This window comes from Micromonospora sp. WMMD998 (assembly GCF_029581235.1).
Classification (GTDB): Bacteria; Actinomycetota; Actinomycetes; order Mycobacteriales; family Micromonosporaceae; genus Micromonospora.
In genome coordinates, this window is record NZ_CP120740.1 from 3495280 (window position 1) to 3725965 (window position 230686).

The following is a 230686-nucleotide window of genomic DNA, read 5'->3' on the forward strand; positions in this document are numbered from 1 at the left end:
CCAGCCGACGCCCGTCGTCCGGCGCGTCGCGCAGGATCCGCACCGCGCAGGCGACCGCGTCGGTGCCGGCGCGGGAGGACTCCGGCACGCTCAGCAGCGCGTCGGCGGCGCCCCGGGGGTCGTCCGTGGCGAGCCGGCACCGGGCCAGCCCGAAGGCCGCCGCCAGCACGCCCCGGTCGGTGTCCCACACCCCCCGGTAGTGGTCGGCGGCCTCGTCGGGGACGTCGGCGAGTTCGCAGGCGACCGCGTACGCCAGCCGGGTGGAGACCTCGCCGGGCAGCCAGCCGTACACCTGCTCGAACCAGCGCCGGGCGGCGTCCGTGTCCCGGCCGACCAGGGCGACCAGGCCGCGGTGCCACCACAGCGCCCAGTCGCGCCGGTCCTCGGGGACGTCGGCGAGCAGCGTGCCCGCCTCGGCCACCCGGCCGGCGGTGAGGTGGGCCCGCACCGCCCGGTAGACCACAGGCGCGGTCCGTTCGGGGGCGGTGGCCAGCAGTTCGATGAGTTCGTCAGGGTCGGCGGGGCCGAGCGAGGCGAGGAAGCCGGCGGCCGGGTCGGCGCCGTCGACGAGCGGCGCCGGCAGGCCGAGCAGCACCTCCACCAGGTCCACCGCGCCGTCGGTGTGCAGGGCGAACGCGCAGGCCGAGGGGCTGAACAGGGTGGACCGGCTCGGTCGGGGCTCGCCGTCGGCGGCCGAGGCGACCTGCTGGCGCACCCCCCGGACCTGTTCGCGCATCTGCGCGGCGGACCCGAACCGGTCGGCCGGGTCGGCCGCGGTGGCCCGGGCGAGCAGGCGCAGGAACGGGTCGAGCCGGGCCGGTGTGGGCAGCCGCCGCACGGCCGGGCCGGCGGGGATCCGGGACACGTCCACGGACCGGGTGACAAGCGTCAGCGCGGCGAGGGTACGCCCGACGGCGTAGATGTCGGAACGGATGCTCGGCCCGGCGGCGCCGAGCCGCTTGACCTCGGGGGCGGTGTATCCCTCGGTGCCCCAGGCGGGGCTCACCCGATTGTCGATCCTCCGGGCGGCGCCGAAGTCGACCAGCTTGATGACGTCGGCGCCGACGCCGCCGACCCGCATGACGTTCTCCGGCTTGAGGTCGCAGTAGAGCCAGCCCTGGTCGTGCAGATAGCCGAACGCGTCGAGGATCTGCGTGCCGTAGTCGAGGGCCTGGGCCACGTCGAGCGCGGCGGGTCGCCCGCCCGGGCCGGCCGTGGCGCGCGACTCCTCCAGGGTGCCGCCGTTGACGAACTCCATCACCAGGTAGCCGGTGTCGTGGTGCGTCTCCGGCCGCAGCGCGTGGGTGATGGTGACGATGCGCGGGTGGTTCAGCGCGATGAGCGCCTGTCGTTCCGCGACGAACGCCGCGACGGCCTCCCGGTCCTCCGGGTTGCGCTGCCCCTTGAGCACCCGCCAGGCGCCGTCCATGTCCTGGTCGCGGGCGAGGAACACCCAACCGACACCGCCGTTGCCCAGGCACCCGGCGATCTCGTAGCGGGAGGCGCGCACGTCACCGACGGTCAGCGGCGGGGTGAACGAGTAGCGGGTGCCGCAGTCCGGGCAGTGGCCGCTGAGCCGGGTCAGCCGGGTGCGGCAGGTGGTGCTGGCGCAGATCCGGGCGGGTTCCGGCACCACCGGCTCGGCGAGCACGGCGGTCAGCGGGTCCCGGGGCCGGGCCGCCGGGAGCAGCGCCGCGACCTCCCAGGGCGGGGACGACACGGGCGGGGAGGACACCTGGACCGGGCGGGGCACGACAGGCGTCGGGGCCGCGCCGGTGCCGGCGCACTCGTGCCCCCACAGCCGGCAGAACCCGTCCGCGTCCACCTCGCCGGGGCAGTGGCGTTCCGCGCATCCCTGGCGCGTCCCGGTCATCGGGCTCCTCCGTTCACGGCCTGCTGGTAGGCGCGGACCGCCCGGCTCGCGGCGGCCACCCCGAACGTCGCGGGGCGCAGCCCGGCCACCGCGTCCCGGTAGGACCGCTCCAGGTCGGGGTGTTCGGCCCGGCCCTCGTCGGCGGCCTTCTGCCGGTATGCCGCGAGTCGCCCGCTCAGCTCCCGGTGGCACCGGACGCGCAGGCTGCGCCGGACCGCGTCGACCCGCTCCAGGTCCCGGTCGAGGGCCGCGCCGAGGGCCTCGGCGTCGGTCTCGGGCCGGTGCCCCGGGTCGGCGGCGGCGAGCCGGTCGAGCAGCCCGTCGGCGGTGAGCGGGGCGAGTGGGTCGGTGACGTCGCCGAGCCCTTCGGCGGCGGCCTCCGCGGCGAGGCGGCGCAGCCGGTGCAGCGACGACCGGACCCGGTGCCCCCGCTCCGCCAACCGGTGCGGGTCCGGCGTCGGCTGCTCCGGCACCGGGGGCGCGACCAGCCTGCGGATCCGCTCGGCCTGGTCGGCGGCGTCCTGCACGATCCGGGCGACCCGCAGTTGCTCGACCCGGACCTGGTCACCGGTGGCGGCGGTGAACCGGACCGCGCAGGGCGCGGCGAGCAGCCGGGTCAACGCCGCCTCGTCCGCCGGCTGCGCCGGGTCGAGCCCGGCCAGGTCCTCCTTGCGCCGGACGAGCGCCAGCGCCAGGCAGTGCAGCCGCAGCAGGTGTTCCTCGGCCGCCCGCGCGGCCGGCCGCGGGTCGGCCGGCGGAAACTGGCCGGCGACCGCGTGCTCCATCTCCTCCAGCAGGTCGCAGACGCGGGCGTGGGCGGCCTGGAAGGCGTGCAGCCGGTCCCGGACGGTCGGCAACGGTCGGCCTCCTCAGTCCGTCGGCGCGGCGGCCGGGCGCGGCGGCGGCCACCCGGTGACGGGTTCGCCGGGCGAGGGCATCATCGGCGTCCGCCTGCCGGTGACCGGGTCCCGTACCGCGTCCGGATGGTCGGCGAGCCAGTCGTCGTGTGCCCGCAGCCACTCCTGCCGGGTCTCGGGCAGGGCGAGGGCGTAGTTGACGAAGGCGGCCAACTCCGCGTCGTCGAGCCGGAAGGCGAAGGCGTGTGGCTCGTCGGTGAACCAGTCGCACTCGTCGTCGACGTTGTGGTCGCAGTATCGCTGTTCGCTGCGGGGCGGCTCGGTGACGAGGGTGGTGTCGGGGGCCATCTGGGCGAAACCGCGCAGGATGTTGTCGTCGGTGCTGACGCCGTCGACCTGGCCCTGGCGGAGCATCACCAGGCAGTCGATGGAGTGCTCCGCCGCCACCGGCACCAGCCGCTCGCCGCCGACCGTCCGGTAGCGGCGGATGGCGTCCAGCGAGGTGGTGTTGCGCGCGGCGCAGACCCGCCGCCCGCCCATCTCCTCCACGCCGGCGAACTCCGGCCCGCGGTCGCGTACCCGGACCAGCACCGTCTGCCCGGAGTCGAGGTAGTCGTTGGAGAAGATCACCTGCTTGGCGCGTTCGCAGGACGCGGTGAGGGACGTGGCCACCAGGTCGATCTGGTTGTCGTCGAGCATCTGGAAGGCGCCCTGGCCGGGCGGCACGACCCGGAACTCGACCCGGTCGCGGGGGTCGTCCTTCGGCCAGAGCGCCTTGACCACCCGCAGCAGCAGGTCGATGTTGAAGCCCTCGAACCGCTGGTTCGCCGAGTTCCAGTGGCTCATGGTCGCGTCGGACGGGTCGACGCCGGCGATCAGTCGCTGCGGCTGCCGCTCGATGATCCGCCTCGGCCGGCTGGCGCTGGCCGGCAGACTGCGCCGCACCGAGCAGAGCGGGGTCGCCTCGCCGGCGGGGGCGAGGGTCTGCGCGCCGGGGGGACGGGCCGCCGGCGCGGGGGTGGTCGCCGCCGGCGCGGTGCACCCGGCCAGGGCGGCCAGCAGCGCGCCGGCGAGCAAGCCCCCGACCGCCACCGGACCTCCTCCGTGGGTGTTCACTGGTATTCCAGGTAGCGCTGGCGCAGGCCGGCGACCACACCGCCGCCGGCGAGCAGGATGACCCAGGCCGCCGCGCCGCCGAGCGGGCGGGGCGCCGCGGGCAGCCGTTCCCGCGCGGCGTCCGCGCGGGCGCCGTCCGCGCGCAGGGCGTCCTCGAGATTGCTCTTCGCCACTTCGAACGACCGGCCGACCGGCCCGTCGCGGAGCACCGTGTCGACGGCGTCGCGGAACGCGTCGCGGGTCCTGCTCTGCCGGGCGGACCAGACGTCGTCCAGGGCCGCGCAGTCGATCGGCGCGGCCCGGCCCGAGGCGGGGAAGCAGAGCCCGCGGGCGTCGAAGTCGGCCCGGTGCCCCGCCGGGTCCACACTGGCACCGAGGCCCAGATAGAGGTCGGCGCGCCCGGCGAGCAGGTCACCGAGGCGCTGCTGGCTGGTGCTCTGCGCCGCGATGGCCGACTCCAGGTCGCCGAACCGGTCGTCGGCGGCCGGCCAGTGCCACCACGACGCCACGAGCATGGCCAGCACGGCCACGGCCGCGCCGGAGGCGAGCAGCAGCCCGGCGTTCAACCGCCGCCGGGTCCGGCGACGCAACCAGAGCTGGGTGGCGACGAGCGCGCCCAGCAGCGCCAGCGGCATCAGGACCGAGGCCGCCACCCAGGGGCGGGCGGCGGCGCGGGCGTGCAGCAGCCGTCGCGTGTCGTCGTCCCAGAGCCGCTGGGCCTCGGTGAGCAGTTCGGTGGACATGTAGTGGGACGCCTCGCGGGCGTACGCCGAGGCGAGCACCGCACGGGCGGCGGCCGACCGGGCCGCTCCGGCCGGGCCGGAACCGCCGGCCGTCGCCGGGCATGCCGCTGACGTGTCCGGACCCGCGCCGCCGGTGACGTCCCCGCCGGCGGTGGCCAGGGCCGCGCAGACCACGCCCCGGTAGACGGTCAGCCGGGAGCCGATCGCGGCCAGCCGGTTCAGCCGGTCCGGATCGTTGACCGCCTCGCCCGTGGCGTCGGTGAGCTGCCGCTCGACGCGGCGCACGGCGGCGTCGTAGTCGGCGCGCAGCGCACCGCGCCGGGCCTCGTCCGGTGGCAGCAGGAAGACGGCGCTGGCGGCCACGTCGGCGTCGGCCAGCCCCTGGTAGATCTCGCGGGCGGTGGTGCTGGTGGCCATGGCGACACCGACGGCGCGTTGCCCGAGATTGGCGGCCGGGGCGCTGGACCGCACGGCGACCACGGCGGTGACGAGCAGCGCCAGGCCCAGCCCGACGCCGTGTAGCACGATCAGCGCCGGGGTGCTCCGCACCGTCCTGTTCGGCATGCGCGGTCCCTTCCGGCCAGGCTCCCGCACCTCCACTGTAGAACTCCCTGCGTCACCGGGCGAACACCTGGGTAACCGATGTCGGCGAGTGATCAGCCTCGCAGGCTGGGTCAACAGTGCGTAGCGCCATGTCCGGTATCTGACGGGCCGGGCGGCTCACAGTCAGGCCAGGTGCACCGCCAGCTCGCGCTTCAGCACCTTGCCGCCCCCGCCGAGCGGGAAGGACGGCAGGAACTCGACCCGGCGGGGACACTTGTAGGCGGCGAGGCGGTCCCTCGCCAGCGCGACCAGCTCGGCCGCCAGCTCCGGGCCGGCCGAGAATCCGTCGCGGACCACGACCGCGGCACACACCTCCTCGCCGAGCCGGTCGTCCGGCAGCCCGACCACGGCGACCTGCCGGACGGCGGAGTGCCGGCTGAGGACCTCCTCGATCTCACGCGGGTAGACGTTGTGGCCGCCCCGCAGGATCACGTCCTTCTTCCGATCGACGATCGTGAGATAGCCGTCCTCGTCGAACTGACCGAGGTCCCCGGTGCGCAGCCAGCCGTCGACGACGGTCCCCGCCGTCGCCTCCGGCAAGTTGAGATAGCCGGCCATGATGTTGTGCCCGCGCACCACGACCTCGCCCACCTCGCCGTCCGGCACGAACGCGATGGCGTCGGCGCGGTCGGCGTCGGCCACCCGTACGTCGACGCCCCAGATCGGGCGGCCCACCGTGCCCGGCTTCGTCGGCCACCACCTCTGGTTGTAGGCGACGCAGGGCGACGCCTCGGTGAGCCCGTAGCCCTCGTACACCTCGCAGCCGAAGGCGGCACGGATGGCTTCGAGCGTGGCGACGTGCAGCGGCGCGCCGCCGCTGAACACGCGGTCGAGCCGATACCGGCCGGCGTCGCCCGGCGCCATGGCGGCCAGCATCGTGGTGAACATCGTCGGCACGCCCATGAACAGCGTGCACCCGTGCCTCTCGATCAGGTCCAGCGCCCGCGCCGCGTCGAACCGCCGCATCAGGACGACCGACGCGCCGGCGAGCAGGCAGGTGCCCAGACCGCAGATGAGGCCGAACGAGTGGTAGAGCGGCAGGGCCCCGAGCAGGACGTCGTCCGCCGTCACGTCGAACGGCGACACCCTGGTGACCATGATGTTCATCGTCACGTTGAGGTGGGTGAGCATCGCGCCCTTGGGCCGTCCGGTGGTCCCCGACGTGTAGAGGATGATGGCGATGTCGTCCGGCCGGCGCGGCTCGTACGTGGTGAGCGGCGCCGCCGTGCCGGCCAGCTCCGCCTCGGTGAGCGCCGGCACCCGCGCCGCACGCGCCGCCTGCCCCGCCTCGGCGATCAGCGCCTCCGCGCAGATCAGCAGCACCGAGCCGGAGTCGGTCAACGTGTACTCGACCTCCGCCGGCCGGGCCGACGTGGCGACGGGCACCACCGTCGCTCCGGCGGCCCAGATCGCGAAGCACGCCACCGGCAGGTCCGGGGTGTTCTCCAGCATCACCGTGACCGCGTCGCCCGGGCGGACGCCCCGCGCCTTGAGCGTCGCGGCGGCCCGCAACGCCCGCTGCCAGAGGTCGCCGTAGGAGACCTCCTCGTCCTCGGTCACCAGCGCGGTGCGCCGGGGACCACGGGCGGCGGACTCGGCGAGGATCGCGGCCACCGACATCGTCAGCACGGCCGGTGGCCCCGCACGCGCCGGGCGGCGGAGCCCTCGCCCGCCGTCACTCCGTCGCCTCCGCCACCAGATGCCCCGCGTTGGCGCGGGGCAGCCCCAGCTCGTTCCAGATGTCGTCCAGGGCGTCGGCGAAGCGGACGATCTCCGCCTCGTGGTGCGTGGCCGACGGCGTGGCCCGCAGCACGGCCTGACCCGGCCGGACGCTCGGCGCGTCGATCGGCTGCACGTAGATGCCGTGGCGGTGCAGCAGGATGCTGGAGGCCGTCCGGCAGTTCGCCTCGTCGCCGACGAACACCGAGACGATGTGCGACATGGCCGACACGTAGGGGATGCGGCGCTCGTCCAGGAGCCGGTGCGTGATCGCGGCGTTGCGGTGCAGGATCTCCCGCTCCGTCTCCGACGTGGTCAGGTGACGCACCGCCGCCAGAGCGCCGGCCGCCATGGCCGGCGGCAGCGACGTGGTGAAGATGAAGTACGGCGAGAACATGCGCACCGCCTCGATGAGCGGTTCCGGTCCGGCGACGTAGCCGCCGACCGTGCCGAACCCCTTGGCGAGCGTGCCCATGATGACGTCGAACTGGTCCTGGATGCCCTCCTGCGCGGCGACCCCGGCGCCGCGCGGGCCGTACATGCCGACCGCGTGGACCTCGTCGAGGTAGGTCAGGGCGTGATGACGACGGGCGAGGTCGGCGATCTCGGCGAGCGGCGCGACGTCGCCGTCCATCGAGTAGATCGACTCCATGACGATCATCTTGGGCCGGTCCGGATCCACCGAGGCGAGGAGTTCGGCCAGGTGTTCGACGTCGTTGTGCCGGAAGATCCGCTTCTCGGCGCGGCTCTGCCGGATGCCGTCGATGATCGACGCGTGGTTCTTCTCGTCCGAGAAGACGACGGTGCCGGGCACGCGGCCGGCCAGGATCGCCAGGGCCCCGGTGTTGGCCGTGTAGCCGGTGCTGAACAGCAGCGCCCCGTCCTTGCGGTGCAGCGCGGCGAGTTCGGCCTCCAACTGGATGTGGTAGCGGTTGGTGCCGCTGATGTTGCGCGAGCCGCCGGAGCCCGCCCCGTTCTCGTCCACGGCGTTCTTCACCGCGTCGAGCACTGTCGGCGCCTGGCCCATGCCCAGGTAGTCGTTACTGCACCAGACGCTCACCTCGGCGCTGTCGGGAGGCAGCATGGGCGCGTTGGCCCGGGGGAACCTGCCGGCGATCCTCGATATCTCGAGGAATTCGCGGCGGCCGTGCGACAGCGCGTCCATCTCGGTGGAGATGAGCTCAAGGAGATGTGTCATGGGTATCGGGCTCCCTTACTCGGCCTCGGTGGGTAGGTAGGACCAGGTGGCGACGACAGCCGCTACGCCGGGTGATCACGCGCCGCGCATCTGGCGCAGGACTTGCGCATCCGCCTTGCCGAACTGCGTCGTCGCGAGATCCGACACCAGTTCGATGACCGCCGGAACGTGCAGGGGAGACATCTTCTCGGCCACGAAATCGGCCAGTTCCTCGGACGTGAGGTCGCCGTGGGCGGCGCGTGGCTGCACGTACGCGCAGATGGAGTCGCGCAGGTCGGCGTCGCGGACCTTGATGACGCTCGCCCGGGCGACGGCCGGGTGCAGCAACAGCACGCGCTCGATCTCCGCCGGGTAGATCTTGATGCCGTCGGTCTTGACGACGTGGTACAGGCGGTCGACGAGGTACAGGTAGCCGGCGTCGTCGAAGTATCCGATGTCGCCGGTGTGGAACCAGCCGTCGCGCAGCGCCTTCTCCGTCCGCACCGGGTCGAGGAAGTACTCCGTCATCATCCCGGGGGTACGCACGCACACCTCGCCGGGGGCGTTCGCGTCCAGGTCGGCGCCCGTCTCCGGATCGCGGATGACCACCTGGACGGTGGGGATCGGGCGCCCGGCGCTGGCGAGGAGGTTCTTGTCCCGGTGGTCGGCGGGGGTCAGCGCGGAGATCCGGCGACTCTCCGTCGTTCCGTAGTACTGGACGAAGATGAGACCGAACCTCTCGACGGCCCGCTCGATGCGGGCCGGCGAGATCGGGGTGCCGCCGTACATGACGAGGCGCAGGCTCGACGTGTCGACCTCGTTCAGGCGCGGGTGGTCGAGGATCTGGTACAGGTGCTGGGTGGCCCAGAACGTGCCACCCACGCGCTCGCGCTCGATGGTGTCGAGCACCCGGCCGGCGTCGAACTGCTCGTGCAGGATGACGACCCCTTCGTGCGCCAGCACCGAGTCCACCGAGATGCCGGCGTTGCTGAGCGGAATCGTGACGAGGTAGCCCGACGGCCCCAGGTTCATGCTCTTCACCTGGTTCATCGCGCCGACGGTCTCGCGGTGCCACGAGCCGTAGTTGCGGCAGATGCCCTTCGGCTTCCCGGTGGTGCCACTGGTGTAGATGATGGTGGCGGTGTCGCCCTCGACGATGGGCCGGGGCTCCGGCAGGGCGTCGTCGTCCGCGTCGCCGGCGGACAGGTCGGCGTCGACCGGGGTGCCGTCGGAGCCGTAGGTGGCGAGCTTGAGCGGACCCTTGACGGCGTCCCGCAGCCGGCGGGCGACACCGAGACTCTCGACGTCCACGGCGAGCAGCGTCGCGCTCACCTCGTTCAGGATGTCGACCTGCTGGCTCTCGGCCAGCGACTCGGCCGCCGAGTTCGCGTTCACCGAGAGGATGTGCACCAGGCGCGCACCGAGGAGGTGGGCCGCATAGCGGGTGTAGATGATGGTCGGGCTGTTCGATGCCGACAGGGCGGCGACCGTGTGGGTACGGTCGATGCCCAGCTCCTGCATCCGGCGGGTCGCGGCCACCGTCGAGCGCACGAACTCACCGGCGGTGATGCTCTGGTCCCGCCACTTCACGACGACCTCGTCCGGGCGGCTGGCCAGCGAGTCGAGGATCCGCATCACGTAGTTCGGGCAGGCCGACTCGGCGGCGGTTCGGTCCATGGGTACCTTCCCTGTTCTTGTCGTCAGCGTCGCCCGGTCGGTGTGGGCACCAGGTATCCACGGAGGGCGGTGGGTGGAGGCGGTGCGCTGCGTGCGCGGGTCACCCGCAGATGGTCAGCGTCACGTCGAAGATGGAGAGGTTCACGTTGGTGTAACCGCGCAGGCTGAACTTCCAGGAGCCGGTCTTGCCGAGCGTGTCGCCGGCGGTGCCGATCAGCGGAATGGTCTGCGGCTTGCCGGCGACCGCGTCCGCGATCGAGATCGGCACGGTGCCGAAGAGCGTGCCGCCGCTGGGCATCTGCACGGTCACCGCGAGCCACTCCCAGAGCGTGCCGTCGACGGGGTTGGTGTAGACCAGCGCGGTGCCCTCGCCGGTGACGACCAGCTCGCCCGCCGCGTTGTAGACGTCGTCGTGGTAGACGACGGTGTCGCCGTCGGTGGTGCCCGGCGCGCGGCCGTCGTGCTTGGTCAGGTGGGACTGGTCGGTGAGGTCGGCGGTCACCACGCACGGGCGGGGGTGTGCGGCCGGGACCGCGGACGCCGCGGAGCCGCCCAGGACGGCGGTGGCGGCGCCGCCCAGAACGATCGTGGACAGCAGGGCGGTGAGTCGCTTCGGCCTTGGCTTGCGCATGAGCGTCGGTCTCCTTCGCATGGTCGCCGGCCTCCCGGGCGTCTGCCCACCGGTGCGGCCAGCCTCGGTGACGGCGCTTGCCCCGGCCTTGCAGCCGGCTAAAGCGCGCCCAAGGCGGACCGGCCGCCCGAGGGCCGGGGCCCGAACCGCGCCTGGCGGGGCACCGCAAGGTGCCCCGCCAGGGAGGACGTGCCCGTGCCGCCGCCGTGGCGGTCAGCCGCAGAAGGTCGCCGTCACGTCGAAGATGGACAGGTTGGGGCCCTCGTAACCGACCAGGCTCCACTTCACCGCGCCGACCTTGCCGACCGTGTCGCCGGCCGTGCCGACCACCGGGATGGTCTGCGGATTCCCGGCGACCGCGTCCTCGATCGCGAACGTCGTGGTGCCGAAGTACGTGCCGCCGCTGGGCATCTGGATGGTGATGGCGAGAAACTCCCAGAGCGCGCCGCTGCGGGGGTTGGTGTAGACCAGCACGGTGCCCTCGCCGGTGAAGACGACGTCACCGGCCTTGTTGTAGACGTCGTCGTGGTAGACGACGCTGTCGCCGTCGGTGGTGCCCGGGGCGCGGCCGTCGTGCTTGGTCAGCTGGGAACGGTCGGTGAGGCCGGAGGTCACCGAGCATCGCTTGCCGTGCCGGGCCGGGACCGCGGACGCCACGGAGCCGCCCAGGACGACGGTGGTGGCGCCGCCGAGAACGATCGCGGACAGCAGGGCGGTGAGCCGCTTCGGCCGTGGCTTGCGCATGAGCGTCAGTCTCCTTAGCAGGGTTGGCCGGCCCTGCGGGAGACGGAGCCGGCTCGGAGGCGGTACGGCACCTGCCGTACCGATGCCGATCGTGTGTGGCGGCGCTTAAGCGCCGCTAACCCGGGCCGGGTCCGGGCCCGGAGCGCCGACGCGGCATAGGGGACGGACCACTTAGGGGCGGGCTAGGGGTGCTGGCCGGCGAGGGGTATCCCTACGGTGAGCGTGTCCTTACCCGAATGATGGAGGTCTGATGAGCGTCGCGGGAACCTGGCAGCTGATCATCGACAGCCCGATGGGCAAGCAGGAGGGCGAGGTCGTCCTGCACGTCGACGGCGATGACGTCACCGGCACCCTGACCAACAAGACGATGAACCAGCAGTCCGAGATCTTCGACGGCCACGCCGACGGCGACACGGCCACCTGGAAGATGGAGATGGCTTTGGTCAAGGTCACGCTGACGTTCAACGTGACGGTGGACGGCGACACCATGACCGGGAAGGTCACCGCCGGCCTCATCGGCGGGTTCAACCTTGAGGGCAAGCGGGCCTGACGCCTGATGCGCCGCCTGCCCCGCGGGTGGGCGGCGCGTCAGACGTCGCGCCGCCCGAAGACGACGAAGGCGGCGGCCAGCGCGGCGGCCACCAGCGCCGCCAGCAGGCCCAGACCGGCCCAGCCGTCGAGCGCGTCGACGTCCGGCACCACCTTGGTCAACTGGGCCGCAGCCGTGGTCGGCCAGTAGCGGCCGAGCACTGACGACAGCGGCTCGGGCAGCGCCGGGATGAACGACGGCACCAGCACCGTCAGCACCGCGACCGTGATCAGCCCGGCCGTGGTGCTGCGGGTCAGCACGCCGAGTGCGACGCCGAGCACCCCGACCGCGGCCATCACCAGCCCCGCCCCGACCACCGCGAGCAGCACCCCGGGCGCGCCGAGCGTCGTCGACGGGGCACCCTGCGCGGCCATCACCGGTTGTCCCACCAGGAACGCCAGGAGCGCGACGAGCTGGCCCAGGACCAGCGCGCCGGCGGTGAAGACGGCCACCTTCGCGGCGAGCAGGCGGCTGCGGCGCGGAACGGCGCCGAGGCTGGCCCGGATCGTGCCGCTCGCGTACTCGCTGGTGATGGTCAGCACGCCCAGGATGCCGATGACCAACTGGATCGACAGGTAGACGCGCAGGCTCGACGCGGCCGGGTCGAAGGACGCCCGGGCCTCCGGCGACGAGCGGGCGTAGTCGCGGCCGGCAGCGTAGCTGGTGAGCATCCCGAAGCCGGCGCCCATGCCCAGCGCCAGCAGCGCGCCGTAGGCCATCGACCGCAGGCTGCGCACCTTGGTCCACTCCCCGGCGAGGACTCCGGTCAGGCTCATCGGGCTCCGTCCTCGATCATGGCGGATGGCGGGGCGGCGTACTCCACGCTGTCCCGGGTGAGGTCGATGAAGGCGTTCTCCAGCGAGGGCTGGACCGGGGTCAGCTCGGTGACCACCACCCGGTGCCGGGCGGCCAGGCGGCCGACCCCCGGGCCGTCCAGGCCGTGGACCCGGAGCGCGCCGTCCGGCTCGACGTCGACCGAGGCGCCCGCGCCGCGCAACAGCTCGGCGAAGGCGTCCGCGCCCTCGGCCCGCACGAGCATCGATCCGGGTGCGCGGTCACGCAGGAGCGTGGTGGTCGGGGTGTCGGCGATCAGCCGTCCCTTGCCGATCACCACGAGGTGGTCGGCGATCAGCGCCATCTCACTCATCAGGTGGCTGGAGAGCAGCACCACCCGACCCTCGTCGGCCAGCCGGCGCAGCAGCCCGCGGAGCCAGACGACGCCCTCCGGGTCGAGCCCGTTGAGCGGCTCGTCGAGCATCACCCCGGCCGGGTCACCGAGCAGGGCGGCGGCGATGCCGAGACGCTGTTTCATGCCGAGCGACCAGCCGCCTGTCGGTCGGTGGGCCACCTCGGTCAGGCCGACCAGGTCGACCGTCTCGCGGACCCGGCGTACGCCGATGCCGTTGCTCTGGGCCAGTGCGAGCAGGTGGTGGAAGCCGTCCCGACGCGGGTTGACCGCCTGCGCGTCCAGCAGGGTGCCCAGTGTGGTCAGTGGGCGCGGCAGCTCGGCGTAGGCGCGGCCGTCGACGGTGGCGGTGCCGGTGGTGGGCCGGCCCAGCCCGAGGATCAGCCGCATGGTGGTGGTCTTGCCGGCGCCGTTGGGGCCGAGGAAACCGGTGACCAGGCCGGGACCGACACGGAAGGTGAGATCCGAGATCGCGGTGGTGTGCCGGTAGCGCTTCGTCAGGTGCCGCACGTCGATCACGGAGCCATTCAACCGTGCCTCCTCGCGCCGGAACCAGCCCGGAATGTCGGTTCCGCCCCCTAAGAAAAGTCAGGGGTTCGTGGGCGTCGGACGTAGGGGGGGCGCCGTGCCGGCCGTCGCGCCGAGGCTCGCGGCGAACCCGGACAACAACCAGTTCAGGCTGGCGGCGAAGGCGTCGTCGGCGGGCTCCTCGGCGAGCCGCGCCAGGTATGGCGCGCGGCCGGCCCGGGACAGGCCGTTCAGGTATGCGCCGGTCGAGTTGGCCCACTCGGACTCGGAGAGGCCGTCGCGTTGCCGCATGGAGTGGCCGGCCAGCTCGAGGCCGCCGAAGCCCATGGTGAACGCGTCGATGGCGATCAGGAGGGTGTGTGCCTGCTCGCGCTCGAGTCCGAGCCCCGCGATGGCCGTCATCGACTGGTCGGCGTGGCGCACCGCGTTGGGCCCCAGTGCCGGACGCTGCATGATCGCGGCGATCAACCACGGGTGCCGGTGGCCGACCGCGCGGGTCTGCGCGGCGATGGCGTGCAGCGCCGCCAGCCAGTCCTCCGGGAGCCGGTCGAGGACCATCTCGCCCAGGATCTCGTCGACCATCAGCTCGATCAGGTCGTCCTTGCGGTCCATGAACGAGTAGAGGCTCATCGGCCGGGCGTTGAGCTCGGCGGCGACCCGGCGGATCGTGATGGCGTCGAGCCCGTGCGCGTCGGCCAGGTCGATGGCCGTGCGCACGATCGTCTCCAGGGACAGTCGCCGCCGCGCGGGCCGTGGCGGGCGCGTCCAGACCGAGCCGCTCACCGGCGCGGCGTCGGCGCGGCGAGCGGCGGGCGGATCGGCGGGCTGTTGGTCAACCCCAGAATCGGACGGCTTCGGTGACATGCGGCAAGCATACAGCCTATCGGCTTCTGATACGCTGTATCGCATGGCGATGCGCCGTACCGGTTTCCGTTGCCGGTCCGCTATCAATCGGAGTCGCAGATGACTGTTCCGGCACGATCCGACATTTCCGCGTCCGACGGCGCGGCCACCGATTCCGGCGACGGCGCCCGCATCACACCGGAGCTGCTCAAGCTCGCCGGTGTGATCATGCTCGGCGCGATCATGGTGCAGCTCGACTCCACCATGGTGAACGTCGCGATCGACAGGCTGAGCGAGCGCTTCGACGCCACGGTCAGCACGATCCAGTGGGTGAGCACGGGCTACCTGCTGGCGATGGCCATCGTCATCCCGCTCACCGGCTGGGCGGTCGACCGGTTCGGCGCGCGGGCCACCTGGGCGTTCTCGCTCTCCTCGTTCCTCATCGGCTCCGTGCTCTGCGGCGTCGCGTGGTCCGCCGAGAGCCTCATCGTCTTCCGGGTGATCCAGGGCCTCGGCGGCGGGATGATCCTCCCGTTGGCGCAGGCGATTCTCGCCGCCGCCGCCGGGCCGCAGCGGCTCGGCCGCATGATGAGCGCGATCGGTGTGCCGGCCATGCTCGGCCCGGTCCTCGGCCCGGTCCTCGGCGGCGTGCTCGTCGACCACCTCTCCTGGCGCTGGATCTTCTACGTGAACGTGCCGATCTGCCTGGCCGCGCTGGCGCTGTCCTGGCGGCTGATGCCGGCGGGCAGCACCGCCTCGGCCGAGCGCAAGGGGCTCGACAAGCTCGGGCTGCTGCTGCTCTCGCCGGGCTGCGCGGCACTCGTCTACGGCCTGTCCGAGGCCGGTCAGCACGGCAGCTTCACCGCGCGGGAGGTCCTCATTCCGCTGATCGCCGGTGTCCTGTTGCTGGCCGCCTTCGCCTGGCACTCGCTGTGGACCGCGGGGGAGCCGATCATCGACCTGCGGCTGCTCCGGTCGCGCAACTTCGCCGCCTCGTCGGGCGTGCTGCTGGTCTTCGGCATGGCCATGTTCGGGGCGATCTTCCTGCTGTCGCTGCTCTACCAGCAGGTGCACGGCGACAGCGCGGTCCGGGCCGGTCTGCTGCTCGCGCCGCAGGGTCTCGGTCTCGCGGTCGCGCTCCTGCTCGCCGGGCCGCTCACCGACAAGATCGGCCCGCGCTGGATCGCGGTGACGGGGCTGGTGCTCGCCGCCGTGGGTACGATCCCGTTCGCCCTGGCCAAGGGTGAGGTCAACCAGTTGGTGCTGGGGGCCGCCCTGGTCGTGCGCGGCGCCGGGCTGGGCGCGATCCTGGTGCCCTGCATGGCCGCCGCCTACAGCGGGCTGGCGCACCACGCCTTCACCCGGGCGAGCAGCGCCCTGCGCATCTTCCAGCAGCTCGGCGGCTCTTTCGGTGTGGCCATCGTCGCCGTGATCCTCCAGCGCCGGGTCACCGACGCCTACAGCGGCGCCGGTGGGCACCCGACGCTCGACCAGGTCGCCGGCGCGTACGGCTACACGTTCTGGTGGACCGTGGCGTTCACCGTGGCCGCTCTCGTGCCGGCGCTGCTGCTGCCGCGCGTCCTGCGGACCGACGAGGAGGAGTCCTCCCCGCGGCCCGCGACGATGGCCTGACGCACCTCCGGCGCCCAGCCCCCGGTTGGGCGCCGGACGTGCGGCACGTCGATCACATATTGATAATCTTGCATGTTGATCCGAGGCTCGGCCGGGCGGGTGTCCCGGATGGCGCCGCACCTGAGCGCCGGACCACGGATCGGCGCTACGGGAGGCATCAATGCATCGGCCGGCCGGGGATCTCATCGAGCGCGAGGAGCAGCTGCGTACGCTGCGCGGGTTGTTGGCCGACGCCGTGGCGGGCAGCGGACGGACGGTCGTGCTCGGCGGCGCGTCCGGCAACGGCAAGAGCGTCCTGCTGGACCGGGTGCGCCAGCTCGCCGGCGAGGCGGGCGCCGACGTGGCGACCGCGATCGCGGCCCGCGCCGAGCAGTCGTTGCCGCTCGGCGTCGTCGGGCAACTCGCCGAAGCCGCCGGCCTCGGGCGGAGTGACGCACCGGCGCCGAGCGTCGGCGACCTGCTCGACGCGGCGATGTCGACGGAATGGGACCCCTCGCCGCACGGCGCCTCGTGCCCGCAGGTCCCGGCACGAATGTTGCACGACCTGTGCATGGCGTTCCTGCGCCGCGCCGAGCAGCGGCCCATCGTGCTGTGCGTCGACGACGTCCAGCACGCCGACGCGTACTCGATGCAGTTCCTGTCCTACCTGAGCCGACGGGTCCGGGGCACGCCCCTGCTCGTGGTGTTGACCGAGCTTCCGCAACTGTCGCCCGTCCACCCCGCGCAGTACGTGGAACTGCTGCACGGCTCGACGCCGATCGCGCTGCCCCCGCTGACCCGTGCCGGCGTGGCCCGCCTGGCGCAGCGGTTGCCGGCGACGGTCGATCCCGGCCTGGCCGGCCACCTGCACGCCTTCACCGGCGGCAACCCGCGGCTGGCCGCGGCCTTGGTCGAGGACATGGCGCGGCGCGCCGACGGGCCGTCCCCGGTCCATCGTCCGGTCATCGGCGAGGCGTTCACCGAGGCCGTCCGCGCCTGCCTGTTCCGCAGCCAGCCGCCCGCCCTGCCGATCGCCCACGCCCTCGCCGTCACCGGTGGCACGGCCGACCCCACGGTGCTGGCCCGACTGCTCGACCTCAGCGCGGAGATGGTCAACTGGGGACTGCTGGCGCTGCGCCGGGTCGGACTGGTGGCCGGCGACACCTTCCGCGACCCCCGGGTGCGGATGGCCGTCCTCGCCGGCGTACCGGCGCAGGAACGGGTCGAACTGCACCGCCGGCTCGCTGTTCTCGGGCACGCGACCGGCGAGTCGCCCGTCGTCGTGGCGCGGCACCTGCTCGGCGCGGACGGTGTCGAGGGCGCCTGGGTCGGGCCCACCCTGCGTGACGCGGCGAGCCAGGCGCTGGCCGAGGGGCGGGTGAAGGAGGCGGTGTCGTTCCTCGACTCGGCCGGCGCGGCGGAGCCCGACGCGCGGCGGCGTGCCGAGGCGACGCTCGCGCTCACCCGGGCCGAGTGGCAGTTCAACCCGGCCGACGCGGCCCGGCGCCTACCGGACCTGCTCGCCGCGGTCCGCCACGGGCAACTGGTCCGGCGCCAGGCCGCGGCCCTGGTCCCGTACCTGCTCTGGCACGGACTGATCGACGACGCGGTCGCGGTGGTCAACGCGCTGACCTCGGCCGGGCCGCTCGACGACGAGAGCGCGGCGGGTCTGGGCGCGCCGCTGCTGCTGCTGACCTACCTGTTCCCCGGGCACGCCCAGCGAGTCGACCGGCCACGGCGGGAGCTCGCCGCGCGCGGACTCCTCCCGGCGTCCGCCGGCCCGTTGCCCGCCGCCGCCGCGCTGACCGCGCTTGCCGCCCGCAGCACGCACGCCGAGGTCGTGGCCGCCACCGAACAGGTCGTCCGGAACACCCGGCTGGACCACGAGGCGCTGGGACCGATCTCGGTCGTGATGCTCGCGAGCGTCCTGACCGACCGGCCCGGTGACCCGGGCGCGACCGACTATTCGCTGCCGCACCCGGGCGTCGGGCGGCGCCCGCCGACGGCGCAGGCGCTCCTGTCGGCCATGGCCGCCGAGGGCGCGCTGCGCCGCGGCGACCTGGCCGCCACGGTCGCGCACGCCGGCCGGGGTCTCGATCTGCTTCCCGCCGCCGGCTGGGGCGTCGCCGTGGGCGGCCCGCTGTCCAACCTGGTCCTGGCGGCCACCGCGGGCGAGCGTGACGACGAGGCCACGGCACACCTGGCCGTGGCGGTGCCCGCGGCCATGTTCGACACCCCGTTCGGCCTGAAGTACCTGCACGCCCGGGGTCGTCACCACCTCCGCACCGGGTGCGTCCGCGCGGCCCTCGTCGACCTCCAGGCGTGCGGGCGGTTGACGACCGCCTGGGACATCGACCAGCCCGAGCTGGTGCCGTGGCGCACCGAGCTGGCCCGGGCGCAGCTCGCCCTCGGCCGGCCGGAGCGGTGCCGCGAACTGGCCCTGGCGCAGTTGGACCGGTTGCCGGAGCACAACACCCGTGAGCGCGGCGCCGCGTTGTGGGCGCTGGCCACGGCGAGCGAACCGGCCGACCGCCTGCCGCTGCTGCGGCAGGCGGTCGCCCTGCTGCGGTCCGGCGCCGCCGTGTCGACCGCCGGGCACGCCGCCACCGCCGCCGGCCCGCACGGGGCGGGCGGCGCGGACGCGGCGCGTCCGCGATGGCAGGCGTCCACGGGCGCGCCGAGCCGGCGTGCCGCCACGCCCCGGCCGCGCTGCGGTCCGGCCCCGGCCGACGAGCAGCCACCCGTGGCCGACGAGGCCGCGCCCGGGCCGGACGCCGCCACCATGCTGGAAGGGCTCACCGAAGCCGAGCGCCGGGTGGCCACGCTGGCCGCCGACGGACACACCAACCGCGCGATCGCCGCGCGGCTCTTCGTCACCGTCAGCACCGTGGAGCAGCACCTGACGCGCGTCTACCGCAAGCTCCGGGTGAACAGCCGTGGCGACCTGCTCCTCCGGCTCGGCCGCGAGGCGACCCGGGGGCGTCAGCGCGCCAAGCGCGGCCAGGTTAGCGCGGCTTAAGCCCCGACCCGGACGATCGACACCGGTACGGCAGGTGTCGTGCCGCCTCCGAGCCGGCGCGGTCGCGCGTTCCGGCGGCCCCGCCGGCGCGCCACGACCCGACCCGATCCCGACCTCCGGAGGAGAAAACCATGGACGCTGCCGTCGTCATCGCCGGCGCCGGTCCGACCGGCCTGCTGCTCGCCGCCGAGCTCGCGCAGGCCGGCGTGCCGGTGGTGGTGCTGGAGCGCGACCCGGAGCCCCGGCTGGCCGCGATGGGCATGGCCATCAACGCCGGCGTGGTGGACCTGCTCGCCGAGCGCGGCCTGATGGAGCGGATCGGCGCCGACGGCCTGCCCTGGCCGCGCGCCCACTTCGCCCAGCTGTGGCTGGACCCCGGCCGGCTGCCCGGCCGGCAGACGTACACCTATCTGCTGCCGCAGGCCAAGCTGGAGGAACACCTGCTCGCGCACGCCGAGAAGCTCGGCGTGGAGTTCCGGCGCGGGGTGACGGTACGCGGTGTGCGGCAGGACGCCGACGGCGTCACGGTGGACACCTCGGCCGGTGCGGTCACCGCCGCCTACCTGGTCGGGTGCGACGGCGCCGACAGCGTCGTCCGGGGCGCCGCCGGGATCACGTTCGAGGGTTCCGAGGTGGCGTTCGACGGCATCGCCGGCGACGTCGAGGTGCCCAACGGACATCCGTTGTACCAGCAGTTGGGCGCCAACGAGTTCAACAGCGGGCTGTTCTCCGTCGCGCCCAGCGGCGTGGGCCTGCTGCGGGTGGCGACAGGTGAGTTCGGTCGCCGGCCGGCGGACCCGTCCGCGGCACCGGACGCCGGTGAGCTGCGCGCCGCCGTGCGCCGGCTGATCGGGCAGGACATCGACGTCGGGACGCCGCGCTGGCTGGGCCGGTGGAACTGCGAGACCCGGCAGGCCGACCGGTACCGCGTCGGGCGTGTCCTCGTCGCCGGCGAGGCCGCCCACGTCCACTTCCCGCTCGGCGGCCAGGCGCTGAGCACCAACCTGGAGGACGCCGTCAACCTGGGCTGGAAGCTGGCCGCGGAGCTGGCCGGCTGGGCGCCGGACGGACTGCTCGACAGCTACCACGACGAACGGCACCCGGCCGGGGCGCGGACCTGCCTGACCACCGCCGCGCAACTGGCGCTGCTCTACCCGGCCGACCGGGTGGCGCCGCTGCGGGCGGTGATGAACGAGCTGATCGAGTTCGACGAGGTGAACGAATACCTGGTGCGGACCGCCGGCGGCCTCAACGTGCGCCACCCCGCCACCGGCGGCGACCACCCGCTCGTCGGCCTCCGGGTGCCGGGCGTGCCGCTGCCGGCCGGACGTGGCCTGGCCCTGCGGTTCGACCCGTCCGTCCGGCTCGACGTCGACGGCTGGGGCGACCGGGTCGACCTGGTCACCGCGGAGCCGTCCGCCGACATCCCGGCGGTGGCGCTGCTGGCCCGACCGGACGGCCGGATCGCCTGGGCCACCGACGGGGCCGACCCGGACGGGCTCGCCGCCGCGCTCGCCACCTGGTTCGGCGCGCCCACCAGCTCCTGACCCCGCACAGCGGAGATGCGGGGCGCCGGCCGGCGCCCCGCATCTCCGTGTATCGGTCCCGCCGTCAGCGGGCGGCGCGCAGCCGGGCCGCGCGGACCAGGAGGCGCAGGGGCAACGTCGGGCGTCCGCGCATACGCTGGATGGACAGGGCCGTCCACGCCATGCTCTCCAGCGTGTGCTTCGGCGCGCCGTGCACGTCGTCGTGGGTGAGCACCCGGAAGTCGCGGACGTTGTCCCGCAGCATCAGCAGGTCGTCGCGGGGGATGATCTCGTCGCGGGTGCTGGCGACGGCGGCGACCGGGATGCGGAGCGCGGCCAGGTGCTCCGCGCTGATCGCCCAGTCGCCCAACCGGTCGAGGGTGGTGCCGGTGAGGTGGCTCAGGGTGTCGGTGGTGACCCGGGGCAGCTGGGCCTGCCACGCCGGGTCGGTGAAGAACGCCCGGATCGGCGCGCCCGCGGTGACGATGCCCCGCAGCCGCTGGTCCCGCACGGCGCAGCGCAGCGCGAGATGGCCGCTGAAGCTGAGCGTGATCGCGTACGTCTGCCGCACGTCGGCCCGGTCGCCCACCGCGTCCAGGAGGCTGGACAGGAAGAGGTGGGCGTCGGCGTCGTAGGGCACGGTGTTGCCGCCGATGCCCGGGATGTCGGCGACCACGGCGGCCAGGCCGAGCCGGCGGAAGACGCCCAGGCGGGGCGCCCACTGCTCCTTGACGGTCAGGTGACCGCCCATGATCACGACGAGCGGGCGCGGCCGGGTCGGGGACAGGCCGGACTGCCAGCACCGCACCGGGTGGCCCCGGTGGGTGAAGTCGAGCGGGTGCAGGTCGCGTCCGACCCGCCACCGTTCGAAGGTGGCCGTCGCCCGCTCCGCCGCGCGGGCCCGGGCGGGCCGGTCGGGGTAGGGGAAACGGGCCATGATGTGGTGGCGGCTCGCCGGCAGCCACTCGCCGCGCCGTTCGAGGTCCGCCGCCGCGGCCGACCACTGCGCCACCCACGAGCCCGGGCCGTCGCCGTCGTCCTCGATGGCGGCGAGCTTTTCGGTGAGCCGGCCGATGCCCTGCCCGCGCGCGTGCGCGACGATGTACCGCTTGAGTTCGTCCAGGTCATTCATGGTCGGCGGAAAACTCCTCCAGGGCCTGCTTGAGGTCGGCCAGGATGTCGGCCGCCTCGGCGCCGTCGATGGCCCGGTGGTCGAAGGTCAGGGACAGCCGCATGACCGGCGCGACGACGATCTCGCCGTGGCGTACCACCGGGCGGTCGACGCTGCGGCCCAGGCCGATGGTCAGGGTGGCGCCGCCGACCGAGTGGAAGCCGTCGACCGGGCGGTGCCCCAGCGAGGTCACCGCGAACGTGCCCATGCGACCCGGGCGGTGCCGCAGCGGCCGGACGGCCAGCCGGTAGAGCAGAGCGCCGAGCGGCATCGGGATCCGGTGCAGCCGGCGGACGGCCGCGAACTCCGGCATCGTGTCGGGGTCGCCGTCGCGGAACCGTTCGACCTGCCGTTGGATGTCGGCGAGGCTGGCCCGTTCGAGGTCCGGCAGCACGGCCGAGAGCACGACCCGGTGGCCCGACATCGTCTTGTCGAGGGTGAACTTGCCGCCGACGGTGGGGTAACGGGCCATCCGCCGGCCGCGCAGCGCGACGTTGGCGTCGGGGTGCGCGGCCAGCACCCGGGCCGCGGACCACAGCACGTACGTGACGATGGAGTGTTTCGCGGTGCGCCGGTGGGCCAGCACCGCGCTCATGTCGATCTCGGTGTCCAGGAACACCGGTGCGATCTCGCGGATCTGGTCCAGGAAGTAGAGGGTGTGCCGGCGCGGCCGGGGCATGCCGCTCATGGGTGCGCCGCCGGGACCGCCAGCTCGTCGAGCAGGTGCGCGGCCAGCTCGGCCGGGGTCGGGCTGTCGTAGATGAGCGACGGGCTCAACGCGACCCCGGCCTCGTGGATCCGGGCGGTGAGCTCCATCGCCGTGATCGACGACAGCCCCATGTCGAGCAGGTTGTCGTCCGGGCCGATCGCGTCCGCCTCGTCGAGGCCGAGCGCGCCGGCGACCTGTGCCCGGATGTAGTCGATCAGCAGTCCGAGGCGTTCCTCCGGCTCGGTGGCCGCGAGCCGGTCGGCGAGCGGAACCTCGTCGGCCCGGTCGGTGGGTGCGGCGTTGCCGGCCGCGACGGCGTCGGTGAGCACGAGGGTGGCGGGCGCCGAAGCGGCCCAGCTCAGGCTGCCGGCGACGGCCCGGTCCGGGAGCGGGCTGGGCCCCGGCTGCACCGCGAGCCCCCGTTCGCCGACGGCCACCCGGTCGAGGGCGGTGAGTTCGCAGTATCGGGTGGTGCCGGCGTCGTCCGGCGGGGCGAACAGGACGAACGCCGACAGTCCGAGCCCGCGGGTCAGCTCGTCGAGGTGGCCGACCGCCGCGGCGCCGCCGGGCGTCGCGAGATGCACCACGGCGTCGACCGGCTCGTCGGCCAGCAGGTCGGCCACCGCCGTCCGGTCGGCGAGGTCGCAGGCCACGACGGTCACCTTGGCCCCGAGCGCGGTCAACTCGGCGCGGTCGTCGGTGTGCCCGGCGTTCACCAGGATCAGCTTCGGCGCGCCGTTGGCGGCGAGCCACCGGGCCGCGTGTCCGCCGAGCGCGGTGTCCGCCCCGGTCAGCAACACGGTTCCGGTCGGTGTCCAGCCGCCCCGGGCGGGGGAGGCGGCGGCGACGAGCCGCCGGACCGACAGCCCGGTGTGCCGCAACGCCACGACCGGTTCGTCGACGGCGCCGGCGAGGACCGCGACAAGCTGCCGCCGCACCACGTCGTCGGGTTCGGCCGGCAGGTCGACAAGGCGGTAACCGTGCTCGCGGGCCACGCCCCAGGCGGCGGCGGCCTCGGCACGCGAGCCCCGGGCGAGCACCCACCGGCCGCCGGGCCCCGAGACGTCGAACGGCTCGGCGGGTGCGGCCGGAGTGACCGTCACCTCGGCGCCCGCGTCGCGCAGCACGTCGGCAAGCACCTCGTCGCGGACGATCCAGCCACCTGTCAACCTGCCTGTGACCGATGGCGCCGGCGCCGGGCTCCAGACGTGGGTGTGCCGCCCGGCGACCCGCCGGCGCAGGTCGCCGAGCGCCGGGAGCAGCGTCCGCAGGCTCGTGCGTTCGTCCTCGGTGAGGGAGAGCAGCGCCTCGAGCCGGGCGGTGTCCGCGCGCTCGACGGCCGGCCAGAAGTCGTCGTGCGCCGACCCGGCGCTCGACGGTCCGGCGGCGTCGAGCCAGAAGGGCCGGCGCTGGAACGGATAGAACGGAAGCTCCACGGCGGCGGTGACCGGCGTCGGGCCGAGGACCGCCGCCCAGTCCACGGCATGGCCGTCGGTGTGCGCCAGCGCGGCGGCGGCGAGTGCGGTGTGCGGTTCCGGCCGTTCGGCGTGCAGCAGCGGCCCGGCGGCGGCGCTCCGACCGAGGGCCTCGCGGACGAAGCCGAGCAGCACCGGGCCGGGGCCGAGTTCGAGGTACGCGGTGGCGCCGAGCTGGTCCAGGGTGGACAACGCCGCGCCGAACCGCACCGGTTCCCGGATCTGCCGGACCCAGTGGCCGGGATCCCGCAGCCGCTCGGCGGTGGTGACGTCGCCGGTGAGCCCGGTGACGAGCGGGATCGCCGGCGCGGCGAACGTGAGGTCGGCGACGGCCGCGTGGAACTCGTCCAGGACCGGATCCATGTGGTGCGAGTGGAACGCGTGGCTGACCGCGAGCCGCTTGGTGCGCCGCCCGCGCCGGGCGAACCTCTCCGCCAGCGCGGCGACCCGGTCGGCGTCGCCGGAGACGACGGTACGCATCGGCGCGTTGACCGCCGCGATCGAGACGCCGTCGGTGAGTTCGGCGAGCACCTCGTCCTCGGTCGCCTCGACGGCCGTCATGACGCCGCCCGGCGGCGCGGCCTGCATCAACCGGGCCCGGGCGGCAACGAGGCGGGCCGCGTCGGCGAGGGTCAGCACCCCGGCGGCGTGTGCGGCGGCGATCTCACCGACCGAGTGACCGGCCACCGCGTCGGGCCGGACACCCCACGACTCGAGCAGCCGGAACAGCGCCGTCTCCAGCGCGAACAGCGCGGTCTGGGTGTAGAGCGTCTCGTCGAGCCGGGCCGCGTCGGTGAACATCACGGTCCGCAGCGGACGGTCGAGGTACGGGTCCAGGTGGTCCGCCGCCTCGTCCAGGGCGGCCCGGAAGACGGGATACGTGTCGTAGAGGCCCCGGCCGGCACCCACCCGCTGGGCGCCCTGCCCGGTGAAGAGGAAGACCAGTTTGCCGCCGGTGCCGGTCACGCCGCGTACCACGTCGCGTGACTCGGTGCCGGCGGCGAGCGCGGCCAGCCCGCGGGCGAGCCGGTCCCGGTCGTCGGCGATCACCGCGGCCCGGTGCGGGAAGTGGGTCCGGGTGGTGGCCAGCGCGTGCGCGACCGCTGCCGGGCCGGCGTCGGGTAGGCCGGCGCGCAGCCGGTCCGCCTGTGCTTCGAGGGCCGCGTCGCTGCGGCCGGACAGCAGCCACACGTACGGCCCGGCGGGTTCGTCGCCGGCCGGCGGTTCGGTGGGCGGCGCCTGCTCGAGGATCACGTGGGCGTTGGTCCCGCTGATGCCGAACGACGAGACCGCGGCCCGGCGGGCCCGGCCGGTGTCCGGCCACGGCCGGGACTCGGCGAGCAGGCGGACCGCTCCGCTGTCCCAGTCCACGTGCGGGCTGGGCGCGGTCGCGTGCAACGAGCGCGGAAGTTCCCCGTACCGCATGGCCTGGATCATCTTGATGATCCCGGCGACCCCGGCGGCGGCCTGGGTGTGCCCGATGTTCGACTTGATCGAGCCCAGCCACAGCGGCCGGTCGGTGTCCTGGCGTTGCCCGTAGGTGGCCAGCAGGGCCTGGGCCTCGATCGGGTCACCGAGCACGGTGCCGGTGCCGTGGCCCTCCACCACGTCGATGTCGTCGACGGTGAGCAGGGCGTTGGCCAGCGCCTGGCGGATCAGGCGTTCCTGCGACGGGCCGTTGGGCGCGGTGATGCCGTTGCTCGCGCCGTCCTGGTTGGTGGCCGAGCCGCGGATGACGGCGAGCACCCGGTGACCGTTGGCCTGGGCGTCGCTGAGCCGTTCCAGGAGCAGCAGGCCGCAGCCCTCGGACCAGCCGGTGCCGTCGGCGCCGTCGGCGAACGACTTGCACCGCCCGTCCGGGGCGACCCCACGCTGCCGGCTGAACTCGATGAAGACACCCGGCGTGTGCATCACGGTGACGCCGCCGGCGAGGGCCAGTTCGCATTCGCCGTTGCGCAGCGCCTGCCCGGCGAGGTGGACGGCGACGAGCGACGACGAACAGGCGGTGTCGACGGTGACCGCCGGTCCCTCCAGCCCGAACGTGTAGGCGAGCCGGCCGGAGGCGAGGCTGCTGGCGCTGCCCGTGCCGAGCAGTCCCTCCAGGTCGGGCGGAACGTCGTGCATGACCCGGACGCCGTAGTCGTCGTACATCACGCCGGTGTAGACGCCCACCGGCCGGCGGCGCAGGTCCGCCGGCACGATGCCGGCGTGCTCGAAGGTCTCCCAGGCCGTCTCCATCAGGAGCCGGTGCTGCGGGTCCATCGCCCGCGCCTCCCGCGGGCCGATGCCGAAGAACCCGGGATCGAAGTGGTGCGCGTCGTAGAGGAAGCCACCCTCCCGGGTGTACGTCTTGCCGGTGTGCTCCGGGTCCGGGTCGTAGAGGTCGGCGTTCGACCAGCCGCGTTCCTCCGGGAAGCCGGCGATGGCGTCGGACCCGTCGGCGACCAGGCGCCACAGGTCGTCCGGGGTCCGCACGCCACCGGGGTAGCGGCAGGCCATCCCGACGACCGCGATCGGCTCGCGGGCCGCGGCCTCCGTCCGGCGCAGCAGTTCCCGGGTCCGATGCAGGTCGGCGGTCACCCACTTGAGGTAGTCGACCAGCTTCTCCTCGTTGGTCATCGCAGCGTCCACGGCCCTTCTCTGTGGATCGGTGCCGTCACACGGCCGGTTCGGCGTCGAGTTCGCGGACCCGCGCGGCCAGCCCGGCCGGGGTGGGTGCGTCGAAGAGGTCGGCCAGCTTGAGCGGGACACCGATGTCGTCCTGGATCTGCTGGAGCAACTGCGCCCCGGCGAGGGAGTGGCCGCCGCTGGTGAAGAAGTTGGCGTCGGCGTCGACCTCGTCGTGGCCGAGGATGGCGCGCCAGTGGCCGACGAGCCGCGTCACGAGCGGGTCGGCGCCGTCCGGGGCCGGGCCGTCGAGGTCGGGGTGCGACGGCGCGGCGGCGCGTTCCCGGTGGACGTGCCCGGCGAGTTGTTCCAGCCGGGGATAGTCCACCTTCTCGTTGGCGTTCACCGGCAGCGCGTCGACGGGGTGGAACTCCTGCGGGATCGAGGCGTGCGGCAGTTCGGCCCGGGCGTGCTCCCACAGCGTCGCCGAGATGTCCGCGTCCCCGCTGGTCTCGACGAACGCGACCAGGCGGGCGTCGGCGCTGCGGTCACCCACCGCGACGACCGCGACCGCCCGCACCTCCGGGTGGCTGAGCAGGGCCGCCTCGACCTCGCCCAGCTCGATGCGGTTGCCCCGCAGCTTGATCTGGCGGTCGGAGCGGCCGAACAGCTCGATGGTGCCGTCGGACCGCCAGCGGCCGACGTCGCCGGTGCGGTAGAAGCGGCCGTACACCGGGTGCGTGCCGAACCGCTCGGCGTTGAGGTCGTCCCGCTCGTGGTAGCCGAGGGCGACGCCGTCCCCGGCGATCCAGACCTCACCGCGCACCCCGACCGGCAGTTGGCGACCGTCCTCGGCGGCGACGCCGAGGTAGGTGTTCCAGATCGGGCCGCCGACGTCGAGCCGGTCACCCTCGATCCGGTCGACCCGCGCCCAGGTCGCCCACGTGGTGGTCTCGGTCGGGCCGTACGCGTGGTGCAGCTCGCAGCCGGTGTCCAGCAGCCGGCGGGCGATGTCCACCTGCACGATCTCCGCGCCGGTCACCACGCGCCGCCCGTCGAGCTGGTCGGCGACCTGGTCGAGCACGATCCGCCAGGTGGTCGGCGTGGCCTGGAGGATGTGCGGCTGGTGACGTTCGATCGCCGCGCGCAACGCCACGCCGTTGCTGCGGGCCTCGTCGGGCGCGACGGCGATCTGCCCGCCGCTGTAGAGCGGCACGTACATCTCCAGGTTGGCCATGTCGAAGGCGAACGTGGTGAGCCAGAGCGTGACGTCGGTCCGGGTCGCGTCCAGGATGTCCACGTAGTGGGCGGCGGCGTTCGCGATGCTGCGGTGCCGGATCGAGACGCCCTTGGGGCGTCCGGTGGAGCCGGAGGTGTAGATCAGGTAGGCGCGCTCGTCGGGGCCGGGTTCGTGCGGGACCGCGGGCAGCGGACCGTCCGGCGGCGCGTCCGTGCCGTGGGCGTCGTGCAGCGCCATGACGGTGACCGGCCGGTCCGGCGCCGCCTCCACCGGGTGGTCGGCGAGCACGATGCGGGCGCCGGAGTCCCGCAGCACGTGCTGCACCCGGTGGGCCGGGTGTTCCGGGTCGATGGGCAGGTAGCCGGCCCCGCACAACCAGACGCCGAGCGCGTTGGCGATCAGGGTGGCGTCCCGGGCGGCGGCGATGGCGACGACGTCGCCGGGACGGGCGCCGGCCCCGTGCAGCCGCCGGGCCGCGGCGGACGCGGCGAACCACAGTTGGCGGTACGTGACCGGGCCGGTCTCGTCGTGGATCGCGACGGCGGTGGGGGTGGCGAGCGCGTGGTGGCGAACGGCGGCGACGACCGTGTCGAAGGGAATGTCGTGGGCGGACTCGTTCGCCGCCTCGATGACCGCGTGGTCGGTGGCGGACCAGACGGCGAGTTCGCCGGTCGGGGTGTCGACGGTCTCGCCGAACAGGGTCAGCAGCGCCTCGTAGCGGTGCAGCAGCGCCACCACGTCGTCCCGGTCCAGCACGTCGGTGGCGAAGCGGGCGACCAGGTCGATGCCGTCGTCCGCCGAGGCGACGAAGAACTCCAGGTCGTACTTGCTGAAGCCGTTGTCGATGACGAGCGGGCGGGCGTCCAGGCCGCCGATGCGGAACTGGGCCTGCTGGAGCGGGAAGTAGTTGAACAGGTGCCGGGTCAGCCGCGGGCGCCTGTTGTCGGCGGTGCGTGGCACCAGCCGGGCGATGTCCTCCTCCGGCACGACGGCGTTCATCAGCGCGCCGAAGTAGGTGTCCCGGACCCGGCGCACAAGCGTGCGGAAGCTCTCCCGCGGGTCGATCCGGGCGCGGATCGGCAGCACGTTCGTGTGGTGGCCGACGGCGCCGGCGGCCACCTTGCCGCGCACGTTCACCGGCGTGCCGACGGCGAGGTCCGGCCCGGACCCGTGCGCGGCCAGCAGCAACTGGAAGGCGGTGAGCAGGATGACCGCCTCGGGCGCGCGCACCTCCTTCGGCAGCCGCCGGACGATCTCCCTGGTCGCCGCGCTGAGCCGGTGGGTGACCTGGTCGCCGCGCAGGCTCGGCTGGTCCGCGTCGGGCGCGCCGCACGCCAGGCCGAGCGCCGCCGGGTCGTAACCGGCCAACTCGGTGCGCCAGAACTCGACGCTCTCGGCCGCCGGCTCCGCTTCGGTGAACGACGGCACCTCGGCGCGCAGCTCCGCCGGCAACGGCTCCGACGTGGCCAGCGCGTCGTAGGCCCGGATCAGGTCGGCGAGGATGATGGAGCCGGAGATGATGTCGTAGACGAGGTGGTGGAAGGCCAGGCAGACGACGTCGCCGTCGGCGTCCCGGCGCATCCCGGCCCGCACCAGCGGCCGGCCGTCGAAGGTGAACGGGCGGACGACGAAGACCTGCGGGTCACCGTCCGGCAGCCGCTCCAGCGGCACGTCGAAGTCGCCGGGGGCGACGACCTCCTTCTCCAGCGTCGAGCCGACCGAGTGGTAGACCGTGCGCAGCGTCTCGTAGCGGGCGAAGATCGCCCGCAGCGCGGCGGTCAGCCGGGCTTCGTCCAGCCGGCCCTCGACCTGGAACGCCAGGGTCAGGTTGTTCGGCGCGCTGTCCGGAACCAGCCGCTCCAACAGCCACAGGGCGGCTTCCTTCCGGCTGGCCGGGGTCCGTCCCGTCACCGCTGTCGCTGCGATATCCACCCTTGCCTCCCACCCCGGCCGGTGCCGCTGTCGGTCCGAACTGTAGGGACGCTCCCGGCACGCCGGGTACCCCTTGACCCGCAGACCGGGGGTGGTCGAGTAGGGGATCGATAGGGGTGCGCGAGGCCGGAGCGGCCCCCCGCGCTGACCTAGGCTCGGTCGGCATAGCACACCCGAACGCCCTGACTTGGAGCGGAATATGGCGCGAGCTGATGGATGGCGGGTGCTTGCCGAGCCCGACCACGCCGAGCGGGTCATCCTGGCCGTCGACTTCGATGCCACCGGGCGGCCGGAGGCCAGGTTCGCCGATCTGGCCGAACGCCTGACGGTCGACTGCGCGTTCTGGGAGACCAGCCCGCCCGGCCCCGAGACCGAACGGACCGCGTCCGGGCCGGCGTACATCGAGCACTGGTGGACGGCGTTCCAACGCCGGCCCCGGCCGGTGGCCGCGGTGATGGGGTTCTGCGGCGGCGCCGTCTACGCGGCGGCCCTGTCCGAGCGCGTCGCCGCCTGGCAGGGCAGCGAACCGCAGCTCCTGCTCTTCGACCCCGAGATCGCGGTGCCGCAGACGCTCGTGTGGCAGTTCCACAAGGTCGTCGGCTACCTCGCCGGGGTGCTGCCGATGGAGGACATCCAGCGCGCCCAGGAGGCCGCGCAGGATCTGCACGACCGCGAGTGCGGCATGGCGGAGATGTGCGAGACGCTGTGCCGGCTCACCCTGGAGATGGGTGACGTCGCGTTCGCGCAGGCCGGGCTCAGCAAACCGCTGCGCGACGAGCTGATGGGGACGTTCTGTTCGTTCCTGCGCTACCTCACCGCCGCCGCCGAGCTGGACCCGCTGCCCCGCTGGCGGACGGCGACCGCCTTCCAGTCGGTCACCGAACTCAGCGGGCTGCACGCCGTGCGTACGTCCGGCATCGGCGGCGCCGGGCCGCTCGTGGGCCGGGAGATCGCGGTCGACGACGAGCACGCGAAGCTCCTCGCCAACGACGAGGTGGCTGCCACGGTGTCCGGAATGCTCGCCGGCGACGGGAGCGCGCGGTGAGCCCGGCGTCCGCGGCGACGCGCACCGGCACGCCCTGGCTGCGGCGGTTCCACCCGTGCCAGGACAGCGAGGTCGAGCTCTACTGCTTCCCGCACGCGGGCGGCTCGGCGAGCGCCTACTTCCAGCTCTCGCAGATGGTGGCGCCGCGGGTGCAGGTCTCGGCCGTGCAGTACCCCGGCCGGCAGGACCGTCGCAACGAGCCCCGCATCGACAGCGTCGACGAGTTCGCCGACCGGATGTGCGCCGAGCTGCTCGCCCAGCCGGCCCGCCCGTTCGCGATGTTCGGGCACAGCATGGGCGCGGTCATCGCGTACGAGACGGCACAGCGACTGGCCGCCGCCGGCCGGGTGCCGGTCTGGTTCTTCGCCTCCAGCCGTCGTGCCCCGTCCCGCCTGCGGCACACCGACGTGCACCGGCGGGACGACGCGGGCATCGTGGCCGAGCTGCGGTCCCTCGCCGACGGCGAGGTCGGCTGGCTCGCCGACGAGGAGCTGCTCGCGTCGTTCCTGCCGGCGATCCGCAGCGACTACCGGGCCATCGAGACCCATCCGTACCGGCCCGGGCCGCCCCTGCGGTGCCCGGTCACCGCGTTCATGGGCGACCGTGACCCCTACACGACGCCGGACGAGGCCCAGTCGTGGCGCGACCACTGCACCGGCCCGTTCGACCTGCACGTGTTCCCGGGCGGGCACTTCTACCTCGACAAGCACACGGCGCAGGTGGCCGCCCACGTCGGCCGGGTGCTGGGCACCGCGGCCGGGGTGGCGCCGCGCGGGGAGGCGTAGATGCGATACGAACTGCTCGGATCGTTGCGGGTGATCGGCCCGGACGGTCCGCAGATGCTCACCGCCCGGAAGATCGAACTGCTGCTCGCCGTGCTGCTGGTCCGCGCGGACCACGTGGTCAGCACCAACCAGCTCATCGGCGAGGTGTGGGGGGAGCGGGCGCCGCACCGGGCGACCGCGGGCCTGCACGTCTACGTGTCGGAGCTGCGCAAGTTCCTGGCCCGGCAGCGGCCCGGCACCGAGACCATCGTCACCCGGTCACCGGGCTACCTGCTGCGGCAGGGCGACGACGAGTTCGACTTCCAGGACTTCCTCGCCCTGGTCGAGGCCGGTCGGGGCTACCACGCCGCGCACCGGTACGAGGAGGGGGCCGAGGTGCTCCAGCGCGCGCTCGCGCTGTGGCGCGGCCCCCTGCTCGGCGAGCCGAGCGACGGCGTGATCGTCGGGAGCTTCGCCGCCTGGCTGGCCGAGGTGCGGATGGAGTGCCTGGAGATCCTCGTCGACGCGCAGCTCGAACTGGGCCAGCACCGCCGGCTCATCGGCCGGCTGCGGCAGTTGGTCGCGGACAGCCCGCTGCACGAGGCGTTTCACCGCCAGCTCATGCTGGCGCTGTACCGGTCGGACCGCACCGCCGACGCGCTCCAGGCGTACCAGCAGGCGCGCGCGACGCTCAACCGGGAACTCGGCCTGGAGCCCTGCCGCGCGCTCCAGGAACTCCAGCACGCGATCCTGGTCGGCGACGAGCGGGTGCTCTCGGCGCGGGTGTAGGCGCCCCGCGCCGCCGGTTCGGCCGGTCGTGCCTCCTGCCGCCTCCCCCGTGTCCGGCCCATCGTGCACCGGCCCGCTAAAGCCGCGATAAAGCGAGCGGGCCGCCGGCCGGCTACGACACGTCGTCCAGGCCGCTCTCGTCCCGGCCCAGCAGCTCCGCGGCCAGCGAGGAACGGCGCTTGACCTTCAGCTTGCGGTAGATGCGGGTGAGGTGCTGCTCGACGGTGCTGACCGTGATGTACAGCCGCCCGGAGATCTGCTTGTTGGTGTAGCCGTGCGCGGCCAGCATCGCCACCCGCCGTTCGGCGTCGGTGAGCTCGTCGAGGCAACGCTCCGCCGGGGACCCCCGCGGCACCAGCACCGTGGGCTCGGCCGGAGCGGTCGGCTCGGCCACCTTCTCGACCGGCGCGGCCTCGGCCCGGCCGGAGCCGCCGCGCAGCAACTGCAGACCGATGGGTTCCGCGCCGCACTCCTCGGCCAGTTGCGCGGCCCGCCGGATCCGCAGCCGGCCGCGGGCGCCGTCGCCGGCGGCCCGCAACGCGTGCCCCTGGTCGGCGAGCGCGCACGCCAGCTCCAGCCGGTCGCCCGCACCCTCCAACAGGTCGGCGGCCTCGGACAGCAGCGGCCCGCGCTGGTGGGCCGGCAGCGTGGCGGCCAGCAGCCGCATCGCGACGCCCCGGGTACGCGCGTGGTGCCGGGCCGCCTCGTCCGGCCGGCGGTCGTCGAGCCGGTCCAACTGGGCGCGGACCAGTTCGGCCGCGGCGGCCCGCTGGCCCAGGTGCAGTTCGACGCGGGCGAGTTCGAGCCGCCACGGCACCAGGCCGTCGGTGTCCATGCCCCACCGGGTCATCAGGCTGCCGCACAGCCGCAGCTCGTTGGCGGCGGTGCGGGCCCGCCCGGTCGCCAGGTGGTGGCGGGCGGCAGCCTGTAGATATGGCAGGCCGAACGGGGTGCGGAACATCGCCTCCGGCACCGGCCGGGCCAGGTGCTTCTCCGCGTCGTCGAGCCGGCCCGCGGTCGTGGCGGCGTAGACGAGCGTGGCCAGGGGCACGCCGACGGCGACGCCCCACCCGTGCGGCGACACGCCGGTGAGCGCCGCGCTCGCGTGGTGCGCGGCCCCGGTCAGCGAGCCGGTCCGCAGCAGTGCCTCGGCCCGCAGCGCGTGGAGGACCGCCGTCCAGGTCGGCCGGTGCGCGACCGCGTCGTCGGTGGCCAGCTCGTCGAGCCATCCGAGGCTGCTGGCCGGGCAGCCCGCGTAGGTGAGCGCGGCCACCGCCGGGGCGAGTACGGCCGGGTCGACCGACGTCGGGCGGTAGCGGCTCAGCAGCAGATCGGCGGCCTGTGCGGCCTCCGCCGCCCGCCCGGGCTCCAGCGCCGTGCCGAGCGCCCCGATCGCGTCGAGGCAGGGGTGGACCGCCGACTCGGCCAGCCCGGGTTCACCCGGCCGGTCCGGATCGCCCGATCCGGGGCGCATCAGCGCGAGGAGCATCTCCGCGATGCGGATCCGCGCCGGTGACGCGGTGTCCGGCCGGCGAAGCCGCAACGCCTCCGTGGCGTCCTCGACGCGCCCCTGCCACAGCAGGTAAGGGACGGCGCTCGCGGCCTCCGAGGCCGGGGCGCCGCGGCGCAGGCGCAGCACGATCTCGTCGAGTTGCGGCGCCGCCGACCGCGGATTGAGCTGCCAACGGGCGTGCAGCAGCATCATCCGCGCGGCGGCGCGCTGCCGTGGGTCGAGCGGCCCGCGCTGGGCCAGGTGGAGATAGACGTTCGCCCGGTCGGCCCGCCCCCGCGACAGCTCGTGCTCGGCCGCCTCGTGCAGGGAGGAGACCGCCCAGCTCGCGCCGGCCCAGCCGGCCGAAACGAGTTGCCCGGCCACCGCGTCGGGGGAGGCGCTGTGCGCGAACAGGGCGGTGGCCGCCCGGCGGTGCAGGTCCCGCCGCTGTTCGTCCGGGACGGCCGCGAGGATCCGCTCGCTGATCCGCCGATGACGCAGCCGGTCGCCGTCGGCCAGGCCGGCGCTCTCCAGGACCCGCATGGCGCGGGTCACCGCCTCGGGGACGATGTCGAGCATCTGCCCGATGGTCTCCGGCGGCGCCGGCCGGCCGAGGACGGCGGCGGCGTGGGCCACGGCGCGGGTCTGCGGCTCCTGCCGGTAGAGGCAGGAGAGCACCGCCTGGTCGAAGGTGTGGCCGGCGACGCCGGGCGTCCGGGTGTGCTCGGCCAGCCAGTCGTCGACGAACGCGCGGGCGAGCAGGGGACTGCCGCCGGTGGTCCGGTGCGCCTCGCCGGCGATCTCGTGCGCGGTGACCGGGTCGGTGTGCTCGGCGATCAGCTCGGCCAGTCCCTTTTCCGACAACGGAGGCAGTGCTATCCGGCAGAGGTGCGGTGAGCTGAGCAGCTCGGCGCGGAACTCGGGGCGCGTGGGCACGGCCTGGGGAGATTCGGCGAGCACCAGCATGATCGGGGCACGACGGATGCGTCGTGCCAGGTGCGTGAGGCAGAACAGGGACATCGCGTCGACCTCGTGCAGTCCGTCGATCACGATGCAGAGCGGCGCGACGCCGGCCAGGGCGAACAGCGCGGCGACGACGGCGCCGAGCAGCGCGGTCAGCGCGGGACCGTTCGCGGCGTGTGGGTCGAGCGGGTCGGTCCCGCCGGTGGGCGGGCGCGAGGTGACGGCGAGGATCATCCGGCGGACGCGGTCCGTGACCGCGTCCGGGACGGCGGCATGCTCGAAGAGTTGGGCGATCGACGCGAGCGGGGTGCCGCGTCCGGTGAACGAACCGTCCGTGCTCAGCGTGCGTCCGCCGGCGGAGTGGACCTCGTCCGCGAACGCCTCCAGCAGGGCCGTCTTGCCGCTGCCGGCCCCACCGGTGACGAGCACCACCTGACCTCGTCCGGCGCGCGCGTCACGCCACGCGCCGGACACCGTACTCAGCTGTTCCTGTCGCTCCACAAGTGGCATCGAGCGAGCTTCCCTCCCCCCGAGGGCGCAGGCCGTGTTCTCTGCGCAGGCATGGTCGATCACGTCCGGGACATCGTTCGTTCGCGCGTGGCAGCCTCCGGTGTGGACGCCGGGACCGTCGACGATCCGTTCGGTCCGGGCGGACCGCGGGCCCGGGCGGCCGATGCGGGAAACATGCCGAGTGTTCCAAGGTGTCGTCGCGCTGCGCAACGACGGATCACCCCACTGTTTCCGACCCGCCCCCCGGGATGGAGTCCCGTTGTGGCCCCTAGGGGTTGACCGGCGGCGAGGCGATGGATATGGAGGTGCCCGTGGCTAGTCGGTGTCGGTGGCGTTCGTGGCGAGCAGCCGGGCCGCGAGCTCGCCCCGCCCGCTCACCGACAACTTCCGGTAGATCCGGGTGAGCTGCTGCTCCACCGTGCTGGTGGTCAGGAAGAGGCGGCCCGCGATCTCACGGTTGGTGTGCCCCTGCGCGGTCAGGGTGGCCACCCGCACCTCGTCGGCGGTCAATCCGCGTACCGCCTCCGGCAGCGGGGTGGCCGTCCAGGTCGGCTCGCCGGGCGCCCCGCGGCCGGCGGAATAGGGGTCGAGGCTCCACTGCTCGACCACCCGCTCCGCCCGGCGGGCGGCGCGGCCGGCCCGCCTGTGGTCCTCGGTGAGACGCAGGACGCCGGCCAACTCGTGAAGCGCCCGCGCCAGCTCGATCCGGTCGCTCGACACCTCCAGGGCCCGGATCGCGTCCTCGAGCGTGGCCGCGCGATCGGGCAGGCCGACACAGCCGGCGAGGGTACGCAGGGCGGCGCCGCGTTCGGCCGGATGCCCGGCGCCGAGCCGGTCGAGCTGCTCCCGGACCAGGTGTTCGGCGGCGCTCCGGCGGCCCAGCCTGAGCAGCGCGCGGGCGGCCTCGGTCCGCCACGGCACCAGTGCGGGCAGGTCGTAACCCCAGCGGCGCATGAGCTCGCCGCACCGCCGGAAGTCGCGCAGCGCGAACCGGTCCGCGCCGCCGGCCATCGCGTGGACGCCCCGGGCCCGGAGATGGAACAACCCGAACACGCTGTCGAACATCACCGTGGGCACCGGGGTGCGGAGCCGAACGGCTGCCTCGTCGAGCTGCCCCAGGTCGGTGAGCGCCCGCACCGCCACGGCGAGCGGAAGACCGATGGCGACCCCCCAGGCCGGCGCGGAGAGCCCCTGCAACGCCTCGTCCGCGAGGTGGTAGGCGGTCCGGGGGTCACTGCGGCGCAGCGCGATCTCGGCCCGGATCGCGGTGAGCAGCGACGCCGACAACCGGTCGAGCGCGGGACCGGCGAGCAGCGCCCCGCACCAGGCGTCGGCCCGGTCCAACCGGTCGGCGAACACGAGCGTGGCCAGCGGCCAGACCAGGGTCCAGTACACCGGCTCCCGCGCCCCGCGCGCCCCCAGCGCGTGCTCGGCCGCGTCGACGACGCCGTTGTCCCCGCCCCGGCGTACCGCGGTTTCCAGACCGGCGATGCCGGCCAGGCGCGTACGCAGCGTGGCCGCCCCGGCCCGGTCGAGCGGCGGGCGGTGCGGTCCGTCCCGCTGTGCCGCCGCGAGCTCCGGGAACAGCAGGTCGATCCAGCGGCCGGACAGGTGGAGATCGGCCGCGTCGCCCGGGTGGGTGCCGGTCGCGTGGTGCCACACCTCGCTCGCCTCGGTGACCCGGCCGAACCACAGCAGGTGGCGGATCGGCTCGATGGACCGGGCCCGGTCGAGGCCGGCGGTGCGGACCGCGGCCGGGACACCGGCCAACTGCCGCAGCCCGGCGTCCGGGTCGAACCGTAGCTGGAGGTCGGTGAGAGCGATCCGGATGCGGGCCTGCTGGGCCTCGTCGTCGCAGTGCCAAGCGGCGTGCCGGAGCCAGCGCTGGGCGAGTTCGGGCTCCGTGTCGGACAGTTGGGCCGCCGCGTCGAGCAGGCTCTGGGCCATCCACGGCTCGGCGGCCGGGTCGGTGGCGAGCAGGTGGGGCGCGATGGCGGTGGCCGGCGCACCCGCGCGGTGCAGGGCGGCGGCGACCCGTCCGTGCAGATCGGCCCGGGCCCGGTCGGGCAGCCCGTCGAGCACCGCCCGCGCCAGCGCGGAATCGCCGAGATCCCCGTCGGTGACCAGACCGGCCGTGGTCCCGGGCCGCAGGGCCGGCAGCGTCGACGCCGCGCCCGGACCGAGCACGTCGGCGAGGGCGGCGCGGGAGAGCCCGCCACCGGCGACGGCAAGCACGCGGACCGGGTCGAGCACGTCGGGCTCGCACCGGTGGAGGCAGGCGAGCACCGCGTCGCGGAACGCCGCGCCGGCGACCAGCCGGCTGGTCGCGTCCGACCGGCCGAAGGAGTCGTCCAGCAGGGCCCGCACCAGCAACGGGTTGCCGCCGGTGACCCGGTGGCACTCGGCGCCGAGCTGACGCGCCAGCTCGGCGCCGCAACGGTCGGCGAGAACCTCGGCGACGCCGGACTCGGACAGCATGGCGAGGGTCGTCCGGCGGACCCGGGCCGGGCGCAGCAGAGCGGTGAGCGCCGGTGGGCGCGGGCCGACCCGTTCCGCCTCCGCCGCCACCAGCCGGACCAGCGCCGGCTGCGGGTCCCGCATCAGGTGGGACAGGCAGCGCAGGGACGCCGCGTCGGCGTGGTGGACGTCGTCGACCACGATGACAAGCGGCACGCCGTCGGCGGGACGCGGGGGAGCCTGGTCGAGAAGGCGACAGATCTGCCGTACGGTCTCGTCCGTCTCGTCGTCGGTGGTCAGCTCGTACGCCGCGGCCAGCCGCTCGGCGATCTCCCGGCCGGTCCGGGCGGGCAGCGGCAGGTCGGGGCAGAGCTGCCGGAACACGTCGAAGGGCGGGACGCCCGGCCCGGGCGACGCCCCGGCGACCGCGATGCGTGCACCGTGCCGGGTCGCCTGCCGGGCGAACGTGTCCAACAGCCGGGTCTTGCCGGAGGCGACCGGCCCGTTCACGACCACCATGTCGGGACCGAGATCATCGGAAAACATTCGCTCGAGCAGTGCGAGCTGCTCGTCGCGTTCCACCAACCGCACCAGTCGGTCCCCTCACGTCACGTCCCGGGGTCTCGACGATCGGTCCACGGAATGGTGAAACCCGGGCGACCACCAGAACGGCGACATCACGGTAATCCCCAGGCGAGCCGGTCACAACCCGGACACGCGCGCACCGGGGTCGATCGGGTCCGCGGCTGAAGGGCAGCTTTAGCGATACGTTGGCCGGAACGCCCACGCTGCGGTGGTGACAGGGACAGAACAACGCGGTGCGGCAGTCATGACGGTCGCCGAGGCGCCGACGCCGGAGAGTGTGCGTGCCGCGGCCCGGCGGCTGGCCGCCCGCGTCGTGACCACCCCGGTGGTACGGGACGACGAACTGGACCGGCTCGCCGGCGCCCGGCTGTGGCTCAAGGCCGAGTGCCTGCAGATCGGCGGCTCGTTCAAGATGCGCGGGGCGCTGCTCGCGGTCGGGCGGCTGGCCGGCGCCGGCACCGCCGGGGTGCTGGCGCAGAGCACCGGCAACCACGCGATCGCGGTCGCCCGGGCCGCGCGGGAGGTGGGCGTGCCGGCGACCGTGGTGCTGCCGACCGACATCGCCCCCGGCAAGCTGCGCCGGATCCGCGCGGCGGGCGCCGAGGTGGTGCTTGCCGGCACCACGCTCGCCGAGCGTCTCGCGGTGCTGGCCGAGGTGCGGCGCACGCGCGGGCTGGACGTCGTCGACCCCTACGAGGATCCCGACGTCGTCGCGGGTCAGGGCAGTGCCACGGCCGAGATGCTGGCGCAGGTACGCGCCGCGGGTGGCCGCCTGGACGCGATCGTGCTGCCGGTCGGCGGTGGCAGCGCGGTCGCCGGAGGTTGTCTCGCCGCCGAGGGCGAGGACGTGCGGGTGGTAGCGGCCGAGCCGGCGGCGGTGCCGGCCCTGACCGAGGCGCTGCGGGCGGGGCGCCCGGTGACCGTCCGGACGCGACCGACGATCGCGGACGGCCTCCGGCCGGACCGCATCGGGCAGTTGCCCTTCGCCCTCGCCCGGGGCCGGGTCGCGGACGTGGTCACCGTCGAGGAGGCGGAGATCGCGTCCGCGCTGTGTGCGGTCCTGATGCATGCCCGCCTGCTGGTCGAGCCGGCGGCGGCCACCGCCCTGGCCGCCGCGCTGCGGCTGTCGTCCCGCCCCGGCGACCGGTGTCGGGACATCGGCGTGCTGCTCAGCGGCGGGAACGTCGACAGTGGCGTGGTCACCCGCCTGCTGGCCGGTCACCAGGGTTGAGACGGGGTGCCCGGCCGGACCGGGCACCCCGGTCACTCCGCGGCTCTGGTCTGCATCGTCCAGCGGAAGATCGGCACGCCGGTCTCGGTGAACTCGTCCATCCGCTCGAAGTGCTCCCACGCGTTGTAGAACATGACTTTCACCTTGTTCTCGGCCATGAGCACCTGCGGATTCCGTAGGTTGTCCGGCAGGTAGCCGGGGCCGCCTTCCAGGCGGCATTCCTCGTAGCGGACATCGGTCATGATTCGACACCTCCATAGTGCCGCGCCGAATTCGTGGCGCTTCTCACGCTAAGGCGGCGCGGAAATGGCTGTCAACCCTCAGGAAAACCGTTTCGGCGCATGGCGGTCCACTTAAGCGTCGTATTAGTGACGGGAAAGAAGGATGCCGGACAATCGCTTTCGCGACCTGGGTTCGCGGATATCCCGTCGGTTGCGGGCCCGCGGGCGCACATGGGCGTTCGGTGTCGTCGTCCGCCTCGAACTGCTGTTGTGCCCGCGCGGCGGGCGGTCCGGCCGGTTCGGCCCGATCAGCGGGAACCCGGCGGAACGCGACCTGCCCGAGCGGCCGTTGACGGCGGACGAGCACCGCGCCTGGCTGCGGCTGGCCGCCGCCCTGCAAACCAACGACGAGGCCGGATGAGCCCGACCCCTGCGACCCCGCCGGCATAGGGGGCAGGTTAGGGGTGTCGAGCCCGTTCGGCGCGATAATACGATCAGCTTCGGCCACTGGACCGACGATTGGTAATCGCAATGGACGATGTCGCCGCGGCAATTCCGCCCGCATTCCCGATGCCTCGCACCTGCCCGGTCGATCCGCCCGCCGGCTATGCGAAAATTGCCGCCGAGCAGCCGATCTCGAAGGTGACGCTCCCGACCGGCAGGACCGCCTGGCTCATTCTGGGTCACGATTACCTGCGCCAGATCCTGGCCGATTCCCGGGTCAGCGTGAACCGCCTCGATCCGGCCTACCCGCACCTCGTCGAGATGGACGGGCAGGCGATGGGCGCCATCTCGCTCGTCAGCAAGTCCCTGGTGGGGCTCGACCCGCCGGAGCACACCGTGCACCGGCGGATGCTGATCAACGAGTTCACCGTCAAGAAGCTCGCCGCGATGCGTCCCCGCATCCAGGCGATCGTCGACGAGTGCATCGACAACCTGCTCAAGCAGGAGCAGCCGGCCGACCTGGTGACCGCCCTGTCCCTGCCGGTGCCGTCGCTCGTCATCTGTGACCTGCTCGGCGTGCCCTACACCGACCACGGGTTCTTCCAGGAGCGCACGCTCGTCGCGTTCAACCGCAAGTCCACCCAGATGGAGCGGATGCAGGCCGGCGCCGGCCTGCTGATGTACATGGACAAGCTGGTCACCGGCAAGGAGGCCGCGCCGAGCGACGAGGATCTGATCGGCCGGTTGATCACCAAGTACCGCGAGGCCGGCAACTACGACCACGCGCACCTGGTGGGGCTGTCGATGCTGCTGCTGATGGCGGGCTTCGAGACCACCGCCAACATGATCTCGCTGGGCACGCTCTCCTTCATCCAGAACCCGGACCAGTTGGCGAAGCTCACCGACGACGGCACCCTCGCGGTCCGCGCCGTGGACGAGCTGCTGCGCTACCTGAGCATCGTGGACGTGTCCGGCGGGTCCCGGGTGGCGCTCGACGACATCGAGATCGGTGGCGTGACCATCCGCAAGGGCGACGGCATCATCGCCCTGCTCAGCGGCGCGAACCGGGATCCCGGCCACTACGAGCGTCCGGACACGTTCGACATCGATCGGGGCGCCAAGTCGCACGTCGCCTTCGGCTACGGCATCCACCAGTGCCTGGGCCAGAACCTCGCCCGCCTGGAGCTGGAGATCGTCTACCGGACGCTCTTCGAGCGGGTGCCCACGCTGCGCCTCGCCGTGCCGGTGTCGGAGCTGCCGCTGAAGGACGAGGCCAGCATCTACGGGCTGGCCGAGATGCCGGTGTCCTGGTAGGGCGGCGCCGACATGAGGATCACCGCGGACCGGGAGGCATGTGTCGGCGCGGGGCAGTGTGTGCTCTCCGCCGACACGGTCTTCGACCAGGACGAGGACGACGGTCGCGTGCTGCTGCTCCGTGAGCGGCCCGACGACGACATCGCCGGGGTGGAGCAGGCGGTGCTGCTCTGCCCCTCGCAGGCGCTCACCCTCACCGACGACTGACCACACACCCCCCTCCACGCGTGCCCCCGGCCTTCGGGCCGGGGGCACGCGGCCTTTCCCTGTGGCAGGCGGTCATAAGCCGGCGGGCACGGCAGGCGGTCCACCGCCTGCCGTGCCCGCCGTCGGTCGATCAGGCGCCGAGTTCCCCGTCCAGCATCGCGAAGAGTTCGTCGTCGCTGGCGACCGAGAGGTCCTCCGCCGCGTCCGGCTCGGCGGCCGTGGGGGTGTGCCTCTCGGTCCACTTCCAGAGCAGGCCACGCAGCCGTTCCTCGATGCGCCGCTCGGCCCCCTCGCCCGGCTCCAGCGCCATGATCCGCGCCTCCAGCCGGCCGATCTCGGCGAGCACCGCGGTCGCCGCCGCGTCCTCGTCGGCCGGGGCGACGGCACCGTGCAGGAAGCCCGCAAGCGCCTCCGGCGTCGGATAGTCGAAGACCATCGTCACCGGCAGCCGCAGCCCGACCGCCGCGTTCAGGCGGTTACGCAGCTCCACCGCGGTGAGCGAGTCGAAGCCGAAGTCCTTGAACGCGCGCCCGGCGTCCACCTCGGCGGCGGAGGCGTGCCCGAGCACGGTGGCGACCTGGGTGCGGACCAGCTCCAGCAGGATCGCCCGTCCCTCGTCCCGGGAGACCGAGGCGAGTTGCCGGGCCAGAGCCGAGGCGTCCACGGTGACCCCGGCGGCGCTGCGCCGGGCCGCGCCGCGGACCAGCCCGCGCAGAATCGGTGGCGCGACGCCGGCCTCGACCTGGGCGCGCAGCGCCCGCGCGTCGACCCGGACCGGCGCCAGCACCGGCAGCGCGGACGGCCACGCGGCGGTGAACAGGTCGAGCCCGTCCGCCGTGCTCAGGGCGAGCATGCCGGTCCGTCCGAGCCGGGCCAGGTCGGCCCGGCCGAGGTGACCGGTCATGCCGCTGGCCTCGGCCCAGAGACCCCAGGCCAGCGCGAGCGCCGGCCGGCCCCGGCCGCGGCGGTGCACGGCCAGGGCGTCGAGCGCCGCGTTCGCCGCCGCGTAGTTGCCCTGACCGGGGCCGCCGAGGGTGCCGGCGGCCGAGGAGAACATGACGAACGCGTCGAGCGGCAGCCCGGCGGTCAGCTCGTGCAGGTGCCACGCGGCGTCCACCTTGGGGCGCAGCACCCGGTCGAGCTGTTCCGGCGTGAGCGCGTCCACGGTGGCGTCGTCGAGCACCCCGGCCGCGTGGACGACAGCGGTCAGCGGATGCGCCGCGGGAATCCCGGCCACCAGCGCGGCCAGGGACTCGCGGTCGGCGAGGTCGCAGGCGGCGATCGTCACGTCGGCGCCGGCCGCGGTCAGCTCGTCGCGCAACGTCTCCGCGCCCGCCGCGTCCGGCCCGCGCCGGCTGGTGAGCAGCAGGTGCCGGGCGCCGTGCTCGTCGACCAGCCGGCGGGCCACCAGGCCGCCGAGCACGCCGGTGCCGCCCGTGACCAGCACCGTGCCGTCCGGGTCGAGCGCGGACGGCACGGTGAGCACCACCTTGCCGGTGTGCCGGGCCTGGCTCAGGTAACGGAACGCCTCGGGGGCGCGACGCACGTCCCACGCGGTCACCGGCAGCGGCCGTAGCGTGCCGTCGTCGAACAGGACCGACAACTCGTCGAGCATCTCCTTGACCCGGTCCGCGCCGCCGTCCATCAGGTCGTACGCCTGGTAGGTGACGCCGGGGTGGTCGTCGGCGATCCGTTGCGGGTCCCGGATGTCGGTCTTGCCCATCTCCAGGAACCGGCCGCCGCGCGGCAGCAGCCGCAGCGACTCCTCGACGTACTCCTTGGCCAGCGAGTTGAGCACCACGTCCACGCCCTGGCCGCCGGTCGCCGCGAGGAACGCGTCGGCGAACTCCAGGGTCCGGGACGAGGCGATGTGCGCGTCGTCCAGACCCAACGCCCGCAGGGTGTCCCACTTGCCCGGGCTGGCCGTGCCGTACACCTCGACACCCCAGTGTCTGGCGAGCTGGATCGTCGCCATGCCGACCCCGCCGGTCGCCGCGTGCAGCAGCAGCGTCTCGCCCGGCTGGATCTTCGCCAGGTCGACCAGCCCGTAGAAGGCGGTCAGGTAGACCACCGGGATGGTGGCGGCCTCGGCGAACGTGCAGTTCGGCGGCATCCGGGTGAGCAACCGGTGGTCGGTGACGGCGATCGGGCCGATGCCGGAGACCAGGCCCATCACCCGGTCGCCGGGGGTGAACTCGTCGACCCCCGGACCGGTCTCCAGCACCACCCCGGCGGCCTCGCCGCCGAGCGGCCGGCCGTCGTTGCGGACCAGGCCGAGGCTGATCAGCACGTCGCGGAAGTTGAGCCCGCCGGCCCGTACGGCGAGGCGCACCTGGCCGGGCTCCAGCGGCTGGTCCGCCTCCGGCCACGCGCGGATCAGCAGGTTGTCCGGGGTGCCACCGCCGGTGGAGTCCTCCTGCCAGTGCAGTCGCCATGCGGGGGCGTCCGGCAGCGGCAGGGCGGGCGCGGTGTCGGCGCGGGCCAGCCGGGCCACCTGCACGACGCCCTGCCGGACGGCGAGTTGCGGCTCGTCGAGCGCCAGCACACCGGCCAGCGCGGCCGTCGAGGCCGGATCCCGGTCCAGGTCGACGAGGGTCAGCCGGCCGGGGTGTTCGGACTGCGCCGAGCGCAGCAGTCCCCACGCCGCGGCGGCGGCCGGATCGACCCGGACGTCGTCACCCGGCACCGCACGCACCGCCCCGGCGGTCACCAGGACGAGTCGGGGCCGGTCCGCGGCCAGGTGCTCGCGGAGCAGGTCGAGGGCGGTACGGACGGCGGCGCGGACGCGGTCCGGCAGGTCCCCGCCCGGGATCGGCAGCGTCGCGACCGTCACCTCGGGGTCCCCGGTCGTGGCCGGCGGCAGGTGCGCGGCCAGCCCGTACGGGTCGTCGCCGTGTACCACCGCGCGCGGCGGCGTCTCCGCGCCGGACCCGGCGGCCGGCGCGGTGGCCCAGTCCAGGTGGAACAGCCAGTCGTGGTGCGGCTCGCGGGTGGTGGCGAGCGCGGCGGCGGAGACCGGCCGGACCGCGAGCGCGCCGACCCGCGCCACCGGGCCACCGGCCGGGTCGGCCAGGTCCAGCGTCACGCTGCCGGCGCCGGCCGGGCGCACCCGGACCCGCAGCCCGGTCGCGCCGGAGGCCAGCAACGCGGTGTCGGACCAGGAGAACGGCAGGAGCACCTCGCCGTCACCAACCGGGGCCGCGCCGGTGAGCCCGGCGGCGTGCAGGGCGGCGTCGAGCAGCGCGGGATGCAGGCCGAAACCGGCCGCGTCGGTGCCGTCGGGGAGCTGGGCCTCGGCGTACACCTCGTCGCCGAGCCGCCAGGCGGCGCGCAGGCCACGGAAGAGCGGGCCGTAGCCGTACCCCTGCCGGTCGAGCCGTTCGTAGTGGCCGTCGAGCGGGATCGCGGTGGCGCCCGGCGGCGGCCAGGCGCCGGTGAGCGGTCCCGGGCCGGCGTCCGGCTCGTCGCCGGGGTCGGCCGGGGCCAGCAGCCCGGCGGCGTGCAGCGTCCAGGGCCGGTCCGTGCCGTCCTCGTCGGAGTCCGGCCGGCTGTGCACGGTGACCGGGTGCCGGCCGCCGGCGTCCGCCGCCGCGACCGTGACCTGGAGGGCCAGCCCGCCGGTCACCGGCAGCACGAGCGGCGCCTGCAACGTCAGCTCCTCCACCCGGTCGCAGCCGACGCCGTCGCCGGCGTGCACGGCGAGGTCGACCAGGGCGGCGGCCGGCAGCAGGATCCGGCCGAAGACCGCGTGCTGGGCCAGCCACGGCTGGGCGTGCAGCGACAGCCGCCCGGTGAGCACCGTCGCGTCCCCGTCGGCGAGCGATACGGCGGCGCCGAGCAGCGGATGCGTGGTGGCGCTGAGGCCGGCCGAGGTGACGTCGCCGGCCCCGGACGGGGTCGGCAGCCAGAACCGGTCGCGCTGGAAGGCGTAGGTGGGCAGGTCGACGCGCGGCCCGGACGGGATCCGCCAGTCGACGGGTACGCCGCCGACGTGCGCCCGGGCCAGCGAGGCGTGGAAGCGGACGAGGTCGCCCTCGTCGCGGCGCAGGGTGCCGATGGTGAGTCCGGGCGCGGCGTCGGCCCGCTCGTCGAGCGTCTCCTGGATCGGCATGGTCAGGATCGGGTGCGGGCTGATCTCGACGAAGACCCGGTGCCCGCGCTCGTGCAGCAGCCGGGTGACGTCCGCCAGCCGGACCGTCCGGCGCAGGTTGCGGTACCAGTAGTCGGCGTCCAGGACGGCGGGCTCCGGCTCCTCGCCGTCCACGGTGGAGTAGAACGCGATCTCCGCGGGCCGTGGGGTGATGCCGGCCAGGCTGGCCAGCAGCGTCTCCCGGACCGCCTCCACGTGGTCGCAGTGCGAGGCGTAGTCCACCGGGACGGTGCGGGCGTCCACCCCGTCCGCCTGCGCGGCGGCGACGAGCGCGGCGACGGCCTCCGGGGTGCCGGCCACCACGGTGGCGGCCGGGCCGTTGACCGCGGCGATGGTCACCGCGCCGGCGGCCTCCAGCCGCGCCCGGACCAGGTCGGCGGGCAACGGGACCGAGGCCATCGCGCCGGTGCCGGCCAGCACGCCGAGGGCACGGCTGCGCAGCGCGACCACCCGGGCGGCGTCCGGCAGGCTCAGCACGCCGGCGATGTGGGCGGCGGCGATCTCCCCCTGGGAGTGTCCGACGACCGCGTCCGGCCGCACCCCGTACGACTCCCAGAGCCGGGCGAGGGCGACCATCACCGCGAACAGCGCGGGCTGCACCACGTCCACCCGGTCCAGCGACGCCGCTCCCGGCTCGTCGCGCAGCACCGGCAGCAGGTCCCAGTCGGTGTGCGGGCGCAGCGCCTCGGCGCACTCGGCGATCCGGTCCCGGAACTCGGCGCTGGCGTCGAGCAGCCCACCCGCCATGCCCACCCACTGCGAGCCCTGGCCGGGGAAGACGAAGACCACCCGGCCCGGGTCTCCGGCGGCCACGCCGGTCACCACGCCCGCCGGCGCGTCGCCCGCGGCGAGCGCGTCGAGCGCGGCCACCCGGTCGCCGGCGAGCACGACCGCCCGGTGGTCGAGTACGGCCCGGGTCGTGGCAAGCGCCGCGGCGATCCCGGCCGGGTCCAGGTCGGGCCGCTCGGCGACCAGGTCGCGCAGCCGCGCGGCCTGGGCCCGCAGGGCCGGTGCGGTCCGTGCGGAGAGCAGCCACGGCGCGGCGTCGGCGGTGGGGACCGGCGCGGTGTCGTCGCCGGTGGGCGCCTCGGTCGCCGGGGCCTCCTCGACGATGACGTGGGCGTTGGTGCCGCTGATGCCGAACGACGACACGCCGGCCCGGCGGACCCGCTCCCCGCGCGGCCACGACCGGGCCTCGGTCAGCAGCGCGACCTGCCCGGCCGTCCAGTCCACGTGCGGGCTCGGCGCGTCCACGTGCAGGGTGCGCGGGAGCATCCCGTGCCGCAGGGCCAGGACCATCTTGATGATCCCGGCGACCCCGGCCGCGGCCTGGGCGTGGCCGATGTTCGACTTGATCGAGCCGAGCCGCAACGGCCGGTCGGCGGGCCGGTCCTGGCCGTACGTGGCGAGCAGCGCCTGCGCCTCGATCGGGTCGCCGAGCGTGGTGCCGGTGCCGTGCGCCTCCACCGCGTCCACGTCGGCCGGTTCGAGGCGGGCGGCGGCAAGCGCGTCGCGGATCACCCGCCGCTGCGACGGCCCGTTCGGGGCGGTGAGCTGACTGCTGGTGCCGTCCTGGTTGACCGCGCTGCCGGAGATGACGGCGAGCACCTGGTGACCGTGGCGTTCGGCGTCCGACAGCCGCTCCAGCAGCAGCAGGCCGGCGCCCTCGCCCCAGCCGGTGCCGTCGGCGCCGGCCGCGAACGGCTTGCACCGGCCGTCCGGCGCCAGCCCCCGCTGCCGGCTGAACTCCACGAACAGCCGCGGGGTGGCCATCACCGTCACGCCGCCGGCCAGCGCGAGCGTGCACTCACCCTGGCGCAGCGACTGCACCGCGAGGTGCACCGCGACCAGCGACGACGAGCAGGCGGTGTCCACGGTCACCGCCGGGCCCTCGAAGCCGAACGTGTAGGCGATCCGGCCGGAGGCGATGCTGCCGGCGCTGCCGGTGCCGATGAAGCCCTCGAACTCCGGCGGCATCGGTTGGATCCGGGCGCCGTAGTCGTTGTACATCACGCCGGTGAAGACGCCGGTGCGGCTGCGGCGCAGCGTCAGCGGATCGATGCCACCCGCCTCGAGCGCCTCCCACGTGGTCTCCAGCAGCAGTCGCTGCTGCGGGTCGATGGTGAGGGCCTCGCGGGGGCTGATGCTGAAGAAGTCCGCGTCGAAGTCGGCGGCGTCGTGCAGGAAGCCGCCCTCGCGGGCGTAGGTGGTGCCGGTGCGCTCCGGGTCCGGGTCGTAGAGGGCGTCGGTGTCCCAGCCCCGGTCGTCGGGGAACGCCGAGATCGCGTCGGTTTCGTCGCGGAGCAGCCGCCACAGTTGCTCGGGGGTGCGCACCCCACCCGGGTAGCGGCAGCCCATCCCGACGATCGCGATGGGCTCGCGGGACCGGTCGGCCAGCCGGCTCTGTTGCCGGCGTAGCTGCTCGTTCTCCTTCAGGGATGCCCGGAGGGCCGCAACGATCTGGTCGGTCGAGGTCGTCATCGCAGCTCCAGCGTCCAGCGGTCGAAGCGGGCTGCTCCAGGTTGCCGACCTGCGCTAACGGGCGGCTTGCCGGGCGCTAAAGCTGGGTCGGCCGGGCGCCGCGAACGGTCGCGGCGCCCGGCGGGCGTGCTCAGGCCCGGCCCAGCTCCCGGTCGATGAAGGCGAAGATCTCATCGGCGTCGGCGGTCTCCAGCCGGTCGGCGACGGCGGTGGCCGACGTCGCCGAGTGCTCGGTCCAGCGGGCCAGGAGCGTCTGGAGGCGCAGCGTGATCCGGCCGCGGCCGGGATCGTCGGCGGCGACCGCGCCGAGCGCCCGCTCCAACCGTTCCAGCTCCTCGGCGGCCGGGTCCCGCACCTCGGCCGGGGCGAGCCGGTCGCGGACGTGCCGGGCGAGCGCGCCCGTGTTCGGATAGTCGAAGATCACCGTCGGGGGCAGCCGCAGGCCGGTCATCGTGTTGAGCGTATTGCGCAGCTCCACCGCGGTCAGTGAGTCGAAACCGAGATCCTGGAACGGCCGGTCGATGTCGACGGCGTCCGGCGAGGCGTGCCCGAGCACCGTGGCGATCTGGCCGCGGATCAGGTCCAGCAGCACCGTCTCCCGCTCCGCGTCGCCGAGGTCGGCCAACCGTCGGGCCAGGGCGGCGGCCCCGGCGGAGGTCCGACGCGGCGGCACCCGGACGAGGCCGCGCAGGATCGCCGGCAGCACCCCGGCGCCGGCCTGGGCGCGCAACGCGACGGTCTCCAGCCGCACCGGCACGAGGGCCGGCGCCCCGTCGGCGAGCGCGGCGTCGAGCAGCCGCAGCGCCGTCGCGCCGGGCAGCGGGAGCAGGCCGTTGCGGGCCATCCGGGCCCGCTCGGCGTGCTCCAGCGTCGCGGTCATTCCGCTCTCCTGCTCCCACAGGCCCCACGCCAGGCTGGTGGCGGGCAGGCCGTCCACGCGCCGCCGCTCGGCGAGCGCGTCGAGGAACCCGTTCGCCGCCGCGTAGTTGGCCTGTCCCGGGCTGCCCACCGTGCCGGCGAACGAGGAGAACAGCACGAACGCGGCGAGGTCGCGGTCGCGGGTCAGCTCGTGCAGGTGCCAGGCCGCGTCGGCCTTCGGGCGCAGCACCGTGTCCAGCCGGTCGGGTGTGAGCGCGGTCAGGATGCCGTCGTCGAGGACGCCGGCCGTGTGCACGACCGCGGTCAGCGGATGCGCGGCCGGGATCGCGTCGATCAAAGCGGCGAGCGCGTCCCGGTCGGCGACGTCGCAGGCCACGATGCGCGGCTCAGCGCCGAGCGCGGCCAGCGACGCGACCAGCTCGTCCGCGCCGTCGGCCGCCGGGCCACGCCGGCTGGCCAGCAGCAGCCGCCGGGCCCCGTACGCGGTGACCAGATGCCCGGCGACGTCCGCGGCGAGTGTGCCGGTGCCACCGGTGATCAGCACGGTGCCGTCCGGGTCGAGGCGCGGCGGGGTCCGCTCCGGCGCCGGTTCGGCGGCGACCAGCCGTGGCACCAGGACCGCCCCGTCGCGTACCGCGATCCGTGGCTCGTCGGCGGCGATCGCGGCGCCGAGCGCGCCCGGCAGCGCGGCCCGCGACGCGGCCGTGTCGTCCAGGTCGACCAGGAGGAACCGGCCCGGGTTCTCGGTCGCGGCGCTTGCCAGCAGACCGGCCACGGCCGAGCCGGGCAGGTCGCGCGGCTGCCCGCCGGCGGCGGTGGCGCCCCGGGTCACCAGCGCCAGCCGGGTGTCGGCCAGCTCCGGCGCGGCCAGGAGTTCCCGGCACAGGTCGAGGACCCGGGCGGTGAGCGCGTGCGCCCCGGCGACCGGGTCGGCGTCCGGACCGGTCGACGCGACGTGCAGCAGCAGGCCGGGCGCGGTCCCGCCGGCGGCGACGGCGGCCCGCAGCGTGGCCAGGTCCGGGTGGGACGCGGTCGGGTCGAGCCCGAACGGATCCGGCCCGAGGAGCGTGAAACCGGTGTCCGCCGGGGCGACGGTCGCCGCCGTCCAGTCCAACCGGTACAGGGCGCCGTCGCGACCACCGGCGCGGCGGAGCTGCTCGACCGCGATCGGACGGATGGCCAGCGACTCGATCGTGGTCACCGGGGTGCCGGCCGAGTCGGCCAGGTCCACCCGGACGGCGCCGGACCCGGCCGGGGAGACCCGCACCCGCAGCGTGTCCGCCCCGGGGACGGGCAGGTCCACGCCGGAGAAGACGAACGGCACCTGAGCCTGCTCGGGGGTGCCCGGGAGCAGCGCGATCGCGTGCAGCGCGGCGTCCAGCAGCGCCGGGTGCAGGCCGAAACCGTCGGGTGTGGTCCCCTCGGGCAGCGTCACCTCGGCGTGGACCGTGTCGCCCTGCCGCCAGGCGGCCCGGACGCCCTGGAACGCCGGACCGTAGGCCAGCCCGGCGGCGAGGAACCGCTCGTACAACTGGTCGACGGCGACCTCGTCGGCCCCGGCCGGCGGCCAGGCCCCGCCGGGCGCCGGCGGCGACTGCGGCGTCGTCGCGGGCGCGAGCACGCCGTCGGCGTGCCGGGTCCAGACGCCGTCGCCGCCCGTGCCGGCCGGCCGGGAGTCGATGGTCAGCGCCCGGCGTCCGTCCGGGTCGGCCGGACCCGCGACCACGTGCAGCCGCACGCCCGCCGGGTCGTCGAGGACGAGCGGGGCCGCGAGGGTCAGCTCCTCCAGCCGGTCGCAGTCGGCGTGCGCGGCCACGTGCAGGGCGAGTTCGGCGAACGCGGCGCCGGGCAGCAGCACGTGGTCCAGCACGGCGTGGTCGGGGATCCAGTCGGCGGTGTCCGGCCCGAGCCGGCCGGTGAACAACCAGCCCCCGTCCGGCAGCTCGGTGGCGGCGGCGAGCAGCGGATGGCCCGCCGGGCCGAGCCCGGCCGCGGTGACGTCGGCGGTGGCGGCGCCCCGCAGCCAGTAGGGGCGGCGTTGGAACGGGTACGTCGGAAGCTGCACCCGCCGTGGCCGCATCGGCGCGAGCACCGGCGACCAGTCCACCTCCACCCCGCGTACGGCCAGCCCGGCGGCCGAGATCAGCAACCGGGTCCAGCCGCCCTCGTCCCGCCGCAGCGTCCCGGTCACCGTGGCCTCGACACCGGCCTGCTCGGCGGTGTCCTGGAGCCCGGTGGTGAGCACCGGGTGCGGGCTGCACTCGACGAAGTGCCGGAAACCGGCGTCGAGCAGCGCCCCGGCGGTCGGCGCGAACCGGACCTGGTGGCGCAGGTTGGCGTACCAGTAGTCGGCGTCCAGGGTGGCGGTGTCGATCGGCTCGCCGGTGAGCGTCGAGTAGAAGGCCACCTGGGCGGTCCGGGGCTCGAGCCCCGCCAGCACCTCCCGCAGCCGGTCCTGGATCGCCTCGACGTGGTGCGAGTGCGAGGCGTAGTCGACCGGGATCCGGCGGACGCGCACACCGTCGGACTCCCCGTCGGCCAGCAGCTCGTCCAGGGCGGCGACGTCGCCGGAGACGACTGTCGCGGCTGGCCCGTTGACCGCGGCGACGCTGATCCGGCCGTCCCAGCGGGCGATGAGCTTCTCGGTCGCCTCGACGGGCAGCGGCACCGAGACCATGCCGCCCAGGCCGGCGATCGCGGCGAGCGCCTGGCTGCGCAGCGCCACGACCCGGCAGGCGTCGGTGAGGCTGAGCGCCCCGGCGACGTACGCCGCGGCGATCTCGCCCTGCGAGTGGCCGATGACGGCGTCCGGCCGGACCCCGAGGGCCTGCCACTGCCGGGCCAGTGACGTCATCACGGCGAACAGGGCGGGCTGCACCACGTCGGCGCGCTCCAGCGGGGGCGCGTCCGGCGCCCCGCGCAGCAGCTCCAGCAGCGACCACCCGGTGAGCGGGTCGAGGACGGCGGCGCACGCCTCGATGTGCTGGGCGAAGACCGGCGCGGTGGCCAGCAGCTCGGCTGCCATGCCGGCCCACTGCGAGCCCTGCCCGGGGAAGACGAAGGCGATCGGGCCGGCCGGACCCTCGGTGACGCCGCGCACCAGGTTCGCGGCGCCGCCCTCGGTGGGCAGCGCGGCCAGGCCGGCGAGCAGCTCGTCGCGGTCGGCGCCGACGACGACGGCGCGGTGCGGGTGCCGGGCCCGGCCGGTGGCGAGGGTCTGCGCCACGTCCGCCGGGCGCAGCGCGGTTCCGGCCCGTACGAAGGTGCCGAGCTGCCCGGCCTGGTCCACGAGCGCCTGCTCGGTGCGGGCGGAGAGCAGCCAGGCGACCGGCGCGGACGTCGGCGGCTCCGGCTCGTCGGCGGGCGCGTCGTCCGGCGCCTGCTCGATGATGACGTGGGCGTTGGTGCCGCTGATGCCGAACGAGGAGACCGCCGCCCGGCGGGGTCGCCCGTTCGGCTGCCACGGCTGCGCCTCGGTCAGCAGCGAGACGTTGCCGGTGCTCCAGTCGACGTGCGGGCTCGGCGTGTCGGCGTGCAGGGTCTTCGGCAGCTCACCGTGCTGGAGGGCGAGGGTCAGCTTGATGACGCCGGCGATCCCGGCGGCGGCCTGGGTGTGCCCGATGTTCGACTTGATCGAGCCGAGCCAGAGCGGCCGGTCGTCGGGCCGGTCCTGGCCGTACGTGGCAAGCAGCGCCTGCGCCTCGATCGGGTCGCCGAGCTTGGTGCCGGTGCCGTGCGCCTCGACCGCGTCGACGTCGGCGGTGGTCAGCCGGGCGTTGGCCAGCGCCTGCTGGATCACCCGCTGCTGGGACGGCCCGTTCGGGGCGGTGAGGCCGTTGCTGGCGCCGTCCTGGTTCACCGCCGATCCGCGCACCACGGCGAGGATCGGGTGCCCGTTGCGCCGGGCGTCGGAGAGCCGTTCCACGAGCACCACACCCGCGCCCTCGCCCCAACCGGTGCCGTCCGCGTCCGCGGCGAACGACTTGCACCTGCCGTCCGGGGCGAGACCGCGCTGCCGGCTGAACTCGGTGAAGATCGCCGGGCTGGCCATGATGGTGGTGCCGCCGGCGACCGCCATGTCGCACTCGCCGCTGCGGATCGCCTGGCAGGCCAGGTGCAGGGCGACGAGCGAGGACGAGCACGCGGTGTCGACCGTGACGGCCGGTCCCTCCCAGCCGAACGTGTAGGCGATCCGGCCGGACGCGATGCTCGTGGTGGTGCCGATCATCAGGTAGCCCTCGGCGCCGGAGGAGGCCGGCGACGTGCTGCCGTACGCCTGCGCGATCACCCCGGCGAAGACGCCGGTGTTGCTGCCGCGCAGGGTCGCCGGGTCGATCCCGGCCCGCTCCAGCGCCTCCCACGTCGTCTCCAGCAGCAGTCGCTGCTGCGGGTCGGTGGCGATGGCCTCCCGTGGGCTGATGCCGAAGAAGTCCGCGTCGAACTCGGCCGCGTGCGGGACGAAGCCACCTTCGAGCGCGTACGTCTTGCCGGCCGCCCCCGGGTCCGGGTCGTAGATGTCGGCGGTGTTCCAGCCGGGCCGGTCCGGGAACCGGCCGATCGCGTCGACGCCGCCGGCAAGCACCTGCCAGAGCTGTTCGGGGCTGTCCGCGCCGCCGGGGAAGCGGCAGGCCATCCCGATGATGGCGACCGGCTCGTCGGCCGGCCGGGTGGTGGGCGTCCGGCGGGTGGTCTTCGCGCGCGTCCCGCCGAACTCGGTGCGCAGGAAGCCGCCGAGGGCTGCCGGTGTCGGGTAGTCGAAGACCGCGGTCGGCGACATCCGCAGCCCGGTGGCGGCGTTCAGCCGGTTGCGCAGCTCCACCCCGGTCAGCGAGTCGAAGCCGAGTTCGGAGAACGGCCGCTCGGGGTCGATGTCGTTGGCCGAGGCGTGGCCGAGGACGGCCGCGATGTGGGTGCGGATCAGGTCGACGAGCAGCCGCTGCTGTTCCGCCTCGCCCAGTCCGGCCAGCCGGTCGCGCAGCGCGTCGCCGTCGCCGGTGTCCGTGTTGGTGGCCCGCCGGGCGGGCCCGCGTACCAGTCCGCGCAGGATCGGCGGCACCGCGCCGGCGAGGGCACGCAGCGCCCGGGCATCCAGCCGGGCCGGCACCACCGTCGGGCGGGCGCCCCGTACCGCCGCGTCGAACAGGGCGAGCCCCTGCGCGGCGGTGAGCGCGGCGAGCGCGCCGGGACGCCGGGGCGTTTCGCCGCCCATCCCCGCCGCGTCCTCCCACAGTCCCCAGGCGAGTGAGGTGGCGGGTAGTCCGTGGGTGTGGCGGTGTGCGGCGAGGGCGTCGAGGTAGGTGTTGGCGGCGGCGTAGTTGGCTTGTCCGGGGTTGCCGAGGGTGCCGGCGATGGAGGAGTAGGTGATGAAGGCGGTGAGGTTGCGGTTTCTGGTGAGGTGGTGCAGGTGCCAGGCGGTGTCGGCTTTGGGGGTGAGGACGGTGTCGAGTCGGTCGGTGGTGAGGTCGGTGAGGAGTCCGTCGTCGAGGACGCCTGCGGTGTGCACCACGGCGGTGGGTCGGTGGCCGTCGAGCAGGGCGGCGAGTTGATCGGGGTCTGCGGTGTCGCAGGCGGTGATGGTGACGTGGGCGCCGTGTGCGGTCAACTCGTCGTGCAGGTCGGTGGCGCCGGGTGCGTCGGGTCCGCGGCGGCTGGTGAGGATGAGTCGGCGGATGCCGTAACTGGTGACGAGGTGGCGGGCCAGTAGGGCGCCGAGGGCGCCGGTGCCGCCGGTGATGAGGATGGTGTCGTCGTTGGTGAGGGGGGTGGGGATGGTGAGGATGACTTTGCCGGTGTGGCGGGCCTGGCTGAGGTGGCGGAAGGCGGTGGGCGCGTCGCGGATGTCGAACGCGGTGACCGGCAGCGGCTTGAGCACGCCGGAGGCGAACAGTTCGCCCAGCTCGCGCAGCATCTCCGCGACCAGATCCGGGCCCGCGTCGACCATGTCGAACGCCTGGTATTCCACGCCCGGGTGGGCGTCCGCGACCACCTGCGGGTCACGGATGTCGGTCTTGCCCATCTCCAGGAACCGTCCGCCGCGCGGCAGTAGCCGCAGTGAGGCGTCGACGAACTCCCGCGCCAGGCAGTCGAGCACCACGTCCATGCCCGCGCCGCCGGTGGCGTCCAGGAACTGCCGCTCGAAGTCGAGCGTACGGCTGTTGCCGATCCGGTCGTCGCCGACGCCCTGGCCGCGCAGCGTCGCCCACTTCGGGGCGCTGGCGGTCGCGTAGATGTCGGCGCCGAGGTGCCGGGCGAGTTGCACGGCGGCGGTGCCGACGCCGCCGGTCGCCGCGTGGATCAGGATCCGCTCGCCGGGCCGCAGCACCGTCAACCGGGTCAGCGCGTAACAGGCGGTGAGGAACACGATCGGGGCGGCGGCGGCCTCGGCGAACGTCCAGCCCGGCGGCACCGGGGCGACCAGCCGCTGGTCGGTCACCGCGGTCGGTCCCATGGCGCCGGTGAACAGGCCCATGACGTGTTGGCCGGGGGTGAGGGTGGTGACGTCGTCGGCGACGTGGGTGATGATGCCGGCGGCTTCGCCGCCGATGACGGCGTCGCCGGGGTACATGTCGAGGGCGATGAGGACGTCGCGGAAGTTGAGGCCGGCGGCGCGGACGGCGATGCGGACCTGGCCGGGTGCGAGTGGTTGGGTGAGTTCGGGTGCGGGGAGCAGGGCGAGGTTTTCCAGGGTGCCGGCCGAGGTGACGCCGAGCCGCCACGGCCCGTCGGGGGTGGTCAGCACGGGCGCGTCCGTGGTCCGGGTCAGGCGCGGCGCGTAGGCCGCCCCGTCGCGGACGGCCACCTGCGGCTCACCGGTGCCGAGCAGGGCGGGCAGCGACGGCACGACCTCCGCCGCGCCGTCCACGAGCACGAACCGGTCGGGGTGCTCCGACTGGGCGACCCGCACCAGACCCCAGACCGCGGCCTGCGCCGGATCGGCCACCCGGTCGCCCGGCTGGGCCGCGACCGCGTCCTGGGTACGCAGCACCAACGTCGTACCGGCCAGCCGGTCGTCGGCGAGCCACCTGCGGGTCAGCTCCAGCGTCCAGGCGACCGGTCCGTGATCGGCGCCGGACCCACCGGCCGGCACCGCCGCGACGACCGTGGCCGGTGCCTCCTGGCCGGCGTCCAGGGCGGCGAACAGCGCCTCGACGTCGGGGTGGTCACCGGTGCCGAGCACCACAGGCGCCGTCTCGTCCGGCTCGTCGGCGGGTCGCACCGGCGTCCACCGCACCTCGAAGAGCGAGCCGTCCGCGCGCGGACCGGCCGCGGCCAGTTGCTCCGCCGAGACGGCCCGCAGCGACAGCGACTCGATCGACGCGACCGGGGCTCCGGACAGGTCGGCGACCTGCACCGAGACCGCGTCGCCGTGGGGCGCCGGCGCCAGCCGGACCCGTAGCCGGGTCGCGCCGCCGGCGTGCAGCGTCACGCCGGACCAGGCGAACGGCAACCGGATCGCCGGGTCCGCCGCGTCCCGCGCCGCGGCGCCGAGCACCATGCCGTGCAGGGCCGCGTCGAGCAGCGCCGGGTGTACGCCGAAGCCGTCCGGGTCGGCGTCGTCGGGCAGCCGGACGTCGGCGTAGACGACGTCGCCGTCGCGCCACGCAGCCCGTACCCCCTGGAACGCCGGGCCGTAGTCGAGGCCCGCCGCGGTCAGCTCAGGGTAGAGCCCGGTGACGTCCACCGGCGCGGCGCCCTCGGGCGGCCACGCCCCGGACAGCTCCTCCGCAGCGGCCTCGTCCGGTTCCGATCCGGCCGGGCGCAGCGTGCCGCTCGCGTGCCGGACCCACGGCGCCTGGTCGTCGGCGGCCGGGCGGGAGTGGACGGTGACGGTCCGGCCGCCCCGCTCGTCCGGCGCGCTGACGGCGGTCTGGAGGTGGACGGCGCCGCGCGGGTCGAGCACCAGCGGCGCCTCCAGCAGCAGTTCGTCGACGCCCGCGGACCCGGCCTGGGCGGCGGCGTGCAGTGCCAGGTCCACGAACGCGGTGGCGGGCAGCAGGACGGTGCCGTGCACGGCGTGCCCGGCCAGCCAGGGGTGGCTCTTCAGGCTCAGGTGGCCGGTGAACACCCAGCCGTCCTCGCCGGCCAGCGGCAACGCCGCCCCGAGCAGGGGGTGGGTGGTGCCGCCCAGGCCGAGGCCGCTGGCGTCGCCGGGGCGGCCCTGCACCCAGTAGGGCTGGCGTTGGAACGGGTAGGTGGGCAGGTCGGTGAGCCGCCCGGCGGGTGTGGTGGTGGTCCAGACCGTCTCACGCCCCGCCGCGTGCAGCACTGCTTGGGCGTGCTGGCCGAGGTGGGCGCTGGTGATGGTGGCGGTGGTGTCGTGGGGGAGGCAGGCGTGGGTGAGGGTGCTGAGGGTGTTGTCGGGTCCGAGTTCGACGTAGGTGGTGACACCGGCCGCGTCGAGGGTGGAGATCATGTCTCGGTAGCGGACGGCGTCGCGGATGTGTCGGGTCCAGTAGCCGGCGTCGAACGCTGGTGCCACGTCGCCGGTGCGGTTGGAGACGACGGGGATGGTCGCCGGGTGGTAGGTGACGCTCTGCGCGATGGCCTGGAACTCGTCGAGGATCGGGTCCATGTGCGGGGAGTGGAAGGCGTGTGAGGTGGTGAGCTTCTTGGTGCGTCGTCCTCGCTCGGCCCAGTGGGCGGCGATGGCGGTGACGGCTTGGGTGTCGCCGGAGATGACGGTGCTGGTGGGTGAGTTGAGTCCGGCGATGGAGACCTTCTCCGGGTCGAGCATCGGGGTCAGTTCGTCCTCGGTGGCCTCGATCGCGATCATCGCGCCGCCTGCGGTGGCGGCCTGCATGAGTCGTCCTCGGGCGGTGACCAGGAGCGCGGCGTCGGGGAGGCTGAGGACTCCGGCGAGGTGGGCGGCGGACAGTTCACCGATGGAGTGTCCGGTGAGGTAGTCCGGGGTGATGCCCCAGCTCGTGACGAGGGCGTGCATTGCTACGTGCGTGGCGAAGAGGGCGGGTTGGGTGTAGCGGGTTTCGTGGACCGCGTCGACCATGGCCTCACGCAGGGGCCGGTCGAGGTGCTTGTCCAGCTCGGCGCAGACCCGGTCGAAGGCGTCGACGAAGACGGGTTCGTCGCGGTGGGCCATCTCGGGGTGTTGGCTGCCCTGCCCGGTGCACAGGAACGCGATCTTCCCGGCCGGGCGGGTGGTGCCGCGCACGAGGGACGGGTGTGGTTGGTCGCTGGCGAGGGCGGCCAGTGCGTCCTGGTGGTCGTCGAGGATGACCGCGCGGTGGGCGTGCTGGGTGCGGCGGGCCAGGGTGTGGGCGACGTCGTCGGTCGGCAGTGAGGTGGTGGCGGTGGTGAGGCGGGTGGCCAGGGCGGTCAGCGCGGCAGGGGTCTTGGCCGACAACAGCCACGGCACCGGCGTCCCGGTCGGCTCCGGCGCGTCGGCCGCCGGCGGCTCTTCGATGATGAGGTGGGCGTTGGTGCCGCTGATGCCGAACGATGACACGCCGGCGCGGCGCGGGTGGCCGTTGCGTTCCCATGGTTGGGGTTCGGTGAGTAGCGCGATGTTTCCGGCGTCCCAGTCGACGTGCGGGGACGGGTTGTCGACGTGCAGTGTCTGGGGGAGTAGGTCGTGGCGTAGTGCCTGGACCATTTTGATCACGCCGCCGACGCCGGCGGCGGCTTGGGCGTGGCCGATGTTGGACTTGATGGAGCCGAGCCAGAGGGGCCGGTTGTCGGGTCGGTCCTGCCCGTAGGTGGCGAGGAGGGCTTGGGCTTCGATGGGGTCGCCGAGGGTGGTGCCGGTGCCGTGGGCTTCGACGGCGTCGACGTCGGCGGGGGTGAGGCGGGCGTTGGCGAGGGCCTGGCGGATGACCCGCTGCTGCGACGGCCCGTTCGGCGCGGTGAGACCGTTGCTGGCGCCGTCCTGGTTGACCGCCGACCCGCGGACGACGGCGAGGATCGGGTGCCCGTTGCGCTGGGCGTCGGAGAGCCGTTCCAGGATGAGCATGCCGGCGCCCTCGCCCCAGCCCACCCCGTCGGCCGCCGCGGCGAAGGACTTGCAGCGGCCGTTGCGGGCCAGCCCCCGCTGCCGGCTGAACTCGGTGAACAGGCCGGGCGTCGCCATCACCGTGGCGCCGCCGGCCAGCGCCAGGTCGCACTCGCCGCCGCGCAACGCCTGCGCCGCCAGGTGCATGGCGACGAGCGACGACGAACACGCCGTGTCGACGGTGACCGCCGGACCTTCCAGACCGAACGTGTACGCCACCCGGCCCGACGCGACGCTCGCCGAGCTGCCGGTCACGACGTACCCCTCGACGCTCTCCAGGCCCTGCATCAACCGGACCATGTAGTCCTGACCGGTCGCGCCGATGAACACCCCGGTCGCGCTGCCGCGCAGCGACTCGGGATCGATGCCGGCCTCCTCGAACACCTCCCACGACGTCTCCAACAGCAGCCGCTGCTGCGGATCCATCGCCAGCGCCTCGCGCGGGCTGATCCCGAAGAAGTCCGCGTCGAACTCGTTCGCCTCGTGGAGGAACCCGCCCTCCCGGACGTACGACTTGCCCGAGGCGTCCGGGTCCGGGTCGTACAGCTCGTCGGTGTCCCAGCCGGGCCGGGCCGGGAACTCGCTCACCGCGTCACCGCCGGTCGCGAGCAGCCGCCACAGGTCCGCGACGGATCCCACCCCGCCGGGATAGCGGCAGCTCATCGCCACGATCGCGATCGGCTCGTGGTCCCGCGACTCCAGCTCGCGCAGCCGCCGGTTCGCCTGCCGCAGGTCGGCCGTGGCGCGCCGCAGGTAGTCGCGGAGCTTCTCGTCGGTTCGCGCCGGGTCGGTCGTCGGGTTCGTCGTCGCGGCCACATTCTCGGCAGGCATCACAGGTGCTCCGGATCTCGTCGTCGGTGCGGTCGTCGTGGGTGGTCGGGGTGGTCAGCGGGTCCGGTCGTCGGCGCGGGCCAGCGCCATCTGCACGAGGTCGTCGACGTCGGCGGCGTCGATGTCGTCCGCGTGGTCGCCGCCGTTGCCGCCGGCCGACCCGTCCGGCTGGTTCTCCAGGCTCAGCACCAGCTCCAGCAGACCGGCCTCGCGGAACCGGGCCAGCGGGATGGCCGCGATCCGGTCCCGCAGCTCGGCCTCCGCGTTCCGCTCGGCGGGCGCACCGCCCCGGGCTTCCGCCTCCACCCGCAGTTGGGCGGCGAGCCCGGCCGGTGTCGGGTAGTCGAAGAGCGTGGTGGCGGGCAGGCGCAGCCCGGTCGCCGCAGCCAGCCGGTTGCGCAGCTCGACGGCGGTGAGCGAGTCGAACCCCAGGTCCAGGAAGCCCCGTTCGACGTCGATGGTCGACGGGTCGGCGTGCCCGAGCACGCCGGCGACCTCGGCGCGGACCAGGTCCAGCACCAGCCGGTCCCGAGCCGGTCCGGCCAGCCCGGCCAGCCGCTTGTCGAGCGGTACCGAGGCGGCAGCCGCCCGCCGGGCCGGCACCCGGACCAGACCGCGCAGCACCGCCGGGACGAGCCCGCCGGCCGCGCCGGCGGCCAGGTCGAACCGGGCCGCCACCAGGGCCGGCGGCCCACCGGCCAGGGCCGAGTCGAGCACCGCCAACCCCTGCTCCGCGGCGAGCGGCAGCAGCCCGCCGCGCGCCGCCCGACCGGCCTCGGCGTCCCCGCCCATCCCGCCGTCCGCCGCCCACAGCCCCCAGGCCAGGGAGACGGCGGGCAGCCCGCGCGCCCGGCGGTGCGCGGCGAGCGCGTCCAGGTAGGCGTTGGCCGCCGCGTAGTTCGCCTGGCCCGGGCTGCCGAGTACACCGGCGACCGAGGAGTAGAGCACGAACGCGGCGGACGGCCGGTCGGCGGTCAGCTCGTGCAGGTGGTGGGCGGCGTCCAGCTTCGGCGCCAGCACCGCGTCCAGACGGTCCGGGGTGAGCGACTCGACCACGCCGTCGTCGAGGACACCGGCGGTGTGGAACACGGCGGTCAGCGGATGCCGGCGGGGCACCGAGCGCAGCAGCGCGGCGGCCTGCTCCCGGTCGGCGATGTCGCAGGCCACGAGCTTGACCCGGGCGCCGAGGTCGCGCAGTTCGGCGCGCAGGGCCGCCGCGCCGGGGGCGTCCGGGCCCCGGCGGCTGGTCAGCAGCAGCCGGGTGATCCCGTGGGTGGTGACCAGGTGACGGGCGAGCATCGCCCCGAGGGCGCCGGTGCCGCCGGTGATCAGGACGGTGCCGCCCGGATCGAGGGCCGGGCCGGCGGTGGCCGCCGGTTCGGTGGGCGCCGCCGCCAGCCGGGGCGCCAGCAGCGCGCCGGCGCGCAGGGCTAGCTGCGGTTCCGCGCCGGAGGCCGCGCGGGCCAGCGACTCCGGCGCCACGTCGACCGGCCCGTCGGGGTCGAGGTCCAGCAGGACGAAACGGTCGGGGTGCTCGTTCTGCGCCGACCGGATCAGGCCCCAGACGGCCGCGCCGGGCAGGTCGGTGACGTCCGCGTCGGGTACGGCCGGGACCGCGCCCCGGGTCGCGAACACCAACCGGGTCCCGGCCAGCCGCTCGTCCGCAAGCCACTCCCGCACCAGGCGCAGCGCCCAGCGGACCGGCTCGTGGTCACCCGGATCGCGCCCGGCCGGCACCGTGGCCAGCACCGCCTCCGGGACCGGGACCGCGCCGGCGATCGCGGCTACGTCCGGGCTGCCGTCCGGTGTCGTGCCGAGGTGGACGACGGCCGGCGCGGCGGTCGACGGGCCGGCCGGCGACCAGTCCAGGCGGTAGCGCAGGTGCTGCCCACCCGGTCGGACGGCGGCCAGTTGCGCGGCCGAGACCGGCCGGGTCACGAGCGACCCGACCGACGCGACGGGCGCGCCGGTCTCGTCCGCGACGGCAAGCGAGATCGCGTCCGGGCCGTCCGGGGTGAGCCGCACCCGGACCGTGCCGGCGCCGGCGGCGTGCAACGTCACCGCGCGCCAGGCGAAGGGCAGCCGCAGCATCCCGTCGCCGTTGCGGTCGTCCGCGGCGGCCGGGTGCAGGGCGGCGTCCAGCAGGGCCGGGTGCAGGCCGAAGCCCGCGGTGGCCGCCTCGGCCGGCAGCTCCACCTCGGCGAGGAGCACGTCCCCGGCGCGCCACACCGCCCGCAGGCCCTGGAACGCCGGACCGTAGTGCAGCCCGGACCGGGCGAGCCGGTCGTAGATCCCGGCCACGTCGACGGCCACGGCCCCGGATGGGGGCCATTCACCGGCCGCGAACGACATCGGTTCGACCTCCGGTCCGGCCTCGGCGAGCGTGCCGGTCACGTGCTGGGTCCAGGCCGCGCCGGGCGGTGCCTTCTCGTCCCGGGAGTGCACGGCAAGCGAACGGGCGCCGTCGTCGGCGGGGCCGTCGACTGTCACCCGCACCTGCACGCCGCCGCGTTCGGTCAGCACCAGCGGCGCGTGCAGGGTCAGCTCGGCGACCTCGGCCGCGCCGACCTGACCGGCGACGTGCAGGGCGAGGTCCGCGAACGCCGCGCCGGGCAGCAGCACCAGGTCCTGCACGGCGTGGTCGGCCAGCCACGGCTGGGCCGGCAGCGAGATCCGCCCGGTGAAGACGCGACCGCCGTCCGGGAGGTCCACCTCGGCCTGCACCAGCGGGTGGCCGGTGGCGGCCTGGCCGAGACCGTCCGGGCTGTTCCGCGCCGCCGGCGGGTGCAGCCAGTAGGGCTGGCGCTGGAACGGGTACGTCGGCAGCTCGGTGTGCCGGCCGACCGCCGGTACGACGGGCGTGGCCAGGTCGCGTCCGTGGACGTGCAACTGGGCGCGGGCCCGTGCGGGCTCGACCGTGGGCACGACTTCCGACTCGTGGTCGTCGGGCAGGCAGGCGTGGGTGAGGGTGCTGAGGGTGTTGTCCGGTCCGAGTTCGACGTAGGTGGTGACGCCTGCGGCGTCGAGGGTGGAGATCATGTCTCGGTAGCGGACGGCGTCGCGGATGTGTCGGGTCCAGTAGGCGGCGTCGAACGCTGGTGCGAGGTCGCCGGTGCGGTTGGAGACGACCGGGATCGCCGCCGGGTGGTAGGTGACGGTCTGCGCGATGGTCTGGAACTCGTCGAGGATCGGGTCCATGTGGGGGGAGTGGAAGGCGTGTGAGGTGGTGAGCTTCTTGGTGCGTCGTCCCTGTGCGGCCCAGTGGGCGGCGATGTCGGTGACCGCTTGGGTGTCGCCGGAGATGACGGTGCTGGTGGGTGAGTTGAGTCCGGCGATGGAGACCTTCTGCGGGTCGAGCATCGGGGTCAGCTCGTCTTCGGTGGCCTCGATGGCGATCATCGCGCCGCCGGCGGTGGCGGCTTGCATGAGTCGTCCTCGGGCGGTGACGAGGAGCGCGGCGTCGGGCAGGGTGAGGACTCCGGCGAGGTGCGCGGCGGACAGTTCACCGATGGAGTGTCCGGTGAGGTAGTCCGGCGTGATCCCCCAGCTCGTGACCAGGGCGTGCAGGGCGACGTGCGTGGCGAAGAGGGCGGGTTGGGTGTAGCGGGTTTCGTGGACCGCGTCGACCATCGCCTCACGCAATGGCCGGTCGAGGTGTTTGTCGAGTTCGGCGCACACCCGGTCGAAGGCGTCGACGAAGACGGGGTCACGCAGGTCCGCCATTGCCGGGTGCTGGCTGCCCTGCCCGGTGCACAGGAACGCGACCTTGCCGGCCGGGCGGGCGATGCCGCGTACCAGTGCGGGGTGGGGGTTGTCGGCGGCGAGGGCGTCGAGGGCCGCGCGGTGGTCGTCGAGGATGACCGCGCGGTGGGGGTGCTGGGCGCGGCGGGCCAGGGTGTGGGCGACGTCCGCGTCCGCCTTGCCCTCGACGTGGTCGCGCAGCCGTGCCGCGGACTCGCGCAGCGCGTCCGCCGAACGGCCGGAGAGCAGCCACGGCACCGGCGTACCGGCGGGTTCCGTCGCCGGCCCGGCGGCGGTCGGCGGTTCTTCGATGATGATGTGGGCGTTGGTGCCGCTGATGCCGAACGACGACACGCCGGCGCGGCGGGGGTGGCCGTTGCGCTCCCAGGGCTGGGGGTCGGTGAGGAGCGCGACGTTCCCGGCGTTCCAGTCGATGTGGGGGGACGGCTCGTCGACGTGCAACGTCCGGGGCAGCTCGTCGTGGCGCATCGCGAGGATCATCTTGATGATGCCGGCGGTGCCGGCGGCGGCCTGGGTGTGGCCGATGTTGGACTTGATGGAGCCGAGCCACAGGGGCCGGTCGTCGGGTCGGTCCTGGCCGTAGGTGGCGAGCAGCGCTTGGGCTTCGATGGGGTCGCCGAGGGTGGTGCCGGTGCCGTGGGCTTCGACGGCGTCGACGTCGGCGGGGGTGAGGCGGGCGTTGGCCAGGGCCTGGCGGATGACCCGCTGCTGCGACGGCCCGTTCGGCGCGGTGAGGCCGTTGCTGGCCCCGTCCTGGTTGACCGCCGAGCCGCGGATGACCGCGAGGATCGGGTGCCCGTTGCGGCGGGCGTCGGAGAGGCGCTCCAGGACCAGCATGCCGGCGCCCTCGCCCCAGCCCACCCCGTCGGCCGCCGCGGCGAAGGACTTGCACCGGCCGTCCGGCGCGAGGCCGCGCTGCCGGCTGAACTCGATGAACGTGCCGGGCGTCGACATCACCGTCACGCCGCCGGCCAACGCCAGGTCGCACTCGCCGCCGCGCAGCGCCTGACCGGCCAGGTGCATGGCGACGAGCGACGACGAGCAGGCGGTGTCGACGGTGACCGCCGGACCCTCCAGACCGAACGTGTACGCCACCCGGCCGGACGCCACGCTGTAGGCGCTGCCGGTGCCCAGGTAGCCCTCCAACTCGTCCGGAGCCTGGCCGTAGAGACGGGCGCCGTAGTCGCCGTACATCACGCCGGCGAAGACACCGGTCGAGGAGCCGCGTAGCGCCGACGGATCGATCCCGGCCGCCTCGAACGCCTCCCACGACGTCTCCAGCAGCAGCCGCTGCTGCGGGTCGATGGCGAGCGCCTCCCGCGGGCTGATCCCGAAGAAGTCGGCGTCGAACCGGTCCGCGTCGTAGAGGAAACCGCCCTCCCGGACGTAGGACCTGCCGGTCGCGTCCGGATCCGGATCGAAGAGCGTGTCCAGATCCCAGCCCCGGCCGGTCGGGAACGCCGCGACCCCGTCGGCGCCGGCCGCGAGCCGCTCCCACAGCTCCGCCGGGGTGGCCACGCCGCCGGGATAGCGGCAGGCCATGCCGACGATCGCGATCGGGTCGCCGTCGACCGCCGTCGCGGCCCGCACGGTCGCCGTCTCCCGCCCGCCGCCCAACTCCGTCATCAGGTGTCCGACGAGGGCATCCGTGGTCGGGTAGTCGAAGACCATCGTCGCGGGCAGCCGCAGCCCGGTGGCCGAGCCGACCTGGTTGCGCAGCTCGATCGCGGTAAGCGAGTCGAAGCCCAGGTCCTGGAAGGCGCGGGCGGGGTCGACCGAGGCGGCCGACCCGTGTCCGAGCACGGCGGCGACCCGGCCGCGGACCAGGTCGAGCAGCGCCGTCCGCCGCTCGGCCTCGGACAGCCCGGCGAGCCGCAACCCGGCGCCGGCGATCGCACGCCGCGCCCGGACCCGGACCAGGCCGCGCACCGCCGCCGGCAGCGGCTCCGCCTCCGCCAGCCTGTCGAGATCGAACTTCACGGGTACGACGAGTGGCCCGGCCGCCGCGCGCAGGGCCGCGTCGAAGAGCGCCAACCCTTCCGCGGCGTCGAGCGGGAGTACGCCCCGACCCCGCCCACCGTCGGCCGCCATCCCGCCGTTCGCGGCCCACGGGCCCCAGGCGAGCGACGTGCCGGGCAGCCCGTGGGCGTGGCGGTGTGCGGCGAGGGCGTCGAGGTAGGTGTTGGCGGCGGCGTAGTTGGCCTGTCCGGGGTTGCCGAGGGTGCCGGCGACGGAGGAGTAGGTGACGAAGGCGGTGAGGTCGTGCGTGCGGGTGAGGTCGTGCAGGTGCCAGGCGCTGTCGGCCTTGGCGGTGAGCACGGTGTCGAGCCGGTCGGTGGTGAGGTCGGTGAGCAGTCCGTCGTCGAGGACGCCCGCGGTGTGCACCACGGCGGTCAGTCGGTGGCCGTCGAGCAGCGCGGCGAGGGCGTCGGGGTCGCTGGTGTCGCAGGCGGCGATGGTGACCGCGGCGCCGTGCGCGGTCAACTCGTCGTGCAGGTCGGCGGCGCCCGGCGCGTCGGGTCCGCGGCGGCTGGTCAGCAGCAGTCGGCGGATGCCGTGGGTGGTGACGAGGTGCCGGGCGAGGAGAGTGCCGAGGGCGCCGGTGCCACCGGTGATCAGCACCGTGCCGTCCCGGTCCAGCCCGGTGCCGGCGGCCTCCGGGGCGTCGACCGGGGCGGGACGCGGAACGTCCACCGGGGCCAGGCGCGGGACGTAGCGCCGATCGCCGCGTACCGCCAGCTCGGGGTCGGTGCCGGCGACGAGCCGCCGGAGCACGTCGGCCGGGATTTCATCCCCGTCGGCGTCCAGCAGGTGGAACAGGTCGGCGTGCTCGTTCCGGGCGGTCCGGGCCAGGCCCCAGACGGCGGCCCCGGGCAGGTCGGTCACGTCCTCGTCGGGCTCGACCGCGACCGCGCCCCGGGTGACGAGCACCAGGCGGGTGCCGGCGAGCCGCTTCTCGGCCAGCCAGTCCTGCATCAGCCGCAGGACGTCCCGGACCGGACCGTGGTCGGCCGGGTGCCGTCCGGCCGGCACCGCGACCAGCGCCACCGCGGGACGACCGTCGTCCCCGGCCAGCGCGGCCAGATCGGGGTAGGCGACCAGACCGGACCCGGCCGGGCCCTCGCCCAGGACGGCGACCGGCTCGTCCGCTCCGGCGTCCGCCGTGCCGTTCAGTGGCGTCCAGCCCAGTCGGTAGAGCGTGCCACCGGTCCGGGGGGCGGTCGCGGCCAACTGCCCGGCGGTGACCGGTCGGGTGGCGAGCGAGGCCACCGTGGCGACCGGGGCACCGGCCTCGTCCGTCACCAGCATCGAGATCCCACCGGTGACCTGCCGCAGCCGGACCCGCAGGCTCGTCGCGCCGGTGGCGAAGACCCGTACGTCCGACCACTCGAACGGCAGGTGGGCCTCGTCCAGGTTCGTCGCCGTGGCGGCGGTCGCGTGCAGCGCGGCGTCGAGCAGCGCCGGGTGCAGGGTGAACCGGTCGGCGTCCGGGTGCTGCTCGTCGGGGAGCGTGACCTCGGCGTACACGTCGTCGCCGGCCTGCCAGGCGGTGCGCAACCCCTGGAAGGCGGGTCCGTAGCCGTAGCCGGCAGCGGCCAGCCGGCCGTAGAGCGGCTCGGTGTCCACCGGGACGGCGCCCGCGGGTGGCCATGCGGTCAGGTCGTCCGGGTCGTCGCCGGTGACCCGGCCGGCAAGCGTGCCGCTCGCGTGCGCGGTCCAGGCGCTGCCGGGGCCCTCCGGGCGGGAGTGCACCGAGAACGGCCGCCGTCCCCGCTCGTCCGGGCCACCGACGGTCGCCTGGAGCCGCACCGTTCCCCGTTGCGGGAGGACGAGCGGCGCCTGGAGCGTCAACTCCTCCACCCCCGGGCAGCCCGCCCGGTCCGCGGCGTGCACGGCCAGTTCCACGAGCGCGGTCCCGGGCAGCACGACCGTGCCGAGCACGGCGTGGTCGGCCAGCCAGCGGTGCGTGCGCAGCGAGAGCCGTCCGGTGAACAGCCATCCGTGGTCGTCGGCCAGCGGCAGCGCGGCCTCGACAAGCGGGTGGCCGGTGCCGGTCAGACCGAGCGCCGCGGAGCCGGGCTGGGACCGGACCCAGAAATGCTCACCCTGGAAGGGGTACGTGGGCAGGTCGGTGTGTCGCCCGGCGGGTGTGGTGGTGGTCCAGGTGGTGTCGTGGCCGGCGGCGTGGAGCACCGCCTGGGCGTGCTGTCCGAGGTGGGCGGTGGTGATGGTGGCGGTGGTGTCGTGGGGGAGGCAGGCGTGGGTGAGGGTGCTGAGGGTGTTGTCGGGTCCGAGTTCGACGTAGGTGGTGACGCCTGCGGCGTCGAGGGTGGTGATCATGTCTCGGTAGCGGACGGCGTCGCGGATGTGTCGGGTCCAGTAGGCGGCGTCGAACGCTGGGGCGATGTCTCCGGTGCGGTTGGAGATGACCGGGATGGTGGCCGGGTGGTAGGTGACGGTCTGGGCGATGGTCTGGAACTCGTCGAGGATCGGGTCCATGTGGGGGGAGTGGAAGGCGTGTGAGGTGGTGAGTTTCTTGGTGCGTCGTCCTCGCTCGGCCCAGTGGGCGGCGATTTCGGTGACCGCTTGGGTGTCGCCGGAGATGACGGTGCTGGTGGGGGAGTTCAGTCCGGCGATGGAGACCGTGGCGGGGTCGAGCATCGGTGCCAGCTCGTCTTCGGTGGCCTCGATGGCGATCATGGTGCCGCCTTCGGTGGCGGCTTGCATGAGTCGTCCTCGGGCGGTCACGAGGAGCGCGGCGTCGGGCAGGCTGAGCACGCCGGCGAGGTGGGCGGCGGACAGTTCACCGATGGAGTGGCCGGTGAGGTAGTCGGGGGTGATGCCCCAGCTCGTGACGAGGGCGTGCAGGGCGACGTGTGTGGCGAACAGGGCGGGTTGGGTGTAGCGGGTTTCGTGGACCGCGTCGACCATCGCCTCACGTAGCGGTCGGTCGAGGTGTTTGTCCAGTTCGGCGCAGACGGCGTTGAAGGCGTCGGCGAAGACGGGTTCGTCGCGGTGGGCCATTTCCGGGTGTTGGCTGCCCTGCCCGGTGCACAGGAAGGCGATCTTCCCGGTCGGGCGGGTGGTGCCGCGCACGAGGGACGGATGCGGGGCGTCGGCGGCGAGGGCGGCCAGTGCGTCGTGGTGGTCGTCGAGGATGACCGCGCGGTGGCCGTGGTGGGCGCGGCGGGCGAGGGTGTGGGCGACGTCTTCCTGGGCCTTGCCGTCGACGTGGTCGCGTAGCCGTGCGGCGGACTCGCGCAGCGCCTCGGGGGTGCGGCCGGAGAGCAGCCACGGCACCGGCGTACCGGCGTGCGGCTCCGGCTCCTCCACGTCCGGTGCTTCCTCGATGATGAGGTGGGCGTTGGTGCCGCTGATGCCGAACGACGACACGCCGGCCCGGCGGGCATGCCCGTTACGCTCCCAGGGTCGGGCCTCGGTGAGCAGCGCGACGTTCCCGGCGTCCCAGTCGACGTGCGGGGACGGCTCGTCCACGTGCAACGTCCGGGGCAACTCGTCGTACCGCATCGCCAGGACCATCTTGATGACGCTGGCGACGCCGGCGGCGGCCTGCGTGTGGCCGATGTTCGACTTGATCGACCCCAGCCAGAGGGGCCGGTCGTCGGGTCGGTCCTGCCCGTACGTGGCGAGCAGCGCTTGGGCTTCGATCGGGTCGCCGAGGGTGGTGCCGGTGCCGTGCGCCTCGACGGCGTCGACATCGGCGGGCGTCAGGCGGGCGTTGGCGAGGGCCTGGCGGATGACCCGCTGCTGCGACGGCCCGTTCGGCGCGGTCAGACCGTTGCTCGCCCCGTCCTGGTTCACCGCCGACCCGCGGATGACCGCCAGGACCGGGTGTCCGTTGCGCTGGGCGTCGGAGAGCCGTTCCAGGATGAGCATGCCGGCACCCTCGCCCCAGCCCACCCCGTCCGCCGCGGCGGCGAAGGACTTGCACCGGCCGTCCCGGGCCAGGCCGCGCTGCCGGCTGAACTCGGTGAACACCGTCGGGTTCGCCATCACCGTGGCGCCCCCGGCCAACGCCAGATCACACTCGCCGCCGCGCAACGCCTGCGCCGCCAGGTGGATCGCGACGAGCGACGACGAACACGCCGTGTCGACGGTGACCGCCGGGCCCTCCAGACCGAACGTGTAGGCGATCCGGCCGGACGCCACACTGGTCGTGGTGCCGGTGATGCTGTAGCCCTCGATCTCCAGCGGCGCCTCGGTCCCGTACTGCTGGGCGACGACACCGGCGAAGACGCCGGTGCTGGTGCCGCGCAGCGTCGCCGGGGTGATCCCGGCCGCCTCGAACGCCTCCCAGGTGGTCTCCAGGAGCAGCCGCTGCTGCGGATCGGTGGCCGTGGCCTCACGGGGGCTGATGCCGAAGAAGTCGGCGTCGAAGCGGGCCGCGTCGTGCACGAAGCCGCCCTCCCGGGCGTAGCACTTCCCCGGCGCGTCGGGGTCCGGGTCGAAAAGCTCGTCGATGTCCCAGCCGCGCCCGTCGGGGAACTCGCCGATCGTGTCGGCGCCCTCGGCCAGCAGCCGCCACATCCGTTCCGGGTTGTCCGCCTCGCCGGGGAACCGGCAGGCCATCGCCACGATCGCGATGGGCTCGCCAGGTGCGACGGCCGACGGCGCCGGCGTGGCGGTCGCGGTGGCGGCCGGCGCGATGTGGGTGAGCAGGTACGCGGCGAGCGCCTGCGGCGTCGGATAGTCGAAGATCATCGTCGCCGGCAACCGCAGCTCGGTGTCGGCGGTGAGTCGGTTGCGCAGCTCGACCGCGGTCAGCGAGTCGAAACCCAGGTCCTGGAAGGTCCGGTCCGGGTCGACGGCGTCCGCGGACGGATACCCGGCGACCGCGGCGACGTGCTCGCGGACGAGACCGAGCAGCGCGCCGAGCCGGTCCGGTCCGGCCAGCCGGAGCGCGAGCGCCGACCCGCCCCGACCGGTCCCCGACGCGACCGCTCGCCGTGGCGCCGGCCGCACCAGCCCGCGCAGCAGCGGCGGCACGTCCGGGCTCCCGGCGAGGCGTCGCAGCGCGGCCGGGTCGAGACGGGCCGGAACGAGCGTCGGAGCCGGATCGGCGAGCGCGGCGTCGAACAGCGCGAGCGCCTCCTCCGGCGCCATCGGCAGCAGGCCGCTGCGGCGCATCCGCTGCGCGTCGGCCTCGGCCAGCCCGCCGCCCATGCCGTCGCCCCCGGCCCACAGTCCCCAGGCGAGTGAGGTGGCGGGTAGTCCGTGGGTGTGGCGGTGTGCGGCGAGGGCGTCGAGGTAGGTGTTGGCGGCGGCGTAGTTGGCTTGTCCGGGGTTGCCGAGGGTGCCGGCGATGGAGGAGTAGGTGATGAAGGCGGTGAGGTTGCGGTTTCGGGTGAGGTGGTGCAGGTGCCAGGCGCTGTCGGCTTTGGGGGTGAGGACGGTGTCGAGCCGGTCGGTGGTGAGGTCGGTGAGGAGTCCGTCGTCGAGGACGCCGGCGGTGTGGATGATCGCGGTGGGTTGGTGGGTGTCGAGCAGCGCGGTCAGGGCGTCGACGTCGCTGGTGTCGCAGGCGGTGATGGTGACGTGGGCGCCGTGTGCGGTCAACTCGTCGTGCAGGTCGGTGGCGCCGGGTGCGTCGGGTCCGCGGCGGCTGGTGAGGATGAGTCGGCGGATGCCGTAACTGGTGACGAGGTGGCGGGCCAGCAGTGTGCCGAGGGCGCCGGTGCCGCCGGTGATGAGGATGGTGTCGTCGTTGGTGAGGGGGGTGGGGATGGTGAGGATGACTTTGCCGGTGTGGCGGGCCTGGCTGAGGTGGCGGAAGGCGGTGGGGGCGTCGCGGATGTCGAACGCGGTGACCGGCAGCGGCTTCAGCACCCCCGACGCGAACAGCAGACCGAGTTCGTCGAGCATCTCCCGGATCGCGTCCGGCCCGGCGTCGACCATGTCGAACGCCTGGTATTCCACGCCCGGGTGGGTGTCCGCGACCACCTGCGGGTCACGGACGTCGGTCTTGCCCATCTCCAGGAAGTGACCGCCGCGCGGCAGCAGCCGCAGCGAGGCGTCCACGAACTCCCGGGCGAGCGAGTCGAGCACCACGTCCATGCCCGCGCCGCCGGTGGCGGACCGGAACTGCTCCTCGAAGTCCAGCGTGCGGCTGTTGCCGATGCGCTCGTCCGGGAGGCCGAGCGCCCGTAGCACCCGCTGCTTCGCCGGGCTGGCGGTCGCGTAGATGTCGGCGCCGAGGTGCCGGGCGAGTTGCACGGCGGCGGTGCCGACGCCGCCGGTCGCCGCGTGGATCAGGATCCGATCCCCGCGACCCAGCCGCATCAGACGGGTGAGCCCGTAGTACGCGGTGAGGTAGACGACAGGCGCGGCGGCGGCCTCCGCGAACGTCCAGCCCTCCGGTACCGGCGTCAGGAGCCGCTGGTCGGTGACGGCCACCGGTCCCATGGCGCCGGTGAACAGGCCCATGACGTGTTGGCCGGGGGTGAGGGTGGTGACGTCGTCGGCGACGTGGGTGATGATGCCGGCGGCTTCGCCGCCGATGACGGCGTCGCCGGGGTACATGTCGAGGGCGATGAGGACGTCGCGGAAGTTGAGGCCGGCGGCGCGGACGGTGATGCGGACCTGGCCGGGTGCGAGGGGTTGGGTGAGTTCGGGTGCGGGGAGCAGGGCGAGGTTTTCCAGGGTGCCGGCCGAGGTGACGCCGAGCCGCCACGGGCCGTCCGGCGGGCTCAGTGGCGTGGGCTCGGCGGCCCGGGTCAGGCGCGGCGCGTAAGCCACCCCGTCGCGGACGGCCACCTGCGGCTCACCGGTGGCGATCGCCGCGCTCAACGCCGCCGCGTCCGCCGGGTCGGGACCGAGGTCCACCACCTGGACGAGACCCGGGTGCTCGGACTGCGCGGCACGGACCAGACCCCACACCCCGGCCGAGGGCAGGCCGTCGACCGGGTCGCCGGGACGCGCCGCGACCGCGCCCCGGGTGACGATCACCAGGCGGCCGTCCGCCGGCCGGTCCGCCGCCAGGCGGTCCTGCACCAGCGTCAGCGCACGCGCGGCGGCCAGGTGACCGGTCGGATCGTCACCGTCCACGGTGACCTCCACCACCTCCACGGCGTCACCGGCCGCCGGTTCGCCCACCGGCACCGGAATCCACTGCGTCCGGTACAGCCCGCGCCGGGTCGGATCCCCGGCCGCGGCGAGCTGTTCCGGCGAGACCGGGCGCACCGTCAGGGCCGCGACGGACGCGACCGGCAGGCCGGCGACGTCGATCAGGTCCAGCGACAACTCGTCGGCGGCGACCACCAGCCGGGCCCGCAGGACCGACGCGCCGGCGGCGTGCAGCGTCACGCCACGCAACGCGAACGGCAGCCGTACGTCGTCGTAGGTGAGCGCGGCGGCGTGCAGAGCCGCGTCGAACAGCGCCGGGTGCAGGCCGAACCCGGTCGGGTCGGCGTCACCGCCGAGCGCGATCTCCGCGTACACCGTGTCGCCGTCGCGCCAGGCGGCGCGCAGGCCCCGGAACTCCGGGCCGTACTCCACACCGACGGCGGACAGGCGCGGGTAGAGGCCGTCGACGTCCACCGGCTCGCCGGGCGGCGGCCAGGCGAAGCCCGTCGCCGACGCGGGCGGCGCGGCGCTCACCGTGCCGGAGGCGTGGCGGATCCACCCCTCGTTCTCGTCGACGCCGGCCGGCCGGGAGTGCACCGACACCGGCCGCTGGTCGCCCTGGGCCGTCCCGACCCGCACCTGGACCTGGACGGCGCCCCGGGCGGGCAGCGTCAGCGGCGCCTCGAGGATCAGCTCGTCGAGGTGCGGCGCGCCGACCTCGTCGGCCACGTGCAGCACCAGGTCGGCGAGCGCGGTGGCGGGCAGCAGCACGGTGCCGTGCACGGCGTGCTCGGCCAGCCACGGGTGGCTCTGTAGGCCGATCCGCCCGGTGTAGAGGAGGCCGCCGCCGTCGGCGAGTTCGGCGGCGGCGCCGAGCAGCGGGTGGTCGGCGGTGGCCAGGCCGAGGCTCGCGGCGGTGCCGGTGGCGGTCGGGCGCAGCCAGTAGGGCTGGCGTTGGAAGGGGTACGTGGGCAGGTCGGTGTGTCGGCCGGCGGGTGTGGTGGTGGTCCAGGTGGTGTCGTGGCCGGCGGCGTGGAGCACCGCCTGGGCGTGCTGTCCGAGGTGGGCGGCGGTGATGGTGTGGGCGTGGTCCTCGGGCAGGCAGGCGTGGGTGAGGGCGCTGAGGGTGTTGTCCGGTCCGAGTTCGACGTAGGTGGTGACACCGGCCGCGTCGAGGGTGGAGATCATGTCTCGGTAGCGGACGGCGTCGCGGATGTGTCGGGTCCAGTAGCTGGCGTCGAACGCTGGTGCCACGTCGCCGGTGCGGTTGGAGATGACCGGGATGGTCGCGGGGTGGTAGGTGACGCTGTCGGCGATGGTCTGGAACTCGTCGAGGATCGGGTCCATGTGGGGGGAGTGGAAGGCGTGTGAGGTGGTGAGTTTCTTGGTGCGTCGTCCTTGTGCGGCCCAGTGGGCGGCGATCTCGGTGACGGTGTCGGTGTCGCCGGAGATGACGGTGCTGGTGGGGGAGTTGAGTCCGGCGATGGAGACCGTGGCGGGGTCGAGCATCGGGGTCAGTTCGTCTTCGGTGGCCTCGATGGCGATCATGGCGCCGCCGGGCGTGGCGGCTTGCATGAGTCGTCCTCGGGCGGTGACCAGGAGCGCGGCGTCGGGCAGGGTGAGGACTCCGGCGAGGTGGGCGGCGGACAGTTCGCCGATGGAGTGTCCGGTGAGGTAGTCCGGGGTGATGCCCCAGCTCGTGACGAGGGCGTGCAGGGCGACGTGCGTGGCGAAGAGGGCGGGTTGGGTGTAGCGGGTTTCGTGGACCGCGTCGACCATGGCCTCACGCAGCGGCCGGTCGAGGTGTTTGTCGAGTTCGGCGCAGACCCGGTCGAAGGTTTCGACGAAGACGGGTTCGTTGCGGTGGGCCATTTCCGGGTGTTGGCTGCCCTGCCCGGTGCACAGGAACGCGATCTTCCCCGCCGCACGCGCGGTGCCGCGCACGAGGGACGGATGCGGCGCGTCGGCGGCCAGGGCGGCCAGTGCCTCGTGGTGGTCGGCGAGGATCACCGCGCGGTGGCTGTGCTGGGCGCGGCGGGCGAGAGTGTGGGCGACGTCGTCGTCCGCCTTGCCGTCGAGGTGGTCCCGCAACCGTGCCGCGGACTCGCGCAGCGCCTCGGGACTACGGCCGGAGAGCAGCCACGGCACGGCTGTCCCGACGGATGCCGGCTCCTCCACGTCCGGCGCTTCCTCGATGATGACGTGGGCGTTGGTGCCGCTGATGCCGAACGATGACACGCCGGCCCGGCGGGGGTGACCGTTGCGTTCCCATGGTTGGGGTTCGGTGAGTAGCGCGATGTTTCCGGCGTCCCAGTCGACGTGCGGGGACGGGTTGTCGACGTGCAGTGTCTGGGGGAGCAGGTCGTGGCGTAGTGCCTGGACCATTTTGATCACGCCGCCGACGCCGGCGGCGGCTTGGGCGTGGCCGATGTTGGACTTGATGGAGCCGAGCCACAGTGGCCGGTCGTCGGGCCGGTCCTGGCCGTAGGTGGCCAGGAGCGCCTGGGCTTCGATGGGGTCGCCGAGGGTGGTGCCGGTGCCGTGCGCCTCGACCGCGTCGACGTCGGCCGGCTTCAGACGCGCGTTGGCGAGGGCCTGGCGGATGACCCGCTGCTGCGACGGCCCGTTCGGCGCGGTCAGGCCGTTGCTGGCACCGTCCTGGTTCACCGCCGACCCGCGAACCACCGCCAGGACGGGGTGCCCGTTGCGGCGGGCGTCGGAGAGCCGTTCCAGGAGCACGATCCCGGCGCCCTCGGCGAATCCGGCGCCGTCGGCCGTCGCGGCGAAGGACTTGCAGCGGCCGTTGCGGGCCAGCCCCCGTTGCCGGCTGAACTCGGTGAACAGGCCGGGCGTCGCCATCACCGTCACACCACCGGCAAGCGCCAGGTCACACTCGCCGCCGCGCAACGCCTGCGCCGCCAGGTGCATGGCGACGAGCGACGACGAACACGCCGTGTCGACGGTGACCGCCGGACCCTCCAGACCGAACGTGTACGCCACCCGACCCGACGCCACGCTGCCCGCGCTGCCGTTGCCGACGTAGCCCTCCACCTCCTGCGGCACCTGGTTGATCAGCCGTCCGCCGTAGTCGCCGTACATCAGGCCGGCGAAGACGCCGGTCGCCGAACCGCGCAGCGTGGCCGGGTCGATCCCGGCCGCCTCGAACGCCTCCCACGACGCCTCCAGCAGCAGCCGCTGCTGCGGGTCGATGGCGAGCGCCTCGCGTGGCGTGATGCCGAAGAAGTCGGCGTCGAACCGGTCCGCGTCGTAGAGGAAGCCGCCGTGCCGGGCGTACGACTTGCCGGGCGCGTCCGGGTCCGCGTCGTAGAGGTCGTCGAGGTCCCAGCCCCGCCCGGTCGGGAAGTCACCGATCGCGTCGACGCCGTCGGCGACCAGCCGCCACAGCTCCTCCGGGGAACTGACGCCGCCCGGATAGCGGCAGCTCATCGCCACGATCGCGATCGGCTCCGCGGACGGGTGGCCGGCGCCGGCCACCACCCCGGCCGCCGGGCCGGTCCCGAGCAGCTCCGCGCCGAGGTACGCGGCGAGCGCGGCCGGCGTCGGATAGTCGAACACGAGCGTGGCGGGCAGCCGCAGCCCGGTGGCGAGGGTCAGCCGGTTGCGCAGCTCGACCGCGGTCAGCGAGTCGAAGCCGAGTTCGGCGAAGGCCAGGTCGGTGGCGACCGCGTCGGCCGCGCCGTAGGCGAGGACCCCGGCGACGTGCCCGCGTACCAGGTCCAGCAGCAGCCGGTCGCGCGCCTCGGGGGCGAGGCCGGCGAGTCGCCCGGCCAGCCCGTCGGCGTCGGGCGCGGCCTGGGCGGCCTGCCGGGCGGGCGTCCGGACCAGGCCGCGCAGCATCGCGGGCAGCCGCCCGGCGCCGGCCAGGGTCCGCAGCGCCGGCAGGTCCAGCCGGACCGGGGCGACCGCCGGACGGTCACCGGCGAGCGCGGCGTCGAACAGGGCCAGCGCGTCCGGCGCGTCGAGCGGCAGCACGCCGCCCCGGGCCAGCCGGGACCGGTCGCCGTCGGCCAGGTCCCCGGTCATGCCGCTGGCGTCGGCCCACAGCCCCCAGGCGAGGGAGACGGCGGGCAGGCCGCGCGCGTGCCGGTGGGCGGCGAGCGCGTCGAGGTAGGCGTTCCCGGCGGCGTAGTTCGCCTGCCCGGGGCTGCCCAGGGTGCCGGCCGCCGAGGAGTAGAGCACGAAGGCGGCGAGGCCGGCGTCGGCGGTCAGCTCGTGCAGGTGCCAGGCGCCGTCCATCTTCGGCCGCAGGACGGCGTCCAGCCGGTCCTCGGTGAGCGCGGTGACGATCCCGTCGTCGAGCAGCCCGGCGGCGTGCACGACGGCGGTCAGCGGATGCGCGTCCGGAACGGCGTCGAGCAGGGCGGCGACGGCGTCGCGGTCCGCCAGGTCGCAGGCGGCGATGGTGACCTCGGCGCCGCGCGCGGCGAGTTCGTCGCGGAGTTCGGCGCTGCCCGGGGCGTCGGCGCCGCGGCGGCTGGTGAGCAGCAGCCGGGTGACGCCGTGGCGGGCGACCAGGTGATGGGCGAGGAGCCGGCCGAGGGTGCCGGTCCCGCCGGTGATCAGCACGGTGCCGTCCGGGTCGAGGGCGGGCGGCGTCGCGTCGTACCCGGTCAGGGTGGTGGCGCGGGGTGCCAGCAGCCGGCCGTCGCGGACCGCGACCTGCGGTTCGTCGCCGGCGGCGATCCGGGCGAGGAGGTCCGGGCCGGGCTCGTCGTCGGCGTCGACCAGGACGATCCGGCCGGGGTGCTCGGCCTGGGCGCTGCGGGCCAGGCCCCAGACCGCCGCCGCCGCGAGATCAGGAACGTCCTCCCCGGTACGGGTGGCGACCGCGCCCCGGGTCAGCAGCACGATCCGCGCCTCGGTGTCGAGCCACCGGCGCAGCACCCGCAGGGCCTGCCGGACCGGTTCGTGGTCGGCCGGGTGGGCGCCCGCGGGCAGGCGCACCGCGACCACCTGGGCGTCGGCCGGCTCGTCGCCGTCGAGCACCGTCACCGCCGGCGCGTCCGCCACCTCACGCGGCTCGCTCGGCACCCAGTCCACCGCGTAGAGCGGCTGCCGTCCCGCCGGCCGCGCGGCGACCAGTTGCGCGGCCGACACCGGCCGGGTGACGAGCGAGTCGATCGTGGCGACCGGCGCGCCGTCGGGGTCGAAGAGGGCCACCGTCACGGTGTCGTCCCCGGCCGGGGTGATCCGGACCCGGGCGGTACGGGCGCCGGTGGCGTGCAGCCGCACGCCGGCGAACGAGAACGGCAGCCGGACCGCGTCCCGGTCGTGCCCGAGGGCGATCGGGTGCAGGGCGGCGTCCAGCAGCGCCGGGTGGATGCCGTACCCGTCGGTCTCGGTCTCCGCCGGCAGCGCCACCTCGGCCCAGACCGCGTCGCCGTCGCGCCACACGGCGCGGACGCCCTGGAACACCGGCCCGTAACCGAGCCCGGTCTCGGCCAGCGCCGGATAGAAGTCGGCCAGGTCCACCGGCTCGCCGGCCGGCGGCCACGCGGTCAGCCCGGCCGGCTCCGCGCCGTCGGTGCCGCCCGTGCCGGCCGTGCCGGTGACGTGGCGGATCCAGGTCGGGTCCGCGTCGTCGTCCGCCGGCCGGGAGTGGATCGACAGCGCCCGGCTGCCGTCCGGCCCCGGCGCGTCGACCCGCAGTTGGACGTGCACGGCCCCGGACGCCGGCAGCATCAGCGGCGCGTGCAGCACCAACTCGTCGATCCGGTCCGCGCCGGCCTGCCCGGCCGCGTGCAACGCCAGGTCGGCGAGGGCCGCGCCGGGCAGCAGCGGGTCGCCGAGCACCGCGTGATCGGCCAACCACGGGTGCGCGTGCAGGGACAACCGGCCGGTGAACAGGTGCCCGTCGGTGTCGGCGAGCGTCACCGTCGCGCCCAGCAGCGGATGCCCCGACGGCCGCAGGCCCAGGTCGGCGACGTTCCCGTCACCGGGCGGCACGTCCAGCCAGTACCGCTGCCGGACGAACCCGTAGGTGGGCAGATCCCCGGCGTCGACCGGGGCGGCGCCGTGGAAGACGGACCAGTTCACCTCGGTGCCCGCGGCGTGCGCCTGCCCGAGCGAGGTGTGGAACCGGCGCAGGCCGCCGTCGTCGCGGCGCAGCGAACCGGTCGCGGTCGCCCCCGGCGCGGCGGCGTCGAGCGTCTCCTGGGTGGCGACGGTCAGCACCGGGTGCGGGCTGGCCTCGATGAAGACCCGGAAACCGGCCGCGTGGAGGGCGCGTACGGTCTCCTCGTAGCGGACCGTCCGGCGCAGGTTGGTGTACCAGTAGCGGGCGTCCAGGCCGGTGGTGTCGAACTGCCCGGCGGTGACGGTGGAGTAGAACGGGACGGCGGACGCCACCGGACGGATCCCGGCGAGCAGGCCGAGCAGTTCCTCCTCGATCGCCTCCACGTGCGCGCCGTGCGAGGCGTAGTCGACCGGGATACGGCGGGCCCGGACGCCGTCCGCCTCGCACCGCGCGATCAGCGCCGCGAGCGGCTCGGCGTCGCCGGAGACGACAGTGGACGCGGGACCGTTGACGGCGGCGATGCCGAGCCGGTCGCCCGCGTCGGCCAGCAGCGCGGTGACCTCGGCCGCGGGGAGCGGGATCGAGGCCATGCCGCCCCGGCCGCCGATCGCGGCCAACGCCCGGCTGCGCAGCGCCACCACCAGGGCGGCGTCCTCCAGACTGAGCGCACCGGCGACGCACGCCGCGGCGATCTCACCCTGCGAGTGGCCCACGACCGCGTCCGGGCGTACGCCGGAGGAGCGCCACAGCTCGGCGAGCGACACCATCACCGCGAACAGGGCCGGCTGCACCACGTCGGCCCGTTCCAGCGGCGGCGCGTCGGGGTGCCCGGCGAGCACGTCCAGCACGTCCCAGCCGGTGTGCGGGCGCAGCGCCGCCGCGCACTCCCGGAGCCGGTCCCGGAACACCGGGGCGGTCTCCAGCAGCTCGGTGGCCATCCCGGCCCACTGCGAGCCCTGGCCGGGGAAGACCAGGACGGTCCGGGCCGGCCCGGCGGCGGTGCCGGTCACCACGGCGGCGGACGGCTCACCGGCGGCGAGCGCGTCGAGGGCCTGGCGGTACTCGTCCGGGCCGTCCGCCACGATCGCGGCCCGGTGGTGGAACCGGGCCCGGGTGCTCGCCAGCGCGGCGCCGATGACGGCCGGGTCGGCCTCGGGGTGGGTGTCCAGGTGCTCGCGGAGCCGGGCGGCCTGGATCCGCAGCGCCGGCTCGGTCTTCGCGGACAGGATCCACGGTCCGGGCGCCGGGCGGGCCGGCTCGGCGGCGGCCTCCTCGACCGGCGGCTCCTCCAGGATCAGGTGCGCGTTGGTGCCGCTGATGCCGAACGACGACACCGCGGCCCGGCGCGGGCGCCCGGTCACCGGCCACGGCTGGGCCTCGGTCAGCAGGTCGACCGCGCCCTCGGTCCAGTCCACGTGCGACGACGGCGCGTCGATGTGCAGGCTCTTCGGCAGGACGCCGTGCGCCATCGCCTGGACGATCTTGATGACGCTCGCCGCGCCGGCCGCCGCCTGGGTGTGCCCGATGTTCGACTTCACCGACCCGAGCAGCAGCGGCCGGTCCGCCGGCCGTTCCCGACCGTAGGTGGCCAGCAGCGCCTGCGCCTCGATCGGGTCACCGAGGGTGGTGCCGGTCCCGTGCGCCTCCACCACGTCGATCTGGTCGGAGGTCAGCCGCGCGTTCGCCAGCGCCTGCCGGATCACCCGCTGCTGGGAGGGCCCGTTCGGGGCGGTGAGCTGGCTGCTCGTACCGTCCTGGTTGAGCGCGCTGCCGGTGATCACGGCGAGCACCCGGTGCCCGTTGCGGCGGGCGTCGGAGAGCCGCTCCAGCAGCAGCACCCCCGCGCCCTCCGCCCAGGCCACCCCGTCGGCGGCCTCCGCGAACGACTTGCACCGCCCGTCCGGCGCCAGCCCGCGCTGCCGGCTGAAGTCGATGAACGTGCTCGGCGTCGCCATCACCGCGACGCCACCGGCCAGCGCCAGCCCGCACTCCTCGTTGCGCAGCGCCTGGCAGGCCACGTGCATCGCGACGAGCGAGGACGAACAGGCGGTGTCCACGGTGACCGCCGGGCCCTCGAACCCGAACGTGTAGGCGACCCGGCCGGAGGCGATGCTGCCCGCGTTGCCGGTGCCGATGAACCCCTCGAAGCCGGCCGGTGTGCGCTCCTGCAACCGGGAGCCGTAGTCGTTGTACATCACGCCGGCGAACACACCGGTGTCCGAGCCGCGCAGGGTGTCCGGGGTGATCCCGGCCCGCTCCATCGCCTCCCACGACGTCTCCAGCAGCAGCCGGTGCTGCGGGTCGACGGAGAGCGCCTCCCGGGGGCTGATGCCGAAGAAGCCGGGGTCGAACAGGTCCGCGTCGTGCAGGAACCCGCCCTCCCGGGCGTAGCTGGTGCCGGTGTGCTCCGGGTCCGGGTGGTAGAGCGCGGTGGTGTCCCAGCCCCGGTTCTCCGGGAACGGCGTGATCGCGTCCACCTCACCGGCGACCAGGTCCCACAACTGTTCCGGAGTGCTCACTCCGCCCGGGTACCGGCAGGCCATGCCGATGATCGCGATCGGCTCGCGGCTCGCGGACTCCGCCTCGACCAGACGCTGCCGCGTCTGGTGCAGCTCGGCGGTGACCCGCTTCAGATAATCGCGGAGCCTGTCCTCATTCACCATGAACCTTCATTCCTCCGGATCCGGCGTGCTGAGCGGTGTCACGTCAGGAGATGCCGAGCTCTTTGTCGATCAGGTCGAACATCTCGTCGTCGCTTGCGGTGTCGATGCGGTCGGCGACCGAGGCGCCGTCGCTCCGAGCGGCGTGCACCCGGGCGAGCAGGGTCTGCAGGCGGGTGGCGAGCGGGCCGAGCGCGTCCGGTCCCAGGCCGGGCATCCGCGCCTCCAACCGGTCCAGGTCGGCCAGCGGCGAGCCGTCCGCGGGCGCTCCGACCGGGCCGGTGGCGGTCGGCGCCGGGACGACCCGGCCGAGCAGGTGCCCGGCCAGCGCGGTGGGCGTCGGGTAGTCGAACAGGACGGTCGCCGGCAGCCGCACCCCCACCGCCCCGGCCAGCCGGTTGCGGAACTGCACCGCGGTCAGCGAGTCGAAGCCCATGTCGAGGAAGCCGCGCTCCGCCTCGATGCTGTCCGGCCGGTCGTGCCCGAGCGCGGCGGCCATCGTGCCGCGGACCAGGTCCAGCAGGACCCGGCGCCGGTCGTCGTCGGCGAGCGTCGCCAGCCGCCGGGCCAGCGCCTCGGCGTCCGCCGCGGCCGTCTGCGCGGTCCGCCGGGCCGGCGTCCGGACCAGCCCCCGCAGCAGCGGCGGCACCGTCCCCGCCGAGGCCCGGCCGCGCAGCCGGGACAGGTCGAGCCGGACCGGGACCAGGGCGGGCCGCGCCGGCAGCCGCAACGCGGCGTCGAAGAACGCCAGCCCCTGCGCGGCGGTCAGCGGCACCACGCCGGACGCTGCGATCCGGGCCGCGCCGGCCGGGTCGAGCGTCTCGCCCATGCCCGCCGCCCACAGGCCCCACGCCAGCGAGCTGGCGGGCAGCCCATGGGCGTGCCGGTGCGCGGCGAGGCCGTCCAGCCAGGCGTTCGCCGCCGCGTAGTTCGCCTGCCCCGGTCCGCCGAGGGTGCCGGAGACCGACGAGTACATGACGAACGCCGCCAGGTCGTGCCCCTGGGTCAGCTCGTGCAGGTGCCACGCCGCGTCCACCTTGGGTCGCATCGTGGTGGCCAGCCGGTGCGGGCTCAGGCCGGTCACCATGCCGTCGTCGAGCACCCCGGCCGCGTGCACCACCGCGGTCAGCCGGCGTCCGGCCAGCAGCGCCGCCAGCTCGCCCCGGTCCGCGGCGTCGCAGGCGGCGATGGTGACCTCGGCGCCGAGCGCGGACAACTCGGCACGCAGCTCCGCCGCGCCGAGCGCGGCCGGTCCACGCCGGCCGGTGAGCAGCAGCCGCCGGGCGCCGTACGTGGTGATCAGGTGCCGGGCCAGGAGCGCGCCGAGGGCACCCGTGCCGCCGGTGATGAGCACGGTGCCGTCCGGATCGAGCGCCGGCGAGTCACCTTCGGCCGGCGGCACGGCCGCCAGCCGGGGCACCACGATCTCCCCGGCCCGGATCGCCAGTTGCGGCTCCGCGCCGGCCAGGGCGCGCCGGAGCAGGTCCGCGGGCAGCGCCGCCGCCGGCACGTCCGAGTCGAGCAGCCAGAACCGGTCCGGGTGCTCGCTCTGCGCGGTGCGCACCAGGCCCCAGACGGCGGCGGCCGAAAGATCAAGGACATCTTCCCCGGTACGGGTGGAGACCGCCCCGCTCGTGACGATCGCCAACCGGGTGTCGTCGAGCCGGTCGTCGGCGAGCCACCCCTGCACCAGCCGCAGGACGTCCTCGGTGGGCCCGTGGTCGGCGGCGGTCCGGCCGGGCGGCACCACGGCCACCACCACCGGCGGCCGGTTGGTGTCCCCGGCCACCTCGTCCGGGTCCCGGTAGACGGTCGCGCCCGGCAGGTCCCGCAGCGCGCCGATCCGGTCCGGGCCGGCGTCACCCGCGCCGGCCGCGGTCCAGGTCGTTGCGTACAGCGGATCGGCGGCGGCGACCCGGGCGCCGGCGATCTGCGCCCGGGTGACCGGTCGGGCGGTGAGCGACTCCACCCGCACCACCGGCGCGCCGGCGCCGTCGACCGCGGTCAGGCTCACCGTGTCCGGGCCGATCGGGGTGACCCGCAGCCGGAACCGGGTGGCCCCGGTCGCGTGCAGGGTCACGCCGCTCCACGCGAACGGCAGCAGGATCTCCCCGTCCGTGCCGTTGTCGCGCGCGGCGATGTCCAGCAGCATCGGGTGCAGGGCCGCGTCCAGCAGGGCCGGGTGTACGCCGTACCCGGCCGGGTCCGTCCCGGCGGGCAGGGCGACGTCGGCGTAGAGCGTCTCGCCGTCGCGCCACACCGCTTCCAGGCCGCGGAAGCGGGCCCCGTAGCCGTAACCGCGGACCGCCAGCGCGTCGTACAGGCCGTCGAGCCGCACGCTTTCGGCGGTGGGCGGCGCGGTGGTGTCCTCGGGGGCGGCCGTTGCGGTGGCGGTCGCGGTGCCGGTGGCGTGGGTGGTCCAGTCGGTGCCGGCCGGCGCCTTCTCCGGTCGGGAGTGGATGGTGAGCGTCCGGTCGCCGTCGTCGCCGGCCGGGCCGACCTGCACCCGCAGGTGGACGGCCCCCTGCTCGGGCAGGATCAGCGGGGCCTCAAGCGTCAGCTCCCCGAGGCCGTCCGCCCCGGCCTGGTCGGCGGCGTACAGCGCCAGTTCGACGAAGCCGGTCGCCGGGAGCAGGACCGCGTCGTGGATGGCGTGGTCGGCCAGCCAGGCGTGGGTGGCGAGGCCGATCCGACCGGTGAAGAGGTGGCCGCCGTCGGGCAGCTCCGTCGCGGCCGACAGCAGGGGGTGGTCGGCGGTGGCGAGGCCGAGGCTCGCGGCGGTGCCGGTGGCGGTCGGACGCAGCCAGTAGGGCTGGCGTTGGAAGGGGTACGTGGGCAGGTCGGTGAGTCGCCCGGCGGGTGTGGTGGTGGTCCAGGTGGTGTCGTGGCCGGCGGCGTGCAGTACCGCCTGGGCGTGGTCGCCGAGGTGGGCGGTGGTGATGGTGGCGGTGGTGTCGTGGGGGAGGCAGGCGTGGGTGAGGGTGCTGAGGGTGTTGTCGGGTCCGAGTTCGACGTAGGTGGTGACGCCGGCGTTGTCGAGGGTGGTGATCATGTCTCGGTAGCGGACGGCGTCGCGGATGTGTCGGGTCCAGTAGGCGGCGTCGAACGCTGGTGCGAGGTCGCCGGTGCGGTTGGAGATGACCGGGATCGCCGCGGGGTGGTAGGTGACGCTGTCCGCGACGGCCTGGAACTCGTCGAGGATCGGATCCATGTGGGGGGAGTGGAAGGCGTGCGAGGTGGTGAGTTTCTTGGTGCGTCGTCCGAGGCCGGCCCAGTGCACGGCGATCTGCGTGACGGCGTCGGTGTCGCCGGAGATGACGGTGCTGGTGGGGGAGTTCAACCCGGCGATGGAGACCTTCTCCGGGTCGAGCATCGGGGTCATCTCGTCCTCGGTGGCCTCGATGGCGATCATCGCGCCGCCGGGCGTGGCGGCCTGCATGAGTCGTCCTCGGGCGGTCACGAGGAGCGCGGCGTCGGGGAGGCTCAGCACGCCGGCGAGGTGGGCGGCGGACAGTTCACCGATGGAGTGCCCGGTGAGGTAGTCCGGGGTGATGCCCCAGCTCGTGACGAGGGCGTGCAGGGCGACGTGCGTGGCGAAGAGGGCGGGTTGGGTGTAGCGGGTTTCGTGGACCGCGTCGACCATGGCCTCACGCAGGGGCCGGTCGAGGTGTTTGTCGAGTTCGGCGCAGACCCGGTTGAAGGCTTCGAGGAAGACGGGTTCGTCGCGGTGGGCCATCTCGGGGTGTTGGCTGCCCTGGCCGGTGCACAGGAAGGCGATCTTCCCGGTCGGGCGCGCGGTGCCGCGTACCAGTGCGGGGTGGTCGTTGTCGGCGGCCAGGGCGGCGAGCGCTTCGCGGTGGTCGTCGAGGATGACCGCGCGGTGGGTGTGGTGGGCGCGGCGGGCGAGGGTGTGGGCGACGTCTTCCTGGGCCTTTCCGTCGACGTGGTCGCGTAGCCGTGCGGCGGACTCGCGCAGCGCGTCGGGGGTGCGGCCGGAGAGCAGCCACGGCACCGGCGTACCGGCCGGCGGCTCCGGCTCCTCCGCGTCCGGTGCTTCCTCGATGATCAGGTGGGCGTTGGTGCCGCTGATCCCGAACGACGAGACGCCGGCCCGACGCGGGGACCCGTTGCGCTTCCACGGTTGGGCCTCGGTGAGCAGCGCGACGTCGCCCGAATCCCAGTCGACGTGCGGGGACGGCTCGTCGACGTGCAGCGTCTGCGGCAACAGGTCGTGGCGCAGCGCCTGCACCATCTTCACCACCCCGCCGATACCGGCGGCGGCCTGCGCGTGGCCGATGTTCGACTTGATCGACCCCAGCCAGAGTGGCCGGTCGGCGGGCCGGTCCTGGCCGTACGTGGCGAGGAGGGCTTGGGCTTCGATCGGGTCGCCGAGGGTGGTGCCGGTGCCGTGGGCTTCGACGGCGTCGACGTCGGCGGGGGTGAGGCGGGCGTTGGCGAGGGCCTGGCGGATGACCCGCTGCTGCGACGGCCCGTTCGGCGCGGTCAGACCGTTGCTGGCACCGTCCTGGTTCACCGCCGAGCCGCGGATGACGGCGAGGATCGGGTGTCCGTTGCGGCGGGCGTCGGAGAGGCGTTCGAGCAGGAGCATGGCGGCGCCCTCGGCCCAGGCGGTGCCGTTCGCGCCCGCGGCGAAGGACTTCGCCCTCCCGTCCGGGGCGAGCCCGCGCTGCCGGCTGAACTCGATGAACATGCCCGGCGTCGACATCACCGCCGCCCCACCGGCCAACGCCAGGTCACACTCGCCGCCGCGCAGCGCCTGACCGGCCAGGTGCATGGCGACGAGTGACGACGAGCAGGCGGTGTCGACGGTGACGGCCGGACCCTCCAGACCGAACGTGTAGGCGATCCGGCCCGACGCCACGCTCGTCGTGGTCCCGGTCAGCAGGTGACCCTCGACGCCCTCACCGCCGGTGTGCAGCAGCGACAGATACTCGTGGGCGGACACCCCGGCGAACACGCCGGTGGCGGTGCCGCGCAGCGTCGCCGGGTCGATGCCGGCGCGTTCCAGGGCCTCCCACGACGTCTCCAGCAGCAGCCGCTGCTGCGGGTCGATGGCGAGCGCCTCCCGCGGGCTGATCCCGAAGAACTCCGGGTCGAAGCGGTCGGCGTCCCGCAGGAAACCACCGTGCCGCACGTACGTCTTGCCGCTGGCGTCCGGGTCGGGGTCGTAGAGGTCGTCGACGTCCCAGCCCCGGCCGTCCGGGAAGGCCCCGACCGCGTCGACCCCGCCGGCGAGCAGTTCCCACAGCGTCTCCGGGGTGTCCGCGCCGCCCGGGAACCGGCAGGCCATGCCGACGATGGCGATGGCCTCGTCGTCGGGACCCGTGGCGCGGGCGGGTGCCACGGCGACGGCCCGGTCCGCCGGGGCGTCCGCGAGGTGTCCGTGCACGAACCCGGCGATCGCGGCCGGCGTCGGGTAGTCGAAGACCAGGGTGGCCGGCAACCGCAGCCCGGTCGCGGCGCTCAGGGCGTTGCGGAACTCCACCGCGGTCAGCGAGTCGAGGCCCATCTCCAGCAGCGCGCGGGAGGCGTCGATCCGGTCCACGTCGGTGTGGCCGAGCACCTCGGCGACCCGGGAGCGGACCAGATGCAGGACGGTACGCAGTTGCTCGCCCGCGGGCCGCCCGGCAAGTTGCCCGCGCAGCGCCGCGCCGCCGGTCCCGGCGTCGGTGGCGGCCCGCCGCTGCGGGGCCCGCACCAGCGCCCGGAAGACCGCGGGCAGGCCGCCGGCGGCGGCCCGGGACTGCAACGTGCCGTGGTCGAACAGGGCGGGCACCAGGGTCGGCGCTCCGGTGGCGAGCGCGGCGTCGAAGAGCGCGAGCGCCTCCGCGGCGGGCAGCGGCAGCACGCCGGTCCGGCCGATCCGGGTGGAGTCGGCGTCCGGAAGCGCCGCGCCCATCCCGCCGCCGTCGGTCGGCGCCCACAGCCCCCACGCCAGCGAGGCCGCCGGCAGCCCGCGCGCGTGTCGATGGGCGGCGAGCCCGTCCAGGTACGCGTTCGCGGCGGCGTAGTTGGCCTGCCCGGCGCTGCCGATCGTGGCGGCGACCGAGGAGTAGAGCACGAACGCCGCCAACGGGCGGTCCGCGGTCAGCCGGTGCAGGTGCCAGGCGCCGTCGGCCTTCGGCCCCAGCACCGCCGCCAGGCCGTCGTCGTCGAGCGCGCCGACGGTGGCGTCCCGCAGCACGCCGGCGGCGTGGATCACCGCGGTCAGCGGGTGGGCGTCCGGGATCGCGGCGAGCAGGGCGGCGAGCCGGTCCCCGTCGTCGGAGTCGCAGGCGGCGACCTCGGCGTGCGCGCCCAGGTCCGCCAACTCGTCGACGAGCCGGCCGGCGCCGGGTGCGTCCGGGCCACGGCGGCTGGTCAGCAGCAGCCGGCGCACGCCGTACCTGACGACGAGGTGGCGGGCCAGCAGCGCGCCGAGCGCCCCGGTGCCGCCGGTGATCAGGACGGTCCCGGCCGGGTCGAACCGGCCCTCGGTGACCGGCTCGGCCGGGCGGTCGGTGGTGACCAGGCGGGGGACGAAGGCCCGGCCGGCGCGGAACGCGATCTGCGGCTCGTCGGCGGCCAGCGCCTCGGCCAGCGGCTCCGGCGCCAGATCCGCGAGGGCGGCGTCGGTGTCGGCGAGCCCGAACCGGCCGGGGTGCTCGGTCTGCGCGCTGCGCACCAGACCCCACACCGCCGCCGCGGGCAGATCGGTGACGTCCTCGGCGTCCTCGGTGGCGATCGCACCCCGGGTCAGCAGCACCAGCCGGCTGCCGTCCAGCCGTTCGTCGGCCAGCCAACCCCGGATCAGGTCGAGCGCCGCCCGGATCGGCGTGCGGTCGTGCGGGCCGGTGGCGGACGGCAGCGGGGCCAGCACGAGCGGCGGCACGGCGCCCGCGTCGGCGAGCGCGGCCGGATCCGGGTGGACCGGCACACCGGCCGGACCGGCACCCGGCGCGCCGAGCACGGCCAGCGCCGGTACCCCGGCCGCCGCCGCGTGGGTCCCGGCCGCAGGGGCGGCGGTCCCGGCGGCGGGCGCGGTGGTCCAGGCGAGGCGGTACAGCGGCGGCCGGGCGTCCGGGCGGGACGCGGCCAGTTGCTCCGGCGAGACCGGACGCATGGTGAGGGCGTCGACCGCCAGCACGGGCGCGCCGGTCGGGTCGGCCATCAGCAGCGACACCGTGTCCGGTCCGGCCGGGGTGACCCGGATCCGCAGCGCGGTGGCGCCGACGGCGTGCCGGCTGACGCCGGTCCAGGAGAACGGCAGCCGCACCGTCCCGCCGTCGTAGCGGAAGTTCAGCGGGTGCAGCGAGGAGTCGAAGAGGGCGGGATGCACGCCGTACGCCTCCGGCCCGGTCCCGTCGGGCAGCCCGGTCTCCGCGTAGATCGTCTCGCCGTCACGCCAGGCCGCCCGCATGCCCTGGAACAGCGGTCCGTAGTGGTAGCCGCGCTCGGCGAACTCCCGGTAGAAGCTCTCGGTGTCCAGCGGCGAAGCGCCGGCCGGCGGCCACGTCGCGAGCGCTTCGGCGGGCCGGGGCGTCTCGGCGGTGAGCGTGCCGCTGGCGTGCCGGGTCCACGCGGCGCCCGGCGCGGCGTCCTCCGGCCGGGAGTGGACGGCGAACGTCCACCGTCCACCCTCCGCGGCTCCGGTGCTGACCCGCAGGTGCAGTGCGCCCTGCTCGGGCACGGCGAGGAAGACGTGGTGGGTCAGCTCCTCGACGGCCGCCGCGCCGATCCGGTCGGCGACCTCCAGGAGCAGGTCGATGAACGCGACGCCGGGAAGGACCACGGTGCCGTGCACGGCGTGCTCGACGAGCCACGGGTGGGAGCGCCGGGAGATCCGACCGGTGTAGAGCCGGCCGTCACCGTCGGGGAGTTCCACCTCGGCCTGGAGCAACGGGTGGGTGGCGTCGTGCTGGCCGAGGCTGCTCGGGTCGCGCGGGGTGGCCGGTGCGGCGAGCCAGAACGGCTGGTGCTGGAAGGCGTAGGTGGGCAGGTCGAGGTGCCGGCCGGGCGGGGGCGTGGTGGTCCAGACCGTCTCACGCCCCGCCGCGTGCAGCACCGCCTGGGCGTGGTCGCCGAGGTGCGCGGCGGTGATGGTGGCGGTGGTGTCGTCGGGCAGGCAGGCGCGGGTGAGGGCGCTGAGGGTGTTGTCCGGTCCGAGTTCGACATAGGTCGTGGTGCCGGCGGCGTCGAGGGTGGAGATCATGTCTCGGTAGCGGACGGCGTCGCGGATGTGTCGGGTCCAGTAGCCGGCGTCGAAGGCTGGGGCCACGTCGCCGGTGCGGTTGGAGACGACGGGGATGGTCGCCGGGTGGTAGGTGACGCTCTGCGCGATGGCCTGGAACTCGTCGAGGATCGGGTCCATGTGCGGGGAGTGGAAAGCGTGCGAGGTGGTGAGCTTCTTGGTGCGTCGTCCCTGCCCGGCCCAGTGCACGGCGATCTCGGTGACGGCATCGACGTCGCCGGAGATGACGGTGCTGGTGGGGGAGTTCAACCCGGCGATGGAGACCTTCTCCGGGTCGAGCATCGGGGCCAGCTCGTCCTCGGTGGCCTCGATCGCGATCATCGCGCCGCCGGATGTGGCGGCCTGCATCAGTCGTCCTCGGGCGGTGACGAGGAGCGCGGCGTCGGGGAGGCTCAGCACGCCGGCGAGGTGGGCGGCGGACAGTTCACCGATGGAGTGGCCGGTGAGGTAGTCCGGGGTGATGCCCCAGCTCGTGACCAGGGCGTGCATTGCCACGTGCGTGGCGAACAGAGCCGGCTGGGTGTAGCGGGTTTCGTGGACCGCGTCGACCATCGCCTCACGCAGCGGCCGGTCGAGGTGCTTGTCCAGTTCGGCGCACACCCGGTCGAAGGCGTCGACGAAGACGGGTTCGTCGCGGTGGGCCATCTCCGGGTGTTGGCTGCCCTGCCCGGTGCACAGGAACGCGACCTTGCCGGCCGGGCGGGCGACGCCGCGTACCAGTGCGGGGTGGGGGTTGTCGGCGGCGAGGGCGGCGAGGGCCGCGCGGTGGTCGGCGAGGATGACCGCGCGGTGGGGGTGCTGGGCGCGACGGGCCAGGGTGTGGGCGACGTCGGCGTCCGCGTGGCCGTCGAGGTGGTCCCGCAGCCGGCCGGCGTTGTCCCGCAACGCCTCCGGCGTCAGCCCGGACAGCAACCACGGAGACCCCACCGGCGAGCCGGCCGCGCCCTCACCGGACGGCACCGGCGCAGCCGGGCCCTGCTCCAGGACGAGGTGCGCGTTGGTGCCGCTGATGCCGAACGACGACACCGCGGACCGGCGCGGCCGGCCGGTGTCCGGCCAGGCCCGCGACTCGGTGAGCAGGGCGACGCTCCCGGCCTCCCAGTCGATGTGCGGGGACGGCTCGTCGACGTGCAGCGTCTGCGGCAGTACGCCGTGGCGCATGGCCTCGACCATCTTGATCACCCCGCCGATGCCGGCGGCGGCCTGGGCGTGCCCGATGTTCGACTTCAGCGAGCCGAGCCACAGCGGACGATCGTTGGGCCGGTCCTGCCCGTAGGTGGCGAGGAGGGCCTGGGCCTCGATCGGGTCGCCGAGGGTGGTGCCGGTGCCGTGGGCTTCGACGGCGTCGACGTCGGCCGGCTCAAGGCGGGCGTTGGCGAGGGCCTGGCGGATGACCCGCTGCTGGGCGGGACCGTTCGGGGCGGTGAGGCCGTTGCTGGCCCCGTCCTGGTTGACCGCCGACCCGCGGATGACGGCGAGGATCGGGTGGTTGTTGCGGCGGGCGTCGGAGAGGCGTTCGAGCAGGAGCATGGCGGCGCCCTCGGCCCAGGCGGTGCCGTTCGCGCCGGCGGCGAAGGACTTCGCCCTCCCGTCCGGGGCGAGCCCGCGCTGCCGGCTGAACTCGATGAACATGCCCGGCCCGGCCATGATGGTCGCGCCGCCCGCGAGCGCCAGGTCGCACTCGCCGCCGCGCAGCGCCTGACCCGCCAGGTGCATGGCGACGAGCGACGACGAGCAGGCCGTGTCGACGGTGACCGCCGGACCCTCCAGACCGAACGTGTAGGCGATCCGGCCCGACGCCACGCTCGTCGTGGTGCCGGTGAGCAGGTAGCCCTCCACCCCCTCCGAGCCGGTGTGGCAGAGCGAGACGTACTCCTGGGCGGACACCCCGGCGAACACGCCGGTGGCGGTGCCGCGCAGCGTCGCCGGGTCGATCCCGGCCCGTTCCAGGGCCTCCCACGACGTCTCCAGCAGCAGCCGCTGCTGCGGGTCGATGGCGAGCGCCTCCCGCGGGCTGATCCCGAAGAACTCCGGGTCGAACTGCTCGGCGTCGTAGACGAAACCGCCCTCACGCACGTACGTCTTGCCGCCGGCGTCCGGGTCGGGGTCGTACAGGTCGTCGGCGTCCCAGCCTCGGCTCGCCGGGAACCCGCCGACCGCGTCGACCCCGCCCGCGACGAGGTCCCACAGCGTCTCCGGGGTGTCCGCGCCGCCCGGGAACCGGCAGGCCATGCCGACGATCGCGATCGCCTCGTCGTCGCCCGCCCGGGTCCGCCGGACGGCCCGGGTCGGGACCTCGGCAGCCGCGTCGGACAGCTCGGCGGTCAGGTGGGCGCCGAGCGCCGCAGGTGTCGGGTAGTCGAAGATCAACGTCGCGGGCAGGGTCAGCCCGGTCGCCTTCCCCAGCCTGGTCCGGAACTCGATCGCGCTCAGCGAGTCGAAGCCGAGTTCCTGGAACTGCCGGTCGGCGTCCACGGTCGCCGCCGACGGGTGCCCGAGCGCGCTCGCGACCTGCGCGCACACCAGGTCGGTGAGGATCCGCCGCCGCTCCGGCTCCGGCCGCCCGGCCACCTGCCGGCGCAGTTCGTCACCGCCGGCCTGGCCGCCGCGCGCGGCCCGCCGGGCCGGCGCGCGCACCAGGCCGCGGAGGATGGCCGGCAGCTCGCCGTCGTCGGCCAGCCGGCGCAGTGCCGCCAGGTCCAGCCGGGCCGGCACCAGCGCGGGCCGGTCCGCGGCCAGCGCCGCGTCGAACAGGCCGAGCCCCTCCGCCGCGGTGAGCGGGACGATTCCGCCACGGGCGACCCGGGCCGCCGCCGCCTCGTCCAGGGTCGCGCCCATCCCGTCGTCCCCGGTCGGCGCCCACAGCCCCCAGGCGAGGGAGACCGCCGGAAGCCCGTGCGCGCGTCGGTGCGTGGCCAGTCCGTCGAGCGCGGCGTTCGCGGCGGCGTAGTTGCCCTGCCCGGCCGTCCCGAGCGTCCCGGCGACCGACGAGTAGAGCACGAACGCGGCCAGCCCGGAGTCGGCGGTCAGCTCGTGCAGGTGCCACGCCGAGTCCACCTTCGCCGACAGCGTCGCGTCGAGGTGCTCCGGGGTGAGCGACGTGAGCGCGGCGTCCCGCAGCACCCCGGCGGCGTGCACCACGGCCGTCAGCGGGTGCGCGGCGGGCACGGTGGCGAGCAGCTCGGCGACCCGGTCACGGTCGGTGAGGTCGGCGGCGACGACGTCCACGTGCGCGCCCAGCCCGGTGAGGGTGGCCCGGAGCGCGGCGGCACCGGGGGCGTCTGGTCCGCGACGGCTGGTGAGCAGCAGCCGGGTGACGCCGTGGCGGGTGACCAGGTGGGTGGCGAGGAGCGCGCCGAGGGCACCGGTGCCGCCGGTGATCAGGACGGTGCCGTCCGCGTCGAGCGAGGTCGGGACGCCGCCGGTCACGGCCGCCACCCGGGGCGCCAGGACCCGGCCGTCACGCAGGGCGACCTGCGGTTCGTCGCCGTCGGCGAGCCGGGCGAGCAGGTCGCCGTCCGGATCCTCGTCGGCGTCGATCAGGACGATGCGCCCGGGGTGCTCGGCCTGGGCGCTGCGGGCCAGGCCCCAGACGGCCGCGCCCACCAGATCAAAAACATCGTCGCCGGTACGCGCCGCGACCGCGCCCCGGGTCAGCAGAAGCAACCGGGCCTCGGCCGGCCGGGGCGCGTCGAGCCAGCGCTGGAGGAGCCCCAGGACGTCGGCGATCGGCCCGTGGTCGGGTCGGTCGCCGGCCGGCACCCGCACGGCGATCCGGTCCGCGAGCTCCGCGTGCCATCCGTCCTCCGTCAGCAGCTCCACCGGAGCGCCCACGGCGGCGCCCGGACCCGGCCGGGGCACCCAGTCGACCCCGTACAGCGGCAGGCCGGTGTCCGGCCGGGCGGCGGCCAGTTGCGCGGCCGACACCGGGCGGGTGATCAGCGAGTCCACCGTCGCCACCGGCGCGCCGGTGCCGTCGGCGATGGTCAGCGCCAGCCGGTCCAGGCCGGACACCACGATCCGGACCCGCAGCGTGTCGGCGCCGACCGCGTGCAGCGCGATCCCGCCCCAGGTGAACGGCACCCGCACCTGGCCGGCGTCCGGGTCGTCCTCGGGGCGCAGCGCGGAGCCGACCGCGATCGGGTGCAGGGCCGAGTCGAGCAGGCCGGGGTGCAGGCCGAAGTCGCCCGGGTCGGCGCCCTCCGGCAGCGACACCTCCCCGTAGATGGTGTCGCCGTCCCGCCACGCCGCCCGCAGGCCCAGGAAGAGCGGGCCGTAGCCGAATCCGGCGCCGGCCAGTCGCTGGTAGAGGTCCGCGACGTCGATCGCCGCGCCCGGGGGCGGCCACTCGGTCAGCCCGGCCGGCGTCGCGTCCGGGTCGGCGACGCCCAGGACGCCGGTGGCGTGCCGGGTCCAGTCCGTGCCGGGCGGCGCGTCCTCGGACCGGGAGTGGACGCTGAACGTACGCCGGCCGGCGTCGTCGGCCGCGTCCACGGAGACCCGCAGGTGCAGCGCGCCCTGCTCGGGAACGGCCAGGAAGACGTGGTGGGTCAGCTCCTCGATCAGGTCGCAGCCGACCCGGTTTCCGGCGTGCAGCAGCATGCCCACGAACGCGGCGCCCGGCACGACGAGCGCCCCGTGCACGGCGTGCTCGGCGATCCACGAGTCGGTACGTGCCGAGATCCGGCTGGTGAAGAGGTGGCCGTTGCCGTCCGGCAGTTCCACCTCGGCCTGGAGCAGGGGGTGCGCGGCGGTGGCCTGGCCCAGGCTGGCGGCGTCGTGCGGGGTGTCGGATGCGTCGAGCCAGAACGTCTGCTGCTGGAACGGGTACGTGGGCAGGTCGGTGAGCCGCCCGGCAGGTGTGGTGGCGGTCCAGGTGGTGTCGTGTCCCGCCGCGTGCAGTGCGGCGTGGGCGTGCTGTCCGAGGTGGGCGCTGGTGATGGTGGCGGTGGTGTCGTCGGGCAGGCAGGCGCGGGTGAGGGCGCTGAGGGTGTTGTCCGGTCCGAGTTCGACATAGGTCGTGGTGCCCGCGGCGTCCAACGTCGAGATCATGTCCCGGTAGCGGACGGCGTCGCGGATGTGCCGGGTCCAGTAGCCGGCGTCGAACGCTGGGGCCACGTCGCCGGTCCGGTTGGAGACGACGGGGATCGTTGCCGGGTGGTAGGTGACGCTCTGCGCGATGACCTGGAACTCGTCGAGGATCGGGTCCATGTGCGGGGAGTGGAAAGCGTGCGAGGTGGTGAGCTTCTTGGTGCGTCGTCCCTGCCCGGCCCAGTGCACGGCGATCTCGGTGACGGCATCGACGTCGCCGGAGATGACGGTGCTGGTGGGGGAGTTCAACCCGGCGATGGAGACCGTGGCGGGGTCGAGCATCGGTGCCAGCTCGTCCTCGGTGGCCTCGATCGCGATCATCGCGCCGCCGGGCGTGGCGGCCTGCATCAGTCGTCCTCGGGCGGTGACGAGGAGCGCGGCGTCGGGCAGGCTCAACACGCCGGCGAGGTGGGCGGCGGACAGTTCACCGATGGAGTGTCCGGTGAGGTAGTCCGGCGTGATCCCCCAACTCGTGACCAAAGCGTGCATTGCCACGTGCGTGGCGAACAGAGCCGGCTGGGTGTAGCGGGTCTCGTGGACCGCGTCGACCATCGCCTCCCGCAGCGGCCGGTCGAGGTGCTTGTCCAGTTCGGCGCACACCCGGTCGAAGGCGTCGACGAAGACCGGTTCGTCGCGGTGGGCCATCTCGGGGTGTTGGCTGCCCTGCCCGGTGCACAGGAACGCGACCTTCCCGGCCGGGCGGGTGGTGCCGCGCACGAGGGACGGGTGTGGTTGGTCGCTGGCGAGGGCGGCCAGGGCGTCCTGGTGGTCGGCGAGGATCACCGCGCGGTGGCCGTGCTGGGCGCGGCGGGCCAGGGTGTGGGCGACGTCTTCCTGGGCCTTGCCGTCGACGTGGTCGCGTAGCCGTGCCGCGGACTCGCGCAGCGCCTCGGGGGTGCGGCCGGAGAGCAGCCACGGCACCGGCGTACCGGCCGGCGGCTCCGACTCCTCCACCTCCGGCGCTTCCTCGATGATCAGGTGCGCGTTGGTGCCGCTGATGCCGAACGACGACACGCCGGCCCGACGCGGGGACCCGTTCGGCGTCCACGGCTGGGCCTCGGTGAGCAGCGCGACGTTTCCCGCCGACCAGTCGACGTGCGGGGACGGGGTGTCCACGTGCAGCGTCTGCGGCAACACCCCGTTGCGCAGCGCCTGCACCATCTTGATCACGCCGCCGACGCCGGCGGCGGCCTGCGCGTGCCCGATGTTCGACTTCAGCGACCCCAGCCACAGCGGCCGGTCGTCGGGCCGGTCCTGCCCGTACGTGGCCAGCAGCGCCTGCGCCTCGATCGGGTCGCCGAGAGTGGTGCCGGTGCCGTGCGCCTCGACCGCGTCCACCTCGGCCGGCTTCAGACGCGCGTTGGCCAGGGCCTGGCGGATGACCCGCTGCTGCGACGGCCCGTTCGGCGCGGTCAGACCGTTGCTCGCCCCGTCCTGGTTCACCGCCGACCCGCGGATGACCGCCAGGACCGGGTGCCCGTTGCGGCGGGCGTCGGAGAGCCGCTCCAGCAGCAGGATGCCGGCGCCCTCGGCCCAGGCGGTCCCGTCGGCGGTGGCGGCGAACGACTTGCACCGCCCGTCCGGCGCGAGGCCACGCTGCCGGCTGAACTCGATGAACATGCCCGGCCCGGCCATCACGGTCGCCCCGCCGGCAAGCGCCAGGTCGCACTCGCCGCCGCGCAACGCCTGACCCGCCAGGTGCATGGCGACAAGCGACGACGAACACGCGGTGTCGACGGTGACCGCCGGACCCTCCAGACCGAGCGAGAAGGCGATCCGGCCCGACGCCACGCTTGTCGTCGTCCCGGTCAGGACATACCCGTCGACGTCCGCCCCGCCGGTGTAGCACAGCGAGGCGTACTCCTGGCTTATCGCCCCGACGTAGACGCCGGTCCGGCTGCCGTGCAGCGTCGCCGGGTCGATGCCGGCCCGTTCCAGGGCCTCCCACGACGTCTCCAGCAGCAGCCGCTGCTGCGGGTCGATGGCGAGCGCCTCCCGCGGGCTGATCCCGAAGAACTCCGCGTCGAAGCGGTCGGCGTCGTAGAGGAATCCGCCGTGCCGGGCGTACGACCTGCCGGCCGCGCCCGGGTCCGGGTCGTAGAGGCCGTCCAGGTCCCAGCCGCGGGTGACCGGGAAACCGCCGATCGCGTCCACGCCGCCCTCGACGAGCGACCACAGCGCCTCCGGGGTGTTCGCCCCGCCCGGGAACCGGCAGGCCATGCCCACGACGGCGATCGGCTCCTGCCGGTCCGCCTCCGCCTTACGCAGTTGCCGGCGGGCCTGGGCCAGGTCCGCCGTCACGCGCTTCAGATAATCGCGAAGCTTTTCCTCGTTCACGAACAACCTCGATATCTTCCAGGCGGGCGGTGGCTCAGATCGCGTCGAGCTCGTTGTCGATGAAGTCGAAGATCTCGTCGTCGGTGGCCGAATCGATCCGTTCGTGCACGGCCTCGGCCAGGTCGCGTTCCGGATCGCCGTCCCCGCGCAGCGCGAACAGCAGGTCCTCGACGCGGCCGACGAGCACCTCCCGCAGTCGCTCGTCCGGCGGCGACTGCCGGACGGCGGCCTCCAGCCGGTCCAGGTCGGCGAGGGCCGGCGGTGGCACGTCCTCCCCGGCCAGCTCGGTCAGCAGCAGCTCGGCGACGGCGGCCGGGGTCGGCCGGTCGAAGGTGAGCGTCGACGGCAGCCGCAGCCCGACCGCGGTGCCGAGCCGGTTGCGCAGCTCCACGGCGGAGAGCGAGTCGAACCCGGCCTCCTTGAACGACCGGTCGCCGTCGACCGCGCCCGCGCCGGTGTGCCCGAGGACCGTCGCCGCCTCGGTGCGGACCAGGTCGAGCAGGACGCTGTGCCGTTGGGCCAGGGACAACCCGGCCAGCCGGCGCGCCCAGGCCGCCGCCGGTGACTCGTCGGCCGTGGTGGGTTCGGCCGCCCGCCGGGCGGCCGGGCGGACGATGCCACGCAGGATCGGCGGCACCGAGTCGGGGCGGACCCGCAACGCGGACACGTCCAGCCGGGTCGGCACCACCATCGGCAGGCTCGTCTCCCGGGCCGCGTCGAACAGCGCCAGCCCGTCCTCCTCGGTGAGCGCGGTGATGCCGTTGCGGGCCATCCGCAGCAGATCGGCCTCGTCCAACCGGTCGGCCATGCCCCGGCCGGCCCAGAGGCCCCAGGCCAGCGACGTGGCGGGCAGCCCGACCGCCTGGCGGTGGGTGGCGAGCGCGTCCAGGAACGCGTTCGCGGCGGCGTAGTTGGCCTGCCCGGCGTTGCCGAACGTGCCGACCACCGAGGAGAAGAGCACGAACTCGGCCAGGTCGGCGTCGCGGGTCAGCTCGTGCAGCAGCCAGGCCGCGTCCGCCTTGGGACGCAACGTGGCCGTGACGGCGTCGGCGTCCAGCCGCTCGACGGTGGCGTCCGCGACCACCCCGGCGGCGTGGATCACGGCGGTCAGCGGGTGCGCCGCCGGCACGGCGGCCAGCAGCGCCCGGACCGCGGCCGGCTCGGCGAGGTCGACGGCCGCCACCGACACCTCCGCGCCGAGCCCGGTCAGCTCGGTGACCAGGTCGCCGGCGCCGTCCGCGGCGCCGCCACGGCGGCTGGCCAGCAGCAGCCGCCGGATCCCGTGCCGGGCCACCAGGTGCCGGGCCACGAGCGCGCCCACGCCCCCGGTCCCGCCGGTGACGAGGACGGTGCCGTCCGGGTCGAGCGGCCGGGGCACGGTCAGGACCAGCTTGCCGACGTGTCGGGCCTGGGCCAGGAAACGGAACGCCTCGGGCGCCTGCCGGACGTCCCAGCCGGTCGCCGGCAGCGGGCGGAGGGTGCCGTCGGCGAACAGCGGCATCAGCCGGTCCAGCATCGCCCCGATCCGCTCCGGGGGCAGCGCCAACAGGTCGAAGGCGCGGTAGGCGACACCGGGATGCGCGGCGGCGACCGCCTCCGGATCGCGGATGTCGGTCTTGCCCAACTCGACGAACCGGCCGCCGTGCGGCAGCAGGCGCAGCGAGGCGTCGACGAACTCGTGGGCCAGGCAGTCGAGGACCACGTCGACTCCGGCGCCGTCGGTGGCGGCGAGGATCCGGTCGGCGAAGTCGAGGCTGCGCGAGGAGGCGATCGTGGACTCCGGGAGCCCCAGCTCGCGCAGCGTCTCCCACTTGCCGGGGCTGGCGGTGCCGTACAGGTCGGCGCCGAGGTGCCGGGCCAGTTGCACCGCGGCCATGCCGACGCCGCCGGCCGCCGCGTGCACCAGCACCCGTTCGCCCCGGCGCAGGGCGGCCAGTTCGACGAGCCCGTACCAGGCGGTCAGGAACACCACGGGCACGGTGGCCGCCTCCGCGTACGTCCAGCCGGCCGGCATCGGCGCGAGGGTGTGCTCGTCGGTGACCGCGATCGGCGCGAACGCGCCGGTGAGCAGCCCCAGCACCCGGTCACCGGGCGCGAACCGGGTGACGCCCGGCCCGGTGTCGAGCACCACGCCGGCGCCTTCCAGCCCCAGCACCGTGTGTTCGGGGATCATGCCCAGGGCGAGCGCCACGTCCCGGAAGTTCAGCCCGGCCGCCCGGACCGCGATCCGCACCTCGCCGGCACGCAGCGGCCGGTCCGCGTCCGGGTTGGGGACCAGGGCCAGGCCCTCGAGCGAGCCGCGTTCGTGCACGTCGACCCGCCAGCCGCGGTCGGCGGTGGCGGCGGCGAGCGCGGTCTGCGGCGTCACCCGGGCCAGCCGGGGGACCAGCACCGCCCCCTCCCGGACCGCCACCTGCGGTTCGTCGCTGCTCACCGCCGGGACCAGCATGCGGTACGACTCCGGCCGCCCGTCGACGTCAAGCAGGGTGAACCGGCCGGGGTGCTCGACCTGCGCGGCGCGGATGAGCCCCCAGATCGGCGCGGTCCCGAGGTCCGGGGACGTGTCGGCGCTCTCCACGGACACCGCGTTGCGGGTGAGGACGACCAGCCGCGACCCGCCGAAGGCGTGGTTGTCCAGCCAGCCCTGCAACAGGGCCAGGGTCTCGGCGGTGTGCCGGTGCGCGCCCTCGACCGGGTCCTCGCCCGGCACGTGCCGCGGGCTGGCGCACAGCACCACCGTGGACAGCGGGCTGCCGGTGCGTACCGCCGCGGCGAGCGTGCCCAGGTCCCGGTAGTCGCGGACGGCCACGCCGCTGTCGGCGAGCGCGCCGAACAGTTCGGCGTCGTCGCCGAGGACGGCCCACGGCGCGTCGGGGGTGCCGGGCGAGGCGGGGCCGGCGGGCAGCCAGCCGAGCCGGTAGAGGCCGTCCCGGTCCTCCGGCGCCTCGGCGAGCCGGTGGCGGGGGACCGGGCGCAGCGCGAGGGACTCGACGTCGAAGACCGGCTGGCCGCTGTGGTCAGTGGCGGTCAGCGCGTACGCATGCGTCCCGGCGGGGGCCAGCCGGACCCGTAGGGCGGTCGCGCCGCCGGCGTGCCAGTGCAGTCCGGTCACGGCGAACGGCAGCAGCAGTTCCCCGCCACCGTCCGGGTCGGTGTCCGCGCCCGCGGTGGCCAGGACGGCGTGCAGCGCCGCGTCGAACAGCGCCGGGTGCACCGGGAAACGTCCGGCGGCGGCCCGTTCCGATTCCGGCAGCCGCACCTCGGCGAAGAGGTCGTCGCCCCGCCGCCACATCGCGGTCAGCCCCCGGAAGGCCGGTCCGTAGTGGTAGCCGCGGGCGTCCAACGCGGGATAGAGGTCGTGCAGGCCGACCGGGGTGGCGTCGGTGGGCGGCCACGGGGCGCCGGTCGGGTCGGCGGGCGTGACGACTCCGGCAGCGGTCAGCAGGGTGCCGGTGGCGTGCCGTGTCCACGCCCCGTCGCCGACGCGTGCCCGGATGGTCAACGCCCGGCGTCCGTCGCTGTCCGCGGGCGCCACGTGCACCTGGAGGATGGCGGCGCCCGGTGCCGGCAGTCGCAGCGGCGCGTGCAGGGTGAGTTCGTCGACGTGACCGCCGCCGGCCTGGTCGGCGGCGTGCAGCGCGAGGTCGGCGAACGCGGTGGCGGGCAGCAGGACGGCGTCGTGGATGGCGTGGTCGGCCAGCCACGGATGGGTTTCCAGGGACACCCGTCCGGTGAGCAGTCGACCGCCGTCGGGCAGGTCGGCGGAGGCGACCAGGATCGGGTGTTCGCTGGCGCTGAGGCCGAGCCCGGCCGGGTCGGTGGTCTCCGGCTGGTTCAGCCAGTAGCCGCGGTGCTCGAACGGGTAGGTCGGTAGGTCGGTGTGTCGCCCGGCGGGTGTGGTGGTGGTCCAGGTGGTGTCGTGGCCGGCGGCGTGCAGCACCGCCTGGGCGTGCTGGCCGAGGTGCGCGCTGGTGATGGTGGCGGTGTGGTCGTCGGGGAGGCAGGCGTGGGTGAGGGCGCTGAGGGTGTTGTCGGGTCCGAGTTCGACGTAGGTGGTGACGCCTGCGGCGTCGAGGGTGGACACCATGTCGTGGTAGCGGACGGCGTCGCGGATGTGTCGGGTCCAGTAGACGGCGTCGAAGGCTGGGGCCACCTGGCCGGTCCGGTTGGAGATGACCGGGATCGTGGCGGAGTGGTAGGTGACGCTGTCGGCGATGGCCTGGAACTCGTCCAGGATGGGGTTCATGTGGGGGGAGTGGAAGGCGTGTGAGGTGGCCAGCTTCTTGGTGCGTCGTCCCTGCCCGGCCCAGTGGGCGGCGATGTCGGTCACGGCGTCGGTGTCGCCGGAGATGACGGTGCTGGTGGGTGAGTTCAGTCCGGCGATGGCCACCGCTTCGACGTCGAGCATGGGGGCCAACTCGTCCTCGGTGGCCTCGATCGCGATCATCGCGCCGCCGGGCGTGGCGGCCTGCATGAGTCGTCCTCGGGCGGTGACCAGGAGCGCGGCGTCGGGCAGGCTCAGCACTCCGGCGAGGTGGGCGGCGGACAGTTCACCGATGGAGTGGCCGGTGAGGTAGTCCGGCGTGATGCCCCAGCTCGTGACCAGGGCGTGCAGGGCGACGTGCGTGGCGAACAGGGCGGGTTGGGTGTAGCGGGTTTCGTGGACCGCGTCGACCATGGCCTCACGCAGGGGCCGGTCGAGGTGTTTGTCGAGTTCGGCGCAGACCCGGTCGAAGGTTTCGACGAAGACGGGTTCGTTGCGGTGGGCCATTTCCGGGTGTTGGCTGCCCTGCCCGGTGCACAGGAACGCGATCTTCCCCGCCGCACGCGCGGTGCCGCGCACGAGGGACGGATGCGGCGCGTCGGCGGCCAGGGCGGCCAGTGCCTCGTGGTGGTCGTCGAGGATCACCGCGCGGTGGGGGTGCTGGGCGCGGCGGGCCAGGGTGTGGGCGACGTCTTCCTGGGCCTTGCCGTCGACGTGGTCGCGTAGCCGTGCGGCGGACTCGCGCAGCGCCTCGGGGGTGCGGGCGGAGAGCAGCCACGGCACCGGCGTACCCACCGGTTCCGGCTCCGGCCCGGCCGGCGGCTCCTCGATGATGACGTGGGCGTTGGTGCCGCTGATCCCGAACGACGACACGCCGGCGCGGCGGGGGTGGCCGTTGGGCGTCCACGGCTGGGCCTCGGTGAGGAGGGTGACGTTCCCGGCGTCCCAGTCGATGTGGGGTGACGGTTGGTCGACGTGCAGGGTCTGCGGCAGGTGACCGTGGCGCATCGCGAGGATCATCTTGATGATGCCGGCGGTGCCGGCGGCGGCCTGGGTGTGGCCGATGTTGGACTTGATGGAGCCGAGCCAGAGGGGCCGGTCGTCGGGTCGGTCCTGGCCGTAGGTGGCGAGCAGCGCTTGGGCTTCGATGGGGTCGCCGAGGGTGGTGCCGGTGCCGTGGGCTTCGACGGCGTCGACGTCGGCGGGGGTGAGGCGGGCGTTGGCGAGGGCTTGGCGGATGACCCGCTGCTGGGACGGCCCGTTGGGGGCGGTGAGGCCGTTGCTGGCGCCGTCCTGGTTGACCGCCGAGCCGCGGATGACCGCGAGGATCGGGTGGTTGTTGCGGCGGGCGTCGGAGAGGCGCTCCAGGACCAGCATGGCCGCGCCCTCGGCCCAGGCGGTCCCGTCGGCCGACGCGGAGAACGACTTGCACCGCCCGTCCGGGGCCAGCCCGCGCTGCCGGCTGAACTCGATGAACATGCCCGGCCCGGCCATCACGGTCGCCCCGCCGGCCAGCGCCAGGTCGCACTCGCCGCCGCGCAGCGCCTGACCCGCCAGGTGCATGGCGACGAGCGACGACGAACACGCGGTGTCCACGGTGACCGCCGGACCCTCCAGACCGAACGTGTAGGCGATCCGGCCCGACGCGACGCTGCCCGAACTGCCGGTCAGCAGATAGCCGCCGAGCTGCTCCGGCGCCTCGTGCAGCGGCGGCCCGTACCCGGACGCCATGCAGCCGGCGAACACGCCGGTGCGGCTGCCCCGCACCGACGCCGGATCGATGCCGGCCCGTTCCAGCGCCTCCCACGACGTCTCCAGCAACAGCCGCTGCTGCGGGTCGACGGCGAGCGCCTCCCGCGGGCTGATCCCGAAGAACTCCGCGTCGAACCGGTCCGCGTCGTAGAGGAAACCGCCCTCCCGGACGTACGTCTTGCCGTGCGCACCCGGGTCCGGGTCGTGGATGTCGCCCCAGCCGCGACCGGTCGGGAAGGCGCCGATCGCCTCCGCACCGGTCGAGACGAGGCCCCAGAGTGCCTCCGGTGACGCCGCGCCGCCCGGGAACCGGCAGGCCATGCCCACGACGACGATCGGGTCGGCGTCGTCGGCGGCGCGTGTCGTCAGGTCGCCGGCCGGGGCGTCGCTCTCGCCGAGCGCCCGCGCCCGCAGGTGGCGGACCACCGCCGCCGGGGTCGGATGGTCGAAGAGCAGGCTGCTGGGCAGCCGTAGCCCGGTGATCCGGGCCAGCCGGTTGCGTAGCTCCACCGCCGCGGCCGACTCGAACCCGAGGTCCTTGAACGCCCGACCGAGGTCGACCTCCTCCGGCGCGGCGTGCCCGAGCACGAGGGCCACGGTGCGCCGGACCAGCTCGCGCAGCCGCCGGTCCCGGTCGGCCGGCGGCAGCGCCCGGATGCGGTCCGCCCACCCGTCGGCCACCGGCTCCGGCGAGTCGGTCGGGAGCACCGGCTCCGGCGAGCCCGCCGGACGCACCGGACCGGTCGCGGCCGGTGCCGACACCGAAGGCCAGTAGTCGCGACGCTGGAACGCGTACGTCGGCAGCGGCACCCGAACCGCCGGGCGGTCGGCGAAGAACGCCCGCCAGTCGACGTCGACCCCACGGGTGTACGCCTGCGCCAAGCCGTCCAGGATCCGCTGCCAGGCGCCGTGGTCGCGGCGCAGCGAGCCCACCACCAGCGGCTCGGCGTCGTCGCCGTCCTCGCCGGCCAGGCCGGCGACGGTCTCCTGCACCCCGGCCAGCAGGACCGGGTGCGGGCTGCACTCCACGAACACGCGGTGCCCGGCGGCGGCGAGCGCGCGGACCGCCGGTTCCAGCCGGACCGGCCGGCGCAGGTTCTCGTACCAGTAGTCCGCGTCGAGCCCGGCGGTGTCGAGCACCCCGCCGCTCACCGTCGAGTAGAACGCGATGGGCGACGACACGGGTGTCACCCCGGCGAGGTCGCGGAGCAGTTGCTCGCGGACCGGCTCCACGTGCGGCGAGTGCGAGGCGTAGTCGACGGGCACCCGGCGGGCCCGGATCTCCTCGGCCTGGGCGCTCTCCACCAGGGCGTCCACCGCCGCGCTGTCGCCGGCGACGACTGTCGCCGACGGACCGTTCTCGGCGGCGATGGTGAGGCGGTCGCCCCACGGCGCGATCCGGGACGTGACCTCGGCCGGGGACAGCGGGATCGACGCCATGCCGCCGGTGCCGGCGATCGTGGCCAGGGCGCGGGCGCGCAGCGCCACCACCTTCGCCGCGTCGGCGAGCGAGAGCGCCCCGGCGATGTGCGCGGCGGCGATCTCGCCCTGCGAGTGGCCGACGACGGCGGCGGGTCGTACCCCGAACGACTCCCAGAGCCGGGCCAGCGAGACCATCATCGCGAACAGCGTCGGCTGGACCACGTCGACCCGGGTCAGCGGCGGCGCGTCCGGCTCGCCGCGCAGCACGTCCACGAGTCGCCAGTCCACGTGCGGTGCCAGGGCGGCGGCGCACGCGGCGATCTGCTCGCGGAACACCGCGGAGGTGTCGAGGAGTTCGCGGGCCATCAGCGGCCACTGCGAGCCCTGCCCGGGGAAGACGAAGGCGACCTCGCCGGGTGCGGCGGTGCCCTGCACCAGGCCCTCGGCGTCCTCGCCGGCCGCCAGCGCGTCGAGCTGGGCGGTGAGGCCGGGCAGATCCTCGGCGACCAGGACCGCGCGGTGGGTGAACGCGCTGCGCGAGGTGACGAGCGCCCGGCCGACGTCGCCGGGGGTGAGGTCCGGGTGCCGGTCGGCCCAGTTGCGCAGCCGACCGGCCTGGGCGCGCAGGGCCGCGCCGGACTGCCCGGAGACGACCCACGGCGTCAGGGCGGTGGCGACGCGCGGCTCGGCGGCCCCGGCGGCGGGCGGGGCGGCGTGGGGCGGTTCGGCGACCACCAGGTGGCAGTTGGTGCCGCCCATGCCGAAGGCGCTCACCCCGGCGACCAGTCGCTGCTGCGGGTGCGGCCACGGACCGTGCGTGGTCCGCACGGCCAGGCCGGCCTCGTCGAGCCGGACCTCCGGGTTGGCGGTGCGGAAGTGCAGGTTCGGGGGCAGCTCCCGGTGCCGGATGCTCAGCGCCACCTTGAGCAGGCCGGTGATGCCGGCGGCGCCCTCCAGGTGGCCGACGTTCGTCTTCGCCGAGCCGACCACGAGCGGGTCGCCGGTCGGCCGGGCGGCGCCGAGCGCGTCACCGAGGGCGCCGGCCTCGATCGGGTCGCCGACCCGGGTGCCGGTGCCGTGCAGTTCCACGTACTGCACGTCGCTGGCGGCGAGCCCGGAGCGGGCGACGGCGTCGGCGATGACGTCGGCCTGGGCGTGCCGGCTGGGCACGGTCAGCCCGTCGGTGCCGCCGTCGCTGTTCGTCGCCCCGCCGAGCAGCACGCAGACCACGTTGTCGCCGTCGGCCACCGCGGCGGCGAGCAGCTTCAGCACGACGACGGCGCCGCCCTCGCCGCGGACGAACCCGTTGGCCCGGGCGTCGAAGGTGTGGCACCGCCCGTCGGGGGAGAGCCCGCCGAACGCCGCGGCCCGCAGCGTGCTCTCCGGCGTCAGGATCAGGTTGACGCCGCCGGCCAGCGCCGTCGTGGACTCGCCGCGCCGCAGGCTGGCCGCGGCCAGTTGCACCGCGACGAGCGACGAGGCCTGGGCGGCGTCGACCGTCAGGCTGGGACCGAGCAGGCCGAGAGTGTAGGAGACCCGGTTGGCGATGATCGCCCGGTTCACGCCGGTCATGGTGTAGGGGGAGGCGTCCGGAGCGGCGGTGAGCGTCGTGTAGTCGTCCCAGGTGGCGCCCATGAACACCCCGGTGGCGCTGTCGCGCAGGTCGCCGGGGACGATCCCGGCGTCCTCCAGCGCCTCCCAGGCCAGCTCCAGCGTCAGCCGCTGCTGCGGGTCCATCGCGAGCGCCTCACGCGGCCCGACGCCGAAGAAGCCCGCGTCGAAGCCACCGACCCCGCTCAGGTAGCCGCCCCGTCGCGCGCCGGGCTCCGCGGTGGCGAGCCGTTCGGCGGGCCAGCGGTCGGTGGGCGCGTCGGTCACCGCGTCGCCGCCGGTGGCCAGCAGCCGCCAGAACGCGTCCGGGTCGGGGGCCTGCGGCAGGCGGCAGGCCATGCCGATCACCGCGATCGGTTCGTCGGTCGGCTGCCTGTCCGCATCGGTCATCGTGTCGGCCCCTCCCGTTGCACGCCGGCCGACGCGACGTCTCGCGCCGGCTTCTCAGCCTCGGCTCCGGAGCTTGACCGGCCCTTGCCGCCGCCTAAAGCGGTGCCCGATCAAGATCAAAATCCACGGCCCGGGGTACGCGGAAACGCGCGCGACGGCACCCGACGGGTGCCGCCCCGCGCGTGGTGATCGGGGCCCGGCCGGCCGGCTCAGGCCACGCTGACCTGACTGCCGCCGGGGGAGCGTTCCCCGCCGCCGGCGGGATCGTCGATGAGCCCGGTCGGCAGGTCGGTGCGCCGGCTCACCTGGAGCTTCCGGTAGACCCGGGTCAGGTGCTGCTCGACGGTGCTGACCGTGACGTAGAGCTTGGTGGCGATCGCCCGGTTCGTGTGCCCGACGGCGGCGAGCGCGGCCACCCGCCGCTCGGCGTCGGTGAGTCCCTCGACCGCGACCGCCGCGGCGAGGTCCGGGCAGGTGCCACCGAGCGCCACCGGCTCGGCGGGTTCGTCCGGATCGTCCGGGCCGAGGACCGCGCGGAGCCGGTCCAGCAACGGTTCGGCGCCACTGTGTCGGGCCAGCCGGCGGGCCGCCTGCCAGCTCGCCCGCGCGGCGTCGGCGTCGCCGGCCCGGTGCAGGGCGTCACCGAGATCGGCCATGGCGCACGCGGTGGACAACTCGTCGTCGCTGGCCCGCAGCAGACCCACCGCCTCCTGCAGCAGGGCGAGCCGCTCGGCCGGATCACTGGCCAGGGCCAGCACCCAGAGCGCGGACCCGCGCTCGCGGTCGTGGTGCTGCGGCAACCGGCTGAGCTGGTCGCGGGCCAGCTCCCGGCTCTGCTGGGTGCGGCCGAGGGCGAGGTGCGCCCGGGCCAGCTCGGTGCGCCAGGGCACGACCTCCGGCAGGTCGAGCTCCCAGGCGATCATCATCCGACCGCACGCCTGGAAGTCGATGAGCGCCGCCCGTACGCAGTTGGTCCGCAGGTAGTAGGTGCCGCGCGCGTGCAGGTACTTGAGGCCGAACGGGGTGTCGAACATGGCCGCCGGGACCGGGACGGACAGCCATTCCTCGGCCGCGTCGTAGGCGCCGGAGATGGTGGTGGCCAGCACCATGTTGGACAGCGGCGCGCCGACGGCCACACCCCAGCCCTTCGCCGGGATCAGGTCCAGGCCGCGCCGGGCGTGCTCCTCGGTCGCCGCCAGGTCGCCGCGGCCCAGGGTGCCCTCGGCGAGGATCGCGGAGACCAGCGCCTGGGTGGTCGGCGTCCGGCGGTCGGCGGCCCGGTGCAGCACCGGATAGTGCGACGAACCGGTGGCGCCGATCCGGTCGGTGAAGATGGTCGCGAGGAGGGCGATCGAGATCGGGCCGAGCGCCTCGTGATCGACCCGCGTGTTGTGCACGACCTGCTCGGCGGCGGCCACCGCGTCGCCGTGCGGGCTGCGGGCGGCCAGCGCGGTCAGCTCCGCCGCCGCCTGCAACGGCCGGCACGGCGGTGGCACCAGGCCCCGGGCGGCGAGATTTTCCCAGGGCCCGCGCACCCGGTCCAGATGGTCGGGGAAGAGATAGGCGAGCAGGAGCAGCGGAACGCTCAGGCTGGCGGCGAACTCGGGTTCCATCGGGTCGGTCGCGGTGAGCATGGTGATCACCTCCACCGCGTCGTCGATGTGCGCGTGCCAGAGCAGGTACGCCACCAGGGCGATCGCGTGCCGGCGTACGAGCACGCCGGCCCGCACGGCCGCGACCAGTTCGGGCAGCCGGCGGGCGGCGTCGGCGGGGTTGGTCTGCCACTCGATCCGGGTCCGCGCCGAGGTGGCCTCGGCCCGCTGACGCTCGTCGGCGCCCGCGCTGCAGGCCGAGTCCAGGAAGCTGATCGCGTCCTCGACCCGCCCGTCGGCCAGGGCCTGGTCCGCGGCCTCGTGCAGGGTCGGCGCCACCCAGGCCCCGTCGACCCGGTCGGCGTCGACGAGATGACGGGCCACCACGATGGCGGGCTCGCCGGCCGCGTGGCTGACGCTGGCGAGCCGCCGGTGCAGGTCCGTCCGCTCGTCGGGCAGCATGCCGGCGAGCACGGCGGTGCGGATCCGCGGATCCCGGAAGGTGCCGTCGGAGAGCAGGCCGACCCGGCGCAGTGTCAACAGCGCGCACCGGACCATCTCCTCGTTGATGTTCAGCAGCCGGGCCAGCACCGCGGGCTCGGTCGGCACGCCGGCCACGGCCAGCGCGCGGGCGACCGGCAGGGCCGGCGGCTCGCTGCGGTAGAGGCAGGTGCGTACGGCCTCGAGGAACGTCTCCCCGACGACCGTGCGGGTGCCGTCCGCGCCGTGGTCGAGGCGCCGCAGCGAGTCGCCCACGAGCGCGGTGGCCAGCCTCGGGTTGCCGCCGGTGATGGCGTGGTACTGCGCGGTCAGGGCGCGGTCGACCGGCTGCGGGAGCCGGGCCAGCACCAGACCGATGCCCTGCCGGCTCAGCGGGCGCAGGGACAGCGGGACCGGGGCGGAGCTGTGCAGCAGCTCCGCGTACTGCATCGGATGGGCCGGCGCCAACTGCGGGATCACCGCCAGGACCACGAGCATCCGGGCGTTGCGGACCCGGCGCATGAGGTAGGACAGGCACTCCAGGGACGACGGGTCGGCATGGTGCACGTCGTCGACGTAGACCACGAGTGGCTGGTCGGCGGCCCGGCGCAGCAGGGCCATGCACAGCGAGTGCAGGATCCGGGCCGACGGCTGCACGTGGATCTGCTCGGTCGAGGTGCTGTCCCAGCGCCCGGACATGGCCTCGTCGAGGAGTCCCGCGATCGGCGAGTCGTGCCCGGTCACCAGCCCGGCGCCGTGCGCCAACTGCCCGATCACGCCCAGCGGCAGCGACTGCTCGGTCCGCGACGCCACCGCGGCGACCACCTCGGCGCCGGCCTCGGCGGCGAGCTGGGCGAGCCGGTTCAGCAGGACGGTCTTGCCGCTGCCGGAGGCGCCGCTGAGCACGATCGCCTGTCCCCGCCCCTCAAGGGCGGCGGACAGCAGGTCCCGCAGTATCTGTAAGTGCTCATCCCGCTCGATCAGCTCCCCCGTCGACTGGTTCATGGCTGCCTCCCCGTAGCCATACCGCCGAGTGTCGCGCCCGCGTCAATATATGCATCGGCTCATATTGATGGCAACGGGACGGCGGCATTCCCGGCGACGGTAACGTCCCTTTCCCGCATATGCCGCATGTCATTTTGGCGACAGCGTCTTTGTTACCGGGCGGTCAACCATTCTGGTTGGGTGCGTAGGGTAGATCGGGCCGCATCGCCCAGAGCGGAGCAAACCGATGGAGTCGGTTACAACACCCCAGATATGATAAGAGTGCTAAATAGCTACATAGCGACTCATGGTCGGTGGGTGACCGGAATTGAAGAGCCGCTATTCAAGAATGGTTGCGGCGCGGATATTCTCCGATGGCTGGTAGTCGAATTCCGGCGGAAACACTTCGAGCCCCTACGCAACCCCTACCGGTCCGCCCGGCTGGGGGATTCTCAGGGGCTGAGGAGTCCGCCGGCCCCACCTACCGTCGTTGACGGTGGCGACCGGTCCCGGCCGTCGCCGTCTCCGACGGAGGTGTGATCGTGTCCGACAACGTTCAGATCCTGCTCACGGGCGGTCCGCGGGACCTCGCGTCCGATCGGCGCACGCTCCAGCTCGACGCCAGCCCGGAGAAGATCAAGATCGAACACCTCGGCGGGTACGAACACTTCGAGCCCACCGGCGAGCACACCACCGACGGCCACGCCGTCGTCTTTCGCTGGACCACCCGCACCCGTATCGCCGAGTAGCCGCCCCGTTCGCGGCGCCCATTCCAGCCCTTTCCCGGCACGTTTTGGTCCGACCCGGCAAGAGGGGGAAGAGTGACCGGCCATTTTCGACGACAAAAAGCGCCGATGTGAATCAATCGTTTCGGTCACATAGCCGCAGTTCAGGGCCCTGATTACCGGCGCGACCCGGCGGACCGTCCGCGCCGGGCGGCGTTACCGGCCGATGGAAAAGCGCGATGGTCAGCGCCACGATTGCGGCGGACCCACCCGGAAGCTCGTCCTCACCGACACACCGTCCACAGGCGCACCGGCGACATCGTCGCCGGGCTCGGACTCACCGTGACCGACAGCGGCCACCGCCGTGTCCGCGCGGCGCTCGCCCACCTCAACGCCGCGAGCCGGACCGCCGGGCGCTGATCCGCCTTCCACCCGTTCTTACGGCTCCGTTACGGGCGGCCGGGCAGGCGCGCACGGAGCGTCGACGGCGGTGATGCTGATGGTCATCTACCAACCCTGGGGGAGGGCCATGATGGACCCATCGGCGCGACGCCGGACAGCGGCGGCGACGCTCGCCACGGTGACGGCCGGCGCATTGCTCCTGCCGGCGACGTCGGGCGTGGCCGCGACCACGTCGCCGTGGAAGGCGACGCTCCCGTCGCTGCTCACGGACAGCCGGCTGACCGACGTGGTCGCCACCGGCCCGGACAATGCCTGGTCGGTCGGCTATCAGGCGTCGACCTACACCGGATACTCGATCGACGAGCCGTACGCGCTGCTCCAGTGGAACGGACAGGGGTGGACCGAACGGCGCCTTCCGCACAAGGCCGTCAACCTGACCAAGGTGGCGGCGGCGAACGCCGGGGACGTGTGGACGGTGGGTGCCAAGGAATTCGGCCAGCCGTACGCCGGGCACTTCGACGGCCGGATCTGGACCGCCCACGCGCCGTTGGGCGGCTCGCCGGGATACGCGGATCTGCTGGACGTGGCCGCCACCGGCGGCGGACGGGCGGTGCTCGTCGGGCACGACGGCGGCCGGCCGCTCGTGGTCTCGGGCGACACCCGGGGGTTCGACCGGGTGGCGGTGCCGGGGACGGAGCAGGAGAACGGCGTCCTGCGCGGGGTGTGGAGCACGCCGGACGGGAGCATCTTCGCCGCCGGCGAGCGGTACGTGCCCGACGCCCCCTACCCGGAGCCGATGATCGTGCAGCGGGTCGGTGGCGCGTGGCGGGTGGCGGCCGTTCCGTCGATTTCGAGCGCCCGGCTGACCGGGGTATGGGCCCGCTCGTCGACCGACGCCTGGGCGGTCGGCACGCAGGACTTCGACACCACTCCCAAGCCGGTCGTCCTGCACTGGGACGGCACGTCGTGGAAGCGCGTGGCCGGACCGGCGTCCACCGGTTGGACGTACGCCGTCGCCGGTGACGCGAACGGCAACGTGTGGATCAGCGGCACGAATCCGTACCCGCCGTACATCGAATACCCGGGCACGCTGCTGCTGCGCTACACGGGTGGCCGGTGGAGCGTCGCGTACGGGCCGAAGGTCGAGGGCAACGACCCCGCCCTCGACGCCCTGGCGAACATCCCGGGCACCTCGTCCTTCTGGGGCAGCGGCACCGTCACGACGGGTGGTGTGAACCTCACCGGCGTGATCGAGCGGACCAGATGACGGTCGGGGCGTGAGCCGTGCCACGGCTCACGCCCCACCCGCACCACGGGCGCGGTCAGTCCACCGGAGCGGTGGCGTCGACGATCTCCACGGGAGTGCCGAGCTGGACCGTGCGGGAGACGGTGCAGAGCCGGTCGTGCGACTGCCGCAGCGACCGGGGGAGCGCCTCGCGCGCCCGGTCACCGTCCGGTCCCTCCGGGAAGGTCACGGTGAACTCCACCCGGAGGTTCCGCATCCGGTTGCCGCCGGTCTCGTCGCGGACCTTCTCGCCGGTGACCGCGACGGAGAAGTGGCTCGGCTCGGCGCGCCGGCTGGTGATGTGGTCGACGTCGACCGCGGTGCACCCGCCGAGGGCGGCCAGCAGCAGTTCCACGGGCGTGAAGCTGTCGTCCTGTCCCGTACCCATGGGGATCGCTCCGCCGCGGGCGTTGCGTGCCGTGTAGCTGGCCAGGCCGGTGCGCTCGATCTCCACGGAGCGGAAGCTGTCGTCACTCATGACCGCGAACCTACCGAGGGCGGCCGACCGCCACCCACGGGACGGGCTATCCTGGCCGGAGTCGCCCAGGACAGGAGCAGACCGTGGCAGGTGACGACGACATCTCCGGGTGAGAGCCCCGGAGCGGTGACCGACGGAGCACGACCCGTGCCGTCGCGTCGCCCATGTCGCCATGCCCTGCCCACGCCGGGCCGCGCGTCCGCGCCCGGATGACCTGTCTTCCGAGGTTCCCATGTCCGACAGCCATGTCGTCAGCTCCGCTCTCTCCTTCTCCTGGCCGGACGACACCCCGGTCTTCGAGGACCTCTCGTTCTCCGTGCCCGACGGGCGCACCGGCCTGGTCGCGCCGAACGGCGCCGGCAAGTCCACGCTGCTGCGGCTCATCGCCGGCGAGCTTCGCCCCACCGGAGGCAGCGTCACCGTCGACGGGGTGCTGGGCTACCTGCCGCAGCATTTGCCCTACGCCCGGCGGCAGACCGTCGCCGAGGTGCTCGGCGTCGACCGCGTCGTCGCCGCGCTGCACGCCATCGAGGCCGGTGACGCCGCCGAGGAGCACTTCACCACCGTCGGTGACGACTGGGACGTCGAGGAACGCACCCGCGCCGAACTCGACCGCCTCGGGCTCGCCGACGTCGCGTTGGACCGGCGGCTCGGCACCCTCAGCGGCGGCCAGGTGGTCACCCTCGGGCTCGCCGCCCAACTGCTCAAACGGCCCGACGTGCTGCTGCTCGACGAGCCGACGAACAACCTCGACCGCGAGGCACGGGATCGTCTGACCGCCGTGCTCCGCTCCTGGACCGGGTGCCTGCTCGTGGTCAGTCACGACCGGGCCCTGCTGGACGAGATGGACCGCATCGCCGTCCTGGAACACGGTGAGATCCGCTGGTACGGCGGCAACCACACCGAATACGAGCAGGCGGCGCAGGCCGAACGGGAGGTCGCCGAGCGGCAGGTGCGGCAGGCCGAGCAGGACGTGAAGCGGCAGAAACGCGAGCTTCAGCAGGCCCGGGAGCGGGCGGCCCGGCGCGCCTCCACGGCCTCGCGCAACCTGGCCGACGCGGGCCTGGCCCGGATCGTCGCCGGCGGCCTCAAGCGCGACGCGCAGGTGTCGGCCGCCAAGGCGGCCGACGTGCACACCTCCCGCGTCCGCGACGCCCAGGCCCGGCTGGACCAGGCGAGCGGCGCCGCCCGGCGGGACGACCACATCGCTCTGGATCTGCCCGACACGACGGTGCCCGCCGGCCGCACCGTCTTCCACGGCGAGGGCATGCAGGCCGGGTACGACGGCCGGCCGGTCTTCCACGGCGACGGCGTCGACCTGGACATCCGGGGCCCGGAACGGATCGCCCTCGTCGGTGGCAACGGCGCGGGAAAGTCCACGCTGCTCCGGCTGATCGCCGGCGACCAGGAGCCGGTCGCCGGCACCGTCACACGCGCGCCGGGGCGGGTGGCGTACCTGTCGCAGCGTCTCGACCTGCTCGACCCGGACCGCACGGTCGCCGAGAACCTCGCCGCCTTCGCGTCGGCGCGCTCCGAGGCGGACCGGTTGAACCTGCTGGCCCGCTTCCTGTTCCGGGGCGCCCGCGTCCACCTGCCGGTCGGCGTGCTCTCCGGCGGTGAACTGCTGCGCGCCACGCTTGCCTGCGTGCTGTTCGCCTCGCCGGCGCCGCAGTTGCTGCTGCTCGACGAGCCCACCAACAACCTGGACCTGGTCAGCGTCGCCCAGTTGGAGAGCGCGCTCCTGGCGTACCGGGGGGCGTTCGTCGTGGTCAGCCACGACGAACGTTTCCTGGCCGCGATCACGGTGGGTCGCTGGCTGCGGCTGGCCGGCGGCCGGCTCACCGAGACCGGGGGGCCGCGGTGAGCCGGCCGGCGGAGTCCGCCGTGCGGCTACGGGCGGTCGGCGGTGTCGTGGTCGGCCATGGTCTCCTGCCGGCCGGGTTCCTCGCGCAGGACGGCGCAGTGCAGCCAGGAGTCCGGGATGGCGAAACCGTCCACGAGCGTGCGCATGTGCGGGCGCAGCTCCTTGAGCAGGCCGTTCACCACCCCGGTGATCGCCTTGGCGCGGGCCGGGGTGAGCCGGCCGTGCTCCAGCAGCCAACCCTTGTGGGTCTCGATGACGCTCAGCGCGTAGAGGTCGCAGACCCGGGAGAGCAACGCCCGGACCGCCGGGTCGGTGGCGGTTTCGATGCCGGCCACGAACGCTTCGAGCGTCACCCGGTCGATGTGCGCGGCGGCGACGGCGAGGACATGGTCCTGGACGTCGTTGAAGATGTCGAAGGGGCGGTCCTTCTTGGTGGCCGCGCCGTTGCGCAGGCGGCGGACCGCGCCGTCGAGGAGGTGCCGCTCGCGGTCCTCGAAGACCTTGAGGTGCCAGCCGCGGTCGGTCACCGCGACCTCGTCGTCGCGGCCGGGCACGGCGCTGACCAGCCGTTCGATGAGCGAACGCGCGGCGGTGCGTTCGAGCACCATCTCGCGGACCTGCTCGGCGACGAACGAGGCCCGCCCCCAGCCGTCGAGCGAACCGAAATCGTCCCGGTAGCCGGTGAGCAGCCCCTTGGCCACCAACTGGAGCAGCACCGTGTTGTCGCCCTCGAACGTGGTGAAGACGTCGGTGTCGGCCTTCAGGCCGGGCAGCCGGTTCTCCGCCAGGTAGCCCGCGCCGCCGCACGCCTCCCGGCACATCTGGATGGTGCGGGTCGCGTGCCAGGTCTGCGCGGCCTTCAGCCCGGCGGCCCGGGACTCCAACTGCCGTTGCCGGTGCTCGTCGGCCGTCCCGTCGTCACCCTGGATCTCGGCGAGCGCGGTGACCAGCTCGGACTGGGCGAACGTCAGCGCGTACGTGGTGGCCAGCGCGGGCAGCAGCTTGCGCTGGTGGGCCAGGTAGTCGTTGAGCAGCACCTCCCGGTCGGCGTCGGGGGTGCCGAACTGGCGGCGGATGTCGCCGTAACGCACCGCGATGGTGAGCGCCGACTTGGTGGCCGCAGACGCGGCGCCGCCGACGCTCACCCGGCCGCGGACCAGGGTGCCCAGCATGGTGAAGAAGCGCCGGGAGTCGTTCTCGATCGGGCTGGAGTAGGTCCCGTCGGCCGCGACCTGGGCGTACCGGTCCAGCAGCATGTCCCGCGGCACCCGCACGTGGTCGAAGCTGAGCCGCCCGTTGTCGACGCCGAGCAGGCCGGCCTTGGGTCCGGCGTCGCCGATGGTCACGCCGGGCAGCGGGTTGCCCCGTTCGTCGCGGATCGGGACCAGCCACGCGTGTACGCCGTGCCGCCGTCCGCCGGTGACCAACTGGGCGAAGACCACCGCCATCCGCCCGTCCCGGGCCGCGTTGCCGATGTAGTCCTTGCGCGCCGCCTCGTGCGGGGTGTGCAGGTCGAAGGTCTCGGTCCGCGGGTCGTAGACGCAGGTGGTGCGCAGGTGCTGGACGTCGGAGCCGTGGCCGGTCTCGGTCATCGCGAAGCAGCCGAAGAGCCGGCCCGCGATGATGTCCCGCAGGTAGGCGTCGTGGTGCCGTCGGGTGCCGAGGGCCGCGACCGCGCCGCCGAACAGACCCCACTGCACGCCCGCCTTGACCATCAGCGACAGGTCGACCTGGGCCAGCATCTCGATGGCGACGATCGAGCCGCCGACGTCGGCCCCGCCGCCGTACTCGGTGGGGAAGCCCGCGCCGATGCCCAGCTCGACCGGGAGTTCCCCGAGGAGCCGGCTGATCCGCTCGCGGGCCTGGTCACCGGTCTCGCCGTAGACCGGGAGGAAGCGTTCGTCGAGGTGCTCGCGGTGCGCGTCGCGGACGCCCGCCCACCGCCCGTCGAGCACGGACCGCAGGTCGGCCGGGTCGACCGGGCCGGACAAACTGCTCATCGCTACCTCGGATACCGCCGTCATAGCTACCGTTCGTACCCGGTAAACGCCGTTGACCGTCCGCGGTGACGCGGTGAGAACCGTCACGGCGGGGCCGCCGGGCCGGTGACGGGTGCGCCCAGGCCGTGGTCGCGGGCCAGCGCGATCGCCTCGCTCCGGCTGCCGAGGTGCAGCTTGACCAGGACGGCGGAGACGTTGTTCCGCACGGTCTTGGCGCTCAACCCGAGCCGGTGCGCGATGAGCGCGTTGGACAGGCCCCGGGCGAGCAGGTCCAGCACCTCGCGTTCCCGCTCGGTGAGTTGCGGGAACGGCGCGTCGGACCGGGCGCCGAGCAGGACGCCCGCCCGGTCGGCGAGCGGGGCGCCGAGGATCAGGTCGCCGCCGGCCACGCTGCGGATGCCGCGTTCCACGTCCGTGGCCGAGGCGCCCTTGACCACGTATCCGCGTGCGCCGGCGCGGAGCGCGGCGACGAGTGAGGCGTCGTCGTTGAGCATGCTCACCACGAGCACCCGGACCGCCGGATGGTCGCGGCGCAGCAGCCGGGTCGCCTCGATCCCGGAGCCCCGCCCCAGGTGGAGGTCCATCAGCACCACGTCGGGTCGTACCCGGGCGACGAGCGCGAGGGCGTCGGCGGCGTCGGCGGCCTCGCCGACGCACTCGATGCCCTCAAGGGTGTCGAGCAGCGCGCTCATGCCGAGGCGGAAGACCGGATGGTCGTCCACCACGACCACGCGGATCGGGCTGTCGGTCATGGCTGCTCCAGGGGGATGGTCAGGCAGACGGCGGTGCCGCGCGGGCCGGCGGGCCCGAGCGTCAGGGTCGCGCCCACCGCCTGCGCCCGTTCCCGCATCGCGTGCAGGCCGACGCCGGCGCCGGTGGGGCTGGCCGGGAGCCCCCGGCCGTGGTCGGTGACGGTGACCCGGAGCCGGTCGGGCCGCTGGTCCAGCGACACCGTGCAACTGTCCACCCCGGCGTGCCGCTGGACGTTGCGGATCGCTTCGGCGGCGACGCCGTACGCGGCGGTGGCGATCCGTTCCGGCAGCGGCTCCATGGTGTCCGGGCCGTGCAGCACGATCCGCAGACCGGCCCGTGCGTACTGGTCCCGCAACAGGTCCAGGGCGGGACCGAGGCCGCCGTCGGCGAGCACCGGGGGCAGCAGTCCGTGTGCCAGCTCACGGACCTCGGCCGCGCGTGCGGTCAGCTCGTCGGTCAACCGGTCGAGCAGGCCCTCGGCCCGGTCCGGGTCCCGGCGCAGCAGGTTGCGGGTGGCGGCCAGCCCCAACCCGATGCCGCTGAGCGCCGGCCCGAGACCGTCGTGCAGGTCCCGGCGCAGCGACTTGCGTTCCTCGTCGCGCACCTCGGCCAGCCGTTGCCGCGACCGGGCCAGGTCCCGGTTGGTGCGGGCGAGGTCGACCACCGCCGCGACCACCGGGGCGAGGACGGCGAGGGACTCGGCGGCCCGCGCGCCGAGCAGCTCGCCCGGCCGGGGCCAGGCGTGCAGGTAGCCGACCGGCCGCTCGCCGCTGGTCAGCGGCACGGTCAACGGGGGACCGTGCTCGTGCGGCGGCGGCTGCGGCCCGTCCTCGGTGATCCGCACCTCGGCCAGCCGGAGCGCGGCGGCGACGGTGGCGCCGATGTCGGTGGTGCGCCCGACGCTGTGCACCACCTGGTGCAGCAGGGGCTCGGGCGCCTCGCCGTGCACCAGCCGGTCCACCCGCCGCTGCACCACCACACGCACGGGTTGGAAGGCCGCCGCGAGGACGCCCGTCACCACGAGCTGCGGCACCGGCGCGGCCGGCGGCAGCAACCGGTCGAGCAGGGCCACCGCGAGGCAGTAGGCGGCGATCACCCCGGCGGTCATGAGATACCAGACCAGGGTGCGGCGCACGGCCAGCCGCAGCCCCCACAGTTGCTGGCGCAGCACCACCACCGCCACCGCGGCGGGAAAGAACGCCTGCGAGGCGAGCATCAGCAGCGCCGGCACGACGGCCGGCAGCACCGGCGGCAGCAGCGTGACGCCGAAGGCGAGGGTGAGCAGCGTGCTGCCGGCCGTCGCCCAGCCGAGGCCGTGGCGCTGGCGCGCCGGCCCGCGCCGCCACCGCCACGCCAACCCGGCGCCGGCCAGCAGGCCGAGCCCGACCAGCGCGTACGACAGGACGGGCGCGAGCGGTCGCAGCAGCGCGGCCCGGGCCTCGCGCAGCTCGGGCGTCAACGGCAGTACGCCCACCGGCGGCGGCGCGGTGGCGAGGGCCAGCACCGTCACCGCCAGGTAGCCGAGGCCGGTGGCCGTGGCGATCCGGTCCAGCCGGCGCGGGGGCCGGTCCGGCAGCAGCCAGGGCATGACCACGACGAGCGCGTACAGGCCGGGCACCCAGGCCCAGTCGTGCAGCGCGGTCAGCAGCGGGGGCCCGCCGGCGGCGAGGTGCCACTGGGCGGCGAACGCGGCGAGCGCGCTGCCGAGCGCCGCGGCGGCGGTGATCCAGCCGGGCAGCCGGCTGCCGGTGCGCTGCCGGCCGAGGATCAGCCACGCCACGACTCCGTAGACCACGCCGTCGAGCAGGTCGACGAGCGAGTAGAGCTGGGTGGCCGTGTACGGGGGAGCCGCCACCGCCCAGGCGACGACCGCGCCGACGGTGAGCAGCGCGGTGGCGGCGAGGACGGTCCACGCGGTCCACCGCCCGACCGGGGATGCGTTCGGCATGTCGGGTCCACTGTGTCAGGCCGGTGGCGTCGGCGGGACCACCGGAACGGTGTACGCCGGACGGCGGGCCGGTCGGAGTGACCGGCCCGCCGTCCGGGGATCAGCTCTGCGTGACCGCCGTGCCGGTGACCTTGAGCTGGTCGACCACGGCGGCGACCTCCGGCAGCCGCTCCCGGTAGACGTTCGCGGCGAGGCGCTGCGAGTACGTCTCGTAGATCCCGGCCAGCTCGCCGGCCCGCTCGATGGCCACCGCGTGGATGCAGTTGCCGAGGTATTCGTTGGGCGAGTTCGGGCTGTCCGCGCCCGAGCACGACGTGCCGAAGACGGGCGCCTGCCCGACCCGCGGGTCGATCTCGGACATCGACTCGGGGCACGGGTCGCCCGGGACCGGCTGCGCGCAGGGCGCGTAGTCGGCCTCGGCGATGGTGTACGCCCGGCTGATGTTCGTGTCCGGCAGTTCCTGCCCGACCGGCGCGCCCGGGTGGCGGTAGTCGCTCGGCAGCAGGTTGCCGCCGAACAGGTAGCCGCTGAGCGAGGCGTCCGCGTCCAACGCCACCGGGAAACCGAGCTTCGTGTACGCCTGGAGCAACCGGAACGCCTGGGTGACCTTGTTCCCGGCCGTGCGCAGGGACGAGGTCGGATCGCCGAACCTCTGGTTGACCAACTGGTAGTAGCGCTTCTGCTTGCCCCACAGCATCCGGTCACCCAGGTGACGGGCGATGGCCAGCCGCTCGGTGTTGTCGGCGTAGCGCGCACCCGTCTCGAACGCCGGCAGGTGCACCGACTCGTCGTTGTAGGTCATGTAGTAGACCTCGTCGTAGCAGTACCCGGTGGGCGGGTTGTCCCGGGTGCTCCACGAGCAGACGATGCCGGCGCTCCTGGTGTTGCGCCACGTCCGTACGTCCATCCAGAATTCGCCCTGGTTGACGCTCATCTGCGCGTGCACGGTCAACTGGAGGTCCGCCTTGGTGGTTTCGGCGCGCGGCCCGGTGGTGGTCGTCTGGTTGACCAGCTCCGCGTCGTAGCAGAGCCGGAAGTGCGGCTGGAACTGCCGGCTCGTGCCGTGGGTGAGCAGTTGGAACGCGTTCGGCAGGTCGCCGAGGTTCACGTTGTTCGGGATGCGCACCCGGGGTAGCGGGCTGAACGGCGCGCACCCGGACATCTTGGCGTCGGCGTTGTAGGTGCGCTCGTTCTCCGGGGTCCAGTAGCGGCCGGTGTTGGTCAACGGCTTCGGGGACTTCTGGTCCGGCCCGTACCACGGGTTGTAGCCGCCGCCGGTGGCCTCGTCCCGCAGCTTGCGCAGCTCGGCGGACTGGGCGTTCACCGCGTCCCGGTAGTTGTCGACGAGGCCGGTGAAGAGCGCGTTGCGGTGCCCGTCGGCGGTCGGTCGGCTGAACCGGCTGCTCGCGTCCAGGATGACCTGGCCGGAGCGGCCCATCCGGGCGGCGAACGAGGTGTCGCCGGTCATGTCCCCGACAAGCGTCGGGTTCTCCAACGCCAGCGCGGTGAACGCCCGCGTCGACATGGTCCAGACCCCGGCGTGCGGGACCTTCGTGGTGGCCGGGTACACCGGGTCCCAGGTGCGGGCCAGGTAGGACAGGTAGTCGATGGCGCCGTAGGGGCTCTTCTCGTCGAGCACCCGCACCGGGTCGACGCCGCCCTGCGACCACTCGGCCGGCGTGAGCACGAAGGGGGCGCTGGCGGCGGTGGAGGTGGCCGAGGTGAACAACCGTCCCTCCGTCTCGTCGTACTGGGCCACCGTGAGGGACCGGCCGGTGCGTGCCTGGTATCCGACGTAGGTGTTGATGGCGAACTCGGCGTCGCTGAGCGCGTTCTTCTTCAGCGCCTCCTGCATCGAGAGGCTGAGCTGGTCGACGCGGGTCTCCAGACCGTTGATCTGGCGCTTGATCGCGTCGATGTCGCGGATGACCCCGTCGAGGTCGTCGCGCATGCGCTCCAGGACCGACATGACGTCGTCGTAGATCGCCGAGAGCATCGCCTCGACCCGGTCGAACCGGTCGTGCATCTCGGTGCGCAACTCGCCGACCTGCTCGCGCAGCTTGCCGATCTCCTGCATCACCAGCTCGTGCTCGCTCGGCGCGCCACCGGTGAACAGCGGGAGGAGGGTCATCACGGCGCCGAGCACGTTGCCGGTGAGCACCACCGTGCTCAGCGAGCCGATCGCGTCGCTGAGGCTGAGCCCGGCCACCGTGGGCAGGTACTTGTTGATCGCGGTGGCGATGCCGATCGCGGCCTTGCCGATCGCCAGCACCTCCTTGCCGGCCTTCTCGTCGGCGAACCCGGCGAGCGTGGCCAGGATCGTCACCGCGGAGTCCGCGGCGTCGATCGCCACCTGCCGGTTGGCCGCCTCGGCCAGCGCGGCGGTGTAGTCCTGCGGCGTCGGCTTCGGGCCGGGGCCGACCGGATACTTCAGGTCGGCGGCGGCCAGCTTCTCGATGATCTCCGCGTTCTGCGCGGCCACCTTGCCCAGCGCGCCGCGCAGCTCCGTGCGCAGCGCCGCCAGGTACGCCTGCTCGTTGCCCAGGTGCTCCAGGATCGCCTCGGTGTTGACGAACGAGGCGAGCAGGGGATCGGCGAGCAACTGCTCGGTGGTCGCGGTGGCGCGGACGTTGAGCTGCGCCCCGATCTCGCCGTCCCAGGCCGCCGCCAGGTCCCCGTCCTGCGCCGCCGCCCGGGTGAGCTGACCCCAGGCGCGCTCCTGCTGGGCGTAGAGCGCGTCCATCCACCGGTAGTTCTGGTAGGCGCTCGTCACGGCGTCCTCGACCTCGGCCGAGGCGGTGATCGTCCCGCCGATCGTGGCGTCCAGCAGCCCCTTGACCATCGGCGCGCCGATGGAGACGCCCGGGACACCGGAAACCGCGTCGATCACCTTGATCAGGGTGGCGTAGGTGGTGCGGGCCGTGGTGTCGGAAACCCCCGCCGCGTTCACCGCCTGCCGCGTGGCGACCAGGTGGCGCACCACGTCGTCCCGGGAGGCGCCGGGGTTGCGGCCCCGCCAGTCCAACAGCTCCGCGGTGAGCACCAGGTTCTTCAGCCCCGCCACGCCGCCGTTGTGCGCCCGCAGGTAGGCGGCGAACACGCCGTCGTGGAACCGGGTCGCCTCGTAGTCCACCGTCTCCGCGGCCACCGCCGGTGTCGGCGACACCACCACCATCGCCGCCACGACCGCGGCGACAAGTGCCCTCCACCGCCGACGCCGGCGCGGCTCCTGCACCATCACACCCACTGGGATTCCTCCGGATCACTCCGTCCGCCGGTCCGGCGGACGCGCAGCGCAGCCTGACCGCGGGGATGTCCCGTCGACCAGGGGTGGATGTCCCGGGTCGGCGGGACCGGCGTGGGTCGGCCGTCCGGCCGACGCCGCCGTCCCGGCCCGGACGGGACCGGTGTCCCTGGCGGGCCGGGACGCCGCGCCGGTTGACTGCCGCCATGACCGACACCTCGCCGGACCACATCCCGGCCCACGTGAAGAGTTCCTACGTCAACTGCTCCGAGTACGCCCGCGCGGCCCGGCTCACCCCGCCACCGGCGGCCACCGTCGTGACCGCGGCCCCGGCGCCGGCCGGCCCGGGGGCGACCCGGTGACCGTGGCCGCCGCGCCGGGCCTGCTCCCCGCCTGGCGGGAGTGGCTCGCCGAGAACCTGGCGATGGGGATCGCCGCCGAGCAGGCCCGCGCGGCGGCCGTCGACGCGGGCGCGGACGCCGACGCGGTCGACGCCGAACTGGCGACGCTCGCCACGCACCCGTACTTCGCCGTCTGCCGGCGGCTCGCGCTGCGCTACGACTGGATGGAGTCGGTGCTCGACACCTACCGGGTGCTCCGCGACGACGACGGCGGCCGGCACCTGGAACGGCGTACCGACGTGAACGCGGAGGAGTTCTTCGGCCGCTACTACTACGGCAACCGCCCGGTCGTGCTCGACGGTCTGATGACCGACTGGCCGGCGCGGGAGTGGACGCTGGAGCGGATGGCGCGCCGGTGCCCGGACGCCGTGGTCGAGGTGATGACCGGCCGGGAGGCCAACCCCGACCACGCCTGGCAGTACGACAGGCACCGCACCACCATGCCGTTCCGCGACTACCTGGCGATGCTCGGCTCCGGAACCCGGACCAACGACTACTACATGGTCCCCCGCAACGAGAACTGGAACGGGGCGCTGCGCCCGCTCGCCGAGGACGTGCGGCCACCCGCCCACCTCGTCGACCCGGCCGGCGGCGGGCACCTGCTGCTCGGCCCGGCGGGCACCGTCACGCCGCTGCACGTCGACAACAGCACGGTGCTGCTCTGCCAGGTGCTCGGCCGCAAACACGTCCGGCTGGTCCCGTCGTACCAGCGGCACCTGGTGTATCCGCGCGGCGGCACGTTCAGCGCGGTGGACGCGGCCCGGCCGGACCTGGACCGGCACCCCCGGTACGCCGAGGCCACGGTGCTGGAGACGGTCCTCGAACCGGGCCAGATGCTGCTGATACCGGTCGGCTGGTGGCACTGGGTGCACGCCCTGGACCTCAGCGCCACCGTCACCTTCCACCACTTCCGGGTGCCCGGACACAACCATCGGATGGCCACCCCGCCGGCGGCCGGGGCGGACTGAGGCCACGCCGACGCCCGGTTCAGCTCGCGGGGCAGCGGGCGCCCGGGGCGGGCAGCGTCAGGTCGACGAGGTACCGGTCCACCACCGCGATCGTGCAGTCGTTTCGTTCGTACGCGCCGTGCCCCCACCCCTCGTACGTGACCAGGTGCCCGTGCCGGCCCAGTTGCCGGGCCACGTCGGTGGCCCAGGCGTAACCGGTGCGGGGGTCGTGCCGGGCGTTGATCAGCAGCAGTGGCGTGTGGGCGCGCACGTGCAGGCGGTGTGGCGGGTTCCGGACCGGGGACGGCCAGCCGAGGCAGGTCTGCACCGCCAGCAGCCCGGCGCCGTAGCGGACGTCCGGCGCGGCTGCCGCCGCCTCCCGGACCAGGGCGGCGTACTCGTCGTAGTCGCGCACCGGGGCCGGCCAGTCCGCGCAGAAGGCCGCCACCGCGATCGGCAGCTTCACCTCGTCGGGCGGGGTGCCCGCGTCCATCTTCCGGATCTCGGTGGCCAGTTGCGGCCAGCGCGGCCCGGCGAGCAGCCCGAGGGCCACCGCGGTCACGTCGAAGGCGGTACGCGGGGCGTACCCGCCGCGGCCGGCGCGGGCCAACACGCCGGCCCACACCGACCGCACGTCCCGGCCGTGGAGCACACACTCGATCGACCTGTCGCACCAGGACACGAACTCGTCGAACGAGTCCTGGAGCGTCGCCGCCTGGGTCCGCACGAACGGCCGCAGGCCGAGGCCATGGTCGAACACGCCCTCCAGCACGACGGCCCGTACCCGGCCCGGGTACCGCTCGGCGTACTGCTGGCCCAGCAACGTGCCGTACGAGCTGCCGTGGAAGGTGAGACGCCGTTCCCCGAGCGCCCGCCGCAACGCCTCCAGGTCGCGCGTCGTGCTCACCGTGTCCGCGTGCTCGAAGACCGGGCTGGTCGGGCGGCACCTGTCCCACAGCGCCCGGTTCCAGGCCACCGCGGCGTCGAAGTCGGCCTGGTCGGCGAGGGGGATCGGCGGCCGGCGCAGGTTCGGATCCGGCGCGCAGACCGGCGCGGCGGAGCGGGCCACCGTACGCGGGTCGAAGCTGACCAGGTCGAACCGGTCGAGCAGTTCGGGGCTGAACCGGTCGCCCTTGCGGATGCGTTCCACCCCGGAGTCGCCCGGGCCGCCCGGCCCGAACACGAGCGTGCCCACCCGGCGCTCCGGCACCCGCGCGGCCCGGCGCGCCACGGCCAGCTCGAACGTCGGGCCGTGCGGCCGGGCCCAGTCCACCGGCAGGCGGAGCCGGGCGCACCGCACGGCCGGGTCGAGCGGAACGTCCGGCAGGTCGTCGGCGCACTCGCCCCAGACGAGACCCGGTGGCCCGGGATCGGCGCGTGCCGGCGCGGGCGCTCCGGCGAGAAGGGCCAGCACGGCGACGGCCAGGGCCAACGGACGACGGAACACGATGCCTCCTGCGGTGTGAACGTCCGTCCATCCTCGACGCGCGCCCCGCCCGAGTCCCACCGGCGATCCCCCGGAGCCGCCCCTGATCTCCCACCCCACCCCCACACCGGGCAGGTCTCCGCGCGGATTCACGGAAAGCGTGGCTATCTGGCCGCCGGTAGCCACGCTTTCCGTGAATCCGCGCCGAGCTTGGCCGCGTGAAGGGAGAGGGGGCGGTCAGCGGTTGAGGTAGGCGGCCAGGCCGCCGAGTTCCTCGCTGGCGATGAAGACCGACCGCACGTTGAGGATGGCTTCCTCCACGTGGACGGGGCAGCCCCACGCCGAGTCGCCCCAGGAGTCGGCGAGCTTGATCTCGGCCGCCGCCTCGCACCCGGCGGCGCCGCCGAGCTGACACCGCTCGGGGCGCGGGCTGGCTGCCTGCGCGGCTGCCGCGGCGCGTACCCGGCGGTGATCTCCGCGGCGGCGGCGGCGCGCTGCTCGGCCTCGGCGCGCAGTTCCCGTTCCGCCGGGCGAGATCCAACCCGAACGGCTCGGCCCGCTCCACCAGCCCGCCGAGGTCGGAGTCGCCGCGCAGCAGGTCGTCGACGAGTTCGCGGCGCAGCGACTCCTCGTGTCGGACCAGTTCCCGGCGGGCCACCGCGTAGCCCTCGGCGAGCGTGGCCACGGCGGCGTCGACCACGTGGAGGACGGCGTACGCCGCGGCCCGGACCGTCTCACTGTCGGTGGAGCGGTCCAGGTGCGGCAGGTGCCGCCACAGCCGCCGCGCCGCGGACAGGTAGAGGCGCACCGCCCGGCCGGCCGACACGCCCTGCTCGGCCGCGCGCCGGCCGAGGACCCCGACCGCGTCCAACTCGCCGCGGCGCGGCCGGCGGCCGGTCACCGCCGCGTCGCGGAGCAGCCGGAGATAGTCGCCGAGCAACTCCACGGGTACGCCGTCGGCGTCGGCGCTCGCCCCGCGGGCCACCTCCGCCAGCCACGTGTCGTCGCCGCACGCTCCGGACGGCTCCGGCCGGCGGGCGCTCTCGGTCATCGCGGTCCCCCCGGTGCGGGGCCGGCCCGGACACCGACCCGATCCACCCAGGTTAGGCGGCGACCGGCGGCCTACCGGTTGCGCTCCACCACGTATTCGGTCAGGTCGAGCAGGAAACGACCGTCCTCGGTGTCGGCCGCGGTGCCCAGCGCCCGCTGCCCCTCGCGCCGGGCGGCCTCGGCGAGTTCCCGGGCGCTGCGGCGCGCGGACTCCACGCAGTCGTACGCGAGAAGTCGCCGGTGCAGCCAGCGCACGTCGCTCGCGGCGCGTTGTGCCCGGGTCCGGCCCAGGAAGTCGATGACCCGTTCGCGTTCGTCGGCGGCGCACCGCCGCATGAAGTCGATGAGGATGAGCGTCCGCTTGCCCTCCCACAGGTCGCCGGCGATCTCCTTGCCGTAGCGCGCGTAGTCGCCGGTCAGGTTGAGCGCGTCGTCCTGGATCTGGAACGCGGCGCCCAGATACCACCCGTAGCGGTCGAGGACGTCCACCGCGTTCTCCCGGCCGGTGGCGACGAGGATCCCGCTGCGGCACGGATAGATGCAGGTGTACCAGGACGTCTTCTTCAGGCACATCCGGTAGTAGTCGTCGGCGTCCAGGTCGCACACGTTGTCGCGGATCCAGCCGATCTCGATGGCTTGCCCCTCCAGCGAGTGGCGCAGCATCAGCTCGGTCTCGGTGAACAGCCGCCAGGCGATCCCGGAGCCGAGCGCCGCCCGGTTCGCGGCGAGCCGCTGCAACGCCAGCAGGTTCGTCATGTTGCCGACGTTCAACGCCACGCCGACCCCGTACTCGGCGTGCAGGGTCTGCCCGCCGCGCCGCTGCTCGCTCTCGTCCTGGATGTCGTCGTGGATGAGGAAGGCGTTGTGGAACAGCTCCACGGTCACCGCGGCGTTGAGGCCCACCGCCTCCCCGCCGCCGAACGCCCGGCAGGTGGCCAGGCAGAGCGCGGCGCGCAGCCCCTTGCCCCACCGCCGCGGATATTCTGCGACCAGGTCGTAGAGGTACCGGGGCCCGCCCGCGGGCACGTCGTCGAGCAGCGCGTCGAGGGCGAGGCCGCGGTAGCGCTCCAGCATGCGTTCCACGTGCCCGCCGGCCACCCCGGCGGTCGGGGCCATCGCGCCGCTACCGGTCCGTCCGGGCCGGGCCGTCCGGGGTCGGCGACGTCAGCCGGTCCGCGAGCCCGTTGGCCACGTCGGGCGCCAGCCGGGCCAGATTGAGTACGGTGTCGAGCGCGTCGTGCGCGTCCGAGGTGTACCTGCGGATCACCTCGCCGCGCCTGTCGTCCGCCATCTTCAACTGCCCGACGACGGTGTCGATCAGGGCGTGCCCGTCGGTGCGCACCCGCGCGACCAGTTCGTCGAACGCCTCCGGGTCCACCCGGCGGCTCTCGGTCAACTTCTCCTGGAGCCGCCGCGCGCCGGCCAGCCCCGCCGAGAGTTCCTCCTCCAGCACGGTGGCCGCGTGGGTCACCGTCTCGGAGGTCTCCTCGGCCACCTTCTCGAAGCGCTCTTCCGTGCGCTCACGCTCGCCATCAGTCATGGACGGAGTCTGACACCGTGTTGAGGGCAGCGCGCCAGTGATGTGTCGAGATGGTGACTGTCGGTCAAAGGGCTCCATGTTCACCGCCGCTGCTTCTAGGTACACGACGGGATTTTCGAGCCTGGTCAAGGTCCCTTGCGACCTGCCGCGCTCGACTTTGGTCACCGACCCGATTCAGCGCGATCAGTAGCTTCTCGGCGGTCTCGGTGTATCGGGCGTGCCCGGGGCTGGTCTCCGGCCGCCGGGCGGCCAGCGCACGCTCGAACAACTCTATCGCCGCGTCCATTTCTCCCATCTCGGCCATGGTTGTGGCGAGGTTCTCCAGCGTCGCCAAGGTGGCTGGGACGTCGGGACCGAGTTCGCGTCTGCGAGCGTCGTACGTCTCGGACAAAATGCGCCGGGCTATTTTGTACTCATCAAGCTGCGCCAACACGGTGCCGACGTTGTGCGCGGCCTCCAGTGTGCGGGGGTCGTGTGCACCCAGCATTTCGGAGCGAACACTCCGGACTCGCTCGTAAAGACGGCGTGCGGCGGCCAAACCACCCGCTTCCCCGTCCAGGTTGCCGGCGACGTCGACCATCACCTCAAGGGTGAGGAGGTGGGCGGGGTCCGGAAGCGGTCTCGCGGGCGTCCCGCTCTCGGACCGTTGGTCGGGAATCGGCGGCGGCGGGCCTGGTGGCACATCAAGGGTTCGCTTCCAGGCGACTGTCAGTTCTTTGCGGTCCTGCTCCGAGACGCCGCAGGCAGTCGAGAACTGCTCGACGAAGCTCAAGGGTATCTCCCCATCGCCGCTGAGATATCGGCTGATGGTCGTCCTTGAGAGTCCGGCCTGCCCCGTGGCACCGGTGTTCTCCCTGGCGATGGTTCGAATCGACTTCCCGTGCTCCATCCGAATTCGACGTAGCAGTCGGCGGAGGTCGGCTCGTGTGGCCACCGCCTTGGCCAGTTCGCTGATCGTGGAGTCGGTGGTCATCGGTCTCCCAGGTGTCCCGCCCTGTCCCGTGATGGCGCGCCGATGACAGTAGACGGTCGGACAACGTCTCGGGACGGATAGAAGGTGTCCCGATCCCGACTCGGGACGGCCCTCGGTGTCCCGAGTCGGCCGCCCTTTGCCCCAATTCGGAGGGTCCTCGTCCGGTTCGTTGATGGCGGTCCGGGACGCCCGCAGAGTTGTTTCTATTCCGCTCTACCTGGGGAAACGACGTCACAGAAGGGTGCCGATGCAGTGCTTGTCATCGTCGCGTACAGCCTCGCGGAGATATACCCGGCGCAGATTCTGATCTGGCTGCCGACGATCACCGTGATTCTCAAGTTCCTGGCGGCACTCATCGGATTCTCGATGGTGGTGGTGCCGCCCGTAGCCCGCGCGTTCCGGCGCGTGCGTGCCTCGATCGGCCGTCGTCGCGACGATCGGGGCCGGCGGAGCTAGATGGTCGGCAGACCACGGTGCCCGGACCCTACGATCCGGGCACCGTGCTGCTGTCGAAGCCGAGCGAAGGCCGGTCCGGTGTCGATCGAGGCATCCGGGTCAGGAAGCTGCGCCAAGCGTCCCGGCTGACCCGTAACACCGGGCCGGCCGGGTCCTTGCTGTCCCGGACGTTCACCGATGGGCTGGCCATCGAAACCTCCACACAGTTCCCCTGACAGCTTCGGGAGCTCTTGCGCCACGGTGTCGGCGTAGCCGTATCGGCCAAGGATCCTCCTCTGTCAGCGGCCCGGCGCCCCACACAGGGGTTTTACGGGACGGTGGCATGCCTGCTACCGCATCTGAGGTCCGGGTGGAGCAGGCGCGATCTGGCAGCATCGGTGAGTCTAGATAGGCATCGATGTATAGGCTAGCCTCTCTGGCAGGGACTGGATCCTCAACAGAGGCAGGTCGGTCTGAGGAGGCCGTGAGATTGGTGCTCCCGGCTGGTGTCCATCGGCCGGTGTGACCGTTACGGTGACCGAGGTGGCGTGCGGTAGGAGGTGCGGTGCTTGGTGGTGGCTTCGGCGGCAAGCACGCGCCGGTACATCCGCGCATGGTCCACGGCCCGGCTGACCATGAGAGTGACGAGCCTGATTCGTCCACGCAGGAAGACCCGGTCTTTGCCGTCAGGTTGGCTCTCTACGCGTCTGCGGCGGGATTGATCGCGGCAGTGGCCGGGCGCTCACTCGGATCTGCCCTGTTCGCTGAGAACGACTTGGCGCGGGGGGCGACGATCATCGTCGTCATGGCCGCCGTCGGAGGCGCGGCCGGCGTTCTTGCCGAGACGGTCCTCTCCTCTATCTCCAACGGTCAGCGCCGGCGCGGCCACTGATTTGCCGCTTCTCGCGGCGGTCGCGCATCGCGGCCCAGACCAGCACGGTGATCGACGCCGGAAAGAACAGCGCGAACCCCCAGAAGGTGCCGCTGACAAAGGCGAACAGGGTCCCGACGAGGCAGGCGATGAACAGCGTCAGAGCCATGGCGCGAACGAGCATGTCGGACTTGCTCAGCACTTCACGGATGAGCCCGAGCGACGTGAGATGCTCCGTCGTCGGACTCTTGGGGCTCTCCTGACGGAGGGGCAGGTCGCGGTCAGCCATGGCGGCCTGCCGGCTGTTCGATGTCGTCGCGCTCGGGTCGGACGGCAGGCCACGGGACGCACGTCGCTGGCGCATCGCGCTCGCTGTTCATGCGTGTGACCTCCTCCGGTCTGAGTCATGGGCGGTCGACTGGGGGTTGAGGACCGGCTAAATGGCCCGTATCGCTTCGTCGAGCAGTGAATCCAGCTCGGCATCGCGGCATGCCGCGCCCTGAAGGCTTTCGAAGGACGAACTGGCAACCTTGATGCGGGCCTCGTCCTCGCGGGTGGTGAGTTCGCCGGTGGCGTTCTCCTCGTAGAGAAGGGGTGGGTCGTCGACGTCCGGGAAGTCCAACAGGACGTAGGACGAGCTGCCCATCCCGGCGTGAGCACCGCTGTCGAACCGGATGACTCGTAGATCCACTTTGGGGTGGCCACGGAGGGTCTTGAGTAGTTCCAGTTGCTCTCGCATCACGCTGGTGTCGTCGACCTCGGCCCCGACGACCCGGCGGATCACCGACTCGTCGACGACGAAGTGGGCCTTCGCGAGAGCCCCGCCCTTTCGCAAGATCTGCTGACGCCACTGCATCACTTCGATCTTCTGGGTGATCTTCTTTTCCACCTCTGCCTGTTCGGCCTCACCAAGGGATGACAGCCGGTAGTCGTTCCTCAGGACGGCCAGCCGATATCTCGGCGTCTGCAGGAGGCCCGGCACGTAGAACGGCTCGTACGAGTGAAGCGTCTGCGCAACCTGCTCGTTCTCCAGGTATTCACGGAATGCCTTCGAGTGCACGTCGCTCATCTGCGGGAGGCTCGGCCGTCGGGCGACATCGGCCATCTTGGTCAATTCCCGGACCACGCCGTCGTCAGAGAGTCCATAGAGCGTGAGGAGAGCGAGCAGGTCGGTGTGGGAGATTCCAACGTCCCCGCTCTCGATCCGAGTGACCTTCGACTGCGACCACCGCAGCTTCGTTGCCACCTGCTGCTGGGTGAGGCCGAGTGCCCGCCGTCTCCGCAGCAGACGCCGGCTTAACCGTTTGCGCTGGTAGGCCGGAGCTTCCACAAGGTGTTCCATGTCGCCTCCCGATTACTTTCAGTAGTTGGATTCCCCTGTTCGCAGCAGGTAACTACCCGAGCGTAGCGCGAATATGCAGTCCGACTAACCGGTGCGCATATGCGTGATGCGTGCCACGTGCAGGTTTGAAGACCGCGCGGTCGGGGTAGGGCTGACCCCTTCATTGCTGGGCTTGTAGCTAACGGTTACCGTGCGTAGTCGAGTGCCGGTTGACCAGGCAGTCGGATAGGGTTGGCTCAGCGACCATGGTCGGTATGTCGGGTGAATGCGGATGAGGATGAGGCTGCCGCTCCAGGGTGGATTGCCGCCGGTGGAGGCGCCGTCCGGGGCCGTGGAGATCGCCTGTGACGAGTCGGGCTTCTCCGGCACCAACCTGCTCGATCCCGCCACCCCCGTGATCAGCCACGCCAGCGTCGACCTGGGCGCCGATGAGGCCGCCGGGCTGGTCGCGACGCTGCGTTCCGGCTTCCGGTTCGCGCCGCACGAGTTCAAGTCCCGGCAGTTCCTGCGCCGACCCGAGGCGGCCGAGGCGTTGCGGTGGTTCCTGGCGGCGTTGCGCGGGCGGGCCCACGTGCACCTGGTCGACAAACATCTCTTCCTGGTCACCCGCGTGGTGGACCTGCTGCTGGCCGAGCCGTCCTACCTGGCCGGCACCGGGCTGGCCGGGGAACACCGCGCGGACGCCGTCGCGCTGCACCGGGCCGGGCGCGCGGCCGGCCCGGACTGGGACGCCTTCCTCGCGGCCCTCGTCGAGATGCTGCGGACCAAGCGGCGGGACCGGGCCGGCGACGGCAGCGTCGACAGGTTCTTCGCGGCCCGGGACGCGCTGCTGCGGCATGCGCCGGACGAGCCCGTCCTGCGCGCGCTCGACCGGAGTCGGGTGGCCGCCGTCCAAGCCCGCCTGTACGCCGAGGACCGGTCGGTCCCGCCGCCGCTGGAGCCGATGCTGCCGGCGCTGGCCGAGACGGTCCTGTTCTGGAGCGCCGGGCGGCGGCGGGTGCTGGTGGTCCACGACGAGCAGAGCGCGCTCACGGCCGACCGGCTGCGTCGCCTCCAGCGGGCGCTGGCCGAGCGCGCCGGGTTGCCGGCGGGGGAGTCGCCGCTGGCCGGGCTGGTGATGACCGACTCCCGCGACGACCCGCGGGTGCAGGTCGCCGACCTGCTCGCCGGGATAGCCCGACGGACGCCGACCGCCATCGACGACGCCCCCCTGCAACCGCCGCTGTCGCCGATTTCCCCGCACACCGGCCGAACTTGCCCTTGATCGACTCCATCTCGCCGAAGTGGTGGGGTTCGACACGCCGGGATACCGCTACCTCGGGGAAATGGAGTCGATCAAGCCGAGCGCCACCCCTCCCGGCGTGGGGCACGGATCGGGGGGAGCGGTGGGTACGCGTACTCAGGGTGAATCCCGTCTCGCGGCTCAGGTGTCGGCGCGGCGGTGTCGGCAGGATCCTTGGCATGGCCGAGACGCTGCACCGACCCGCCGCCCTGCGTACCGTCGAGATGCCGTTGCCGGGGGCGGGGGCCGCCGGCCGGGCGGTGGCCGCGCTGGTCCGGCTGGTTGGCCGGCACCCGGCCGGGTGGCGGTGGCTGGCCCGGCGGCACCACCCGGTGCTCGACCGGCTGGCCGCGGCGAACGCGCGGGCGGCCTGCGTGCGGGCCGCCCGGCGGGTGCCGGCCTACCGGGAGTTCCTGCGGGGCCGCCCGGCGGGCGTCCGCCGCCGGCTGCGGGACTTCCCGGAGACCGACAAGCTCGGGTACGTGGTGGGCCACGACGCCGCCGCGCGGTGCTGGCGGGGGCGGCTGCCGGAGCGGGGGGTGGTGGTCGACGAGTCGGCCGGCTCGTCGGGGCGGCCGTTCAACTGGCCGCGCGGCGCGCGCGAGTTGCGGGCGGTGCACCGGGACATCGCCGGCTACACCGGGCTGGTCTTTCCGATGCGCCGGCCGTTCGTCATCAACGCGTACTCGATGGGCGCCTGGGCGACCGGGACCACGACGGGCGCGGCGATGGCCCGGGTCGCGGTGGTGAAGAACACCGGCCCGGACCTCGGCAAGATCGTCGACACGTTGCGGGAGTTCGGTCCGGAGCACGACTACCTGGTGACCGCGTACCCGCCGTTCCTCAAGCACCTGCGGGACCGACTGGACGCCGAGGACTTCCCCTGGTCGCGCTACCGGATCTTCGGTAGTTGCGGCGGGGAGGGGATGACCGAGGCGCTGCGGGACTACCTGGAGCAGCGGTTCGTCCGGGTGCGTTCGGCGTACGGGGCGTCGGACCTGACCATCGGCATCGGCGCGGAGACCCGGTTCACGGTGTGGCTGCGGCGGCGGCTGCGGACCGACCCGGCGTTGCGGGCGGAACTGCTCGGCGCGGACGAGCAGCGGCTGCCGATGGTGTTCCAGTACAACCCGTTCGCCTCCTATCTGGAGACCAACGAGCGCCGGGAGCTGGTCTGCACGGCGGGCGGCCGGAACGTGCTGCAACCCCGACTGCGCTACAACGTCGGCGACGAGGCGCTGCTCGTGCCGTACCGGCGGATCGCCGAACTGGCCGCGGCGGACCCGGTGCGGGCGGCCGAGTTCCGCGCCGCGACGGCCGACGAGCGGATGACGCTGCCGGTGCTGCTGCTGTTCGGCCGGCGCGACTCCACGGTGTCCTACCTGGGGGCGAACCTCTACCCGCAGGACGTGGAGTACGGCCTCTACACCGGCAACCCGCACGCCGCCGCGATCAGCCGGTTCTGCCTGGCGCTGGTGGAGGATGCGGCGCTGGAGACCCGGCCGGTGATCCACGTGGAGCTGCGCGGTGAGCTGGCCGCCGCCGACCGCGCGGCGCTGGCGGACGCCTGCCGCGACGGGGTGCGCCGGCACCTCGCCTCGGTGTCACGGGACTTCGCGCAGTCCCTGACGGAGGATCCGACCGCCGGTGACCTGCGGGTGGAGCTGCACGATCCGGGCACCGGCCCGTTCGCCGGCCCGCAGAAGATCAAGAACGCCTATCTGGTGAGGTGACCATGCGTACCCGAGACTTCTCCCGCGCCCCGGCGCAGGCCCGCGCCGGCGCGATGTTCATCGGCGGCACCCGGTACGCGAGCCCGCTGGTGCTGCTGCGGCTGGCCCCGGACTGGTTCCGGATGGTCCGGGACATGCGCCGGATGTCCGGCTACCGCTGGCACACCGTCTACTGGCAGTTCCCGCTGACGTTGGGCACGATCGCGTTCTTCGCCGACCGGGACGCGATGCTGCGCTTCGCGCGGACCCGGCACCACCGCAGGCTGATGGCGTGGCTGACCGACGGCAACCGCAACGCCACCGCCGGGTTCATCCGGCTCTACACGGCCTCGCCGGACGGCTACTCCAACGGGGCGTGGCGGGCCGAGGACGGCGCGATGGGCCACATCGAGGAGTTCACCCCGCTGGGCGCGGAGACGACCGGGCCGGCGGTACGCCGGTGAGCGGCCACCGGTTCGAGCGGGTCGCCGACCGGCGCGGCCTGTGGGAGTTCCTCGCCCTCACCGACCGGCTGTACGCGGGGGAGCGCCGGTACGTGCCGACGCCCCGGCAGCAGATCCGCCGCTGGTGGCGTGACGGCGTGCCGCTGTACGTGCTGCGCGACGCCTCCGGCGCGGTGGTCGGGCGGACCACCCTGCACACCGACGCGGACTTCGACGCGAAGCTGGGCCGCCAGTGCCAGTTGTTCGGGCTGACCGAGTTCAGCGCGCCGGCCGCCGGGCCGCTGTTCGACGCGATCGACGCGCACGCCGCCGCCGACCGCGACCTGCTGTTCGGGCCGGTGGCCCTGCTGCCCAACCAGGCCGGCGGCGTGATCACCTCCGGGTTCGCCGACCGGGGCTTCGTGGACAGCGCCTGGAACCCGCCGCGCTACCCGGCCGCCTACGAGGCGCACGGCTTCACCCGCCGGTTCGTCGCGGACACCTGGATCTGCCCGGTGCCGGCGCCGGACGGGCCGGCGCCCGCGCTCGGCGCGCAGCCCGACGGCGCGCGGCTGGAGCTGCACCGGGGGAACGTGCGGCGGCTCGACGAGCAGCTCGACCTGCTGCGCGGGATGCTCAACGACTCCTTCGCCCAGCTCGGCTACTACACCCCGATCTCGGCGGCGCAGTTGCGCCGGCAGACCGACGGGCTGGCGTACCTGCTCGACGAGTCCCTGCTGCTCTACCTGACCCGGGACGGGCGGCCGGTGGCGTTCGTGCTCTGCGTGCCGGACCTGAGCGAGTTCCTGGTCCGGGCGCGTGGCGACCTGAGCCCGGTCAACCAGCTCCGGCTGCTGGCCACCCGCCGGCGCTACCGCCGGGAGGCGGTGCTGATCATCAAGGGCGTGGTGCCGGAGTGCCAGGGCCGCGGCTACCAGCGGCTGCTCTCCGCGCACCTGCACCGCAACCTGCACGCCGGCGGCTACACGACGCTGCGCAGCACGTACGTCGAGCGGGACAACCCGGCGTCGGCGGCGGCGTACCGGCGGCTCGGCGGCCGGCCGCTGCACGGCTACACCTTCTATGCCAGGGAGCGCTGACATGGACCTCGCTGCGTTCCGCGCGTTGGAGCCGCTGTGCTGGCGGGCCCCGAGCGCGCACAACACCCAACCGTGGCGGCTGCGCTACGAACGCTGGGCGGTCACCGTCGGCTGGGACCCGGCCGACACGCTGCCGGCCGGCGACCCGACCGGACGGGACCTGCGGCTGTCGCTCGGCGCGTTCGTGGAGACCTGCCTGATCGTCGCCGCCGACGCCGGGCTGCGGCTGGACTTCGTGGCCGACCACGACGAGTCCGCGCACCGGGTGGGCCGGCTGCGTCCGGCGCGGCAGCCGTACCGGACGCCGTTCCGCACCCGCGACGTGTGCGAGCGGCGTACCCACCGGGGTCGGTTCGCCGACGGCCCGGACGCCGGCGTGCTCGCCGCCGCCGACGACGCCGCCCGCTGGGCCGGCGGCGCGGTCCGGGTGGTGCCGGCGGCGGCCGGGCGTCTCGGCGCGCTGCTGCGCGCCGCCGACCGGCAGGTGTACGCGGACCCGGCGGTCGTCTCCGAGTTGCGTCGCTGGCTGCGACTGGACCGGGCCCGGCCGGACTACCGGACCGACGGGCTCAGCGACCGCTGCCTCGGGCTCTCCCGGCCGGCCGCCGCCGGGCTGCGGACGGCGCTCGCCGCGTATCCGGTGTTGCGTCCGTTCGGGTTGCCGCGCCTGCTCGCCGCCGGCGACGACCCGCTCGCCCGCGGCGGCACGGTGCTGGCGCTCGTCGCGCCGCCCGACCTGGACGCGGCCGGGCAGGTGCAGTTCGGGCGGGTGCTGATGCGGGTCTGGTTGACGCTGCACGCGACCGGCCTGGCGGCGCATCCGCTGAGCCAGCTCGTCGACGTGGCCGCCACCCGCGACGCGCTCGGCGCGCTGCTGGACGTGGCGCCGGAGCGGATCGCGCACGTGACCCGGGTGGGCCGGCCGGTGGCCGCGGCGGCCCGCTCGGCCCGCCGGGTCGACCGGGCCGATGGGGGGCCCGGTCCCAGGTTTAGCGATAACATTCCGGACTCTCGATGCCCGGAGCGTGTGGTCCGCACCTGACGGGTGCTCGTCAGGAACTTTCGCGAAACCTGATCGTCATATCTTGACGTCGTCAGATCCATCCATGAGAGTCCATATGGGCGGATGCGGCACGCGAACGGGAGCGCGGGTGCCGGCAGGCGTCACGGCATGTGGTGTGCGGGTGCATGGGCAGCGCCTTGTTAACGCTAACAGAAGGGGTTCCGCAACGTGCCCATCAGTCGAAGAGCACTAACCAGATTCGGGTCCGTCCCGGCCGCGATACTGCTGGCCCTGGGCATGGGCACGGCGATTGTCGGCGGCGGGCTCGGCGCCAGCGCCCGGGCCGCCGGCCTCGGAACGACCGCCGCGACGGCCGGCTGTGGCAAGGCCCCCACGATGGGCGACGGCACCTACACCATCACCAGCAGCGGCAAGAACCGTAGCTTCATCCTCAAGCTGCCCGACGGGTACGACCGGAACCGCCAGTACCGGCTGGTCTTCGGGTTCCACTGGTGGGGCGGCACCGCGGTGGACGTCGCGACCGGCCAGACCGTGCAGCGCGACGTGTGGTCCTACTACGGCCTGCTGCGACTGTCCGACAACAGCACGATCTTCGTGGCGCCGCAGGGCATCGACAACGGCTGGGCCAACCCCGGGGGTGAGGACGTCACCTTCGTCGACGACATGCTCCGCCGGATCGAGGGTGACCTGTGCGTCGACACGACGCAGCGGTTCTCCGTCGGCTTCAGCTACGGCGGCGGAATGAGCTACGCGCTCGCCTGTGCCCGGCCGAACGTGTTCCGCGCGGTCGCGGTGCAGTCCTCGCCCGGCACGCTCAGCGGATGCAGCGGCGGCACCCAGCCGATCGCGTACCTCGGGGTGCACGGCATCGGCGACACCATCACCAGCGGACGCGCGCTGCGGGACCGCTTCGTCACCAACAACGGCTGCACGGCGGCGAGTCCGCCGGAGCCGAGGTCCGGCAGCCTCACCCACACGGTCTACACCTACTCCGGCTGCCGGTCCGGCTACCCGGTGACGTGGGCGGCGTTCGACGGCGGCCACATCGCCGCCCCGCAGGACGGCGCCGGTGGCGACAGCGGCACCCGGACCTGGGTTCCGGCCGAGGTGTGGAAGTTCTTCACCCAGTTCGCCGGCACCACGCCGACGCCCACGCCCACGACCTCGCCCACCGCGTCGCCCACGACCTCGCCGACCACGCCCGTTCCCGGCGGCTGCGCCGCCACCTACCGGACCGCCAACCAGTGGCCGGGCGGTTTCCAGGGCGAGGTCACCGTGACCGCCGGCGCCGCCGCCATCAGCGGATGGCGGGTGAGCTGGACGCTCGCCAACGGGCAGAGCATCACCCAGCTCTGGGGCGGACGCAACGCGCCCTCCGGTAGCACCCAGAACGTCTCCAACGAGGCGTGGAACGGCAGCCTGGCGGCGGGCGCGTCCACCGTGTTCGGCTTCACCGCCAACGGCTCGGCCACGACGCCGTCCCTGACCTGCGCCCGCCTCTGATCCGCCCGGCTTGGAGAAAATCATGTCCGACATGACCCGTAGGAACATCCTCAAGGCCGGTGCGGCCGGGGCCGGCGCCGCCCTGGTGCCGGCCGCCTGGACCGCGACCGCCCGCGCCGGATCGGCCGCGCCACCGCAGGTGCTGGCCGCCAACGACCTGGCCCTGTGGTACGACGAGGGCGCCGGCACCGACTGGCTCCGGGCGCTGCCGATCGGCAACGGGCGGCTCGGCGCGATGGTGTTCGGCAACGTCGACACCGAACGGCTCCAACTCAACGAGGACACCGTCTGGGCCGGCGGCCCGTACGACTCGGCCAACACCCGGGGTGCGGCCAACCTCGCCGAGATCCGGCGGCGGGTCTTCGCCGACCAGTGGACCTCGGCGCAGGACCTGATCAACCAGACCATGATGGGCAACCCGGGTGGCCAGCTCGCCTACCAGACGGTGGGCAACCTCCGGCTCGCCTTCGGCTCCGCCAGCGGGGCGGGCCAGTACAACCGGACCCTCGACCTGACCACCGCAACGGTCACCACCACCTACGTGCTCAACGGGGTACGCCACCAGCGGGAGGTGTTCGCCAGCGCCCCCGACCAGGTGATCGTGGTCCGGCTGACCGCCGACCGGGCCAACTCGATCACGTTCTCCGCCACCTTCGACAGCCCGCAACGCACCACCGTGTCGAGCCCGGACTCCGCCACCATCGGGCTCGACGGCATCTCCGGCAGCCAGGAGGGCGTCAACGGCTCGGTGCGGTTCCTGGCCCTGGCCAACGCCGCCGCGACCGGCGGCACGGTCAGCAGCTCCGGCGGCACCCTGCGGGTGTCCGGCGCCACCAGCGTGACCATCCTGATCTCGATCGGCTCCAGCTACGTCAACTACCGCACGGTCAACGGCGACTACCAGGGCATCGCCCGCAACCGGCTCAACGCCGCCAAGAGCGTCGCCGTCGACCAGTTGCGCAGCCGCCACGTCGCCGACTACCAGGCGCTGTTCAACCGGGTGAGCCTCGACCTGGGCCGGACGGCGGCGGCCGACCAGCCCACCGACGTGCGGATCGCGCAGCACGCGAGCAGCAACGATCCGCAGTTCGCCGCGCTGCTGTTCCAGTTCGGGCGCTACCTGTTGATCTCCTCCTCGCGGCCGGGCACCCAGCCGGCGAACCTCCAGGGCATCTGGAACGACTCGCTGACCCCGTCCTGGGACTCGAAGTACACGATCAACGCCAACCTGCCGATGAACTACTGGCCGGCCGACACGACGAACCTCTCCGAGTGCTTCCTGCCGGTCTTCGACCTGGTCAAGGATCTGACGGTGACCGGCGCGCGGGTGGCCCAGGCCCAGTACGGCGCCGGTGGCTGGGTCACCCACCACAACACCGACGCCTGGCGGGGCGCCTCGGTGGTCGACGGGGCGCTGTGGGGCATGTGGCAGACCGGCGGCGCCTGGCTGAGCACGCTCATCTGGGACCACTACCAGTTCACCGGCGACCTCGGTTTCCTCCAGACCAACTACCCCGCCCTGAAGGGCGCCGCCCAGTTCTTCCTCGACACCCTGGTCGTCCACCCGACGCTCAACTACCTGGTGACGAACCCGTCGAACTCGCCGGAGCTGCCGCACCACTCCAACGCCAGCGTCTGCGCGGGGCCCACCATGGACAACCAGATCCTGCGCGACCTGTTCGACGCCGCCGCCCGGGCCAGCGAGGTACTCGGCGTCGACACCACCTTCCGCTCCCAGGTGCGCACCGCCCGGGACCGGCTGCCCCCGAGCAAGGTCGGCTCCCGCGGCAACGTGCAGGAGTGGCTCGCCGACTGGGTGGAGACCGAACGGACCCACCGGCACGTCTCCCACCTGTACGGGCTGCACCCCAGCAACCAGATCACCAAGCGGGGCACGCCGGCGCTCTACGAGGCCGCCCGCAGGACCCTGGAGCTGCGCGGCGACGACGGCACCGGCTGGTCCCTCGCGTGGAAAATCAACTTCTGGGCCCGGCTGGAGGACGGCGCCCGCGCCCACAAGCTCTTCCGCGACCTGGTGCGCACCGACCGGCTCGCGCCGAACATGTTCGACCTGCACCCGCCGTTCCAGATCGACGGCAACTTCGGCGCCACCTCCGGGATCGCCGAGATGCTGCTGCACAGCCACACCGGTGAGCTGCACGTGCTGCCGGCGCTGCCGAGCGCGTGGCCCACCGGGCAGGTCGCGGGCCTGCGGGGGCGCGGCGGATACACCGTCGGCGTGTCCTGGAGCGACGGTCAGGTCGACGAGATCGGCGTCCGCGCCGACCGCGACGGCACGCTCCGGATGCGGTCCCGGCTGTTCACCGGCGGTTTCACCCTCGCCGACGCCGCCGACGGCAGCACGCCGGCCACCACCCGGCCGGAGACGGACGTGGTCCAGTTCAGCGTCCGCGCCGGCCACACCTACCGGGCGGCCCGCCCCGGCGTGACGCCGTCGCCGACCCTGACCGCCTCGCCCACCCCCACCCCGACGCCGACAAGCGCGTCACCCACCCCGACGCCGACCACCAGTTCGCCCGCGCCGTCCGGCGCACGGGCGACGTACGCGGTGACGGGCTCGTGGTCGGGTGGCTTCCAGGGCGAGGTCACGGTGACCGCCGGCGCGACCGCGATCCGCGGCTGGACGGTGTCCTGGACGTTCCCCAACGGCCAGGTCATCAACCAGATGTGGAGCGGCATCCACACCCAGAACGGCGCGAACGTGACCGTGCGCAACGCCGACTACAACGGCGCGCTGGCGGCCGGCGCGTCCACCACCTTCGGCTTCATCGGCTCGGTGAACGGCGCCAACAACCCGCCGACGAACCTCACCTGCACCACCACCTAAGCAGGGTGGGACGCGCCCCGGCCTGGTGGGGTGCGTCCCACCCGATCCCTTCCACCCCGGTCAGGCCAGGAGGGTCTCGCGCAGCCGCGCGCCCAGGTTGAGCCGGCCGACCACCCGGGGGCCGGCCGGGTCGTACACGTCGATGCGGTGGTTGCGGCGCATCAACTCCCGCACCGCCGGCGGCAGCCGGGGCGGGTCGTCCATGGCCGCGAGCACCTGCGCGGCGGTCACGGTCAGCCGCTCCACCAGGGCGGCGCCGTCGGTGTCCACCCGCACCCGGCCGAACTCCCAGCCGGCGGTGGTCAGGTCGAGCACCTCGAACAGGCGCGCCACGAACGGCTGCGGGTCGGTCACCCGGCCGAGGCGTTTCGCCCGGTCACCGATCACCGCGACGGCGGCGGTCACCTGCGCGTACGGGTGCAGCCCGCTGGGCAGCGCGCCGAGCGGCCAGCGCAGCGCCGGACCCGCCTCCTTCCACAGGGGACGGTAGTTGCGGCGGTGCACCAGCAGCCGCCGGCCGGTCCGCCGGAACACCTCCTGGGCCTGGGACTGGAGGTCGGCGTGGGCCTCGTCGGCGGCCTCGCAGACGATCCCGGCGGCCACCACCAGACCGTCGTCGTCGGACAGCAGCCGGCTGATCGCGTCGACCTGCTCGGGGAACCGGATCCGGGCGTGCGCGCCGTAGGAGCGCCGGACGTCCCGCAGCAGCGCCTGCTGGCGTCCGGGGTCCAGGTCGACCGCACCCTCGCCACCCAGCAACCGCCGGAGCCAACCCATCGTGCCTCGCTTCCGTCGGGCGTCTGCGGACCGGGCAATGCTAGTGCGTCGGTGGGTGCTCGTATGGTGACGGGGTGGCTGAGCGATCCCTGACCCTGATGGCGGTGCACGCGCACCCCGACGACGAAGCGACGAGCACCGGCGGCGTCCTCGCCCGCTATGCGGCGGAGGGCGTCACGACGGTGCTCGTGACGTGCACCGACGGCCGGTGCGGCGACGGTCCCGGCGGCGTCAAGCCGGGCGACGACGGGCACGACCCGCAGTCCGTGGTGCAGATGCGCCGGGCGGAGCTGGCGGCCAGTTGCGAGGCGTTGAAGGTGACCCATCTGGAGACCCTCGACTACGCCGACTCCGGGATGATGGGCTGGGCGACGAACGACGCGCCCGGCGCGTTCTGGAACACGCCGGTGGCGGAGGCGGCCGACCGGCTGGCCGAGCTGATCCGGCACTACCGCCCCGACGTGGTCGTCACCTACGACGAGAACGGCTTCTACGGTCACCCGGACCACATCCAGGCGCACCGGATCACGATGGCGGCGGTCGAGCGCACCGGCATCCCGGCGAAGGTCTACTGGACCACGGTGCCGCGCAGCGCGTTCCAGGAGTTCGGCAAGGTCATGCAGGAGATCGGGGTGGAGTTCCCCGAGCCGGACGCGACCGACGAGATGCCGGCGCTGGGCCTGCCCGACGACGAGATCACCACCTGGGTGGACACCCGTGGCCACGGTGGGCAGAAGTTCGCCTCGCTCGCGGCGCACGCCAGCCAGGCGGAGAACATCTTCTTCCTGCGGCTGGGGCAGGAGCGGTTCACCGAGCTGATGGGGATGGAGACGTTCGTCCGGGTCCGCGACAGCACGGGCGCGCCGACGCCGGAGGACGACCTGTTCGCCGGGCTGCGCTGAGGCCATGGCCGGTCAGGCCGCGGTGGTCCGGTCGGCCAGGTGCGCCAGCACGGCGCGCACGTCCCCGCCGGTGTCGGCCATGATCCGCCGTTGCCGGGTGGCCCCGGTGCCGTCGCGGCGCAGCCGGTCCGCCTCGCGCCGGACCAGGTCCAGGTCCCCGTGCCGCCGCAGCGCGGGCGCGAGGCTGACCAGCAGGTCGTCGATGAGGTCCCAGGCCGGCCGGGGCCGCCCGCTGCGCAGGTCGACCAGGTCGCCGTCGACGCCGTCGTGGGCGGCCCGCCAGTGCGCGGCGGCGACCAGGCAGTCGCGGATCCGGGGGGCGGGACGGCCGGCGCGGACCTCGTCGATCATGGTGGCGACCAGGGCCCGGACCAGCCCGGCGACGAGCACGGTGTCGTCCACCGTGGGGCAGACGTCGCCGACCCGCACCTCCACGGTCGGGTAGGACGCCGACGGCCGGGCATACCAGTAGACCATCGCGGCGTCGAGCATGATCCCGGTGGCGATCAGGTCCCGCACGGTGGCGTCGTAGTCGGCGGCGGAGTCGAAGTGCGGGGTGGGGCCGATGCTCGGCCAGCGTTCCAACTGCATCGCGCGCCAGCTCGCGTGCCCGGTGTCGCGCCCGTCGTGCAGCGGCGAGTTGGTGGTGAGCGCCTGCACCACCGGCAGCCACGGGCGCAGGTGGTTGCAGACCTGCACGGCGAGTTCCCGGTCGGGCACCCCGACGTGGACGTGGCAGCCGCAGACCGCCGGGTCGTGCGCCACCGGGCCGAACCGGCGGGACATGTCGTGGTAGCGCGGCTCGTCGGGCACGGTGCGGTGCGCCTCGCGGACCGGGGTGGCCCCGACCGCCACCAGGCGCGCCCCGACGGCCTCGGCCGCGCGGGCGGCGGCGCGGCGCAGCGCGACGAGGTGTTGCCGCAGCCCCGCGAGGTCGGGGCTGACCGGCGTCACCATCTCCACCATGCTGTGCCGGAACTCCTGCCGGCTCTGTTCGCGGGCGGCCCCGGAGAGCGCGGCACGGACCCGGTCGGCGACCGGCATGCTCTCGCCGGTCGCCGGGTCCAGGAGCAGGAACTCCTCCTCCACCCCGACGGTGAGGCCGGCGGTGGCCGCCGGGTCACCCGCGGGTCGCGGCCGCACCGACGTCCGGGGTCCGTCGTGGCGAGGCTGCGTCATGTCTCGACGGTACGAGGCCGGCAGCCCCCCGGATGCCGTTTCCACCGACCACCGCCCCCGCGCGCGGCGGGCACGCGGGGGCGGTGGGTCAGCGGGTACGACGTCAGCAGTCGTAGTACATGGCGAACTCGTGCGGGGTCGGGCGCAGGCGCACCGGGTCCACCTCGTTCGCGGTCTTCCAGTCGATCCACGTGGAGATCAGGTCGTCGGTGAACACCCCGCCGTCGAGCAGGTAGTCGTTGTCCCGGGCGAGCGCCTCCAGCGCCTGCGGGAGCGAGCCGGGGACCTGCTTGACGTCGCCCCACTCCTCCGGGGGCAGGTCGTAGAGGTCCTTGTCGATCGGGGCCGGCGGCTCGATCTTGCTCTTGATGCCGTCGAGGCCGGCCATCATCATCGCGGAGAAGGCGAGGTAGACGTTGGCCGAGGGGTCGGGGACGCGGAACTCGACGCGCTTGGCCTTGGGGTTGCTGCCGGTGACCGGGATGCGGGTGCAGGCGGAGCGGTTGCGCTGGGAGTAGACGAGGTTGACCGGTGCCTCGAAGCCGGGCACGAGTCGCCGGTAGGAGTTGACCGTGGGGTTGGTGAAGGCGAGCAGCGACGGGGCGTGGTGCAGGAGGCCGCCGATGTACCAGCGGGCGGTGTCGGACAGGCCGGCGTAGCCGGTCTCGTCGTAGAACAGGGGTTCGCCGCCCCGCCAGAGGCTCTGGTGGGTGTGCATGCCGGAGCCGTTGTCACCGAACAGCGGCTTGGGCATGAACGTGGCGGTCTTGCCGTTCGCCCACGCCTCGTTCTTGATCAGATATTTGAAGAGTTGGAGCTGGTCGGCCGAGTGCAGCAGCGTGGAGAACCTGTAGTTGATCTCGGACTGCCCCCCGGTGCCCACCTCGTGGTGTGACCGCTCGACCGTGAAACCGGTGTCCACCAGGCGGCGGACCATGCTGTCGCGCAGGTCCGCGTAGTGGTCGACCGGCGGCACCGGGAAGTAGCCGCCCTTGTAGGCGGTCTTGTAGCCGCGGTTGCCGCCGTCTTCCTCGCGGCCGGTGTTCCAGGCGCCCTCGATCGAGTCGATGTAGTAGAACGACTGGTTGGCGGAGGTTTCGTGGCGGATGGAGTCGAAGATGTAGAACTCCGCCTCGGCGCCGAAGTAGGCGGTGTCGGCGATGCCGCTGGCGGCGAGGTACGCCTCGGCCTTCTTGGCCACGTTGCGGGGGTCGCGGGAGTAGGCCTCGCGGGTGAATGGATCGTGGATGAAGAAGTTCAGCGCGAGGGTCTTCTGCGCGCGGAACGGGTCGATGAAGGCGGTGGCGACGTCCGGGAGCAGGAGCATGTCCGACTCGTGGATCGCCTGGAAGCCGCGGATCGACGAGCCGTCGAACGCGAGGCCGTCGGTGAAGACGCTGTCGTCGAAGGACTCGACCGGCAGGTTGAAGTGCTGCATCACGCCGGGCAGGTCACAGAAGCGTACGTCGACGAACTTCACGTCCTCGTTCTTGAGGTATCGCAGGAGTTCCTCGGGATTGGCGAACACACGTCCTCCTGGCAGGCGTTGTAGATCATGGCCACGTCCCGTGGCCGGACCGCCCGGGGACATGGCCCGTACCGCCACCGTACGACGGCGCATCCGTTCCGGCTCGCCAACCGCCCATCCAGGGTTTCCTCCGTCACATGCCGGGTAGTCGCCGACATGTGCGGGATCAGCGGTGAGGCCCGCTTCGACGGGGCCACCCCCGACAGCGGCGCGGTGACCCGGATGACCACGGCCATGCGCTCGCGCGGCCCGGACGGCGAGGGTCTGTGGACCGACGGCTGGGTGACGCTCGGGCACCGCCGGCTGACCGTCATCGACCTGTCCGAGACCGGCGCCCAACCCATGGTCCGCGACGACCTCGGCCTCGCCCTGGTCTTCAACGGTTGCGTCTACAACTATCCGGAGCTGCGCGACGAGCTGCGGGCGGCCGGGCACGCCTTCCGGTCGACGAGCGACACCGAGGTCGTCCTGGTCGCGTACGCCCAGTGGGGTGAACGATTCGTCGACCACCTGGTCGGCATGTTCGCCGTCGCGCTCGTCGACCGGCGGCGACGCCGGCTCGTGCTGGCCCGCGACCGACTGGGCGTCAAGCCGCTCTACCTCGCCGAGGCACCCGGCCGGCTGCGGTTCGCCTCCACCCTCCCGGCGCTGCTGGCCGCCGGTGACGTGGACACCGGCATCGACCCGGTCGCGCTGCACCACTACCTGTCCTGGCACTCGATCGTGCCGGCCCCGCGCACCATCCTGCGCGGCGTACGCAAGCTTCCCCCGGCCACCGTCCGGGTGGTGGAGGCCGACGGCCACACCCGCGAGCACGTCTACTGGCGGCCCGACTACCGGCGCGACCCGGCCCACGACGGCATGGACGCCCGCGACTGGCGGGCCGCGGTCGGGGGCGCGCTGCGCACCGCGGTACGGCGGCGGCTGGTCGCCGACGTGCCGGTCGGCGTGCTGCTCTCCGGCGGCCTCGACTCCAGCATGATCGTGGCGTTGCTCGACGACGCCGGGCAGCGCCACCTCAAGACCTTCAGCATCGGTTTCGACAGCCGCGGCGACGAGGCCGGCGACGAGTTCCACTACTCCGACCTGGTCGCCCGCGCCTTCGACACCGACCACCACCGCATCCGCCTCGCCGACGGCGACCTCGGCCCCGCCGTCCGGGCCACCGTGACGGCGATGACCGAACCGATGGGCAGCCACGACGTGGTGGCGTTCCACCTGCTCTCCGAGCAGGTGGCCCGGCACGTGAAGGTGGCCCAGTCCGGCCAGGGCGCCGACGAGGTGTTCGCCGGCTACGGCTACCACCACCGCCTCGCCGAGGCGGCCCGGCCGGACGCCGCCGCCGAGTTCACCGCCGCGTTCTTCGACCGCGACCACGCCGGGCTGAGCCGGGTGGTCGACCCGGCGTACGCCTGCGACCGGGACGTCAGCGGCGAGCTGGTCGCCGCGGAGCTGGCCGCGACCGGGGCGCAGACCGCGGTGGACGCGGTGCTGCGCCTGGACACCCACCTGATGCTCCCCGACGACCCGGTCAAGCGGGTCGACAGCATGAGCATGGCCTGGGGGCTGGAGGTGCGGACGCCCTTCCTCGACCAGGATCTGGTGACGCTCGCCGCCGCCTGCCCGCCGGAACACAAGCTGGCCCAGGGCGGCAAGGGGGTGCTCAAGGAGGTGGCCCGCGAGGTGCTGCCGGCCGAGGTCATCGACCGGCCCAAGGGCTACTTCCCGGTGCCGGCGCTGCGCAACGTCGACGGTCCCGTGCGAGAGTTGGTGGTCGAGGCCCTCGGCGCGCCCGAGGCACGCCGGCGCGGCCTGTTCCGCCGGGCGTACGTCGACGAGCTGCTCGCCGAGCCGGACCGGGCGCGGGCCGCCGCGGGCAGCAACAAACTGTGGCAGTTGGGCCTGCTGGAGCTGTGGTTGCAGACCCACGGCGTCTGATCGGTGGGAGGAGCGCGGTGAGGTTCGTCATCGAGAGCGAGACCGACGGCCGGGTCGGGTTCACCGTGCTGGGCGGCGACGGCCAGGTGCTCGCCACCGGCCGGCCCTGCCCGGACAAGGGGTCGGCGCTGGCCGCCATCGGGGAGTTGATGCACGGGCTCGGCGACGCCTGCATCGAGGATCGCACCGAGGCCACGACCCCGCCGCCGGCCCCGCCCGGCGAGATCGGCGGCGGCGACATGTCGGCCATCGGCCGCTCCGGCATCCCCCCGGTCTGAGCGCGGCCCGCCCCGTTACCCCGGCTCACTGCTCGTCGTCGACGACCTCGGTCCGGTCGTCGACGGTGGCGGTGACGTCGAGGTGCTCGTCCGGCTGCGGCGCCTCCGCCAGCGTGTGGTGCGGGTCGCCGTCGGGGGAGAACAGCACCCGGTCGGTCTTGCCGGTCTTCTCCTGTTCCTCTTCCGGCTCCGTCACGGCGTCCCCCTCCGGTCCCGGCCGCCTCCCTGCCCGGCTGCCCTCCTGCCCACGGTATGTGCCACCCGGAGGCGCGGTGGACGTTTCCGTCTTCCGGACGGTCACCGGCCCCCGGCGTAGGGGCGGCGGGTGAGCGTCGCGTGGGCCATCGTGGTCAGCGTGACGATGTCGAACACCGGCACGCCGAGCCGCGCCTGGATCCGGTGGGCGAACGGCACCAGGTCGGTGCACTCGATCACCAGCGCGCCCAGGTCGGGGTGGGCGCGGGCGAGCGCGTCCACCCGGCCGTCCACCTCGGCGGCCAGCCGGTCGACGTCGAGCGCGTCGCGCCGTCCCTGGAGCATCACCTCGCGGAACTCGGGCTGCCCGGCCATGCCGGTGACCGCCACCGGCACGTCCGCCGCGCCGACCGCGGCCAGGTGCCGTGCGGTGAGCGCCGCCTCGTCGGCGACCAGCAGCCCGACGGTGCGCCCGACCATCAGGTGCACCATCGGCACCTGCACCAGGCTGGACGACCACAGCGGCACGTCCACCGCGGCGGCGAGTTCGGCCTGGAACAGCACGAGGAAGCCGCACGCGCCGGTGATGCCGGCCACCCCGGCGGCCTGAAGGTCGCGGGCCGCGGTGACGAACGGCTCCAGCAGCGTCGGGTCGGCCTCGCGCACCAGTCGCTGCGGCGTGGCCCCCTCGACCACCCGGTAGCGCACCGGGAAGTCGAACGTGGTGGGGTTGCGGATGTGCCCGGGGATCTTGTCGAAGCTGGTGTCGAGGCAGAGCACCCCGATCTCCGGCCGGTCACTCACGAGATCCCCTCCGGAAGCGGTCCAGGGCGAACGTCGCCAGGGGCAGGGCCGGCTCGGCGCCGGTCACGAGCTGGGCGAGCAGTTCCCCGCCGGCCGGGGCCAGGCCCATCCCGATGTGCCCGTGCCCGGTGGCCACGCTGACGTTGCCCCAACCACCGGCCCGGCCGATCAGCGGCAGGCTGTCCGGGGTGCACGGGCGCAGCCCGCTCCACACGTCGAGCCGCCGGTCGGTCTCCAGCGCCGGCAGGTAGCGCCGGGCGGTGTGCAGGATCCCGTCCACCCGGCGCGGCGACACCGAGGCGTCCAGCCCGGACAGCTCCAGCGTGCCGCCGACGCGGACCCGGTCACCGAGCGGCATCACCGCGACCTTGCCCTCGCTGAGCAGCACCGGCCGGGTGGGCGCGCCCGGCCCGGCCGGCACGGTGACCGCGTAGCCCTTCGCCGGTTGCAGGGTCAACCCGACGCCGAGCATCCGGGCGCACGCCACCGACCACACCCCGGCGGCGATCACCACCTCGGTCGGGCGCAGGTCGCCCCGGCCGGTCCGCACCGTCCGCACCCGCCGGCCGGTCACCTCGAAGCCGCGTACCTCGGCGTCGGTGAGGATCTCCACGCCGCGCGCCCGCAGCGCCTCGGCGAGGCCGACGAGGAACGCGGGGATGCGCAGCGCGGCGCCCTCCTCGTTGAGCAGCGCACCGGCCACGGCGAAGTCGACGCCCGGTTCCAGCTCGGCCAGCTCCGCGGCGTCCAGCTCGCGCAGCGGCACCCCGCGCGCGGTCGCCGCCGGGATGCTCCGGCGCGCCTGGGCGTACCCCTGCTCGGTGTGGCAGGCCAGGATCATGCCGCGGGCGGTGAGCGTGCCGGTCAGCTCGTCCTCGGCGCAGATCTGGCGCAGCAGCGCCAGGCTGCGTTGCTTGAGGGCGAGCAGCGTCTCGAAGCCGGCGCGGGCGTGCCGCTCGGTGCAGTGCCGGCGGAAGTGCCACAGCCAGGCCAGCAGCGCGCCGTCCAGCCGGGGCCTGACCGAGAACGGACTCTCCGGGCTGAACAGCCAGCGGACCCCCTTCGCCGGCACCCCCGGTTCGGCCAGCGGCGCCGAGCCCTGGGTGCCGACGAAGCCGGTGTTCCCCGCCGAGCAGGCCGCCGGGTCGCCGACCTCGCCCCGGTCCACCACCGTGACGGTGAGGCCGGCGCGGCGCAGGAACCAGGCGCAGCACAGCCCGACCACGCCGGCGCCGATGACCAGCACGTCGGGGTCGCTGCGGGCCGGTGTCGTCATCGTCGCCGCCGGTCAGAGCGTGACGACGAAGAAGCAGGTGGGCAGGTTGACCACGACCCGCTCCCAGATCTCGGCGCGCAACGCCACCCCCGGTTCGGCGAACGTGCCCGGCGGTGGCTCGGCGAACCCGATCGTGGAGCGGCCGGCGTCGAACAGCAGCGCGCCGTGGCCGAAGTCGCCGACGATCGCGGTGCCCGGGTCGACCAGGCGGGTACGCACGATGAAGACGCCGTTCTCCTCCACGTCGCGCATCAGCGTGCCGTTGCCGAGCAGCCGGTAGTAGTCGGCCGGGTTGATGATCAAGCCGTCCGCGGTGCTGCCCATCTGCTCCACCTCGTTGCAGGCGGACAGGATGGTCGAGCCGAACGGCCCCGGGTCGGTGAGCCGGCCCAGGTCCGGCATGGCCAGCAGCCCGCCCTCGCCGCGCAGGATGGTGTGGTTCTCGGCGGTGGCCAGCCGCACCACCAGCCGGTAGTCGATGAACTGGGCGAAGCTGACCGGGTCCTCCCACAGCGTGTCCGGCACCTGCACCCACGCGGTGGTGGTGAGCAGCGGCGGGATGGGGGAGCGGTGGAAGTGGTTGGCGGCCTCGCGGCGCAGGTCCGCGCCGTCGACCGCCGGGTCGTCCGGCCGGGGTGGGCTCTCGTGCCAGTAGAAGTCCTGCGGGTCCCGGGACAGGTCCACCACCTTCAGCACGTTCCGGGACGGGTAGCGCGGCTTGCGCCGGGAACTGGTCAACGAATCGGTGATCGTCACGTCGTAGTCGACGCTGGTGTCGAACCCGTCCTTGGCGAACGCCTCGACGAACAGTCCGCCGGGCGACATCTGGGTCTTCCGCGCGGCGACCACCTCGGCGATGGTCGACGTCACGGTTTCGGTCAGTTTCGGCATCTGCTGTCCCTTCCTCAGGCCGGCTTGCGGGCGACGAACATGCCCCAGCCGAACTCGCCCCGGTCGATGGCCGCCTGGATCTCGTCGCAGGAGTCGGCGAAGCCGAGGATCCAGGCCCGCGCCGCCTCGTCCGCCGTCGTCTCCGCACGCTCCCGGGCGGTGCGGCCCAGCACCCGGTACGTCTGCCTGATGTGCGCGTCGAGGCTGCGGGCGACCACGTCCACGAACCCGGCCTCCGCCAGCGCCCGGCGGTAGCCGTCGAGCGAGTAGCCGCCGTTCCAGCGCACCCGGTCGTAGACGTGCCGCCGGGCCGCCTCGCCGATCCACTCGGTCGGCTGGAGGAAGTCGGAGACCGCCAACACCCCGCCGGGGGCGAGCACCCGGAACATCTCGGCGTGGCTGCGCGGCTTCTCCGGCACCAGGAACAGGGCGTCCTGGCTGACCACGTGCGTGAACGTGCCGTCGGCGTACGGCAGGGCGGTGGCCGAGCCGTGCCGGAACGACACGTCGAGCCCGGCGCCGCGCTCGGCGCGCCGCCGCTCGGCGAACCGGACCCGCTCGATGCTCAGGTCCACCCCCTCGCCCCGGCACCCGGTGCGCCCGGCCAGCCGCAGCAGGAAGTTGCCGCAGCCGCAGCCGACGTCGAGCACGTGCGACGACGGGCCGATGCCGGCGTCCTCGGCGAGGATGTCCGAGGTGCGGTCGGCCGCCGCGTGGTAGTCGGCGTCGTCGTCGGCGGCGAAGTAGCCGGTGTGCAGCACGCCCTCGCTGTCCCAGAAGCTGAGGTACGTCTGCGTGGTCTGGTCGAAGAACTCGGAGACGTCGCGCTCGGTGAACTGGCTGGTCGTGGACATCGGACTCCCCTGTGCGGTCGGGCGGACTCAGGCGTAGGTGTCCTTGCGGATCCCGGTCAGGTGCGGCAGGTCGGGGCCGGTGGCGGCGGCGCCGCCGTCGATCAGGTGCACGCTGGCGGTCACGTACGACGCCCGCTCGCCCGCCAGGAACACGGCCACCGCGGCCACCTCCTCGGGGCGGGCCAGCCGACCGAGCGCGCTGTGGTGGCCCATCGCGGCCAGCCGGGCGTCCACGTCGCCGTCGTCGCCGGCCATCCGGGCCGCCACGCGTTCCATCGGCGGGGTACGCACCCCGCCGGGCGCGAGCACGTTCACGGTGATGCCGTCGCGGCCCACGTCGACGGCGAGTCCCTGGGCGAAGCGGACAAGCGCGGCCCGGGTCACCCCGGACAGCGCCAGCGGGCCGATCGGCACGCAGGCGGTCTCGGAGGCGACGAGCAGCACTCGGCCCCGCCCGGCGGCGCGCATGTGCGGCAGCACGGCCAGCGACAGCGCGACGGCGGGCAGCAGCACCTGGTCGACGGCCGCCCGGTAGTCGTCGGTGCCGAAACCGGTGGCGGTGCCGAACGGCGGGCTGCCGCCGCTGACCACCAGCACGTCCGCCCCGCCGAGGTCGGCGGCGACCCGGTCGACCCAGCGGGCGGCGGCGTCGGTGTCGGTGATGTCCACGCCGGTGGCGCTGACCCGCCCGGTGGCCGCCGCGCGCAGCTCCCGCTCGGCCGCGGCGAGGCGCTGCGGGTCGCGCCCGCAGACCGCCACGTGCGCGCCCTCGGCGGCGAACTCCTTCGCGCAGGCCAGCCCGATGCCGCTGGTGCCGCCGGCGACAAGCGCCACTCGACCCGTGAGCCCCAGATCCACGTCCGTCACCTCTCCGTCTCACCGGCGCGGACCGCCGCGCCGGGGTGCGTGCCGGCCGGCGCGCCGGACCGGTAGCCGTAGCGGGCGGACAACGGCCACGCCAGCGCCGCCACGGCGAGACGCTGCCGGCCGGTGAGCGTCCGCCGCCACCCGTCGTCGGTGTCCCGGACGACCGTCGGGCCGGTGCGGAACCGGTCCGGGTTGCCGGTCACCGTGTGGTTGCCGCGCAGCGCGACGGTCCGGTCCCGGACCGGGTTGGCCGCCGGGTCGACGCCGACCAACGTCAACAGGGCGGCGATCGTGCCGGCCGGGTCGGCGGTGAAGTCCTCGTAGCGCAGGAACATCGACCGCCCCGGGTGCCGGCGGTTGATCGCCGCCGAGGCCCGGTTGAACCCGTGCCAGTACGCGGTGCTGCGCGCCGCCGACATGGCGTAGACGTAGTCCTTCGGCTCCCGCCAGGAGTGCGCCACCGCGCGCGGGTCACGGACCAGGTGCAACCAGTACGGCTCGACGCCGGGCACGTGCGGCAGCAACGCCGACTCGCCGGGAATCTTGGTGCTGTCCACGATCACCCGGGCGCCGGTGCGCGCGGCCACCTGCCGGTAGACCGCGCCGAGCAGCTCGGCGTGCGCCCGGGTGTCCGCGTGGTCCGCGCCCCGGCGCAGCACCCGCCAGGTGTGCCGGGTCCGCAGCCGGCCGCGCTGACGCCGGATCACCTCGGCGGCGTGCGCGTCCGCGGACATGCCGGCCGGGCGGCCGACCGGCAGCACCGTCGACCACAGCGGGCAGGCGGTCAGCGGCAGCCCGCAGCCGCACCTGTCGTTGACCCCGCGACCGGTCGAGTTCTTCCACAGGAAGTGCAGCTCGCCGACGTGCACCACGCCGGGTGCCTCGCCGAGGACGTTGCCGATGATGGTGCTGCCGTTGCGGCACCACCCGGTGACGCTGAGCACGGTCACGGGTGCGCTCATGAGGTCCGTACCTCCATCGGCACGCGGTCCGCGGCGGGGCGGCCGATGCGCAGCGCCATCGCGGCGGCGACCGCCGCGCCGGCCGCGCCGGCCACGAAGACCGCCGGGTAGCCGAACCCGGCGGCGACCAGACCGGTCGCCGGCCCCCACACCGCCAGCCCGAGATCCCAGAACGAGGTGTACGCCCCGATCGCCGCGCCCTGCCGCGCCGGGTCGGTGCGGTTCATCACCATCAACGCCAGCGACGGGTGCAGCAGGGAGAACCCGACGCCCATCACCACGCTGCCGGCCACCGCGACCGGCAGGTTCGGGGCGACCGCGATGACCAGCAGCCCGACCGCCTCGCCCACCCCGCACCAGGTGGCCACCCGGCGGGGGCCGAGCCGGTCGGGCAGGTGCCCGATGACGAGCCGGGTGCCGGCGTAGACCGCGCTGAAGCAGCTCAGCACCACCACCCCGTGGCCGATGCCGCGCGCGTCCAGGTGCAGCACCACGAACGCGGCCAGCCCGGCGTACCCGGCGGCGCCGAACGTCAGCGCCACGCCGGGCAGCAGCGCGGGGCGCAGCAGCAGTCCGCCGCCCCTGGCCGCCGGGGCGGCGCGCGGTGGCGTCGGCGCCACCGCGACAAGCGCGGCGCCGAGGGCCGGGGCGGCGGCGCTGAGCGCCCACACCGCCGGGTATCCGGCCTGCTGCACGGTCGCGCCGAGGAACGTGCCGGCGGAGATGCCGCCCCACATGCTCACCCCGTACAGGCCGATGAGCTGGCCGCGCCGGTGGTGCGGGGCGAGTTGGACGATCCACACCGCGCCGGCGGTGAACAGCGCCGCCTCGCCCGCCCCGAGCAGCAGCCGCACCGCCACCAGCGCCGGCACGCTCAGCGGGGCCAGGTACAGCAGGCCACCGGCGGCCACCACGAGCGCGCCGGTCAGCATCACGGTGCGGTGGCCGTACCGGTCGGCGAGCGCGCCGGCGACCGGCCGGACCAGCAGCGCGGTCACCGCGGTCACGGTGACCACGACGCCGACGGTGAGGTCACCGGCGCCGTGCCGCTCCCGCAGGAAGCCGGGCAGCACCGGGATGACCGCGGTCAGCCCGAGGTAACCGGCGAACAGCCCGCCGAGCAGCCCGACCAGCGCGAGCCGGGGCAGGCGCTTCGGCTCGGCGTCCGCGCCGCTCACGGCCGCGCCAGCGCGGGGTCGCGGGCGGCGGCCACCTTGCGGACCGCGCGGACCAGGTCGTCGCAGTCGTCCGGGGTGAGGTTCGACGACAGCGGCACGTCGACGGTCTCGGTGAGCAGCCGCGCGGTGCGCGGCAGGGTCGCGCGGATCTGCCCCGGGTCCGCCGTGTCGTAGAGGAAGCGCCAGTTCCAGAACGCGCGGACGTTGAGGTCGTCGTCCGCACCGATGTTGCGGGCGTCGATCCCCTCGGCCCGCAGCGCCCGCGTGAACCAGCCCGCGTCGCCGCCGGGCACGCGGAACACGAACGCCTCCCCGAGGTACGCCCCGGGCGCGACCGGGCGTCGCACGGCGATGCCGGGCAGGTCGGCCAGGGCCCCGGAGACGTGGGAGTAGTTGCGGTGGAACAGCCCCAGCCGCTGCGGCAGCCGGGTCAGCTCGGCCCGCAGCAGCGCTGCCCGGATCTCGTCCATCCGCAGGCTGAGCAGCGGCAGGTCCAGGCCGCTGACGGAGGGCTCGCCGTGGGTGAAGTGCCGGCGCAGCCGTCCCTCGTACGCCCCGGAGAGCGCGACCGCCCGGGCGAACAGGGTGCTGTCGTCGGTCAGCAGGAAGCCGCCCTCGCCGCAGTTGAGCGCCTTGTCGGACTGGGTGCTGAACGCGCCGGCCGCGCCGAACGTGCCGAGCTTGCGGCCGTTGAGTTCGGCGCCGAGCGCCGGCACGGTGTCCTCGATCAGCGGCACGCCCATCTCGGCGGCGAACGCGGCGAGCGCCTCGACGTCGGCGGCGAACCCCCGCATGTGCACCACCGCGATGGCGCGGATGTCCGGCCGCCACCGTCGGCGCAGGTCGTCGAGGTCCATCCGCAGGTCGTCGTCGACCTCGACCAGGAATGGCCGGCAGCCGGCCATCATAATGGCGCTCGGAGTGGCGACGAAAGTGAATCCGGGGCAGGCGACCAATGATCCCGCCGGCACGGCGGCGCCCATCAGGGCGAGAGCCAGCGCGGCCGTGCCGCTGGAAACGGCGAGAGCGTGCCGGGTGCCGAAATAGCGGCACAGTTCGTCCTCGAAGCGACCGCATTCGGTTTCGTTCTGCGGCCGGTGGTCGTATCGGAAGTAGAGATGACTGCGGATGGCCCGAATTGCGGCGTCCTCGTCCTCGGGATGTACGAATACCGCGCCTTTGTCGTAGGTGGGCCACGGCGTGCGCCGGACCGGCCGACCGCCGTGCAGTGCGAGCTGTTCTTGCAGCTCAGCGCCGTATGAGACCGGCCTTGACCGGCTCGGCGCGAGAGCGTCGTCGTTCCCCTTCACCGGCGGACTCCTCGGGCGAGCGGCGGCATGTCCTATTCGATCGATGGGTTTTTGCCGGTGCGCGCCGGGCACGCTCGCCCGGCGGAATCTCGCATTCCGGCGCGATCCCGTCGTCAAGTGGGAGAAGCCACCGGATCCGGCATTGGCGTGAGGTGGATCCAGTGACCATCATGATTGCCTTTCGATCTCCGGCCGTCAACATGCGATCGTGAATTCGCGCAGGCGTCGCTCACAGTGACAGTGGACAATAGGGAATTCCCCTCGTGGCGGGCGTCGGGCCCACCGCGGTCCACCCGCGAGGATGAACCGCCCGTGGTGGTCCGGCCGGACCCGGCCGTGCCGCGCACCTCGCCAACGCGGCCGGTGGAGTGGGACCTTCCACGCCGTTTCCACACCCCGCCGCCAATCTGTCGAGGTCGGCATCAGTCGGACGGAAGGAATGACTCATGCGGAGAATCCGTGCCTGGTCGATGGCGTTGGCGGTCGCGACCGCCGCCGTTCTGCCCGGAGGTGCGGCCCAGGCCGCGCCGCAGGGCCCGGTGACCGTCTACGTGGACCCGACCGTGCCGGCCGCCCTCGGCGGTCAGCAGCGGGACGGAAGCACCCCCGAACGGGCGGTGGGTTCGGTGGCCGCGGCCGAGTCGGTCCTGCGGGCCCGAGGCGCGCGCGACGCCCGGGTCCTGCTGCGGGGCGGCGTGCACCATCTCACCTCCACGATCCGGTGGAGCTACGCCCCGCGCGGCGGCGCAGTGACGTTCTCGACCATCCCGGGCACCGGTGCGGTGGTGCTCGACGGATCGCGCATGCGGTCGGTGGCGGTGCCGACGTCGGCCACGGGGGACGACGTCGGCACCGCCGCAGCCGGTTACGGCATGACGCTCACGTCCGCCGACAGCGGCGTGGTGGTGGAGGGCTACACCTTCCAGTACTTCCGCAACGGCGGCATCCGGGTCGCCGGGAAGCCGGGGGATCGGGCCGGCGACATCGTCATCCGGGGAAACACGTTCCAATACCTGGGGGACCACTACAACGCCACCGGGACGGGCACGGGTTACGGCGGTGTCCACGTGACGAACTCGACCGGCACCCGGATCGAGGGAAACCGCTTCTACTATCTCGCCAACGACGACAGCCCGGCCGCCATCCACGGCGTCTACCTCGCCAACTACAGCAATTCGAGCACCATCGCCGGCAACCGGTTCGGCTACGTCACCGGCGATCCGATCCGGACCCGTCACAACAGCAAGTACAACGTCGCCGACGGGAACATGTTCTGGCGGGCCGGCGCGTACGCCATCATGAGCGACTGGCGCTTCGGCAGCGAGGACTGCGGCGTGGGCAACGTGTTCAAGAACAACAAGGTCGGTGACACGTCCTACAACGGGGACGCGTGGAACGAGGATCCGCAGGGGGGCATCGACCCCGTCCGGGTCCGGTTGTGGGGCCACGACGACGCGAAGAACGCGAACCTCGGTGGCTGCGCGAGCGATCCGGTCACGTTCGGCGGCGGCAACGTCTACGTGAGCACCCGCCCCTGGTGAGATCTCCGCCCCCGCCGCGACCATTCGCCGCCGTCTATAATTTGGTGGGTCGGCGATCGTCGGGCGGGGGCGGAGCGTGATCTCGGATTGCTGCGGATCGACGTGCTCGGGCCGATCCGGGTGGAGCACGACGGCCGGCCGGTCCGGCTGGGTCCGCGACTCGTGGAACTGCTGGCGGTGCTGCTCGTGGAGGCCGGGTCCGCGGTGCCGGCGGACCGGATCGTCGAGTTGCTCTGGGGTGACCCGGCGCCGGAGGCGGCCCGCGCCACCCTCCGCAGTCACGTCTCGCACCTGCGGCGGGCGCTCGCCCGGGCGACCGGCCCGCGACAGCCGCCGATCCTGGTCACCACCGGCCTCGGCGTCGGGTCGGCGTACCGGCTCGACCTGCCGCCGGACGCGGTCGACGCCGACCGGTTCGAACGCCGCTGCGCCGAGGCGCGGCGGCTGCTGGCCGCCGACGAGTCCGACCTGATCGAACGGGCCACCGCCCTGTTGACGGAGGCGTTGGCGCTGTGGCGCGGCCCGGCGTTCGCCGAGGTGGCCGACCGTCCCTTCGTCCTGGCGCACGTCGCCCGGCTCGACTCGGCCTGACGCACGGCGCGACGCGGGCAGGCCGAGGCCCTGTCGGCGCTCGGTCGGTGGACCGAGGCGATCGACGGATTGTCCGGCCTCGTCGTCGACGACCCCTACGACGAGGCGGCACGCCGCCTGCTCGCCCGGGCGCTCTACGCCGACGGTCGGGTCGACGAGGCCGCCGAGGTGTGCCGGGTGGGGCTGCGCCTGCTGCGGGAACGGGGCCTCGCGGCACCGGAGCTGGCGGAGCTGCATCGGGAGATCCTGCACCGCCGGCTGCACGTCGGGCCGGCGGTCGCCCACCAGCCCAAGCTGGCCCGTCCCTCGTTGCTGCCGCCCGACCCGCCGCACTTCGTCGGCCGCGCCGACGATCTGGCCAACGCCCGTCGCCTGCTCGACGGGTCCCGCCGGCAACCGGTGACGGTGCTGGTCTCGGGCCCGGCCGGGGTGGGGAAGACCTTCTTCGCGCTGCGCCTGGCGCACCTCGTCGCCGCCGACTTTCCGGACGGCCAGCTCTACGTCGACCTGCGCGGCTTCGACCCCACCGGGCTGGCGATGGATCCGGGCGAGGCGGCGCGGGTCTTTCTGGACGCGCTCGCCGTGCCACCGGCGCGGATCCCGGCGACCGTCGAGGCGCAGACCGCGCTCTACCGGTCCCTGCTGGCCGACCGGCGGGTCCTGGTGGTGCTCGACAACATCGACGACGCCGCACGGGCCCGTCCGCTGGTGCCGGGAGCGCCGGGCTGCGCCGTGATCGCGGTCAGCCGCAGCCAACTGCCCGGCCTGGTCGCCGTGGACGGAGCCCGTCCGGTCCGACTCGAACTGCTCGACCGCGGGCAGGCCCGGCGGTTCCTGGCGCGCCGGTTGGGCGCCGAGCGCATGGCCGGTCAGGACGCGGCGGTGGACGAGATCATCGACTCGTGTGCCCGGCTCCCGCTGGCGTTGGCGGTCGCGGCGGCCCGGGCCGCCATCCATCCGGACTTTCCGCTCGGATCACTCGCCGCCGAGCTGCGCGCGGACCGGGGCGGACCGGATCTCGACGCCTTCGCCCACGGTGACACGGACACGGACGTGCGAAGCGTGTTGTCCTGGTCGCGTCGGGGCCTCACCGAGTCGGCGGACCGACTGTTCCGGCTGCTGGGCCTGCCGGCCGGTCCGGACCTGCGTGCCGAGGCCCTGGCCAGTCTCGCCGGCCGGGGCGTCGACGAGGTGCGGTCGCCGCTGCGCGAGCTGGCCACCGCGCACCTCGTCACCGAACACCAGCCCGGCCGGTACGCCTGCCACGACCTGCTCCGGGCGTACGCCAACGAACTGGGGCCGCCGGAGGGCAGTGCCGGGCGGCGGGCCGCATGGGGTCGCCTCCTCGACCACTACCTGCACACCGCCCTCGGCGCCGACCGGCTGCTCTGGCCGAACCGCGACCCGCTGCCGGCGCCGCCGCCGGCGCCCGGGGTGACGGTGCTCGGCTTCGCCGACCGGCAGGCGGCGCTTGCCTGGTTCACCGCCGAGCACGCCGGGCTGCTGGCGGCGCTGGAGCAGGCCGTCGCCGACGGGCTCGACGAGCAGGCCTGGCGACTGGCCTGGGCGATGGCCAACTTCCTGCCCCGGCGGGGCCACCGGCACGACTGGGAACGGGTCGGCCGCGTGGGGGTGACCGTCGCGCGGCGGCTGGGCGACCCGGCCACCACGGCCGAGGCGCACCGGCTGCACGGCAGCGCGTGCGTCGAGCTACGCCGGTTCGACGACGCGCGGGAGGACTACCGGCAGGCGCTTGCGCTCTACGACGGCCTCGGTGACCGGGTGGGCCAGGCGTTCATCTACCGCTGCCTGGGCTGGCTGGCCGAGGTGCAGGGGGAGTTGGCCGAGGCGCTCCGGCACGACGAGCAGGCCCTCGCACTGTTCCGTCAGGCCGGCCACGACCGGGGTGAGAGCTACGCGCTCAACTCGGTCGCCTGGTGCCTCGCCCAGCTCGGCGACCACGAGCAGGCGATCGCCCACGGCCGGCAGGCCCTGGACCGCCTGCAACAGGCCGGCGACCGGATGGGCGAGGCCAGCGTGTGGGACACCCTGGGGCACGCCTACCGCCACGTCGACGGGCACCACGCGGTGACCTGCTACCGGCACGCCGTCGCCCTCTACCGCGACCTGGGCGACCGGATGAACGAGGGAGTCTCCCTGCGTCGGCTCGGGGCTGCCCTGGAGGCCACCCGACAGTCCGGGGCCGCGCGGCAGGCCTGGCGGGAGGCGCTGGACATCCTGCGCGCCGACGACCACCCGGACGCGGAGCGGGTCGCCGCGCTGCTGTAGGGGGCGTTAAGCGGGGGCCCCGCCTCTACTCGAGGCGTTAAGCGGGGGCCCCGCCTTGCTCCGGTGGGACGGCGAGGGCGATGGTGAGGTCGAGCACCGTGGCGGGGTCGAGCAGGCGGTCGCCGAACAGCTCGCGGAGCTTGCCCATCCGGTAGCGGACGGTCTGCGGGTGCACGAACAGGTCCGCCGCCACGTCGTCGCGACGGCCCTGGTGCAGCAGCCACGACCGCAGCGTCTCGGCCAGCCGGTGCGCGGTGGCCGGGGGCAGCGCGGCAAGCGGCGCGAGGGCCTGGGTACGCAGATCGGCCAGCGCCTCCGGGTCCATGCTGAGCAGCAGCGTGGACAGGTGACGCTCGGTGTCGACCGGCCCGGCGTCCGGCGCGTCGAGGCCGAGCGCGAGGGCGCGGGTGGCCCGCTGGTAGGACGCGGCGACCCGGTGCCAGGGGCGGGCCGGGCCGAGCACCGCCCGGTGCCCGTGCAGCAGCCGGACGAGCTGGCGACGCCGCCCGCCGTGCACGTCCGGCACCAGCAGCACCGCCAGGTCCTCGGCCGGGCTCATCCCGGGCAGGTCCTCGCCGCTCTCCAGCGTCTGCGGGCTGAGCAGGGCGAGCACGGCGCGCAGGTGCCGGCGGGGCAGCAGGACGACGGTGAGCGTCTGCGGCGGCGGCCAGTCGGCCCGGTCGGCGCTGCGCCGCAGCGACTCCTCCGGCTCGCCGGCGAGCAGTTGCTGGGTGAGCCGCTCCAGGTCCCGGCGGCGCACCCGGCCGGCGCTGGCCAGCTCGTCGGCGTGTCCGGCGACGCTCGCCGCGGACAACTCGTCGATGTACGCGAACATCAGCTCGGCGAACTCGGCCACCGTCTCGGCGGCCAGCCCGCTGCGTACCGTCGTGGTGGAGACCTCCCGCCAGGCCACCCGGGCGCCCACCCGGTACGCGGCCAGCAGCGCGTCCATGCTTCGTCCCGATCGGGCCTCGCCGCTGCCGAGCGCGTACGCTGCCTCCAGCGCCGGCGCCAGGGGAGTGCTCGGGTCGTATGCCTGGGTGCCCTCGAGGAGCTGGAGGAAGGTGTCGAGCGCGATGCGTACCGCGTTCTGGATCTTCTCCCGCATGGCGCCGGTGAGCGCGCCCGAATAGTCGGACACCTCGGCGGTGATCGCGCTCACCGTGCGCTCGGCGACCGTCGGGAGCCGATCGCGCAGCACGGCCGCCACGCCGGCGTCGAGATCGAGATGGGCGGCGCGCTGCCCGCTCCCGGCCTCCTGCGACATGTTTGTACCCTCCGAACAAAAAACCGTGACCTTTTCACCTTCGCTGGTCAAGATGTTATGCGATTCCGCAGTCACGCTGGTCATATGACCACAACTGCGCCCCGCCGCTCCCAGAAGGTCTCCTTCCGGCACAGGTTGCTGCGGCTGGCCGGCACGGTCACCACCCCGCTGTTGCCCGACGACTACCTCGACCTGATCGCCCCGCTGCGCGCGGGCGCGCCGCTGCGCGGCCGGATCGTCGCCGTCCGCCCGGAGACCCGGGACGCGGCCACCGTGGTGATCCAGCCGGGGCGCGGCTGGCAGGGTCACCTGCCGGGGCAGTACGTGCGCCTCGGCGTGGACGTCGACGGGGTGCGCCAGTGGCGCGCGTACTCGGTCACCTCCATGCCCGGCGCGGCGGACGGCCGGATCACCGTGACCGTGAAGGCGATCCCCGACGGCAAGGTCAGCAACCACCTGGTCCGCCGGATCCGACCCGGCACGATCGTCCAGCTCGACCAGGCGCAGGGCGACTTCGTGCTGCCCACGGCAACCCCGGAGCGGGTCCTGTTCCTCACCGCCGGCAGCGGCATCACCCCGGTCATGGGGATGCTGCGGGCCGGGCTCACCGCGCGGGCCGACGTGGTGCTGGTGCACTCGGCGCCGACCCGCGACGACGTCATCTTCGGCGCGGAGCTGCGCGCGCTTGCCGAGCGCGGCGCGCTACGCCTGGTCGAGCGGCACACCGAGACCGCCGGCCTGCTCGACGTGGCCGAGCTGGACGACCTCGTGCCCGACCACGCCCGGCGGCACACGTGGGCCTGCGGGCCGGTGGGCCTGCTGGACGCGGCCGAGGCACACTGGGCGGCCCGGGACGCCACCGATCTGCTGCACACCGAGCGGTTCCGTCCCACGGTGATCACGCCGGGCGACGGCGGCACGGTGACCTTCACCGGGGCGGGGGTGACCGTCGCGGCCGACGGCGCCACCACCCTGCTCGACGCGGGGGAGAACGCGGGGGTGCTCATGCCCTCGGGCTGCCGGATGGGGATCTGTTTCGGCTGTGTCGTGCCGCTGCGCCAGGGCGCGGTGCGCGACCTGCGCAACGGCGACGTCACCACGGCCGTGCCGGGCGACGGCGTACGGATCCAGACCTGCGTGTCGGCCGCCGCCGGTACCTGCGACATCGATCTCTGACAGGAGCCACCGACGTGACCGTGATCCAGAAGAAGGCCGACAACCCGATCGCCCACCTGAGCGCCGAGGACATCGAGATCATCGGCAAGGAACTGGACGCGATCCGGGACCGGGTCATCGCCGACCGGGGCGAGCGGGACGCCCGCTACATCCGCAAGGTGATCAAGACCCAGCGGACGCTGGAGATGAGCAGCCGTGCGGTGCTGCTGTTCTCGCTGTTCCCGCCGGCCTGGATCGTCGGCACGGCCGGTCTCACCATCGCCAAGATCCTCGACAACATGGAGATCGGGCACAACATCCTGCACGGCCAGTGGGACTGGATGCGCGACCCGAAGATCCACTCCACCACCTGGGAGTGGGACCACGTCTCACCGGCCGCCCAGTGGAAGCAGTCGCACAACGAGCTGCACCACCGCTTCACCAACGTGGTCGGCAAGGACAACGACCTCGGGTACGGCATCATGCGCGTCGACGAGGACCAGCCGTGGCACCCGATGCACCTGGGCCAGCCGGTGTGGAACCTGCTCAACGCCGCCTTCTTCGAGTACGGCATCGCCGCGTACGACATGGAGCTAGGCGACCACATCAAGCAGAAGCGGCTCAAGGAACCGGCGTTCCGGGCCAAGGCGAAGGCGGTCGGCCGCAAGATCCGCCGCCAGGTGCTCAAGGACTACGTGATCCACCCGCTGCTGTCCGGCCCGTCGTTCCTGTCCACGCTCGCCGCCACGTTCACCGCCAACCTGATCCGCAACGTGTGGAGCCACTCGGTGATCATGTGCGGGCACTTCCCGAGCGGCGTGGAGACGTTCGAGAAGACCTCCATCGAGGGCGAGACGCGCGGCGAGTGGTACCTGCGGCAGATGCTCGGCTCCGCCAACATCAGCGGCCCCCGCCTGCTGCACGTCATGACCGGGAACCTGTCCTTCCAGATCGAGCACCACCTCTTCCCCGACCTGCCGAGCAACCGCTACCAGGAGATCGCCCCGCAGGTGCGGGCGCTGTTCGACAGGTACGGGCTGCGCTACACCACCGGCCCGCTGCCCAAGCAGGTCGCCTCCGCCTGGTGGAAGGTCATCCGCCTGTCGCTGCCCAACCGGCGCGACCGCCGGCAGCCGGTCGCGCCGGGCCCGCTGGTCCCCTCCGGCGCCGCCTGACCGGCACGTGCACGGCGGGTGAACTTCCGCCCCCGGTCACCTGCACGTTCGGTGTCTTCGCAGCTCAGACCGCGTTCCGGGGTCGCCGGGGCGGTCCCGCGTCCCCGTACACTCGCGCCGGTCGGGCCGGCGAGGGTGAAGGGGTGTGGTGGCCGATGCAGCGCGGCACCGCGACGCGGCGGGTGGTGATGCTCGTCGACAACGCGGTCGAGGGCGACTCGCGGGTGCAGAAGGCCGCCCGGTCCGCCGCCGACGCCGGCTGGGACGTCACGTTGCTCGGCTGCGCCCACGTCGACGCCGAGCGCCGCTGGCGGCTCGGCGACGCCGAGGTGCGGGTGCTGCCGTTGGACGCGCCCCCCGGGGTTCGGGCGCTGCCGTCGCCCGCGCCCGCCGGGGTGGGCGGTGCGGACGACGCGGGCGCGGAGAGCGCCGGCCGGCGCGACGGGGGCGTGGGTCGTGCCGGCCGAATCGGCGCGACCGTCCGGCGCGGTGGCGTGCGCGGCCTACGGCGGCGGCTGGTGGCGCGCGGTGGGTTGGCGTTGCGGGCCGCCCGGCTGGCCCGCCGGCCGGTCGAGCACGCCCAGGTCCGCTACTGGCAGGCCCGGCTCGGCGACCGGGCCTGGCGACGGCTGGAGCCCGGCCTCTGGGCGTACGAGCGGCTCGCCGGCCCGGTCATCGACGAGCTGCGCCCCGACCTGATCCACGCCCACGACTTCCGGATGCTCGGCGTGGCCGCCCGCGCGGTGGACCGGGCCCGCGCCCAGGGGCGCAGTGTCAAGCTGGTCTGGGACGCCCACGAGTGGCTGCCCGGCGCCCGGCCCCGCCGCGACAACGCCCGCTGGCTCCCCGCGCACCTGGGCTACGTCCGCGAGTACGTCGGCCACGCCGACGCGGTCGTGACCGTCTCCGACACCCTCGCCGACCTGCTGGTCCGCGACCACGACCTGCCCGAACGCCCGACCGTCCTGCTCAACGCCCCGGTCGCCGAGCCGGCACACGTCACCGCCGCCGAAGCCGCACCCGACCTGCGGGCCCGCTGCGGCGTGGCCGCCGGCACGCCGCTGCTGGTCTACAGCGGGGCGATGGCCGTGCAACGTGGCGTGGACACCGCCGTCGAGGCGCTGACCCGGCTGCCCGGCGTGCACCTGGCCCTGGTCGTCGCCGACCCCGCCGCCGGATACGTCCGCCAGGTCATCGCCCGCGCCGCCCGGCTCGGCGTCGCCGACCGGGTGCACGTGCTGCCGTACGTGCCACACCGGCAACTCGTCGCGTTCCTCGCCGCCGCCGACGTCGGGCTCATCCCGCTGCACCACTGGCCCAACCACGAGATCGCGCTGATCACCAAGTTCTTCGAGTACGCGCACGCGCGCCTGCCGATCGTGGTCAGCGACGTCCGTACCATGGCCGACACGGTCCGGGCCACCGGCCAGGGCGAGGTGTTCCGCGCCCGGGACGCGGCCGATCTCGCCCGTGCGATTCGGGCGGTGCTCGCCGACCCGGCCCGCTACCGCGCCGCCTACGAGGGCCCGGACTCCCCGCTGCCCGGCTGGACGTGGGAGTCCCAGGCCGAGCGCCTGAACGCCCTCTACCACCGCCTCCTCACCCCCACCCCCCTTCCCCGCGCCCGCTGATTCACGGAAAGCGTGGCTACCCGGCCGCCGATACCCACGCTTTCCGTGAATCAGCGCGGAGTTGGTGGGGTGGGGGTGGGTTATGCTTGGGGGTATGCAGAGCAGGTCATGCGTCACCGCCGCGACCGCGCGAGCTTTCCGCTCGCCGGTTGCCGCCGCCTGACCCTGCCCCATCTCCACGCCGGCGACCGGAAACGGTCCGCCGGCGTCGTCGTGTCAACGCCACCGTTGCGCGGACCGTCCGGACGCACCTACCCGGAAGGCCCCCGCCATGACAACCGACGAGATCACCCGCATCTTCGAAGACCACTACCACCGGCTCGGCCATCGGGACGCGCCGGAGAGTTCCCTGGTGCCGCCGCCGGGCGACCCGGTGCTGTTCACCACGTCCGGCATGCACCCGCTCACGCCGTACCTGCTGGGGCGCCCGCACCCCGGCGGACGGCGACTGGCCAACGTGCAGCGGTGCCTGCGCACCACGGACCTGGACGAGGTCGGCGACCGCACCCACCTGACCGTGTTCCAGATGCTCGGCTCCTGGTCGCTCGGCGACTACGACATCGCGACCAGCCTGCGCTGGGGCTTCGAGCTGCTCACCGACGGCTACGGCATCCCGGCGCGGAAGCTGCACGCGACGGTCTTCGGCGGCGACGACCACGTCGACCCGGACGGGACCGCGCGGGACACCTGGACCGCGCTCGGCGTGCCGGTGGAGGCACTGGGGGAGGAGAACTGGTGGTCCAACGGGCCGACCGGCCCCTGTGGACCGGATTCGGAGATCTTCGTATGGACCGGTGACGGCCCGCCGACCGGCCGTCCGAGCGGCGACGACCGCTGGGTGGAGGTGTGGAACCACGTGCAGATGAGCCACCACCGTCACCCCGACGGCCGGCTCACCCCGCTGCCCCTGACCAGCATCGACACCGGGATGGGGCGGGAGCGGCTGGAGATGGTGCTGCGCGGCGACCGGTCCGTCTTCACCGGGGACGGGTTGGGCCCGTGGGCGGGCGCGGTCCGCGACCGGTGGGACCTGGGCGGCGCGGACCTGCGCGTGGTCGCGGACCACCTGCGCGCCGCGGTGGTCGTGCTCGGTGACGGGGTACGCCCGGGCCACACCGGTCGGGGGTACGTGCTGCGCCGGCTGCTGCGCCGCGCGCTCACCGTGCTGTGGCGCGACGACCCGACGCGGAGCCTCGGCGACCTGCCGGTGACCCTCCACGCGGACACGCTGCGCCGGTTCCGCCAGCCGGTCGACGCGGGCCCGCTGCCCGGGTTGCTGTGCGACGAGGAGCACCGGTTCCGCGGGTTGCTGCGGCGCGGCCGGCCCCTCGTCGACCGGGTCCGGGCGCGCGGTCCGCTCACCGAACGCGACTACCACTGGCTGCACGACACCCACGGGCTGCCCCGCGACCTGGTCGACGGTCTGCTCGCCGACGCCGGCTGAGCGGTGGCCGCCCGCCCCTGGCGGTGCCAGACTCGGGAGCACACGTCGCGGCGAGGGAAGAGGACCCATGACCGGGTACGAGGTGCGGACGGACGAGGAGACGGTGCCGTTGCTCGGCGCCGAGGTGCGCATCGCCGACCCGGCCGGGCTGCTCGCCGCCGCCGCGGACGGGCCGGTGGAGCTGCTGGCCGGCGGAGACTTTCCCGCCCCGGTGCGGGAGGTCCGCTGCACCGTGCGCGCCGACACCGCCGACGGGCAGCCGGTGCACCGCTTCGAGGCGTACCTGCGGGTGGAGGCCGCGCCGGCCGGCCTGCTCGCCCTCGGGCTGGCCGGGCCGGTCGGCCTGCTGCTCGCCGAGCGGCTCGCGCGCGGCGGCGACGGACCGGCCGCCGCGGTGGGCCGGGCGGCGGCCGGGGCGGGCCGCCGGCTCGGGCTGCGCCCCACCGGCGCCGCGCTCGTCGCGCCGCCGCGCGACCCGGCCGGCCGGGACGTGTTGCGCGCCGCCGAGTCCGCCGGTCTGCGTCCGCGCGTGGACCAGGACAACGGCACGGTACGCATCCGCGCCGACGTGCCGAGCGCGGACGTGGGGCCGGAGCACCTGCGTGCGCTGCTCGGCCTGCTGTTCCAGGCCGTCCGCGAGCTGGCCGGCGACAACGTGGAGCCGACCGTGCTGCGCGGGCGGACGTACCTGGTGGGGCGGCGACCGGTGGCGGTGGCCGGGCCGCGCAGCGCGACGGTGACCCTCGACCAGGTCGGCGGCCTGGCCGACGTGGTCGCGCGGTTCCGCGAGGTGGCGGTGTCGTTCCGGCATCCGCAGGCGATGGCCCGCTGGGGCGCGCGCCGGCCGCAGGGCATCCTGATGTACGGACCGCCGGGCACCGGCAAGACCATGCTGGCCCGGGCCCTGGCGAACGAGGTCGGCGCGGACTTCGTGGAGATCCGCACCCCGGAGATCCTGGACAAGTATCTCGGCGGCTCGGAGCGCAACATCAAGCGCATCTTCCGCGACGCCCGCCGGTACCGCCGGCCCACCGTGATGCTCTTCGACGAGTTCGACTCGATCATCAGCTACGCCGGCGCGGGTGGCGACGCGGCGAGCCAGGCGGTCAACGCGGTCGCCGGCATCTTCAAGCAGGAGATGAACACGCTGTTCGAGGAGAACCCCGACGTGATCGTGGTGGCCACCACCAACTTCCCGCAGCGCGTCGACGCCTCGCTGATCCGCTCCGGCCGCTTCGACCTGAAGATCGCCATTCCGGCGCCGGACGAGACCGGCCGCGCGGAGATCCTCAGCAAGATGATCCGGGAGCTGATCGATCGGCACGAGCGGCCCGGCTTCCGGATGTTCGCCGACGACGTGGACCCCGTCGCCCTCGCCGCCGACACGGCCGGGCTCACCGGCGCGGACCTGCGCGAGGCGCTCCGCCGGGTGCAACTCGCCAAGGCGCTGCGGGAGGCCACGGAGGGCGCGTCGCCGGCCCCGATCGGTCAGGACGACCTTCGGGAGGCCGCCTCCGGACTGCGCCGCGGCTGACGACCACGGCGGCGGGACCCGGTGGTGTCCGGGTCCCGCCGGTTGGGGGGTGGTGGTCAGATGCCGTAGATGAATTGGATGTCTACGGTGCCGGCGTTGTTGGTGTTGCGGAGGTAGACGGTGTTGTTGTCGGGGCGGCGGACGCCGATGGTGTCTGTGCCGTCGTTGTTCCAGTCGCCGGTGGTGGCGATGTCGCCGGATGGGCCGTGGCCGTAGATGAATTGGTGGTCGGTGGTGGTGGTGCCGTTGGTGAGGTACCAGGTGGAGTTGCTGGGGCGGAAGACGCCGATGGTGTCGGTGCCGTCGTTGTTCCAGTCGCCGGCGACGGGTTGGTCGCCGGATGCGCCGTGGCCGAAGATGAACTGGGCGTCGGTGGTGGTGGTGCCGTTGGTGAGGTACCAGGTGGAGTTGCTGGGGCGGAAGACGCCGATGGTGTCTGTGCCGTCGTTGTTCCAGTCGCCGGCGACGGGTTGGTCGCCGGATGCGCCGTGGCCGAAGATGAACTGGGCGTCGGTGGTGGTGGTGCCGTTGGTGAGGTACCAGGTGGAGTTGCTGGGGCGGAAGACGCCGATGGTGTCTGTGCCGTCGTTGTTCCAGTCGCCGGCGACGGGGAGGTCGCCGGAGGGTCCGTGGCCGAATTTGAAGATGCGGGTGGCGTCGCCGCTGTTGGTGTCGCGGAGGTAGAAGGTGGAGGTGGAGGGGCGGTAGACGCCGACGGTGTCGGTGCCGTCGCCGTTCCAGTCACCCGACACCGGAATGTCCTCGAGACGAGGGGCGGGGACGTCCCAGAGGCTGTCGACGATGATCTGCGCGTCCGACGCCTGCACCTGGTAGCGGTCGGGATAGGCCGACACCTGCACCGCCTGGCAGACCTCGCCGATCGGGGCGCTGGCCCAGCTCCCGTTGGGATACTTCCGCACCATCGCGTCGAGGAAGGCGTTCGTGGCGTAGCCCGGGTTCAGCCGCTGTGCCCGGGTGCCCCACCACTCCTGCTGCTGGAACAATCCGAGGCTGGTGTGGTCCACCTCCTCGCTGATGTTCTGCAGGTGGGTCTCGACGATCACGGTGGTGATCGCGATGACCGCCGCGCGGGAGGAGAGCCCCCGGTCCCGTACCGCCTCGACCACCTCCCGCGCGCAGGAGACGCGATACGCCGACATGTAGCCGCGCATGTCGGCGTGCAACCGCGAGTTGAGCTGGGTGGCGAGCGTTCCGTCGGCGCCGGTGGGACCGCCCGGGTCGCACGCCGCCGTCTGATAGAGCGCGGTCAGCGGGGCGAGCGCCGGCGGCAGGTCCGGCCCCGGGGCCGCTTCCGTCGCGAGGGCGGGGGATGCGCCGATCAGCGTGGCCAGCGCGACCGTGGCGCAGATGGGCGATACTTTCGAGAACACGTTGTCCACCAGTGGTAATCCGTTCGCCGAGGAATCCAACTACCGACCGGGTCGAGGTCGACCCGGCCCGTGGTCAGACTCAGGCACGCCCCTGACGGACGGCTGACACCTGACTTCCCGGACCGATCCCGTATCCGGGTACGACGGAAGGAACCCCGTTGTCGTCGTCCGACCTGTTGTTGTCCCGCCGCGACCTGGCGTTCCTGCTGCACGACTGGTTGGACGTGACCCGACTGACCGAACGGCCCCGCTACGCCGAGCACTCCCGGGAGACGTTCGACGCGGTGCTCGACCTCGCCGCGCAGGTCGCCGCCGAACGCTTCGCCCCGCACAACCGCGCCGCCGACACGAGCGAACCCACCGTCGACGGCGGACACGTACGCACCATTCCCCAGGTCAAGGCCGCGCTGGAGGCGTTCGCGGGCACCGGGCTGTTCGCCGCCACACTCGACGAGTCGGTCGGCGGGATGCAACTCCCGCATGCCGTGGCCGCCGCCGCCTTCGCCTGGTTCCAGGCCGCCAACGTGGGCACCTCGGCGTACCCCTTCCTCACCCTCGGCAACGCCAACCTGCTGCTCGCCCACGGCAGCGCCGAGCAGGTCGACACCTGGGTCCGCCCGATGGTGGCGGGCCGGTTCTTCGGCACCATGTGCCTGTCCGAGCCGCAGGCCGGCAGCTCCCTGGCCGACCTCACCACCCGCGCCGAGCCGCAGGACGACGGCACCTACCGGCTCACCGGCACCAAGATGTGGATCTCCGCGGGGGACCACGAGCTGGCCGAGAACATCGTCCACCTGGTGCTGGCCCGCATCCCCGGCGGGCCCCCCGGCGTAAAGGGCCTGTCCCTGTTCGTCGTACCCAAGGTGCTCCTCGACGACGACGGCGCGCTCGGCCCCCGCAACGACGTGGTGCTGGTCGGGCTCAACCACAAGCTCGGCTACCGGGGCGCCACCAACACGCTGCTCACCTTCGGCGAGGGCGTGCACCGGCCGTACGGGCGGGACGGCGCGGTCGGCTACCTGGTCGGCACGCCGCACCACGGGCTGGCGCTCATGTTCCACATGATGAACGAGGCGCGCATCGGCATCGGGGCCGGCGCCACCGCGCTCGGCTACACCGGCTACCTGAAGTCCGTCGCGTACGCCCGGCAGAGGCCGCAGGGCCGCCCGGTGGCCGACAAGGACCCCACCGCGCCGCAGGTGCCGATCATCGCCCACCCCGACGTACGCCGGATGCTGCTGGCCCAGAAGAGCTACGTGGAGGGCGCGCTCGCGCTGGTCCTCTACTGCGGACGGCTGCTCGACGAGGAGAAGACCGCGCCCGCCGGGGCCGACCGGGAGCGGGCGCACCTGCTGCTGGAGCTGCTCACCCCGATCGCCAAGAGCTGGCCGTCGCAGTGGTGCCTGGCCGCGAACGACCTGGCCATCCAGGTGCACGGCGGCTACGGCTACACCCGCGACTACGACGTCGAGCAGCACTGGCGGGACAACCGGCTCAACGCCATCCACGAGGGCACCCACGGCATCCAGGCCCTCGACCTGCTCGGCCGCAAGGTCACCATGCGCGACGGCGCGGCGCTGGAACTGCTGCTGGAGACGATGCGGGCCACGGTCGACCGAGCCTGGAAAGCCGACGGGTTCGCCGCCGACCTGGCCGGGCGGCTCGCCTCGGCGGTGGACCGGGTCGCGGTGGTGACCCGGCGGTTGTGGGCACCTGGCGACCCGGAGCTGGCCCTGGCGAACGCCTCGGTCTATCTGGAGGCGGTCGGGCACGTGGTGATCGCGTGGATGTGGCTGGAACAGGTGCTGGCGGTGGAGGCGCTGGGGTCGCCGGAGGACGAGTTCTGTGCCGGGAAGCGGGCGGCGGCGCGCTACTTCTACCGGTGGGAGCTGCCGAGGGTGACGGCCCAGTTCGACCTGTTGGAGAGCCTGGACCGCACCACGCTGGACATGCGGGAGACGTGGTTCTGATCCCTGCTCACCCGGTGGACCCGCTGTGCTCGTCGGCGCATCCGGTGCGGTGCCGGCCCGACAGCGCACCGGGGCCACCGAGGAAGAGGGGATGGGTGCACGTCCTGGCGAAAATCGCATACACGTCAGCGCGTTGACTGGCCGGCACCCGACGTAGCGCCAGCACGAAACCGGCGAACGCGACGGCGTACCGGACCGTCAGGGCAAAGCTGAGCAGGGTGATCTCAGGGCGCAAGAGCAACGTCAGCGGGTCCATCGGCTTCCCGATCGTCCAGGAGTGGCCCGGTTCCGGGCGGTGACCATATCGTCGCTCTGCGTCAATGAGGCGAGGAAGTTTCCCGTCCACTCCTGCGAGCACCGCACATTTCATTCTGCTGCATGTGCGACCCGCGCACATCGACCGCGGGAACCGCCTCAGGCCATATGCGGGCGGTAACCTGAGTCTGTCCGATCGGCTTTGACGGGAGGGCGGCGCTATGGGGACACGTAGCGTTGTCGAGGCGATCCGCCAGTCGGCCCGGGTCGCCGACTGGCCCGAGGCGCAGCTCGTCCAGGTCATCGCGGAGCGGTGCGCGGTCAGTCGCCTGCGCGCGCACCGGCTGGCGAGGGGCTGGACGTTGCAGGACGTCGTCAACCACATGAAAGACCAGATCGGTCGCGATGCCGACAACCTCGGGCACACGCGGGTTTCCCGGTGGGAGACGGGCGAACGCCCGTCGCCCCGATATCTCGATGCGTTGTGTCGGCTATACCAGACCAGAGCCGATCTCCTCGGCTTCGGGATCAGCTATGCGCCCGCGGCGGACGACTCCGCGGAGCGGACCGACCATCCACCGGCCGCTGTGCCGTCGTCGACGGTCGGTGAGGAAGAAGACGGTATGCGACGACGAACTGTCCTCTACGGCATGACCTTCGGAATGGCGGGCGAGCTCAGCAGCGAGGTCCTCGACGCGGTCGAAAAGACGCAGGAGATGTTGCAGCGCGCGCTGTCGACGAGAAGTTCCGTCAACCGGGAGACCGTGGAGTTCTGGCAGGAGCGGGTGACGCGGCACGCCCGCGACTACCGCAGCCTCCCCGCCCGGGCTCAGGTCAAGCCGGCGTTGCTCGAATTCGATGCGTTGTGCAGGCTGCTCGAACAGCGCCAGAGCATCTCCCACCAGGCAGCGTTGATCACCAGCACCGCGCGGCTTGCCGGCCTGATCGGCATCCTGCTGGTCGACCTCGGCCAGCCGCACGCGTCCCGAAACTGGTTCCGGGCCGGGGTCAGGGCTGCGAACGAGGTGGAGGACGCCCCACTCGCCGCATGGCTGATGACACGCCACGCGTTGAGCTGTCTCTACTACGAAGGCCCGCAAGCCGCTGTCACGATGGCCCGCCACGCACAGTCGCTCACCCGTGGAAACAGGTCGGTCGCCGCGACGCTCGCACCCTCCGTCGAAGCCCGCGCGCTTGCCCAGGTGGGGCACGGGCGGGAAGCGGTGACGCTGATGCGGATCAGCGAGCAGCGGTTCATGGGCGCGGCCGACGCTGCCCCGAGCGAGGGGGCCTTCGGGTTCTCCCGGGAGAAGATGTTGTTCTACAAGGGCAATGTGTTGGCGCGTACCGGGCGGCCCGGTGAAGCGGTCGAGTCCTGCCGGACGGCGTTGCTCGCCTACCCCCGGCATGACGTGGTGGATCGCGCGCACATTCGCATGGACGAGGCGTTGGCCCTGCTGCGACTGGGCGAGGCCGACGCCAGCGCGAAGACGGCGCTCGAAGCACTGAATACGTTGCCCGCGTCGGCTGGGGTCGCCGCTGTCCATGCCCAGACCGAGGAGCTGATCCGTCGGATGACGACGGCGGGAGCGAGCGCCTCCGCGCGGCTCACGCGGGACGCACTGCGGGCGCGACAGCCCCATCCGGCCGCCTGACGGCGCTTCCGGTTGCAGCGGAACGGCGGGCGCCCGAGCAGCCCGACGCGGCGGCTGGGGCGTCGGTAACCGGCACGGCGCGTCGGCATCCCTGCCGGTCAGGTGACCGGAAACTCTTCGGTGCCCAGCACCCGCAGCAGGTCGAGGCGCTCGCGGGACCCGGCGTCGGCGGGCGTCAACACCAGCAGTTCCTGGCCCAGGTCGGGCGTCACCAGCGTCTCGCAGTCCAGCGCGATCGGCCCGACGCGGGGGTGCACGAACGTCTTGCGGTCCGCCCGCCGTACGCCCACCTCGTGCTCGGCCCACAGCCGTCGGAACTCGGGGCTCGCCGCCGCCAAACGGGCGATCAGGCCGGTCACCGTCGGGTCGCCGGGACGTCGGCCGGCGACGGCGCGCAGATCCGCCACCATCTGGCGGGAATGACGCTCCTGCTCCCCGGGTGGGTGGAGAGGGCGGGAGTGGGGTTCGGCGAACCAGCGGTATGCCAGATACCGCCGATCACCGGTGAAACCAGTGTGATCGCCGGTCAGCAGCGTGGCGGTCGGGGTCTGCGCCAACACCTCTCCCAGATCGGACACGACCAGCGCGGCCGTGTCGCCCAGCAGGTCCAGCATGCGGAGCAGGCCGGCGCGGGCGAGTCGGGCCACGCCGGCCGCGGGCGGGGGCTGGTGACCGGCCAGGTGGAACAGGTGGTCGCGCTCGTCGTCGGACAGGCGCAGAGCGCGGGCCAGGGCGCCCAGCAGTTGCGTGGAGGGCTGGCTGCTGCGGCCCTGCTCGAGGCGTACGACATAGTCCACCGACATGCCGGCCAGCATCGCGACCTCCTCCCGCCGCAGGCCCGGAATGCGGCGGCGGGGACCGTCGGCGATGCCCACGGCGGCGGGACGGATGGCCTCACGGCGGCGGCGCAGGAAGTCGGCAAGTTGCTCACGCTGCATGTTCTCCATGCTCCCCGGTGGTCGCCCCGCGCGCGAGGGTCGACACAGGGAGCGGCGCTCCCACGATGAGCGGTCCGCTCCCGGCCGTCCGCAACCGGCGGCAGAGTGGGGACATGCGGAAACGAACGTTGGGAACGACAGGTCCGGCCGTCGGCGCGTTGGGCCTGGGCGCGATGGGGATGACCAGCGGTGTGTACGGCGTCTCCGACCGCGCCGAGAGCATCGCGACCGTGCGTGCGGCGCTCGATGCGGGGCTCACGCTTATCGACACCGGTGACCACTACGGTGCCGGGCACAACGAGATGCTGCTGGCCGAGGCGCTGCGCGGTCGGCCGCGGGAAAGCTACGTGCTGAGCGTCAAGTTCGGGGCGCTCCTGGCGCCGGGGGGTGGCTTCCTCGGACAGGACAGCCGGCCCGCGGCGGTGAAGAACTTCCTGATCCACTCGATGACCCGGCTGGGCGTCGACCACATCGACATCTATCGGCCGGCACGACTGGACCCGGACGTGCCGATCGAGGACACGGTGGGCGCGATCAAAGAGATGATCGAGGCCGGATACGTGCGGCACGTGGGCCTGTCCGAGGTCCGCGCGGAGACGATCCGCCGGGCGTACGCCGTGCACCCGGTCGCCGACCTGCAGATCGAGTACTCGCTGATCTCACGCGGCGTGGAGACCGACGTGCTGCCGACGTTGCGCGAGCTGGGCGTCGGGATGACCGCGTACGGCGTCCTGAGCCGAGGACTGATCTCCGGGCACTGGAAGAACGTCGCACCTCGGCCGGGCGACAACCGAAGCCGGATGCCACGGTTCTCCGGCGACAACGTCGAGCACAACCTGACCCTGGTGGACGCGCTGCGGCGGGTGGCCGAGCAGAAGGGCTGCACCGTGGCCCAACTGGCGATCGCGTGGGTGGCGGCCCAGAGCGACCACATCGTTCCGCTCGTCGGCGCCCGTACCCGCGATCGCTTGAACGAGGCCCGGCCCGCCGCGGACCTGACACTCTCCGCGGACGACCTGGCCGAGATCGAGAAAGCGGTGCCGGCCGGCTCGGCACACGGCGACCGCTACCCGGCCGCGATGATGGCCAACCTCGGCACCGGCAACTGACGCCGGCGGGCGACGGAACGCCTGTGGCATAGGGTCGGATCGATGAGTCCGGTCGAGTCGACGATGCGCTTCCGCGCCGCCGACGGTGGTGAGCTGCCGTTGCTGGTCTTCGAGCCGGGCGACGGCACGCAACCTCGCGCGGGCGTCGTCCTGTTCCACGGCGGCGCCCTGCGCGAGGGCTCGGCGGCCGGGCTCGCCCCGCACTGCCGACGGCTGGCCGCGCACGGGATCTTCGCCGTCTCCGCCGGGTATCGGCTGCTCGGCCGTGGCGCGGTCAGCATCGACGACTGCCTCGCCGACGTGCGGCGCGCGGTCGAACGGTTCGGCCGGCTGGCCGCGTCGCGCGGGCTCGACGCGCCCCACCTGGCCTCGGGCGGCAGCTCGGCCGGGGCTCATCTCGCGCTCGTCGCGGCGATGACCGCGCCGACGCCCGGCGTCGCGGGAGTGGTGGCCCTCAATCCTGCGGGACTGGACCTTGGCTCCCTCGCGCCGGCCATGCAGCGCCGCCTGGAACAGCAGATCGGCATCGCGGCGGGCCGGCTGGTCGAGTATTCGCTCATCGAATTCGTGCGACCGGGGCATCCGCCGATGCAGATCCACCACGGCACCCGCGACGAGGTCGAGCCGATCGACGCGGTGCGGCGGTTCCGGGACGCGATGACGCGCTCCGGCAACGCGTGCACGCTCGTCGAGTACGCGCACGCCGGACACGGCTTTCACCATCCCGGCAACGGCAGCCATTTTGACGAGTCGTCGACGCCGCCGCGCACTTCCTCCTCGACCGGATCGCCACGAGATAGCGAGGTCCGACTGCCGGGCCGCCGGACGGTCGGGCCGTCAGGCACCAGTTGAGCGCATTCCTTTCGGTACCTCAGAAGCTGATGCTCCTCGACGCGCATGCGGCGAAGCCCTCGGCCGTGCGGTGTACCGTCCGAAAGGCGGCATGCCGGCGCGGCTGTCCATGCCGGGTCCCAGTCCCTGTCCGGGGAGGCGACGGAGCATGGTCAGGAAGACCGACACGATCGGAGCCCGGATCCGATACTGGCGGATGCGTCGTGGCGGGATGAGTCAGGCCGTCCTCGCCGGGCTGGCCGGGGTCAGTCAGTCCTACATCTCGCAGGTCGAGTCCGGCCGCAAGACGATCGACAGGCGATCCACCCTGGTCGCGGTCGCCGCCGCGTTGCAGGTGACGGTCGCGGATCTGCTCGGTCAGGGCACCGAGACCGGTGACCCGGCCCGCGAGCACGCGGCGGAGTGCGTGCCGGCGATCTGGTCCGCGCTGATCGAGATCGAGGATGGCGAGCGGCGGGTGCCCACGCGCACGCCGCAGGAGTTGGACGCCGGTGTCGCGCGAAGTGAGCAACTCCGTCACCGCTCGAACTTTCCGGCGATGGCCCAGATGCTGCCGGGGCTTCTGCTCGATGCCGCCGCGTCGGGCGGGGCGGTGCTCGTGCGGGTGGCCTATCAGGCGTCGGCCTGTCTGCGGCACCTCGGATACCGGCACCTCGCCCTCAACGCCGCGAGGGTGGCGGTGTCGGCGGCCGAGGACGTCGAGGACCCGGCGTGGTTGGGGGCGGCCCGATTCGCGTACGCGCAGAGCCTGCCCATCGAGTCGGCGTCCCTGGCGGCGCGGGCGGCTGATCGCTCGCTGGCGGAACTCCAGTCCGCGGCCTCGGACGAGCGGGTCCGCCAGATGCTGGGCCAGTTGCACCTCTCGGCGGCGCTGGCGTCGACGGTGAGCGGACGCCCGGATAGCGCTCGCGATCACCTGACCGAGGCGGGCCGGGAGGCCGCGACGCTCGGGGACCCCCGGGACGGCATGGGGTTCAACGGCTGCGGGTTCGGACCGACAAACGTGGCGCTGTGGGAGATGTCCATCGCCGGTGAGTCGGGCGAGCCCGGCCGGGTGATCGAGTTGGCCCGAGCGGTACGGCCTCAGGTCCTCGCGGCGTCGATCCGGCAGATGTCGTACTGGCTCGACCTCGGGCGCGCGCTGGCCGATTCCGGCCGCCGGGACGGCGAGGCGCTGGTGGCGTTCGTACACGCGGAGCAGGCCGCGCCGGTGCCCTTCTCGCTCAACCCGCTGGCTCAGGACGCCGTCGTCGCGATGGCGCAACGTGCCAAGCGCCGGGCCGTGCCCCACGAGCTTCGCCTGCTGGCGGGGCGGCTCGGCATCGCGCTGGCCCCATAACCACAGGTGATGGGGGCATTACCGTTAGCTCCTAGTGTCCGTTTCGGGCGGGGCGATTGCCTCGCTGTGGCGGGTATGGCGTCGACACCTCTGTGGGTGGGGTGACGCCGTACTCCGGCGGACGGAGGTGGAAGATGCGTGGCCGATACGGGCGGAGGAGAACCCTCAGGGGCGAGGACATCCAAGCGGTCGAGCGGGAGGCGGCCAAACGGCGGATTCTCGCGTTGGCCGAATCAGATCAGTTGCAGACCCTCCCATCGACGCCGACTCAGCCAGCCGCTCGCGCCACGGCCGCCGCGTCGCGCCGACACCTCTTGCCGTACGAGGGCTATCTGCTCGCCGTGGCGGTGACGCTCGTTCGCCGGCACCGACCGACCTGGTCATGGCGGAAGTGGCGGTGGGTGTGCCGGTGCGGCTCTGACCTGCCCTGCCGGGTCCGCCACCGGCCTCCGATCGGCCGGCTGCACTGGCTGCCGGAAGAGCACAGATGAACGATCGTCCCGATGGGATGCGTGCGGGCCGCCGCCGGGTGTGGCACGGGCGGCTTATTGCGTACCCCTGTCGGCAGGTGGCGCGGACGGGCGTGGCCCGCGTTCTCGGGGTGCGGGGGTGAGCGCGCACGGGCCGGTGCCGCCGGTCTGGACGTGCGGTGGGTGCGACGGGCCGTGGCCGTGCGCGACGCGGCGGCAGGAGCTGCGGGAGGAGTTCGAGGGCGCGCCCGTCTCGCTGGCGTTGTACATGGGGGCGCAGTTCGCGCGGGCGACGGCGGACCTGAGTTGGGCGCCGGCGGGAGCGTTGCACCGGCGGTTCCTGGGGTGGCTGCGGTGAGCGTTTCGCGGACGGGAGGGCATAGGGTCGGCTCGGCGTCTTCGCGAGGGGACAGAGCATGGACCGGGGCACCCGTGACGATCTGCTGCGCTGCCTGGCCGAGGTGATCGGGTCCGTCGCCGTAGGACATCCGACGCGGGTCGCCGTCGACGGACCGCCCGCCGCGGGTAAGACCACGCTCGCCGACGAGCTGGCCGTCGTCCTGCGCGAGCAGGGCCGCGACGTCATCCGCGCGACGGTCGACGACTTCCTCTTTCCTCGGGCGCGGCGCTATCCGCGCGGCGAATATTCGGCCGAGGGCTGCTACCACGACGCCCACGACCACGGCGCGCTGAACCGGGTCCTGCTCGATCCGCTCGGCCCGGGTGGGGACCGACGCTTCCGGCACGCGGTCTACGACCACGCCGGGGACGCCGTGCTGTCCCCGCCGGTCCGGACCGCGCCGGTCGACGCCGTGCTGCTCTTCGACGGTGTCTTCCTTCTGCGCCCGGAACTGATCGACCGGTGGGACCTGCGCGTCCTCGTGTCGACCGCACTCGACACCACAGTGGATCGTGCCGTGATCCGGGAGCGCCGGGTGTCCGCCCGGGCCGAGGTCGAGCGGCGCTGGCGGGAGCGGTACATCCCCGCCCAGCAGCTCTACGCCGCCACGGCCCGCCCGACCGCGCACGCCGACGTCATCGTGCACAACGACGAGCCCGGGCGGCCGGCCTGGGAGATCCGGACCCGCTGACCGCGATCAGGTCAGCTCGATCTCCACGAGCGGGCTTCCGGCGATCCAGCTCTCCAGGCTGCCGGCCCAGTCCAGCGTCGGGACGATCTCCCCGAACACGCGGGCCCGTTCGGCCGGGTCGGTCACCGCGCGCCCGCGTACCGGAAGGTCCAGGCCGGTCAGGTGCAGCGTGAACGCGGGATGCGCGAGCAGGTTGGCGTACCAGTCACGCGCGCCCGGGCTGCCGGTCAGCCAGTAGCGGCCGGCGGCCCGGTAGCGCCAGATCTCCATGCGCTTCGGCTGGCCGCTCCGCCGCCCGATGGTGGTGATGTCCACCGTCCGCTGCCGATCCAGTGCCTGCCGCGCCTCGTCCGTCACCGACATGCGCCGATGATCCGACCTCGTCCGGGCTTCAGGTCAAGCCGCGGGTTCCAGCACGACGACCGGGATCTCGCGGGTGGTCTTCCGCTCGTAGTCGGCGAAGCCCGGGTACGCGGCCTTCTGCGCGCTCCAGATCCGTTCCCGCTCGTCCCCGTCGGCGACCCGGGCGACCAGCTCGACCGTGTCGGTGCCGATCTCGGCCCGGACCCGCGGATGGGCGCGCACGTTGTGATACCAGTCGGGATTGGTGGGCGCGCCGGCCTTGGACGCGAACACGGCATAGCCGTCGTCGAGCTTCTGGTACATCATCGGATGCACGCGAGGCTGGCCGCTCTTCGCGCCGACGGTGTGCAACAGCAGCAGCGGAGCGCCGGCGAATTGCCCGCCCACCTGGCCGCCATTGGCGCGGAACTCAGCAATGATCTTGTCATTCCAGTCGCTCATGCCCACTCCTTGCCCCGCCTTCCGGCCCCGTGAACCCTATCCTGACGCTGTCGACCGGGGCGCGGCGGGAAACGGGTGATGATGAGGCGACCAACGCTTTTCCTGACCGTCGGGCTCCCCTGCACCGGAAAGACCACCGCCGCTCGGCGCATCGAGATCGAGCGGGAGGCGCTTCGTCTCACGAAGGACGAATGGGTGAAGGCCCTCTACGGGCACGAGAACCCGCCGTCGGCTCAGGATGTGATCGAAGGGCGGCTCATCCAGATCGGGCTGCGCGCCCTCGAACTCGGCACCAACGTGGTGATCGACTTCGGCCTCTGGAGTCGGGACGAGCGCTCCGCCCTGCGGCAGGCCGCGGCGGACCTCGGCGCGACGGTGGAGATGCGCTACTTCGCGCTCGACCCGGCCGAGCAGCGCAGACGACTCGACAAGCGCCAGGCCGAGGCGCCGCACACGACGTGGCCCATGTCCGACGAGGAACTCGCCGCGTGGGCCGCCACCATCGAGATTCCCACCCCGGGTGAACTCGACGGCAGCGAACCGATAGGTGATCCGCCGGCCGGCTTCGCGACGTGGCACGAGTGGCGCACCCACCGCTGGCCGCCGTCGGTCTCCTGACGCCCGTCACTCGTACCCCATCGCGGTGATGATCGCGCCGAGCGTTGCCGTGAGGTGTTCGCGGGTCTCGGGGTCGAACTGGTTGTCGCGGTGCGCCAGCTTGTGCGACTGGAACGTCGAGGGGGTGGCGACGTCGTCGACGTCGAGCCGTGCGAACAGGGCGCGGCGCTGCCCGGGCCAGTCCGCGGCGAGATCCTCCGCCTTCACCTCGACGTACCGCCGGCCGGTGAGGTCGACCGTGTTTCTCCAGGTGAGCCACCGGTGGTAGACCGCCGTGAGGTAGGCGAGCGCGCCGTCGACGGTGGGTGGCGCCCACGGCTGGGCCAGGTGGGACGCGAGCACGGCGAGCGGGTGCCGTTTGATGTGCACGATCGTCGCCTCAGGCACCAGCTCCCAGAGGAACTCCATGCACAGCAGGTTGAACGGTGTCTTCTCGCACCAGGTCGGCTTGCCCGCGTCGGCGGCTGCCCCGCCGAACACGGTGTCGACCAGGTCGCGCAGGATGCCGAGCAGTTCGCCCCGGTCGCGGAAATGCCGGGGGAGTATCCGCCGCCGGCCGGGCGGCGCGAACGGTCCGGCCGGCCGGTCGGCGTCGCCGAAGCCTTCCGCGGGCGCGGGTTCGTCGTACGCGCACGCGACCAACCGTGGCCAGAGCCGGTGCACGGCGTCCCGGTAGCGCCGCTCACCGACCAGTTCGGGGACGGTACTGCCGCGATCGTCGCGCCGGCCGGGCACTCGTACGGTGAGGAGGTCGCTGAGCCGGTGCAGGGCGTCCTCACCGACGATGGGGTCGTACCGGTGGGTGAGCGCGTCGGCCAGGTCCCGTAGGCCACCCGGGTCGACGATGAACCGGGTCTCCATCGGAATCCGGTGGATCAGCGGGTGCTCGCCGATGATGTCGGCGATCCGTGACGTCCCCGAACGGCCGGTGCCGGCGACGAAGACCGGTGCGGGGGAAGGCATGGCACGCAGTCAATGCCTCAACCTGGTGCCCGTGCAAGTCACTTTGATGAGTGTGGCGGGGTGACCGCGGCGATCCGGATGTGGGCGGCCCGCTGCCGCAGCAACCGCCGGAGGTAGGGCACCACGAACAGCAGGGCCGCCGCCCCCAGCGGTCCCAGGGGAGCGCTGACGGTCATCCGGTCGGTCATCCGCGTTCGCCCGCCGTCGAGGGCGTGGAAGAGATGTTCGTGGCGCAGCGATCGGAACGGGCCTCGTACCTGCTCGTCGACGAAGCGCGACGGGCGCTCGTAGGCGGTGATGCGGCTGGTCATCCGCCAGCGCAGGCCGAAGTGGCGGGCGCGGAAGGTGACCTCGTCGCCGAGTTCGAGGCGTCGCCGGCCGGTGCTGGTGGTGGCCGTCTCGTCGCTGCCGCTCAGGGACGCGGCGTGGACGTCCACGTCGCGTTCCAGGTCGAACACCACGTCCGGCGCGGCGCCGATGATGGACACGACCTCGATCGTCGCCGGCACGACCGCAGTTTAGTCCGGGCCGCGCCGGGGCCGGGTCGAGTGACCCGGCCCCGGCTGTGTCCGGTCAGTTGCGGAGGCTCCACTGCTGGTTCGCGCCGCCGTTGCACGACCAGAGGATGATCTTCGTGCCGTTGGCGGTCGCGGCGCCGTTGGCGTCCAGGCAGAGCCCGGACGCGACGTTGGTGAGCGTGCCGTTGGCGTTGAGGTTCCACTGCTGGTTGGTGCCGCCGTGGCAGCTCCAGATGATGACCGTGGTGCCGTTCGTCGTGCCCGCGCCGTTCGCGTCCAGGCACTTGCTGCCGTACCCGGTCAGTTGCTTGTTGGCGCCGTAGGTCCACTGCTGGTTCGCGCCACCGCCGCAGTCCCACAACTGCACCTGGGTGCCGTTCGTGGTGGAGGAGTTGGGCACGTCGACGCAGCGGCCGGACTGGCCACCCACGAGCCGGCCACCCTGCTGGCCACCGCCGGTGCCCTGCTGCCGGACGATCGAACTCGACTCGGCGGACCGGCCGCCCTGCGCGTCGACCACGTACAGCCGGTATTCGCCCTGTGTCGTCGGCACGGCGATGGATGTGGCGGTGCCCTCGGCCCGGGTCATCGTCGGACCGGCGGTGAAGGTGGTCGTGCCGGCGGACGCCAACCAGACCGTCCTGGTCGCGTCGCCGGCGCTCCGGATCGGGATGGAGGACGTCCCGCTGGTGACGAAGGTGCTCGCCGGCAGGACATGGTTCGGCAGGGAGAGGTTGGCCGCCGGGACGATGTCCCGGTATGCGTCCTCCAGCCCGGAGTTGACGGCGATGGCGTACGCCGGGACCGGCCAGACGTAGTCGGAGGAGACGAGGATGTCGCTGACCGTGCTGTTGGGCAGGTTCTTGTTCGAGACCTTGTTGATCGGGCCGTAGGTCTGCGTGATGCTCAGGTCGTGCTTGCGCCCGAAGTCGTCGGAGTTGATGAGCCAGGTGATGTTCTTGTCGACGCTCAGGACGTTGTCGCGGAACGTGATGTACGCCGAGCCCTCGTCCGGATGCAGGCCGTACTTGTGCCCGGACGGCACGCCCTGGAGATAGTTGTTGGTGATCGTGGTCCCCGGCTGGCTGCCCAGGGTGTAGATGGGTGCGGTGTCGCTGAGTCGCTGCACCGTGTCGATGATGTGGTTGTCGCTGATGGTGTTGTTCCGCGCCGTGGTGGTGGGCCGGTTCGGTGCGATCGAGCCCGATGACCCGTCGAAGTTCCACCAGCCCCAGCCGAGCGTGATGCCCGACCACGGCGACTTCTCGATCCGGTTGTGCTGCACCGTCAGCGTGTCGACGAAGTACGCCGAGATGGGGCTGTGCCCGTTGAACAGCACCGCGCTGTCGTAGAGGTAGTTGTTGCGGATCTCGATGTTCTTCGGCAGCCCCTCGACCTGCGGGGACCACTTCTCCCGGTTGGTCGACGTCCCGTCGCCGATGTAGACGTGCTGGGGATGGCCGACGGTGATCGCCGAGCCGGCGATGTCGTTGGTGACGTTCCCGACCAACTGGCTGTTCTGCACGTCGTTGACCATGTTGACGCCGTCGACGCCGGTGTGCTGGATCCGGTTGCGCTCCAGGCGGACACCGTCGGCGTTCTCCACCTGGATCATCCCCGGCGTGACGTCGACGTTGCGGTAGTAGTAGTCGTGGAAGTTCTTCTTCGCGTACGCCAGAGCCCCGAGGTTGCCCTGCTGCGCCTGCTTGTACGACGAGCCGGCGACGGTGAACAGGTTCCAGTCGGAGTGCTGCACGGTGAGCCCGGAGAACGTGATGTTGCGCGCGTGGCTGCTCGTCGAGGTGCCGGCGACCCGCAGCAGCGTGGTCACGTTGTTCGGCGCGAAGACCGACGCGGTCGTCATGTTCTCGGCACTGCTCTTGTAGTAGTAGACCGTCCGGCTGCCCTTGTCGAAGTAGAACTCACCCGGCGCGTCCAGGAACTCGTAGGCGTTCATCACCTTGTGGGAGCCGCCCGTCTGGGCGTTGCCGTTGAACGCGCCCTGGGCGATGGCGGCGCCCGGCTGCTGGAACAGGGCCACCCGGTTCGCGCCGTCGGAACTCGTGGTGACCTGGCGGACCCCCACGATGGCGGTGGTCCAGGTCGTCGCCGTCTCGATCTCGATGTCGTCGGCGTTGCGGGAGATCGCGGGGAAGTCGTTCAGGCCGTACTTGGCGCCGTCGCACTGCGACCCCGACTCCCAGGCCCACGCCGCCTGCCCGGCCGTCACCGTGTACGTCCCGTAGCAGCCGGCCGATCCGATCGTCTTCGACGCCATGTACGCCCGCTTGTCGTTGACGTAGAGCGCCCGCAACTTGTTGCCGCGGTCGAGCGGCGCCTTCCAGATGTTGCCGCTGTGCTGGGTCCACCCGGTCACCTGCACACCGCCTTCGAGCACCGGCGTCTCGTTCGGGTAGGCGGAGTAGACGACCCGGTGACCGTTGGTGCCGGAGTCGGCCGCGCCGAACTCGATCGTGCTGCTCACCGGATAACTACCGCCGCGCAGATACACCTGGATGTCGCCGGTCATGCTCGCATTCACCGTACGCACGGCGTCCCGCGCACGTTGCAGCGTCTTGAACGGCGACTGGAGCGTGCCCGGATTGGCGTCGTTCCCGTCCGGGGCGACGTAAAAGGTCTGCTGTACGGCGGCCGATGCCGGCAGTTGATTCACGAGCACCCCCGGCAGCGTGGAGGCAACCACCAGCGTGACCGCCAGCAGCAACCGTCGAGCGGTGGAGACGATTGACTTCACTACCATTCCTTTCGCTTACCGCCGAAGGAGATGGTCGCTGGACAGTCATCCTGGGGGCTACCTGGCGATTCCGACCATGGCGGGTTCCTTGGCAAGGGGCAGCGACAAGCAGAGGCAAGGTCACGCGTGCCCTGCGGGCGGCAAGCTCACCCGACCGGCCGCACTCACCGTGCCACCGGGAACTTCCGCCGCCCGCCACAGTCTCTTGCCCGTGGTCGCAGAATTCCGTTTTGGAGCCTAGGCGTCGGACACGCCGGACGCAACAATCGTCAGATGTCTATGCGGAACTGACCGTCGGTCAGGGCGTGGCGGAGGGCCTGGCCTTCTGCGGGTGGAGGGTCTCGTGGCGGGCCAGCATGGCGACGAACTCGCGGATCTTCCGCTCCCGGGTCTCCGCCCGCTTCACGGCGTTGAGCCGGTGGGCGAGAGCGAACCGGTTGGTCCTGGTGAGCACGTCGAACATGGCCTGGGCGGCGGGATCGGCGGCGATCGCGGCGAGCAGGTCGGCCGGCACCTCGGCCTCCGACGACGGGGCGTACGCGGCGGCCCAACGCCCGTCCGCCTTCGCCGCCTCCACCACGGCGCGGCCCGCCGGCTGCATCCGCCCCGCCGCCTCCAGCCGCGCCACGTGCGCGACGTTGCGCTGCGACCATGAGCTGCGGGGCCGGCGCGGGGTGAACCGGATCCAGGAGCTTTCCTGATCCCGCCGGCGGGCCTGCCCGTCGATCCAGCCGAAGCACAACGCCTCGTCGACCGCCTGCTGCCAGGTCAGCGTCGTCACGGTGCCACCCTTTTTGGTCAGGGCGAGCCACACGCCGGGCGAGGTGGCGTGGTGGGCCGACAACCAGGCGCGCAGCGCGTCGGCGTCCGCGACGATCAACTCGTCCAGCTCGGGGCTCGGCATGACGGTAGGCTAACCGCTCGGTATGACTGTCGAGATCACCGCCGAACTGGTCCGAGGGCTGCTCCGCGACCAGCACCCCGACCTCGCCGACCGCCCGATCCGGCTGGGCGCGCGCGGGTGGGACAACCAGTTGTGGCGGCTCGGCGACGACCTCGCCGTCCGCATTCCCTGGGCCACCCGCTTCGCGGGCCTGCTGTTGCGCAAGGAGCACCGCTGGGTGCCCGGCCTCGCCCCGCGGCTGCCGCTGCCGGTTCCCGTGCCGCAACGGCTCGGCGAGCCCACCGAGAGATTCCCGCACCCCTGGCTCGTCACGACCTGGATCCCCGGTACGCCCGCGGACCGTGCCCCCGTCACGCGAGCGGTCGACGCGGCCACGTCGCTCGCCAGATTCCTGTCCGCCCTGCACCGGCCCGCCCCCGGCGACGCGCCCACCAGCGGCAGCAGGGGCGGCCCGCTGGCCGACCAGACGCAGGGGTTCACCGAGGCGTTGGCCGAGGCCACCGAGCGAGGGCTGGTCGACGCCCCCGACGCCGTCCGTGCCGTCTGGGACGACGCGGTCACCGCACCGCCGTGGACGGGCCCGGCCCTGTGGTTGCACGCCGACCTGCATCCGGCCAACGTGCTCGTCGCCGACGGCACGTTCTGTGGGGTGATCGACTTCGGCGATCTCTGTGTGGGCGACCCGGCGTACGACCTGGCCGCCGGGTGGCTGCTGCTGCCCGACGGCGCCGTTGACGACTTCCACGCGGCCTGTCGGCCGGCACCGGACGCCGCCACCGTGCGGCGTGCCCGTGGCTGGGCGGCGGCGCGTGCCCTCGGCGGCCTCCTCATCGGCGACAACGGCGTCCATGACCGACCCGGCGGCAAGGCCACGTGGGGGCCGCCCGCCGACGCCGCGTTGCGACGCCTGGTCGCCACCGTCCGCGCCGGGTGAGATCAGCGGCGGAAACCTGTGGCCCTGAGACCGCTTCTCACCGGCCGTGCCTCCTCAGCTCCCGCAGCCGGACGACCTGCGCGCCGGCCACACAGGCCATGCCGAGGGTGGTCAACCAGAAGCCGAAGCGGGACGGGGCGAGCAGGGCCATCACGAGACTGACGAGACCGACGACGACGGCGAGGGTCAGCAGGATCAGCGTGCCTTTCCTACCCATCTGTTCAGGGAGCCAGTGGCAGTCGGCGCGCCGCCAGCCACGGGCAGCGCGTGGTCGTGGTGGCGCTCGGGGGCACGGTCATCGCGCAAGACTAGCCCGACAGAGCGCCGCTTGCCGTCCCCTCACCCCCGGTCGACCAGTAACGCCGTGGCCCTATGGTCGGGGCATGACGACCGACCAGGTGCGCCGGGCGTACGCCTCCGTCGCGGACCAGTACATCGCGTTGTTCGGCACGAGCGAGCAGGTCCACGCCGAGGATCGCGCCTTCATCCGACGCCACCTCGGCGGCCGGCCCGGCACGGTGCTCGACCTGGGCTGCGGACCCGGCCACCTCACCGACTTCCTCCGCGCGCAGGGCGTCGACGCGGTCGGCGTCGACATCGTCGGCGAGTTCATCGCCCACGCGCGGGCCACCCACCCCGGCGGTCGCTACGTGCTCGGCTCGATGGCGCGCCTCGCCGTCGCCGACCACGCCGCCGCCGGCATCCTGGCCTGGGGGTCGGTGATCCACCTGCCGCCCGACGACCTCGACGCGGTGCTCGCCGAGTTCCGTCGGGTCGTGGCGCCCGGCGGCACGGTGGTGCTGGGCATCTTCGTCGGCGACGAGGTCGCCGCGTTCGACCACAAGGTCGTCACCGCCTACCGCTGGCCGGTCGACGAGTTCGTCGAGCGGCTGGCACGGGCCGGCTTCAGCGAGGTGGAGCGGGTGCACCGGCCCGGCGACGGCGTCCGCCGGCCGCACGCCGCCGTCGCGGCGACCCGGACCGCCGGCTGACGCCTCTGGGTCGACGAGGTGGCGGAGGGCCCGCGCGCCATCCGCGCCGGAGCCCAGGTGAAGCGCCGCTGAGACCCACCGGGGCGAGGCCGGTCAGCGGTGCATGATGGCCCCCTTCAGCACCTTGTCGACCGCGTTGCGGGGCCCGTGGAGACCGATCCCGACGAGGTCGAGCTGTGCGGTGGGGACGGCCCGCACGGCGGCCCGGTTGTCCCGGTCGTTGCCGGTGGCGAACAGGTCCGAGGTGAACACCGCGACCGGCAGGCCGCGGCCGAGCGCCCGGCCGTGCGCCGCCCGGATCAGCTCCTTGCCGCCCTCGAAGACCAGCACCGGCTGGCGGAACATCGACAGGTACGGCACGTCGTCGGCGTCGGCGTACGGCTCGCCGACCACCTCGGGAAACGCCGTGCCCATGCCGCTGACCAGGAACGCCGTGACGTTCAGGCGTTGCCAGGTGAGCAGGTCGTCACGGAGCAGGACGGCGATCTTCGTCTCGAAGCGTACGGGCTCGGTCGTGGTCGGCATGAGCCGATCATGCGCCGCCGATCCCGTGCCGGTCTTGTACGTTGTTGACGTGAGGGCCGGCCCGGCGGGCGCGACGATCTCGGCGTGGCGGCCACGCCTGGACGGCGTGGTGGAGGTGCTGCACGCCCACTTCACCGGCCACGCCTATCCGATGCACGCGCACGACGCCTGGGCGCTGCTGATCGTCGACGAGGGCGGGGTCCGCTACGACCTGGACCGGCACGAGCGCGGTGCGTCCGGCGACCTGGTCACCCTGCTCCCGCCGCACGTGCCGCACAACGGCACGTCCGCGAGCGCGCACGGTTTTCGCAAGCGGGTCCTCTACCTCGCCCCCGACCAACTGCCGGACGCGCTCGTCGGCGCCTCGGTCGACAACTCCGCCTTCGCCGATCCGTCGCTGCGCCGTGCCGTCTCCCGGTTGCACCACGCGATCCGCCGGCCCGGGGAGGAGTTGGAGGCGGAGAGCCGGCTGGTCGCCGTCACCGAGCGGCTGCGGGTCCACCTCGGCCATCCGGGGCTGCCGGCCCGGCTCGACCGCACGCCCGCGCACCGGCTGCGTGAGCTGCTGGAGGCGAACGTGGTCGCCGGGGTGTCGCTGCGGGAGGCCGCGGCCACCCTGCACTTCCACCCGGCCTACCTGGTGCGCTCCTTCGGCCGCGAGTTCGGCATGCCGCCCCACAAGTATCTGATCTCCCGGCGCGTCGACCTGGCCCGCCGGCTCATCCTCGCCGGCGAGCCGCTCCACTCGGTCGCCGCGAGCAGTGGCTTCCATGACCAGCCGCACCTGAACCGCCACTTCACGCGGATCCTGGGCGTCAGCCCGAAGCGGTTCGCCCCGGCCCGCCACTGACGGAACGGGCGCTCTGCCGTCCAGCGCCGACATCACGCGCCGATCCGTCCGGCCGGTGCGGCCACCCGGGCACCGACCGCCGGCGGGTGCGACCGCAGGAGCGCCGCGCCGGGCAGCAGGAGCGGGGTGGCGAGCAGGCACACGCCGGAGACGACGATCGCGGCCAGCGGGCCGGTGACGGTGGCGAGCACACCCCACACCAGCGTCAACGCGGCCTGCGTGAGCCGGCTGCCGACACTCCACGCGCTCAGCACCCGGGCGACCCGGTCCGGGGGAGTGCGGCGCAGCCGTTCGGCGGCGTGGATCGGGTTGAACACCCCCATGCACGTGATCAGCAGGGTCTCCACGACGATCACGGTGAGCAGTCCGGTGACGCCCGGCCCGACCAACGCGAGACCGAGCGGGAAGATCGAGCGCAGCCAGCCGGACCCGGCCAGCACCCGGTGCGGCCCGTACCGCGCCACCAGGCGGGGGCAGAGGCGGGCGCCCACGAGGCCGCCGAGCGCCGGCACGCCGAAGGCGAGACCGTACTGCCAGGCCGGGAAGCCGTACTCGCCGAGCAGCAGGACGGCCAGCAGCGGACCGGTGGCCGTGATCAGCCCGTTGACGACGATCGAGTTGAGGAACAGGCGTCGCAGCACCCGGTCGTACCGGATGAACCGCCAACCGGCGAGCAGCGCGGCGGCGCGCGACCCGTCGGCCCGCGGCGCCGCGACGTCGTCGCCGCGGATGCGGCGGACCGCCAGCGCGGACAGCAGGTAGCTCACCGCGTCGGCGGTGACGGTGACGACCGGGCCGAGCAGCCCGACCAGCGCGCCGCCGAGCGGCGGACCGGCCGCGACCGCCACCCAGCTCGTGCCCTCGAACCGTCCGTTCGCCACCACCAGGTGGTCGCCGCGGACCAGATGCTTCAGGTACGCGCCGGACGCCGCCGTGAAAGCGATGCCCGCCGTCCCGGTCACCACCGCGACGACAAGCAACTGCCCGTAGGAGAGAAGACCCAGGCCGTACGCGACGGGCACGCTCACCATGGCGGCGAACCGGACCACGTCCATGGCGATCATCACGGGGCGCTTGCGTCGGTGCTCGACCCACGGGCCGAGCGGGACCGCGACGAGCGCCGCGACGGCCAGCCCGGCCGCCTCCAGCAGCGACACCGCGAACGCCGACGAGTGCAGCACCTGCACCGCGAGCAGCGGAAACGCCCCGAAGGCGAGCCACGTGCCGTACGTGCTGACCGCGTACGCCGACCACAGCCGGCCGAAGTCGGCCCCCAGATTCTCCCGCACCCCGGCATCAGACCGGTCGAGGCGGCGGCGGAGCAAACAACCGCCGACCGGCGAGCCACAACCATCGGTTGTGCGGCCCTAGGGTGGGCCGGTGGACACCGAGGCAGTGCGATCGTTCGTCCGGGCGGCCGAGCTGGGGCAGCTACGACACGCCGCCGACGAACTGGGCGTCACCCCGCAGGCCGTCTCGAAACGGGTCGCCGCCCTGGAGCGGGAACTGGCGGTCCGCCTGTTCACCCGTACCGCCCGGGGGGTCGAGCTGACCCTCGACGGCCAGGCGTTCCTCCCGCACGCCCGGGACGTCGTCGCGACCGCCGGCCGGGCCGTCGCCGCGGTCCGGCCCGGCTCGCGGGCGCTGCGGATCGACGTGCTCGGCCTGCGCAGCGCGCAGGCCGTCATCCTGCACGACTACTGGCGGTCGCGACCCGGCGTCGACCTCGACGTGGTGACGGTCCGGGTCGACGATCCGCACCTGGTCGCCGCCGCCGTCCGGGCCGGCGACCTCGACGCCGCCTTCCGCACCGTCACCGACCCGGCGACGCTGCCGCCCGGCGTACGGATGGTCCACGCCTTCGACAACCCGCTGGAACTCCTCGTCGGCCCCCGGCACCCGCTCGCCGCCGCCCGCACCCTCAGCCCGCCCGACCTGCGCAAACTCCGGATCTGGGTGCCGGGCATCGTGGCCCGCAGCGAATGGTCCGAGTTCTACGACGAGGTGGCCACCGCCTTCGACCTGCGCATCGACGCGACCGGCCCGAACTTCGGCGTCGAGGTGCTCCTCGACGCGCTGGCGGACGCCGCCGACCTGGCCACCTTCGTCGGCGCGCGCGACCGCCACCTCTGGCCGGCCGGCCACGACCTGCGCCGCATCCCGATCGTCAACCCGACGCTCGCGTACCCGATCTCGCTCATGCTGCCGGCGGCGAACCCGCACCCGGCGCTCGGGCCGCTCATCGACCATCTCGCGGGCCTGCCGGCACCGCCCCGGCCGGTGTGGCACCCGTCCTGGTCCGCCGGTGAGCGCGATACCGTGCCGGGGTGATTCAGGCTTCGGCGACGTCGGTCGTCGCCCCGTCCACGCTCGACTACTACCTGCTGGGCCCGGCCGCGCCGGTCGGACTGCTGGTGGAGGAGTTCGAGTTGGCCGACGACCTGTCCGCCACGCGCCTGCGTACCGCCGGTTGGACGCCGGCGGACGGCGGCTGGTGGAGTGCGGCGGCGTTCGCGCGGGCGGTCCGCGCGGACCCGGACGTGCGCGCCCGGGTGCGCGCGGTCACCCGCGCCGACGCGGAGGAGACCTACCGCCGGCTGGGCGGCGGGATGCTGCCGGACGACGACGCGCTGCGGGACCACTTCCGGGACGACGTGCCGTTGGCGGCGAGCGCGCCGCTGCGGCTCGGCTTCGGCCCGGCCGTGCACCGGGTGCTGTTCGCCGGTGACCTCGACGCCGAGCGGCTGACCGACCTGCGAGCGGCCCTGCGCCTCGACGGGGGCACCGACCCGGGTGTGGTCGGCACCGGTCGGCTGCACCTCGACGGGACGGCGTTGCGCTGGGACCTGCGTCGCGTCGGCGGCGGGGTGGCGTGGTGCCTGGACGTGACCGCCGAGCCGCTCGACCGGGAGGCGCTGCGCCCGCTGCTCCACCGGCTCACCGGCGTCGTCCGACACCACGGCCTGGTGCCCGCGACGATCGAGTGCTTCGCCTGAGCCATGATCAGCGGGAGTCGGCGAACTCGACACCCGCGAGGGTGGCCGAGCGGTGCGCGGCGAGGCGTTCGGCCTGCTCGACGACGGCCCGGCGGCGGCTGTCGGGGAGCTTCTGCCACGGCTGGACGGTGACCGTCAGGCGGGTGCCGGACTTGCGGGGACGCCAGGCGGCGATCAGGTCGCCGTCGACCAGCACCGCGCCCGGCCGGCCCAGCACCGGCCACAACTCCTTGGCCCGGGCCGCGTCCGGCGCCAGCGTCGCCCGGTCCTTCGCCTGGAGGAACAGGTCGAACGGGCCGAGCAGGCGGGTCCCGGTGCCCCCGGCCGACGCCAGCGCCGCCTCGTCGGCGGCCAGGAGCCAGCGTGTCTCGCCGTCGACGGTCACCTCGACCACGTCCTGCGGCCAGCGGGCCTTCACGTCCCTGACCGGGGCGTCGAGGTAGTCGGCCACGTGCTTCGGCGTGGCCGGGCCGAGCAGCCGGAGGTAGGCGCGGACCAGGTCGAACCGCTCGCCCGGGGCCGCCGCCCGGCGGAACCGCGGAATGCGGCGCAGGACCGGCGGCGAGGTGCCGGGCGTCAGCTCCAACCCGGCGCGTACGGCGGCCAGCCGGAACGGCATCTCGTAGAGGTGGGTGGCACCGCACGGCCGGCAGAACCGCAGGTAGGGTTCGGGCAGCATGGTGGCGAGGCGGCCCGAGACGTCGCCCTTGACGGTCGGCTCGGTGACGATCGCCCGCATGCCGGCGGCCACCTCGTCGAGCGCGTCGAGGATCCCGAGGCCGGCCGCCCGCAACGGCTTGGCCGCGTCGTAGATCCGCTTGGCCGCGTCGGCGTCCGAGAACGGCTCCACCGAGGCCGCCACCCGGTCGATGTCGGCCCGGCGGTAGAGGTGGGGAGCGCCGCGCACGGTCCACAGCACGACCAGGTCGTCGTCGGCCGGCGCGGCCACGTCGACGCCGCGCAGGGCCAGCGCCCACCGGCCGCCGTCGGGGCCGGTGTCCTGCACCCCGAGGTCGAGCACGGCCGTGTCGTCCAGCGCGCCCTTGGCACGGTCGAGCTGCTGGGCCCGGACGCGGAAGCCCATCACCTGCCGACGGTCCACCATCGCCACAGCGTAGGCGTCGGCACCGACACCGGCCGCGGGACGCGGCAGGCGCCGGCACGCCGACGACGGCGGGCGGCTGCTCAGCGCACCCCCTGGTCCACGATCGGCGCGGAGACCGAGCTGCTCACCGGGTGCGGCGCAGCACCGTGAACGTGGCCGCGCCGACCGGTTCGGCCACGGTGAACCGGAAGTCGGCGGGCGGGCCGTCGGCGAAGAGCCGGTCACCCCGGCCGAGGACCGTCGGGAAGGTGATCAGCCGGTACTCGTCGACCACGTCGGCCCGGGCCAGCGCCCGCACCAGGCTCAGGCTGCCGATCACCACCACGTCCCGCCGCGTACGCTCCTCGGCGGCCCAGGCCACCGGGTCGCCGGTGATCGCCGCCGAGTTCGACCAGGCGGTCGCGTCGATGCCGGTCCGGGTCGCCACCCGCTTCGGCACGGCGTTCATCAGCCGGGGATAGTCCCCGTCCCGGCTCGGCCAGAGCCCGGCGACGTGCTCCCAGGTCCGCCGGCCGTAGAGCTGGACGCCGCGCTCCATCCGCTCCCCGAGGCGGAACTTGTCGCCCGCGACCGCCTCCGGCCCGTACCGGAACGCCCAGCCGCCGTGGTCGGTCCCCCCGCGCCCGTCGGGGTCGGAGACCACGCCGTCAAGCGTGACGAACGAAATGACGATGACGTCGCCCATCGAAGGCTCCCTGCGATCGTGGCGGCTCCGGTCGGTGCCGCCCTCACCCCGCACATACCGGCGCGACGCGCGGAACTCATCGCCACCGGGAAAGGGAGTTCCGCGTAGGCTCGCACGGGTGGTGGGGGACCCGACGCAGCACGAGGCGTACCGCGGCGACCTGCTGGCGCACTGCTACCGGATGCTCGGCTCGGTCGACGAGGCCGAGGACGTGGTGCAGGAGACCCTCGTGCGGGCCTGGCGGGCGGCCGACCGGTACGACCCGCGGCAGGCGTCGCTGCGCACCTGGCTGCACCGGATCGCCACGAACGCCTGCCTCACCGCCCTGGCGGGGCGGGCCCGGCGGCCGTTGCCGAGCGGCCTCGGCCCGCCCGGCGACGACCCGCACGCGCCGCTGGTGCCGAGCCGGCACGTCTCCTGGTTGCAGCCGTTCCCGGACACCCGGCTCGGTGACCCGGCGGACGCCGTCGAGCAGCGTGCCGGGCTGCGGCTGGCCCTGGTCGCGGCGCTGCACCTGCTGCCGGCGCGGCAACGGGCCGTGCTGCTGCTGCGCGAGGTGCTCCAACTGCCCGCGGCCGAGGTGGCGCAGGCCCTGGACAGCAGCGTCGCCTCGGTGCACAGCAGCCTGCAACGGGCCCGGGCGACGCTGCGGGCCGCCGGGCCGGTGCTCGACGAGTGGCGTGAGCCCGCCGACCCGGACGAGCAGGCGGTGGTCGCGCGCTACCTGGCCGCGTTCGAGGCGGCCGACGTGCCCGGCCTGACCCGGCTGCTGGCCGACGACGTGGTGTTGGAGATGCCGCCGGTGCCGCTCTGGCTCGCCGGTCGGGCGCACTACCGCGAGTTCATGGAGCGGGTCTTCGCCCTGCGCGGCCCCGGCTGGCGGCTGCGACAGGTGGCGGCCAACGGCAGCCCGGCCCTGGCGGCGTACGCGCCGGACCCGGCGACCGGTGGCGGCCGGGCACACTCGATCCAGGTGTTCACCGTGCGGGACGGGCTGATCCGGCGGTGCGTGACGTTCGCCGACCCGGCGGTGTTCGACCCGTTCGGATTGCCGCGCACGGTCGAAGCCCACCTCGCCGTGTGACATTCGCATCGGTCGACGGCTCACGGTCGCGGGCGGATCTCCATCTCGGCCACCAAGCCGTCGACGAGACGGTAGACGTGCGTGACCGTGTCGTTCGCCAACTTGGCCCCGGCCTTGTCCCGCACCACCTGACGCACCGACACCGCGACGCGGCCGTCGGCTTCCTCCGTGAACGCGGTCGGCGTGACCGACGGCTCGATCTCGGCCCACTGCCGGCGCCAGTAGGCGCTCACCTCGGCCCGGCCGTGGAGCACGCCTCCCTCCCAGCCGTTGGGCCAGCAGACGTCGGGCGTCATCGCCGCCAGCAGCGTCGGCATGTCGCGTGCGTTGAACGCCTGGTAGAGCCCCGCGAGCCGGGAACGCGCCGCGTCGGGTCCGGGTGCCGTCATGCGTCGAGTGTGGCCGTCCGGGCCCGGTGGCGCGCGGCCACTTCGCGCTCAGCAGAACGTGGCCCTCGGCGGGCCAGGTCCTCCCTCAGCGGCGGGGTGTCGAGTGGTGGTGCACCACCCGCCGGGTCTTCAGGATCCCGAAGATGATGACCGCGGCCAGCGCGATCACGCCGATGATCACGAGCCAGCGGACCGCCTCCAGCAGCAGCCCGAGCAGGATGAGCACGCCGGCGACCACGCCGACCACCCAGAGCAACGCGCGCATGTGGTGCCTCCCGTCTCCTACGGTCGGGCGGGCGCTTTCCCACTGCTCCGGCGACCATGCCCGCCACCGGCGGTCAACGTCGCGCCACGTAGACGGTGTTCGCCGCCTCCCGCCCCTGCAACGGGTTGGGAAACCGGACGACGTGCGCCACCGAGGTCGGGAACACCTCGGTCAGCGTGCGCTGGAACGCCGGGTCCGGCGGGTCGTTCGACCAGAGCGCGAACACCCCGTCCGGGTGCAGCAGCGCGGCCAGCCGACGCAGCCCCTCGACGGTGTAGAAGGGGGCGTGGCCGGGGTGCAGCACGTGGCGTGGCGAGTGGTCCACGTCGAGAAGCACCGCGTGGAACCGCCGCCCGGGCTCGTCCGGGTCGAAGCCGCCGTCGGCGACCGCGGCGAAGAAGTCCGCCCGGACGAAGCGGGTACGCGGGTCCGCCGCCAGGCCGGCGGCGAACGGCAGCAGGTCCTGCCGGTGCCAGTCGATGACGTCCTCGATCGCCTCGACCACCAGCAGCGAGCGCACCCGGGCGTCCTCGAGCGCGGTACGCGCGGTGTAGCCGAGGCCGAGCCCGCCGACCACCACGTCCAGCGACTCCCCGGTGAGCGGGGCCAGCCCGAGCCGGGCCAGCTCGATCTCCGCCACCGGGAAGGCGCTGGACATGAGGTATTCGTCGCCGAGTTTCACCTCGTACACGTCGGCGTCCAGTGCCGGGTCGCGTCGCCGGCGCAGGCTGATCTCCCCGATCGGCGTCTCCCGCCAGGCCAGTTCCTCGAAACGCACGCCCACCCGGTGTCCCCTCCGCCGCTCCCGTCCCCGGGATGCTACCGGCCGGCACGGGGGTGGCCGGCGGGAACGACCGCTCGGGTGGCTCAGTCGGCGGGGCGGTTGGCCACCACCACGGTGTCAAGCGCGTCGACCGTGCCGCCGTCCGTGGTCGGCACCGGTCGGCGGGCCGTCTCCGCCCGCCGGATGCGCAGCCCGGCCAGCCCGTCGACCACCGCCTCCGGAGTGAGCAGCACACTCGGGTCCTGCGGGCCGCCGGTGCCGCCGTCGAGGTTCGCCAGGTCGTGGCCGACCACCACGAGCGTGCCGCCGGGACGCAGCGCCGAGCGCGCCGCGGCGAGCACGCCGGCGAAGTCGGCGGCGGGCAGGTGCAGGTAGCTGATCAGCACCAGGTCGTAGCTGCCCGGCACCGGCCGGTACGCGGTCACGTCGGCGATCCGCCAGTCGACCGCGACGCCCCGCGCGGCGGCCAGCTCACGCCCTCGTTCGACGGCCACGGTCGAGAAGTCCACCGCGTTGACCCGCCACCCCTGGCCGGCGAGCCAGACCGCGTTGCGCCCCTCGCCCGCGGCCATGTCCAGTGCTGACCCGGGACTCAGGCCGGCGACCGACTCGACCACGAAACGGTTGGGCTCGGCGCTCCACACCAGTCCGGATGCGTTGGCGTACCGCTCGTTCCAGGCATGACTGTCCACAGTGTTACCTCCTTCGGCGGCCCCACACCGCCCAGGTGACCGTACCGGCCGTGGCAAGGACGGCCAGCCCGACTCCGGCAACCGTGGGCAGTTGCCGGGCCAGCACGAACACGCCCATCACCACGACGAACCAGCCGAACGCGCGGCGCAGGACGTCCGCCGGGATCCGGCCGGCCAGCCGGCCGCCGAGCAGGCTGCCGGCGATCGCGGCGGCGGTGACCGCGGTCGCCAGGCCCCAGTTGACGTTGACGCTGAACAGGTAGCCGGCCAGGCCGGCGGCGGACTTCATCGCGATGACGACGAGCGACGTGCCGACCGCGATCGGCATCGGCAGGCCGCCGAGCAGGGCCAGGGCGGGCACCACCAGGAAGCCCCCGCCGGCGCCGACGAGGCCGGTGACCAGCCCGACGACGACGCCGTCGAGGACGACCCGGAACACCGGCAGCTCGTGCGGCACGGGCGGGCCCGCGGCAGGGCTCCTCCCGCGGATCATCGCGACTGCCGTGGCGAGCATCAGCAGCGCGAACGCGGTGAGCAGGACGCTCGCCGGGACGTACTGGGCCAGCCGGCCGCCGGCGTACGCGCCGGTCATGCCGGCCAGGCCGAAGATCAGACCGGTGCGCCAGCGCACCCGGTGGGCGCGGACGTGCGGCAGCACGCCGACGGCGCTCGTCGCGCCGACCACGAGCAGCGAGGTGGCGATGGCCTCCTTGGCGGGCAGGCCGGCGACGTAGACGAGCAACGGCACCGCGAGGATGGACCCGCCGCCGCCGAGCAGGCCGAGGCTCACCCCGATCAGCACCGCGCCGACCAGGGTCAGCACCAGGGCGGTCACGACCGTCGTCCGGCGTCGCGCAGTTGGCCGACGACGGTGTCCAGGTCGCAGCGCGCGCCCCGGTTGTACGGCAGCCTGCTGAGCAGCATGCCCATGGCGCAGGTGTTCGAGACGGCGGCGACGGTGAGGCCGGCGCCGATGAACCCGGCGATCCACTTCAGGCCGGGCACCCAGACCGAGCCGACCACGGCCGCCAGCACGATCGCGCCGGCGACCAGGCGGACCTGGCGTTCCAGGTCCCAACGCGGCCGGCCCCGGTTGACCGGGGCGTTCGTGGCCTGCCAGGCCAGCATGCCGCCGTCGAGAACCTTGAGGTGGGGCAGGCCGGCGGTGGCGAGCGCCTGCCCGGCCTGGGCGGCGCGGGCACCGGAGCGGCAGATCAGCACCACGTCCTCGTCGAGGTGGGCACGCAGCTCGTCGCGGTGTTCCCGGAGCAGGTCCAGCGGCACGTTGTACGCGCCGGGTACGTGCGCGGTCTCGAACTCGCCCGGGGTGCGGACGTCCAGCATCCGAGGGGCGTGGCCGGTGGCGATCAGCTCGCGCAAGGTGGTCGCGTCGACGGTCGACGGGTTGGTCGTGGTCATGGTTCTCCTTCGGGGGCGGACGGCCGCCGGGTCGGCAGGAGCCCTCGCGGGCAGGGGGCATCACCGGCCGGCGCTGTCGGCGCGCCGGCCGGGTGGGGGAGCGGGGGTCAGGCGGTGGGCGCCATGCGGACGCCGGCCGCCTCGGCCCGAGCGAACACGTCGTCGATCAGCACGACGTCCCGACCGGCGTTGGCCAGCAGCGACGCGGCGGCGGTGGCCCGGTAGCCGGAGCCGCAGTGCACCCAGACCGTCCCGGCGGGCACGTCGGCGAGTCGTCCGGGCAGGTCGGGCAGCGGGATGTGCACCGCGCCGTCGACGTGCCCGGCCGTCCACTCGTTCGTCATCCGGACGTCGAGGACGACCTGCGGGTCCGGCAGGCCGGCCGGGGTGTCCCCGGCCTGCGCGTCGGCCAGGGCGCCGAAGTCGGCCACGGGCAGGTCACGCAGCTCCGACGGTGCGGTGGCCCACCGCTCGGGCGCGCCGGTGGCCTGGGCGGCGGGCCGGTCGATCCCGATCCGGACCAGCTCCCGCTGGGCCTCGGCGACCTGGTCCGGGGTCTCGGCCAGGAGGGTGATCGGGACGCCCCAGTCGATCAGCCAGCCGAGCCAGGTCGACATCGGCCCGTCCAGACCGAGGCTGACGGTGCCGGCGAGGTGCGACGCCGCGTACGCCTTGCGGTGCCGCAGGTCGACCACCCACTCGCCGGCGGCGATCCGGCGGCGCAGCTCGTCGGCGTCGGCGCGGGCCACCGGTGTGAGGTCCACCGGGGCGGGACCGGCGGCGTTGGCCACGCCCATGTGGGCGTAGTAGGCCGGGTAGGCGTCCAGGCCGGCGAGCGTCTCGGTGACGAACCGGTCGGCGGCCAGTCGCAGCACCGGGTTGACGTCCTTCTCCCGGCCGATGGTCGACTCGGGGGCGTCGGCCTGGCTGGCCGAGCAGAAGCTGCCGAAGCCGTGCGTCGGCCACACCTGCGCGCCGTCGGGCAGCAGGTCGGCCAGCTTGCGCGCGGAGGCGTGCTGGTGGTGCGCCAGCTCGTGGGCGTGTCGCTGGCCGAGCAGGTCGGTGCGGCCGGTGGTGCCGAACAGGAGCGAGCCGCCGGTGAACACGCCGACCGGCGTCCAGCCGCCGTCGCTCGCCTGGTCCAGCACGTAGGACAGGTGGTGGAAGGTGTGGCCCGGCGTGCCGACGATCCGCAGTCGCAGGTCGTCCGAGACCGGCACCACGTCGCCGTCGGCCACCGGCATCCGATCGAAGCCGACCTGGTCGGCGGCGGCGACCAGGTAGCGCGCGCCGGTGATCCGGGCCAGTTCCAGGCCGCCGGAGACGTAGTCGTTGTGGATGTGGGTTTCCACCACGTGGGTGATGCGCACCCCCTTGGCGCCGGCCAGGTGCAGGACCCGGTCGATGTCGCGCTGCGGGTCGACCACGACTGCCGTGCGGCCGTCGGAGGCCAGGTAGCTGCGGTCGCCGAGCGAGGACGTCGCGATGACGGACACCTCTGCGGTCATGGGTCGTTCTCCTCTCTCCTCGCCCTGCATACCCCGGGGGGTATGCAGGGCGCAGACTCCGGCCCGGGTTCAGGCACGGATTACCCGTCCGCGTCGCGATCAGGCGACGCGGGCGAGGGTCGGTGGAATCAGGCCAGGGAGAGGAAGAGCCTCTCCAGCTCCTCCTCGGTCATCTCCGGCTCCTCGCCCGCCTGGCGGGCGGTGCCGCAGTGCCGCATGCCAGAAGCGATGATCTTGAAGCCGGCCCGGTCGATGGCCTTGGACACCGCGGCGAGCTGGGTGAGCGCCGCGCGGCAGTCCTCGCCGTTCTCCATCATCTCGATCACGGCGTTGAGCTGTCCGCGGGCCCGCTTGAGTCGGGTCAGCGCGTCGCCGGTCATCTCGGGTCGTAGCTTCACGTCCCACCTCCTGGCCCGAATATACCCCCGGGGGTACCCGAAGCGCCACCGCCCCGAGTCCCGGTCGGCTGGTCATGAAAGGGGACGGCGGGGACGCAGGGTAGCTGGGGGATCCACGGAGTGCTTATTCTGTGCGCCGACGATCCCGGCGGAGGGACCCCGATGGCGTCGCGGCAGGACCAGCTGCACTCGTACCAGTTCACCGTCCAGCGGGCGGTCGCCGCGCTCGTCATGCGGGAGACCGACCCCGCGCAGTCGCCGTTCCGCCGGCTGGCCGGCGCCGGCCTGGCCAGCGTGCTGGTCGCGGTGATCGCACTGGGCGCGGTGGCGCTGTACGGCCTGTTCACCGGCGGCGGCAGCTCCTGGCGGGACACCGGCGCGGTGATCGTGGAGAAGGAGTCCGGCGCCCGGTTCGTCTACCGGGACGGGAAACTGCACCCGGTGCTCAACTACGCCTCGGCGCTGCTGATCATCGGGGCGGACCGGCCGAAGACCGTGCTCGTCACCCGCCGGGCCATCGACGGGGTGCCGCGTGGCCTGCCGCTCGGCATCGCCGACGCCCCGGACTCGCTGCCCGCGCCCAACCGGCTGGTCCGCGACGGCTGGACGCTCTGCTCGTCGGTGACCGGGGAGGCGGGGCAGGACCAGGCACGTTCGGCGCTGCTGATCGGGCGGGACGCGGCCGGCGGCCGGGCGCTCGGCGACCAGGGCCTGCTGGTCCGCCACCCGGACGGCGGCCTGCACCTGCTCTGGCACGACCGGCGTTACCTGCTGCGCGACACCGACCGGGTGCTCGCCGCGCTCGCCGCCACCCGGGAACGGGCCGTGCCGGTCGCGGCGGCGCTGCTCAACACGATCCCGGCCGGCGTCGACCTGGCCCCGCCGCCGGTCGGTGACCTCGGCGTACCCTCCGGGCGGGTGGCCGGGGCCACCGTGGGCGACGTCTACCTGGTGCGCAACTCCGGGGGTGGCCGGCAGTACGCGGTGGCCGCCCGCGACGGGCTGGCCGGCATCACCGAGTTGCAGGCCGCGTTGCTGCTGGCGCGCACCGGGCAGGGCGAGCCGGCGCCGATCACGCTGGGCCGGTTCGCCGCGCTGCCCAAGCTGCCCGACCTGGTGCCCGCCGGCCCGACCGCGCCGCCGGCCGTGCCGCCCCGGCTCGCCGCGCGCGAGGGCGGCGCGCTCTGCGCACGGGCCGGCGACGACGCGGGCGTACGCGAGATCCGGCTCGGGGTGGCCGCGCCGGACCTGACTGCCGTCGCGCACACCTCGGGGGGCCGGGGTGGGCTGGCCGACCAGGTCGTGGTGGAGCCGGGGCGCGGCGCGCTCGTGGAGGCGGCGGCGGCCCCGGGCGCCACCGGCGGCGCGGTGTGCGTGGTCACCGACCTGGGCCGGCGGTACGCGCTCGCCGGCGCGGACGTGGCGGGCATGCTCGGCTACGCCGGGGTTCGTCCGGTGCGGCTGCCGGCGGGCCTGGTCGACCTGCTGCCGGCGGGCAGTCCGCTCGACCCGGAGGCGGCCCGCACGGTCGCCGCCCCGGCCTGAGTGCCGCCGCGACTCAGGCGGGGCGGCGCAGCACGGTGACGGCGAACCCGGCGTCGTCGCGCCACGGCCGCAGGTCCCAGGTGGCGAAGCGGTGCTCGGGGCGCAGCCCGGCGGCCACCGCGTCGGCGTCCAGCGCGACGACCGGGTAGCCGCGGTCGGTGCCGAAGCCGACCACCACCACGCCGTCGGGGCGCACGTGCGCGGCGATCCGGGTGAGCACGTCCCGTTCGGTGCCGGGGGCGACGAAGGCCATCACGTTGCCGGCCACCACGGCGGCGTCGAACGGCTCGCCCTCGCCGTACCCGGGCAGGTCCAGCTCGGCCAGGTCGGCGACCAGGAAGCGGGGGCCGGGGTGGTCGGCGCGGGCCGCCTCGACGAGCGTCGGGTCGGCGTCCACCCCGACCACGGTGTGCCCCCGGGCGGCCAGCGCGGCGGCGACCCGGCCGGTGCCGCAGCCGGCGTCCAGGATCCGCGCGCCGGGCGGCACGAGCGCGTCCACCATCCGGGCCTCACCGGCCAGGTCCGCGCCCTCGGCGGCGAGGCGGCGGAACCGGTCGACGTACCACTGCGAGTGGCCGGGTTCGGTGTCGGTCACCCAGCGGGTCGGCTTGGCCATGGGCTCACGTTAGCCCGCGGACCTCCCGCCCGCCGTCGTGGCGGCGGGGCCGCGCCGACCCCGACCGGCGCGTCGTTTGGTGGGGGTGGGCGCGGGTACTCGCCGGGGTCGGCGGGCGGCGGCGGGTCGGTGGCCGGCGACGAGGGGAGGGGCGGCATGCGGTTTCCCATGTTCGTCGAGGCGGTGGCGCGCCGCGCGGAGCTTCCCGGCGACCAGGCCGCCACCATCTCCCGGGCGGTGTTGCAGACCCTCGCCGAGCGGATCACCGCCGACGAGTCGGCCGATCTGGCGGCCCAACTCCCGGACGACGTCGGCGGCTACCTGACGACGTCCGAGCCGGCCGGGGCGACCGGCGCCGTGGTGGACTTTCTCTTCCGGGTGGCCGACCGGGCCGCGGTGGATCCGGCGGTGGCCGAGGTGGGCACCCGGGGGGTGCTGGAGACGTTGCGCGAGACGGTCACCGTGGGTGAGTTCCAGGATCTGGTGGCGCAGTTGCCGAAGGGGTTCGACGCGATGGTGGACCCGATTCCGCGTCCGCCGTACGATGTCTGAGCAGGCTCCCCGCGATCCGGGTCGAGCTGCGGGCATCGAGGCCACCACTGAAGATTTCGCGGCCCAAAAGTACTTTCACCGTAAAATAACTCGCCAGTAGGTGCCTACGCTGAAAATCGTCTTCGCGCTAGAGGGATGATCGGACGGATTCCTCCGCCCGTGGTGCCAGGGGCCATCCCCCCTTCGGCTTGACCCGCATCGATGCTCTTCCGGTCGAGGGGTCGGGCCATATTCTGCTTCCAACGTGAAGTCCTGGGGGGGAATCAATGATCACGTTCATTCCATGCTGCGTGCCCACCGTCGGTGGAGAGCAATCCGTCTCCTGACATGGCACAGACGACGATCATCAATCGTTTCGGCGCGGTCGCAGCGGTCCACGGTGGCCGCCCGGCGCTTCTCGGCGAGACCCACGAGGTCGGTTACGCCGAGCTGGCCGAGGCGGCCGGCGGGCACGCCGCCCGGCTCGCCGCCGCCGGCCTCCGCCCCGGCGACCGGATCGCGCTGCTCACCGCGCACGGCGCGCCGACCGTCACCGCGTTGCTCGGCACGCTCGCCGCCGGATGCGCGTACGTGCCGCTGGACCCGGGCTTCCCGGTCGCGCGGCTGCGGCAGATGGTCGACGCCGCCGGGGTGACCGCCGTGGCCTGCGGCGCCGAGCACCGCGAGCTGGCCCGGACGCTCGCCGGCGGACGCGCCGTGGTGCCGCTCGACGACGTGCCGCCGGCCCCGCTGCGCCCCGTTCCGGTCGACCCGGACGCGCTGGCGTACGTGCTGTTCACCTCCGGCTCCACCGGCGTGCCCAAGGCCGTCGGGCAGACCCACCGCAACCTGGCCCACGTCGTCGACAACCAGATCGACGCGCTCGCCGTCGGCCCCGCCGACCGGCTCAGCCTGCTCGCCTCGTTCAGCTTCGACGCCGCCATCCCCGACCTCTACCCGGCATTGCTCACCGGCGCCGCGGTCGTCCCGGTCGACCTGCGCCGGCAGGGCCTGGCGTACGCCGTCGAGCAGCTCGACCGGCACCGGACCACCGTGCTGCACTGCACGCCCACCGTCTACCGCTTCCTGCTTGACACGCTCGGCGAGCGGCGGCTGCCCTCGGTGCGGGCGGTGCTGCTCGGCGGGGAACAGGCCACCTGGGCCGACGCGGCGCGCGGCCGGGACCGGTTCGCCCCGGACTGCTGGCTGGTCAACGGCTACGGGGCGACCGAGATGACGTTCGCCGCCCGACACGTGCTGAGCCTGTCCGGGGTGGACCCGACCGCGACCGGGCCGCTGCCCGTCGGCGCCGCGTTACCCGGCTACCGGCTCGACCTCGCCACCGGCACCGGAGAGATCGTGGTCCGCAGCCGGCACCTCGCCCCCGGCTACCTCAACCAGGACAGCGACCGCTTCGGCACCGACGCCGACGGGGTGCCCACCTACCGCACCGGCGACCTCGGCCGGTGGCTGCCCGGCGGCGAGCTGGTCTGCCTGGGCCGGCTCGACCGGCAGGTCAAGGTGCGCGGGCACCGGATCGAGCTGACCGAGATCGAGACCGTGCTCGCCGCCCAACCGGGCGTGGCCGGCGTCCGCGCCATCGTCCGCGACGGCGAGCTGCTGGCGTACGTCCGGCCGGCCGGCGCCCGCCCCGACCCGACCGCGTTGCGCGCGGCGCTGTCCGCCGCCCTGCCCGAGCACGCGGTGCCCCGCGCGGTGGTCGTGGTCGACGACTTCCCGCTCACGGTCAGCGGCAAGGTCGACGAGCGGGCGCTGCCCGACCCGGTCGTCGAGGTGGCCGCCGACGCGGCGCCGGTCACCGACACCGAACGCGCCGTGCACGACATCTGGTGCGCGGTGCTCGGCCGCCCGGCGGTCGGCCGCACCGACGGCTTCTTCGACGTGGGCGGGCAGTCGCTACTGCTGGGCCTGGTGCAGCAGCGGATCGCCGAGCGGTTCGGCGTACGCCTGCCGATGCTGCGCCTGTTCGACCACCCCACCGTCGCGGCCCAGGCGGCGCTGCTCGACGCCCCGCCGGACACGGTCCGGGTGCCGGTGCTGCCCGCGCCCGCCGCGCCGGTCGGCGTCGCCCGCGCGCACACCGGCGACGAGATCGCCGTGGTCGGCCTCGCCGGCCGTTTCCCCGGCGCGCCGGACGTGGCGACGTTCTGGTGGAACCTGTGCGCCGGGGTGGACTCCGTCCACGACCACACCGACGAGGAGTTGGCCGCGCTCGGCATCGGGCCGGAGCTGCGCGCCGACCCCCGGCACGTCCGCGCCACCGGCCGGCTCGACGGGGTGACCGACTTCGACGCCGAGTTCTTCGCCTTCGGCGCCGACGAGGCCGCCCGCACCGACCCCCAGCACCGGCTCTTCCTGGAGACCGCGTGGGAGGCGATGGAGGACGCCGGGCACGACCCGCGACGCTTCCCCGGCCCGGTCGGCGTCTACGCCGCCACCTCCGCCAACCGCTACTTCCTGTTTCACCTGATGGACAACCCGGCCGTGGTCGGCGACGTCGACCCGGACGACTGGGAGGCGCGGCTGCTCGGCCGGCAGTTCACCGACCACCTGCCCGGACAGGTCGCCTACCGGCTCGGCCTGACCGGGCCGGCGGTGGCGGTGCAGAGCGCCTGCTCCAGCTCGCTCGTCGCGGTCTGCCTGGCCGCGCAGAGCCTCGCCGACTACCAGTGCGACCTCGCCCTGGCCGGCGGGGCCACCGTGACCTGGCCCCGGCACCGCGCCACCCCCGGCGGGCTCGCCTCGCCCGACGGCAGGTGCCGGGCCTTCGACGCCGCCGCCGACGGCTCCGGGTTCGGCTCCGGCGCGGGTGTGGTCGCGTTGCGCCGGCTCGCCGACGCGCAGGCCGACGGCGACCGGATCTATGCGATCCTGCCCGGCTGGGCGGTCACCAACGACGGCCCGGACCGGGCCGGCTTCGCCGTGCCCGGCCCCGCCGGGCAGGCCGCCGCCGTCGCCAACGCGCTCGCCACCGCCGAGGTCGACCCGGGCGAGGTCCGTCTCGTCGAGGCGCACGGCAGCGGCACCCCGCTCGGCGACGCCATCGAGGTGGCCGCGCTGCACGAGGTGTACGCCGGCGCCGCGCCCCCCGGCACCTGCGCGCTGGGTTCGGTGAAGACGAACATCGGCCACCTCGACGCGGCGGCCGGCATCGCCGGGCTGATCAAGGCGGTGCTCGCCGTCCGGCACGGCGTGATCCCGCCGAACCTGCACTTCACCCGCCCGCACCAGGAGATCGACCTGGCCGCCGGTCCGTTCTACGTGCCGACCAAGACGCGGGACTGGCCCGACGGCGCCCGCCGGGTGGCCGGGGTGAGCGCGTTCGGGCTGGGCGGCACCAACGCCCACGTGGTGGTGGAGCAGCCGCCGCCGGTCGACCCGGTCGACCCGTCCGGCGACGGGCCGTGGCTGCTGCCGGTCTCGGCGCGTACCCGGGCGGCGTTGCGGGCCGCGCTGGCCCGGCTGCGCAGCCACCTGGCCGGGGCCGCGCCGCCGCTGCCCGAGGTGGCCGCCACGCTGGCGCTGGGCCGGCGACCGTTCGCCCACCGGGCCGCGGTCGTCGCCGCCTCCCGGCCCGCCGCGCTGGCCGCGCTCGACGTGCTGCTCGACACCGACGCCCGGATCGCCGGGGACGGCGGGCCGCTGCGCGAGCTGGCCGCCGACTGGGTGGCCGGGCACGACGTCGACTGGGCCGCCCTGCACCCGGAGGGCGCCGTGCGGCGTACCGGCCTGCCCACCTACCCGTTCCAGCGCCGCCGGCACTGGATCGACCCCGTGCAGAGAGGCCCACGGTGAACTGGTTCGTCTCCGCCGGTAGCCGACCCGAGGCGCCGGTGCGGCTGTTCTGCCTGCCCTACGCGGGCGCGGGCGCCAGCGCGTTCCGACACTGGCCGGCCGCGGTCGGTCCGGGCGTCGAGGTGCTGCCGGTGCAACTGCCCGGCCGGGAGAACCGGATCATGGAGGACCCGCGCTTCACCGTCGCCGAGGTGGCCGACGCGATCGCCTCCCGCGCCGACCGCCCGTACGCGATCTACGGCCACTCGATGGGCGGCCGGCTCGGCTTCGAGGTGGTCCGCGAACTGCGCCGTACCGGCCGCCCGCTGCCGCTGCGGCTCTACGTCGGCGGGGCCCGTGCCCCGCACGTCGCCGGGCCGGGTCTCTTCGACGGGCTGTCCCACGCCGACGACGACGAGCTGCTGCGCCGCCTGCGCGACGGCGGCGGCCTCTCCGCCGAGCTGCTCGACCACCCGGAGCTGGTGGACCTGCTGCTGCCGCTGCTGCGGGCCGACTTCGGCCGGGTCGACGACTATCGCTACGTCCCCGGCGAGCCGCTGCCGGTGCCGATCGTCGCGTTCGCGGGCGACCGGGACCGGGCGGTCACCCGGGAGCAGAACGCCGCCTGGGTCGAGCACACCGCGGCCGGGTTCACCCTGCACGAGCTGCCCGGCGGGCACTTCTTCCTGCACGACCGACTCGCCGAGCTGGCCGCGCTGATCCGGGCCGACCTGGCCGCCGCGCCGGGCGTGCCGGCCTCGGCGTCGGACGTGCCGGCCGCCGCGCCGGACGTGCGGAGCGCCGCGCCGCTCGCCGCGCCCGGCGATTCGACGACCCGCGTCCGGACACCGGACGCGGGTCCGGACCCGGTGCGCGCCGCCGGCCGCGGGACCGCCGGCGGTGCGCACCGGGTCCCCCTCGGCGACACCGGATGGTCGGTGTGGCGCGACGCGGTCCTGCGGACCACCGGCTTCCCCGCCGACGGGCTGGCGCTGCTGACCGCGCCCCGGGCCGCGGTGGCCGCCGACGAGCTGCTCGCCACCGGCGCCGGCGCGGACCGGTTCGACAAGGAGTTCGACGAGGCGGTCCGCGCCGGCGCCGAACGGCTCACCGCGCTGGCCGCCGACCCGCGGCTGCGGGAGGCGGTCACCTGGCAGAACCGGGGTGCCCTGGTCGCGCTGGACGGGCTGGCGCGCGGCGGCGCCGACGCCCCCCGCAACGTGCGCCGGCGGGACCGGGAGCGGGCGTTGCTCAAATACTGGCAGCGCTACTGCGGCAAGAACGAGACGGTCGGCTTCTTCGGCCCGGGCTGTTGGGTCACCCTCGATCCCGAGCTGCCGGAGGTGGCCCGGGTCGAGCCCGGCGACCGGCTCACCCGCTGGCGCCGGGTGTGGTTCGAGTCCTGGGCGCTGGCCGCGTACGCCGACCGGATCGGCGCCGACCCGGCCGTCCGCCGCTGGTGGCCGCCGATGCTGCGTCCGCACCTGGCGGTCCGGGACCGGACGGTGCTGCGGCCCGGCCGCCCGCCGGTGACGCTGAGCCCGGTCGAGGCCGCGCTGCTGCGTGCCGCCGACGGCCGGCGCCCCGCCGCCGACCTGGTCGCCGACCCGGCGATCGGACTGCGCCGGCCCGAGGACGGCTACGCGCTGCTCGACCGGCTGGTGGCCCGGGAGCTGATCACCTGGGACGCGGCCCTGCCGGTCAGCCCGGACGCCGAGCGGGTGCTGGCCGAGCGGATCGCGGCGATCGGCGACGAGTCGGCCCGCGCCGCCGCCCGGTCCGGCTTCGACCGGCTGCGCGCCGCCCGCGACGCGGTGGCCGCGGCGGCCGGCGACCCGGTGGCGTTGCGCGCCGCGCTGGATCACCTCGACGCCACGTTCACCGAGCTGACCGGGGTGCCGGCAACCCGTCGCGCCGGCCAGATGTACGCCGGCCGCACCATCTGCTACGAGGACACCGCCCGCGACCTGGACGTCGTCTTCGGCGCCCCGCTGCTGGCCGAGCTGGCCGCCCCGCTGGACGTGCTGCTCCGCGCCGCCCGCTGGCTGGCCAACGCGCTCGCCGAGGCGTACCTGACGGTGCTGCGCGGCCTCTACGACGAGCTGCGTGCCGAAACCGGCGGCCCGGTGGCCCTGGCCGACCTGTGGTTCCTCGCCCAGGGCCTGTTCTGGGGCGACGGCGAGCGACCGGTGGACGCGGTCGCGGCCGACTTCGCCACCCGCTGGGCCGGGCTGTTCGGCCTGGACACCGCGCCCGCCGGCGTCACCGACGTCCGGGTGCGCGCGGCCGACCTGGCCGGCCGGATCGACGCGGTCTTCCCGGGCACCCGGCCGAGCTGGTCCAACGCCGTCGTGCACAGCCCCGACCTGCAGATCTGCGCCACCGACGCGGCGGCCCTGCACCGGGGCGAGTACACCGTGGTGCTGGGCGAGCTGCACGCCGCCTGGTCCTCGTTCGACTGCGCGGTCTTCACCCAGACACATCCGGAGCCGGCGCGGCTGCGCGACGCCCTCGCCGCGGACCTGGGCGGGGGACGGGTCCGGCTGCTCTTCCCGGCCGACTGGCCGCGCCGCACCAGCCGCACCGCCGAGTCGCTGACCGGGCCGACCGACCGGCAACTGGCCTTCCTGGACGCGCCGGGCGCCGACCCGGCCCGGGTGCTGCCCACCGTGGACCTCACCGTGCACGAGGTCGACGGCGACCTGGTCGCCACCGCCCCCGACGGGCAGCGCTGGCCACTCGCCGAGATCTTCGCCCCGGTGCTCAGCGCGCACGCGGTGGACGGGTTCAAGCTGGTCGCCGCCGCGCCGCACACGCCCCGGATCACCGTGGACCGGCTCGTGGTGTCCCGCCGGACCTGGCGGACCACGGTCGGCCAGAGCGGCCTGGCCGACGCCGTCGGGGAGCGGAACCGCTTCCTGGCCGTCCGCGCCTGGCGTCGCCGGCTCGATCTGCCCGAGCGGGTCTACGTCAAGCTCGGCACCGAGACGAAGCCCTGTTTCGTGGACCTGGCCGCGCCCGGGTTCGCCACCATGCTCTGCGCCCTGGTGCGAGCCGCCCGGGTCGACGGCGGCGACGGTGTCCCGCTGACGGTGAGCGAGATGCTGCCCGAGCCGGAGCAGGCGTGGGTGCCCGACGGCGACGGCCGCCGCTACTTCAGCGAGCTGCGGCTGCACCTCACCGACACCGGGTGGGAGGACGGCCGATGAGCCACCTGCTGCCCCTGGGCACGACCGGCTGGTCGGTGTGGCGGGACGTGGTGCTGCGTACCGCCGGGTTCCCGGCCGCCGGGCTGGACCGGTTCGCCGCGCCCGACTGCGCCAGCGCCGCCGACGCGCTGCTGGCCGGCGCGAGCAGCCCCGAGATGTTCGACAAGACGCTGCGCGAGGCGTTGCTCGACTCCTCCGCGACGGCCGGCGACCTCGCCGCCGACCCGCTGGTGCGGGAGGCGGTCACCTGGCAGAACCCGGACATGCTCATCGCTCTGGACGGCCTGCTGCGTACCGATCCGCGGGTGCGGAACGTGCGGCGACGCAAGCGGGAGCTGAGCCTGCTGCGCTATTGGCAGCGGTACTGCGGCAAAGCCGAGACCATCGGCTTCTTCGGCCCGGTCTGCTGGGGCACGGTCGACCCGGCGGTGCCCGGCGTCCGCACCGAGCCCGGCTCGGCCCTGGTGCACCGGCGTCGGGTGTTCTTCGAGGCGTGGGCGCTCATCGCGTACGCCGACCGACTCGCCGACGACCTGGCGGTGCGCCGCTGGTGGGCGCCCGCGCTGCAACCGCACCTGACCGTGACCGGGCGGGAGCTGCGCCGGCCGCTGCACCCGCCGATCGCGCTGACGCCGGTCGAGGCCCGGGTGCTCGCCGCCTGCGACGGGCGGACCCCGGCGGTGGACCTGGCCGAACGGCTGCGCGGCGACGGCGCGGTGCACGGCGTCGACGACGTCTACCTGCTGCTGGACCGCTGGGTCGAACGCGGCCAGCTCAGTTGGGGCGGCAACCTGCCGGTCGCCCCGGACGCGGAGCGGGTGCTCGCCGCGCGCATCGCCGCGATCGGCGACGAGCGGGTCCGCGCCACCACCACCGCCGAGTTCGACCGGCTCCGCGCCGCCCGGGACGAGGTGGCGGTCGCGGCCGGCGACCCGGACCGGCTCGCCGCCGCGCTCGCCGCGCTCAACGTCCGCTTCACCGCGGTCACCGGCCGCCCGGCCACCCGGCACAGCGGACAGATGTACGCCGGCCGCACGGTCTGCTACGAGGAAACCGCCCGCGACCTGGAGTTCCGGATCGGGGCCACGGTGGTGGACGCCCTCGCCGAGCCCCTCGCGGTGGTGCTGCGCACCGCCCGCTGGTTCACCGCGCAGGTCGCCGCCGGCTGCGGCGAACTCTTCACCGAGCTGCACGAGGAGTTGGCCGCCGACGGCGAGCCGGTGCGGTTGGCCGACCTGTGGCTGCTCGCCCAGGGGACGCTCGTCGCGCCGGACGGCCCGATCGGCCGGGCCGGCGCCGCGCTCACCGAACGGTGGACCGAGCTGTTCGGCCTGCGCGACCTGCCGGCCGGGCAGGCGGAGCTGCGGCTGCGCGCGGCGGACCTGGCCGAGCGGGTCCGGGCGCTGTTCCCGGCCGAGAACCCCGGCTGGCCGTCGGCCCGGCTGCACAACCCCGACGTCCAGCTCAGCGCCGCGTCCCCGGACGCCGTCGAGCGGGGCGAGTTCCTGCTCGTGCTCGGCGAGCTGCACCCGGCCACCGTCGCCTTCGACAGCGCGGTGCTCAGCCCGTTCCACCCCGACCCGGCGGCGCTGCGCGCCGACCTCGACGCCGACCTCGGCCCGGCTCGGCTGCGGGTGCTCTGGCCGGAGAGCTTCCCCCGGCGGGCCACCCGCACCACCTGGGCGCTGACCGGCCCGGCGGACCGCCAACTGGGCATCGACACCGCGTACGGCGCCGACGCCGAGCGGCTCGTCCCGGCGACCGCGGTGCGCGTGGAACGGGCCGGCGACCGGCTCACCGCGGTCCTACCGGACGGGGCCCGCTGGCCACTGATGGAGGTCTTCGCGCCCCTGCTCGGCTCGCTGCTGGTGGATGCGTTCAAGCTGTTCGGCGCCGCGCCGCACACGCCCCGGATCACCATCGACCGGCTGGTGGTGGCCCGGCGCACCTGGCGGAGCACCGCCGGCGCGTGCGGCCTCGGCGGCCACCCGGACGAGGCGGCCCGCTACCTGGCGGTGCGCCGCTGGCGGGCGGCCAGCGGCCTGCCCGACCGGGTGTTCGTCAAGGTGGGCACCGAGATCAAGCCCTGTTATCTGGACCTGACCGGCCCGCTGTACGCGCAGTCGCTCTGCGCCATGGTGGACGCCGCGCTACGTACCGGCCCGGACGTGCCGGTGGTGGTCTCCGAGCTGCTGCCCGCCCCCACCGACGCCTGGGTGTCCGACGCCCACGGCCACCGCTACGTCAGCGAACTCCGCCTCCAGATCACCGATCCGGCCGAGCACCTGGGAGCACACCGGTGACCGACATCCTGACCGTCAGCGCCGCCGCCGGGCCGGACCTGCCCTGGCCGGACGCCACCCTCGCCGACCTGATCACCACCCGGGCCGCCCTCGTGCCGGACGCGGTGGCGGTGCGCCAGTGGGACCACCGGCTCACCTACCGGCAGCTCGTCGAGCGGGCCGCCGGGGTGGCCGCCGCGCTGCGCGAGCGTGGCGTCGGCCGGGGCGACCGGGTCGGCGTCTGCGGCGCGCGTACCCCCGACCTGGTGGTCACCGTGGTCGGCGTGCTGCTGGCCGGCGCCGCGTACGTGCCGCTGGAGCCGGACGGCCCGCGGGCCCGGCGGCGCGAGATCGCCCGCGACGCCGGCGTGCGGGTGGTGGCCGGCGACGCGGCGGCGGCCGAGTTCGGGGCCGAGCCCGGCGTGGAGGCGCTCGGCCGGACCGGCACCGCCCCGCTCCTGCCCTGTCCGGCCCGCCCCGGCGACCCGGCGTACGTGCTGTTCACCTCCGGCTCCACCGGCCGCCCCAAGGGCGTGCTCACCACCCACCGCAACGCGGTCGAGTTCGTCACCGGGGTGTCCGCGCTGACCGGCGCGGACGCCTCGACGCGCAGCCTCGGCATCGCCTCGCTCGGCTTCGACGCGGCCACCATGGACCTGTTCGTGCCGCTGACCCTCGGCGGCGCGGTGCAGTTGCTCGGCGCCGACGACCGCTCCGACCCGGCGCGGCTGGCCCGGTTCGTCGCCGCGCACGAGGTGACCTGGGGGTTCGTCACCCCCACCGTGCTCGCGCTGCTCGACCCGGCGACCGCGCCGTCGTGGCGGGTGCTGCTCTGCGGCGGCGAGCCGGTCCCGGCCGAGCTGGTCGCCCGCTGGGCGCCGGGCCGGCGGTTCGTCAACGGCTACGGCCCGACCGAGACCACCGTACTGGCGGTCGGCGGCGACCTCACCCCGGCCGACGCCGACCCGGTGCCGATCGGCCGGCCGCTGCCCAACCACCGCGCGTACGTGGTCGACGCCGACCTGCGGCCGGTGCCGCCGGGGGAGACCGGCGAACTGTTGATCGGCGGCCCGGGCCTGGCCGACGGCTATCTCGGCCGGCCCGGCCTGACCGCCGAGCGGTTCGTGCCGGACCCGTTCGGGGACGCGCCCGGCGAGCGGCTCTACCGCACCGGTGACCTGGTGCGGCAGGCGCCGGACGGCCGGCTCGTCTACCTCGGCCGGGCCGACCGTCAGGTCAAGGTGCGCGGCCAGCGCATCGAGCTGGGCGAGATCGAGGCGGTGCTGGCCGGCCACCCCGGCGTCGAGCGGGTCGCGGTGGAGGCCGTGCCCGGCCCGGCCGGCACCGAGCTGGTCGCCTTCCTCACCCCGGACGCCGCGCCCGACGACGACGCGCTGCGGGCGTACGCGCGGCAGCGGTTGACCACCGCGATGCTCCCGGCCCGGACGGTCCGGTTGCCCGCGCTGCCGGTCAGCCCGACCAGCGGCAAGCTGGACCGGTCGGCGCTGCGCGCGCTGGCCACCGCCGCCGCCCCGGCCGACGACATGCCCGACGGCGGCGATCCGGTGCGCGACGTGGTCCGGCGGCTCTGGACCCGGCTGCTCGGCGCCGCCCCCAACCCGGACAGCGACTTCCTGACCGCCGGGGGCAACTCCGTCGCCGCGATGCGGCTCGTCGCCGCGCTCCGCGCCGAGCTGGGCCGGCGGGTCGACACCCGGGCGCTGTTCACCGCCCGCACGTTCGCCGCGCTGGTGGAGCGGGTCCGCGCCGCCGACCCGACCGACGGCGACGGGTTGACCACCGGCAACCCGCCCACGCTGTCCCCGCCGCAGCGGCGGCTGTGGTTCACCGACCAGCTCACCGCGTCCAGCGCGCCCTACAACATCGCGGTCGCGCACCGGCTGCGCGGCCCGCTGGACGTGGCCGCGCTCGGCGTGGCGCTGCGCGCCGTCGCCGAACGGCACGACGTGCTGCGCTGGCGCATCCCGCAGGCCGGCGGCGTGCCGTACGCGGTCCGCGAGGAACCGACCGACGTGGCCGTGCCGGTGGTCGACCTGACCGCCGCCGCCGACCCGGACACCGAGCTGGCCGGCATGCTCGCGGCCGGCGCCGGACACGGGTTCGACCTGGCCACCGGCCCGGCCTGGCAGGTGACCGTCTACCGGCTCGCCGCCACGGAGCACGTGCTCGCGATCACCGTGCACCACGCGGTCTTCGACGGCTGGTCCGAGGCCGTGCTCTACGACGAGCTGGCCGCCGCGTACGCCCGGGCGGTCGGCGGGCCGGTCCCGGGTCGCCCGCCGCTGCCCGCGACGTACGCCGACTACGCGGTGTGGCGCGCGGAACGCGACAGGCGTCGCGGCGACGCCGACCTGGCCTGGTGGACCGGGCACCTGGCCGGCGCGCCGACGGTGCTGGAGCTGCCCCGCGACCGGCCCCGCCCGGCCGTGCAGACGTACGCCGGCGCGGAGGCCGCGGTCCGGCTCGACGCCGCCGCCGACCGGGCGGTCCGCGACCTGGCCGCCCGGCGCGGCGTCACGGTCGCGGCGGTGCTGCTGGCCGGCTTCGGCGAGCTGCTGCGCCGGCTCACCGGCGGCGACGACCACCTGCTCGGCGCCGTCGTCGCCGACCGGCGGTTGGCCGCGTTCGACGAGGTGATCGGCTTCTTCATCGACACCGTGCCGGTGCGGGTGCGCGCCGGCGGGAGCTTCGCCGGGCAGGTCGACCGGGCCGCCGCCGAACTGCAGGAGGTCACCGACCACCCGGGCGCGCCGCTGGAACGGATCGTCGAGGCGCTCGGCGTCGGCCGGGACACCTCCCGCGCGCCGCTGGTGCAGGTGCTGTTCAACGTGCTCAACTTCGCCCCGCCCCGGCTGGCGCTGCCCGACCTGACCGCCGAGCCGGTGCCGGTGCCGAAACCCGGGTCGCCGTTCGACCTGACGGTCTACGTGGTGCAGCGGGACGGACGGGCCGGCGTCGAGGTGGTGTACAACCCGGACCTGTTCGACGCCGACCGGATCGCCGCGCTCCTGGCCGACCTGGTCGCCCTGGTCGGCGCGCTCGCCGCCGACCCGGACACGCCGGCCGGCGAGGTGGCGTCCGAGCTGCCCCGCCCGGCGGTGCGGGTGGCGGCGCTGGGCGCGATGACCGTCGCCGCCGAGCCGGCCCGGGCGCCGCTGCCCGCCGGCCCGGACACGCTCACCGGGACCGAGGCGCTGATCGCCGGCATCTGGCGGGACGTCCTCGGCCGGGACGCCGTCGGCGTCGCGGACAACTTCTTCGACATCGGCGGCCACTCGATGGCGCTCGCCGCGGTGCACGCCCGGCTCGTCGAGGCCACCGGCCGCTCGATCACCATGCTCGACCTGTTCCGCCACCCGACGGTACGGGCGCTCGCCGCCAGCCTCGACGGCGCCGCCGACCGGCCGGAGCTGGCCCGCGCCGCGTTGCGCGCCGCCGCCCGGCGGGGCCGTGCCCGCCGTACCCCACCGCCCCGCCGACCCCAGCAGCCGTGATGCCGCAACCCCGTGCGAATGAAGGACCTCCCATGTCTGACGACTTTCCCACCGCCGACGACGGCATCGAACCCATCGCCATCGTCGGGTTGGCCGCCCGCCTGCCCGGCGCGGCCGACGTCGACGAGTTCTGGCGCAACCTGGTCGACGGCGTGGAGTCGACCACCGAGCTGACCCGCGAGGAGCAGATCGCCCGCGGCGCCCACCCGGACGAGGTCGACGACCCGGGCTGGGTCAACCGCGCCCCGCTCGTCGACGGCTACGACGAGTTCGACGCCGGCCTGTTCGGGATGACCGCGCGCGAGACGGAGATCACCGACCCGCAGCACCGGCTGTTCCTGGAAACCTGCTACACGGCGTTGCAGGACGCCGGCTACGACCCCGGCCGTTACGACGGCGCGGTCGGCGTCTACGCCGGGGCCGGCGGCAACACCTACCTGCACCGCCACGTGCTGCGCAACAAGCGGGTCGGCGGCAACCCGCACGGCCTGGTCTCGATCGCCACCGGCACCTCGCCGAACTACGTGGCCACGAACGTCTCCTACCGGCTGGACCTGCGCGGTCCCAGCCTCACCGTGCACACCGCCTGCTCCACCTCGCTCGTCGCGTTCCACCTCGCCTGCGAGGCGTTGCGCAACGGCGAGTGCGACATGGCCCTGGCCGGCGGGGTCAACATCGAGCTGCCGCACGTGGGCTACCTCGGTATGGACGGTTTCACCTCGCCGGACGGGCGGTGCCGGCCGTTCGACGCCGACGCCAACGGCACGGTGTGGGGCAGCGGCGTCGGCGTCACCCTGCTCAAGCGGCTCTCCGACGCGATCGCCGACGGCGACACCATCCGCGCCGTGGTGCTCGGCAACGCGATCAACAACGACGGCGCCGGGAAGGTGGGTTTCACCGCGCCGAGCGTCGAGGGGCAGACCGAGGCGGTGGCCCAGGCTGTCGGGCTGGCCGGGATCGACCCGCGCAGCATCAGCTACGTCGAGGCGCACGGCACCGGCACCGCGCTCGGCGACCCGATCGAGATCGCCGCGCTCTCCGCCGTCTACGCCCGGGACACCGACGACCGGGGTTGGTGCGGCATCGGCTCGGTGAAGTCGAACATCGGCCACCTCAGCCAGCCCTCCGGGATCGTCAGCGTGATCAAGACGGTGCTCGCGATGGAACACGGGCTGATCCCGCCGACCATCAACTACGAGACGCCGAACCCGGCCATCGACTTCGCCGACACGCCGTTCTACGTGGCGAACACGCTCACCAAGTGGGACGCCGACGGCGGGCCGCGCCGCGCCGGGGTCAGCTCGTTCGGCATCGGCGGCACCAACGCCCACGTGGTGCTCCAGGAGGCGCCGGCCGCGTACCGGGCCGAACGGCGGGTCCGCCCGGCGCACCTGCTCCAGGTGTCGGCGAAGACCCCCACCGCGCTGGACGCGGCCGTGCGTCGGCTCGCCGACCACCTGGCCGGTGACAGCGACGGGTCGCTCGCCGACGTCGCGCACACGCTACGTGTCGGCCGCCAGGCGTACGCGCACCGCGCGGCCGTGGTCGCCGTCGACCCGCAGGACGCCGCCGCCGCGCTGCGCGACCGGCGCCGGACGCACCGGGGCGACGCCGACGCCACCCCCCGGGTGGGGTTCCTGTTCAGCGGCCAGGGCTCGCAGTACGCCGGGATGGGCGCCGAACTGTACGCCGAGGACCCGGCGTACGCCGCCGCCGTGGACGAGTGCGCCGAGCTGCTCCGCCCCGAGCTGGGCCGGGACATCCGGGACCTGATCCTCGGCCGCGACCCGGACGCGGCGGCGCTGCTCACCGAGACCCGCTGGACCCAGCCCGCCCTGTTCACCGTCGAGTACGCGCTCGCCGCCGCCTGGCGGGCCGCCGGCGTCACCCCGGCCGCGATGATCGGCCACTCGATCGGCGAGTACGTGGCCGCGACGCTCGCCGGCGTGATCGCCCTGCCGGACGCGCTGCGGGTGGTGGCCGCCCGGGGCCGGCTCATGCACGCCCTGCCGCCCGGGTCCATGCTCGCCGTCACGCTCGACGAGTCGGCGGTGGCCGAACGGCTGCCCGAGGGCCTGTCGGTGGCGACCGTGAACGGCCCCGGCACGTGCGTGGTGGCCGGCGAGACCGCGCTCGTCGAGGCGTTCGCGGAGAACCTCGGCGGGAAGCACAAGTCCAAACTGCTGCGCACCTCGCACGCGTTCCACTCGCCGATGATGGACCCGATCCTCGACGAGTTCGCCGCGCTGATGGCGACCGTGCCGCTGCGCCCGCCGGCCGTGCCGTTCGTGTCCAACGTGACCGGCGAGTGGATCACCGACGCGCAGGCCACCGACCCGGCGTACTGGGCCGCGCACCTGCGCCGGCCGGTCCGCTTCGGCGCGTGCGTGGCCACCCTGCTCGCCGAGGGCACCTGGGCGCTCGTCGAGTGCGGCCCGGGCCGGCAACTGGCCAACCTGGCCCGGATGCAGGTCGCCAGGGCGGGCGGGGCGCAGCGGGCGTTCACCCCGCTGGGCAGCCTGCCCGGGCCCGGCGAGTCGACGGGTGACCTGGCCACGCTGCTCGGCACGGCCGGCGCGCTCTGGTGCGCCGGGACCGCGGTGAACCCGGCCGTCGACCCCGACGCGCGGCGGGTGCCGCTGCCCACGTACCCGTTCGAGCGACGCCGCTACTGGGTCGAGCCGGACCCGGTGGAGGAGACGGCCGCGGCCCCGGCCGAGACCGGCCCCCGGCCGCTGCCGGAGTGGTTCGCCGTGCCGGTGTGGCGGCAGGCCGCGCCGGCCCGCACGGTCGAGCCGCTGGGCCGCTGCCTGGTGCTGGCCGACGGCCCGCGCGGCGAGGCGCTCGTCGCCGCGTTGCGGGCCGCCGGCGACGACCCGGTGGAGGTACGCGCCGGCGGCGCGTTCACGGTCACCGCGACCGGTTTCCGGCTGCGCCCCGGTGACCGGGCCGACGCCGACGCGCTCGTCGCCGCGCTCGGCCCCGACCTGCCCCGCCGGATCGTGCACGCGTTCGCGCTCGACGGCGAGCCGGCCGGCACCGACGTGGCCGCCGCCTGGGCCGCCCAGGACCGTGGCTTCTTCGGCGCGCTGCACCTGGTGCAGGCGCTCGCCGGCGTCGGCCTGACCGCCGACGAGGCGGGCATCCGCCTCGACCTGGTCACCGCCGGCATCGGCGACGTGCGCGGCGACGACGTGGTCCGCCCCGAGCACGCCACGCTCGCCGGGCTGGCCCGGGTGCTCCCGGTCGAGCTGCCCGGCCTCACCGTCCGGCTGCTCGACGCCGACCCGGCCGCGCGCGGCGTGGCCGCCCTCGTGGTGGAGTTGCGCAGCCCGGTCGACCCGGAACACCCGGAGGTGGCGTTGCGCCGCGACCGGCGCTGGGTGGGCGGCCACGAGCAGGTCACCGTGGGGCCCGAGGACGAGCCGGGCGTGCTCCGCGAGGAGGGGCGCTACCTGATCACCGGCGGTCTCGGCGGCATCGGCGTCACCCTGGCCGAGGACTTCGCGGTCCGGGCCCGCGCCAAGCTGGTGCTGCTGGCCCGCTCCGGGCTGCCGGAGCGCGACGACTGGGACGCGCACCTGGCGGTGCACGGCGGCGCCGACCGGGCCGGCCGGGCCATCGCGGCGATCCGCCGGATGGAGGCCGCCGGCGCCGAGGTGCTGGTGCTCGCCGCCGACGTCACCGACCCGGACGAGCTGCGCCGGGTGCGCGCCGAGGCGGAACGCCGCTTCGGCGGGCTGGACGGCATCGTGCACGCCGCCGGCCTGCCCGGCGGCGGCATGGCCGAGGTGAAGGAGCGGGCCGAGGCGGAGCGGGTGCTCGCCCCGAAACTCGCCGGCACGCTCGCCCTGGCCCAGGTCTTCGGTGACCTGCCGCTGGACTTCGTGGTGCTCTGCTCCTCGATCACGGCGGTGATCGGCGGATTCGGTCAGGTCGACTACTGCGCCGCGAACAACGTGCTGGACGCCTTCGCGCGCTCCGGCGCCGGTTTCCGCGCCCCGGTGGTGGCGCAGAACTGGGGCGGCTGGGCCGAGGTCGGCATGGCGGTGGAGACCGACGCGCCGGCCGCCTTCCGGGCCGCCGGGCGGGACACCGTGACCAGCCGGGTCACCCACCCGGTGCTGACCACCATGGTCACCGGCCCGGACGGCGCCGTGCTGCACGGCCTGGTCGCGGCGGACACCCACTGGCTGCTCGACGAGCACCGGATCGGCGGCGTGCCGGTGGTGCCGGGCACCGCCCACCTGGAGTCGGTGCGCGCCGCCGTGGTCGCCGCGCTGCCCGCGCCCACGCCGGACGCCGCGGTGGAGCTGCGCGACGTGGTGTTCCTGGAGCCGTTCGGCGTGCCGGACGGCACCGTCGCGCAGTACCGGGTCGAGCTGACCCCGGCCGAGGACGGGACGGAGTTCACCGTGGCCAGCCTCGCCGCCGGCCGGCGGCGCACACACGTGCGCGGCGCGGCCGGCTGGACCACCGAGGCCGCGCCGCCACCCGCCGCGCCCGCCGTGACCGGGCGGCGGGTCGACGACGACGCCTCGTTCGGGCGCGGTCGCTCCAGCATGCTCACGTTCGGACCGCGCTGGGCCGCGCTGGCCGAGCACCACCTGGGCGAGGGGGAGGAGCTGGCCCGGGTGCAGGCGCCCGCCGCGGCGCGCGACGACCTGCCCTCCTGGGGGCTGCACCCGGCGCTGCTCGACGTGGCCACCGCGTTCGGCCGTGGCCAGGGCGCCGGCACCTACCTGCCGCTGTCGTACGGCCGGATCGTGGTGCGGGGGACGCTGCCGGAGACGTTCCACAGTCACCTGCGGCACCGGCCCGCCGCCACCGACGAGGTGGTCGCCGCCGACCTGTCGCTGCGCGACCCGCACGGCCGGGAACTGGTCGCGATCAGCGACTTCGTGCTGCGCCGGGTGGACCAGGGCGCGGTCGCCGGCACCCTGGCCGAGACCCCGGCGACCGACGAGCCGGCCCCGGCCACCGAGGACATCCGGCCGGTCGACGGCGCGGAGGCGTTCCGCCGCAGTCTCGGCGCCGGCCTCGGCGCGCAGGTGGTGATCGCCACCCGCGCCGTGGCCGACATCCGGCGTCGGGCCGCCCGGGTCACCACGGACAGCCTGGCCGGGGAGACCGACGTCCCGGCCGGCGCGTCGGGCGTCACCGGCGGTTCGGCCGCGCCCGGCACCGACCTGGAGCGGACCATCGCCCAGGTGTGGCGCGACGGTCTCGGCGTCACCGACGTCGGCGTGGACGACGACTTCTTCGCCCTCGGCGGCAACTCGCTGGTGGCGGTGCAACTCATCGCCGCGATGCGTAAGGCGACCGGGGTGCGGCTGCCGATGCGCAGCCTCTTCGAGACCCCGACCGTGGCCGGCCTGGCCGCCCGGATCGAGGAACTGCGCGCCGCGGCGACCGCCGACCCGCCGGCCGCCCCGGCGACGATCCCGGCCATCCCGCGGCTACCCCGCGGCTGACCCGACCCGACAAGGAGACACCGCATCATGAGCGAGACAACCGCCACGCTCCCGGTGGTCGTGGAGAACGACGGTCGGGCGCTCACCGACCTCATCGCGGCCCGCCGCGCCGAGCTGCGGGACACCCTCGTCGCGCACGGCGGGCTGCTGTTCCGTGGGTTCGACGTCGGCGGCGTGGACGGCTTCGACGCCGCCGTGCGCGCGCTCGCCGGCGAGCCGTTGACCTACACCGAGCGTTCCTCGCCCCGGCACTCGATCAAGGGACGGGTCTACACCTCGACCGACTACCCGCCGGACGAGGAGATCTTCCTGCACAACGAGAACTCCTACCAGGCGCGCTGGCCGCTGACGCTGTTCTTCTACTGCGTCACCCCGCCGCAGACGCGCGGCGCCACCCCGCTCGCCGACGTGCGCCGGGTGTACGAGCTGATCGACCCCGCGGTGCGGGAGGAGTTCGTCCGGCGTCGCTGGATGCTGGTCCGCAACTTCCACGGCGACTTCGGCACCCGCTGGCAGGAGGTGTTCAACACCGAGAGCCGCGCCGACGTCGAGGCGTACGCGGCGGCGAACGGGATCACCGTGGAGTGGGTCGGCGCGGACGGCCTGCGGACCCGCGCGGTGCGCGACGCGGTGCACCACCGGCCCGGGTCGGACACCCCGCGCTGGTTCAACCACGCCACGTTCTTCCACCTCAGCACGCTGCCGGCGGACTACCAGGAGGGCCTGCTGGCCATGTTCGGCGCCGACGGGCTGCCGTCGAACACCTACTACGGCGACGGCGGCGAGATCCCCGCCGACGTCATGGACCACCTGCGTGCCGCCTACCGGGCGGCCACGGTCCGCTTCGACTACCAGCGCGACGACGTGCTCGTGGTCGACAACATGACCGCCGCGCACGGCCGGGAGCCGTTCACCGGCCCGCGAAAGATCGCCGTGGCGATGGCCGAGGCGCACACCCCCGACACCGCTGGAGCGAACTGACATGGCCGAACCCCGATTCCTGGTCGTCCGCAACGACGAGGAGCAGTACTCGATCTGGTCGGCCGACCGGGACCTGCCCGCCGGCTGGCACGACACCGGCTTCGCCGGCAGTCGCGACGAGTGCCTGGCCCACGTCGACGAGGTCTGGACCGACATGCGCCCCCGCTCGGTGCGCGAGGGGCTCTCATGAGCCAGGAGTGGACGTTCCCGGCCTCGTACGCCCAGGAGCGGGTGTGGATGGCCAACCAGCTCGACGCGGATTCGCCGGTGTTCAACATCTCCGTCCCGTGGTCCGTCCCGGCCGGGACGGACGCCGAAGCGGCCGTCGCCGCGCTGGACCGGGTGGTGGCCCGGCACGAGGCGCTCCGCACCCACCTGCGGGTCGACGACGGCACGCTGGTGCAGGTGGTACGCGCCCACGAGCCGCTCACGCTGCCCACCACCGATCTGAGTCACCTGCCCGCCGGCGACCGGCCGGCCGCGTTCGAGCGGCTGCGGACCGAGCTGGCCCGCACCCCGATCCCGCTGGACGCGCCGCCGCTGTGGCGCGCCCGGCTGGTCGACCTCGGCGACACGCGGAGGTTGCTCTTCGTGGTGCACCACGCCGTCTTCGACAGCCACTCGGCGGTGCTGTTCCACGCCGAGCTGACCGCGTTCAGCGCGGCCGGGCGCACCGGCGCCGAGCCCGCCGTGCCGGAGCTGCCCATCCAGTACGCCGACTTCGCGGTGTGGCAGCGCCAGCAGCTCGCCGGCGACGAACTGGACCGGCAGCTCGCGTTCTGGACCGGTCACCTGGCCGGCGCGCCGCCGGTCACCGGCCTGCCGCTGGACCGGCCCCGCCCGGCCCAGCTCGGGTTCGCCGGCGACGAGGTGCGCTTCGCGCTGCCCGACGGGCTGCTCGACCGGGTCGGCGCGTTGGCGGTCGGCGCGCAGGCCACGCCGTACATGGTGCTGCTGGCGGGCTTCGCGGCGCTGCTGTCCCGGATCTCCGGCGACACCGACGTGGTGGTCGGCGTCTCCACCGCCGGCCGCGACAACCCCGAGCTGGCGTCGCTGATCGGCATGTTCGTCAACCCGGTGGCGCTGCGCTGCGACGTCTCCGGCGACCCGACCTTCGCCGACCTGCTCGGCCGGGTGCGCGACGGCCTGCTCGACGCCATGGACCACGGCGGCACCCCGTTCCAGAAGATCGTCGAGGCGGTGGCCCCGCAGCGGGACCCGTCGGTGCAGCCGATCTTCCAGACCGCGCTGAACTGGATCCCGGACTCCGGCCTCGACCCGGCGGAACTGGGCACCACGAAGGACGACCTGGCCTTCGACATCACCGCCGGGGATTGCCGCCTGGTCTACCGGACGGCGCTGTTCGACCGGGCGAGCGCGGAGACGGCGGCGCGGCGCTACGTGCGGCTGCTCGACGCCGCGGTGGCCGAGCCGGACCGGACGGTCGGCGCGCTGCCGCTGCTCACCGACGACGAGCGCGACCAGGCGCTCGACGCCTCGACCGGCGACGTGCGGGACGCGCCGGGGACCACGGTGGTCGACGAGGTGCGGCGGCAGGTCGCCGCCACCCCGGACGCCCCGGCGCTGGTCTGCGACGGGGCGACGCTCAGCTACGCCGAGCTGGACACCGCGGCGAACCGGCTGGCCCGGCTGCTGGTGGCCCGCGGCGTCGGCCCGGAGACCCGGGTCGCTCTGGTCCTGCCCCGCTCGTGCGAGCTGGTGGTGGCGCTGCTCGCGGTGCTGAAAGCCGGTGCCGCGTACGTGCCGGTGGACCCCGCCTATCCGGCCGCGCGGATCGCCTACCTGCTGGCGGACGCGACCCCGGCGCTGGTGGTGGCCGTGCCGGACACCGCCGCGCTGGCGTCCGGCGACGCGCTGGTGCTCGACGGTGAGGTGGGCGCGGACCAGCCCGACGGCGACCTCACCGACGCCGACCGGGTCGCGCCGCTGCGCCCGGAGCACCCGGCGTACGTGCTGCACACCTCCGGTTCCACCGGCCGCCCCAAGGGCGTGGTGGTGGAGCACCGGGCGGTGACCGCCTACCTGGCCTGGGCCCGGGAGTTCTACCCGGGCCTGGCCGGGGTGGCGCTGCTGCACTCGCCGGTGTCGTTCGACCTCACCGTCACCGGTCTGCTCGGCACGCTCACCGCCGGCGGCACGGTGCGGCTGGCCGCGATCGACTCGCCGGCCGCCCGGGCCGGCGGCCGGCCGTCCTTCCTCAAGGTCACCCCGAGCCACCTGCCGCTGCTCGACGCCGACCTGTCACCCACCGCCGACCTGGTGATCGGCGGCGAGGCGCTGACCGGCGAGCAGCTCGCCGGCTGGCGGGCCGCGCACCCCGGGGTGGCGGTGACCAACGAGTACGGCCCGACCGAGGCCACCGTCGGCTGCGTCACGGCCCGGATCGCCCCCGGCGCGCCGCTGCCCCCGGGCCCGGTGCCGATCGGCACGCCCGCGCCGAACACCGGGGCGCTGCTGCTCGACGGCGCCCTCCAGCCGGTGCCGCCGGGCGTGGTCGGCGAGCTGTACGTCACCGGCGTCCAGCTCGCCCGCGGCTACCACGACCGGCCCGGCCTGACCGCCGAGCGGTTCCTGCCCTGCCCGTACGGCCCGCCCGGCGCCCGGATGTACGCCACCGGCGACGTGGCCCGCCGGCGTCCCGACGGCACGCTCGACTACCTGGGCCGCCGCGACGACCAGGTCAAGGTGCGCGGCATGCGGATCGAGCTGGGCGAGGTCGAGGCCGCGCTGCTGGCCCACCCGGACGTGCGGGCCGCCGCCGCGGCGGTCCGCGCCGACGGCGGCGAACCGACGCTCGTCGGCTACGTCGTCGGGCCGGCCCGGGAGGACTCGGTCCGCGCCGAGCTGGCCCGGGAGCTGCCCGCGCACCTGGTGCCGGCCGCCCTGGTCCGCCTCGACGCGCTGCCGCTGACCCCCAACGGCAAGCTGGACCGGGCCGCGCTGCCCGCCCCGGCGGCCGGCGAGCCGGCGCGGGACAGCTACGTCGCGCCGCGCACCGAGGCCGAGGCCCTGGTCGCCGAGGTGTACGCGGACATCCTCCAGGTGGAGAAGGTCGGCGCGCTCGACGACTTCTTCGCCCTCGGCGGCAACTCGCTGCGCGGCATGCGGGCGATGGCCCGGATCCGGGCCGAGGTGGACGTCGAGCTGCCGATGCGGGCGCTGTTCGGCAGCCCCGTGGTGGCGAACCTCGCCGCCCAGATCGAACAACTGATCGCCGCCGAACTCGACGGGCTCTCCGACACCGAGGTCGCCGCGCTGCTCGCGGCGGAAGAGGACACCCACTCATGACCGACCTGAAGGATCCGGCCCGCGAGGCGGCCCGGCAGGCGCTCGTCGCCCGCCGGTTACGCGCCCGCCACGGCACCGCGCCCGCGGCCCGGATCACCCCCCGGCCGGACGGCGCGCCGGTGCCGCTGTCGTACGCCCAGGAACGGGTCTGGTTCATGGACCAGCTCGCGCCGGGCGAGGCCGCGTACCACATCGCGGTGCCGCTGCGGGTGCGCGGACCGCTCGACGTCGACGCGCTGCGCGCGGCCCTGGCCGCGCTCGGCGCCCGGCACGAGTCGCAGCGCGCCCGCTTCCCGGCCGACGCCGACGGCCGCCCGACCGTGGTGATCGCCGAGTCGCCGGACGTTCCGCTGACCGTGGTGGAGGCGGCCGACGAGGCCGCCGCACAGGCCCTGGTGGACGCGGCGGCGGCCGAGCCGTTCGACCTGGCGCACGGGCCGCTGCTGCGGGCCCTGCTGATCCGCCTCGACGCCTCCGACCACGTGCTCTTCCTCGGCCAGCACCACATCGTCGGCGACGGCTGGTCGGTGGACGTGCTGCTGCGCGACCTGATCACGCTCTACCGCGGCGGCGAGCCGCCGGCCCTGCCGATCCAGTACGGCGACTTCGCCGTCTGGGAGGCGCGGGAGCTGGACGGGGAGCGGGCCCGGTCGCACGTGGACTACTGGAAGCAGCGCCTCGCGGGGATCACGCCGCTGGACCTGCCGCTGGACCGGCCCCGCCCGGCCACCCAGACCTACCGGGGTGACTTCGTCGAGTTCCAGCTCGACCCGGCGGCCACCGAGGCGCTGCACGCGCTCACCCGGGGCAGCGGCGGCACGCTGTTCATGACGCTGCTGGCGGCGTACCAGGTGCTGCTGGCCCGGCACGCCGGGCAGGACGACTTCGCCGTCGGCGCGTCGGTCGCCGGCCGCTCCGCGCCGGAGTTGGAGGACGTCGTCGGCATGTTCGTCAACATGCTGCCGCTGCGCGCCGACCTGGCCGGCGACCCGACCTTCACCGAGCTGCTGGCCCGCACCCGGCGTACCGTGCTCGACGGCTTCGAGCACGCCGAGGTGCCGTTCGCCAAGGTGGTGCACGAGCTGGGACTGCCGCGCGACGTCAGCCGCTCACCGGTGTTCCAGACCATGTTCGTGCTCCAGAACTACGAGATGGGCCGGTTCCGCGGCGTGTCCGGCGGCGACGAGGTCACCTTCGCGTGGACCCCGATGGAGCTGAGGGCGACCCGGTTCGACTTCGAGCTGCACGCGGTGGAGACCGTCGACGGGCTCTGGGGCAAGCTGGTCTTCAACACCGACCTGTTCGACCGGGCCACCGTCGAGCGGATGGCGCAGCGGTGGACCGCCCTGCTGGACGCGGTCGTCGCCGCGCCGGACACCCCGGTCTCCCGGCTGCCGCTGCTGCCGGACGCCGAGCGGGCGCTGCTGGCCGGCTGGAACGACACGGCGGCGGACTTCCCGCGCGCGCAGACGTTGCACGCCCCGTTCGAGGAGCGTGCCGCCGCCACCCCGGACGCCGTCGCGGTCACCGTCGACGGGCACAGCCGCACGTACGCGCAGTTGAACGCGGACGCCAACCGGATCGCGCACCGGCTGCGCGCGGCCGGCGTCGGCCCGGAGACGCTCGTGGGGGTGTGCGCGGAACGCTCCGTCGAACTGGTCGCCGGCCTGCTCGGCGTGCTCAAGGCCGGCGGCGCCTACCTGCCGCTGGACCCGGAGTATCCGGCCGACCGGCTCGCCTTCATGGTCACCGACGCGGACGCGCCGGTGGTGCTGACCCAGCGGCGCCTGCGCGACGCGCTGCCGGCCACCGACGCCGCCGTGCTCGACCTGGACGACCCGGCGGCCTGGGCCGACCAGCCGGTCACCGACCCGGCGCCGGTCGCCGGTCCGGAGCACCTGGCGTACGTCATCTACACCTCCGGGTCCACCGGCCGGCCCAAGGGTGTGCCGAACACCCACCGGGGCATCGTCAACCGGCTCGACTGGATGCAGAAGACGTACGGCCTCGGCGCCGACGACGCGGTGCTCCAGAAGACCCCGGCCAGCTTCGACGTCTCGGTCTGGGAGTTCTTCTGGCCGCTGCGCACCGGCGCCCGCCTGGTGCTCGCCACCCCGGGCGGGCACAAGGACGCCGGCTACCTGCGCGACCTGCTGGTGTCCGAGCGGATCACCACCGCCCACTTCGTCCCGTCGATGCTCACCGTCTTCCTGGCCGAGGACGGCGTGGAGGCGGCCACGGCGCTGCGCCGGGTGATCTGCTCCGGCGAGGAGCTGCCGCCGGCCACCGCGGTCGACTTCACCGCCCGGCTGCCCCGGTGCGGCCTGCACAACCTCTACGGTCCGACCGAGGCGGCCATCGACGTCACCGCGTGGGAGTGCGAGCCGGCGCGGCTGGCCGGGGTGAGCGCGGTGCCGATCGGCGCGCCGATCGCCAACCTGCGGCTGCACGTGCTCGATCCGTCCGGCGCGGTGTGCCCGGTCGGGGTCGCCGGTGAGCTGCACATCGGCGGCGTCGGGTTGGCCCGCGGCTACCACCGCCGGCCGGCGCTGACCGCCGAGAAGTTCGTCCCCGACCCGTACGCGGCCGAGCCGGGCGCCCGCCTCTACCGCACCGGGGACCTGGCCCGCTGGGTGGTCGGGCCGGACGGCGCCGGCGTGCTCGAGTTCCTCGGCCGGATCGACCACCAGGTGAAGCTGCGCGGCCTGCGGATCGAGCTGGGCGAGATCGAGAGCGCGTTGCGCGAGCAGCCCGGCGTGACCGAGGCCGCGGTGATCGTCCGCGAGGACAGCCCGGGCGACAAGCGGCTCACCGCGTACCTGGTCGGGCCGGCCGAGCACGCCGCGCTGAAGGCGGCGCTGAAGGACACGCTGCCGGAATACATGGTGCCGGCCGCGTTCGTCACCCTCGACGTGTTGCCGCTGACGCCCAACGGCAAGCTCGACCGCAGGGCGCTGCCCGCCCCCGTGGTGACCCGCGAGGCGTCGGTGGCGCTCGTCGAGCCGCGCGACGACACCGAACGCGCGCTCGCCGACATCTGGTCGGAGGTGCTCGGCGTCGACACGCTCGGCATCGACGACGACTTCTTCGACCTGGGCGGGCACTCCATGCTCGCCACCCAGGTGGTGGCGCGGATCCGCAAGGCGGAGCTGGGCGGCCGGGCGGTCGGCGTGATGGACCTGTTCCAGCAGCGCACCATCCGCGAGCTGGCCGCGTTCGTCGCCGGCGACGCCGCCCAGGAGGGGCCGCGCCGCCTGCTCTACGAGCTGACCAGGCCGATCCCCGCCGCCCAGCGGGTGCTCACGTACGTCTGCGTCCCGTACGGCGGCGGCAGCGCCATCGTCTACCAGCCGCTCGCCGACGCGCTCCCGGCCGGGCACGCGCTGTGGTCGCTCGCCATCCCCGGCCACGACGTCGGCCTCACCGAGGACGCGCTGCCGTTCGACGAACTCACCACCCGGGTCGCCGACGAGATCATGGAGCGCGTCGAGGGCCCGGTCGCGCTCTACGGTCACTGCGGCGTGGGCAGCGCCATCGTCGCCGAGGTGGCCCGCAAGGTGGAGGCCGCCGGTCGGGACCTCGCCGCCGTCTACATCGGCGCGATGTTCCCGTTCGCCCGCCCGAAGGGCCTCTTCGCGGCCACCCGCAACCGGCTGGAGCAGTTGCGCAGCAACAAGCACTACGCGAGCTGGCTCAAGTCGATGGGCGTGGACACCGACGAGCTGGACCCGGAGCAGGCCGACCGGATCATCAGCAACATGCGGGCCGACTCCCGCGCCTCGGAGGAGTACTTCACCCGCCTGCTCGACCGGCAGGCGACGAAGCTGCGCGCCCCGATCATCTCGGTGGTCGGCTCCGAGGACCCGGTCACCGACTACCACCGCGAGCGGTACGCCGAGTGGCAGTTCCTCAGCGACACGCTCGGCCTCGTGGTGCTCGACCAGGCCGGGCACTTCTTCCTCAAGTACCGGGCCGAGGAACTGGCCGAGATCGTCACCCGGACCCACCCGGCGGTGGTGGCCGGTGACCTCACCGCGCTCGACCCGCAGGGCCGGGGCGAGGACGCCGGCTGGGCGGTGCACGACACGCTGCGGGTCGGCGCGGACGGGCCACCCGTCGCCACGGTGAAGCCGAGCATGGGCCGGTTCCTGGCCGTCACGCTCGGGCAACTCGTGTCCAGCACCGGCTCCGCGCTGACCGCGTTCGCGCTGCCGATCTGGCTGTTCAACCGGACCGGCTCGGTGGCCGACCTCGGCCTGCTCTGGGCGCTCGCGCTGATCTGCGGCGTGCTCATGCTGCCGGTGGCCGGCGCTCTGGTCGACCGGGTCAGCAGGCGCCGGATCATGA

The 230686-nt window shown here is 74.1% G+C and carries 132 protein-coding genes and 2 pseudogenes (2 of these 134 running past the window's edge); 61 read left to right on the plus strand and 73 right to left on the minus strand.

All coding sequences use genetic code 11. The features are described 5' to 3' along the window. The 9 genes from O7619_RS16240 to O7619_RS16280 form a co-directional block, all read right to left on the minus strand. Positions 1-1873: the 5' portion of a serine/threonine-protein kinase gene (locus O7619_RS16240; protein ID WP_282281746.1), read on the minus strand. 278 nt of this gene lie to the left of the window's left edge; 1873 of the gene's 2151 nt are visible here — the first part of the coding sequence; the start codon lies at positions 1871-1873; its stop codon lies beyond the left edge, outside the window. Further along, positions 1870-2730, minus strand: a complete 861-nt coding sequence (locus O7619_RS16245; RefSeq protein ID WP_282281748.1) for a hypothetical protein — start codon at positions 2728-2730, stop codon at positions 1870-1872. Before O7619_RS16245 ends, O7619_RS16240 begins: the two co-directional genes overlap by 4 nt. Before the next feature lie 12 nt (positions 2731-2742). Further along, positions 2743-3822: a transporter substrate-binding domain-containing protein gene (locus tag O7619_RS16250; RefSeq protein WP_282281749.1), complete on the minus strand. Its 1080-nt coding sequence runs from the start codon at positions 3820-3822 to the stop codon at positions 2743-2745. Between the two features lie 20 nt (positions 3823-3842). Next, the gene (locus tag O7619_RS16255) at positions 3843-5153 is read right to left on the minus strand and encodes a hypothetical protein (RefSeq protein WP_282281751.1); all 1311 of its coding nucleotides are present in this window, start codon (positions 5151-5153) and stop codon (positions 3843-3845) included. Between the two features lie 162 nt (positions 5154-5315). Next, complete coding sequence (locus tag O7619_RS16260; RefSeq protein WP_282288848.1) at positions 5316-6812, minus strand: long-chain fatty acid--CoA ligase; 1497 nt, start codon at positions 6810-6812, stop codon at positions 5316-5318. A 55-nt stretch (positions 6813-6867) separates the two neighbouring features. Then, positions 6868-8109, minus strand: a complete 1242-nt coding sequence (hemA, locus tag O7619_RS16265; RefSeq protein WP_282281753.1) for a 5-aminolevulinate synthase — start codon at positions 8107-8109, stop codon at positions 6868-6870. 75 nt (positions 8110-8184) lie between these two features. Next, positions 8185-9765, minus strand: a complete 1581-nt coding sequence (locus tag O7619_RS16270) for an AMP-binding protein (RefSeq protein WP_282281754.1) — start codon at positions 9763-9765, stop codon at positions 8185-8187. A gap of 100 nt (positions 9766-9865) precedes the next feature. Then, positions 9866-10396 (minus strand): hypothetical protein, encoded by a 531-nt coding sequence (locus O7619_RS16275; protein ID WP_282281755.1) that lies wholly within the window; start codon positions 10394-10396, stop codon positions 9866-9868. A gap of 213 nt (positions 10397-10609) precedes the next feature. Next, positions 10610-11140 carry a hypothetical protein gene (locus O7619_RS16280; RefSeq protein WP_282281756.1) on the minus strand — a complete coding sequence of 177 codons (531 nt, stop codon included), beginning with the start codon at positions 11138-11140 and terminating at the stop codon, positions 10610-10612. A 250-nt stretch (positions 11141-11390) separates the two neighbouring features. Here O7619_RS16280 and O7619_RS16285 point away from each other — a divergent pair, with 250 nt between their 5' ends. Next, positions 11391-11690: a hypothetical protein gene (locus O7619_RS16285; protein ID WP_281583484.1), complete on the plus strand. Its 300-nt coding sequence runs from the start codon at positions 11391-11393 to the stop codon at positions 11688-11690. Between the two features lie 38 nt (positions 11691-11728). Here O7619_RS16285 and O7619_RS16290 read toward each other — a convergent pair whose 3' ends face one another. The 3 genes from O7619_RS16290 to O7619_RS16300 form a co-directional block, all read right to left on the minus strand. Next, positions 11729-12505, minus strand: a complete 777-nt coding sequence (locus tag O7619_RS16290; protein ID WP_282281757.1) for an ABC transporter permease subunit — start codon at positions 12503-12505, stop codon at positions 11729-11731. Further along, positions 12502-13434 (minus strand): ATP-binding cassette domain-containing protein, encoded by a 933-nt coding sequence (locus O7619_RS16295; protein WP_282288849.1) that lies wholly within the window; start codon positions 13432-13434, stop codon positions 12502-12504. Before O7619_RS16295 ends, O7619_RS16290 begins: the two co-directional genes overlap by 4 nt. Before the next feature lie 69 nt (positions 13435-13503). After that, positions 13504-14160 (minus strand): TetR/AcrR family transcriptional regulator C-terminal domain-containing protein, encoded by a 657-nt coding sequence (locus tag O7619_RS16300; protein WP_282281758.1) that lies wholly within the window; start codon positions 14158-14160, stop codon positions 13504-13506. Between the two features lie 246 nt (positions 14161-14406). On the opposite strand from O7619_RS16300, the gene O7619_RS16305 reads away from it, so the two are divergent. From O7619_RS16305 to O7619_RS16315, 3 genes are all read left to right on the plus strand, one after another. Beyond that, complete coding sequence (locus O7619_RS16305) at positions 14407-15918, plus strand: MDR family MFS transporter (RefSeq protein WP_282281759.1); 1512 nt, start codon at positions 14407-14409, stop codon at positions 15916-15918. A gap of 160 nt (positions 15919-16078) precedes the next feature. Continuing rightward, a complete protein-coding gene (locus tag O7619_RS16310; protein ID WP_282281760.1) occupies positions 16079-18916 on the plus strand; it encodes a LuxR family transcriptional regulator in 2838 nt (945 codons plus the stop codon). A 131-nt stretch (positions 18917-19047) separates the two neighbouring features. Next, on the plus strand, positions 19048-20463 hold the full coding sequence (locus O7619_RS16315; protein WP_282281762.1) for an FAD-dependent monooxygenase: 1416 nt from the start codon (positions 19048-19050) through the stop codon (positions 20461-20463). Between the two features lie 64 nt (positions 20464-20527). Here O7619_RS16315 and O7619_RS16320 read toward each other — a convergent pair whose 3' ends face one another. Genes O7619_RS16320 through O7619_RS16335 form a run of 4 tightly spaced genes read right to left on the minus strand, consistent with a single transcriptional unit; the run spans position 20528 to position 29576 of the window. Then, positions 20528-21574: an alpha/beta hydrolase gene (locus tag O7619_RS16320; protein WP_282281763.1), complete on the minus strand. Its 1047-nt coding sequence runs from the start codon at positions 21572-21574 to the stop codon at positions 20528-20530. Next, a complete protein-coding gene (locus O7619_RS16325) occupies positions 21567-22301 on the minus strand; it encodes a 2-oxo acid dehydrogenase subunit E2 (protein WP_282281764.1) in 735 nt (244 codons plus the stop codon). Before O7619_RS16325 ends, O7619_RS16320 begins: the two co-directional genes overlap by 8 nt. Next, positions 22298-26416 carry a beta-ketoacyl synthase N-terminal-like domain-containing protein gene (locus O7619_RS16330; protein WP_282281765.1) on the minus strand — a complete coding sequence of 1373 codons (4119 nt, stop codon included), beginning with the start codon at positions 26414-26416 and terminating at the stop codon, positions 22298-22300. Before O7619_RS16330 ends, O7619_RS16325 begins: the two co-directional genes overlap by 4 nt. A 37-nt stretch (positions 26417-26453) precedes the next feature. Further along, positions 26454-29576, minus strand: coding sequence for an amino acid adenylation domain-containing protein (locus O7619_RS16335; protein ID WP_282281766.1), 3123 nt, complete (start codon positions 29574-29576; stop codon positions 26454-26456). Positions 29577-29799: 223 nt separating this feature from the next. Here O7619_RS16335 and O7619_RS16340 point away from each other — a divergent pair, with 223 nt between their 5' ends. Genes O7619_RS16340 through O7619_RS16350 form a run of 3 tightly spaced genes read left to right on the plus strand, consistent with a single transcriptional unit; the run spans position 29800 to position 32174 of the window. Further along, a complete protein-coding gene (locus O7619_RS16340) occupies positions 29800-30621 on the plus strand; it encodes a hypothetical protein (RefSeq protein WP_282281767.1) in 822 nt (273 codons plus the stop codon). Beyond that, entirely contained in the window at positions 30618-31406 is a 789-nt protein-coding gene (locus O7619_RS16345) for an alpha/beta fold hydrolase (protein ID WP_282281768.1), read from the plus strand. The genes O7619_RS16340 and O7619_RS16345 overlap by 4 nt, the downstream gene beginning before the upstream one ends. After that, a complete protein-coding gene (locus O7619_RS16350; RefSeq protein ID WP_281583471.1) occupies positions 31407-32174 on the plus strand; it encodes an AfsR/SARP family transcriptional regulator in 768 nt (255 codons plus the stop codon). A 112-nt stretch (positions 32175-32286) separates the two neighbouring features. On the opposite strand, the gene O7619_RS16355 is transcribed toward O7619_RS16350, so the two are convergent. Both O7619_RS16355 and O7619_RS16360 read right to left on the minus strand, forming a co-directional pair. Further along, on the minus strand, positions 32287-35139 hold the full coding sequence (locus O7619_RS16355) for a LuxR family transcriptional regulator (RefSeq protein ID WP_282281770.1): 2853 nt from the start codon (positions 35137-35139) through the stop codon (positions 32287-32289). A 315-nt stretch (positions 35140-35454) separates the two neighbouring features. Continuing rightward, positions 35455-38187, minus strand: coding sequence for an AAA family ATPase (locus O7619_RS16360; protein ID WP_348774321.1), 2733 nt, complete (start codon positions 38185-38187; stop codon positions 35455-35457). 238 nt (positions 38188-38425) lie between these two features. On the opposite strand from O7619_RS16360, the gene O7619_RS16365 reads away from it, so the two are divergent. After that, positions 38426-39412: a pyridoxal-phosphate dependent enzyme gene (locus tag O7619_RS16365; protein ID WP_282281772.1), complete on the plus strand. Its 987-nt coding sequence runs from the start codon at positions 38426-38428 to the stop codon at positions 39410-39412. A gap of 32 nt (positions 39413-39444) precedes the next feature. Here the strand turns inward: O7619_RS16365 and O7619_RS16370 are convergent, their stop codons facing one another. Further along, positions 39445-39654 (minus strand): DUF5988 family protein, encoded by a 210-nt coding sequence (locus O7619_RS16370; protein ID WP_282281773.1) that lies wholly within the window; start codon positions 39652-39654, stop codon positions 39445-39447. 142 nt (positions 39655-39796) lie between these two features. Between O7619_RS16370 and O7619_RS16375 the strand changes: the two genes are divergently transcribed. From O7619_RS16375 to O7619_RS16385, 3 genes are all read left to right on the plus strand, one after another. Beyond that, positions 39797-40054: a hypothetical protein gene (locus O7619_RS16375; protein WP_282281774.1), complete on the plus strand. Its 258-nt coding sequence runs from the start codon at positions 39797-39799 to the stop codon at positions 40052-40054. A 221-nt stretch (positions 40055-40275) separates the two neighbouring features. Next, a complete protein-coding gene (locus tag O7619_RS16380; RefSeq protein ID WP_282281775.1) occupies positions 40276-41391 on the plus strand; it encodes a cytochrome P450 in 1116 nt (371 codons plus the stop codon). A 12-nt stretch (positions 41392-41403) separates the two neighbouring features. Further along, complete coding sequence (locus O7619_RS16385) at positions 41404-41598, plus strand: ferredoxin (protein WP_282281776.1); 195 nt, start codon at positions 41404-41406, stop codon at positions 41596-41598. A gap of 130 nt (positions 41599-41728) precedes the next feature. Here the strand turns inward: O7619_RS16385 and O7619_RS16390 are convergent, their stop codons facing one another. The 6 genes from O7619_RS16390 to O7619_RS16415 all read right to left on the minus strand — a co-directional run bounded on the left by O7619_RS16390 (position 41729) and on the right by O7619_RS16415 (position 109683). Further along, positions 41729-48229 (minus strand): type I polyketide synthase, encoded by a 6501-nt coding sequence (locus O7619_RS16390; RefSeq protein ID WP_282281777.1) that lies wholly within the window; start codon positions 48227-48229, stop codon positions 41729-41731. A 130-nt stretch (positions 48230-48359) separates the two neighbouring features. Continuing rightward, positions 48360-59945 carry a type I polyketide synthase gene (locus O7619_RS16395; RefSeq protein ID WP_282281778.1) on the minus strand — a complete coding sequence of 3862 codons (11586 nt, stop codon included), beginning with the start codon at positions 59943-59945 and terminating at the stop codon, positions 48360-48362. A gap of 54 nt (positions 59946-59999) precedes the next feature. Then, positions 60000-81488, minus strand: coding sequence for a type I polyketide synthase (locus tag O7619_RS16400; protein ID WP_282281779.1), 21489 nt, complete (start codon positions 81486-81488; stop codon positions 60000-60002). A gap of 46 nt (positions 81489-81534) precedes the next feature. Continuing rightward, on the minus strand, positions 81535-97167 hold the full coding sequence (locus tag O7619_RS16405; RefSeq protein WP_282281780.1) for a type I polyketide synthase: 15633 nt from the start codon (positions 97165-97167) through the stop codon (positions 81535-81537). Positions 97168-97201: 34 nt separating this feature from the next. Further along, complete coding sequence (locus O7619_RS16410) at positions 97202-106606, minus strand: type I polyketide synthase (protein WP_282281781.1); 9405 nt, start codon at positions 106604-106606, stop codon at positions 97202-97204. A 209-nt stretch (positions 106607-106815) separates the two neighbouring features. Beyond that, positions 106816-109683, minus strand: coding sequence for a LuxR family transcriptional regulator (locus O7619_RS16415; protein ID WP_282281782.1), 2868 nt, complete (start codon positions 109681-109683; stop codon positions 106816-106818). A gap of 521 nt (positions 109684-110204) precedes the next feature. Between O7619_RS16415 and O7619_RS16420 the strand changes: the two genes are divergently transcribed. Together O7619_RS16420 and O7619_RS16425 are read left to right on the plus strand one after the other, a co-directional pair. After that, on the plus strand, positions 110205-110411 hold the full coding sequence (locus tag O7619_RS16420; protein WP_282281783.1) for a DUF5988 family protein: 207 nt from the start codon (positions 110205-110207) through the stop codon (positions 110409-110411). Positions 110412-110916: 505 nt separating this feature from the next. Continuing rightward, the gene (locus tag O7619_RS16425; protein ID WP_282281784.1) at positions 110917-112056 is read left to right on the plus strand and encodes a hypothetical protein; all 1140 of its coding nucleotides are present in this window, start codon (positions 110917-110919) and stop codon (positions 112054-112056) included. Positions 112057-112111: 55 nt separating this feature from the next. Here O7619_RS16425 and O7619_RS16430 read toward each other — a convergent pair whose 3' ends face one another. Continuing rightward, complete coding sequence (locus tag O7619_RS16430; protein ID WP_282281785.1) at positions 112112-112552, minus strand: OsmC family protein; 441 nt, start codon at positions 112550-112552, stop codon at positions 112112-112114. Between the two features lie 232 nt (positions 112553-112784). Here O7619_RS16430 and abc-f point away from each other — a divergent pair, with 232 nt between their 5' ends. Next, complete coding sequence (gene abc-f / locus O7619_RS16435) at positions 112785-114416, plus strand: ribosomal protection-like ABC-F family protein (protein ID WP_282281786.1); 1632 nt, start codon at positions 112785-112787, stop codon at positions 114414-114416. Between the two features lie 26 nt (positions 114417-114442). Here the strand turns inward: abc-f and O7619_RS16440 are convergent, their stop codons facing one another. From O7619_RS16440 to O7619_RS16455, 4 genes are all read right to left on the minus strand, one after another. Continuing rightward, positions 114443-116416 (minus strand): acyl-CoA dehydrogenase, encoded by a 1974-nt coding sequence (locus O7619_RS16440; RefSeq protein ID WP_282281787.1) that lies wholly within the window; start codon positions 116414-116416, stop codon positions 114443-114445. Positions 116417-116499: 83 nt separating this feature from the next. Continuing rightward, positions 116500-117168 carry a response regulator transcription factor gene (locus tag O7619_RS16445; RefSeq protein WP_282281788.1) on the minus strand — a complete coding sequence of 223 codons (669 nt, stop codon included), beginning with the start codon at positions 117166-117168 and terminating at the stop codon, positions 116500-116502. Continuing rightward, positions 117165-119117, minus strand: coding sequence for a sensor histidine kinase (locus tag O7619_RS16450; RefSeq protein ID WP_282281789.1), 1953 nt, complete (start codon positions 119115-119117; stop codon positions 117165-117167). Before O7619_RS16450 ends, O7619_RS16445 begins: the two co-directional genes overlap by 4 nt. Positions 119118-119217: 100 nt before the next feature. Next, positions 119218-122364 (minus strand): hypothetical protein, encoded by a 3147-nt coding sequence (locus O7619_RS16455; RefSeq protein WP_282281790.1) that lies wholly within the window; start codon positions 122362-122364, stop codon positions 119218-119220. A gap of 203 nt (positions 122365-122567) precedes the next feature. Here O7619_RS16455 and O7619_RS16460 point away from each other — a divergent pair, with 203 nt between their 5' ends. After that, positions 122568-122723 (plus strand): hypothetical protein, encoded by a 156-nt coding sequence (locus tag O7619_RS16460; RefSeq protein WP_282281791.1) that lies wholly within the window; start codon positions 122568-122570, stop codon positions 122721-122723. Beyond that, positions 122720-123730 carry a cupin-like domain-containing protein gene (locus O7619_RS16465; RefSeq protein WP_282281792.1) on the plus strand — a complete coding sequence of 337 codons (1011 nt, stop codon included), beginning with the start codon at positions 122720-122722 and terminating at the stop codon, positions 123728-123730. The genes O7619_RS16460 and O7619_RS16465 overlap by 4 nt, the downstream gene beginning before the upstream one ends. A gap of 19 nt (positions 123731-123749) precedes the next feature. On the opposite strand, the gene O7619_RS16470 is transcribed toward O7619_RS16465, so the two are convergent. The 4 genes from O7619_RS16470 to O7619_RS16485 all read right to left on the minus strand — a co-directional run bounded on the left by O7619_RS16470 (position 123750) and on the right by O7619_RS16485 (position 128698). After that, entirely contained in the window at positions 123750-125156 is a 1407-nt protein-coding gene (locus tag O7619_RS16470; protein ID WP_282281793.1) for an alpha/beta hydrolase, read from the minus strand. 1101 nt (positions 125157-126257) lie between these two features. After that, on the minus strand, positions 126258-127301 hold the full coding sequence (locus O7619_RS16475; RefSeq protein WP_282281794.1) for a polyprenyl synthetase family protein: 1044 nt from the start codon (positions 127299-127301) through the stop codon (positions 126258-126260). A gap of 7 nt (positions 127302-127308) precedes the next feature. After that, on the minus strand, positions 127309-127725 hold the full coding sequence (locus tag O7619_RS16480; RefSeq protein WP_282281795.1) for a hypothetical protein: 417 nt from the start codon (positions 127723-127725) through the stop codon (positions 127309-127311). A gap of 64 nt (positions 127726-127789) precedes the next feature. Beyond that, positions 127790-128698: a helix-turn-helix transcriptional regulator gene (locus O7619_RS16485; RefSeq protein WP_282281796.1), complete on the minus strand. Its 909-nt coding sequence runs from the start codon at positions 128696-128698 to the stop codon at positions 127790-127792. A 252-nt stretch (positions 128699-128950) separates the two neighbouring features. Between O7619_RS16485 and O7619_RS16490 the strand changes: the two genes are divergently transcribed. Beyond that, positions 128951-129154 (plus strand): hypothetical protein, encoded by a 204-nt coding sequence (locus O7619_RS16490; protein ID WP_282281797.1) that lies wholly within the window; start codon positions 128951-128953, stop codon positions 129152-129154. A 28-nt stretch (positions 129155-129182) separates the two neighbouring features. Here the strand turns inward: O7619_RS16490 and O7619_RS16495 are convergent, their stop codons facing one another. Beyond that, a complete protein-coding gene (locus O7619_RS16495; protein WP_282281798.1) occupies positions 129183-129419 on the minus strand; it encodes a DUF397 domain-containing protein in 237 nt (78 codons plus the stop codon). Between the two features lie 279 nt (positions 129420-129698). Between O7619_RS16495 and O7619_RS16500 the strand changes: the two genes are divergently transcribed. Beyond that, a complete protein-coding gene (locus tag O7619_RS16500) occupies positions 129699-130025 on the plus strand; it encodes a hypothetical protein (RefSeq protein WP_282281799.1) in 327 nt (108 codons plus the stop codon). Here the strand turns inward: O7619_RS16500 and O7619_RS16505 are convergent. After that, on the minus strand, positions 129991-130293 hold the full coding sequence (locus tag O7619_RS16505; RefSeq protein ID WP_282281800.1) for a hypothetical protein: 303 nt from the start codon (positions 130291-130293) through the stop codon (positions 129991-129993). The genes O7619_RS16500 and O7619_RS16505 overlap by 35 nt on opposite strands. 147 nt (positions 130294-130440) lie before the next feature. Then, the gene (locus O7619_RS16510; protein WP_282281801.1) at positions 130441-131346 is read right to left on the minus strand and encodes a DUF5753 domain-containing protein; all 906 of its coding nucleotides are present in this window, start codon (positions 131344-131346) and stop codon (positions 130441-130443) included. Positions 131347-131617: 271 nt separating this feature from the next. Between O7619_RS16510 and O7619_RS16515 the strand changes: the two genes are divergently transcribed. From O7619_RS16515 to O7619_RS16545, 7 genes are all read left to right on the plus strand, one after another. After that, a complete protein-coding gene (locus tag O7619_RS16515) occupies positions 131618-132610 on the plus strand; it encodes a hypothetical protein (protein WP_282281802.1) in 993 nt (330 codons plus the stop codon). 197 nt (positions 132611-132807) lie between these two features. Beyond that, on the plus strand, positions 132808-134361 hold the full coding sequence (locus O7619_RS16520; RefSeq protein ID WP_282281803.1) for a phenylacetate--CoA ligase family protein: 1554 nt from the start codon (positions 132808-132810) through the stop codon (positions 134359-134361). Positions 134362-134363: 2 nt separating this feature from the next. Further along, positions 134364-134804, plus strand: a complete 441-nt coding sequence (locus tag O7619_RS16525; protein ID WP_282281804.1) for a DUF4188 domain-containing protein — start codon at positions 134364-134366, stop codon at positions 134802-134804. After that, positions 134801-135883 (plus strand): hypothetical protein, encoded by a 1083-nt coding sequence (locus tag O7619_RS16530; RefSeq protein WP_282281805.1) that lies wholly within the window; start codon positions 134801-134803, stop codon positions 135881-135883. Before O7619_RS16525 ends, O7619_RS16530 begins: the two co-directional genes overlap by 4 nt. Before the next feature lies 1 nt (position 135884). Beyond that, positions 135885-136925 (plus strand): nitroreductase, encoded by a 1041-nt coding sequence (locus O7619_RS16535; RefSeq protein WP_282281807.1) that lies wholly within the window; start codon positions 135885-135887, stop codon positions 136923-136925. A 258-nt stretch (positions 136926-137183) separates the two neighbouring features. After that, positions 137184-138410: a cellulose binding domain-containing protein gene (locus O7619_RS16540; RefSeq protein WP_282281809.1), complete on the plus strand. Its 1227-nt coding sequence runs from the start codon at positions 137184-137186 to the stop codon at positions 138408-138410. Between the two features lie 22 nt (positions 138411-138432). Beyond that, on the plus strand, positions 138433-141258 hold the full coding sequence (locus tag O7619_RS16545) for a glycoside hydrolase N-terminal domain-containing protein (protein WP_282281811.1): 2826 nt from the start codon (positions 138433-138435) through the stop codon (positions 141256-141258). A 60-nt stretch (positions 141259-141318) separates the two neighbouring features. Here the strand turns inward: O7619_RS16545 and O7619_RS16550 are convergent, their stop codons facing one another. Further along, on the minus strand, positions 141319-142035 hold the full coding sequence (locus O7619_RS16550; protein ID WP_282281812.1) for a hypothetical protein: 717 nt from the start codon (positions 142033-142035) through the stop codon (positions 141319-141321). 74 nt (positions 142036-142109) lie between these two features. Between O7619_RS16550 and O7619_RS16555 the strand changes: the two genes are divergently transcribed. After that, positions 142110-142937, plus strand: coding sequence for a PIG-L family deacetylase (locus O7619_RS16555; RefSeq protein ID WP_282281813.1), 828 nt, complete (start codon positions 142110-142112; stop codon positions 142935-142937). 12 nt (positions 142938-142949) lie between these two features. Here O7619_RS16555 and O7619_RS16560 read toward each other — a convergent pair whose 3' ends face one another. Both O7619_RS16560 and glnA read right to left on the minus strand, forming a co-directional pair. Then, positions 142950-144116 (minus strand): glutamate--cysteine ligase, encoded by a 1167-nt coding sequence (locus O7619_RS16560; RefSeq protein WP_282281814.1) that lies wholly within the window; start codon positions 144114-144116, stop codon positions 142950-142952. Positions 144117-144219: 103 nt separating this feature from the next. Next, a complete protein-coding gene (gene glnA / locus O7619_RS16565; RefSeq protein WP_282281815.1) occupies positions 144220-145644 on the minus strand; it encodes a type I glutamate--ammonia ligase in 1425 nt (474 codons plus the stop codon). Positions 145645-145800: 156 nt separating this feature from the next. Between glnA and O7619_RS16570 the strand changes: the two genes are divergently transcribed. Then, the gene (locus O7619_RS16570; protein WP_282281816.1) at positions 145801-147582 is read left to right on the plus strand and encodes an N-acetylglutaminylglutamine amidotransferase; all 1782 of its coding nucleotides are present in this window, start codon (positions 145801-145803) and stop codon (positions 147580-147582) included. A 17-nt stretch (positions 147583-147599) separates the two neighbouring features. Further along, positions 147600-147860: a hypothetical protein gene (locus tag O7619_RS16575; protein ID WP_282281817.1), complete on the plus strand. Its 261-nt coding sequence runs from the start codon at positions 147600-147602 to the stop codon at positions 147858-147860. Between the two features lie 25 nt (positions 147861-147885). Here the strand turns inward: O7619_RS16575 and O7619_RS16580 are convergent, their stop codons facing one another. The 9 genes from O7619_RS16580 to O7619_RS16620 form a co-directional block, all read right to left on the minus strand. Continuing rightward, positions 147886-148056 carry a hypothetical protein gene (locus tag O7619_RS16580; RefSeq protein WP_281583425.1) on the minus strand — a complete coding sequence of 57 codons (171 nt, stop codon included), beginning with the start codon at positions 148054-148056 and terminating at the stop codon, positions 147886-147888. Between the two features lie 101 nt (positions 148057-148157). Continuing rightward, a complete protein-coding gene (locus O7619_RS16585; protein WP_282281818.1) occupies positions 148158-148859 on the minus strand; it encodes an aspartate/glutamate racemase family protein in 702 nt (233 codons plus the stop codon). Beyond that, positions 148852-150135, minus strand: a complete 1284-nt coding sequence (locus O7619_RS16590; protein ID WP_282281819.1) for an FAD-dependent oxidoreductase — start codon at positions 150133-150135, stop codon at positions 148852-148854. Before O7619_RS16590 ends, O7619_RS16585 begins: the two co-directional genes overlap by 8 nt. A gap of 12 nt (positions 150136-150147) precedes the next feature. Beyond that, positions 150148-151026 carry a family 3 encapsulin nanocompartment shell protein gene (locus O7619_RS16595; protein WP_282281820.1) on the minus strand — a complete coding sequence of 293 codons (879 nt, stop codon included), beginning with the start codon at positions 151024-151026 and terminating at the stop codon, positions 150148-150150. 14 nt (positions 151027-151040) lie between these two features. Then, positions 151041-151880 carry a methyltransferase domain-containing protein gene (locus tag O7619_RS16600; RefSeq protein WP_282281821.1) on the minus strand — a complete coding sequence of 280 codons (840 nt, stop codon included), beginning with the start codon at positions 151878-151880 and terminating at the stop codon, positions 151041-151043. A gap of 27 nt (positions 151881-151907) precedes the next feature. Next, positions 151908-152738 carry an SDR family oxidoreductase gene (locus O7619_RS16605; protein WP_282281822.1) on the minus strand — a complete coding sequence of 277 codons (831 nt, stop codon included), beginning with the start codon at positions 152736-152738 and terminating at the stop codon, positions 151908-151910. 5 nt (positions 152739-152743) lie between these two features. Further along, on the minus strand, positions 152744-153709 hold the full coding sequence (locus tag O7619_RS16610; protein ID WP_282281823.1) for a sulfotransferase: 966 nt from the start codon (positions 153707-153709) through the stop codon (positions 152744-152746). After that, a complete protein-coding gene (locus O7619_RS16615) occupies positions 153706-154887 on the minus strand; it encodes an MFS transporter (protein WP_282281824.1) in 1182 nt (393 codons plus the stop codon). Before O7619_RS16615 ends, O7619_RS16610 begins: the two co-directional genes overlap by 4 nt. Beyond that, positions 154884-156269, minus strand: a complete 1386-nt coding sequence (locus O7619_RS16620) for an aminotransferase class I/II-fold pyridoxal phosphate-dependent enzyme (protein ID WP_348774322.1) — start codon at positions 156267-156269, stop codon at positions 154884-154886. Before O7619_RS16620 ends, O7619_RS16615 begins: the two co-directional genes overlap by 4 nt. Positions 156270-156643: 374 nt before the next feature. Between O7619_RS16620 and O7619_RS16625 the strand changes: the two genes are divergently transcribed. The 3 genes and pseudogenes from O7619_RS16625 (at position 156644) to O7619_RS16635 (ending at position 160618) form a co-directional block, all read left to right on the plus strand. Next, positions 156644-157738, plus strand: a complete 1095-nt coding sequence (locus tag O7619_RS16625; RefSeq protein ID WP_282281826.1) for a right-handed parallel beta-helix repeat-containing protein — start codon at positions 156644-156646, stop codon at positions 157736-157738. Between the two features lie 120 nt (positions 157739-157858). Beyond that, positions 157859-158566 (plus strand): annotated as a pseudogene (locus O7619_RS16630) (BTAD domain-containing putative transcriptional regulator); the annotation flags it as partial. Between the two features lie 1332 nt (positions 158567-159898). Further along, the gene (locus O7619_RS16635) at positions 159899-160618 is read left to right on the plus strand and encodes a tetratricopeptide repeat protein (protein WP_282288851.1); all 720 of its coding nucleotides are present in this window, start codon (positions 159899-159901) and stop codon (positions 160616-160618) included. 37 nt (positions 160619-160655) lie between these two features. On the opposite strand, the gene O7619_RS16640 is transcribed toward O7619_RS16635, so the two are convergent. Continuing rightward, on the minus strand, positions 160656-161885 hold the full coding sequence (locus tag O7619_RS16640; protein WP_282281828.1) for a helix-turn-helix domain-containing protein: 1230 nt from the start codon (positions 161883-161885) through the stop codon (positions 160656-160658). Positions 161886-161969: 84 nt separating this feature from the next. Here O7619_RS16640 and O7619_RS16645 point away from each other — a divergent pair, with 84 nt between their 5' ends. The 5 genes from O7619_RS16645 (at position 161970) to O7619_RS16665 (ending at position 168824) form a co-directional block, all read left to right on the plus strand. Next, positions 161970-163061, plus strand: coding sequence for a ferredoxin reductase (locus O7619_RS16645; protein ID WP_282281829.1), 1092 nt, complete (start codon positions 161970-161972; stop codon positions 163059-163061). Between the two features lie 14 nt (positions 163062-163075). Further along, entirely contained in the window at positions 163076-164215 is a 1140-nt protein-coding gene (locus tag O7619_RS16650) for an acyl-CoA desaturase (RefSeq protein WP_282281830.1), read from the plus strand. A gap of 155 nt (positions 164216-164370) precedes the next feature. Beyond that, positions 164371-165846, plus strand: a complete 1476-nt coding sequence (locus O7619_RS16655) for a glycosyltransferase family 4 protein (RefSeq protein WP_282281831.1) — start codon at positions 164371-164373, stop codon at positions 165844-165846. 271 nt (positions 165847-166117) lie between these two features. After that, positions 166118-167290 carry an alanine--tRNA ligase-related protein gene (locus O7619_RS16660; protein ID WP_282281832.1) on the plus strand — a complete coding sequence of 391 codons (1173 nt, stop codon included), beginning with the start codon at positions 166118-166120 and terminating at the stop codon, positions 167288-167290. Between the two features lie 67 nt (positions 167291-167357). Continuing rightward, positions 167358-168824 carry an ATP-binding protein gene (locus O7619_RS16665; RefSeq protein ID WP_282281833.1) on the plus strand — a complete coding sequence of 489 codons (1467 nt, stop codon included), beginning with the start codon at positions 167358-167360 and terminating at the stop codon, positions 168822-168824. A gap of 56 nt (positions 168825-168880) precedes the next feature. Here O7619_RS16665 and O7619_RS16670 read toward each other — a convergent pair whose 3' ends face one another. Next, the gene (locus tag O7619_RS16670; protein WP_282281834.1) at positions 168881-170224 is read right to left on the minus strand and encodes a VCBS repeat-containing protein; all 1344 of its coding nucleotides are present in this window, start codon (positions 170222-170224) and stop codon (positions 168881-168883) included. Between the two features lie 149 nt (positions 170225-170373). Here O7619_RS16670 and O7619_RS16675 point away from each other — a divergent pair, with 149 nt between their 5' ends. Continuing rightward, positions 170374-172185: an acyl-CoA dehydrogenase gene (locus O7619_RS16675; RefSeq protein WP_282281835.1), complete on the plus strand. Its 1812-nt coding sequence runs from the start codon at positions 170374-170376 to the stop codon at positions 172183-172185. Positions 172186-172192: 7 nt separating this feature from the next. Here the strand turns inward: O7619_RS16675 and O7619_RS16680 are convergent, their stop codons facing one another. Then, the gene (locus tag O7619_RS16680) at positions 172193-172441 is read right to left on the minus strand and encodes a hypothetical protein (protein WP_282281836.1); all 249 of its coding nucleotides are present in this window, start codon (positions 172439-172441) and stop codon (positions 172193-172195) included. 220 nt (positions 172442-172661) lie between these two features. Here O7619_RS16680 and O7619_RS16685 point away from each other — a divergent pair, with 220 nt between their 5' ends. Then, the gene (locus tag O7619_RS16685) at positions 172662-174095 is read left to right on the plus strand and encodes a helix-turn-helix transcriptional regulator (RefSeq protein ID WP_282281837.1); all 1434 of its coding nucleotides are present in this window, start codon (positions 172662-172664) and stop codon (positions 174093-174095) included. Positions 174096-174193: 98 nt separating this feature from the next. Here O7619_RS16685 and O7619_RS16690 read toward each other — a convergent pair whose 3' ends face one another. Continuing rightward, positions 174194-175033 carry a helix-turn-helix transcriptional regulator gene (locus tag O7619_RS16690; protein WP_282281838.1) on the minus strand — a complete coding sequence of 280 codons (840 nt, stop codon included), beginning with the start codon at positions 175031-175033 and terminating at the stop codon, positions 174194-174196. Between the two features lie 113 nt (positions 175034-175146). On the opposite strand from O7619_RS16690, the gene O7619_RS16695 reads away from it, so the two are divergent. The 5 genes from O7619_RS16695 (at position 175147) to O7619_RS16715 (ending at position 179894) form a co-directional block, all read left to right on the plus strand. Further along, the gene (locus O7619_RS16695; protein ID WP_282281839.1) at positions 175147-176142 is read left to right on the plus strand and encodes an aldo/keto reductase; all 996 of its coding nucleotides are present in this window, start codon (positions 175147-175149) and stop codon (positions 176140-176142) included. 42 nt (positions 176143-176184) lie between these two features. Continuing rightward, positions 176185-176994 (plus strand): alpha/beta hydrolase, encoded by an 810-nt coding sequence (locus O7619_RS16700; RefSeq protein ID WP_282281840.1) that lies wholly within the window; start codon positions 176185-176187, stop codon positions 176992-176994. A gap of 148 nt (positions 176995-177142) precedes the next feature. Next, positions 177143-178333, plus strand: a complete 1191-nt coding sequence (locus tag O7619_RS16705; protein ID WP_282281841.1) for a helix-turn-helix transcriptional regulator — start codon at positions 177143-177145, stop codon at positions 178331-178333. Positions 178334-178942: 609 nt separating this feature from the next. Further along, positions 178943-179161: a hypothetical protein gene (locus O7619_RS16710; protein ID WP_282281842.1), complete on the plus strand. Its 219-nt coding sequence runs from the start codon at positions 178943-178945 to the stop codon at positions 179159-179161. A gap of 58 nt (positions 179162-179219) precedes the next feature. Then, the gene (locus O7619_RS16715) at positions 179220-179894 is read left to right on the plus strand and encodes a uridylate kinase (protein ID WP_282281843.1); all 675 of its coding nucleotides are present in this window, start codon (positions 179220-179222) and stop codon (positions 179892-179894) included. Positions 179895-179900: 6 nt separating this feature from the next. Here the strand turns inward: O7619_RS16715 and O7619_RS16720 are convergent, their stop codons facing one another. Both O7619_RS16720 and O7619_RS16725 read right to left on the minus strand, forming a co-directional pair. Continuing rightward, entirely contained in the window at positions 179901-180257 is a 357-nt protein-coding gene (locus O7619_RS16720) for a nitroreductase/quinone reductase family protein (protein ID WP_282281844.1), read from the minus strand. Between the two features lie 33 nt (positions 180258-180290). Continuing rightward, the gene (locus O7619_RS16725) at positions 180291-180698 is read right to left on the minus strand and encodes a nitroreductase family deazaflavin-dependent oxidoreductase (protein ID WP_282281845.1); all 408 of its coding nucleotides are present in this window, start codon (positions 180696-180698) and stop codon (positions 180291-180293) included. 78 nt (positions 180699-180776) lie between these two features. Here O7619_RS16725 and O7619_RS16730 point away from each other — a divergent pair, with 78 nt between their 5' ends. Continuing rightward, the gene (locus O7619_RS16730; RefSeq protein ID WP_282281847.1) at positions 180777-181316 is read left to right on the plus strand and encodes an ATP-binding protein; all 540 of its coding nucleotides are present in this window, start codon (positions 180777-180779) and stop codon (positions 181314-181316) included. A gap of 6 nt (positions 181317-181322) precedes the next feature. Here the strand turns inward: O7619_RS16730 and O7619_RS16735 are convergent, their stop codons facing one another. The 4 genes from O7619_RS16735 to O7619_RS16750 all read right to left on the minus strand — a co-directional run bounded on the left by O7619_RS16735 (position 181323) and on the right by O7619_RS16750 (position 186456). Beyond that, entirely contained in the window at positions 181323-182279 is a 957-nt protein-coding gene (locus tag O7619_RS16735) for a sulfotransferase (RefSeq protein ID WP_282281849.1), read from the minus strand. A gap of 38 nt (positions 182280-182317) precedes the next feature. Beyond that, complete coding sequence (locus O7619_RS16740; RefSeq protein ID WP_282281850.1) at positions 182318-182788, minus strand: SRPBCC family protein; 471 nt, start codon at positions 182786-182788, stop codon at positions 182318-182320. 64 nt (positions 182789-182852) lie between these two features. Continuing rightward, positions 182853-185552, minus strand: a complete 2700-nt coding sequence (locus tag O7619_RS16745) for a ricin-type beta-trefoil lectin domain protein (protein ID WP_282281851.1) — start codon at positions 185550-185552, stop codon at positions 182853-182855. A 298-nt stretch (positions 185553-185850) separates the two neighbouring features. Next, complete coding sequence (locus tag O7619_RS16750) at positions 185851-186456, minus strand: YdeI/OmpD-associated family protein (protein ID WP_282281852.1); 606 nt, start codon at positions 186454-186456, stop codon at positions 185851-185853. Between the two features lie 22 nt (positions 186457-186478). Here O7619_RS16750 and O7619_RS16755 point away from each other — a divergent pair, with 22 nt between their 5' ends. Further along, positions 186479-187390 (plus strand): aminoglycoside phosphotransferase family protein, encoded by a 912-nt coding sequence (locus O7619_RS16755; RefSeq protein WP_282281853.1) that lies wholly within the window; start codon positions 186479-186481, stop codon positions 187388-187390. A 37-nt stretch (positions 187391-187427) separates the two neighbouring features. Here O7619_RS16755 and O7619_RS16760 read toward each other — a convergent pair whose 3' ends face one another. After that, on the minus strand, positions 187428-187607 hold the full coding sequence (locus O7619_RS16760) for a hypothetical protein (protein WP_282281854.1): 180 nt from the start codon (positions 187605-187607) through the stop codon (positions 187428-187430). Between the two features lie 166 nt (positions 187608-187773). Between O7619_RS16760 and O7619_RS16765 the strand changes: the two genes are divergently transcribed. Beyond that, positions 187774-188382, plus strand: coding sequence for a class I SAM-dependent methyltransferase (locus tag O7619_RS16765; protein WP_282281855.1), 609 nt, complete (start codon positions 187774-187776; stop codon positions 188380-188382). A gap of 93 nt (positions 188383-188475) precedes the next feature. On the opposite strand, the gene O7619_RS16770 is transcribed toward O7619_RS16765, so the two are convergent. After that, positions 188476-188907 carry a DUF2000 domain-containing protein gene (locus tag O7619_RS16770; RefSeq protein WP_282281856.1) on the minus strand — a complete coding sequence of 144 codons (432 nt, stop codon included), beginning with the start codon at positions 188905-188907 and terminating at the stop codon, positions 188476-188478. A gap of 49 nt (positions 188908-188956) precedes the next feature. On the opposite strand from O7619_RS16770, the gene O7619_RS16775 reads away from it, so the two are divergent. Then, positions 188957-189757 carry an AraC family transcriptional regulator gene (locus O7619_RS16775; RefSeq protein ID WP_282281857.1) on the plus strand — a complete coding sequence of 267 codons (801 nt, stop codon included), beginning with the start codon at positions 188957-188959 and terminating at the stop codon, positions 189755-189757. A 32-nt stretch (positions 189758-189789) separates the two neighbouring features. Here the strand turns inward: O7619_RS16775 and O7619_RS16780 are convergent, their stop codons facing one another. Then, the gene (locus O7619_RS16780; RefSeq protein WP_282281858.1) at positions 189790-191046 is read right to left on the minus strand and encodes an MFS transporter; all 1257 of its coding nucleotides are present in this window, start codon (positions 191044-191046) and stop codon (positions 189790-189792) included. A gap of 91 nt (positions 191047-191137) precedes the next feature. Between O7619_RS16780 and O7619_RS16785 the strand changes: the two genes are divergently transcribed. Both O7619_RS16785 and O7619_RS16790 read left to right on the plus strand, forming a co-directional pair. After that, the gene (locus tag O7619_RS16785) at positions 191138-192088 is read left to right on the plus strand and encodes a LysR family transcriptional regulator (RefSeq protein WP_282281860.1); all 951 of its coding nucleotides are present in this window, start codon (positions 191138-191140) and stop codon (positions 192086-192088) included. Continuing rightward, positions 192085-192753, plus strand: a complete 669-nt coding sequence (locus O7619_RS16790) for a hypothetical protein (protein WP_282281861.1) — start codon at positions 192085-192087, stop codon at positions 192751-192753. The genes O7619_RS16785 and O7619_RS16790 overlap by 4 nt, the downstream gene beginning before the upstream one ends. Before the next feature lie 7 nt (positions 192754-192760). Here the strand turns inward: O7619_RS16790 and O7619_RS16795 are convergent, their stop codons facing one another. Next, on the minus strand, positions 192761-193858 hold the full coding sequence (locus O7619_RS16795; RefSeq protein ID WP_282281862.1) for a winged helix DNA-binding domain-containing protein: 1098 nt from the start codon (positions 193856-193858) through the stop codon (positions 192761-192763). A 124-nt stretch (positions 193859-193982) separates the two neighbouring features. Next, a complete protein-coding gene (locus tag O7619_RS16800; protein ID WP_282281864.1) occupies positions 193983-194543 on the minus strand; it encodes a dihydrofolate reductase family protein in 561 nt (186 codons plus the stop codon). Positions 194544-194661: 118 nt separating this feature from the next. On the opposite strand from O7619_RS16800, the gene O7619_RS16805 reads away from it, so the two are divergent. Beyond that, positions 194662-195627: an RNA polymerase subunit sigma-70 gene (locus O7619_RS16805; RefSeq protein ID WP_282281867.1), complete on the plus strand. Its 966-nt coding sequence runs from the start codon at positions 194662-194664 to the stop codon at positions 195625-195627. A 20-nt stretch (positions 195628-195647) separates the two neighbouring features. On the opposite strand, the gene O7619_RS16810 is transcribed toward O7619_RS16805, so the two are convergent. From O7619_RS16810 to O7619_RS16845, 8 genes and pseudogenes are all read right to left on the minus strand, one after another. Then, positions 195648-196016, minus strand: coding sequence for a nuclear transport factor 2 family protein (locus O7619_RS16810; protein ID WP_282281868.1), 369 nt, complete (start codon positions 196014-196016; stop codon positions 195648-195650). An 85-nt stretch (positions 196017-196101) separates the two neighbouring features. Next, positions 196102-196281, minus strand: coding sequence for a hypothetical protein (locus O7619_RS16815; RefSeq protein WP_281583385.1), 180 nt, complete (start codon positions 196279-196281; stop codon positions 196102-196104). A gap of 73 nt (positions 196282-196354) precedes the next feature. Further along, the gene (locus O7619_RS16820) at positions 196355-197065 is read right to left on the minus strand and encodes a spermidine synthase (RefSeq protein WP_282281871.1); all 711 of its coding nucleotides are present in this window, start codon (positions 197063-197065) and stop codon (positions 196355-196357) included. Between the two features lie 83 nt (positions 197066-197148). Beyond that, positions 197149-197757, minus strand: a complete 609-nt coding sequence (locus O7619_RS16825) for a class I SAM-dependent methyltransferase (RefSeq protein ID WP_282281872.1) — start codon at positions 197755-197757, stop codon at positions 197149-197151. A gap of 7 nt (positions 197758-197764) precedes the next feature. Continuing rightward, positions 197765-198592 (minus strand): annotated as a pseudogene (locus O7619_RS16830) (sulfite exporter TauE/SafE family protein); the annotation flags it as partial. Continuing rightward, a complete protein-coding gene (locus tag O7619_RS16835; RefSeq protein WP_282281875.1) occupies positions 198589-199176 on the minus strand; it encodes a rhodanese-like domain-containing protein in 588 nt (195 codons plus the stop codon). The pseudogene O7619_RS16830 and the gene O7619_RS16835, both read right to left, overlap by 4 nt. A 107-nt stretch (positions 199177-199283) precedes the next feature. Further along, on the minus strand, positions 199284-200684 hold the full coding sequence (locus O7619_RS16840) for an MBL fold metallo-hydrolase (protein ID WP_282281876.1): 1401 nt from the start codon (positions 200682-200684) through the stop codon (positions 199284-199286). 128 nt (positions 200685-200812) lie between these two features. Continuing rightward, entirely contained in the window at positions 200813-201082 is a 270-nt protein-coding gene (locus tag O7619_RS16845; protein ID WP_281583379.1) for a metal-sensitive transcriptional regulator, read from the minus strand. 162 nt (positions 201083-201244) lie between these two features. Between O7619_RS16845 and eccB the strand changes: the two genes are divergently transcribed. Next, positions 201245-202627, plus strand: coding sequence for a type VII secretion protein EccB (eccB, locus tag O7619_RS16850; RefSeq protein WP_282281878.1), 1383 nt, complete (start codon positions 201245-201247; stop codon positions 202625-202627). A 13-nt stretch (positions 202628-202640) separates the two neighbouring features. Here the strand turns inward: eccB and O7619_RS16855 are convergent, their stop codons facing one another. Then, positions 202641-203243: a class I SAM-dependent methyltransferase gene (locus O7619_RS16855; RefSeq protein ID WP_282281880.1), complete on the minus strand. Its 603-nt coding sequence runs from the start codon at positions 203241-203243 to the stop codon at positions 202641-202643. Positions 203244-203399: 156 nt separating this feature from the next. On the opposite strand from O7619_RS16855, the gene O7619_RS16860 reads away from it, so the two are divergent. From O7619_RS16860 to O7619_RS16905, 10 genes are all read left to right on the plus strand, one after another. Continuing rightward, a complete protein-coding gene (locus O7619_RS16860; protein WP_282281881.1) occupies positions 203400-203795 on the plus strand; it encodes a DUF2267 domain-containing protein in 396 nt (131 codons plus the stop codon). 327 nt (positions 203796-204122) lie between these two features. Further along, positions 204123-207590 carry an AMP-binding protein gene (locus O7619_RS16865; RefSeq protein ID WP_282281882.1) on the plus strand — a complete coding sequence of 1156 codons (3468 nt, stop codon included), beginning with the start codon at positions 204123-204125 and terminating at the stop codon, positions 207588-207590. Further along, positions 207587-210778, plus strand: coding sequence for a thioesterase domain-containing protein (locus tag O7619_RS16870; protein ID WP_282281883.1), 3192 nt, complete (start codon positions 207587-207589; stop codon positions 210776-210778). Before O7619_RS16865 ends, O7619_RS16870 begins: the two co-directional genes overlap by 4 nt. Continuing rightward, entirely contained in the window at positions 210775-213081 is a 2307-nt protein-coding gene (locus tag O7619_RS16875) for a lantibiotic dehydratase (protein ID WP_282281884.1), read from the plus strand. Before O7619_RS16870 ends, O7619_RS16875 begins: the two co-directional genes overlap by 4 nt. After that, positions 213078-216575, plus strand: a complete 3498-nt coding sequence (locus O7619_RS16880; RefSeq protein WP_282281885.1) for an amino acid adenylation domain-containing protein — start codon at positions 213078-213080, stop codon at positions 216573-216575. The genes O7619_RS16875 and O7619_RS16880 overlap by 4 nt, the downstream gene beginning before the upstream one ends. A 32-nt stretch (positions 216576-216607) precedes the next feature. Continuing rightward, positions 216608-222049 carry a type I polyketide synthase gene (locus O7619_RS16885; protein WP_282281886.1) on the plus strand — a complete coding sequence of 1814 codons (5442 nt, stop codon included), beginning with the start codon at positions 216608-216610 and terminating at the stop codon, positions 222047-222049. A 27-nt stretch (positions 222050-222076) separates the two neighbouring features. Then, positions 222077-223030 carry a TauD/TfdA family dioxygenase gene (locus tag O7619_RS16890; protein WP_282281887.1) on the plus strand — a complete coding sequence of 318 codons (954 nt, stop codon included), beginning with the start codon at positions 222077-222079 and terminating at the stop codon, positions 223028-223030. 1 nt (position 223031) lies between these two features. Continuing rightward, positions 223032-223220 (plus strand): MbtH family NRPS accessory protein, encoded by a 189-nt coding sequence (locus tag O7619_RS16895; protein WP_281583369.1) that lies wholly within the window; start codon positions 223032-223034, stop codon positions 223218-223220. Next, entirely contained in the window at positions 223217-226339 is a 3123-nt protein-coding gene (locus tag O7619_RS16900; RefSeq protein WP_282281890.1) for an amino acid adenylation domain-containing protein, read from the plus strand. Before O7619_RS16895 ends, O7619_RS16900 begins: the two co-directional genes overlap by 4 nt. Further along, positions 226336-230686, plus strand: partial view of a non-ribosomal peptide synthetase/MFS transporter gene (locus O7619_RS16905; RefSeq protein WP_282281891.1) — the 5' portion only. The gene runs 1118 nt beyond the window's last position; the window shows 4351 of its 5469 coding nt (coding positions 1-4351); its start codon is at positions 226336-226338; the stop codon falls past the right edge of the window. Before O7619_RS16900 ends, O7619_RS16905 begins: the two co-directional genes overlap by 4 nt.

What these genes read in the sequence shown, in the direction of transcription:
- O7619_RS16255 (WP_282281751.1), bottom strand. Translation starts at nt 5,153, where the DNA reads ATGCCGAACAGGACGGTGCGGAGCACCCCGGCGCTGATCGTGCTACAC.
- O7619_RS16260 (WP_282288848.1), bottom strand. Translation starts at nt 6,812, where the DNA reads ATGTCGGTGGCCGCGATCCTCGCCGAGTCCGCCGCCCGTGGTCCCCGG.
- hemA (WP_282281753.1), bottom strand. Translation starts at nt 8,109, where the DNA reads ATGACACATCTCCTTGAGCTCATCTCCACCGAGATGGACGCGCTGTCG.
- O7619_RS16270 (WP_282281754.1), bottom strand. Translation starts at nt 9,765, where the DNA reads ATGGACCGAACCGCCGCCGAGTCGGCCTGCCCGAACTACGTGATGCGG.
- O7619_RS16275 (WP_282281755.1), bottom strand. Translation starts at nt 10,396, where the DNA reads ATGCGCAAGCCAAGGCCGAAGCGACTCACCGCCCTGCTGTCCACGATC.
- O7619_RS16280 (WP_282281756.1), bottom strand. Translation starts at nt 11,140, where the DNA reads ATGCGCAAGCCACGGCCGAAGCGGCTCACCGCCCTGCTGTCCGCGATC.
- O7619_RS16285 (WP_281583484.1), top strand. Translation starts at nt 11,391, where the DNA reads ATGAGCGTCGCGGGAACCTGGCAGCTGATCATCGACAGCCCGATGGGC.
- O7619_RS16290 (WP_282281757.1), bottom strand. Translation starts at nt 12,505, where the DNA reads ATGAGCCTGACCGGAGTCCTCGCCGGGGAGTGGACCAAGGTGCGCAGC.
- O7619_RS16305 (WP_282281759.1), top strand. Translation starts at nt 14,407, where the DNA reads ATGACTGTTCCGGCACGATCCGACATTTCCGCGTCCGACGGCGCGGCC.
- O7619_RS16310 (WP_282281760.1), top strand. Translation starts at nt 16,079, where the DNA reads ATGCATCGGCCGGCCGGGGATCTCATCGAGCGCGAGGAGCAGCTGCGT.
- O7619_RS16315 (WP_282281762.1), top strand. Translation starts at nt 19,048, where the DNA reads ATGGACGCTGCCGTCGTCATCGCCGGCGCCGGTCCGACCGGCCTGCTG.
- O7619_RS16320 (WP_282281763.1), bottom strand. Translation starts at nt 21,574, where the DNA reads ATGAATGACCTGGACGAACTCAAGCGGTACATCGTCGCGCACGCGCGC.
- O7619_RS16325 (WP_282281764.1), bottom strand. Translation starts at nt 22,301, where the DNA reads ATGAGCGGCATGCCCCGGCCGCGCCGGCACACCCTCTACTTCCTGGAC.
- O7619_RS16330 (WP_282281765.1), bottom strand. Translation starts at nt 26,416, where the DNA reads ATGACCAACGAGGAGAAGCTGGTCGACTACCTCAAGTGGGTGACCGCC.
- O7619_RS16350 (WP_281583471.1), top strand. Translation starts at nt 31,407, where the DNA reads ATGCGATACGAACTGCTCGGATCGTTGCGGGTGATCGGCCCGGACGGT.
- O7619_RS16355 (WP_282281770.1), bottom strand. Translation starts at nt 35,139, where the DNA reads ATGCCACTTGTGGAGCGACAGGAACAGCTGAGTACGGTGTCCGGCGCG.
- O7619_RS16365 (WP_282281772.1), top strand. Translation starts at nt 38,426, where the DNA reads ATGACGGTCGCCGAGGCGCCGACGCCGGAGAGTGTGCGTGCCGCGGCC.
- O7619_RS16370 (WP_282281773.1), bottom strand. Translation starts at nt 39,654, where the DNA reads ATGACCGATGTCCGCTACGAGGAATGCCGCCTGGAAGGCGGCCCCGGC.
- O7619_RS16375 (WP_282281774.1), top strand. Translation starts at nt 39,797, where the DNA reads ATGCCGGACAATCGCTTTCGCGACCTGGGTTCGCGGATATCCCGTCGG.
- O7619_RS16385 (WP_282281776.1), top strand. Translation starts at nt 41,404, where the DNA reads ATGAGGATCACCGCGGACCGGGAGGCATGTGTCGGCGCGGGGCAGTGT.
- O7619_RS16390 (WP_282281777.1), bottom strand. Translation starts at nt 48,229, where the DNA reads ATGACGACCTCGACCGACCAGATCGTTGCGGCCCTCCGGGCATCCCTG.
- O7619_RS16395 (WP_282281778.1), bottom strand. Translation starts at nt 59,945, where the DNA reads ATGCCTGCCGAGAATGTGGCCGCGACGACGAACCCGACGACCGACCCG.
- O7619_RS16410 (WP_282281781.1), bottom strand. Translation starts at nt 106,606, where the DNA reads ATGACCGATGCGGACAGGCAGCCGACCGACGAACCGATCGCGGTGATC.
- O7619_RS16415 (WP_282281782.1), bottom strand. Translation starts at nt 109,683, where the DNA reads ATGAACCAGTCGACGGGGGAGCTGATCGAGCGGGATGAGCACTTACAG.
- O7619_RS16425 (WP_282281784.1), top strand. Translation starts at nt 110,917, where the DNA reads ATGATGGACCCATCGGCGCGACGCCGGACAGCGGCGGCGACGCTCGCC.
- O7619_RS16430 (WP_282281785.1), bottom strand. Translation starts at nt 112,552, where the DNA reads ATGAGTGACGACAGCTTCCGCTCCGTGGAGATCGAGCGCACCGGCCTG.
- abc-f (WP_282281786.1), top strand. Translation starts at nt 112,785, where the DNA reads ATGTCCGACAGCCATGTCGTCAGCTCCGCTCTCTCCTTCTCCTGGCCG.
- O7619_RS16440 (WP_282281787.1), bottom strand. Translation starts at nt 116,416, where the DNA reads ATGAGCAGTTTGTCCGGCCCGGTCGACCCGGCCGACCTGCGGTCCGTG.
- O7619_RS16445 (WP_282281788.1), bottom strand. Translation starts at nt 117,168, where the DNA reads ATGACCGACAGCCCGATCCGCGTGGTCGTGGTGGACGACCATCCGGTC.
- O7619_RS16450 (WP_282281789.1), bottom strand. Translation starts at nt 119,117, where the DNA reads ATGCCGAACGCATCCCCGGTCGGGCGGTGGACCGCGTGGACCGTCCTC.
- O7619_RS16460 (WP_282281791.1), top strand. Translation starts at nt 122,568, where the DNA reads ATGACCGACACCTCGCCGGACCACATCCCGGCCCACGTGAAGAGTTCC.
- O7619_RS16475 (WP_282281794.1), bottom strand. Translation starts at nt 127,301, where the DNA reads ATGGCCCCGACCGCCGGGGTGGCCGGCGGGCACGTGGAACGCATGCTG.
- O7619_RS16480 (WP_282281795.1), bottom strand. Translation starts at nt 127,725, where the DNA reads ATGACTGATGGCGAGCGTGAGCGCACGGAAGAGCGCTTCGAGAAGGTG.
- O7619_RS16485 (WP_282281796.1), bottom strand. Translation starts at nt 128,698, where the DNA reads ATGACCACCGACTCCACGATCAGCGAACTGGCCAAGGCGGTGGCCACA.
- O7619_RS16505 (WP_282281800.1), bottom strand. Translation starts at nt 130,293, where the DNA reads ATGGCTGACCGCGACCTGCCCCTCCGTCAGGAGAGCCCCAAGAGTCCG.
- O7619_RS16510 (WP_282281801.1), bottom strand. Translation starts at nt 131,346, where the DNA reads ATGGAACACCTTGTGGAAGCTCCGGCCTACCAGCGCAAACGGTTAAGC.
- O7619_RS16515 (WP_282281802.1), top strand. Translation starts at nt 131,618, where the DNA reads ATGAGGATGAGGCTGCCGCTCCAGGGTGGATTGCCGCCGGTGGAGGCG.
- O7619_RS16520 (WP_282281803.1), top strand. Translation starts at nt 132,808, where the DNA reads ATGGCCGAGACGCTGCACCGACCCGCCGCCCTGCGTACCGTCGAGATG.
- O7619_RS16525 (WP_282281804.1), top strand. Translation starts at nt 134,364, where the DNA reads ATGCGTACCCGAGACTTCTCCCGCGCCCCGGCGCAGGCCCGCGCCGGC.
- O7619_RS16535 (WP_282281807.1), top strand. Translation starts at nt 135,885, where the DNA reads ATGGACCTCGCTGCGTTCCGCGCGTTGGAGCCGCTGTGCTGGCGGGCC.
- O7619_RS16540 (WP_282281809.1), top strand. Translation starts at nt 137,184, where the DNA reads ATGGGCACGGCGATTGTCGGCGGCGGGCTCGGCGCCAGCGCCCGGGCC.
- O7619_RS16545 (WP_282281811.1), top strand. Translation starts at nt 138,433, where the DNA reads ATGTCCGACATGACCCGTAGGAACATCCTCAAGGCCGGTGCGGCCGGG.
- O7619_RS16550 (WP_282281812.1), bottom strand. Translation starts at nt 142,035, where the DNA reads ATGGGTTGGCTCCGGCGGTTGCTGGGTGGCGAGGGTGCGGTCGACCTG.
- O7619_RS16560 (WP_282281814.1), bottom strand. Translation starts at nt 144,116, where the DNA reads ATGACGCAGCCTCGCCACGACGGACCCCGGACGTCGGTGCGGCCGCGA.
- O7619_RS16570 (WP_282281816.1), top strand. Translation starts at nt 145,801, where the DNA reads ATGTGCGGGATCAGCGGTGAGGCCCGCTTCGACGGGGCCACCCCCGAC.
- O7619_RS16590 (WP_282281819.1), bottom strand. Translation starts at nt 150,135, where the DNA reads ATGACGACACCGGCCCGCAGCGACCCCGACGTGCTGGTCATCGGCGCC.
- O7619_RS16595 (WP_282281820.1), bottom strand. Translation starts at nt 151,026, where the DNA reads ATGCCGAAACTGACCGAAACCGTGACGTCGACCATCGCCGAGGTGGTC.
- O7619_RS16600 (WP_282281821.1), bottom strand. Translation starts at nt 151,880, where the DNA reads ATGTCCACGACCAGCCAGTTCACCGAGCGCGACGTCTCCGAGTTCTTC.
- O7619_RS16610 (WP_282281823.1), bottom strand. Translation starts at nt 153,709, where the DNA reads ATGAGCGCACCCGTGACCGTGCTCAGCGTCACCGGGTGGTGCCGCAAC.
- O7619_RS16625 (WP_282281826.1), top strand. Translation starts at nt 156,644, where the DNA reads ATGCGGAGAATCCGTGCCTGGTCGATGGCGTTGGCGGTCGCGACCGCC.
- O7619_RS16635 (WP_282288851.1), top strand. Translation starts at nt 159,899, where the DNA reads ATGGCCAACTTCCTGCCCCGGCGGGGCCACCGGCACGACTGGGAACGG.
- O7619_RS16640 (WP_282281828.1), bottom strand. Translation starts at nt 161,885, where the DNA reads ATGTCGCAGGAGGCCGGGAGCGGGCAGCGCGCCGCCCATCTCGATCTC.
- O7619_RS16645 (WP_282281829.1), top strand. Translation starts at nt 161,970, where the DNA reads ATGACCACAACTGCGCCCCGCCGCTCCCAGAAGGTCTCCTTCCGGCAC.
- O7619_RS16655 (WP_282281831.1), top strand. Translation starts at nt 164,371, where the DNA reads ATGCAGCGCGGCACCGCGACGCGGCGGGTGGTGATGCTCGTCGACAAC.
- O7619_RS16660 (WP_282281832.1), top strand. Translation starts at nt 166,118, where the DNA reads ATGACAACCGACGAGATCACCCGCATCTTCGAAGACCACTACCACCGG.
- O7619_RS16665 (WP_282281833.1), top strand. Translation starts at nt 167,358, where the DNA reads ATGACCGGGTACGAGGTGCGGACGGACGAGGAGACGGTGCCGTTGCTC.
- O7619_RS16680 (WP_282281836.1), bottom strand. Translation starts at nt 172,441, where the DNA reads ATGGACCCGCTGACGTTGCTCTTGCGCCCTGAGATCACCCTGCTCAGC.
- O7619_RS16685 (WP_282281837.1), top strand. Translation starts at nt 172,662, where the DNA reads ATGGGGACACGTAGCGTTGTCGAGGCGATCCGCCAGTCGGCCCGGGTC.
- O7619_RS16690 (WP_282281838.1), bottom strand. Translation starts at nt 175,033, where the DNA reads ATGCAGCGTGAGCAACTTGCCGACTTCCTGCGCCGCCGCCGTGAGGCC.
- O7619_RS16695 (WP_282281839.1), top strand. Translation starts at nt 175,147, where the DNA reads ATGCGGAAACGAACGTTGGGAACGACAGGTCCGGCCGTCGGCGCGTTG.
- O7619_RS16700 (WP_282281840.1), top strand. Translation starts at nt 176,185, where the DNA reads ATGAGTCCGGTCGAGTCGACGATGCGCTTCCGCGCCGCCGACGGTGGT.
- O7619_RS16705 (WP_282281841.1), top strand. Translation starts at nt 177,143, where the DNA reads ATGGTCAGGAAGACCGACACGATCGGAGCCCGGATCCGATACTGGCGG.
- O7619_RS16715 (WP_282281843.1), top strand. Translation starts at nt 179,220, where the DNA reads ATGGACCGGGGCACCCGTGACGATCTGCTGCGCTGCCTGGCCGAGGTG.
- O7619_RS16720 (WP_282281844.1), bottom strand. Translation starts at nt 180,257, where the DNA reads ATGTCGGTGACGGACGAGGCGCGGCAGGCACTGGATCGGCAGCGGACG.
- O7619_RS16725 (WP_282281845.1), bottom strand. Translation starts at nt 180,698, where the DNA reads ATGAGCGACTGGAATGACAAGATCATTGCTGAGTTCCGCGCCAATGGC.
- O7619_RS16730 (WP_282281847.1), top strand. Translation starts at nt 180,777, where the DNA reads ATGATGAGGCGACCAACGCTTTTCCTGACCGTCGGGCTCCCCTGCACC.
- O7619_RS16735 (WP_282281849.1), bottom strand. Translation starts at nt 182,279, where the DNA reads ATGCCTTCCCCCGCACCGGTCTTCGTCGCCGGCACCGGCCGTTCGGGG.
- O7619_RS16750 (WP_282281852.1), bottom strand. Translation starts at nt 186,456, where the DNA reads ATGCCGAGCCCCGAGCTGGACGAGTTGATCGTCGCGGACGCCGACGCG.
- O7619_RS16755 (WP_282281853.1), top strand. Translation starts at nt 186,479, where the DNA reads ATGACTGTCGAGATCACCGCCGAACTGGTCCGAGGGCTGCTCCGCGAC.
- O7619_RS16760 (WP_282281854.1), bottom strand. Translation starts at nt 187,607, where the DNA reads ATGGGTAGGAAAGGCACGCTGATCCTGCTGACCCTCGCCGTCGTCGTC.
- O7619_RS16765 (WP_282281855.1), top strand. Translation starts at nt 187,774, where the DNA reads ATGACGACCGACCAGGTGCGCCGGGCGTACGCCTCCGTCGCGGACCAG.
- O7619_RS16770 (WP_282281856.1), bottom strand. Translation starts at nt 188,907, where the DNA reads ATGCCGACCACGACCGAGCCCGTACGCTTCGAGACGAAGATCGCCGTC.
- O7619_RS16795 (WP_282281862.1), bottom strand. Translation starts at nt 193,858, where the DNA reads ATGGTGGACCGTCGGCAGGTGATGGGCTTCCGCGTCCGGGCCCAGCAG.
- O7619_RS16800 (WP_282281864.1), bottom strand. Translation starts at nt 194,543, where the DNA reads ATGGGCGACGTCATCGTCATTTCGTTCGTCACGCTTGACGGCGTGGTC.
- O7619_RS16810 (WP_282281868.1), bottom strand. Translation starts at nt 196,016, where the DNA reads ATGACGGCACCCGGACCCGACGCGGCGCGTTCCCGGCTCGCGGGGCTC.
- O7619_RS16815 (WP_281583385.1), bottom strand. Translation starts at nt 196,281, where the DNA reads ATGCGCGCGTTGCTCTGGGTGGTCGGCGTGGTCGCCGGCGTGCTCATC.
- O7619_RS16835 (WP_282281875.1), bottom strand. Translation starts at nt 199,176, where the DNA reads ATGACCACGACCAACCCGTCGACCGTCGACGCGACCACCTTGCGCGAG.
- O7619_RS16840 (WP_282281876.1), bottom strand. Translation starts at nt 200,684, where the DNA reads ATGACCGCAGAGGTGTCCGTCATCGCGACGTCCTCGCTCGGCGACCGC.
- eccB (WP_282281878.1), top strand. Translation starts at nt 201,245, where the DNA reads ATGGCGTCGCGGCAGGACCAGCTGCACTCGTACCAGTTCACCGTCCAG.
- O7619_RS16855 (WP_282281880.1), bottom strand. Translation starts at nt 203,243, where the DNA reads ATGGCCAAGCCGACCCGCTGGGTGACCGACACCGAACCCGGCCACTCG.
- O7619_RS16860 (WP_282281881.1), top strand. Translation starts at nt 203,400, where the DNA reads ATGCGGTTTCCCATGTTCGTCGAGGCGGTGGCGCGCCGCGCGGAGCTT.
- O7619_RS16865 (WP_282281882.1), top strand. Translation starts at nt 204,123, where the DNA reads ATGGCACAGACGACGATCATCAATCGTTTCGGCGCGGTCGCAGCGGTC.
- O7619_RS16875 (WP_282281884.1), top strand. Translation starts at nt 210,775, where the DNA reads ATGAGCCACCTGCTGCCCCTGGGCACGACCGGCTGGTCGGTGTGGCGG.
- O7619_RS16885 (WP_282281886.1), top strand. Translation starts at nt 216,608, where the DNA reads ATGTCTGACGACTTTCCCACCGCCGACGACGGCATCGAACCCATCGCC.
- O7619_RS16890 (WP_282281887.1), top strand. Translation starts at nt 222,077, where the DNA reads ATGAGCGAGACAACCGCCACGCTCCCGGTGGTCGTGGAGAACGACGGT.
- O7619_RS16895 (WP_281583369.1), top strand. Translation starts at nt 223,032, where the DNA reads ATGGCCGAACCCCGATTCCTGGTCGTCCGCAACGACGAGGAGCAGTAC.
- O7619_RS16900 (WP_282281890.1), top strand. Translation starts at nt 223,217, where the DNA reads ATGAGCCAGGAGTGGACGTTCCCGGCCTCGTACGCCCAGGAGCGGGTG.